Raw genomic sequence first — 229,795 nt, 5'->3', positions numbered from 1 at the left:
CTGATCGCAACGCGGGCCGGTTTGCCCGCGTCCGTGAGAGGATCATCGGTCATGGCAACAATGCTTGGCGCTACTACACCCGCATCGGCATGAGCACATAGAGCGCATTTTCATCGCCCGTATCCCGCACCAGTGTCGGCGATCCCGCATCGGCCAGCATGAAAATCGCCTCGGAGCCGGTCAACTGTCCCGTTATATCGAGCAGATACTTGGCATTGAAACCGATCTCGATCGGATCGGAATCATAGTCCGCCGCAAGTTCGTCCGTGGCGCTGCCGGAATCCGGATTGTTGACCGTCAGTGTCAGCTGCCCATCGGCGATCGTCAGCTTGACCGCACGGCCACGCTCGCTCGAAATCGTCGAGACGCGGTCAACAGCGGCCGCAAAGCTCTGGCGATCGATCGTCAGTTTCTTGTCGTTGCCGGATGGGATAACGCGCTGGTAGTCCGGGAAGGTACCATCTATGAGCTTGGAGGTAAGGACAACGGAGCCGATGGTGAAGCGAATCTTGGTTTCCGACAATTCGACCGTAACGGCGACATCAGGATCATCGACAAGCTTCTGCAGTTCCGCGACGGTCTTGCGCGGGATGATGATGCCCGGCATGCCCTCGGCGCCGGACGGCGCTTCGAGTTCGGCGCGGGCGAGGCGATGGCCGTCGGTGGCGACTGCACGCAACTTCAGGACGCCGTCGCTTTCAATGGCATGGAAATAAATACCGTTGAGATAATAGCGGGTCTCTTCGGTAGAGATGGCAAACTGCGTCCGCTCGATCAGGCTTTTCAGAGCACTTGATGGTATGCGGAACGTGTGGCTGAAAGAACCCGCCGTGAGCTCGGGAAAATCCGATTGCGGCAGGCACTGCAGGCGGAAACTCGACCGGCCAGACGTCACGGCCATCGAATTGCCGTCCGGATTGGTCGCGAGCATGACCTCGGCGCCGTCCGGCAGCTTGCGCACGATATCGTAGAGCAGATGGGCCGGAACAGTCGTCGCACCTGATTGCTCGATCTGCGCGGCCGTCGCTTCTGTCACTTCGAGATCAAGGTCCGTCGCTTTCAGAGCGAGGCTTGCGCCATCCGCATTGAGGAGAACATTCGAAAGGATCGGAATGGTGTTGCGCCGTTCGACCACGCGATGGACATGGTTGAGCGACTTCAGAAGATTGGAACGTTCAAGAGTTACACGCATGATAAACCGGTCTCGCTGACATCAATTCCAGCCAAAGCGCCACGGGCTTGCGGCGCTTTACTGGCGAGGGGACATATTTCCCCCAAGGTCAAGCAAATTGGCAGAAATTCATGACAAAAAGCAAGCCTGCGGCGGGTATCAGCGTGCCATACCGCAGGCTTTCTGTTGATAAACTATTGGGCCTGATCGTTGATAAGACGCTTCAGCAGCTCCAGCTCCTGCGACAGTTTCTGGTCCTTGCCGACGATATCCTCGATCTTGCGCACGGCGTGGAGAACCGTCGTGTGATCGCGTCCGCCGAAACGGCGGCCGATTTCCGGCAGCGAGCGCGGTGTCAGCATCTTGGCGAGATACATGGCGATCTGGCGTGGCTTGACGATGGTGCGCGTGCGGCGGTTAGACAGAAGATCCTGCTTCGAAACGTTGTAGTGCCTCGCGACGATGCGCTGGATCTCTTCGATGCGGATGCGCTTGGCTTCACCGCCGCGCATCAGGTGGCTCAAGAGTTCATCGACGCGATCGACTGAAAGGTTGGGCTCGAATGTCTGGCGGAACAGAAGCTGGTTGAACGCGCCCTCAAGCTCACGGCCGCTGCCGGTAACGGACTGTGCGACGTGATCGAGGATTTCAGGCGTGATGTCGAGCGAATGATCCTCGGCTTGAGCGGCGACAAGGCGGCGCTTGAGGATTTCAAGGCGCATCGCATAGTCCGGGGCGATCATTTCAAGGGCAACGCCACCCTGGAGACGGGAGCGAACACGCGGGTCGAGCGATTCCAGTTCTGACGGCGGACGGTCCGCAGCGACGACGACCTGCTTGGCACTGTCGAGCAGCGTGTTGATAAGATGACAGAATTCATGCTGGATCGACTTCCCCTGCAGAAACTGCATGTCGTCGATAATGAGGAGATCGATGTCGCGCAGCTGTTCCTTGAACGACAGCGCATTGTTGTCGCGAATGGCGGTAGCAAAGCGCCACATGAAATATTCCGCGGTGAGATAGACCACGCGGGCACGTTCAGGACGCTTCAATGCTTCGGCCGCGATGGCCTGAAGCAGATGGGTCTTGCCGAGGCCAACGGAGGCGTGGATGAACAGCGGATTGAAACGGACAGCGCTCGCACCGGCATCGGCGATGGTGCGGGCGGCGGCAAGCGCAACGCGGTTGGGAGTCCCATCGACGAAAGTGTCGAACGTATAACGCGGGTCAAGCGGCGATCCGAAAACCGAATTCTGCGCGCGATCCGCAAAATGTGCGGGGGTCTTCTTTTCCTGGGCAGTACTACCAACGGGAAAGACCGGCTTTTCGCGGGTGAGGGGACGAGAATCGGCGCGCAGGGGAACTTCCGCATCCAGAGTCGGCCGGATACAGCGGCTGGCGCTGCGGAAAACGATTTCGACCTTCAGAATCTGCTCATCTTCTTCCCGCCACAATGCAGCGATCATATCCGAGTAGTGATTGTTGATCCAGGAGCGCAGAAATGCGGTCGGAACAGACAGGCGGACAACGCTCTTGGAGGTCTCGTCCAGCTTCAGGCGGCCAAACCAGCTCGAATAGACCTCACTTCCAAGCTTGGCTTTGAGCTTCAACTTGACGCGTTCGAAAATCAACTCGCCCTGACTGCCGGCCGAATCCATGTCTTTCCCCTCGTCCATATGGAGCGGGACCATGGCGTTCGAGCCGTTTTCCATTATTCCGCTGGTCATTGTCATTGCCTCATCCTGGTCTATGTCGATCGGGTCGATATTTGATGTCACGCCCGTGTTTTTATACTTGCCGGCGTTTCATCGCCTGGCATCGATTTTTTGACTAGCCGCCCCAGTGGCCAGCCTGAAAAGTTCCGAAACTAACAGATTGAGGTTTTGGCGATCACGCGGTGTTGGACTGATTTTGCAATGTCCAAAATGTCTTTAACTGCCACGTTCGCATCCCTCTCAACTTAGGCGCAGTAAGCCTTACGCCCGGCTTACGCCAGCGCTGCCAACTCGCTCGATTTGTGAAACAACCCAAATCCGTAGGACCTGAGTACTGACAAAAACCACTCGCTACGCAAACGATTAAATCTGCGCCCGAACCCACTAATTACTAAGTCTGTTAAATGGGTTTTGCCCACCCCTTCGATGTCTGGACCTTACAGAAACCTTTGCAGGAAGAGCAAGTGCGGACCAAGGGTTTTTTGATGAATTAAAGGTTAACGTTTTTCCATTTTTTTTAACCGTCTCTGGTCCAACGAGGAAAAACCGTTCGGATTCAAAGCCTTTTTTGAGACATAGATTTTGTTGCACCGCAGACTCCCGTTGGCAAAAAAAAATATTAAATTTTCGCTTGACACAGGCTGAGGCGGGGGATTCCAAGGGCTGGGCTTAAGCTATAATGACTACCTGCCATAAGCCATTGAAAATAAAGGCAAAATGATGATTGACGCTTTTTGTCCTAAACGATTTGTGACCGCCAGATGTCATGGTTTTGATATGCCACAATCTTTTCCGCCGGAAACGAATTTATTCCCAAAAAACCGCCAAAACAAAAAACCCGGCTAAAGACAAGCCGGGTTTTCAAATATAAATATGGGGGGTCTGTTAAGCGGACATGCCCTTCAGACGGGCCGACAGACGCGATACCTTGCGCGAGGCAGTATTCTTGTGAAAGACGCCCTTCGACGCGGCGCGCATTACTTCCGGCTCGACCGCCTTGAAGGCGAGGGAAGCTGCTGCCTGGTCGCCGCTTGCCACCGCATCTTCGAACTTGCGAAGGAAGGTGCGCACGCGCGAGCGGCGGGACTTGTTTACTTCGGTGCGGGCTTCGATCTTGCGCGCCGCTTTCTTGGCCGAAGGAGTGTTGGCCATGATGCCTCTCTTTTCTGTCAGCTAGTCGGCAGCTTGAACGCGGCCGTCACAAAATAATAGGGTGGCCGAGGGGCCACCGAACGTTGACGGGCTTATAGATGAGGTTTGCTTTTGCGTCAACTTGGAATCTGCTTGAGACCAGGGGATATTTTAGCTTCACCGGTTTTTGAAATTCGGCGCGCGTTTTTCGGCAAAGGCGGCCATCCCTTCCTTCTGGTCCTCAAGGGCGAACATCGAATGAAACACCCGCCGTTCGAACCTCAAACCCTCCGAGAGTGTCGTCTCATAGGCGCGATTGACGGTCTCCTTCGTCATCATCACGACGGGCAGCGAGAACGAGGCAATCTTGCTGGCGGCCTTCAGGGCCTCTTCGATCAGCTCGCTGGCGGGAACGACTCGCGAGACGAGTCCGCAGCGCTCCGCTTCGGCGGCGTCCATCATACGGCCGGTCAGGCACAGGTCCATGGCCTTGGACTTGCCGACAAAGCGGGTGAGCCGCTGTGATCCGCCCATGCCCGGCATTACGCCCAGGGTTATTTCCGGCTGGCCGAACTTGGCGGTCTCTGCCGCTATGATGAAATCGCACATCATGGCGAGTTCGCAGCCGCCGCCAAGCGCATAGCCGGACACAGCGGCGATCAGGGGTTTGCGCAGGCGGGTCACACGCTCCCATTCGCTGAAATAATCGCCGAGATAGGCATCGGCAAAATCCAGCGTCTGCATCTCCTTGATGTCAGCGCCCGCCGCAAAGGCTTTTTCCGAACCGGTGATGATGATCGCTCCGATGTTGTTGTCCTTGTCGAAACTCTCGAGCGCGGTAGCGAGTTCGGCCAGCAGGGCGGAATTCAACGCGTTGAGCGCTTGAGGACGGTTGAGCTGGATGAAGCCCACCTTCTCGCGTGTCTCGACGATGATGTTTTCATAGGTCATCAGATGGTCCTCCTGAGTGTAGATTAGGGCGGAGCTCCGCTCTACTGCTGGCAAACCGGGCAGTAAAAGGTCGAGCGCCCGCTTTGAACGATACGCGATACCGTGCCACCGCAGCCGGCACGCGGGCAAGGGGAACCTTCGCGATCGTAGACGGAAAATGAATGCTGGAAGTAACCGAGCTCGCCATCGGCCTGACGGTAATCTTTCAGGCTTGAACCGCCCGCCTTGATCGCATCGGCGATGACGGACCGGATTGAGGTGGCAAGGCGCTCTGACATCTCTGCCGCCACGCCGTTTTCACCGGCGATGCTGCCGGCCGGCCGCAGCGGTGACAGCCCAGCGCGCCACATCGCTTCGCAGACGTAAATATTGCCAAGTCCGGCAATAAGCTTCTGATCGAGCAAGGCTGCCTTCAGTGGGGCTGCCTTGTTGTGAAACAACCTGGCAAGCAGCGCCCCATCCAGCCGGTTGCCGGTCGGTTCCGTGCCAAGATCCTTGATCAACGGATGCAGGTTGAGCTTGCCCGGCTCGGCGAACAGCATGAAACCGAAGCGGCGCGGGTCATTGTAGATGATGCGGCGCTTCGGCTGGTCTCGCCCGCCAAGGTGCATCACCACATGGTCGTGCGTGGTGTTTTGGGATCGCTCATGCTCGAAGACGCCCGGCGTATCGGACTCCTGATCCTGCTCGATTCGGTACGAGCCGGACATGCCGAGATGGCTGATGAGCCCAAGCCCGTCGTCAAGATGAATGATCAGATACTTGGCGCGGCGCTCCAGCGCCTCGATCCGGCGGCCGGTCAGCCGCTCGATAAAATGCTTCGGGAAAGGAAAGCGCAGGTCAGGACGCCGTTGTTCGACGGTGAGAATGGTCGAACCTTCCATGAATGGCTGCAGGCCGCGCCTTACCGTTTCAACCTCAGGTAGTTCAGGCATCAGGCGTACGATCCCCTGTGCCCTTCAGGAAGCTTTTGCCATGCGGGCCCGCTGCTATGCCGAGATGCGCTGCGACTGTTTCACCGATATCAGCGAAGGACGGGCGCACGCCAAACGATCCCCGTGGCAGATCCGGACCAAAACAAAGAACCGGTACCCGTTCGCGCGTATGGTCCGTGCCCTTGTAAGTGGGATCGCAGCCGTGATCCGCCGTGAGGATGAGAAGGTCGCCCGCCCGCAACTTGGCCAGCGCTTCGGGCAAACGCCTGTCAAAGGCCTCGAGAGCGGCGGCGTAGCCCGGCACATCGCGGCGATGGCCATAAAGCATGTCGAAGTCGACGAAATTGGTGAAGGCAAGATCGCCGTCCTGGGCATCATCCATGGCGACAAGCGTTTCTTCGAAGAGCGCCATATTGCCATTGGCCTTGCGCACCTGGCCGATGCCCTGATGCGCGTAAATATCGCCAATCTTGCCGATGGCGATGACCATGCGTCCCGCCGCGGTCAAACGGTCGAGCAGGGTCGGCTCCGGCGGCGGCACCGAATAGTCGCGGCGATTGCCGGTGCGGGTGAAAGTTTGCCGGGTTTCACCGGTAAAGGGCCTCGCGATCACACGGCCGATATTCAAGGGATCGACAAGTTCGCGCATGATGCTGCATAGCGCGTATAGCCGGTCGAGGCCAAAATGGGTCTCATGGGCAGCGATCTGGATAACGCTGTCGGTCGATGTATAGAATATGGGCTTGCCGGTCCGGATGTGCTCCTCGCCATATTCATCGATGACATCTGTTCCCGAAGCATGCTTGTTTGCGAGGATGCCGGGAAGTTTTGCTTTGGCCACGGCATTTGCAACAAGGCTGTCCGGGAAAGCCGGAATGGTTTGCGGGAAATAACCCCAGTTGAACGTAACCGGCACGCCGGCAATCTCCCAATGGCCGGACGGTGTGTCCTTGCCGTTCGAAACCTCTTCCGCCGCCCCCCACAGGCCGACCGGATCGGGCGCTTGTGGCGGAAGCGGCGTGTCGGCGGCCAGATTTGCCGAGTGGTAAAGGCCAAGGGAACCCATATTCGGCACAAGGAGTTTCCCGGAGCGAAGCCCGGCCCTGTCGCCGCGTCCGGCGGCGCAAGCCTCGACAATATGACCAAAGGTATTTGAGCCTTCATCGCCGAATGCCTTCGCATCCGGCGCACCGCCGATGCCGAAAGAATCAAGGACAAATAGGAAAGCGCGGGACATGCCTCACTCCGTGTAAAACCAGACCACACAGATAGGTCAAACAACGCGCCATGACAAATCGATGGTGCGATTCGTGTTTGACTGGCCGGGTACCTATGAGCAATTGGAGCAGGCCACGGCGCCACCCTGGCGGACTCGTCCAAAGGAGGTTTTGGCCATGCTGAGCCCGACCACATTATCTCCGGCCGCGGTATCGACGTGCCCCGCTATCGTCCAAGCGATGATCGGAACATAGGCAATGTTCATCTGGACGCGAATGACCGAGGTACCTGGAATGAGCAAGTTGGCATCAAGTGCCACGGCGGTCCCGGGCTGGAACGGGGTCGTATCGGCTCCGTTCACCCTTCGCCTCGACCAGGCCACCGTCGCGGCTCCCGCTGAGGAAACGTTGATTGCCGTAATTGTTATTTGCGGTGTGTCGCGCTGGTAAGGCAGCAGTGTAGCCCTGCCGATATCCATGATACCCGAGATCTGAGTCTGGGTGATTGTCTGCTGCTGCGTCACCAGGTCCGCTACCATACTGGTGGCGCGCCCGAGGTTCTTGTTGACGTCAGCGCCCCCGGTGACTTCGATACTGCCAAGCCAGAGCAAGATCAGTATCGGTGCAATCAAGGCGAATTCCAATCCCGCTACGCCGCGCCTGTCCCGGGCAAAGCGCCGGGCGATTCCAGGCATGTATACCGCTGCCGTCATAAGTTCTTTACAGACTTTCATGCGTGACACTTTCGGAAAGGATACTGGGCAGGTTGCGTTTTGACTGTCCCGTCAAATGAAGGGTTCATTTTTCCAGGTCGAAGTTGAGAAGAGCAGGGTTCGTCCGGTACCCTGAATGCTGTCAATGCGATCCCGCATCAGGTTGGTGAGTATTGGCCAGCGAACGAACACCCGTAACTGGTTGATCGTGCTGGCGCCGCCAGGGGCATTCTTGAAGCCGGCCGCATTGACGTCGCCTCCAGCGGTAAGGGGAATTGTGACGGGTACTGCGGCGAAAGTCGCATAAGTCTGCAGGTCCACGACCAGGTTCGGACAACCGGCCTCAGGCAAGAACAGCCGGGCGCAAATGCGGTCTCTCAATTGGTTGCCGGTGACATTCGCCGCACGCAACTCGCCCGTGCGCAACTGCCGGGCAAGGTCGTCGGTTACATTCGCCATCACTTCTTGAGCAGTAAAACTCAATGCGACTTCAATGATGGCGAAGATCAGCAGGAAGAAGGGAAGGGCGATCATAGCGAACTCTATGGCCACGGTGCCGCGCCTGTTCGCTCGAAAGCGCGCAATCAACGGCACCTGCGCAGTCATTGCCGGCGTATTGGCAGTCTCGGCAGGTTCCTGATCATCGGGATGCTTCGCTATATTCCGGAACATGGTTTTCTCCGCACCATTTAGGTCGGGAGAAGTCATATCATGCCAGATATTAGAATCTCGTTTGGGGACACACGCAAATTGCAGCCAATGGATTTACGATTCTTCAACCGTAATTCCACCGGGCGGTTCAGTTGCCGCCGATCTGGGCGTCGGACTCTCTTTCCGCTTTGCTCTTCTGTGCCGTTTCACAATAGGGCGTGCAAGATAGCGTCTGGACAAAGGCGCGGCGATAGACGCGTGTTGTGTTGGCGACACTGCGGCTGACCATGACCTGATCGTCGACGATAGCAGCGCCATCCGCATCCATGATGACGATATTGGTGATGCCGAAACCCTTGCCGGTGAGAACAACCGTGCGCGAATCCTTGACAACGGCGTCGGCAATATCGGGATCACCGACTACGACCGTATCGGCGGGGCGCGCAAGCTTCAGGATCCTCGCCTGGTTCATCACCACGTGGATGCCGGTATCCGCCTGGGCTGCCGGAATGACCGAAACGATGGCAGCCAGCGTCATTGCAGCTGTTAGTCCAACCGTCCGGATGATGTGGTTTCTATTGCAACCCATGGGAGAACCCTTCGAAATAATCGCTTCTCAAACCATGGCTTGGATTGGTGAAGGAAAGCTTAAACCTGCCAACCATTCATTAAGTATGTTTAGCCGCCAGGGAAGGAACGGAAGCTCGGAAAATTGTAATAATTCCGTTTACTCTTTCAATACCTTTATTGTCAGATGGGGCTGATTTACTTTTTCGTAACGGTATTTCTTAAGGTGAACGCAATTCGCCACCGCTAGTTTTCCATCATTCACGAAGATATTAGCGGGATAGCGAGGGAATTGATATGAAACGCACTGTAAATGCGACCCTCGATGCTTTCGCCCGCTTCCTCGGAAACAAATGCGGGGCGACTGCCATCGAGTACACGCTGATTGCCTCCATTATCAGCCTCAGTATCATCCTGGGGGCCGGTATGCTCGGAGGTTCGGTCAGAACATTTTTCGATCGCATCGCCGAACAAGTAACACAAGCCACCAACGGTTAATGACGGATCCTAGCCATGATTGACGCGGCCATACTCATCGTTTTTCCGTTTGCCATGGCCTTCGCAGCTGTGTCCGACCTTTTGTCCATGACGATCCAGAACCGCGTTTCCCTCATTTTGATCGTGTCGTTTGCGATTCTCGCACCTCTGACTGGAATGGCTCTGGATATCTACGCGATGCATTTTGTTGCGGGAGCAGTCGTCCTGGCAGCGACTTTCGCGTTGTTTGCCATGGGAACAATGGGTGGAGGGGACGCGAAGCTCATGTCGGCAACAGCCGTCTGGCTAGGGTGGAACTTCGGCCTGGCGGAATATTTGCTGGTGATGTCGGTGCTTGGCGGCTTTTTGACTATGGCCATCTTAAGGTACCGGAATTCACATCTTGCGCTCGCTTATGCCGATCGCCTTGAATTCATGCGCCGCCTCGCGCGCAAGGATCAGGGGATACCCTACGGGATAGCGCTGGGCAGCGCCGGACTGCTGACATTCCCGGCTTCGCCAATGTGCCAATGGGTTATTGACCGGCTTGCGCACGCATAACCAGGCAAGCTTTCCAAGCAGGCGTCATGTTGATCAAAATGATAAGTCGAAAGTCTGATGGTTAACGTTTGTTAATCATACTTTTAAGCAATGCATTAACCTTAATTACACGATTAGTAAGTCAATGTGCAACCGTGGGTAATCTTAGACGAAAGTCTATTGGGGTGCATTGATGCAAAAAGCACGGCTTGTCATTTTGACCGTTGCGGTCGTTGCCGCGGGCGCTGCGGGTTATATCGCTACGCAGATGAAACCCGCTGTGACAGTCGTCCAGACTGCGGCAGCACCACAGATCAAATTACAGGACGTTCTGGTCGCCACGGAAAACCTTGGTGTTGGTGCAGAAGTGCAGGGGCAGATGCGCTGGCAGGCCTGGCCGGTTGACGCGGTGGCTGATGGCTACATCAAGCGCTCCGACCGCCCCAATGCTGAAGAGGAACTCAAGGGATCCACCGTTCGCCTGCAGATTTTTCCTGGTGAACCGATCCGCGAAGCAAAACTTATTGGCAAAGGCCAAAGTTTCATGTCGGCGCAGCTGCCGGCCGGGATGCGGGCGGTGGCGACGCAAATAGCGGCTGATACGTCCGCAGGCGGCTTTATACTTCCCGACGACTATGTCGATGTCATCATGATCCGGATCTTGGAAGAAGGCGAGCAGAAGCGATTCGCGACCGAAACCATTTTGCAAAACATCCGGGTTCTGGCAATCGACCAGACAATCCAGGAAGACGAGAATGGCGAAAAAACCAAGGTGGGTTCAACAGCCACGCTCGAACTGACACCGGAACAGGCCGAAATCATCACTGTTGCCCAGCAGATGGCCAGCCGCCTCTCGCTGGTCCTGCGCTCCGTTCAGGACGCACAGGAACAGACCGGACCCGGTGCCGAATATCTCGTCAATTCACCGGGCCGCAGCGGCAACGTCAAATTGATCAAGTCCGGGACGGTGATTGAAATTTTGGGGCGGCAATAAAAAATGGGGCACGAGTCAAACATCATGCAGGTCAAATGCGGATCCCGCGGGACGAGATCGTGGAAGGCGATCACATTTGTGCTCGGCTGCGGTCTCGCCCTCCTTCCGGTGCAAAATGTGGCCGTCGCCGAGGACAGTGTCGTAAAACTGAACCAGAGCCAGAGCACCGGCAAGCGGATCAATCTGGGCCTGAGCAAATCGCTGGTCGTCGACCTTCCATCGGATGCCTACGACATCCTCGTCGCCAATCCGACCGTTGCCGATGCTGTTACCCGCACCGCACGCCGTATCTATCTCTTCGGCAAGCAGGTCGGGCAAACCAATGTCTTTGTCTTCGGCCCCAACGGCGAGCAACTCGCCAGCTTCGATCTGGTGATCGAACGCGATGTGGCCGGCCTCGAAGACAGTCTCAGGAAATACATCCCGGATTCCGATATCAAAGTCGAATTGATGAACGACAACGTCATCCTGACCGGGACGGTACAGACCCCGCTTGATGCCAAACGGGCGAGTGATCTCGCCAATCTGCTCGTTTCGGGCGGTGAAGCGACCACTGGCCAGTATGCGCTCACGGCGTCTGGCCAGGGCGGCAGCAATGGCGGCGGTGGTTCGGACGTTGCGATCAGCGATCCTGACGAGGCGCGCCAGAGGAGCAAGATCGTCAATCTGATCCAGATTGCCGGCGACGATCAGGTCACGCTGAAAGTAACGGTGGCCGAGGTCAGCCGGAGCGTTATGAAGCAGCTTGGTGTCAATATGATCGCTTCCACCAAGTCCGATGGCATCCTCTTCAGTTCCGAAAACATCGCATCGCTCGTGGGCAAGGCGTTGACGAGTTCCGGCGCATCCATCCCTGTGTCCATCGGAAGCACGTCCATCAACTCGTATCTGAATGCGATGGAGTCAGCCGGTGTCATGAAAACGCTGGCGGAGCCCTCCCTTACGGCAGTGTCGGGTGAGCAGGCAACGTTCAAGGTTGGCGGCGAATACAATCTCATTACCGGCCAATCTATCGAGGAAAACTCGGTGACCGGCGCAGAGCGTTCCAGCTACGAAATTACCAAGGTCGAGTATGGTATCGGCCTCGAATTTGTTCCTGTCGTCCTCTCGCCGGGGCGTATAAGCCTGAAGGTGCGGACGTCCGTTTCTGAGCCTACCATGGAAGGTTCCGTTTCCCTGTCCTCGGGTGGTGATCCCCTTCGCAACAAGACATTCGGCCCGGCAACAAACCTCATTTCCTTGCGCAAGCGTCTCGCGGATACGACCGTTGAATTGCCATCCGGCGGCTCGATGATGATCGCGGGCCTCATGCGCGACGAGAACCGGGCTGCCATTTCCGGCCTGCCGGGAATGTCCAAGATCCCCGTGCTCGGCACCTTGTTCCGCAGCCGGGAGTTTGTGCGCAACGAGAGCGAACTTGTCATAATCATCACGCCCTACCTGGTTCGTCCGGTGGCGCGAACGGCGCTCGCCCGGCCAGACGACAATCTCAATCCAGCTAGCGATGCTGCCGGTATTTTCCTGGGCAAGGTCAATCGTGTCTACGGCACAAAGGAAGCCAGGCTGCCGGACGGACGCTACGAAGGCAATGTTGGTTACATCTACAAATGAACAAGGACCGGGGCATGTCAAACGCAATCAGTTTTCATCGCATGAAGCCGGTCCTGGCCGTTCTGGCTGTCTCGCTCCTTGCCGGATGCGCGCCACGCGAAATGACCGGCAGTATTCCGGACGACTACCGGACCAACCATCCGATCGTGATCTCGGAAAAGGAGCAGGTCGCTGACATCCCGGTGGGTCACGCGGACAGCAAACTGTCGATCACCCAGCGCAGCATCGTGCAGCAGGCGGCGGCCAATTATCACGCCAACGGTTCCGGCGTAATTCATATATTGCTGCCTGCCGGGTCGCCGAATGAGCGTGCCGCCACCCGCCTGCGCGGCGATATTGCTGCGACCTTGCGCAAGGGCGGCGTAAAGCCGTTCAACATTTCGAGCGAGCGCTACCAGGCCGGAGCCGAAGGATCTCCACCCATACGCCTGTCTTACTCCGCGATGACCGCATCGACCGGCCCCTGCGGCCAATGGCCGAAGGATCTGCTCGATACGGCGGATAACAAGCATTATGCCAACTTCGGTTGCGCCAGCCAGAATAATCTCGCCGCACAAGTTGCCAATCCGGCCGATCTGCTTGGACCGAGGGCGTCGTCGCCGATCGATGCCGAGCGGCGCGGTATTGTCATCGAGGACTATAGAGGCGTCCCCGCGGAGAGGCCGCATACGCTCCCGGCGGAACAAGTCATCTACGATTTCAACTGATAAGCACCTCTCTTCGAAAAGCGGAATGCTAAAATGAGTCAATTGGCCTTCGAAACAGAAAATCAATCCGGGGATGGCAGCGAGCGGTCCGCAGGAATGGGTCTGCAAGCCTTTCGGCCAATTCCTCGCATTTCGATCCAGGCGTTTTGCGAGACGGACGCGGTTGCAAGACAGATCGCGCGCGCCAATGAAGACCGCCGCATGGCGAAGACCCACGCACAGGTCCACATGGGTGGCATCGAGCGCGCAGTAGAACTGTTTCAGACCGTATCGACGCCCAATCTCGTTCTGCTTGAAACATCGGCCGCGCCGCGCGACATGCTGCAGAGTCTTGCTGCGCTGTCGGAGGTTTGCGATCCGAGCACGAAAGTTGTCATCATCGGTCATTTCAACGATGTCTGGCTCTATCGCGAACTTATCCGCAATGGCGTTTCCGAATACATGGTCGCCCCGATCGATTTGCCCGACATTGTTGGCGTGATCGGCGGGTTGTTCGTGGACCCGGAGGCGAAGCCTCTCGGCACTTCCATTGCATTCATCGGTGCCAAGGGAGGGGTCGGTGCCTCGACGATTGCCCATAACATCGCCTGGGCAATCTCCTCGCTCTTCAAGAGCGAGGTGGTGATTGCCGATATGGACCTGCCCTATGGCACGGCAAACATCAATTTCGACCAGGACCCGGCACAAGGGATCGCGGAAGCCGTGTTCTCCCCAGAGCGGATCGACGACGTCTATCTCGATCGGCTGCTTGCGCAATGCGCCGAGAACCTGTCGCTTCTTGCGGCACCATCGACACTTGATCGTGTCTTCGATTTTCGCGACGATTCCTTCGCGCACCTGATCGATGTAGCACAGAGATCCGTTCCGCACGTCATTCTCGATGTGCCGCATTCATGGAATGGCTGGACACGCACCACGCTGGCCAGGGCAGACGAGGTCGTCATCGTCGCATCGCCGGAACTGGCAAATCTTCGCAATACCAAGAACCTGCTTGATACGTTGAAACAGCTTCGCCCCAACGATGCGCCGCCGCGTCTCGTTCTCAACCAGGTTGGCGTTCCGAAACGTCCGGAAATCGCGCCATTGGATTTTTGTGGTCCACTTGGAATCCTGCCAATCGCCACCGTGCCGTTTGAACCGGCGCTGTTCGGCAGCGCGGCAAACAATGGACGGATGCTGGCGGAAACCGATGCTGCCAATCCGATCGTCCAGACTGTCAACGAAATGGCACACATTCTCACCGGCCGCATAACGCTGAAGGCCAAGAAGAAACCGGGGCTGGCAGCTGTTCTATCCAAGCTGAAGCGCAAGAAATAGTGGAATTGAAGAGGCATCATGTTCGGTAAACGCGGCAATGCCGGTGCAAATCACCAGGTTCAGGAATTTCGGGCGGTAGCGCTTGAAACCGCGTTGCCCGCTCCCGGGATAATGGCAACCGAGGCGGCACGACTGCCGCGGGATATTCTCGAGCCAAAGCGTTCGCCCGTCGAAGCGCCAAAGCCTCTCATGCCGCTGCGCGAAAAGAACGATGCCTACTACGACACCAAATCCCAGGTGTTCGCCGCGCTGATCGACACGATCGATCTGGCGCAACTGTCCAAGCTCGATTCCGAAGTCGCGCGCGAGGAAATACGCGATATCGTCAATGACATCATCGCGATCAAGAACTTCGCCATGTCGATTTCCGAGCAGGAAGAACTGCTCGACGACATCTGTAACGATGTTCTTGGTTATGGCCCGCTCGAGCCGCTGCTGGCTAGGGATGACATTGCCGACATCATGGTCAATGGTGCGCGCAAAACCTATATCGAAGTGCTCGGCAAGGTACAGGAGTCTGGCGTCCGTTTCCGGGACAACCAGCAGCTTTTGAATATTTGCCAGCGCATCGTCAGCCAGGTGGGCCGCCGGGTCGATGAATCGAGCCCCATCTGCGATGCGCGCTTGCCGGATGGCTCCCGCGTCAACGTCATCGCGCCGCCACTCGCGATTGACGGACCGGTCCTGACCATCCGCAAATTCAAGAAGGACAAGCTGACCCTTGACCAGCTCGTGCGTTTCGGTGCGATTTCTCCAGCCGGGGCGGAATTGCTGCAGATCATTGGCCGCGTCCGCTGCAATATCGTCATTTCCGGCGGTACGGGTTCCGGCAAGACCACGCTGCTAAACTGTCTGACGAATTATATCGACAAGGATGAGCGCATTATCACCTGCGAGGACTCGGCGGAACTGCAATTGCAGCAACCGCATGTGGTGCGCCTTGAAACAAGACCGGCCAATCTGGAAGGCGAGGGCGAAATCACCATGCGTGATCTCGTCAAGAACTGCCTGCGCATGCGACCGGAGCGGATCATCGTCGGCGAGGTGCGCGGACCGGAAGTCTTTGATCTGCTGTCGGCGATGAACACCGGCCATGACGGTTCCATGGGAACCATTCACTCCAACAGTCCAAGAGAATGCCTCAGCCGTATCGAATCCATGATCGCGATGGGCGGTTTTGCCCTGCCGCAACGAACGGTTCGCGAAATCATCGTCGGTTCAGTCGACATCATCATTCAGGCGGCGCGCCTTCGCGACGGTTCGCGCCGGATCACCCATGTGACCGAGGTTACCGGCATGGAAGGTGACGTGATCATTACGCAAGATCTCATGAATTATCAGATCACCGGCGAGGACGCCAATGGCCGGCTTACCGGGCAGCACGTCTCGACCGGCATCAGCCGGCCCCATTTCTGGGAAAGGGCTCGTTATTTCAATGAAGACCGCCGCCTTGCGCACGCGCTCGACTCGATGGAAACGGCAAAGGCATGACCGGAGGACCCATCCATGTTCGGGCTTAGTCTGGCGCAGATCCTTTTTGTCGCTCTCGTCGCCCTGACATTTGCTGCCCTTGCCTATGTCGTCTTTTTTGAATCGATCGCCTGGCAGAAAAAATCAGATGAGCGGCTGAAAAGCGTCAAGCTGGCCGCAACGGACAGTCTTGGCAAATTTACTGTGCGGGACAAGCAGGCCGAAGCTGTCAAACGCCGCAAGTCTGTTCTGGATACGCTGAAGGATATCGAGCAGCGCCAGAAATTGCGTGACAAGAATATCAAGTCTCCGCCTTTGAAGATGCTGATCGTCCAGGCCGGAATGAAGGTACCCGTTGCGCGCTTTTATGTTTACTCGGTCATTGCCGGCGTTATCGTCACCATATTGGGCCTGTTTCTTGGATCGCCGCTCTATCTGGCGCCCGGATTGTTTCTTGCCGGTGCCTTCGGTCTGCCGCGATGGTTGGTCTATTTCAGGCGCAGCCGTCGCATCAAGGCGTTTCTCCACGAGTTTCCCAATTCCATCGATGTGATTGTGCGCGCGCTTCGCTCCGGCCTGCCGCTCAATGACGGAATTCGGCTTATTGCTCAGGAAGCGCAGGAACCTGTCCGCACTGAATTTCGCCGGATGGTCGATGCGCAGCAGGTTGGCATCAGTATTCCGGAATCCTCGATGCGCATGTCGGAATATATGCCGTGTCCGGAAGCAAGCTTCTTCGGTATCGTCATCCAGATCCAGTCACAAGCGGGCGGCAACCTTTCCGAAGCGCTCGGCAATCTCTCGCGTGTGTTGCGCGACCGGAAAAAAATGGCTGCGAAGGTCCAGGCGTTGTCCATGGAAGCAAAGGCGTCGGCCTATATCATCGGTGCCTTGCCTTTCATCGTCGCGACACTGGTCTACCTCACAAGCCCGCAATACATCATGGTGCTGTTCCAGACCGACACGGGCCATGTGATCCTGGGCTGTGCGGCAACCTGGATGGCCATCGGTATCCTGATCATGAAGAAAATGATCAATTTCAAGTTCTGATGCGAATTCCGGGAGAGAGGCTCCAGATGCTCACCACCATTTCCAAAGCAATGCACGACCCGGCCTTTATCTTCGCGGTGCTTGTCGGCGTATCGATCTTTGCGACCCTCATGACTTTCCTGATGCCTATGCTGTCTGGCTCGGACCTGAAATCGCGAATGAAATCGGTGGCGTTGGAGCGGGATCAGATCAGGTCACGCGAGCGCGCCCGGATGGCGACTGAGAGTGAAGGCCGGCGCAAGAATGGCGCCGGTTCGTTGCGGTTGGCGGAGCGGCAAGGGGTCAGGCAGTTCGTCGAGCGACTGGATCTGCAACGTGCCCTTGCGGATGAAAAGACGGTAACTTCCCTGCGCACGGCCGGATTTCGCGGCCAGAATGCTCTGAACATCTTTCTGGCGGCGCGTTTCGGGTTGCCATTCGTGACGCTGGGTTTAACGGTCTTCTGGATTTTCGGCCTGGGCGGTCTGGCGGAGAAGTCAACGATGCTGCGCGTTGCCGCCTGTTTTGCCGGTGCGTATGTCGGCTTCTATCTGCCAAACCTCTATGTGAGGAACTGCGCTACGAAACGCCAGCAATCCATCAAGCTGGCATGGCCGGATGCGCTTGACCTGATGTTGATCTGTGTTGAATCCGGCATGTCCATCGAGGCGGCCTTCAAGAAAGTCTCTGAGGAGATCGGTGTCCAGTCGGCCGAATTGGCGGAGGAACTGGTCCTGACCAACGCCGAATTGTCATTTCTGCCGGAACGCCGCCAGGCCTATGAAAACCTGGCAACCCGCACCGGGCTTGAAACGGTCAAGTCCGTGGTGCAGGCATTGACCCAGTCAGAACGCTATGGAACGTCGATTGGCAGCGCCTTGCGCGTCCTTTCCGATGAAAGCCGTGAGGCGCGATTGATGGAGGCCGAGAAGAAAGCCGCTGCGCTGCCGCCGAAATTGACCGTGCCGATGATCGTCTTCCTGCTTCCGGTACTCTTTGCTGTCATCCTCGGCCCCGCTTTCATCCAGATTTCGGCACAGGGCGGCATATTCGGACCGGCAACACCAAAATGACCGGGGACGTTCCCGAACATGGAAAAGCCGCCGGGATGGAGCGGCCTTTTTAGCTTTGCAACGGAAGATCAGCTCTTCGGTTTGCTCTTGTCCTTGAGCATGTTCCAGGAGTTCTGCTGCGCCAGCATCGATCGCAGATATCGCACGTTCGCTTGTGCCTGTTGGGGCGAAAGTTCCTGCTTCGCGATTGTCTCTGCTTCGTCAAAGCGGCCTTGCAGTCCAATAACCAGTGCCAGGTTCTGCCGCACGCGACTGTCGGAACCAGGCGCGGTCACGGCTTTGCGCATATAGCTTTCGGCCGTGTTCAGCTCCCCGGAAAGCACGTAGGACATGCCCATGTTGGAAAGGATCGACGCTTCGTTGGCATTAATCTGCAGGGCCTGCCGGTAAAGATCACGAGCTTCGCTGGTCTTTCCCAACTGATCCAGAATCGCACCTTGAGCCGAAAGCAGTTTCCAGTCCGGATATTCCGGGGTCTGGGCCCGGCGCAGGGCATCGAGTGCAGCTTCAAACTCTCCGCTGCTCGCAAGTGCCTTGCCATAGGCCGCGAGAACCTCTCGATCCTGCGGGTAGGCAATTGCAAGACTGCGCATCACGGCGAGCGCCTGGTCGCTGCGACCGGTCATGCGCAGCACGGTGGCAAATTTCATCGCCGTCGTCTTGTCCTTTGGGTTCGCCTGATATCGCGTACCCAGGCCCGTGGATGCCTGCATCAATTGCTGTTCGTTCATCTGGTCGAAATTGCCGGAGGGAACGGCCGTACCAGCGCTGTCAGGTGCGATCGAACCAGTGGTCGTCCTGTCCGTGGTGGCACAGCCGGCAATGCCCGCCGCCACTGCGAGAATGGCGACGGAAAAAATGAAGCGGCGATGAGAGCGAGAATTGATCATATTAAACCGTTCTGCCGGAGGGAATTTGGGACGAAGCCGAAGCCCGAAGAATTTGGCCCGAATTCACCCGGCCCTTCGGGTTTCCGGCTGGCGGCCAACCACTTGTCAGGCGGCTTCGTCCGATGGGGGCGCATCGGCCCTGCCACCTTCCTCGTGGATTGTCTCGCCTTCCGCGAAACAGAACTGGTTCAATATGATCAAATCTCGCTCTAAGTTGAATAATGCCTGCGCTTGCCATAGTTTGCCCCATCCGCAGCACAAATCCCTGTGCGTTAACCCAATCCCACGCTTAGAAATATTCTGTTAACCCTAATGGACAGTTAACGACGCTACCTTGGGTGCAGAAGATTGATCGAGGAGAAATTGCCATGCCGGCTGGAATCACCAGGAAGAAAACCTCTGTTAGCAAGCCCGTGTGGTTCGTACAAAAGGGCGGGCTGGAGAGGGCCGGCTTAGACAGCGCAGCGCTCGCCTGGGCCAACGCGAATGGCTTCGATGGACAGCCGGGACGGGTATTGGTGATCCCCGGTGAAAGGGGTGACATTTCGGGAGCCCTGCTTGGTACCGGAAAGGATGATTCCAGGCTGATCGCTGGAAAACTCGCAACCGGCCTGCCGAAGGGTTCCTGGCATCTGGCAAGCTCCGTCGGCGAGCCTGACCTCACGGCGCTGGCCTTCCTTCTCGGCGGTTACAAATTTGCCCGCTACACGGCCAGGGAAGATGTTGATGTCACGCTCGTGCTGCCGGATGGCGCGGATAAGGCGGATGTCAAGCGTCTCGCCAAGGCGGTCACGCTTGCGCGGGATCTCATCAACACGCCGACCAATGATATGGGACCGGATGCGCTGGAGGCGGCGGTGCGCAAGGCTGGCGACGAACACAAGGCTTCGGTCAGTGTCATCAAGGGCAATGAATTGCTCAAAAAGAACTTCCCGATGATCCATGCGGTTGGCCGTGCCGGCAGCGAGGAACCGCGATTGATCGACCTTGAATGGGGCAAGAAGGATGCACCAAAGGTAACGCTGGTCGGCAAAGGTGTGTGCTTTGATACCGGCGGTCTCGATATCAAGCCTTCCAGCAGCATGCTCTTGATGAAGAAGGACATGGGCGGCGCGGCGAATGTCCTGGCTTTGGCAAGCATCATCATGGACGCGAAATTGCCGGTGCGTCTGCGTGTTTTGATCCCGGCTGTCGAGAACTCGATTTCCGCCAATGCCTTCCGTCCGAGCGACGTGCTGACCAGCCGCAAGGGCCTGACGGTGGAGATCGGCAATACCGATGCGGAGGGACGCCTGGTATTGGCCGACGCACTGGCTCTGGCGGATGACGAGGAACCCGAGATTCTTATCGACATGGCAACGCTGACCGGTGCAGCACGGGTGGCGCTCGGTCCGGACCTGCCGCCCTTCTATTCGAATGATGACGCCTTTGCTCTCGATCTTGCCAATGCTTCCGAAGCCGTTGCCGATCCGCTCTGGCGCATGCCGCTGTGGCAGCCCTACGATAGCAAGCTTTCTTCGCGCGTCGCCGATATGAACAACGTGACGAGCGACGGGTTTGCCGGGTCGATCACGGCTGCGCTGTTCCTGCAGCGCTTTGTGAGCAAGGCGAACGTTTGGGCGCATTTCGATATTTTCGGCTGGAATCCTGTCGAAAAGCCGCATGCGCCGATTGGCGGCGAAGCGCAGGCAATACGCGCGCTTTACCATCTTTTGAAACAACGCTTCCCCGTCAAATGAACAGCTTGCACCCTTCGCGGCCAGGTCTAGAATGGAACGGAGCCGAAATGATCTCGGAAACCGTGCATGTTGATAGAACTGAGGCCGATGCAGGCGTTGACATTGTGGAAAGAAATCGCCCTTTCGGAAGTGCGCGATGACGCCCACGATCTCACCATGCGGCAGCTGGCAGTGCTCCTTACCGTGTATCTTGAGCCGCCGCCGCACACGATACGCGGCATGGCGGCGAAACTTGGCGTGACAAAACCTGTCATCACCCGCGCCCTTGACACAATGGGGGGCTATGGTCTGGTCGATCGCCACCGCGATGAAAAGGACAAGCGCAACGTGCTCGTCAAGAGAACGGTAAAAGGTGCGCTCTATGTTGAAAGGCTCGGCGATCTCGTTATCGCCAAAGCAAGAGGACTGCCGCTTTGAAAGCTGATACACCGACCTTGGACAAACGGCTGAACGCCTTCAGGCCCGACCTTGCCGATGAGAACCTGCGCGGCATGGTCGAGGCAGAGCGCTTCGTCTCCGGCAAGCCGATGCGTATTGCCGACGCCGTGGCCGACGTCCGCTCAGAACCGCGCGGCGATGCCGGCATCACGACGCAGGTCCTTTACGGCGATGATGTTCTCGTCTTCGAGGACGACAACGGCTGGTGCTGGATCCAGAACGAGCGCGACGGCTATGTCGGTTATGTGGTGGACACCACGCTTGATCGACGCGCGAGCGAGCCAACGCATATCGTCATCGCCCCTCGGACATTCGTCTATCCGGGCTCCGATCTGAAGTATCCGAGGACCAAGGCGCTGTCCATGGGCTCGCTGGTCACCATTGCAGGCGGCGAAGAAAGGCGAGGCACACTCTACGGTATGCTGCCGAGCGGCGAGGCGGTCATAGCCAGGCACCTGGTGCCGGTCGACGAGGTGACGGACGATCACGTCGCCGTTGCCGAAACGCTGATGCATACGCCCTATCTCTGGGGCGGAGTATCGGGATTCGGTGTTGATTGCTCAGGTCTGGTCCAGCTCTCGCTGCTGATGACCGGGCTGCCTGTCTTGCGCGACACCGACATGCAGGCGGCTTCCATCGGTGACCTCATCGAGCCGGACAAGGACTATCAAAATCTGCAACGTGGCGATTTCGTCTTCTGGAAGGGCCATGTTGCCATGATGGCGAGCCATTCCATGCTGCTGCATGCCAGCGGTCATACGATGAGCGTAACCCTTGAGCCGTTGCGCGATGCCATTGACCGCATCGCCTATCTCTACGGCAAACCGACGGCAGTACGGCGGTTATAGGGCAAAATGCCCGCCGCTTGCGCAGCGGGCAGCATTGCATCACGCAGCGGTCAGCTCCGCCACCTGCCGGAAGGTCTTGATGATCTGCAGGCAGGCACGCGCAGCTTCCTGGCCCTTGGTCAGGAAATGCCGGGTGAAGAAGTCGATACGTTGTGCATGTTCCTGGAAGTGGTGCGGCGTCAGCACGGCCGATAACATGGGAACACCGGTTTCCATCTGCGCAATGAGAAGCGCATTGACCACGGTTCCAGCAACAAAATCATGCCTGTATATGCCGCCATCGACGACCAGACCCGCAGCAACGATGGCCTCGTAGCGGCCCGTCTCTGCCAGCTTCTTGGCAAGAAGCGGGATATCGAATGAGCCCGGCGCGTCATAGACGTCGAATCTCTCCGGTGTGACGCCCTGGCGTTGCAATTCGCCTTCGAAGCCGATCCGGCATTGATCGACGATCTCCGCATGCCATCGCGCTTGTATGAAAGCGATGCGCGGCGCTGGTGCTGAATGATATGGGGTATTGCTATTCTGGAACTGATCCATGTCTTTCTCCTTCGAGTGGACGTGAATCAGGGCACAACCAAAGGTGGCAAAGACCGCCTTGCGGCGGTTCGGCCATTCAGTTGTTCTCTTTCATCCGGACTATACCGTCGGCTTCGGAATTGCACCGAAATCTGCTGACCTTTCCAGGCGCATGGCCCGTCCAGGGGGATGTGGCGCAGTAGCTGGAAAGCGCTCGCGGGCTCGCACCTGACACCGAGAGGGCATCCAGTGATTACCGCCGGTGGGGAATTGCGCCCCGCCCTGAGAACACTTAACGGCCGCACCATAATTGATTGCTCTTATGGGTCAAGCGCTGGTTCGGGTTGCACGCACTGCTTCAATTGCGCTGCTAATATTGTGCCGCCCTGTCGACGATGTTTTTCAACGGCTCGCCGCGTTCATAGGATTCGATCTGCGCGACGATTTCTGGAACGAGTGCCTGAGGGCTCGAACTCGCCGCCGCATGCGGCGTGAGCATGACCTGCGGATGTGTCCAGAGCGGGCTATCCTTCGGCAGGGGCTCCTTGTTGAACACGTCGAGCGTCACCACCGACAGCATGCCGCGGTCCAATGCTGCCAGAATATCGGGCTCATTCTGCAATCCGCCACGACCTGCATTGATGAGCGTCGGTGCACCGAGCGGGCCCTCCGCTTTCATCTGCGCGAACATCGTCATGGACAGAATTCCCTTGGTGTCCGGCGTCAACGGCAGCAGGCAGACGACGATATCCACGTCCTTGAGGAAATCCCGCAGGCCGTCCTTGCCGAAATAGGTGGTGACACCTTCGATCGTTTGCAGGCGCCGGCTCCAGCCGCTGACCCTGAAGCCGAGCATGCGCAATTTCTGCGCAGCATCACGCCCGAGCACACCAAGGCCGAGAATGCCAACGGTTACCTCGTGGGCAGCGGGCTGGCGGCGATCCTCTCGCCACACGCGCTGGCGCTGCTGCTCGCGATAACGCAATCCAAGCCTTTGATGATCGAGGACCTGCCAGACCACATACTCGCTCATGCGCATGGTGAGATCTGGCGATACGATGCGAACGATTGGAACATCAGGAATTTGCTGGTCGTGGAAGACATGGTCGACGCCTGCGCCGAGTGAAAAGATCACTTCCAGATTGGGTAGCCCTGCGAGCGATCCCTGACGCTGTTTCCACACGAGAGCGTAACGGATTTTCTCCTTGTCCGTGTTGGCATCAAGCACGAGCTTGCGGCCGGGCGCAGCCTTGGCAAACTCAGTCTGCCAGACTTCCGGATCCCAACCCGTAACCGCCAACAGAATCTTGTCGTTCGCACCGCTCGTCATTCGCTAACTGCTCCCTGTTCGGCCGTTTCTATCCTGAAGGCCGCAGCCATCAGGGCTTTTGTATAGTCGGTCTTGGGCCGCGCGAAGATTTCCTCCGACGGACCATATTCCACTGCCTTGCCATTGCGCATCACCAGCACGTCGTTAGCAAGCGCCTTGACCACTTTCAGGTCGTGGCTAATGAAAAGATACGCCAGATTGTGCTTCTGCTGCAATGCGCGCAAAAGGTCGACCACCTGCGCCTGAACGCTCATGTCGAGCGCCGATGTCGGCTCGTCCAGCATGACGAAACGCGGGTTGAGCACCATTGCGCGGGCAATCGCAATGCGCTGACGCTGGCCGCCAGAAAATTCATGCGGATAGCGGAAACGGTTTTCCGGATCGAGATTGACCTCCTTCAGCGCGGCGACAACACGTGCATCGCGCTCACCCTCTGAAAGCGCGGGCTCATGCACCTGCAAACCTTCGGCAACAATATCGGAGATCGACATGCGCGGCGACAATGAGCCATAGGGATCCTGGAAGACAATCTGCAACTCGCGGCGGAGCGGACGCATTTGCTTGAATGAATATTGATTGATGTCCTTTTCCCCAAAGCGGATCACGCCTTGCGACGAGATCATCCGCGACAGGGCAAGGCCGAGCGTCGTCTTGCCCGAACCGGATTCACCGACGACGCCGAGTGTCTGACCGGCGCGGATGGTGACATCGATGCCGTCTACCGCCTTCACGTGATCGACTGTCTTGCGCAGGAAGCCCTGTTTGATGGGGAACCAAACCTTGATCTGTTCGCCGCGCATGACCGGGTCCGCCGTCAGGTCCGCCGAAGGAGGATTGCCCTTGGGTTCTGCCGCCAGCAGATGCCGCGTATATTCGTGCTGCGGATTATCAAATATCTGCTTGGTCGGGCCGGTTTCGACGATCTTGCCGCCGGTCATAACGCAAACGCGGTCTGCGATCTTGCGCACGATGCCGAGATCATGGGTAATGAAAAGCATCGACATGCCCTGCGCGGCCTTGAGTTCCGCGAGGAGCTTGAGGATCTGAGCCTGGACTGTCACGTCCAACGCGGTGGTCGGTTCGTCGGCGATCAGCAGCTTTGGCTTGTTGGCAAGGGCCATGGCTATCATCACGCGCTGCCGCTGTCCGCCGGAGAGCTGGTGCGGATAGGCGCCCATGCGCTTTTCCGGCTCGCGAATACCGACTTCCTCAAGCAATGCCAGCGTCCGCTGGCGGGCCGCCTTGTCGCCCATGCCCTGGTGCAGCTTCAACACCTCGCCAACCTGCTTTTCGATCGTATGGAGCGGATTGAGAGAGGTCATCGGCTCCTGGAAGATCATGGTGATGTCATTGCCGCGGACACGGCGCAGATCGGTCTCGTCCTTGTCCAGCAGATCCTCGCCGTTGAACAGGATCTGCCCCGACGGATGCGAAGCAGGCGGATAGGGCAGAAGTTTCAGGATCGACAGCGCAGAAACCGATTTGCCGGAACCGGATTCGCCAACGAGCGCCACGGTCTCGCCCTGCGCAATGTCGAAGGAAATGCCATCGACGGCCAGCGTGTCGCGGCCGCCTTGCGTGAAAGCAACGGAAAGATCGCGGACGGAGAGGAGGGGGGCACTCATTTGAAGGCCTTCCTTGGATCGAATGCGTCACGCGTCGCTTCGCCGACAAATATCAGCAGCGACAGCATCAGCGATATGACGATGAAACCCGTGAGGCCGAGCCAGGGCGCCTGCAGATTGTTCTTGCCCTGCGCCAGCAGTTCGCCAAGCGATGGCGAGCCAGGCGGCAGGCCGAAGCCAAGAAAATCGAGCGAGGTCAATGTAGTGATCGATCCATTGAGAATGAAGGGCAGAAAGGTCAGTGTCGTTACCATGGCGTTGGGCAGCAGATGCCGGAACATGATCGTCCGGTCACGCACGCCGAGCGCTCGCGCGGCGTTGACATACTCGAAGTTGCGGGCCCGCAGGAATTCCGCGCGGACAATGCCGACGAAACTGACCCAGGAAAACAGCAGCATGATGCAAAGGAGAATCCAGAATCCCGGCGGAAGGATCGAAGCCATGATCAGCAGCAGGTAAAGGGTGGGAACCGAGGACCATATCTCGATGAAGCGCTGGGCGATGAGATCAAGCCAGCCGCCAAAATACCCCTGCAAAGCGCCCGCGGTGACGCCGATGACGGCGGATGCCGCAGTCAGGATCAGGCCAAAGAGGACAGAGATGCGGAAACCGTAGAGCGCGCGGGCAAAGACGTCGCGCGCCTGGTCGTCGGTGCCGAGAATGTTCATGTTGCCGAAGGTGCAGTTGGCATCGTTGACGCCTTGCGCATAGCGGGCACAACGTTCTTCCGGTGTATAGAGCCAGTAGGGTTTTGATGGCGCTGTATCGGGCAGCTCATTGTTGACGGTGCGGTAGGAATAGCGGACCGGCGGCCAGATCGCCCAGCCATTGGCGTTGATCTCGTCCTGGATCACCGGGTCGCGATAATCGGTAACCGCATAGAAGCCGCCGAACTTCTCCTCCGGGTAATCGACCAGGACCGGATAGAGGATTTCACCCTTGTAGGATACGAGGATCGGCTTGTCATTGGCGATGAATTCGGCAAACAGCGAGGCAACGAACAGAAAAAGGAAAATCCATAGCGCCCACCAGCCACGCCGGTTGGCCTTGAAATTCTGCCAGCGCCGCGCATTGAGCGGCGACAGTCGCGGACGGCGGACGGGTAGGGCCCGGGGCGTCGTTTGCGCGCCAACAATATCGGTCATCAGACGTCCCTCCGCTCGAAATCGATGCGCGGATCGATCCATGTGTAGAGAAGATCGGACAGGAGGCTGACGACGACGCCGACAAGCGCAAAGATATAGACCGTGGCGATCACCACGGGGTAGTCGCGATTGATGATCGATTCATAGCCGAGCAGCCCCAGCCCATCGAGCGAGAATATCGCCTCGATCAAGAGCTGGCCGGTGAAGAAGATGGAGATGAAAGCGCTCGGAAAGCCGGATATGACGATGAGCATCGCGTTGCGGAAGACGTGGCCGTAGAGGATCTTGCGCTCGCTCAGGCCCTTGGCACGCGCCGTGGTGACGTACTGCTTGCGGATTTCATCGAGAAACGAGTTCTTGGTGAGAAGCGTTGTCGTGGCGAAGGCCGAAAGCAGCATGGCCGTCAGCGGCAAAGCCAGGTGCCAGGCATAGTCGACGATCTTGCCGAACACCGAGAGCTGCGAAAAATTGTTGGAGGTCAGGCCACGCAAGGGAAACCAGTCGAAGAATGACCCGCCTGCGAAAAAGACGATCAGCATGATGCCGAACAGGAAGCCCGGTATCGCATAGCCGACGATGATGATCCCGCTGGTCCAGATGTCGAAGGTCGATCCGTCCCTGATGGCCTTGCGGATGCCAAGGGGTATCGAAATCATGTAGGAAAGCAATGTCATCCACAGGCCGAGCGATATGGAGACGGGCAGCTTCTCCTTGATCAGCTGCACGACGCTGATGTCTCGGAAATAACTCTTGCCGAAATCAAAGCGAACATAGTTCCAGACGAGCAGACCGAAACGCTGAAGCGGCGGTTTATCCAGTCCAAACTGCTTTTCCAGGCTGGCGATGAACGCCGGATCCAACCCCTGCGCTCCGCGATATTTCGAATTGCCTTCACCAAGACCAATCTGATCCTGATTCTGACCAAAATCGGCACCGCCACCGCCAATGCGATCCATGGCATTGCCCCCTTGGCCGGTGATCTGACCGATAATCCGCTCCACAGGTCCGCCGGGCACGAACTGCACAATGACGAAGCAGACAAGCAAGACCCCGAAAAGTGTCGGGACCATCAAAGCCAGGCGACGGAGGATATAGGCTCCCATCAGGAGTTCCCTCTCAACGCCGCGATCATATCAAACCTTACCAATTGCCTTTGCCTTTGCTTCGTCGAGCCACCAGAGTATCTCAACCGGAAAGCCATAATCGGGTTTTGGCTCCTTGAAGCCGAACATGTCCCAATAGGCGACCAGGTGATTCGCTGAGAACCAATTTGGAATCCAGTCGCGTCTTATACGCAAGAGTCGATCAAGAACACGCATGATCGAAATCAATTCGGCCCGCGAATGCGCGTCACTGACTTTAGCAATGAGCGCATCGATGACCGGATCGGCAATGCCGGGAAGGTTGTAGGAGCCGGGGGCGGATGCAGATCTCGAGCCGAATATCGACTCAAGCGATTCTCGCGTTGGAGTCGCACTAAGTTGAACGGCCATACCAACCATGTCGAAATCGAAATCCTGCAGCCTGGTCTGGTATTGCGCAGGATCGACAAGCCGCAATGAAGCATTGATGCCGATCGCCTGGAGGTTGTTGATGAAGGGCGAATAGACGCGCGCGAATACCTCGGCCTGGATGAGCATTTCGAGATTGAGGGGCTTGTCTTGCGCATCGACGAAACGATTGCCGTTGCGCTTGAAACCCGCCCCGGTCAGGAGTTCCACCGCACGCCGCAAATTCTTGCGATCGCGTCCCGAGCCGTCGGAGGGCGCCTGGATCAACGCTTCTCCAAAAATGGACTCCGGCAGCCGGTCACGAAACGGCTCCATGAGCGCAAGTTCTTCCGGTGAGGGCTTGCCCGTCGCGCGGAAATCGGATTGTTCAAACAGCGATTGGGACTGCTCGTACATGCCGTAGAACAGGTTCTTCTGTGTCCATTGGAAGTCGAAGCACAGTGATATGGCTTCGCGTACGCGTGCGTCGCGGAAATGCTCGCGGCGCTGGTTGACCGCCCAGGCCTGCAATTGCGGACGTTTCTCGCCCGAGAACTCGCGTTTCAGCACACGCTTCTGCTGGATGGCGGGGAAATTATACTCGGTTGCCCAGGTCTTGGCCGTGTGCTCCATACGCCAGAAAATATCGCCCTTCTTGAAGGCTTCGAATTGTGGTTGTCGGTCGCGGTAGAAATCAATCTTGATCCGGTCGAAATGGTTGAGCCCGCGCCGCACAGGCAGGTCTTTGGCCCAGTCGTCGACAACCCGCTCATACTCGATGCCCTGACCGGCGGAGATGCTGCCCACGCGGTAGGCGCCCGAGCCGAGCGGCGGCTCCAGCGTCGACGCATCGAAATCGCGGGTCGCATACCACGTCCTTGACAGGATGGGCATGCTGGCGGCGACGTCGAGAATGGCGCGATCGGAGTGCTTGCCGGTGAAGGTAAGGCGAAGGGTGTGATCGTCTTCCGCGACGATTTCCTTCATTTCCGTGAGAAGCAGCAGAAGCTCGGGGTGGCCCTTCTTTTGCATCGTCTGGAAGCTGAAGACGACATCATGCGCCGTCAAGGGCGAACCATCATGAAATCTTGCTTCCGGCCGCAATTTGAATGTGAACGAATTGCGGTCGGCGGAGACGGTCACGGTCTCCGCCACCAGCCCATAGACGGAATCCGGCTCGTCGAGCGCCGAAGCCATCAGCGTATCGTAACATAGTTCCATGCGCGGCGGTGCGTCGCCCTTGGCCGAGAAGGTGTTGAGCGTGTTGAAGGTTTGCGGCGACTGGTTGAACAGCCAGTTCGGCGGCGAGAAGGCAAATGTGCCGCCCTTCGGCGCGTCCGGATTGGCATAGTCGAAATGCGTGAAATCCTTAGGATATTTCAACTCGCCAAAGGCCGAAAGTCCGTGCAAAGGGGCACCCGTCACCACTTCTGCCAGCGCCAGGCGAGGAGCCATTGCAGTCAGGATCGTCGCGCTGGAAACCTTCAGGACATCGCGGCGGTTAAGAAGTGTCATTCGGTCCGCGCCTTCAGAGCCTGCTCTTTGGCGGAATCGATCCACCACGAAAACGGATCGATGCCGGAATATTCGGGTTGCTTTTCCGGCATGCCGAATTTGTTCCAGTAGGCAATTTTTATCCGGTCGTCATACCATTGCGGAACCACGTAGTAATTCCATAACAGTACCCGGTCGAGGGCATGTGTCGCGGCCACGAGCTCATCGCGATCCTTGGCAAAGATAACCCGGTCGACCAGCTTGTCGACTGCTGGATTCTTGATGCCCATATAGTTGCGGCTTCCCGGCGTGTCCGCCGCGGCGGAGCTCCAGAAGTCCCGCTGCTCATTTCCCGGAGACAGAGTCTGGGACATGACGACATTTGGCGTGGTAATATCAAAATCGAAATCGTTGAGCCGCGCCGTGTATTGTGCGCTGTCCACGACGCGAATCTGCGCCTCGATGCCGAGCTTGCGGAGATTGGCCATGAACGGGCCGATAAAGCGCTCATCATTGGGATCGTCCGCCAGAAACTCTATCGTCAGCGGCTGCCCCGTCTTTGTATTAACGAGCTTGCCGTTCTTTTGGTCGTAACCGGCCTCTCGCAGCAGTTGAACAGCATGGCGCAGATTATCCCGCTGTGATTGCGGCGTGTCGTAGACGGGTAACTTGAATTCCTTGGTGAAAACCTCTGCAGGCACTGCATCCTTTACAGTCTCCAGGATTTCCAGCTCTTTGCCGCCCGGTAAGCCGCTTGAAGCCAATTCCGAACCGGCAAAATAGCTGTTTATGCGTTTGTATTGACCGAAGAACAGGTTCTTGCTCATGCTTTCAAAGTCATAGGCCCAGTTTAGGGCCTCGCGTACTTTGGGGTCTTTGAACTTGTCGCGCCGTGTGTTGATAAGAAAGCCTTGCATGCGTCCCGATGAGCGGAGCGGAAACATCGCCTTGATGACATCGCCACGCTCCACCGCGGGAAAGTCATATCCGCGCATCCACCGGCCAATACTCGCTTCGCCGCGATAGTCCTCAAAGCCGCCCTTCTTGAAGGCCTCCCAAGAGGCATTCTGGTCGCGAAAATACTCATAGCGGATATGGCCGAAATTGTTACGGCCGACATTGACCGCAAGGTCCTTGCCCCAATAGTTTTCGACACGGCCCCAGACAATCGTCTTGCCGGGCGCTACGCTCTCGATCTTGTAGGCCGAGGATCCAAGCGGAATTTCCATTGTCGGCTTGGCAATGTCGCGCTTCCTGCCGGAGGTGTCGGTCCCTTCCCACCAATGCTTGGGCAGGACGACCAGATCGCCCATGATGTTCGGCAGTTCCCTGTTGCCGCCGCTGGCAAAGGTGAAGGTTACCTCGCCGTCGCCGGTTTTCTCGGCCTTTTCAACATCATGATAATATTTGTTGTAAAGCGGGCTTTGCGCCTTCAAGACATTGAAGGACCAAATCACGTCATCGACTGTGATGGGCTGGCCGTCATGCCATTTCGCGGCCGGATCAAGCTTGAACTTGACCCAAGAAAAGTCGTCGGGATAGGCGAGGGTTTGAGCAATCAGCGGGTAGTTTGTTCCAACTTGATCAAGGGATTGGCTCATCAATGTATCGTAGAGCAGCCCACCTCCCAATGCACCCAATCCGGAGGCGGGTGTGCCTTGTACGACGTAGGGATTGAGGCTATCGAAACTGCCCTCGCTGGTCTGGTTTAGCGTTCCGCCTTTTGGCGCATCCGGATTGACATAATCAAAATGCTTGAAGCCGGCACCGTATTTTGGTTCGCCGAGGAGACTTGTCGCATGCCGCCATTCGGGTTGTGCTGCTTGCGCATTCTGGCAAATGCCAATGGCGCCAATGGTAAGGAAGGCGAGGCTGGCAACGAAAGGGCGAAATCGCAAATCAAGTCTCCACAGGTTCTCTTCAACGGGCAGTCTAAGAGAAAATGCGGCAGAGAACAGGCCTTCCCCAAAAAAACACGGGTAATTGATACAAAAAAACCGGGCACTTGGCCCGGCTTTTTGCAGCATGACAATTGCGGTTAGTTGGCAGGCGCCGGCTTTTCTGCAGCAGGTGCCGCACCTTCGGCCGGCTTCTCGGCTGCAGGGGCAGCACCCTCGGCTGGAGCGGCTGCACCATCAGCAGGTTTGGCGGCGTCGCCTGCCGGCGCTGCATCGGCGGCGGGAAGCGGCTTCGGGCTATCGGAGAGGGTGCGCAGGTAGGCGATCAGATCGGCGCGCTCATTGTCCTTCTTGTCGCCGGCAAAGCCCATGGCAGTGCCCTTGATGTAGCCCTTCGGTGAGGTCAGGAAGTGGTTGAGGTGATCATAGGTCCACTTTTCCTGACCGCCCTTGGAAAAATCCTTCATCGGGCCGGAATAGCTGAAACCAGCATGGGTAGCGATCGGGCGGTCAACGATATCCCAAAGGTTGGGGCCAACCTTGTTCGCGCCGCCCTTATCGCCGGTGTGGCAGGCTGCGCAGCGCTTGAAAACCGCTTCACCTCGGGTTGCGTCGGCAGAGGCCAGGAGCGTCGCGATCGGCACAGCTTCCGCGGCAGGGGCGCCAGCTTCAGCTTCACCACCGGCCTCAGCAGCCTGAATGATGAAACCGGGTTTTTCGGGCGCGTGGGAGTCAAATATAGAATCGGAGAGGATACCTGCCGTCATGACGACGAATACGGTTGCCAGAAACGCCATGGCATATTTGTTGAATGGGGTCGAATCCATCGTCGATCATTGCTCCACTTGTGTCCTGTTCAAGTACACTGAATACAGAGCCCGGTTGCGTTAGCCAAAGCAATTGCAGGAGCTTCGTGTTCAGCACACTTGCGGAGGTTCTCAATATCTGGTCAATGCAGAACGCTGCACATTTGTGACAAGAGCCCCTCGTGATCGCGCGGAAACTAGGTCTTTTGCTCGCGACTTGCAACACATATAAGGGCGGTTCTGCCTGAGACTTTTTGACACCCGTAGGCATGTGTGACGCATGAGAATATTGACACTTATTCCTGCCAGAATGGCTTCGACACGGCTTCCCGACAAGCCGCTGGCCGATATTGCCGGCAAGCCGATGATCGTGCATGTGGCGGAACGCGCTGCTGCTGCGGGTCTTGGCCGCACCGTGGTTGCAACTGACAGCCTTGCCGTGAGGTCGGCGGTGGAAGCACATGGGCTTGAAGCCGTCATGACGCGCGATGATCACGAATCCGGCTCTGACCGCATCTATGAAGCGCTTCTGGCGCTCGATCCGGACGGCAGCGTTGACGCTGTCGTGAATGTTCAAGGCGATTTGCCGACCATCGACGCCGATATCATAAGGCGTGCGCTTCTGCCCTTGCAGAACGGTCCTGCCGATATTGGTACGCTGGGCGTCGAAATTCGCCGCGAGGATGAGAAGACCAACCCGAACGTCGTGAAGATCATCGGTTCACCATCGGGCAAGAACCAGATGCGCGCGCTTTATTTTACCCGCGCGACCGCGCCATGGGGCGATGGTCCGCTCTATCACCACATCGGGCTCTATGCCTATCGCCGTGCTGCACTGGAGCGTTTTGTCGGGCTTGGGCCATCCCCGCTGGAACGCCGCGAGAGGCTGGAACAGCTGCGCGCACTGGAAGCAGGCATGCGGATCGATGTGGAAATCGTTGATTCGGTGCCGCTTGGCGTCGATACGCCCGAAGATCTCGAACGGGCACGTGACATTCTTCACCACATAAAAGGCAATTGATAATGGCCAAGACCAATCGCATCTCCTTCCAGGGCGAGCCTGGGGCGAACTCGGATACCGCGTGCCGCAACATGTTTCCAGAGATGGAACCCATGCCTTGCCCGACTTTCGAGGATGCGTTCAACGCTGTCGAAAGCGGTGCGGCTGATCTTGCCATGATCCCGATTGAAAACACGATTGCCGGCCGCGTCGCCGATATTCACCATCTCCTGCCGGAATCGCGCCTGCACATTGTCGGCGAGTATTTCCTGCCGATTCATTTTCAATTGATGGTGCTGCCCGGCACCAAGCGCAGCGATATCACGTCAGTCCATAGCCACATCCACGCTCTGGGCCAATGCCGAAAATATATCCGCAAGAATGGCTGGAAGCCGATGATTGCCGGAGATACGGCTGGCGCAGCGCGGCTCGTTGCCGAGGTCAAGGACAAGTCGATGGCCGCCCTGGCACCGCGACTTGCCTCCGATCTCTACGGGCTCGACATTCTGGAAGAGGATGTCGAGGATACGGAAAACAACGTCACGCGGTTCGTCGTTCTCAACAAGACCAAGAAATGGGCGCCGCGCACCTCCAATGAACTCATGATGACGACTTTCGTCTTCCGCGTCCGCAACGTTCCGGCGGCGCTTTACAAGGCCATGGGCGGTTTCGCTACCAACATGGTTAATATGACGAAGCTCGAGAGTTACCAGATCGACGGCAAGTTCACTGCAACGCAGTTCTATGCCGACATTGAAGGTCACCCCGATGACAAGAACGTCGCCCACGCCCTGGACGAGCTGGAGTTCTTCTCCAAGGAAGTACGGATCCTGGGTGTTTATCCAGCGGATACGACATTCCGCAGCGCGCAGGGCGAGGAGGAATAGGGTTCTGTCTAAACCCCACTCTCGACCCAGCTGCGGATTAGGTGTGCGGCGATGGCGCCACGCGGCGGTGTCATCAAGCCGTCCGGGTGCGTGCGGTCGAGCATGGTGACCACTTCCTCGCGCGAGAACCAGCGTCCATCCTCAAGCTCGGCCCTGTCGAGGGTGAATTTATCGGACAGTGCCTCGGCGTGGCAGCCGATCATCAGTGAATAGGGGAATGGCCAGGGCTGGCTGGCGTGGTAGAGCACGCGGCCGACCGGCAGATTGGTTTCTTCCAGCGTCTCGCGGCGAACCGCGTTTTCTATCGTTTCGCCGGGCTCGATGAAACCGGCAAGGCAGGAATACATCCCCGGACCGAAATGCGGGCCGCGCGCCAGCAGGCATCGATCACCTCGCACTACCATCATGATCGCGACAGGATCAGTCCTGGGGAAATGCTGCGCTTCGCAATTGGGGCAGGTACGCCGGTAACCGCCGTCGCGCATGACTGTTCCGGTGCCGCAGCGTCCGCAATATTTGTGGTTCTCATGCCAGGTCAGAAGCGACACTGCTTGCGCCATGGCCCCGAGCTGGTCAGGCGGGATGAGGCCTTGCGTGTAGACCGAGCGATAGTCGATAGCCTCGATGAGGTCCGGCAAGGCGGTGAAATCCAATGCGCTCGGCGCTGCGAGGATCGGCATATCGTCCTGCATGCCGAGATAGACGGTCTTGTCCTGCGCCGGCAGCAGGGCCGCGGCTTCGTCCAGGCTGAAAAGGGCATCGCCCGTGTCGCGCTGCGTTACCAGCACCTGACCCTGACCGATCAGCAGCATGCGGGCGTTGGCATTCCCCAGCGCAAGGGTCACCACATCATCACTGCGCTTTTCCGAATGACGGTTGATCCTGTTGCCGGCGAAGCCGACAAAATGACTTGCTTCCGTTTCCGGGACATCGAAGAGGCGAAACGACATGGGTGGAACTCCAGAAAGCTGGTCCGGAATGGGACTGCGCAATTATATTGACTAGATAGCCTTGAGTATGGCGCTCGCAAAGGCCTTTGCGTCTTTTTCGCCATAGGGTTCGCGAGTGCCGTGTCCCCAGACAGGTCCGGGCCAGGCGGGATCCCCGGTATTGCGGGCGATCACATGCAGATGCAGCTGGCGAACGATATTGCCCAGCGCGCCCGTATTGATTTTCTCGCAATTGACGACCGACTTTAATGCCTGGGCTGCAATCCCGGTCTCGAAAGTCAGCATGGTTTGGTCAAGCGGGGTCAGTTCGTGGATTTCGCAGATGCCGGGGCGTTGCGGCACCAGGATCAACCAGGGCCAGCGGCGGTCATTCATCAGGCGCAGATCGCAGAGACCCAGCCTTGCAATGGAAAATGTCTCTGCTGCAAGCTTACTATCGAGCGTAAAAGTCATGATTCATATTAGATAACAGTTTTTTTGCCGATCCGCTTGCTTTTTGCGTCTGAATTGACGATATGAGCCTCGGGAGGTTGGTGGTGGACGAGCCACTCGCCAACCGGGTCAGGTCCGGAAGGAAGCAGCCCCAACGAGCCAGGCACGGGTCGCCGTGCCAGCCTCCCACCCTTCTTCTTTGTCAACTTGCCCTGGCCTGTGTCAAAGCCGTCAAGCGGCATTGACGCTGCGGTGCATGGCGGTCCAAACTTGTGACGCACGCGAGAAGTTAATGCAGGAGCGGAATCAGCGCGATGGACACCAAAATGGCAGATAGCGCCTATCGCGTGCTCGCCCGCAAATATCGCCCGCAGAATTTTGACGATCTGATCGGCCAGGAGCCGATGGTTCGCACGCTGACCAATGCATTCGAAACCGGGCGCATCGCGCAGGCGTGGATGCTGACCGGCGTGCGCGGTGTCGGCAAGACGACCACCGCGCGAATTCTGGCGCGCGCGCTTAACTACAAAACGGTCGAGATCGATAGACCTACAATCGATCTCACCGCGCCGGGCGAGCACTGCCAGGCGATCATGGAAGGCCGCCATGTCGACGTGATCGAAATGGACGCCGCCTCGCATACGGGTATCGACGATATTCGCGAGATCATCGAACAGGTGCGTTATCGCCCGGTTTCGTCGCGTTACAAGGTCTACATCATCGATGAGGTGCACATGCTCTCCAATCAGGCCTTCAACGGCCTGTTGAAGACACTGGAAGAACCGCCTCCCCATGTGAAATTCATCTTTGCAACGACCGAAATCCGCAAAGTCCCGATCACGGTTCTGTCGCGCTGCCAGCGCTTCGACCTGCGCCGCATCGACACCAGCGTCTTGATTCGCCATTTGCAGAAGATCGCAGGTCTGGAAGCGATCACGGTGGACGATGCGTCGCTGAGTATGATCGCAAGGGCAGGCGAAGGGTCGGTGCGCGATTCATTGTCGATTTTCGATCAAGCCATCGCCCACGGCGCAGGCACTGTCGATGCCGATGCCGTACGTTCAATGCTCGGCCTCGCCGACCGCGCCCGTATCATCGATCTGTTCGAAATGCTGATGCGGGGCGATGTTGCGTCCGCCTTGCGGGAATTCCGCGCCCAATATGATGTTGGCGCCGACCCGAGCGTGGTTCTCACCGATCTTGCCGATTTCAACCATCTGGTGACGCGCATCCGTTTTACGCCGGACGTGGCGGATGACATTTCTCTTTCGGAAGACGAGCGGACACGCGGAAGGGACTTTGCCGAAAAGCTATCCATCCGTGTCCTGTCACGCACCTGGCAGATGCTCCTGAAAGGCATCACCGAAGTGGACAATTCCAGCCGCCCCGTCCAGGCGGCGGAAATGCTGTTGATCCGGCTTGCCCACGCTGCCGATCTGCCGACGCTCGACGAGGCGTTGAAATCACTGGAGGATGGGGCGGCGACGGCCACGCAATCGTCCCGAAATGACGCACCTCGTCCGGGAAATGGCGGGGCCGCCATGGCTCGTCCGGGGACCACGGATGCGGTCGCTTCATCGCGTGGCTCTATCAGCTCCAACGGCGGCGCCACCATGCGCCTGGTCGAACCGTCAGCCGCCAGGCCCGATCCGATCGTTCCGCCGCAGCCGGTGGTCGAAGAAGCAACGCCTGTTGTACCGGTTAACAGCATCGAGGACATCATCGCGCTGGCCGAGAAGCAGCGCGACATGCAGTTCAAGATCATGGTCAAGAATTGCGTGCGCCTTGTCAGTCTCAAGCCTGGACGGCTTGAAATCAACCTGACCGACAATGCACCGAAGACGCTTTTGACGGATCTGTCGCAGAAGCTGACTGACTGGACCGGAATCCGCTGGATGGTCTCGCTCTCGCGCGAGCAGGGCAGTGCCACGATCAATGAAACCGAAACGGCAAAACGTGACTCGCTGTTGAGCGACGCGCGGGCCGATCCGGATGTCGCAGCGATCCTGTCAAAATTTCCCGGCGCCAAGATCATCAATGTGCGCATCGCGACACCCGCCGGGCAGGCAGACGGCGAAATATCAAACGGTGCAGCACCCGGTGATGATACATTGGCACCAGTCGAAGAAGACGATTGAACAACAGGAGTTTTCCCATGCGTGACATTATGGGCATGATGAAACAGGCCAAGGAAATGCAGGCCAAGATGGCGGCCATGCAGGAAGAGATTTCTGCATTGGAAGCGGAAGGCCAGGCAGGCGGCGGCCTCGTCACAGTGAAGCTTTCCGGCAAGGGCGCGCTGACGGCGCTGACGATCGATCCGTCGCTGTTCAAGGAAGATGATATCGAGGTCATCGAAGACCTGATCATCGCTGCGCACAATGAAGCCAAGGCAAAAGTCGAGGCGATCATGGCCGAGAAGACGCAGGCGCTGACTGCTGGTTTGCCCATACCGCCCGGTTTCAAGCTACCGTTTTGACACTTGGGCGGCAACCAGAAGTTTGTTGGAAAGGCCGCCCAACTCGTTTATATTATGCTTGGAGTGGGGAACGAGCTTTCGCTCGTCCCCCTTTCCTCGTTATATGAAATGAACCCGGATCATCAGCTGCCAGCCGGTCCGGGTTCTTTTCATAATGAGAGCAACGCTAAACGGAAATCTCCGCATAGTTTCACCTCCAAGTTTGAGCAAAGGCTGATGCCGCAGTTGGAGAAGCCCATCTTCTCCAATGCACCGGCTGGCACGATGCTGCTGCTTTTCCCTCAAACTCATGCGCTTTTTGCGCCTGCTCAATCAATATCCGGCCTGTGAAATGGGACAACCAATCCAGGATTGTGTTTCTTTGAGCATTTTGATTGCAGTCAGTTGAGGCTTTGCAGCGCTCTCCGATTCCCTAAAACCGCAAATTGCTTTAAACCGGCGACATGTCGAAGCGAATCGCCGGTCCCGAAATTGAACGCCTGATCCAGCTCCTGGCGAAAGTGCCGGGGCTCGGGCCGCGTTCCGCCCGCCGGGCAGCCCTGTATCTGATCAAGAAGAAGGAAGCGCTGCTGATTCCACTGGGTTCGGCCATGCAGGATGCTGCGGACAAAGTGCGGATTTGCAGCACGTGCGGCAATGTCGATACATCCGATCCCTGCATGATCTGCACCGATCCGCGCCGCGAACGGGCGACGCTCATCGTCGTCGAGGATGTCTCCGATCTCTGGGCGCTGGAGCGTGCCGGGTCGATGAATGTGCGTTACCACGTTCTGGGCGGACGGCTGTCGCCGCTCGACGGTATCGGCCCAGACGATCTCAATATCATGACGCTCGTGGGACGGGTCGCGGAAGGCGAGATCAAGGAAGTGATCCTGGCGGTCAACGCGACGGTCGAGGGCCAGACGACGGCGCATTACATCACCGATCAGCTTGCCGGGCTGGATGTTCGCATCACGAGGCTCGCCCATGGCGTTCCCGTTGGCGGTGAACTCGATTATCTCGACGAAGGAACATTGACGGCGGCATTGCGCGCCCGAACGACACTCTAGGAGGACATCTTGATCCAACGTCCATTGAGATATGCCCTTGGGGCGGTGGCAGGGATGTTGCTCGCTGTTGATGCAAGCGCAGGGTTGGCGGCGTCAAAGCCCGAAATCGAGGCCCAATTTCAAACATGGCTTGCCAATGACCTTTGGCCAGAAGCCAGGGCGAAGGGCGTTTCCAAGCCAACCTTCGATCAGGCGTTCACCGGCGTGACGCTGAACTTCGACCTGCCGGATCTGGTCATGCCGGGTGAAAAGCCGCAAACGCCACAGAAACAGGTGCAGTCCGAATTCGGCTCGCCCGGCAAGTATTTCAACGACAAGACGGTGAACGCGGTCACCTCGGGCGGAAAGGCGCGAGCCGGGCAATATGCGCGGATACTGAAGGCGGTAGAGAACAAGTATGGCGTTCCAGGCGAAATAGCCCTTGCCATCTGGGGCCGCGAAAGCGGTTATGGCAGCGTCAAGATTCCCTACAATGCTTTTACGGTGCTTGGCACCAAAGCGTTCATGGCAACGCGCAAGGATATGTTCCGCGAGGAGCTGGTGGCGGCACTGGAGATTGTCCAGAAGGGCTATATCGGCGCCGGCAGCATGAAGAGCTCCTGGGCCGGGGCGCTTGGCCAGCCGCAATTCATGCCGAGTTCCTACATCGAGCACGCGGTAGATTTCGACGGCGATGGCAAGCGGGACATCTGGAATTCGGTGCCGGACACGCTGGGTTCAATCGCACATTACCTCGCACAGTATGGCTGGCAGCGCGGCCGCGATTGGGGCTACGAGGTCAACGTTCCGGCCAGCGTCAGCTGTGCGCTCGAGGGACCGGACCAAGGCAAACCGTTCGCGGCATGGGAAAAGCTTGGCATCGCCCGCGTCAACGGCAAGCCGTTCCCGTCCAGCGAAGCAAAGCGCGAAGGTTTCCTGGTGATGCCGGCGGGGCGGCACGGCCCAGCGTTCATCGTCACGAAGAATTTCTACGTGCTCAAGGAATACAATATGAGTGATCTCTATGCGCTGTTCATCGGCCATGCCGGAGATCGTATAGCGAACGGTGCGACGGGTTTCTCCACAGGCTGGGGCGATGTCGGAGGCCTGTATCGCTCGGACATTGCCGGTCTGCAAAAAGTGCTCGAGAAGAAGGGCTATGATGCCGGCGGGGCGGATGGCTTCCCGGGCTTCAAGACGCGCCGCTCGATCGGTGACTGGCAGTTCAAGCAGGGAATGGCCCCGACCTGCTTTCCCGACAAGAGCCTGATCAAGGCTATTCGCTGAAGATTCTCTTTCGCACTTATCTGGAAAAGCTCTAAAACTATTCTTGTATCGAGAATGGGAGCCGAGCCATGCCAGCCAACGAGCGATCGAAACACATTACCCAGGGCGTCGCACGGTCGCCTAATCGTGCCATGTACTATGCGCTGGGCTATGAGAAGGCTGATTTCGACAAGCCTATGATCGGCATTGCCAACGGCCATTCGACGATCACACCCTGCAATGCGGGGCTGCAGCCTTTGGCCGATGCTGCTGTCGCTGCGATAAAAGCGGCGGGCGGCAACCCGCAAATCTTCGGCACGCCCACCATTTCCGATGGCATGGCGATGGGCACCGAGGGCATGAAATATTCGCTGATCTCGCGCGAAGTGATCGCTGACTGCATCGAGACCTGCGTCAACGGCCAATGGATGGACGGCGTTCTTGTCATCGGCGGTTGCGACAAAAACATGCCAGGCGGAATGATCGCGATGGCCCGCACCAATGTTCCCTCTATTTATGTTTACGGCGGAACCATCAAGCCCGGCAATTGGAAGGGCAAGGATCTGTCGATTGTTTCCTCCTTTGAGGCAGTCGGCTCTTTTATGGCCGGGAAGATGAGCGAGGAGGACTTCGAAGGCATCGAGCGCCACGCCTGTCCATCGACCGGCTCTTGTGGTGGCATGTATACGGCCAACACGATGAGTTCGGCTTTCGAGGCGCTCGGCATGTCGCTGCTGTCATCGTCGACCATGGCCAATCCCGATGCGGAAAAAGTAGACAGTACAGAACAATCCGCGCGCGTTCTGGTTGAAGCCGTGCGCAGAAATATCCGCCCGCGCGATATCATCACACGCAAATCCATTGAAAATGCCGTGGCGCTGATCATGGCGACGGGCGGTTCCACCAATGGCGTGCTGCATTTCCTTGCCATCGCCCATGCGGCGGAAGTGGAATGGACGCTCGAAGACTTTGAGCGGGTGCGCCGCAAGGTGCCGGTGATCTGTAATCTCAGGCCGTCCGGCCAGTATATGGCGGTCGATCTGCACAAGGTCGGCGGCATTCCGCAGGTCCTCAAAATCCTGTTGAATGCAGGTCTCCTGCACGGCGACTGCCCTACCATCACGGGACGCACGCTTGCCGAGGAACTGGTGCATATCCCGGATGCACCGCCGGCCGATCAGAATGTCATACGGCCCATCGACAGGGCGCTCTACAAGCAGGGGCATCTGGCGATCCTCAAGGGCAATCTTGCGACGGGCGGCGCAGTGGCCAAGATCACAGGGTTGAAAAACCCCGTCATCCAGGGACCCGCACGCGTCTTTGACGACGAGCAGTCGGCCATGGACGCGATCCTTTCCGACAAGATCCGGCCGGGAGATGTGGTGGTGCTGCGTTATCTTGGCCCGAAAGGTGGCCCGGGCATGCCGGAAATGCTGGCGCCAACTTCAGCGATTATCGGCCGGGGCCTTGGCGAAAGTGTCGGACTGATCACGGACGGGCGCTTTTCCGGTGGAACCTGGGGCATGGTCGTCGGCCATGTCACCCCGGAGGCTTTTGAAGGCGGCACCATTGCGCTGGTCCAGGAAGGCGACACGATCACTATCGACGCCCATAAGCAATTGCTGCAACTCGAGGTTGGCGAGGCTGAAATAGAAGCACGCCGCGCTCAGTGGAAGCAGCCGCCGCCGCGGTACACGCGCGGTGTGCTGGCCAAATTCGCCAAGCTGGCTAAGTCGGCGAGCGAAGGAGCGGTGACGGACTAGGACAAGTTCCCACCAACAGAAACCGCTTTGCTTCCCGGCCGGCTAGTCGATCTACGTGGCGCGAGGGGCGATATCCATTCAACAGTCTTGTCATTTGTACCCATATGTGAAAAAGATATTCACAAGAGAAGATATGGGAGGGTGACAGATGCCATCAGGGGTGCGCGTTCGTCCGGCTGACGGGAACATGCCACGATGACGGCCTTTGCACCGACAGTCGGTGTTTCAACTACCCATCCGATGGACATGCCGGCCGATCATGCCGCATTGCCGGTGTGGAATGCCGAAAACTGGTTCTACGAGGACTGGCCGGCCGGGCAGAAAATCCGCTCGCTGCGCCGGACGATCTCGGAGAGCGACAGCCACCTCTTCAACATGCTGGTCACGGATATCCACCCATACGTGCAGGACCAGATGTTTGCCGAGAGCGATGGCATTTTTGGCAAACGGCTGATTGCAGGGGCGTTCGTGTTTTCCGCCGGGCTTGGCCTGGTGGCGACGAATTGCGTCAACGCCTTTTCCTACGGTTATGACAAGTTGCGCTTCATAAAGCCAGTCTTCCTCAACGATACGATCTACACCATCCGCACCAATCTGGATAAGCGACCGCGCTACAAGGAACTGGGCCTGATCCGTGCCAGCTACGAAGTGTTCAAGAATGAGGGCGAACTCGTCCTCTACTGCGAACATTTGCAAACGGTGAAATACAACAACCCCGCCGATTTCATTGGAAAGACCGAGAAATAATGACTGCCGAGACCACTGAATTACCTCTGACGGGCCTGCTTGTCGTCGATATGAGCCAGTTCCTGTCTGGCCCCTATGCTTCGCTGCGGCTGATGGATCTCGGTGCCCGCGTCATCAAGATCGAGCGTCCGGATGGTGGCGACCTCTCCCGCCGGCTTTATCTCAGCGATACGGAAATCGGCGGCGATTCCACGATTTTCCATGCGATCAACCGCGCCAAGGAAAGTCTGGCCATAGACCTCAAGAGCGCGGCCGATGTCGCGTCGTTAAAATCGCTGCTCGCCAGGGCCGATGTGCTGATTCAGAATTTCCGCCCCGGTGTGATCGAGCGGCTTGGCCTCGGCTATGAGACTGTTAAGGCGATCAATCCCCAGCTCGTCTATGCCAGCATCAGCGGGTATGGCGAAGAGGGCCCTTGGGTGTCGCGGCCGGGTCAGGACCTTTTGGCGCAATCGCGCTCCGGCCTCATGTGGCTCAATGGCGATGAGAGCCAGGGACCGGTGCCCTTCGGCCTTGCCGTCGGCGATATGCTGGCGGGAGCCGCGACGGTGCAGGGTATCCTCGCCGCGCTGGTGCGCCGTGGCATCAGCGGCAAGGGCAGTCATATCGAAACCAGTCTCATGGAATCGCTGATCGATTTCCAGTTCGAGGTGCTGACCACACATTTGAACGATGGCCGCCGCCTGCCGAAGCGGTCGGATTTCCGCAGTGCGCACGCCTACCTTTCTGCCCCTTATGGAGTTTACCAGACAAGGGACGGCTACCTGGCACTCGCGATGACCCCATTGTCGAAACTGGCAGATCTTCTGGAACTTGAAGAACTTGCTCCCTATCGCGATGAGCCTGCTTCATGGTTCACGCAACGCGACGAAATCAAGCGCATCATCGCAGCCAGGCTGGCAACGGAAACGACCGGCCATTGGCTCTCGATCCTTGAACCTGCCGATATCTGGTGCGCCAAGGTGTTGAATTGGGAGGAACTCCTGCAGAGCGAAGGCTTCAAGGTTCTCGACATGCTGCAGAAAGTGGAGCGGGACGATAACGTTTCCATCCTCACCACGCGCTCGCCCATCCGGGTCAATGGCCAGCGTGCAAAGTTTGATCGTGCCGCGCCGCGTATCGGTGAACATAGCGAGGCTATCCGCAAGGAGTTCGCGCTGTGATTGAAATAAAGTTGAAAGGCATGACGTGGAACCATCCGCGCGGCTACGATCCCATGGTTGCCTGCTCCAGGCTATGGGAAGAGCAAACGGGTGTCGGCATCGAATGGGAAAAACGTTCACTGCAGGATTTTGAATCGTTTCCGGTCGAAGAGCTGGCGCGGGAGTATGACCTGATCGTCATCGATCATCCGCATGTCGGCCAGATTACGGCGGAAAGCTGCCTTGCCCCGCTTGACGTTCCTGGACGTCAAGCAGATCGCGACGCTCTGGTCAAAGGCAGCGTCGGGCAGTCTTATCAGAGTTATCGCTGGCAAGGCCGGCAATGGGCATTTCCTGTTGATACTGCGGCTCAAGTCGCTGCGTGGCGACCGGATTTGCTGGCAAAACCCCCTGTCGCATGGAACGGCGCCTTGACCCTCGCACGGGAGGGAAAAGTTCTTCTGCCGCTTCGGCCGCCGCATACGCTGATGAGCTTTTACACCCTCAGCGCCAATATGGGATCACCCTGTGCCGCAGCGAAGCTCGGGGATTTGATCTGTCCCGAGAACGGCGCAAGAACATTTGACATGATGCGTGAGATTGTTTCGCTGATCGACCCGGCCTGTTTTGGCATGGATCCGATCGCAGTCCTGGAAAAGATGTCCGCTGCGGGTTCGACCATCGCCTATTCGCCTTTGATTTACGGCTATGTCAACTACGCGATCGAGGGGTTCCGTCCCGGCCGTATAGCCTTTGCCGACATACCGGCGGCGGGCACGAATGGCCCCGTTGGTTCGGCGCTGGGAGGCACCGGTATCGCCATATCCGCCTTCTCACCAAATCGGGACGCGGCGGTGGATTTCGCCTACTGGATAGCAAGCGGGAAGGTACAGCGCGGTCCCTATGCTTCTGCCGGCGGTCAACCTGGCCATGCTGATGCCTGGGAGGATGAAAAGGTCAATTCGGAAACGGCGGATTTTTATTTTGCGACGCGCAAGACGCTGGAGGGCTCATGGATGCGTCCGCGCCACAATGGGTACATGGCATTTCAGCAGGCCGCTTCAGACCGTCTCAATACGGGGCTCCTGAAAAACCACGAAGCAAGAAACGTCATTGACGATCTGAACAGGCTGTTCCGCCAGAGTTTTGCCGGCTGACCTAGGATGAATGGCGCATTTGGCTGGCGCGGCCATATCTGCCCGGGCACACACCATAGCCGCTTTGACAACTCGCTGGGTTCGGAGTTGAAATTTCGCTTCTGCGCGGCGACCAGCTCGCATAGGTTGACCCGCAAGCGGTCAGCAAGAGGCTGCTCAAAAGCGTTGCGAAAGTAATAAATTTCATTCCCCGACCTCAGCTGCACGACAATTCCTGCAGTCTGATGTGCCGTAAAAGCGATTGAAAGTCAAAGTGCAGCGGTGCCGGTTTACGCGTAGCGCTTTTCTGGTTCACCCTGGCTCCCGCTCACGGCGGGATGAGAATTGATGGCGGTAATCACAGCAAGCGCCGCGAGGGAATTGACGTCCCTGTTGCCGCGATTGAATGCTGTCATCACTGTTTCGGCAATGATTTTCGCTTCTTCGTCCGTGCTTGACTTCACCACGAGCGTCGCCGCCGCCTTATCGTAGGCAGCTTGCATCACATTCCAGTCATCCTGGGAGTAGGTCGGATTAGGAGGATTGTCGAAAGGCATGGAATTGTTCCTTTCTCTCTCATTGAACTCCAGCGACGCAAGAATCGTAACGCGCCAATTGTGGCATGGCAAATTGAAAAGAATTCATCCGGATTTGAAAGGGCTTACCGCACTGCAGCACCCGTCCGTTACGCTTGAAATATGGCAAAGTGGAACCGATGAAATAAGCCGGCTTCCTACCGCGTGAACCGTTGAAGATGGCGGGCCAGATACTGACTAATGCGGGGACGGCTCGGCCTCGCTCCTTTCCCTTATGTGACGCGAAAGGCGCGACCATCGCGGGCTGAACCATGGCGTGATCAGCGATACTTTCTCGAAGCGCTGACTGGCAAAGGAAGGGTCGTGTTCCTCAAAGGTCCAGACCTTGAAATTCGTCAGCTCATGGGGGCCGAACGTATGGATCAACGGGATATCAGCGGCGTCCCGCCCGCGCGCCACGACAATCCGGCCGATGCGCCGTTGATTGTGGCGTGCGTCGAATGTGTGCCATTTACCCCCGAGGAACACTTCGAACCAGGCGTTGAAATCCATCGGTGCCGGGTCGGGCGGAACCCCGATATCGCCCAGATAGCCATTGACATAGCGCGCGGGAATATTCATGCATCGGCAGAATGCAACTGCAAGATGCGTGAAATCCCTGCAAACGCCGGCGCGCTCCTCGTGCGCCTGCATGGCAGTGCGTGTCGCCCGCGCAAAACCATAGCTGAATGTCAGGCGCTGATTCACGTAATCGCAGATCGCTTGAACTCTGCCCCAGCCCGGTTTGATATGGCCGAACAGGTTCCATGCAAGGTTGCTCAGCTCGTCGGTTTCGCAGTAGCGGCTGGCCGAAAGATAAGTAAGGCATTCAACGGGCACCTTGTCCACGCTTACTTCCGCCGCGTCCTCGTCGACGGGGTCGGGCCTGCCATCATCATTGACGACGGCATCGTATTTCAATGACAGATTGCCGGCGGGCGCTACCAAACGCAGACAGCGATTGCCGAAAAGATCGCGAAATGTTTCCAGCCGCACGTCCGGTGTAGCCGTGGGACCCCGCTCGCACTGAATATCCGGTATCCGCGCCGATTCCAGATTGAGATAAGTGTTCATAGGGGTTGGTTCATTGCATCTGATGGCAATTTCGTAGCCGACGCGGATCAACATAGGTATCCCTCCCAACTTTTGAGGAAAACGCAGTGACCCAGTTCAGGTTCCACACCCGGAATTTATAAATGAGGTAACGCCCCGCTGATGCGCAAGTGCGGTTCAGTCGCCGGTCACGTCGGTAATCTTCAGTATTTGTTGACCATACCCCCATACAATTTGAAACGAAAGACCCTATGCCGCGTTGCGGCTTGAGTGGGTGATCCGGGAGACGCGTGACGCGAGAACAGCGAGTTTTTTCCTCGCTTTAGAATCGATTGGAAAGATCATGGCAGCAAAACCCGTGGCTTCGCGCCACCCCATGGCGAGTGTCGTCCGCGATCAGGTTCTGCGACCGGAATTCCAGCAAGCGATGAAAAGCGCCAACCCAATACCAGCCGCAAAAAACGTTCCAAAGCGCTTTCTTGACCTGCTGGACCGTCTCGACGCCGCGGAGGCACGCAAGAAAAAGGGCGATTGAGGCGTCTCGCGCTCAGTTTTGTCGATGTATGAGATCGGCCTGAAAATCAGGATGAGCGAGCCGGCTGGACTTTGCATGGTTGACAATACTGCCAAAGGACAAAGCAAAGGCGAGGAAAATAAAAAACACAATGCCAAGACGCTGAACAAGCATGACAGATACCCCGTGGAACGCTGCGATGATATACGTCTTGACCTGAACGCTGCCTGAACCTGACATTCACTCGATATTTCGAAAGATTACCAATTCCTTGTTTTCATGCCCTGATCTATGCTGGGAGGCGCGCCATTCCAAGCAATCAGCAAGCGGGGCGGAACGACCATGAACAAGGCTTTCGACGCAATCATCATCGGGGCGGGACAGGCTGGGCCATCCCTTGCCGGGCGGCTGACGGCCGCTGGCATGAAGGTCCTCATCGTCGAGCGCAATCTGTTCGGCGGCACTTGCGTCAATACGGGGTGCATGCCGACGAAGACCCTCGTCGCCAGTGCCTACGCGGCCCATCTTGCGCGGCGTGGAGGTGATTACGGTGTCACCATCGACTCGCCCGTCCGTATCGACATGAAGCGCGTAAAGCAGCGGGCAGCTACCGTGTCCGCGAACTCGCGTGGCGGTGTCGAAAAATGGCTGCGCGGCATGACGGATTGTACCGTCATCAAGGGGCATGCCCGCTTCACCGGGCCGCACGAAATCGACATCGATGGCCAGGCTTTCACGGCCCCGCGCATCTTCATCAATGCCGGCGGCCGCGCAAATGTTCCCGACATGCCGGGCGTAAAGGATGTCGATTTCCTGACCAACACGTCGATCCTGGCGCTGGATACCTTGCCCAGACATCTGGTCGTGGTTGGCGGCAGCTATATCGGGCTCGAATTCGCGCAGATGTACCGGCGCTTCGGCGCAGAGGTGACCGTGGTCGAAAAGGGGTCACGGCTCGTTGCGCGCGAAGACGAAGATGTTTCAGTTGCGATCAAGGATATTCTGGAAGCCGAGGGAATTTCATGCCGGCTCGACGCGGAATGCATCTCCTTCAAACGGCATGCGGATGGCACGCAAGTCAATCTCGATTGCAGTACAGGTTCACGCAATGCTGTCGGCTCGCACGTGCTGCTGGCGATCGGAAGGCGGCCCAACACCGATGATCTCGGCCTCGACAGGGCCGGCATCAAGCTCGATGAACGCGGTTATGTCGAGGTCAACGACCAGCTTGAAACGAATGTCACGGGCGTGTGGGCGCTTGGCGACTGCAATGGACGCGGCGCCTTCACTCATACGGCCTATAATGATTTCGAGATCGTCGCGGCGAACCTTCTCGATGGCGAAGACCGCAAGGTCAGTGATCGCATTCCTGGCTACGCGCTCTATATCGACCCGCCGCTGGGACGCGCGGGAATGAGCGAGACGCAAGCCCGCAAGACGGGAAGGGCGCTGCTGGTTTCCAAACGTCCGATGACCCGTGTTGGCCGCGCAGTGGAGAAAGACGAAACCCAAGGATTCATGAAGGTCGTCGTGGACGCCGAAACCAAGAAGATTCTCGGCGCGGCCATATTGGGCACCGGCGGCGACGAGGCCATCCATGGCATACTTGACATAATGAACGCCGATGTCGGCTATTCGACCTTGAAATGGGCTGTGCCTATTCACCCGACCGTCTCCGAGTTGATCCCGACGCTGCTCGGTGACCTCAGCGAGCCGAACTGACGTGTAGGCGGTTGATTGACGCCAATGTCATATCGACTGTAAACCGCTCATTATTGCCCAACGGGAGTTTGTTGCCATCTGAGTTCGTTGTTTTTTGCCAATTGCTTGCGGCTTTTCCGCCGCAACGTGCGCTCCGCTTTATTGAATTTATTGTGAATGTGAGATTGATATGTTCAGAGATTTTAGCCTCGCCATGGGCACAATTGCTATTTTTTGCGCCACGGGAACTGCCTGTGCCCAGCAAGCGCCATCTGCGGCAGCTGCTCCCCCTCAGCCTCAGCAGGCAAGCGAGCCTCAGGTACGGTCGGTCCAGTATCAGGATTGGTTCTACCGCTGCGTGGACATGAAGGCAGCGGACGGCACGATTGTCCCGAATTGTGAAGTGGCGCAGGTGGCGCAAGTCAAGCAAGGCGACACGGACGTCAACGTGCTGACTTTGGCCATTGCCCCAACGGCCCTCGACCCCGTTAAGAAAGACAAGAAGCAGGCGCCAGATCTTCTGCTGACAGCGCTCGTCCCCCTCAACATTTTCCTCCCATCGGGATTTCTGATTGAAGCGGATGGCAGTTCCATCACTGAAATCAGTTACCGCAATTGCAATGAAGCCGGCTGTTGGGCCCAGCAGAAGCTGGATGCAAAAGTGGTCGGTGCCTTGCAGAAGGGGACGAGCGGCGGCGCCCGCCTTCGGCTTATGAATGGGCAGAATATCAACATCAAGTTTTCGCTGAAAGGTCTGACTGACGCGCTGATCGCGCTGCAAAAGCCCATGATCTCCCAGTAGCCGGGGCCTTGGTCATGGCTTCGTACATCGTTTGTGCATTGGCACTTCGGCTTATTCCATGACGGCACTGTGTTCCGCAGGCGCGGCGTTCGGCGCGGGTCTGCGCAGCAGCAGAACCAGCGGGATAGACACGATCGACATGATCATCAACAGCTTGAAGTCGTCCATATAAGCAATGATCGTCGCCTGCGTCGTGATCATCCCATCCAGTGCCGCGCGACCTGCGGCCTTCAGCGGGTCGAGATGCTGCATCACAGCCGGAGCATTGAACGCGTGATTGAAGGGCGTGACATAGGCGGCGATCGACGCATGATTGGACTGCACGTTCTCGGTGATCAATGCGGTAACGACAGCAATGCCGACACTTGAGCCAATGTTGCGGGAGAGATTGTAGAGGCCTGTACCTTCGCCGCGCATATGCGCAGGCAGCGTAGCAAAGGCGATAGTGGTCAATGGCACGAAGAGGAAGCCAAGACCGGCACCTTGGACAAAACCGACCGAGACAATCGTCCATTGCGACACGTCCGGCGTCCAGCCGGTCATGTCATACATGGCCCACGCGGTCAGGCTGAAGCCGAAGATCAGCAAGGCGCGGGTGTCGATCTTGCCGATCATCCGCCCGACAATGAACATCGAGGCCATCGTCCCGATGCCGCGCGGCCCCATGACGATACCGGCCGTAATAACCGGGTAATCCATCAGGGTCTGCAGATAGGGTGTCATCAGGGCAAGCGAGGCGAGATAGGTCACGCCGATGACGAAGATGAAGAACATGCTGACGGAGAAATTGCGGTCAAGGAACAGGCGCGGATTGACGAAGGATTTCGTCGCCGTGAAGGTGTGTACGAGGAACAGATAGAACGCACCTGCGCAGATCAGGGCCTCGATCTGGATCTCGGTTGACGAAAACCAATCCAACTGTTCGCCGCGGTCGAGGAAAAGCTGCAGCGTCGCAATGGCAAGGCTCAACGTACCGAAGCCGAACCAGTCGAGTTTGGCGCTCGCCTCGCGCGTCGTTTCCGAGACGAAGGCTACAATACCGAAAAAGGCCAGCATGCCGATTGGAACATTGATGTAGAACACCCACCGCCAGCTGATGTTATCGGTAAGCCACCCGCCGATGACCGGGCCTAAAACCGGTCCGACCATCACCGAAACGCCGAACAGCGCCATGGCCTTGCCGCGCTCCTCCACCGAGTAGATGTCGAGGAGGATACCCTGAGACAGCGGCACCAGCGAGGCGCCGAACAGGCCTTGCATTAGCCGGAAGACCACGATCTGCGGCAGGGACTGGGCAAGTCCGCATAGAACCGAGGCAGCGACAAAGCCGACAATGGCAGTGAGCAGCACATTCTTGCGGCCGAAGCGTGCTGCAAGGAAGCCGGAGGGCGGCGTCATGATCGCAGCGGCGACGATGTAAGAGGTCAGGACCCAATTGATCTGATCGGCGCTCGCCGAGACGCTGCCCTGAATGTATGGCAGCGCCACATTGGCAATCGTCGTGTCGAGCGCCTGCATGATCACCGCCAGGATCACGCAGGCGGTGATAGCGCCGCGATTGACAATAGCCGGCGCGGCGCTTGGGACGGCAGCAGTGCTAGACATGATCCTTGCGACCGAATAGCCCGAGCAGGTCTTCAGCAAACTCGGGCAAGCCGCGGGCGTGGCCGGTGTCGACACCCACAGTGACGCTCATGCCGACGCGCAGAGGAGGCTTGCCTGCCATGTCGTCGATGCTGACCAGCATGGGGATGCGCTGAACCACCTTGACCCAGTTGCCCGTCGTGTTCTGCGCCGGCAACAGCGAGAAGCTGGAGCCGGAGGCGGGACTGATGCTGGCAACTGTGCCCTTCCACTGCACCCCCGGATAGGTGTCGACGCTGATTGCGACCGGCTGACCCTGGTGGACATAGGTGAGCTCGGTCTCTTTCGGGCTCGCGGCGATCCACATATGCGTGGTGGAAACGAGGCTGAAGCCCGACTGCGATGCCTGGAGATAGGCGCCAACCTGCAACGCGCTGACATTGGTGACAATGCCGTCGAACGGCGCGCGGACAATGGTCCGGTCAAGATTGTGCTGGGCATTGTCGACGGCCGATTGTGCCTGAAGAAATGATGGGTTCTGCTCGACGGGTTGGCCGGCATTCCCGCCAAGCTGCGCCAAAGTCGCGGCTGCTTCCGCCTTGGCGACGTCGACTTTCTGCTGTGCCGCGTCCAGATCGTGCTTGGCCTGATCGTAGGTCGCTTTCGAGGCAAACGAGTTGGCGTTCAGATCCTGCTGGCGTTGCAGTGACTTCTGGAAGAATGGGATGTCGGCTTCCGCCTGCGTGATTTCCGCGAGCGACTGTTTGTAGCTGGCTTCGAGATTGAGGATCTGGTTGCGCACGACGCCAAGCTGTGCCTGGGCACCGGCGACGGCGATGCTGTAGACGGAGGGGTCGAGGCGGAACAGCACTTGGCCCTGCTTGACCTTTTCGTTGTCGTGCACTTCGATCGACTGGACAATACCGGATACATCGGTGGAGACGCCGACAATATCCGCTTGGACATAGGCATTGTCGGTAGACATGACCTGCCCGCCGGTCGCGTAGATATAGCCGCCCGCAATCAGAACCACCGGAAGCAGTGCAAAAAGGATCGGGCGCTTGAGATTGCGGGGGCGTGCCGGCGCGGCAGCCGCCACAGGCGCCGTTTCCGCGGCGCCGTTCGGCGGAGACGGCGTTTCGGGCGCCGTGTTGCGCTTTTCCATCACCAGGTCGTTGGCTTCATCCGGCTTGGCGGGGATGCGTAAGGAAGGTGAACCATCAGCCATGATTTTTCTCTTTGTCCTCGACCGGCGTTTGGCAAGCGCCGATCAAATTTGTCTTCATAAGGGTCAGGGTGCGGACAAGGTGTTCGCGATCGTCGTCCGAAATATCCGCAAGGGCTTCGGCGCGTGTCGATTCTCCTATCACGCGGATGGAATCGAGCAGCGGACGGGTTTCCTCCCGCAGGAACAGCAGCCAGATACGGCGGTCGGTCGGATGCCGCCGGCGCTCGACCAAGCCCCGTTCCTCCAGCTTGTCCAGAATGCGAACAAGCGTAATCGGTTCGATTTCGAGGATTTCCGCAAGACCGGCCTGATGGATTCCCTCATTCTTCGAAAGATAGGCCAGCGTTTGCCACTGCGACCGGGTCAGCCCCAGGCATTTCGCGCGCTGCTCGAATCGCTTGCGCAACAGCCGGGCGACGTCGTGCAGCAGAAAGCCAAGGGTCGGTGCATTATTCATGATGAGAAGGATGCTATTCATAAGGGAGCTTATAACGACCGTGCATATAGCAGGCGTGCTGGGTATAAAAAAGGCGTCAGCTTGCCTCAACTGCAAAAAAAGCCATGCTACGCATTCAATATATCGTGAAAACCGGTGGTTTCGTTAGAGGTCGAGGATCCAGGTTTGACCCTTGAGATCATGCCCGAACGAATGATGCTCCTCCTCGTCGACGAGCTGAAATCCGGTAGTCTGGTAGATGTGCCGCGCCGATGTGAGTATGTCATTCGTCCATAGCGTAATCTGGCGATAACCGAGCTCTCGTGCGCGCTCCACGCACTTGTTCACGAGTTCCCGCCCGATGCCAAGACCACGGGCGCCTGGCTCTACATAAAGCAGCCTCAACCTGGCGACGGCCGGGTCGCCGGTCTTCATGAGAAACACGGATCCGGCTATCGAGCCTCCATGATCGGCAACCCAGCCATCTTCGCGCTTGGGATCAAAATTGGCGACGAATTTTGCAAAGATATCGCAAACGAGCCCCTCGTACGTCCAGTCCCAACCATATTCCTCATGGTAGAGAACAGCCTGCCGGTGTGTAATCCACCCAAGATCGCCGGGCCGGAGATCGCGATAGGTCACAATATTCTGTTGCTTATCGCCGTCGAGAATGCCGTGGATCTCGCGCATGGATGCGATCAATTGCTGGCGTGCGTCGTGGCCCAGCGGTGTCAGCAGCTTCTCTATTTGTAACTGCGAGCCCCGGTCCAGAACGGCAAAGGCCTGGCGTCCCACCGGCGTAAGTGAAATGAGCCGGTGCTTTCCATGTTCAGGACTCGCTCGACCGCTGACCAGATCGCGCTTGGCGAACCGTGCCAAGATCCTGCTGAGATGAGCTTTATCCATTCCCAGATTGCGGCCGATATCAGCCGCCGTTTGCTCACCATTCTTTGCAAGCTCGTACAGGACACGGGCCTCTGCCAAGGTGTAGTCGCTCGCGAGCAAGTGCTTGTCGAGCAGACCGATTTCCTTGGTGAAGAATCGATTGAATCTACGGAATTCCTCAACAGCGTTCATGGCGAGACCCTATGTTGTCAGTGACAACATACTACGTGCCCCAATGACGTGGCAAGCATCAAGTTGGGTTCAAGCGACTTTCGCGTTTGCAGGATGCCTTGGGCGAGGACAATGACATCGCAACATCCCGTGGGCTTTTGCGCGAGCTGGCAACGTTGCCACCAACTGAGTGGAACAAGTTGGATCGTCTGGAACTTTTTTGACCCACTGGGATCACCGATCGGGCGACTTCGTTGGACCGGTGTTCCCTGTTGCAAATCCCGTCCATGTGGATTCGATATTCAGCCAGGTATTCTTTGGTTGAAATGATTTGAAACCAGTGCTCCCGGACAGGGAGGCGGTTCCTCGATCGAAGACATTCTTGTAAAGGATCGTGTTGTACTTGCGCGAACTATACAGGGGCGGGGCTTTGAAGTTCCCATCATGGGTCCACATCAGACGGAACGCGTCGATGAATCCATACGGAAGTCCTTTGAACCTGTTTCCTTCAAAAACGGTGCCATTATAGTCGGCGCCATTGTAACCCCAAGACTCGTATTCAACGCCAATGTGCGCCAGATTGCTGAATGTGTTCTTGCGGTAGATGTTGCCCAGGCCCCCCCAAATTCCGGCAATTCCGGAATCTGTGAAGGTGGTGCCGACATAGAGGCCGCTATTGCTGTCGGTGACCGTGTTGTTCGAATATTGCAGGAAATAGGGGCTCAGGCCAAGGGTCGAGGCCAGCGCAACGGTCATCATCCCATGGCGCATCTGGGATATTTGGTTGCGGTCGACGATTGCATCGTAGACGTTTCCGTAAAGCAGCACCGCGGTGGAGTCAGAATCGTGTTCGGCGTAGCTTGAGCGGCCCTGAAACACGTTGTTATACACCGCCATTTGGGAGGCGGTCGCAGCCAATGCGAACCGGCTTGAGCGATCCGGAATTACATTCCATGGTCTATCCAAAGTCGCGACATCCCGGCTCACTGAAGAGATGTGACGGCGTTGACCAGCTCCCTTGCCGCCGACGATAACCAGATCTTGTCCTCCGGGTTTCGACGAGGCCGGCAATGAATCGAAGGTGACCGTATTTGCGGTGGCGTCCTTGAACCCACCCTTCAACTCACTGTTGACGATCTCAAAACAGATCTGTTCACCCTTGTTGCAATCAACTTTCGAGCAATCATGGGGTGCCGCCTGATGGGACTTATTGTCTCCCCAATACATGTTTTTCATGCTGCCGAAATGACCTTGGGCGACGAAAAACCGGCCGATGCCATATCCGTCGTCGCGGGTCTCATCGGCATTGGCAAGGTCGTTGCCAATCATTGAAAAATCACGGCCTCCCCAAAGCGAGACGACGGACTCGCCGTATCCGGTCATCCGAAATCTGTTGCTGGTCATGAATATCTGGCGGCTGCTCCCGTAGAACGATCCGTTTTCGACCAGTTCGGAAGAGTCGAAATATAGACCCGAGGAGTCATGCGATTCCACAGCGGCCACACCCCAGGCGTTGAGCCGAACCGTTTGTAAGCGCAGGTTCGAGACCGAAGCAATCCACAACAGCGGGTGGGAGCCGGTTTTGCCATTGGCGTTGAGCGTGAGATTTTCAAATTGCCCATTCTGGCCGGGACCGTCAATCATGCTGTCATCGATATTCGTATTCAGCCGAATTTCTGTGAACTCCATGCCGTCGCCCATCCAGCGGACGTTGCTGGGTGCATCAAGCCTGGACGCTATGAGGTAGGTGCCGGACGGAAAGTACACCGTTGAAGGAGCCGCGCTTTGGGCCGCCGCCAATGCGGACTTGATAGCGCGAGTATCATCAGCAACGCCACTGCCGGCCGCGCCAAAGTCCCTGATGTTGAAAATCTGCCGATCCTGACCCGCCCAGGGGCTCCGGTCGAGAACACTCAAAGTCAGGGGGCCGCTCCAACCAAAGCGGCCGCCGTGACCATTGTGGATCCAGACTTCGTAGGATCCCGCCGCCAGTTCCGGAATCTTGAAATCGACCTTGAAGGGATTGACGGAAAGGGGCGTTACGTACTGACCGGTACCGCGCCCGGGTTTGATATAAATGAATGATGTCGACGTGCCGTTAGACTTGGACAGATTACGGCCGTAGACCGAAATCATGGTTCCCGAAACAGCGCTTTCCGGTCCTAACCACCAGCTCTCGGTCCGATTGATGGCGAACGGCTTGCTGCGTATCCCTTCACGTTCCGGCCAAACCAGATACATCGACCAGGCAGGCAGAGACTGGGGCAGGAGTATCGTTGCCGCAACGTCGTCAGCACGCAATGATGGAACTGAGATCACTGATCCATCTCGCGCAGCCGCCGCTTGTGCGAAGACGTCGAAGCTTGTCCCTTTGTCCAGCTTTACGCCGGTCATCGAGACAATTTCGTCGCGGTCCGCTGTTTTTGAAATCTCGGCTATTGACGGGCCCGCAGTGCTCATGGCGTAGGCCGGGGGATCGAAGGCATCGATGCCGACAGGCAGCATGGGCTCCGGATCGGGAACAGGAAATCCGAAATCGCCTGGTATCGCGTTCACCTGCGCGGGTTGAGAAGCTGTCGAAGCTGCTATTTTCCGGACTGTTTCAGGGCTCCAGTCATTGCCGGCCGCCTTTGCGTTCCAGGCAAAAGCCGCCAACGCGATCCAACCAGCGATCAGAAACCAGAGGAGCTTTATGCGTCGGTCCATGCCTGAGGCCCCTGCCGCTAAGTCGTCCCAGCGATGAAGCCAGAATCCAACGTCATTTGGAAGACCGAATCGAGGCCGCACATACAAATTGCAATACTTACGGGAAAATGGTGCCGCTTGCGTGACTCGAACACGCGACCCCATCATTACGAATGATGTGCTCTACCGACTGAGCTAAAGCGGCAGGGAAGTAACTTCCCGGTCCTTGAAACCGGCATCAGTAACGTGTGCCGAAGGATGACGCGCCTGATACCTTCATTGCGCTGCGATTGCAAGCCTTGTCATGGTGGCATTTGAACACGCAGCGGTGGAAGCCGGCAATTCACGTGTACTTATTCGCCGAGGGCGGCGCAAATTAGAATTTTTCTATTTTGCCGATAGACAAGCGCGCAGGAGCGGTTAATCTTCATCTACCACATGAAGTCCGGAAGAGACGCATGAGTCAACGTTCTGGGAGGAACCTATGGCCAAAGTGGAATTGTTCGTGAATGGGCGTGCCGTCACAGGCGAAGCTGAAGACCGCACACTGCTTGTACACTTCCTGCGTGAAAATCTTGGACTGACGGGCACCCATGTTGGGTGCGACACATCGCAATGCGGTGCATGCATCGTCCATGTCGATGGCCGGGCGGTCAAGTCGTGCACGATACTGGCGGCTCAGGCTTCCGGCTCTACGGTTACGACGATTGAAGGCATTAGCACCGACGGTGAGCTGCACCCACTCCAGGTTGCGTTCCGTGAAAACCACGCACTTCAATGCGGATTCTGTACGCCGGGCATGATCATGAGTTCGGTCGATATGATTCGACGGCATCCGCATGGACTCGATGAGGCAACCGTGCGCGCGGAGCTCGAGGGCAATATTTGCCGTTGCACCGGCTATCACAACATCGTCAAAGCCATACTCGATGCGTCGGACAAAATGAGCAAGGGCGCTGTCAAGGCCGCCTGATCATCTGAATTCAGTCTTGCAGCCCGCTTGCCCCGGAGACTTGGACATTTCTCAAGGCAAAGCGCCTGCGACAGGGAGAAGTAGCCATGGGTGTCGAAGGTATCGGAGCACGCGTTCTTCGCAAGGAAGACAAGAGGTTTCTCACCGGCAAGGGCCGCTACACCGACGATATGGTCGTGCCCGGCATGAAGCATGCTGCCTTTGTGCGCAGCCCCCATGCCCATGCGAAGATTGTGGGCATCGACACCGCGGCCGCGAAGAAGATGCCCGGCGTCATCGGTGTCCTGACGGGCAAGGAGCTGAAAGCGGATGGGATCGGCAATCTGATCTGCGGCTGGATGATTCATTCGAAAGATGGCAGTCCCATGAAGATGGGCGCGTGGTCGCCGCTTGCGACCGATACGGTGCGCTATGTTGGCGACGCAGTGGTTATCGTGGTCGCCGATACAAAGGGGCAGGCGCGGGATGCTGCCGAGGCGGTCGAAATAATCTACGAAGAACTGCCTGTCGTGGTCAGTGTTGTCGAGGCCCTCAAGGAGGGTGCTCCGCAACTCCATCCTGAAGCGCCCGGCAATTTGATTTTTGACTGGGACCTCGGGGAGGAAAAGGCGGCGAACGACGCCTTCGCCAAGGCAGCCCACGTCACAAAAATGGACATCGTCAACAATCGCCTTGTACCCAATGCGATGGAACCTCGAGCCACACTTGGCGTCTACGATGCGGCGGAGGACCACTACACGTGCTGGACGACCTCACAGAATCCGCACGTCGCGCGCCTGGTGTTGAGTGCATTCTACAATGTAGCGCCTGAAAACAAACTGCGCGTCATAGCCCCCGATGTCGGCGGTGGTTTCGGATCGAAGATCTTTATCTATCCGGAAGAAATCATCTGCCTCTGGGCATCGAAAAAGACCGGCGTCCCCGTGAAATGGGCGGCCGATCGGACTGAAAGTTTCCTCGCCGATGCCCATGGCCGCGATCATGTTACCCACGCGGAGATCGCGTTTGACAAGGATAATAAAATCCTTGGTCTCAAAGTTCAGACGATCGCCAATCTCGGCGCCTACATGTCGCTGTTTTCGAGTTCCGTACCGACCTATCTCTACGCGACACTTCTCTCTGGACAATATGACATTCCGGCCATCCACGCCAATGTGAAGACCGTCTATACGAACACGGCGCCGGTCGATGCCTACCGCGGGGCCGGGCGGCCAGAAGCCAGTTATGTGCTTGAGCGCATTATGGAAACCGCAGCGCGTGAATTGAAAGTCTCGCCGGCGGAGCTTCGGAGGAAGAATTTCATACGGTCCTTCCCGCACCAGACGCCGGTGGTCATGAATTATGATGCGGGCGATTTCGACGCAACGCTGGACGCCGCCATAAAGGCCGCGGACTATGCGGGCTTTGAACAACGCCGCGAGGAAGCCGCCAAGCGTGGCAAGCTGCGTGGGATCGGATTGAGTTGCTACATCGAAGCCTGCGGCATTGCACCTTCGGCCGCTGTCGGTTCGCTCGGCGCCGGCGTCGGATTGTGGGAAAGCGCCGAGGTCCGGGTCAATGCGGTCGGCACGATCGAGGTCCTGACAGGCTCGCATTCACACGGACAGGGCCACGAGACGACCTTCGCACAGCTCGCAGCGGAGCGCTTCGGCGTTCCGATCGATAGCATTTCGATTGTCCATGGCGACACCGACAAGGTGCAGATGGGCATGGGCACCTATGGGTCGCGTTCCGGCGCGGTCGGCATGTCGGCCATCGTCAAGGCGCTGGACAAGGTTGAAGCCAAGGCGAAAAAAATTGCTGCCCATCTTCTCGAAGCAGACGAAGGCGATATCGAGATCAAGAACGGTGATGTGAGGGTTGCAGGCACGGACAAATCGTTACCCTGGTTCCAGGTGGCGCTGGCCGCCTACACGGCTCACAATCTACCCTCGGGCATGGAACCCGGATTGAAAGAGGGAGCGTTCTACGATCCTTCCAATTTCACCTTCCCGGGAGGCTGCCATATCTGCGAAGTCGAGGTCGACCCGGAGACGGGCGTGACCGAAATCATCCAGTTCGTCGCGGCTGACGATTTTGGCAAGATTATCAATCCGATGATTGTCGAAGGGCAGGTGCATGGCGGCATCGCGCAGGGCATCGGACAGGCGCTGCTGGAAGGCACACACTATGATGATAGCGGGCAGCTGCTGACGGCCAGCTACATGGACTATACGATGCCACGTGCGCAAAACCTGCCGTCATTCGACGTAATGACGACGGAAACGCCTTGTCCCTCCAATCCGCTGGGCATCAAAGGTTGTGGCGAGGCTGGCGCAATCGGTTCGCCGCCTGCCGTGATCAATGCCATCACTGATGCGATCCACAACAACGACCTGGCCATGCCGGCGACGCCGCAGACTGTGTGGGCCGCCATCCAGGCCGCGAAGTGAAGGGGAAGCGCCATGTATGAGACAAAATATCATCGTGCCAGCTCAGTCGAAGGGGCCGCAAGACTGATGGGCGAGGCAGAGGACGGCAAGTTTCTTGCCGGTGGAATGACGCTGATCCCGACCATGAAGCAGCGCCTGGCATCGCCGAGCGATCTTATTGATCTGAGACGGATCGAGGCGCTGAAAGGCATCACGATCAATGGCCGCACGATACGGATTGGCGCGGTAACCACTCACTATGATGTCGCGACCCACGAGGAACTCGCAAAGGTCTGTCCGGCGATCGCCAGTCTCGCCAGCCATATCGGCGATCCGCAGGTGAGAAATATGGGCACGATTGGCGGATCCATTGCCAACAATGATCCAGCGGCCGACTACCCCTCGGCGATGTTGGCGCTGGACGCAACCATCATCACCAACCAGCGGTCCTTACCGGCGTCGGAATTTTTTGTTGGCTTGTTCGAAACGGCGCTCGAGCCGGAGGAGATCGTTACTGCGGTGGAATTTACTGCGCCGGACAAAGCCGCCTACAAGAAGTTTCCCAATCCAGCATCGCTCTATGCGATGGCGGGAGTCTTTGTCGCCAAAACCGGCGAGCAGGTAAGGGTAGCTGTGACCGGAGCGGGCGAGAACGGCGTTTTCCGCCTTGAAGACGCAGAAACCGCCTTGGCCACCAATTTCACTCCGGCGGCACTGGATAGCCTCACGGTCGATCCAGACGGGCTCCTGTCCGACATGCACGCATCTGCCGATTACCGCGCCAACCTGGTGAAAGTCATGGCGAAAAGGGCGGTGGCTGAGGTCGCGAACAGACCGATGTAAAATGGTTTGCTGCAAGGCTGCACATTCGGTGATCAAGAATTGGGCAGAGGATTCGAATTCCTCCGCGCGGCACCAGTGACTGTTCAGCATCATGGCCAAAATAGATATACGAGGTGCCGTTCTCCTCGCTTGCAATCCCGCATGATGCCTTCAAAATGTCCCAATAGGGATTGATCTGTGAGGTTGTCTGTAACGCGCGCCTTCAAGACATAAACAGCTCAATGAGACCGACGGAATCGCTCCGCGATAACGTCTGTAGTCAATTGCTGGATTTGTTGGGTTGGAAGACCGGTTGCGGTGCACAGATCATGATTTGAGAAGGAGACCATGATGATGAAGACTCTTGCGATGACGCTTGCCGCGGCGTCGCTGGCTCTTGCCGGCCCGACAGCTGTTAATGCAGCCGACGTCCGGACATACAAGGATCAAGGGCCGCGTGGTGGCGTCCGGATTGGTTATCTCGATTGCACGATCGGCGGCGGGGTTGGCTATGTCCTTGGCTCGGCCAAGGAAATCGATTGCGGCTTCCATACGGCAGTCGGCAGCGAACGTTTGGATCACTACAGCGGAGCGATCAGGAAGGTCGGCGTCGATCTTGGCTTTACGACGCGCAGCCGGCTCATCTGGGCCGTGTTCGCACCGACGGCCGGCTACCACCACGGCTCGTTGAGCGGCGTTTATAGCGGCGCTACCGCCGAGGCGACGGTCGGGGCCGGCATCGGCACAAACGTCCTGTTTGGCGGCACCGCAGGCTCGGTCCATCTTCAGGCGGTCAGCCTGACGGGTCAGATCGGTCTCAACGTCGCGGCGACCGGTACATCGATGACACTCGCGTCGGTGAACTGAAACCTGTGGTTATCCAGCCCCTTTCGCAGCAGCCGAAGGGGCTTTTGCCTTGGCGGACGCCCTCATCCGGGGCGCTGATCGCCATTACCCGGATCACCGATTGAGCTTCAGGGGTGTCACGTGAAAATAGTCGTCCGACTTTTGTTGCTGGTGGTCTGTCTCGCGTCGTCACCGGGGATTGCGCGCGCTGAGTGGCAAGCTGTCGAGAAGGTGCAAACCTACACTATTGCTGGCAAATCCGGCGCTGACCTCTATGCGTCGATCGGCGAGAATGGGCCCAAGGTCGGCGGTTTGACACGCACCATCGCCCATACCAATTTCAAGCTGACATGGTCGAGGAAATACGAAGCGCAAGGCGGCGGAGCTTGCACTTTGGTTTCAGCACGGCCAAAGCTTGTCATCACCTACACGCTGCCCGAACCGGCAGGCCAACTGCCGCCTGCGGCCGCCAAGAATTGGGAGACGTTCATCGCAGGTGTCCGCAGCCACGAAGTGGTGCACGGCGATATGATCAAGGAGATGGTGCAGGCAATCGAGTCCTCAACCGTGGGTATGTCTGTGCCGGACGACCCCAAATGCCAAAAAATCAAGACCGAGTTGACGAAACGCCTTTCGGCGCTCTCGCTCGCACAGCGGCAGCGAAGTCGGGATTTCGACCGGACTGAACTCAGCAAGGGCGGCAATATCCATCAGCTCATCCTTGCATTGGTAAATGGCTCGTAGAGGAAATCGAACAAAACTACTTTACAGCACGTGCTATCACGCCACCCAAGTTGATTCAGATCAGTGCATCTTGGCCAGCGCGGCCGCAAAGAAATCCTCGCCTCCAAAGTTCCCCGATTTCAGCGCCAGTAGCATATCACCATGGGTCGTGCCGATTGTCCGCAACACCGGCACCCCGGGGGCAATCTCCGGCCCGATCAGAAATGCTGGGATGCCGAGCCTGTCCACGGCTGCACCGGATGTCTCACCGCCAGCGACCACAAGGCGCCGCACGCCACGTGTCACGAGCTCGGCCGCAATGGTTGAAGTGGCCGTTTCGATCGCGTGACCCGAAGCTTCGCGTCCATATTGCGATTGCAGCCGGGCGACCGTTTCGGGGGGCGCACTTGCCGCGACAATAACCGGACCGGCTGAAATGCGGTCGCCGGCCCAGGAGATCGCAGCATTTATCTCGTCCGAACCGGCAAGCAACTTTTCAGGGTCAAGCCTTAGCACTGGCATTGTCTGTTCGGCGACGGCGATTTGCTGGAGCGTCGCTTTCGAGCAGCTGCCAGCAACAATAGCGGCCAGCCCGCCAACGGGGCCTACGGCGCCGGCTGCGGCTTCGGTCCGCAGAGCCGTCGGGCGGGAGCGCACCAACGCGCGGGCAAGCCCGAGGCCCAGTCCGGATGCGCCAGTCGAAGCGCGTGTTTGGAGTGCAACAGCACCGAGCGTTTCCAGATCATGTTCGAATATTGCATCTGCAATCGCCGCGGTGAAACCCTGCGCTTGGAGACTGTCGAGCCGTGCCTTTACGGCCTCTGGTCCAGCCGCGACTGTCACCAGGTCGATTAGACCGACAGTGCCGCGTGACTGTCTGGCCAGGACCCGTACGAGGTTGGAATCGTGCATCGGATTAAGGGGATGGTCCTTGAGCGGACTTTCGTTCAGCGGTTGTTCACCGACGAAGAGATGACCGAGATAGACTGTACGGCCGGTCTCAGGGAAGGCAGGGGTCACCAATGTCAGCCCATCGCTTAGTGCTTCGGTGACCGGGCCAATATTGCCGGCATCGGTGGAATCGAATGTCGAGCAGATTTTGTAAAGCACATGGCTCGCGCCGCGTTGGCGCAGCCACCGATCGGCGACCGTCGCAGATGTCACGGCCTCGGCTGCAGCAACCGAACGGATTTTCAGCGCGATAACGACCGCATCAACGTCAGGCAACGCCAGTGCCGAATCGGGAATGCCGACCGTCTGGACGGTTCTCAGACCGTTCTTCGTCAGTGTATTGGCGAGATCGGACGCCCCTGTGTAGTCGTCGGCAATGGATCCAAGCAGAATAGCCATCGTCTAGCTCCGTGCAAAAGGTCTGAACCAACCCAAACCGTCCAGTGTATGTCCTCGGGGATTGTATTCGCAACCGACGAAACCTGCATAGCCAAGCCGGTCTATTTCCCCGAACAGAAAGGGATAGTTCAGCTCTTCCCCATCGGGCTCGTGGCGTGAAGGCACACTGGCGATCTGGATATGGCCGATGATCGGCAGCAAATGGCGCAGAGCCATCGTCACGTCGCCATGCATGATCTGGCGATGATAAATGTCGAACTGGAGTTTCAGGTTTGGCAGGCCGAGTTTTGCTATCAGCTTTTCGGCTGTATTGAAATCGTCGAGGAAATAACCGGGCATGTTACGTCCGTTGATTGGCTCGAGGACGAGGTCGATTCCCGCTTCGGCAAGCCGCCCCGCAGTGTAGATCACCGAGCGCTGGTAAATAGCCGCTGCCTCGTCGTCGTGAGAATCAGCAAGGCCCGCCATCAGATGTAACCGCTTTACGCCCGTCGCCGCGGCATATTCGAGTCCCCTCTCCACATCCGATTTCAATGCATTGAACCGTCCGGGAAGAGCGGCAATACCACGCTCGCCCGCAGCCCAATCCCCCGGGGGCAAATTGAACAGCACCTGCTGCAGGTTGTTGCGAACAAGTCGCTCGGCGATCGCTTCCGGCGCAACGTCGTAGGGAAAGAGATACTCGACGGCGGCAAATCCTGCATCGGCGGCAGCGTCGAAGCGGTCGAGGAACGGCCACTCGTTAAACATCATCGTCAGATTGGCGGCGAATACCGGCATCATTGCTCCTTCCTATCAACTCTGCGGCTTGCCGCTCAGACCTGGCAGTTGTGTACCCGAGAGCTGGGCGTAGAGCCGTGCGAGAGAGGAGTCGTCGTCGCGGCCCATGCCGGCACCCGAAGCGGCCAGATACATCTGCAAGGCTGCCGCGACGAGCGGTACCGGGTAGCGCTCCGAACGGGCCATATCCTGAACGATGCCGAGATCCTTGACGAAAATCTCGATCGTGCTCAGGGGGGCGTAGTTCCCCGCCAGCACATGCGGTATCCGGTTTTCGAACATCCACGAGTTTCCGGCCGATGCCGTAATCACCTCGTAGACTTTGTCGAGGTCGAGCCCCTGCTTCGCAGCGAAGGTTATGGCCTCGCACGCGGCGGCGATATGTACGCCCGCAAGAAGCTGGTTGATCATCTTGAAGGCGGCACCGGTTCCGGCCGCGTCGCCGAGTTCGTAAATCTTGCCGGCCATGGCGTGAAGAGCCGGACGGGCGGTGTCGAAGGCTCGCGGGGAACCGGACGCCATGATCGTCAGTTCTCCGCTCTCCGCCTTTGCTGCCCCGCCGGAAACCGGTGCATCGAGATAATGAAAACCGAGGGCCTCGACACGTTGTGAAAGGTCGCGCGCGACCGCCGGGTCCATGGTTGCAGACGAGACGAACACCGCCCCCGGCCGCATCGTTTCCGTGACACCGCCGGCACCGAAAAGCACGGCCTCGGTCTGTGCGCTATTGACGACCACCGAGACGACAATGTCCGCGTCTTTTGCGGCGTTCGCGGGTGTGGCCGCGCCACGGCCGCCATCCGCGATGAAGCGATCAACCGCCGTTGGCGCAATGTCATATCCGGTAACGTCGAGACCCGCGCGTTTCATCGACCGGGCCATCCCGAGTCCCATTGACCCAAGGCCGATCACTGCCGCCACGACGGTGCGACCAGGAGCTTCAGAGAGCGATGACATGACGATGTTCTCCAGTCTGCCAAGCGAAGGCAATATCTCCAGGCGCCAGCTGAAGGACTAAACGTTCCCCTGCGCGTCCAGGGTAGATTATGGTAGCGCTGTCATTTTTGTAGTTTATTTTGGCAGCGCTGCCAACACGAAATTGGTAGCGCTGCCAAAAAAACTTGATTATTGGCAAGAGACCGTGAAGATGTTGGCTGAAAATCCGCAACCGCCCTTCGGATATTGCCGTCCAGTTGGCGCGTACTGCCGAATGCGAATTCAAGAGGGAACATGGATTTCAAGTACGAGACCGCGGTGACACTTGCGCAGGTCGCCGAGGCGGCCGGTGTCGGGGAAAGCACGGTTTCACGCGTTCTGCGAAACCATGGTTCGTTCTCCGGCAAGACCAGGGACCGGGTTATGGCGGCCGTTGAGCGGTTGGGCTATGTGCCAAACCGGATAGCCGGAACGCTGGCCTCCGCCGGTTCGCGCCTCGTGGCTTTTGTGGTTCCCTCGCTCTCCAATATCGTATTTGCCGATGTGCTGCGAGGGGCGAGCAGCACGCTGGAACAGAACCAGCATCAGGCGGTTTTCGCCGTCACCGACTACGACCCGGCAAGGGAAGAAGCGCTCGTTGCCTCCATGTTGGCTTGGCGGCCCGCAGCCGTGATGCTGGCGGGTTACGAGCACACCCAAGGTACGGTCAGGATGCTGCGCGCCGCAAGCTGCCGGATTGTGGAATTGCTCGATATCGATGGCGTTGCGCTGGATCTGGCGGTTGGCTTTTCCAATCACGATGCGGGCTGCCGAAGCGCACATTATTTGTTGCAGCGGCATTATGGCCGGATCGGCTATGTGGGTCACGATCTGGAGCGTGATACCCGTGCCGGCAAACGCTATGCCGGCTTTTGCGAAACACTGAGTGCGGGCGGCAGCCCGCTTGTCGATCGGGAAATTCACGCCGGGGCGTCGTCGGTCGAAAACGGGCGCTTGGGGCTCGAACGGCTGCTGACGAGAAGTCCGGATCTCGACGCTGTGTATTTTTCCAACGACGACATGGCGCTGGGTGGCTATTTTCATTGCTTGGCGCGCGGGATTTCAATCCCGTCGCAGCTGGCAATTTTTGGCTATAACGGCCTCGATATCGGCCGGGTAACGCCGCAGCCTTTTTCGACCATCCGCACACCCCGTGTCGCGACGGGACAGGTGGCGGCGCAACTCGTTGTTGAAAACGCGCCGGCACAAGTTGTCGATCTCGGTTTTGAACTGATCGAAGGGGCAACGGCGTGACAAGAGGGAATTCCAATGTCTGATACACGATTGCGTGAGGAAATCTGCCGATACGGCCGGTCCCTGTTTGAGCGGGGACTGACGCCGGGTTCATCGGGAAACATATCCTTGCGAATGGATGATGGCGGCTGGCTGGTAACACCCACCAACGCATCGCTGGGCTTCCTCGACCCGGCCAGACTCTCCCGGCTCGACGCCACAGGACGGCTGCTATCAGGTGATAAGCCGACTAAGGAAATTCCTCTTCACTCTGCGCTTTACGAGACTCGTGGAAGCGCTCGCGCAATCGTGCATCTGCATTCGACCAACGCCGTTGCCCTGACAATGTTGCCAGAGATCGACCCGCGCGCCGCACTTCCGCCGATGACGCCCTATTATCTCATGCGGGCCGGCCAGACGGCTCTCGTGCCCTACTATCGTCCAGGAGATCCGGCTGTCACGGATGCCATTCGTGGCCTGGCGGGCAAGTATTCATCCGTGCTGCTTGCCAATCACGGCCCCGTCGTGGCGGGTGATAGTCTTGAAGCCGCAGTTTTTGCGACTGAGGAGCTGGAGGAGACAGCAAAACTCTATCTGATCTTGCGAAACCTGAACCCCCGGTACCTTAGCCCGGAACAGGTGGCGGATCTCGTTACCACCTTCGGCCTTGATCTGCCTTCGCATGATGACCACGATCACTAGCTTCGACAATTGACATAGCGAACACGCACCTTCGTTTCTAAAGCGCGGCTTCGTTCAACCGCAATCATACGACAGATTTCACGCGTTCCCATCCGTTGGCCAGATGGGTGTCCAGCTCCTGCGCCAAGGTTTCTGCGTCACGTGCTTCAAGCGCGGCGATGATACGCTCGTGTTCGGCGACTGCACCTGCCCAACGTTCCGCACCTTCATGCCCGATAAAGCGGATGCGTTTGACGCGCGATTGCAGCAGACCGTGAACTTCGGCAAGCGGAGCGTTATCGGCGAGGGCGACGATCCCGGTATGGATCTGCTGGTTCAGCTTGTAATATTCGAGCCGCTCCCCCGCCTTGTAGTGCCTGACCATCGCATCGTGCAGCACGCGGATCTGTGCGATCCCTTCGTCACTCGCCTGTACGCATGCGAGGCGGCCAGCAAGCATTTCCATCGACCGGATGACGATGAGCATATCTTCAACGTCTTTCGCCGAAAAGCGTTTGACCACAGCCCCACGGCTTGGCACCAGCTCAACCAATCCCTCGCTGGCCAGAAACTTCAGCGCCTCTCGCAGGGGTGTACGCGATACGCCAAGTTCTTCGCCGAGCTGGTTTTCATAGATGCGCTCTCCCGGTTGCAGGTCACCCTCGATGATCATGTCGCGCAATCGCGTGACGATCTCGCCATGCAGCGATTGGCGGGAGATCGTGGCTACTGTCCGCCGTCCGGCCGGTTCAATCACGTCTGAAGCCATCATTACCCTCCATTTTCATTCGTCAGCTCAACGCGCGAGTCTGTTGTTCACGCTCATTTTCGCACTGGTCGCGGTAAAATGATACAGCCCTTCATACGTTATTTTTTATACTGTATACAAAATGCTTGCATCCTAAAAGCATTGCTTGTAGTCCTCAGAGGCATCATTGAAGAGGAGGAGCTTTTATGGCGACAAGCGAAACTGCTGCCGTGATACGGACAAGACGCCCCGTGCTGGCCCTTGCCATGGGCGATCCGGCCGGTATCAGTTCGGAACTGACGGCCAAGATACTCTCCTTGCCGGAGCTTTGCAGTGCCGCGCATTTTATCGTTATCGGCGATCGGCGCATCCTGGAGGAGGGCGCACTGATCGCGAAAGTCACGCTCGATCTTGATTATCGAACGGCGGACGAGTTTTCGACCGAACCAGCAGGGCGGCCAGTCTTCGTCGATCTTGGGCATCTGGATCCTGCTGACGTCACACGTGGCGAGGCGACCCTTGCCGGCGGCACCTTTGCGACCGAAAATTTTCGTTTTGCGCTTCATCTCGCAAACGAAGGCCGCGTCGATGGCATCTGCTTTACGCCCTTCAACAAGAAAGCGATGCGCTATGCCTATCCAGGCTACGACGACGAGATCCGCTTTGTTTCCGACGTTCTGTCCTTTTCGGGAAAGATGCGGGAGTTCAACGTGCTGGAGCGAATCTGGAACGCGCGCGTAACCTCGCATATCCCACTGTCGGCAGTCTCCGGTCATATCAGTCAGGATGCTATTTTGGCGGAGGTGGAGCTGACCGCCGCCTGTCTGCGGCTCGCGGGGATTGACGAACCGAAAATCGCGGTGGCGGGACTCAATCCGCATGCCGGTGATGGCGGGAGCTTCGGATTAGAAGAAATCGAAATAATCGAACCTGCAGTGGCGCGGGCCAAAGCCGAGGGATATGCGGTGGAGGGGCCATTTCCGGCCGATACGGTATTTCTGCGCGCCCTCAAGGAAGGGTTCCACGCGGTGTTGACCATGTATCATGACCAAGGTCAGATCGCGATGAAGATGATGGGCTTCGACAAAGGGGTAACGATGATGGGCGGCCTGCCGTTCCCGCTCTGCACTCCCGCGCATGGAACAGCCTACGATATAGCCGGTCATGGAATCGCCGATGTTGGGGCATCGCGAGAGGCTGTGCTGTTGGCGGCGAGGATGGCTATGCGACAGGCAAGCTTGAATAGGGCGTCTCAAAATATCGATTGACGAAAACCGGACCACTCCGCCGGGGTAGGAGCTTGCGGCGGATGGTTCGACAACCGGGAGGAAATGATATGTTGAAACAGATTACGTTGGCGATGCTGGCGACCATCGCGGCAGCACCAGCGCTGGCATTCGAGCCGGCGCGGCCGGTCGAATTCGTGGTGACCTCGGGCCCAGGCGGTGGCACCGACAACTTCGCCCGCACGGTGCAATCCATTATCTCCAAGCATAAGCTGATGGATGCGTCTATCGTCGTCACCAACAAGGGCGGCGGGAGTGGAGCAGAGGGTTTTGTCTACGCTGCGGGCCATAAGGGCGATCCCTACAAGCTGACATTCGGTACCAACAATGAATATCTCCTGCCGAGCGTCGCAGCCGTTCCTTACAAGGCTGAGGATCTGACACCTGTAGCCGCGCTCGCACTGGACGAATTTCTCGTATGGGTGAATGGCGAATCCAAGGTCGACGATATCAAAGCCTTTGTGGCGGCGGCCAAGGCAGAGCCAAAAGCAATCCAGTTCGGTGGAAGCCAGTCCAAGGATACCGATCAGATCCTCGTTTCGACGATAGCGGACGCCACCGGAGCGGAGTTTCGCTACATTCCGTTCAAGAGCGGCGGCGAGGCAGCCGTCCAACTGGCCGGCGGTCACATCGACGCCAATGTGAACAATCCCAACGAGAATCGCGGTCAGTGGCAGGCGGGCATGGTAAAGCCGTTATGCGTCTTCCGGCCCGACCGCTTTCCGAAAAGCGAGCCGGTGCATGATGGCAAAGGCTGGAACGATATCCCTACATGCGCTGAGGCTGGGCTGGCGATCGACAGCTACCGCATGCCGCGAACGGTCTGGCTGCCGGCCGGGGTTGATGAAGCGGCGGTAGCCTTTTATCGCGACGTCCTGAAGAAAGTCTCCGAAACGCAGGAATGGTCAGATTACGTGGCCAAGACTTCACAGACGTCGCAGTTCATGGCCGGGGATGACTTCAAAGCCTACCAGACAGGTGACCGCGAGAACGTGCGCAAGGTGCTCAAGCGCGAAGGTTGGCTGGTGGAGTAAACCAAACGGGGGGCGCCCAGCAGGCGCCCCTGCTTCCCGCAGCGCATTGGAGGTGAGCATGGTTGAGTTCGAGAGGGGATCTGTGTCCCGCAAAACGATGGAGATCGTTACGGCGTTACTGACTGCTGGGGCCGGTTTAGCTATCTGCTACGGGTCTTGGCGAAGCGGGATCGGCTGGAGCGACATGGGGCCGGAAGCAGGTTACTTCCCGTTCTATATCGGCGTTCTGGTTATCCTTGGCAGCCTGGTGACGCTCGTGCGCAGCGCATTTTTTTATCAGCACGACGGGGAGATCTTCCTCGATTCTAAAAGGGCCAGGCCCGTCCTCGGCTTCTTTCTACCCGTCGGCGCTTTCATCGTCGTTTCGCTTCTTCTGGGCCTCTATGTTGGCACTGCTCTCTACATCTTTGGCTCAATGAAGTGGCAGGGAGGTTATCGCTGGTGGGTTTCTGCCCTCGCAGCACTGGCCGTGACTGCGCTCTTCTACCTCGTGTTCGAGATAGGTTTTCAGGTTCCCCTGCTTAAGGGACCGATTGAAGGCTGGCTCGGCATCTACTGATCCGCAATGCGGTGACACCGCTATTGCCGGAACCCTTGGGAGGAAACAGACAATGGGCAATTTCGGCTACCTGATGGATGGCTTTGCCACCGTCATCACCACGCACCACATTGTCATCATGGTCATCGGCGTCATGCTGGGAATCCTCGTCGGCGTGCTGCCGGGGCTAGGTGCGCCGAACGGCGTGTCGCTTCTCCTGCCGCTTACCTTCACGATGGACCCGATTTCGGCCATCATTCTTCTTTCCTGCATGTACTGGGGAGCACTTTTCGGTGGCTCGACGACCTCGATCCTCTTCAACATTCCCGGTGAACCATCCTCAGTTGCGACGACGTTCGACGGCTATCCCATGGCCCGAAACGGCCAGGCCACACGTGCTCTGACTCTCGCCTTTATGTCTGCCGGTATTGGAGCGCTGGCCGGCGTGGTTATGATTACACTGCTGTCGACATGGGTCGCGCGCTTTGCGCTGCAGTTTTCCTCGCCGGAATTCTTTGCGGTGTATTTTCTTGCCTTTGCCAGTTTCATCGGAATGGGTGCCAACGCACCCGCCAAGACATTGGTCACGATGATGCTCGGCTTTGCCCTGGCCACCGTCGGAATGGATACGATCTCGGGCGGGTTGCGGCTCACCTTTGGCATCCCGGATCTCATCAAAGGCGTTTCCTTTCTGGTTGCGGTCATGGGACTCTTCGGGATCGGGGAGTTACTGCTAACCACGGAAGAGGGACTCCGGTTCGATGGGATCAAGGCGCGGGTCCGGGCAGTTGATGTGCTCAAAGCGCTGAAGGAGATGCCGCGATACGGGTGGTCGATCCTGCGTTCGACGCTCATTGGAATCTGGATGGGGATAACACCTGCCGGGCCGACTGCGGCGTCATTCATGAGTTATGGATTGGCTCGCCGGTTTGCCAAGGACAAGTCGCAATTCGGCAAGGGCGACCCGCGTGGCATTGTTTCGCCCGAAACTGCCGACCATTCGGCCGGCACATCCGCTCTCTTGCCAATGCTCGCCCTTGGTGTTCCCGGGTCGGCAACGGCTGCCGTGATGATGGGCGGACTAATGATCTGGGGCATGACGCCAGGACCCATGCTCTTTATCGAGCGGCCGGATTTTGTCTGGGGACTCATTGCGTCGATGTATCTCGGCAATGTCGTTGCGGTACTGCTCGTGCTCACGACCGTGCCGCTTTACGCCTCGATCCTGCGTGTGCCTTTCTCGATCGTCGGGCCGGTGATCGTGGCCATAATCTTTTCGGGTGCCTATCAGATCGCCAACTCGACTTTCGATATGTGGCTCGTCCTCGGCTTTGGTGTCCTTGGCTATCTCTTCAAAAAACTCGACTATCCAATCGCCCCGCTCGTGCTTGCCATGGTTCTGGGTGACAAGGCCGAGGATGCATTCCGCCAATCCATGCTGATGTCAAATGGCTCGCTGACCATATTCTGGTCCAACCCGCTGGTCGGGGGAATCATGGCCCTGGGGCTCCTCATGCTCGCATGGCCCGTCGTTGCCAAGGCCGTTGGCCTGCGCGGCATCCGCCGCGGTTCAGCCACTACGCATTCGGCCAAGCTCTGACGGCACGGCTACCTTCACCGCCTCGAAAGGATCAATCGCCATGAACCATCACGAACAATTTCCAGGCGCAAGCCGGCCGGTCGAGGCGTGTATCGTTGGCACAGGTGGATTTGGCCGCAGTTTTCTGGCGCAGGGCCTGCGTGTTCCCCTGATGAACGTACGCATAGCTGTGGACGTAGACAGCGCTACAGCGGCGGCCGCGCTGAAATCCGTCGGAGTGGAGAACGTAGCCGAATGCCAAAACAGGGAAGAGGCCAGCCGCTTTTGGGCCGACGGACTTACGATAGCAGCCGGCAATCTCTCGCATGTCCTGCATTTGCCATTCGATGTACTGGTTGAGGCGACGGGACATCCGGAAGCAGGTGCGCGTCACGCCAAGCTCGCGATCGAGGCGGGGAAGCATCTTGCCCTTGTTTCAAAGGAAGTCGACAGCGTTGTCGGTCCCGGCCTTGCTCGAATGGCTACTCAAACCGTGGTGACCCCGGTCGATGGTGATCAACCCAGCCTTCTCATCGGCCTGATCACCTGGGCGGAAGTTCTCGGTTTCGAGATCGTCTGTGCCGGAAAATCGAGCGAATATGATTTCGTCTTCGATCCTGTGACCGAAACGCTAACGAGCAACGGTGTTTCCATTGATGCAGTGGGTTTCGCTGATCATCTTCACCTGGGAGAACGTGACGTGGCCGAACTCTCCGGTGCGCGGTCGCGGGCCGCCGCGAGTTTGCCGCAGCGTGCCGTACCCGACCTTTGCGAGCTGGCTGTCGTCTCTCATTCTGTCGACCTCGTTCCCGACCGCCCGGATCTTCATTGCCCCATCACCCGAATTTCGGAAGTGCCAACCTTCTTTTCTACGCGGGATGACGGTGGACTTCTTGACGGCGAACGACGCATGGATGTCTTCCATTGCTTGCGCCTTCCAGGCGAAATTAGCTTCGCTGGGGGTGTCTTTATCGTCATACGCTGCAGGGATACGGCAAGTTGGGAACTTCTCGCCGAAAAAGGGCATATCATCAGCCGTAGCGGCGCGACTGCAATGATCTATCTGCCCCGCCATCTTCTCGGCCTGGAAGCAGCCACAAGTGTTCTTGACGCAGGACTTAATGGCGTCTCTAGCGGCTCGCGGCATCCCATACCACGCTTCGACCTCGTTGCTGTCGCCGATGTCGATCTCAGCCCTGGAACCCTGTTGAGAGCGACAGGTCATCATCATTCCATTGATAACGTCTCATCCGCCCTGATACCGGCAAGGCCACTCGAAGCCGATCAGCCTGCCCCGTTCTATCTGGTCGCCGACCGTCGGCTGGTCCGGCCGGTGAAGGCCGGCAGTGCGATCCGCCTCCATGATATTGCCGCGGAGGATTCGCACCTGTTGGACTTGCGCCGCCGGCAGGATGCCTTGTTCTTTGGAGGCGCGGGCAGCGCCCGCGAGCATGAGCCTGGGGAGCGCCATGGTTCGGGTTTGGCAGGATCACAACCCATTACAGCCGGGTAAGGACGATGACTGCATAGCGGCATGGTTCATCGCCCTCGTTGGCGAAGACACAATCATTTGGCCCGCCGAGCTCAAGGCAGTCTCCTTGGTGGAGTGTGTATGTGGTTTCGCCTTCTGCGAAGCTTAGCGTGCCGTTCAGGACCCAGATCAGCTGCCGCAGGAACAGAAAAGCGCTGGCCGGAAGCGAAACGCGCGCCTTTGGTGGCAGATCGATATGCACCACATCCATCGGCAGGTCCGAGGCGGGCGAGACGTGCCGGCGTACATAACCGCTGTCGGGATCGATCCACAGAGGCTGGTCCTCCTGACGGAGCAATCTGCCCTCCTGCATCTCCGCACGGGCCATCAATGTTGACATCGTCAGGCCGAATGCACCGGAAAATCGGGCGAGGAGCATGGCTGTGGGGCTGCTTTCTCCGCGCTCCACCTTGTTGATCATGGCGCGGGAGACGGCGGATTTTTCCGCAAGCTCGGTCAGCGACCAATTGCGTGCTTCTCGCTCCAGACGGATACGCCTGCCGATTTTCTGATCGACACTATCTATTTTATGAGACATAAGGAAATTATAGTAGACGAAATTAAGGGGTGCAAGCCGTGAATGTGCGCGATGCTGTGGAGAGCGATCTTCCGGAAATCCTTGAAATTTACAACGATGCCGTCCTGAACACGACGGCGATCTGGAATGAGGCAGAAGTCGATCTCGAGAACCGCAGAACGTGGCTGAAGGAGAGGCAGAGACAGGGTTTTCCGGTCATTGTCGGCATTGATGATTTGGGCCGCGTTACAGGCTATGCCTCTTTTGGCGACTGGCGTGCCTTTGCGGGCTATCGGCACACGGTCGAGCATTCCGTCTATGTAAACAGAGAGATGCGCGGAGCGGGCATTGGCAGGACGTTGATGCTGGCGCTTATCGACAGGGCGCGCCAGCTTCGCAAGCATGTGATGATCGCCGGAATAGAAGCGAACAACGAAGCATCAATCCGGCTGCATAAGCAGCTTGGCTTCGAGACTGTTGGGTATCTGCCGGAGGTTGGGACCAAATTCGGCAAATGGCTTAACCTGACGTTCCTGCAGATCACGCTAGACAGGGGTGCGCCGCACTAGGCAGTGCAAAGTGCCGATTTCGCCGCATGATATTCCCGCTCCAAGCGGGCCACAAGATCACTCGCCGGAAGAATTTCCTTAATTGCACCAATACCTTGGCCGCAGCCCCATATATCCTTCCAGGCCTTGGCGCCCGTCGTTGCAGCTTCGAAGTCCATCTTTGACGGGTCGGCTTCCGGCAGGTGGTCCGGGTCCATTCCGGCCTTGGATATGGACGGCTTCAGGTAGTTGCCATGGATTCCGGTGAAGTAATTCGAGTAGACGATATCTGAAGAGGCGGAGTCGACAATCATTTGCTTGTAGCTGTCGACTGCCCGCGCCTCATTCGTCGCGATAAAGGGTGAACCAATGTAAGCAAGGTCCGCGCCCATGGCTTGCGCGCCCAATATGGCGCCGCCGGTGGCGATTGCGCCGGAGAGCAACAGAGGACCATCGAACCATTCGCGGATTTCCTGGACGAGTGCGAAGGGCGAAAGGGGGCCTGCGTGACCGCCCGCGCCGGCTGCAACCGCAATCAACCCATCGGCACCTTTGCGAATGGCAGAATTTGCGTGCCGGTTATTGATGATGTCGTGAAGTACGATCCCGCCATAGGAGTGAATCGCCTCGTTTACCTCAGGAACCGCGCCCAAAGACGAAATAACCACGGGAACCTTGTACTTTACGCACATCATTAGATCATGTTCGAGCCGTTTGTTGGACCGGTGGACGATCTGATTGACAGCGAATGGAGCGGCAGGGCGATCGGGATTTTTCTCGTCGTGGTTGCGTAACTCTTCAGTGATTTCAGCCAGCCATTCGTCAAGCTGTGCCTCAGGCCGGGCGTTAAGGGCCGGAAATGAGCCGACTATGCCAGCCTTGCACTGCGCGAGCACCAGCGCCGGATGCGAAACGATGAACAACGGCGCTCCGACAACGGGAATACGAAGCGTGGATTTCAGGATTTCCGGCAAGGCCATATGCATCTCCCAATGCGATAGATTTTGACGTTTGCGTAAACGTAACTTCTTTTATCAGACCTTTCGCGTTGAGCAAGTGAAAGCTAAGTTACTTGTGATTGTAGGGACAACCCTAAATGGAAAAACCTGAGCCATATTCGACATTTCTTGCGCAATAATCGAGGAAGTGTGGGCCAGTTTTGCCGATTGGTCGTTCAGACAAGCGTGGTGGGAAGGCAAAAATCAGTCTCCTCCCTGCGAATGATGATTTGCTGGGGTAGATGGAAAACGGGGGAGGTCGGCGTGCCCGCAGCGCCGCAGTTGGCTGGTGCCTTGTCGGCGAAACCGCCATCATTGCGCCGCGAGAGTCTTGAATAAGGAGTAAGATGCGTTATGGCTAGCCATTCATACGAGCTGCTTTGAAGGGATTACCGTCGAGTTGGAAGCGATTGAACAAGCGATCCGGAACGCACTGACCAAGGCGGACGCCAGGAATCCCGCGATCCGTCAGAAGGTCTACGAATCCGCGTGGGGCGCGCATGAGCGTTCACTCGCTGCCAATGGGGCGCTCGACGACAACCAGCGCGAAGACCGGCGTGAACGACTGAAAGCGGCAATCACCCGGATCGAGGACGAAGTCCAGGCAACAGGGTCGATAACGCCTCCTCCCGCGCCCGCTCCCATTGTTGAAAGGCAAGAGCCGATCCTGGCGGTGGAGCCTGCACGCACGCCGGGCCAGGCGGCAAGGATTGAGCCTTCGCTCAAGGGCCCCACGGAGCCGGAATTCGATGCACCGGAGCTGGCATCAAATGAACCGGCGGCTGCGGATAATTATCGGCCGGACCGGTTGCGGCCCCGCCTGCAGCGTAAAACCGAACGCAGGAAAGCGAGCGGGCTCACCAAGGTCATCATCGTCCTCGGCATGCTTGCGGTTGCACTCGGTCTTCTTTGGCTCGTCGCGTCCGGAATAATCAATTCGAAGCCATCCAGCATCCCTCCGAGCACTGGGAATCCTGCCACCAACGGCAGCCATGAACCGGTGAAAGAAGGTGAATTGTCGCCCGAAGGTAACTGGATCGAGATTTTCAATCCGTCCGACATGACGCAAGTCGCGCTTGCGGGCCGGGCGACCGCCACTATCGCCGGCGATGAACTTGAAAAATACGTGCGCATCCAATCACCAGGCGAGACCGACGATATCAGCTTCCAGGTCGGAGAGGGCGTACTCGAGCAACTTGCTGGGAAACGGGCGGTGTTCGACATCATTGCCAAGACCGAGGATGGGACGAGTACGCAAATCGCGGTGAGCTGCGACTTCGGCAATCTCGGCGATTGCGGACGCAAGCGATTCGACATTTCCGACGCCAGCAAGGAGTATCTCGTCCAGATGCAGTTTCCCGCCGGCAAGGAGCCAGGGGGCGGCGGCGCGATCAAGATCAATTCTGATGTGTCCCAGTCGGGCAAGCCGGTCGATATCATTTCGATTCGCGTTCAGATCGCGAACTAGACGAAAATGGCCCGCGCGTTCCTGTCTTCGGGTGATCTGATCGCGGATCGCCGCGCTTCATATGCTGATATGCTCTTCGAGACGGGGGATCAGGCGGCGGCCGCCGACCTCATGCGCCAAGCGCTCGAGATCGTGCCGGAATGGCCGGCCGGACTGTTCCGTCTTGGCGAAATGGAAGCGGCAGCGGGGCAGGGCGATGCAGCGGCGGAAACTTGGCGCAGACTTTTGCTGCTCGATCCTGCCGATCGTTTTGGCGCCGGATTGAAGCTCGCCGCTACCGGCCATGCAACAGTGCCCGATACGCCGCCGGCAGCCTATGTTGAAACACTGTTCGACGCCTACGCCCCGACCTTCGAGACTGCCCTCCTGAATAAGCTGGACTACCGTGTGCCCGAATTGCTCGCGAACGCCGTCAAGCGCGCGGCCCCCGGCAGGCGGTTCCGTTCGGTCGTTGACCTCGGCTGCGGAACCGGTCTCATGGGCCCCTATTTTCGAGAAGTGGCAGACTCCCTTGCCGGGATGGACCTCTCGGAGGTGATGTTGCAGAAAGCAGCGGAAAAGCAGATCTATGACCGGTTGGAGAAAGGCGACGTCAACGAACTTGACATGCCATCTCGCAACGCCGACCTGGTTATCGCCGCCGATGTCTTCGTCTATGTCGGTGATCTCCAGCGTGCCTTCGCCAACGTGGCAAAGACCCTGGCCTGCGACGGACTGTTTGCATTCTCTGTTGAAAATCATCCAGGTGACGACGACCTGATCCTGCAACCATCGTTGCGATACACACATTCCGAACACTATGTGCGCAGGGTCTTAGCCGAACATTCAATGGCGCCCTTGAGCATCGAGCGCGAAACAATCCGTATGGATCGCGGCGATCGGCTGCAAGGACTTATCGTTGTGGCGAAACCTGTGGATTGAGGGAAGAGCCTCAGCTGATCAATCCTTGCGGAAAACCAGGCGGCCCATCCAGCCGGTCAAGACTGCGAGGAATACGGCGAACAGACCATACAGCAGGCTGTGCTGGTTGGCGGCGCGATAAATGCGGAATTCGAGGCCGGCCTTGACGATGTTGAGGCTGGTCGCGCTTTCACGCAGGAATTCACCGTTGCGGAAAAGATAGGCGCGCGCCACATGCTTGCCCACCGGCACGTTGGCAGGCAGAGAGAGCGTCGCGCGAAACAGCGTCGACGACAGGAACTGCACATCGCCCATGCGCTGGCTGTAGAGTTGCTGTTTCAGCTTCAATCGTGGCAGCTCCGTTGTGAACTCCTGGAGCGCTTCACTTGACCCAAAGCCATCGGGGGCCGGCTCGTAGAAGATATTGTTCACACCCAGGCTCAGCTGACGGAATATTTTGGGTGTAGTGATGTCCTGCAGGCTCCGGGTCGAGGCAAGGGAGTAGGAGGCCGGAATGTGCTGGAACGACACCGATTCCGCATTGACCCAGATTCCGAAGTACCTGTCCTTGCGGCGTACGACGAAATTGCGCGCGGGTCCTTCGAGAATGACGACGATGTCGTAGCGTCCTTGCCGCTGGATCAATGGATCGGCATTATCCAGCGCGCCAAAAACCGTCAGATCTGTGCCGCGGAATCCGGAAGTGATGGCGATGGTGTCAGTGGACAGCCCGATCTCCACCGTCTCCTTGTTGACGGGTTGTTGCGCAAGCGCTCCCTGTCCCGCAAGGATCGGTACAATCAGAGCGAGAGCGCGTACCGCGATCATCATCATCATTATGCCCCCGACGCCATGGCGAGGGTGATGGAGTAAAGATCATCGGGCGTGACAAAGAGTTCGATGGCGAGGCGCAGGCCGACCGCGAGGACCAGCAAAGCCAGCAAGGCGCGCAGTTGCTCGCCGCGCAATTTCTGGCCGATGCGGGCGCCATATTGTGCGCCCACGACACCGCCCGTCATCAGCAGCATCGCAAGCACGATATCGACCGACTGGTTGGTCGTCGCCTGCATGACTGTAGTGAAGGCGGTAACGAAAACGATCTGGTAGAGCGAGGTTCCTATGACGACATTGGTCGGAACCTTGAGCAGGTAGATCATGGCCGGAACCATGATGAACCCGCCGCCGACACCCATGATCGATGAGAGAAAGCCGATAGCTGCACCAAGGACCATCACGGGAATGATGCTGACATAGATCTTCGATGCTCGAAAACGCATCTTGAACGGCAGCTTGTGCACCCAATTGTGCTGGCCGGGCTTCTTCAATGTCGCAAGTTGCCCGGCCCGCGTTCGCCGCATTGCCTGAACGCTCTCGTAAAGCATCAGGCCGCCGATCGTACTCAGGAACACCACGTAGAGCAGTGAGACAATGAGGTCCAGCTGACCGAGCTCGCGCAGCAGGACGAATACATAAATACCGACACCAGCGCCGACCACGCCGCCAATAACAAGCAGGGATCCCAATTTGAAATCGAGCGTGCCGCGCTTGAAATGCGTCAGGGCCCCGCTGAACGACGAAGCGATAACCTGGTTGGCGCCAGTGGCAACTGCGACCGCCGGCGGGATATTGTAGAAAATCAATAGCGGCGTGATCAGAAACCCGCCGCCGACGCCGAACATGCCCGACAGAAAGCCCACCGCCGCACCCATAAAGAAGAGCACGAAGACATTGACCGAAATCTCGGCTATAGGCAGATAAATACCCAATACGAACCCCAAACCCATCATGGTGCTACGACATGGTCGTAACACCACAATGACAGCAATTCTTTAAGGTTTCTTGCCCACTCGCGGGCGTCGAGTCAAACACTGACTGAACGACGCCCCACATATCGGTTCAAACACGAAACCATTTGTCGCAACAATATTCTTTGCAATGCTTTGCGGCAAAATTTGCTCTAGCTCTGTGTGTTCTTCAGGAGCAGGTTCCTGACGAGGTCGTTGTCGATATTGCCTGTTGGCTTCAATCCATTGTCTTTCTGAAACGCCATGATCGCGTCGCGTGTCTTGGCACCGATCCTGCCGTCAGAACCACCGGCATCATAGCCATTCTTATTAAGGATAAGCTGGACGTTGCGGATGGCTTTTTTCATGTCGAGGGAACCGGTGGTGACGGAGCCCGCTGCGGCCGGAGTCTCGCGCCATTCTTCCGGCACGTTGAGGGCATTGGCGTCCGGATTCATCGGCTTTGGTTTCCACAACGAGGTCGCGGCGCGTGCACGCTCGACCTGATCCGGAGCCATGGCTTTCGCTACTTCATCGCGCTTTTGCGCCGCGTCCTTGTCCCCTGCATTCGCCGCCAGCGCAAACCATTTGTAGCTTTCCTCAAGGTTCTGCGAAACGCCCATTCCCTTGGCCGAGAGAATGGCAAGGTTGAACTGGCTGTCCTTGACGCCGAGTTCGGCCGCCTTGGTAAACCAGCGTGCAGCGGATTCGTTATCCGGTGCGCCGTCGGTTCCCGCCGCAAAAAGCACCGCGAGATTGTGCATTGCACTGGCATTGCCCTGTTCCGCAGCCAGTTGATAATAGGTCTTGGCCTTCGCCAGATCGCGGGTAACGCCGATACCCTTCTCGTAGAAATTACCGATCCGGTATTGAGCAGGGGCGTAGCCGCGTTCTGCTGCGAGATTGTACCACTCGGCGGCTTTGGCGTAATCGCTCGTCACGCCTTGGCCATCCATGTAGCGGCCGCCAATTTCGAAGAGCGCCTTGCTGTCGCCCTTTGCGGCCGCTTCGCGCAACGGCTCCGGCCCGGCTTCCGCCGGTATGGCCGGCAGGCCCGGCACGGTTTCAGTAGCGGTAGAGGGACCGGTAGAAGTGGCTTCAATAGTGGGCGGCGTGTTCTGCTGGGTGGCAATCACGCTTTCCACGCTGTCGGGGGCGGGCTGTGAAGCTGCCAGCTCACGTGAGGCATTGTTCTCGGCCGGGGCAACTGGTTCCTTGGCGCCAGCGGATTCAGCGGGCTGGGCCGTTTTCGGAGCAGCGGAAGTGGCCGCTTGCGGGTCAGAGGGGCCCTGTTCAGGCGTTGTGACGCGAGACTGCGGTACAGCGATATCCAGCCCTGCCGGGTGGTCCTGGAGTGCATTTTTCAATTGCAGGCCGGCGATCGCAATCATGATTGCTCCGATCGCGAGAAGGATGGGCTTGCGCTGGCGTGAAATCAGATTGCCCTTGGCGCCTGCGTCGGCTTTGTCCGAAACAACGGCCGTGGATCGCCTTTGGCTTTCGACTTCCGAAGCGGCTGCCTGCGCTGCCCGGCGTGCGGCCGTTATGAAATCTGCCTTACCGGCAGATGCATCACCGGCCAGCGATGTTTCCCGCCGGTCATCGCGAACGCGCTTCAATATGGAATTCAGATCCGGCATACCGGAACCCGGCTCGAGCGGACGATTGAGAATGTCCGGATCGAGCTCCACCTTGATGTCGGATTTCTCGGCTTCTTCGGCCGTTTCCATCGATGGGTCCAGAGGCGCGGCTTCCGGCTTGCTGCGCCCTTTCAACCCGCGTGTGAGGCCGCCAAACAGCGATTTCCTTTCGCGGGGCGCATCCTCCGAGATTTCGGCATCAACGGAAAGAGCCGGTGACGGTTGCTCGACTTTTGAGAAAATTGGCGCATCGAATACCGGCTCGACGTCGATGGCGGGATCGTAGGCCAGCGTTGCCTTCATTGCTGGCTCATCCGTAATGAACGTCGTGCCTGTGGTGGCTTCCTGAGGCTGTCGCGCAGGACTGCTTTCCAGCGAAGCCAGCCGGTCGACTATCTTGAGCAGGGTGTCGTGAATGGCCTCAAAGGTCTTGGTGTTGCGCTCTTCGGATTTGCGCGCAAGCATTTCCAGCGTTTTCAAATCATCGGCGAGTTCGCGGGCGATCGTGTTGTCCTGCGTACTGCCGAAATTCGCTGTGTTGCGAATGGCTTCAGCGGCAGCATTGCGGGCCGCTTCCACGACGAGGTCGCGACTGGCGGCGATCGACTCTTCAATGGCTTCGAGACGCGTCGGGATGGCAGCCATTTCCGCATGACGATCATTCGACTGGGACAGGTGCTCGGCCAGCCCGGCGATCTGTCGTTCGAGGTTGCGGATGGCGTCCTGTGTACCGTCTACCTGAGGCACATTCTGCGCTATATAGCGCGCCATATCGTCGAACCGAGCCTCCAGATTGTCGGTCAGGCGAATATCGCTGTGCTCGGTCAGCATGTGATGGTCGTCGAGCCGCCGGGTAAGTTCTTCGAAGCGTTGATCGATTTTCTCGATGAACGCGGGATCAGCGGCCGGCTGCGGCATGGTTTCAAGTTTATGGATGATTTGCAGCACCCTGTCTTCCAGATCGCGGAAGTCGGAAATGCTGATCGAGGCAGGCGCATTCTGCAGGTGGCGCGTTACAGCGGAGAGCTGTTCCGACAGGACGTCAAGATTGAGCGCAGGTGCTGCGTGCTGTTCGGTCAGATGATCAACGCGCTGAGCAAGTTCGCCCATGCGCTGGAGCATCGTGTCCGTCGTACGGTCGTTGGACGCTTCTTCGAACCTGGAAGCCAGCGCTGCAATGCGCGCTTCGAGCCGCTCGAATGCATCATATTGGGCGGTAACCGGCCGCGACGTGGCGACGATAGCCCGGCTGATCTCATCCAGACGCTCGTCGACCTGCTGCATGAACCTGGCGGGAAGCGATGAGCCGTTCTTGCGCGCCATCTGCTCAACAGCACCCGCCAGCAGTTTCAGCTTGTCTTCGACATTTGTCAGTTGCAGCGAGTGCGGCAACACGTCCATCGCCTGACGGATCTCGTCCAAACGCTCTTCCAGCGAGGCAAGCGAGGCGTTTGCGTCGCCGGCACCACCGGGATGGCGCTGTGCGAAGGCATCGAAGCGATCATCCATCGCGTCCCAGCGATTCCCAAGGCTCTTCACCGACTCTTCGCGTGCCAGCGTGTCCACGGTGCGTTTGAGTTCGTTGAGATCGCCGCGCAACATGGAAAGGTGGCCGCTTTCGGTATGGCCACGATTCATGACGCCATCGGAAGCCGCAGACTGGCGCAGGCGGTTCATCGCTTCGCCGTGTGGCTCAAAACGGCCCGGCCCCGGCGCTTCCATCTCGTCGCGCATTTCTTCGCGAAGCTGCTTGAGTTGTGCCGCAATTGCCGAAAGATCATGCTTCCCGTCGGTACGCTGGCTTGCTGAGGTGGAAGCCGATTGCACGGCACCACGCCTTGGCGATGCGGGTTGTCCGGCCCGTGAAGCGAGGGCGGCAAAGCGGTCGGCGATATCCTGGCTCTCTTCCTGGATTTCCGGTTTCATGGCGTTGCGCAACTGGCTTTCGAGGGCCTCCAGCGTGCGGTTGAGACTGTCCAGCGACGTCGCATCACGGCGCGCGCGATTCACATTGACCTGTTCCATCAGTGACCTTTGGTTCGTCATGGACGTCTGCTACCGGGTTGACGCCAGCTTCTGGCGCGTTCAAAACTTGAGCTTGCGGAGCAGTGGCACTGGCCTCGGTTTGCCGAAAGAAGCCGAATGCGTCCTCAAGGACGTCCATTCGGGCCAATCCGGAAAGCCGGGACAATTGATTGCCCCACGCGGTCCGACAAGCCGTGAAAAACAAATCACACATAGACACGGATCACCGACAACGTGACATTGGCGAAACGTGGTAAACAACTGGTTAAGGCAGCGGACGGAGCGGATAAAAATGTATTCGGCCAGTTCTGTGCGGGGGCGTTTCTCATCCGGATTCACGGCGTGGAACCTTAGGGTCCGGACCAGATTGACAGGTTGCAACCCCACCGGGGCAACCGTCCGCCAGAGATTAATCGCGCCGAATTCAAATTGACAAAATTTTGACGTTTACGGAAACGTCAAAATTTGTTAGAAAAGGTGAAATCCTGAACGGCACCTGCCCGGTGCTGTATTTGCTCGTTTATGTTTTGGAGGAAACCTGATGCCGAGTTACCGCGCGCCCGTTGAAGACACGCTGTTCATCCTGAACGATGTCCTTGGATTTGAACGCTACAACAACCTGGCGGGATTTGGCGACGCGTCGCCGGATATCGTTGAAGCGATTCTCGGCGAAGGTGCAAAACTGGCAGAAAATACACTGTTCCCGGTCAATCAGACCGGTGATCACGAAGGCTGCGTGCGGCTCGACGATGGATCGGTAACAACGCCGAAGGGCTTCAAGGAGGCATTCGACCAGTATCGCGAAGGCGGCTGGGTCGGTCTTGCCGTACCGCAGGAATTCGGGGGACAGGGCTTGCCCTATGCGCTGCATGTAGCCGTTGGCGAATATATGGCATCGGCCAATATGGCCCTGGTCATGTATCCCGGCCTGACGCAAGGCGCGATCGCAGCCATTCTTACCCATGGCACTGACGAACAGAAGCAGGCCTATCTGCCCAAGATGACGGACGGCACGTGGACCGGCACGATGAACCTGACCGAGCCGCATTGCGGAACCGATCTTGGTTTGTTGCGCAGCAAGGCTGTACCGGATGGGGATGGGTCCTACCGGATTTCGGGACAGAAGATTTTCATCTCCGCAGGCGAGCACGACATGGCGGAGAATATCATCCACCTGGTGCTGGCCCGCATCGAAGGCGCGCCAGAAGGTACCAAGGGTATTTCACTGTTCATCGTCCCAAAGTTCAAGCTCGACGAGAATGGCAACCCCGGAACGCGCAATGGTGTGTCGTGCGGTTCCATCGAAGAGAAGATGGGCATCCACGGCAACTCGACCTGCGTCATGAACTATGACGAAGCTACCGGTTATCTGATCGGTGGCGAGAACAAGGGTCTGCGCGCCATGTTCACGATGATGAACGAGGCGCGGCTGGGCGTGGCCCTCCAGGGGCTGTCCATTGGTGAGGTGGCTTACCAGAATGCCGCAATTTACGCGCGGGACCGCATTCAGGGCCGTGCACTGACCGGACCCAAGGAGCCGGACAAAAAGGCCGATCCGATTATCGTCCATCCGGACATCCGACGTATCCTTCTGACGATCAAGTCCTACAACGAAGCCGGTCGTGCCTTCATCCTCTGGTCAGCACTGAAATCGGATATTGCGCATCGTTCCGGCGACGCGACTGAAAGACAATTGGCCGACGATATTCTCGGTCTCATGACACCGGTCTTGAAGGGTGTGTTGACCGACAAGGGCTTCGAGCACGCCTGCATGGCTCAGCAGGTTTTCGGCGGCCATGGCTATATCGAAGAACATGGCATGAGCCAGTATGTGCGCGATGCGCGCATCGCCATGATCTATGAAGGCGCCAATGGCATCCAGGCCCTTGATCTCGTCGGACGCAAGCTAGGTGCCAATGGCGGCCGTGCGGTCATGGCCTTCTTCAAGGAAGTCGGTGATTTCTGCGAGGAAAATCGCGGCGACGAGAAGCTGGCCTTCTTCACCAAGCATCTCAAGAAGGGTCTCAACGATCTTCAGGCCGCCTCCATGTGGCTGATGCAGAATGGCATGGCGAACCCGGACAATGCCGGCGCTGCCTCGACGGACTACATGCATCTCTTTGGCCTGGTTTCTTTGGGGTACATGTGGGCACGCATCGCCAAGGCATCGCATGCCAAACTGGCGGAAGGTGCCGACAACAAGGCATTCTACGAGACCAAGCTGATCACCGGCAAGTTCTTCATGGAGCGCGTCATGCCGGAAACATCGGCGCATCTTGCCCGCATCCAGACCGGGGCGGATACGATGATGGCGCTTGCCGCGGAAGCATTCTAAGCTGCTCCAAGCCAATTTCGAGCCGCAGTCTCGCGGCTCGTCCACGACTGTTTCGGGAGGTTTGTGATGGGTCTGCGACCGGAAGAAGTACTGGGTGTTCCAAAACCTGACTGGAAGACCGACGACGTCGTGATGCTGGAGGACATGGCCACGAAGTTCCTCGAGGCCGAAGTTCTGCCGCATTATGAGCGATTTGAAAAACAGGAAATATTCGACCGTTCAGTCTGGGAACTGGCTGGAGAAAATGGCCTTCTTTGCGCCTCGATGCCGGAGGAATATGGCGGTGCCGGTGGCACCTACGCACATGAGAGCGCGATCCTCGAAGCCATCAGCCATGTCGGCGTCGACGGATTCGGCATAGCACTGCATAATTCTATCGTCGCCCCCTATATCCTTCATTATGGCTCGGAAGAGCAGAAACAGAAATGGCTGCCAAGAATGGCGACTGGCGAGCTGATCGGTGCCATCGCCATGACCGAGCCTGGCGCAGGTTCTGACCTGCAGGGCGTCAAGACCAGCGCCAAGAAGGATGGCAATCACTACGTCATCAATGGCTCGAAGACATTCATCACCAATGGCCAGCTTGCCAATTTGATCATCGTGGTGACGAAGACCGACCCTTCGCTGGGTGCCAAGGGCACCTCGCTGATCGTTGTCGAGACGGACGGCCAGGAAGGCTTCGAGCGCGGCCGCAACCTCGACAAGGTAGGGCTGAAGTCGAACGATACCTCGGAACTGTTCTTCAACGAGGTCCGTGTCCCGACATCCAACCTTCTTGGCACCGAGGAAGGGCAGGGATTTGTCCAGCTGATGCAGCAATTGCCGCAGGAGCGCTTGCAGATTGGCGGCTCGGCGATTGCCATGGCCGAGCGGGCCATTGCGATCACCACGGACTATGTCAAGGAGCGCAAGGCTTTCGGCAAAGCGGTAATAGAGTTCCAGAACACGCAATTCAAGCTGGCCGAATTGAAGACCGAGGCCACGATCGGGCGCATATTCTACAATCACTGCGTCGGGCGCCACGTGAATGGCGGCCTTGATCCGGTGACGGCCTCGATGGCGAAATACTGGCTGACGGATCTGCAGAACAAGATCGTCGACGAGTGCCTGCAGCTGCATGGCGGCTACGGTTATATGAACGAATTTCCAATTGCCCGCATGTTCCGGGACGCACGCGTCCAGCGGATCTATGGCGGCACCAACGAAATCATGAAGCTTTTGATCGCCCGCAGCCTTTGAGCTGCCGGTTCGAACAGGGAGAATGAAATGGCTGAGGCATATATTTACGACCATGTCCGCACACCGCGCGGCAGAGGCAAGAAGGACGGGAGCCTGCACGAGGTGCCTGCTGTTCGCCTCGGCGCGAAGGTGCTGGAGGCGCTACGCGACCGCAACGGTCTCGATACGGGTCTGGTCGATGACATCATCTATGGCTGCGTCGATCCGGTCGGCGAGGCCGGTGCTGTCATTCCGCGTTCCTCCGCTTTCGAAGCCGGGTATGATTTCAAAGCGCCTGGCATGCAGATCTCGCGTTTCTGCGCCTCCGGTCTCGATGCGGTAAATTTCGCCGCTGCCAAGATTGTGCAGGGCGCGGACGACATCGTAATTGCCGGCGGTGTGGAATCCATGTCGCGCGTCGGGATGGGCATGTCTGGCGGTGCCTGGTACATGGACCCGTCCGTCGGTCTGCCGGGCTATTTCATGCCCCAGGGTGTTTCTGCCGATTTGATCGCCACAAAATATGGCTTTAGCCGTGATGATGTCGACGCCTATGCCGTCGAGAGCCAGAAGCGCGCCGGGGAAGCCTGGAAGAAGGGCTACTTCAAGAACTCTGTTCTCGAAATCAAGGATCAGAATGGCCTGACCATTCTCGACCATGACGAGCATATGCGCCCGACGACCGACATGCAGGCCCTGGCCGCGCTTAACCCATCCTTTGTCATGCCTGGGGAAATGGGCGGCTTCAATGCCGTTGGCATTCAGGCCCATCCGGAAGTCGAGACGATCAACCATGTGCATCACGCCGGCAATTCCTCCGGTATCGTCGATGGCGCAGCGGGCGTGCTGCTCGGATCCAAGAGTGCAGGCAAGGCGCTCAGCGCCAAGCCGCGTGCACGTATCCGTGCGTTTGCCAATATCGGTTCTGATCCGGCGCTGATGCTCACCGGGCCGGTAGATGTGACTGAAAAGCTGCTGAAGCGCGCCAAGATGAAGATCTCGGACATCGATCTGTTCGAGCTGAACGAGGCTTTTGCTGCCGTGGTCCTGCGCTACATGCAGGCATTCGACATTCCGCGCGACAAGATCAACGTCAATGGCGGGGCGATCGCCATGGGCCATCCGCTTGGAGCCACCGGCGCGATGATCCTCGGCACGGTCCTGGATGAACTGGAACGCCGCGATCTCAACATTGCACTCGTCACATTGTGCATCGGTGCGGGCATGGGCACTGCAACCATCATCGAACGCGTCTGATATGCCTGCCAGCAAATTCGCCATGACGGTCTGCAAATGGCGATTTTTGCGCTCCCGGTGCTCATGGACGAGAAGTCCACTGCGCTCCGGTTCTCAGAATCACCATTTTCGCCGCGCCTTGGCAAATTTTACAGGCAGGCATGAGGAGTACAGAAAATGAGCTATACAAACTTCAAATTCGACGTCGACGCGGACGGCATTGCTCTCGTGACCTGGGATATGCCCGGTAAATCCATGAATGTCTTCACCGAAGAGGTGATGAAGGAGCTCGATGCGATCGTTGACCGCGTCGCCAAGGACGAAACGATCAAGGGCGCGGTGATCACCTCCGGCAAGGACACGTTCTCCGGCGGCGCGGATCTCACCATGCTCAAGCGCATGTTTCAGCTTTTCCAGGAGGAAAAGGCCAAGGATCCAAAGAAAGCGGTCGAACTTCTCTTCGAGAACACCGGCAAGATGGGCGGCCTGTTCCGCAAGCTCGAAACCTCGGGGAAGCCTTGGGTTTCGGCAATCAACGGCACTTGCATGGGCGGCGCATTCGAAATGTCGCTGGCATGCCATGGCCGCGTGGTCTCAGACGATCCGGCCTTGAAGATGGCCCTGCCGGAAGTCAAGGTCGGGATTTTCCCCGGCGCCGGCGGTACGCAGCGCGTTCCGCGCCTCACCAATCAGCAGGACGCCTTGCAGATGATGACGACAGGCTCCAGCCTGACCGCGTCGCGGGCCAAGGCTATGGGACTGGTGCACGAAGTCGTCCCAGCAAAGAAGCTGGTCGAGGCGGCAAAGAAGATGATCAAGGCCGGTCTGAAGCCAATTCAGCCTTGGGATGAAAAGGGCTTCAAGCTTCCGGGCGGCGCCATCTATTCGCCTGCCGGCGCCAATCTCTGGCCGGCCGCGACGGCGATCCTGCGCCGCGAGACCTATGGCAATTATCCAGGTGCCGCCTCGATCCTGAAAGCGGTCTATGAGGGCCTGCTCGTGCCGTTTGATACGGCGCTCAAGATCGAGCAGCGCTATTTCACCAAGATCCTGCAGACAACGGAAGCCGGGATGATGATACGCTCATTGTTCGTCTCCCTGCAGGAGTTGAACAAAGGCGCACGCCGTCCGGCTGATGTGAAGCCGACCAGGTTCAAGAAGATTGGCGTCGTTGGCGCCGGTTTCATGGGGGCAGGCATTGCCTACGTTACCGCCAAGGCGGGTATCCCTGTGGTGCTGCTCGACCAGAGTCTGGAGGCGGCCGAAAAGGGCAAGGCGCAATCCGGCGACCTCATCACCAAGGAAATGCAGAGAGGCAAGGCGACCGCCGAAGACAAGGAGAAGCTGCTTGGCCTGATCACGGCTTCGTCTGACTACGCGGACCTCGAAGGCGCCGACCTCGTGATCGAGGCGGTGTTCGAGGACCGCGAAGTCAAACGAGTGGTAACGGAAAAGGCCGAAGCGGTGTTGAAACCAGGAGCAATCTTTGCTTCCAATACCTCAACTCTGCCAATCACCGGCCTTGCCAAGGTATCGCAGCGTCCGAAGAATTTCGTTGGCATTCACTTTTTCTCGCCCGTGGACAAGATGCTGCTGGTGGAAGTCATTCTTGGCAAGAAGACCTCTGACAAGGCGCTCGCGGTTGCGCTTGATTATGTGCGCGCAATCAAGAAGACGCCGATCGTTGTCAACGATACACGCGGCTTCTACGTCAACCGCTGCGTCCTTCGGTACATGTCGGAAGCTTATAACATGCTCGTCGAAGGCGTTCCTCCGGCGATGATCGAGAATGTTGCGCGCATGGCCGGCATGCCGATCGGACCGCTGGCACTGAATGACGAGACTGCGATCGACCTGTCACAGAAGATCCTGAAGGCCACACTGGCCGATCTCGGGCCAAAGGCTGTCGACCCCCGGCATGTGGAATTGGTCAACACGCTGGTCGACAAATATGATCGACGTGGCCGGAAGAATGGCAAGGGCTTCTATGACTATCCGGCGAAGCCCGCCAAGAAACAGCTTTGGCCCGAACTCAAGACGCTTTATCCGCAGCAGGACCCCGAAAAGATCGACATCGAAGTCCTGAAGCAACGGTTTCTCTTCACCATCGCGCTTGAAGCGGCCCGCGTCATGGAAGAGGGCATCGTTACTGACCCACGTGAAGCGGACGTCGGCTCGATCCTCGCTTTCGGCTTTGCACCATATACTGGCGGGACCCTGTCCTATATCGACGGCATGGGAGCGGCGAAGTTTGTCGAAATCGCCAAGGGCCTGCAGCGGAAATATGGGGCACAGTTCAAGGCGCCGAAGCTGCTGCTCGACATGGCCGGGAAGGGGGAGAGCTTTTACGAGCGCTTTAATCCCTATCAAGCCGAAGAAAAGAAGCAGGCTGCCTGAGCGGCGTCGGCCAAGTATCGCTAACGCGGGCTCCGGCCCGCTTTTCCTTTGGAAAATAAGAAAGTTTTCCCCAATTTTGCTCGACTTTTCTGAAAGTCCTATTTAAAACAATAGTGAAGGTATTTTTTCCTTTTTTTGGAATGAACGATGTTCTCACATGACCGCATCTGGGCGGCCATCGACGCTCTGGCAGAACGCCATTCCCTCTCCGTTTCCGGATTGGCGAAGCGGGCTGGACTTGATCCGACGACTTTCAACAAATCCAAACGCTATGCCGTAGACGGGCGCGCGCGCTGGCCTTCGACGGAATCCTTAGCCAAAATCATGGAAGCCACCGGCGCATCGATTGACGAGTTCATGATGCTCGTCGCGGGTAAGGCAACACGTGCCGGGGGGGCAATGCGCTCAATCCCGCTACTCGGTTTCGCCCAGGCGGGTGCAGGCGGCTTCTTTGATGACGGCGGCTTTCCTGTGGGCCAGGGCTGGGATGTCGTCGAGTTTCCTATCGGTGCCGGTGATGCGGTCTATGCACTCGAGGTCTCGGGCGATTCCATGCTGCCGCTTTATCGTGACGGTGATACGATTATTGTTGCCCCTGGCGCAGCCGTCCGGCGTGGCGACCGCGTGGTGGTCAGGACCAGGGACGGTGAGGTCATGGCCAAGATTCTCGCGCGGCAGACGCCGCGTACCATCGAATTGCAATCGATGAATCCCGAGCATCCCAATCGCACTTTTGATGCGGTTCATATTGATTGGATCGCCCGAATCCTGTGGGCAAGCCAATAGGATCCTTATCGCATGCGTCACCTAGCGCTTTATGTCGTGACCGTTCTGGTGGCTTTGGGACTGGTCTACGCATTCGTTACACCCTTTACCGGAGGCCTGGATACGCCGGCAATTTCCAGCCAGGGCGTTGATGTCACGCCCGAGAGTTTCGAACTGCCTGACGAGATGAAAAATGACGTCACGGATGAAGGGTCAGAGTCTGCTGCAACGCAGGAAAGAGTAACGTCACCGGAAGCGCGCCAGGTTGATCCGGACGTGCCGTTGGTTCCAAACAACCAAACAGCTCCGCTGGAACGTATCGAGCCACGTCAGCCGTTGAGCGATATCGGGCAGGCATCGCCCCCGGCACCGCCTCCGCCCGCTGTGCCGGTCGACAACACGGCAAAACCGCTGCTGCTCTACCGCCCGGTTGCGACAACAGCAGGTACGATCGAGGCTTCCGGCTACAGGATTGCGCTTGACGGCATCGAAGCGCTGCCACCGGAAGAAACGTGTAACTCCGACGGTGGCACAACCTGGCCCTGCGGCATGGCTGCGCGGACGGCTTTTCGCAACTGGCTGCGCTCGCGGGCTGTTGAATGTGCCGTGCCGCCCCAGCCATCGGACGACCTCATTGCCACTCAGTGCAGGCTTGGGAATGAGGATCTTGCTGAATGGCTCGTACAGAATGGCTGGGCACGCGCCAGAGACGGTTCGCCCATGGCAGAAACAATGAGAAAGGCCGAGGAGGCGAAACTCGGTATCTTCGGCAACCCGCCGCCAGCGCTTCCGGCCCTGATCGAACTGCCGCTGCCATCATTCAGCGACACTCCGCTGGCGCCGGAGGAGCCTTTGCCGGCTCCGCCGCCATTGTCAGCGCCGGACGCGCCGTTTCCGCCGCGGCCGCAGTGAACCCGGGTCTATGCTTCGTGACAAACAGCTTCGATGTTGTGGCTGTCTGAATCGAGCACGTAGGCTCCGTAGTAATTGGGATGGTAATGTGGGCGCAGTCCCGGCTGGCCATTGTCGCGACCGCCAGCTGCCAAAGCGGCCTTGTGGAAAGCATCGACGAGAGCACGGCTGTTGACGCGGAAAGCGACGTGAACCGGCGGCTTGTTCGGCGTGCCGCCAATCACCCAGAAATCCGGTTTGCCTCCTTCACCAAAACCGGCAACGTCGGCGTCTCCTGTAACCGAAGCCGGAAATTCGACAACCAACTCATACCCGATCGCGGCCAGTGCTTCCTGGTAGAATTTCTTGCTGTGTTCGAAGTTGCTTGCAATGATGCCCGTGTGATCGATCATCCAGTCGTCCTCCAACTGATTTTGCGTTCCAGCCTATGATAGTTGCTCTGCCAGCGCCCTTGCAATGAGGGCACGTGTCTCGGCGATGCCGTAGAGCGCGACGAAAGAGCCGAAACGCGGGCCGCGTTCCTGTCCGATGAGCACCTCGTAGAGCATCTGGAAGAAAGAGACGGACACGCCTGGCCCACCTTCCGGGCTCTTTTTCGTGTAATCCTGGTAGCGCTCGATCGTGCGGGCAACGTCGAGAATGGCGTTCTGAATGTCATTGCCGTCAGCATCGCCGGGAAGCGTTGCCAGCTTTTTGTCCAGCTCTTCCAGTGCGCCGCGTTCCACGTCGTCAGGCATGCGAAATTTCTTTGAGGGCTTCACAAAGTCGTTGAAGTAGCGGATCGCATAGCCGACCAGCGCATCCAGTTCCGGATTGTTCTGTGCGGTGACGCCCGGTGCATAACGCGAGATGAAGCCCCAGAGAACGCTGGTGTTTTCCGCATTGGAGGCGCTGACAAGATTAAGCAGGAGCGCGAATGGAACCGGCATATCGACCGCTGGCGGATTGCCGTCGTGCAGGTGCCAGACAGGGTTGTTCAGCCGTTCCTTCCAGGTTTGGCGTCCATAAGCGGAAAGGTAGGTAAAGTACTCGTCCACCGCCTTGGGGATGACATCAAAATACAGCCGCTTTGCCGTTCGCGGCTTCTGGAACATATAAAGACCCAGGCTTTCGGTGGGCGCATAGGTCAGCCATTCGTCGATGCTGAGACCATTCCCCTTCGACTTGGATATCTTTTGGCCGAGATTGTCGAGAAACAGCTCATAGACGAAATGTTCGGGCGCGCGGCCACCCAAAATCTCGCAAATGCGATCGTAGATGATTGCATTTGTCTGGTGGTCCTTGCCAAACATCTCGAAATCGACACCGAGTGCCGCCCATCGCATTCCGAAATCGGGTTTCCATTGAAGTTTGACGTTGCCACCGGTCACAGGAAGGGTGGTCTCGACGCCGTTCTCATCATCAAAAGTTATGGTGCCGTTCTTCGCGTCGATATTCTTCATCGGAACGTAGAGTACCCGGCCGCTGGTCGGTGAAATTGGCAGGAACGGGCTATAAGTCGCCTGGCGCTCCTCGCCAAGTGTCGGCAGCATCACCCTCATAATGTCGTCGTAGCGCTCAGCGGCACGCAGCAGCACCTCGTCGAAACGGCCCGCCTTGTAATATTGCGTTGCGCTGGCGAATTCGTAGTCGAAACCGAATGTATCGAGGAAGCGGCACAACATGACATTGTTGTGGTCGGCGAAACTGCTGTAGTCGCCGCCAAACGGATTGGGAACCGCGGACAGTGGCTTGTGCAGGTGCGGCTCCAGGATCGAACGATCCGGTACATTGTCCGGGATCTTGCGCATCCCGTCCATATCATCGGAAAAACAGAGCAGCTTGGTCTTGACTTTGTCGTTGGTCAGAACACGAAACGCATGGCGCACCATCGAGGTGCGCGCCACCTCACCGAACGTGCCGATATGGGGCAAGCCGGACGGACCGTAGCCGGTTTCGAACAGGATCGTGTCGGGATAGCCGGTCTTCTCATAGCGTTTGATTATTTTCTGCGCCTCTTCGAAGGGCCAGGCCTTGGCCTCTGCTGCCGCCGCGATCAATTCGGAGGTCAGTTCGATTTGGGTGTTAAGGCGCGAAGTCATCTTTTTTCCTGTATTCCTGCTGTCTGGATATCCCTTGCTCTATGGCGACAGGTTGCCTGCGTCAATCGCATGTGCCGCTGTAAGGGCAATCCATTGATGATTTTGAGAAAATTGAATGGTCTCCGCCCTAATAGAAATCTACTGGGAAGTACCGCAGATAGAGTTCCGAAATGGTTCCCTTTTCCTCCATGGCTTTCAAAGCAAAGTTGAACGCATCGACGAGCTCTCTATTCTCCAACGTCGTTGCGATCATCATGCCGTCACCAAGAAAGTGTGGTGCGATATAAGGCCCGCCGGTAAACACACAACAATTCTTTGCCCCCGGACTGCCGATCCAAAATGACAGGTCGGACCCATCGCCAAAAACAGCGTCGATCTTCTTCGCCTGCAAATCCTTGAAAAGGAGGTCGCGGGATGGATAGCCGACCCAATGACCTTTCGGGAAATAATCGGCAAATATCGCCTGGTGTACCGAACCGGCAATAACGCCGACTGTCTTCTCGTTAAGCGCGTCGGCAAGCGGTTCCCTTAGAACAGTCTGTTTCAGCGTCATGAAACGGGCAGGCAAACGCAAATATGGCGCAGTAAAGGCAAATTTTCCACGCAGCGCTGTCGTTGGCTTCAACCCCGCGATAATCGCCTCCGCTTCGCCATTCTCCAATGTTGGTTGCAGCTCATTCCATGGCCGGGCCTCGATCTGACAGATTGGCGTTACCTCCAGTTCGGCACAAATTGCCCGGACAAGGTCTACATTGAAGCCGGAAATGCGGCCCGTACCATCGACGAAATTGAAAGGTGGATAATCGACGGTCGTCACAAAGCGGATGCGCTCGACCGCGGACAGATCAGGTTTGGAAACGTGTTCGCGCCCGTCCCAGTAATGCGGGAAATCCGATGCATCGGCGACTTGCAAAAGTGCGGTCACGAAGAGACCAAGGGTAAGTGAGGCGATTGTCCGGATATGCATGGGAACTCGATATGTGTGCAGTGGTTTGGATGTTCTCATCCAGGGTCGGGACCAGATTAACAGATCCAGACCCAGGCTAACATGATCTGTCGGCCCATGACAGATCGGGCCACAACACGTTCGAAAAGTTGATGACAAAGACATATTTTTGTTATTGGTTATCGGTCATAAATTTTTGAATATTTTTTATAGATTTGGAAAAATATACTACTATTGGTATGTGTAATTTACAATTATACAATTCTTGATTGAAGTTTTGAGAGGTTAATATTACATCATCATCGATTTTGAACGCGAATAATATTACAGGGCCTTGTGAGTGTTGCTTTTCACGGGGGTTTTATCGGTGACGCGAGAAATAGAAGCCTCGCTCGCCGCGCGCCTTTGCCGTGCGGGTGCTCCAAAATCTTCGGTTGTCGAAGCATTTAAGCTTTCTGTTGAAAACGGCTCCTCGTTCATCGAAGAACTCTATGCGTCCGAGAGAATACATGACGTGTGGGTTGCCAGATCGATTGCCGACGAAGCTGGAGTGGCGTTTGAGCAGATTTCGGCGAATGTGCAGGTCGTCCTCCCAACCGTTGCGCAATTTACCGCTCTGAGCACGCTACGCCATGCGATCGTTCTGACAGCGGAAGAAACCACGCTTATCTATATCGTGCCCACCATGCAGGATATTGCCGTCATCAAGGCCAATCTGCCGGAAAGTCCGGATATTGCGGCGCGTCTGCGAATAACGACGCCAACATGCCTTGCTGAATTCATGCGATCAAGCCACGAGGGACTTCTCGTGGAGGGTGCCATTCGCATGGTTGAGATCACAAGTTCTGAGCACTCGGCCCGGATTGTGACGACCGGCAGCCAGGGGGCATTGATCGGCCTGCTTTTGTCGTCTGCCTTATTCACCGTCATGCTCCGGCCTGAGTGGCTGTGGTCGGCACTTCACATTGTGTTTTCGTTGTCCTTCTCGGCGTGCATCCTGTTACGTCTCCTCGCGTGCAATAGCGCCGGCAGTGCCGTGGCGCGAGCGTTGCAAACCGTCTCGCCAGCGGAACTGCCAAACTACAGCGTCATGGTTGCCCTCTACAGGGAAGCGGATATTGTTCCGCAGCTCGTGCGAGCGATGGAAGAGTTGAATTGGCCGCGGTCGAAACTTGAAGTGCTCTTCCTGTGTGAAGCAGACGACCTGGAAACCATCGCAACACTTCAATGGCACAAACTTCCGCCGGGGTTTCGGGTCATTCCGATACCCGGTTCAGGCCCCCGTACGAAACCCAAAGCCCTGAATTATGGGCTGCAACTCGTGAAGGGGGACTATGTCGTTGTCTATGATGCTGAAGACCGGCCGCACCGCGACCAACTGCTGGAGGCGTGGGGGCGGTTCAATGCGGGCGAGGACGACCTCGGTTGCCTGCAGGCCCCGCTGATCATTGCAAATAGCCATGAAGGACCGCTTGCGCGGCTATTCGCCTTTGAATATGCGGCGCATTTTCGTGGGCTTTTGCCTTGGCTTGCCCGCCGGCGTTCCGTGCTGCCTCTTGGTGGAAGCTCAAACCATTTTCGCCGCAGCTGTCTGGAAGCAGTCGGCGGTTGGGATCCATTCAATGTTACCGAAGATGCCGAGCTTGGTACAAGACTGGCGCGGTGCGGGTTTCACATCGATATGCTCGCCCTCCCGACTATTGAGGACGCACCGACCGATACCGGCGTGTGGCTGCGGCAGAGGACGCGATGGCTGAAAGGGTGGATGCAGACCTGGCTCGTCGAAATGCGCAATCCGCTCCTTCTCGTGAAACAACTCGGTACCCTTCGCTTCGTGATCTATCATCTCTTGACGACAGGCATGATCGCTTCGGCATTGTTGTATCCGCTCATGCTGGTATTCATCGTGATTACCACTTTACACCTTACATTTGCTGACGCCGCAATGAGCCCGGCGATTCCCATTCTCGATCTCTGCAATATCCTGATGGGGTATCTGTCTTTCCACGCATTGGGGCGATGTGTTCTGCGGCGGGAGGACATGTCCGGGATGGTCCTGCCATGGATACCGCTTTATTGGTTGTTGATATCCGTGGCTGCCTGGCGGGCATTGTGGCAATTGCAAACGGATCCATTTCTGTGGGAAAAAACTCCACATCTCCCTTCGCGCCAGACTCATGAAGCTCCCGTCTAGAGCAAAAATTGCGCTAGATGAAGCCGGGCCCCGAACCGATGATCAACGAGTCCTCATTGCCGATCACTCCGGGATCGCGCCCATTGTAGGGCAAACTCAAGAGAATTCTCCGGATCACCGCAATTCGGGCGCGACGCTTGTCATTTGATCGCACCACAGTCCAGGGAGCGTGCGGGGTATGCGTACGCTCCAGCATTGTATCGCGTGCTTTGGTGTAATCGTCCCATTTCTTGGCGCCCTGGATGTCTATCGGCGAAAACTTCCAGCTTTTGAGCGGACTGTGACGGCGATCGTGGAAGCGCTTGAGCTGCATGATCTGGCCGATGTTAAGCCAGAACTTGAAGAAATAAATTCCATCGGCGACGATCATATGTTCAAAACCGGGTGCTTGCGCCAGGAACGATTCATGCTGCTCCGGCGTGCAGAACCCCAAGACCGGTTCGACACCGCCTCTATTGTACCAGGACCGGTCGAATGTGACGAACTCGCCAGTGGTAGGAAAATGCGAGATATAGCGCTGGAAATACCATTGCCCGCGCTCGGTTTCGCTAGGCTTGGGCAGTGCGACATTGCGTGCAGTGCGCGGATTCATATATTGGCGAAGGTTGAAAATCGTCCCGCCCTTGCCAGCGGCGTCGCGGCCTTCGAAAACCGATATGACCCGGCCCCCAGTATCCTGGAGCCAGTATTGCATCTTTACGAGCTCGATCTGAAGGCGCTCAAGAATCTCGGCGTATTCTTCGTTCGGCATCTTTTCGTCATAAGGGAAATCCCCGGAAGCAAGCGCACCTTCTTCGATCCAGTCAGGTAGTTTCGGATCATCGATATTGAAGCTGCGTTTCTTGCCGTCAATCTTCAGCTTGAGGGTGGTATCGGGCGAATGCCCCTGGTCGGATTTCTTTTTTGAATCTTTACCCACGTCATTCATCCTCAATTGACATAAAGCCATGTTATGGGGAGAGCGTTGGATCGTCCAGAGCCAAAAAAGGACGGCAGGACAGGAGTTTAGTGGATGAGCATATGGGGTCAGGAGGGCCGTACGCTGCGGCAAAAGTTGTTGGGGCGGCTAATTCAAGCACGTTTTGTGTTGGGTGCTGCCGCATTCATTACGGCGCTCGTGCTCAGCTCTGAAGCGTCCGGATGGTTGAGCTTTGCCGTCCTCATGCTTGTCCTCATTACAGTTGTGGCACTTTCAGCATCGCTGCCACGCACTGACAACCCGGCTGTCTCGCCCGTCAGCGACCCGGCCATCTTTCGGCTGTCCGGCCAGCAGCTGGCTGCGCAACTGCCGGATCCCTTGATCATTTTCGACCATGAGGGGACAATCCTCTACGTCAATCCGGCGGCGAGCGGCGCTTTTGGACCCCTGACCCGCGGTGGCACGCTTTTGTTGCATTTCCGCGCGCCTGAAATGCAGACCCTGGTGCAATCGGTCGTGGCTGACGGGATGGCACGGTCGGTCGATTATACCGAACGCGTGCCGGTCGAGCGCTGGTATCGCGCGACCGTGCTGCTTCTCGATCAGCTCGGCGGACGGGACCGCCAATATCTGTTGTCTTTCCGCGACCAGACGGAAGCGCATCGGCTTGAGCGTATGCGGTCTGACTTCATCGCGAACGCAAGTCACGAACTGCGGACCCCGCTGGCATCGCTCTCGGGTTTCATCGAGACCCTGCGCGGTCCAGCGCGCAATGATGAGACGGCGCGCGACAATTTCCTGGAAATCATGCAGAAGCAAGCTGAGCGCATGGCTCGCCTGATCGACGATCTATTGTCACTGTCGCGCATCGAGATGAAGGCCCATATCGCCGTGAAGGATCAGGTTGACTTGACTGTCGTGCTTGATCATGTGGCCGACGCCATGCGGCCGCTGGCCGCAGATCTTGGCCTGGAGATCGAGCGCAACATTGATCCCGGGCCAGTCATTGTTCTTGGGGACCGGGATGAGTTGACGCAAGTCTTCCAGAACCTCGTCGAAAACGCCTGCAAATACGGCCAGTCCGGTGGGAAGGTCATTGTCGAACTGAAGCGGGACGGCGACGGGATCAAAGCCACCGTTCAGGATTTCGGCCCGGGCATCCCGGACGAACATATTCCGCGGCTGACCGAGCGATTCTACCGGATCGATGTAGAGACAAGCCGTGCCCAAAAAGGCACCGGCCTCGGCCTTGCCATCGTCAAACATATTCTGACACGCCATCGGGCCCGGCTCGTTGTTCGCTCCCGGGTCGGCGAAGGGTCATCTTTTACGGTGGTATTCGGACAGCAGCGAAATTGACAAGCCCGAGGCTCTTAAAAAGAAGGCGCCTTTCGGCGCCCCCTGGCGGACAGTTATCGAACGCGACGGCGATCTGACGCCGGCTGATAGGCGAGCCGCGAATGGTAGGTGCAATAGGGACCGGATTCGCCCACATCATTGCCGCAGAAGTTGAAGTCCGGTTGAAGTGGATCCCCGACGGGCCATTTGCAGGTGCGCTCGCTCAGTTGCACCAGCTCCAGCCGCCGTGAAATCGGCACGACGACATCAGTCACGGTTTTCATGACAGTGTGGGGGACCAGATCCGTGCTGTATTCGGTCTGCAAAGCAGTTGCGCCGACGCTGCGGCTAACAACGCGGCTCGACATATGACCGGCAGAGCCGCCATTGCGCTGGCCGCCGGAGGCATTTGTATTGACCTTCTTGCTACGCGTCTGGGTTGAAGTGGTCTTGCCCCGTCCCGAGAGCTTCAACCGATGTACTTTACCGATGACAGCATTGCGGCTGACACCACCCAGTTGTGCTGCGATCTGGCTTGCACTCAGACCTTCGGCCCAAAGTTTCTTCAGCTGTTCTACGCGCTCATCTGTCCAGTTCATCGTTTCCTAGCTCCATATGGGGCTCTGTTTTGTGCGGACGCCGGACTGAATCCTTCCTCGCATCTGGATTGCTCCAGATTGGCCTGATACCATATCTATTCAGATGACGAGGACGCCGCACGAAATCTAGCTATTTCGTTTCTCAAGCTACAATATGGAATGACTCTGTGACAAGAGTCGGGCGTGGCCCGTGACCATGCTTTTTTGGGTTTTCCCCAACTTGCGCGATGAACTGTTGCATAAAAGACTCTTTATGCCGTCATCGGCAAACCTTCTCGCAATTGCGCGCTTAAGTTGCAGAGTCTGGCGAGGCGGACCCCGATGCCAATGGTGCCTCGACGGAGCATTTCGAAGTGTTCATTTGACAATTGCAATTCGAATGATGATATTACCGGTGTGGCCGCCCCCAAGAATGGCATTGTGGGGCGGCTTTTTGATTTAATCGCTGCCGGTTTCTTCTGGATAATCAGCAGGTTTGGCAAAACTGGGTATTGGAGGCCCGAAACGATATGACGGACGCAAACGCGCAACCGCTTTACGACACTTTTGCTCGTGCGGATCTGCGCTTTGAGCGAGGTGAGGGCGTATGGCTTGTGACAGAGTCGGGCGATCGTTACCTTGATTTCGCTGCCGGTATCGCCGTCAATTCGCTTGGCCACTCCCATCCACACCTCGTAGAGACACTGAAGACCCAGGCTGAAAAGTTGTGGCATGTCTCCAATGTCTATGAAATTCCCGGTCAGAAGCGGCTCGGACAGCGCCTTGTCGATAATACTTTTGCGGACAAGGTATTCTTCACCAATTCCGGCGCCGAGGCGCTGGAATGCGCGATAAAAACCGCGCGGCGCTATCATTATGTCAATGGCAGCCCTGAGCGCTTCCGTATCATCACCTTTGAAGGTGCCTTTCATGGCCGGACGCTCGCTACGATCGCAGCCGGTGGTCAGGTGAAATATCTCGAAGGTTTTGGACCAAAGGTCGAGGGCTTCGATCAGGTCCCATTTGGTGACGAAAAGGCGCTGAAAGCCGCGATTGGCCCTGAAACCGCAGCCATCCTGATCGAGCCGATCCAGGGCGAGGGTGGCGTACGTTCGGTTCCCGATGAGGATCTGCGTGCCTTGCGCAAACTTTGCGACGATGAGGGTCTTTTGCTGATCCTGGATGAGGTTCAGTCGGGCGTTGGCCGCACAGGCAAGTTCTTCGCGCATGAATGGTCCGGAATTCAGCCGGACATCATGGCCGTGGCGAAGGGGATTGGTGGTGGCTTTCCATTGGGTGCATGTCTCGCGACCGCAGAAGCTGCCAAGGGCATGACTGCGGGCGTGCATGGCACCACTTTTGGTGGCAATCCGCTGGCCATGGCCGTAGGCAATGCCGTACTCGACATTATTCTTGGAGAGGGTTTTCTGGAACATGTACAGAAAATCGCACTGTTCATGAAACAGGGGCTGGCGTCGATCTCCGATCGCTATCCGGGCGTGATTTCCGAAGTGCGGGGCCGTGGCCTGTTAGTAGGCATGAAAAGTGTCCTGCCAAATACGGCGCTCGTGCAAGCGTTGCGCGACGAGCATCTTCTGACGGTTGGCGCGGGTGACAATGTCGTCCGCCTGCTGCCGCCGCTGGTCACAACGGAAGACGAAGCACGCGACGCTCTCACACGGATCGAAGCCGCAGCTGAACGCCTGTCCGTGCCTGCCAGACAGAAGAGCGCTTGAGGAACCATCCATGACAATCAAGCAGGACCTCCGGCACTTTACGGACATCTCGGCGCTTTCTTCGGGTGATTTGCGCTCCATTCTGGAAGATGCGCGGGCACGCAAGACACGGCTGAAGGCCGGCAACATCGAAAAACCGTTCGCCGGCAAGGTGCTTGCGATGATTTTCGACAAGCCTTCGACGCGTACGCGCGTTTCCTTCGACGTTGGCATGCGCCAGCTGGGCGGCGAGACGATCATGCTGACGGGCTCCGAAATGCAGCTCGGCCGTAGTGAGACGATCGCCGATACAGCCAAGGTATTGTCGCGGTATGTCGATATCATCATGATGCGAACGACGACACATGAGCGCCTGACGGAGATGGCAGAAAATGCCACGGTTCCGGTGATCAACGCTCTGACCGACGACACGCATCCTTGCCAGATCATGGCCGATATCATGACGTTCGAGGAACATCGCGGACCGGTAGCGGGCAAGACCTTTGCCTGGACTGGTGACGGCAACAATGTGCTGCATTCTCTCGTCGAGGCCGCGGCCCGCTTTGATTTCAATCTCAATATCGCAACGCCGGAAGGCAGCGAACCTTCCGGCAAATACCTGGAATGGGCGAGGGGTGCCGGCGGCAGGATCAAGCTCACGACCGATCCTGTTGCCGCTGTGAAGGGTGTTGATTGCATTGTCACCGACACCTGGGTGTCGATGGGACAAGAAGGCCGCGCACGCGGCCACAATGTATTCATGCCCTATCAGGTCAATGACGCATTGTTGAAGCACGCTAACCCCGATGCGCTGTTCATGCACTGCCTGCCGGCTCACCGGGGCGAAGAAGTAACGGATGCGGTCATCGATGGACCGCATTCCGTGGTCTTCGACGAAGCGGAAAACCGTTTGCACGCTCAAAAGGCGATTCTCGCCTGGTGTCTCGAAGGAGGTCGCCCGCTTGTCTGATACCGCCATGCGCCCCGATGAGTATATTTTTGCTGGCGACGACGCTGTCGTGCCCTTCCAGGTTGCTGAACTGGATGCGCGCGGGCGCGCGGTCCAGCTCGGTCCAACCCTTGATGACATTTTGAGCCGCCACGATTACCCGGAGCCGGTCGCCAAACTCCTGGCAGAGGCAATCGTTCTTACCGTGTTGCTTGGCACATCGCTCAAATTTGATGGCAAGTTTATTTTCCAGTCGCAATCCGACGGCCCGGTTGACATGCTGGTTGTTGACTTCCGTACGCCGAATTCGGTTCGCGCTTATGCTCGATATGACGAGGAGCGTCTGGCGGAGGCCATAGCGGAACACCGGATCTCGCAAGAAGAGCTGATGGGAAGCGGAACGCTTGCTCTCACAGTCGATCAGGGTGAGTACACCCAACGCTACCAGGGTATCGTTGCGTTGGACGGTTCCAATCTTGAAGAAATCGCCAAGACCTATTTCCGCCAGTCCGAACAGATTCCTACCGATGTGCGGCTCTCTGTCGCCAAGTTGATTGAGCGGGGTGAAGACGGCAGGCCAGTGGAGCAATGGCGTGCCGGCGGATTGATTGTCCAGTTCCTGCCCGAGTCGGAGCTGCGGATGCGCCAGCGTGATCTTCCGGCTGGCGACGCGCCCAACGCAGACGAAGATGACGACAACCTTGTTGAGGATGATGACTGGGCCGAGGTCAAGGCACTCGTTGCGACGATCGAAAGCTCGGAACTGACCGATCCGCAGGTTGGTGCCGAACGACTGCTATACCGACTGTTTCACGAACGTGGCGTTCGCGTCTTCGACGCCGTTCCGGTGAACGACGATTGTTCCTGCTCGCGCGAGAAAATCGCTGGCGTGCTTTCGGGATTCACTGCCGAAGAAATCACGGACAGTATTGAAGAAGGCAAAATCAGTGTGACCTGTGAGTTCTGTTCGACGCAGTATGAATTCGACCCCGCCGAGTTCCTGCCGAAGAACTGAGGACAAGGAAATGCCATCATGGAAGTAAGAGACAGCAATGGCACCGAACTTCAGGATGGCGATTCCGTAACCCTGATCAAGGACCTGAAGGTCAAGGGCACGTCAGAGACCATAAAGCGCGGTACGCTTGTCAAGAATATCCGGCTGAACGGCCGTGAAGGTGAGATCGAGTGCAATACCAAGCAGGTCAAGGGCCTTGTTCTTAAAACCGAATTTCTGAAAAAGGCTTGATCAGCCCCGCATTGGCGCCGTAAGTTCGTGGGCAACAGCGACCACGATCAAAATCACGATAAACGCGCAAATGATCAGCCAAAGTGGCCAGGCTCTGGTCGATTTTTTTGCCAGCAAGCCGACGATCAGGCCGGGTATCAGCACCAGCGCGAGCAATTGGCTGATGGCCTCGACGCCGGTTTTGAGGCTGGGCAAGGTATAGCCAAGGAAAAATGCGCCGATTGCCAGCGCGAAGGCGACAACAGAGCAGGCCAGGGCCTTGGTGTAAGGCGATTGCGTCCGTTCAATTTCGATCATCAATTCAATGTCCGCAACTGGTCAGGGAGGTCAAGGGAGAACGCCGGAATTTCGATGTCAAAGCGGTCACCGTCATTGGTCTGCATTGAATAGCGTCCAACCATGACGCCAGACGTCGTCGTCAGCGGACAGCCGGAAGAATACTGAAAACTATCGCCAGGATCGAGGATGGGCTGCTCGCCAATCACGCCCGGCCCGCGCACTTCTTCTACATGGCCATTGCCATCGGTAATTTTCCAGTAGCGTGCCCGCAACTGTACGGTAACCTCGGATTCATTTGCGATGGTAATTCGGTAACCCCAAACATAGCGGTTCTCCTCCGGATTGGACTGCTCCTCCAGATAGAACGGTTCGACGGTCACTTCGATATCGCGCGTGATAGCTTTATACATACCTGCTCTCAGTCTAGGGTCCTGACCCTATGTCCCTGATATCGCGGCTCAAAGCCATCGCGTCAACCACTCTGATATTGTATTGAATTAAAACCTTCGTGAACCGCCGCTTATATTGTTAGTGTGATGGTGAAACTTGCTCAGTCTCGAGAGAAATCGTCATGATGACTTTGGAAGAGTTTGCGGAAATGGCCCTTTCTTTTCCGGAGAGCATGCAGGGGAAACACTTCAGTACGACTGATTTCCGTGTTGGTGGAAAAATTTTCGCAACTTTGCGTCCTGACAAGGAGTGTGGGGTATTGGCGCTTTCACCGGGCGATCAGGCACTCTTACGGGAAACGTCAGCACACATATTCGAGCCGGTTCCGGGAAGCTGGGGCGAGAAGGGTTGGACCTTTGTGATGCTGCATACCGCCGATGCGGATGCAGTACGCCATGCCATGGCGATGGCCTGGAAGAAGGCCGCGCCGAAATCCGTCTCGACGCGGCACGTCCTGTGACTCAGCGAGCGGCCCTGAGCGCCGTATCGAGGTCTTCGATCAGATCGTTCACATCTTCGAGCCCGATCGACAAACGCAGCAGCCCGTCGGAAATGCCGAGTTCGGCACGTGCCTCATCGGTGAGGTTCTTGTGCGTCGTTGTGGTCGGATGTGTAATCAGGCTCTTTGAATCACCCAGATTGTTGGAGATCTGGATAATTTCCAATGCGTTCTCGACGTTGAATGTTTCCCTCTTGCCACCCTTCACTTCAAACGCAATCAATGTAGAGCCGCCGCTCATTTGCTTGGCGATGATGTCCGCCTGTGGATGGTCCGCCCGCCCCGGATAGAGAACTTTGGCAACAGCAGGGTGACCAGCGAGGAAGTCGGCGATCTTTGCCGCGTTCGCCGTTTGCTGCTGGACGCGAACGGTCAACGTTTCGAGTCCTTTCAGCATCACCCATGAATTGAAAGGGCTGAGGCCTGGCCCGGTATGGCGAAAATATTCGTGAAGGTTCTCGTCGATCCACTGCTTGTCAGAAAGGATCACTCCGCCCAAACAACGGCCGTGGCCGTCTATGTGTTTGGTCGTTGAATAGACGACGATATGCGCCCCCAGCTCCAGGGGCTTCTGAAACAGCGGCGTCGCGAAGACATTGTCGACGATAAGCTTGGCGCCGACGGAATTGGCGACATTTGCAACGGCGGCAATATCGATGACTTCCAGCGTCGGATTTGTGGGGCTTTCGAGGAACAGCACCTTGGTATTGGGGCGGATGGCACTCTCCCAATTTTCGATCTTCGAGCCATCAATCAGCGTGAAGTCGACGCCATATCGCGGCAAGAGCGTCTCGATAATATAGCGGCACGAGCCGAACATGGCGCGGGCTGCAAGGACGTGATCTCCCGCCTTGACCTGACAAATGATGGCCGCAGCCACCGCTGCCATGCCCGACGCCGTGGCGCGCGCGTCTTCCGCGCCCTCGAGAGCGCACATGCGCTTTTCGAACATGTCGGTCGTCGGATTGGCGTAGCGTGAATAGATGAATCCTGGCTCTTCGCCCTTGAAGCGGGCCTCCGCGGCCTCTGCGCTGGGGTAGACAAAACCTTGCGTCAGAAACAGGGCTTCCGATGTCTCACCGAAGCCGGAGCGCAAGGTTCCGGCGTGGACAAGATTTGTTGCGGTGCGCAGCTTGCGAGTGGTCGTCTTGGTCATCGTCTTCTCAATCTGCCAGAATCTGGCCAACAAAAAACCGGCCTTGCGTGAATCGCAAAAAGGCCGGACGAGACCGGGCCTCTTTTAGCAAATTATTTTACGTGGCTGCAAGCCGGCCGGCCAAATCACCACGGGATAAAATTGCTTTAATCCTCTTGGCGGCTTGCGTCAATCGGGTGAGACGCTAAAGCTTTTGTCTCTTTTAGTTGGTTTTGGCGGATGACATGTTGAGACGTGAAGCGGGCATTCTGGCGGATAGTGGTATCAGGGCGCTGCATCAGGCAGGCGCGCTTAAAACACAACGCGACTTCGATGGCGACCAGATCCAGCCGGCAAGTCTCGACCTGAGGCTCGGATTTAAAGCCTATCGGGTTCGCGCCAGTTTCATGCCGGGACCGGGAACGCCTGTGATCGACAAGCTGGACCGCCTGAAGCTGCATGAAATCGACCTGACCGAGGGGGCGGTACTGGAGACCGGGTGCGTTTATATCGTGCCGCTTCTGGAGAGCCTGAGCTTGCCACCCGAAGTCTCGGCCTCTGCCAATCCGAAGAGCTCGACCGGACGTCTCGATATTTTCACGCGGGTCATAGCTGACTGCGCACAGGAGTTCGACAAGGTTCCCGCCGGTTATCACGGACCACTCTATCTCGAGGTCAGCCCGCGCACTTTCCCCATCGTTGCGAGGACCGGCTCGCGACTGTCGCAAATCCGGTTCCGAACCGGGCGTGCGCAACTTGAGGAAACCGAACTGGCGGCGTTGCATGCCGCGGAAACGCTGGTAGCTTCCGACACACCCAATATTTCCGGCGGCGGCATCGCCTTGTCAATTGACCTGACGGGAGACAAGAACGGGCTCGTCGGTTATCGGGGCAAGCACCACACCGGCGTCGTCGATGTCGACAAGCGCGGCGTGCATGACCTTTTCGATTTCTGGGAGCCGATTCACGATCGGGGCGCACGCGAACTGGTGCTTGACCCAGACGAATTCTATATTCTCGTTTCTCGCGAAGCGGTGCATGTGCCACCGCTTTATGCAGCTGAAATGACGCCCTTCGATCCGCTTGTGGGTGAGTTTCGCGTTCACTACGCCGGATTTTTTGATCCCGGCTTCGGGCATACGGCAGCGGGAGGAACTGGCAGCCGCGCCGTCCTCGAGGTACGCAGCCACGAAGTGCCGTTCATATTGGAGCACGGTCAGATTGTCGGCCGGCTGATATACGAGCACATGCTGGAGCGGCCCAGAGCGCTCTATGGCACCGATCTCGGTTCGAATTATCAGGCGCAGGGGCTGAAACTTTCCAAGCACTTCAAATGATTGCAGGAATGGGAATAAAGTCGGACGTACTATCAATCCTGGAACAAATACGGTTGACTATCGGTCGCTTGTGCTCTTGATTTGCGATAACGGTCCGCGGGTGTAGTTCAATGGTAGAACGGCAGCTTCCCAAGCTGCATACGAGGGTTCGATTCCCTTCACCCGCTCCATCCCCGCCCCACGAAAACAAAACTAAACATGGGCTCACCTTGAACAGACCGGCGTATCGCCGTATGTGAGAGGCGTAGCAGTTTCGCCAATGTCGGAGAAGAAATGTCGGACGGAATAAACCGCTTTTTGGGCGATACGCCCGGCCGCGTCCTTGTCAAACTCATTCTCGTCTCGCTGGTGGTCGGCGTTGTCATGAGCGCGTTTGATTGGTCTCCGATGGATATTCTCTATGGCATCGAGAATTTCGTCCGCCGCATATGGAATCTGGGCTTCGGCGCCATCGAGCGCTTTGCCGCTTATTTCCTGCTTGGCGCGGTGGTGGTTATTCCATGCTTTATCATCTTGCGGTTGCTGAGCTACCGGCGCTGACCGCAGAATTCCGCTCAATTCGGCTCGAATGAGCCACAATTTCTGGCTACGGGCATGTGGTCCCACAGGAATTGCCCGCTCATGTCCGATAAGAATTTCCATTGTTCCCGGCGCATCTTTCTCGGTTTCGCCGCAGCCTCTGCCTTGTTTCCGTTGGCCGCTTGCCAGACCGCGATGCGCACACTGGGAAAGAGCGACGGCGCATCTGCATCCGCCAGTTCAAACATGCAGGCGATCCGCTCGGCCAATGGGCTAGGTGCACTGTCTGCCGACCCTCAGCTTGAGGGTGCCGCCCTGCAGCAAGCACGTTACATGGCAAGCGCGGGCCGTATGAGCCATACAACGAGCTGGGGCCGCGGCTTCGCCTCTCGTGTTCGAGATAATGAAATTCGCGGCATCGCAGCCGAGAATATCGCGATGGGGGGTATGGATCTGGATGAGCTGTTTGCGCGATGGATGGCGTCGCCGCCGCACCGGCGCAATATGCTGGACCCGAAGTTCACCCGGTTTGGCCTCGCCTACGCGGAATCTGCAAATGGCAGGACCGAGCGTTTTTGGGCCCTGGTACTGGCCAGCTAAGTGCTGAGAATCCTGTAGGCTGCAATTGCACTGGAAAACATTGCGATCCGGTGGCATACAACATTGACAACCTTGCAGGTTGCAATCTCCGGTGCCCCTCATGACGATCGAAGTGTCTACTCCGCCAGGATCAAAGATTGTTCGCCCGTTTGAGGTGACCAACCGCCTGATGCTCGCGATTACGATCCCGGTCATGTTGGCTTCCCTGACGACGCCACTGCTTGGTCTGGTCGATACGGCCGTCATCGGCCAGCTAGGCGATCCACATCTGCTCGGTGGCCTTGCCATTGGCGCACTTGTTTTTGACTTCCTGTTTTCCACCATGAATTTTCTACGCTCTGGCACCACCGGTCTGGTGGCGCAGGCTTTGGGGCGGCATGACAATGTGGAGCAGGAGGCGATATTCTGGCGCGCGCTCGGAATCGCCGTGATCGCGGGCTCGCTCTTCATAGCTGCGACGCCATTGGTGCTCCAGGCGGCGCTCAGCTTCATGAACCCGGACAAAGCCGTGGCCGATGCCATGTCGACCTATGTCTCCATCCGCCTTCTCTCATCGCCGATGGCCTTGGGCAATTTCGTTGTGCTCGGCCTGTTGTTGGGGCAGGGCAAGGCGATGCAGGGCCTCTATCTCCAGCTTCTGCTCAACGGCGTCAATGTGGTGATGACCATTTGGCTGGGACTGGTTTTGGGCTGGGGAGTTGCCGGTATCGCGTGGGGCACGGTGCTCGGCGAAAGTGCCGCGCTGCTGGTCGGCCTTTCAGTGGTTTATCTGCAGTTCCGTTCTGTACCCAACCCGTCTCGGGCGCGGATTCTCGACATGCATGAAGTCCGCCGCATGTTTACGGTCAACCGCGATATCATGCTGCGGTCATTTCTTCTGCTGATCGCCTATGCCTTTTTCACACGGGCCGGAACAGAAGCAGGAGCCGTGACGCTCGCAACCAATGCTGTGCTCATGAATTTCCTCCTGATTTCAGGCTATTTGATTGATGGTGTGACGACAGCTGCAGAACAGATTTCCGGACGCGCGGTTGGTGCACACTATCGTCCGGCATTCGATCGTGGTGTGAAGCTGTCATTCCTGTGGGGGATGATACTGGCAACGGCGATGGCGCTATTCTTTCTCACTTTTGGCGATGCGATTGTTGCATTTCTGATCAAGTCCGGCGATGTCCAAGCGATGGCATCGCTGTATTTGCCCTGGGCAGCTTTGGCGCCGGTCGTCGGTCTGCTGGCTTTCCATATGGACGGTGTGTTCATCGGCGCAACATGGTCGCGCGACATGCGCAACATGATGATCCTGTCGCTGATCGGTTACTTCGCCGCTTATTTCATCCTGCCGCTATATCTGGGCAACCACGGCCTTTGGCTGGCGCTACACCTGTTTCTCGGCCTGCGCGGCCTTTCACTCTTGTCGATTCTGCCAAGCCGGGCCCGACTGCAATTTGCCGACTAGGTGGGGATCGCTTTTCCAGCCCAATAGGCGACATCGCAGTCCCGTAAGGCGGCAATGGTGCTGATACCGTCGCGCTTCATGGCCGCTGACATATCCTTGACGACCATGCCCGCCAGGCCAGGACCCTGAAAGATCATGCTCGTGTAGAGCTGAACGAGATCGGCGCCAGCACGAATTTTCGTGATTGCGGTAGCGGCGCTGTCAATGCCGCCGACACCGACGAGCGGCAATTCGGCGCCGACACGCTGGCGCATCTTGGCAAGGAGGATTGTCGAGCGTTGGAACAGCGGCACACCGGAAAGGCCACCCGCCTCTCCGGTTGCTCTCGAGCTCTTGAGGCCAGTGCGCGAGAGCGTCGTATTGGAAATGATCAATCCGTCCAGAGGGTGCAGCGCGATTTCAGCGGCGATATCATCAAGGCTGGCTTCGGGGAGATCCGGTGCGATCTTGAGGAAGACGGGGCGCCTGACACCGGATTGGACTTCGCGTGCCTCAAGCACCCTGCCGAGCAGCTCCTTGAGGCCGTCGCGGGCCTGCAGATCGCGCAATCCTGGCGTATTGGGGGAGGAGATGTTGACCGTGAAATAGCTGGCAAGTGAGTAAAACTTCCGGATGCCAGCCACGTAGTCGGCGACGCGATCGGTGGAATCCTTGTTGGCACCGATGTTCACTCCGACAATACCCGCATGAGAACGCCGGGCACTAAGACGGCGAAATGCCGTTTCATGACCTTCATTGTTGAAGCCCAGGCGGTTGATCACCGCGTTGTCCTCAACAAGGCGGAAAATCCGTGGCTTCGGATTGCCGGATTGGGCCAGCGGCGTGAGCGTGCCTACTTCGGTGAAGCCAAACCCGAGGTTCAGCAGCGCATCTGGCACTTCCGCGTTCTTGTCGTAGCCCGCGGCCATGCCAAGCGGGTTGGGGAAGCTTAAGCCCGCGACAGTCACGCGCAGCGCTGGGTCGTTGTGTGGCGCGCAGCCTGGCACCAGGCCAGTCTTCAATGCTTTGATCGAAAGACCATGGGCATCTTCGGGATCGAGAGAGAACAGTACCTTGCGGCCGATCGACCGGAACAACCCGCTCATGCCTGAAGCTCCGGAAATTGGTGCCTGCCATCGCCGCCGAGCGGTAAAGGCCGGACCCAGGCCACCGCATCGAGTGGCAGAGTTGCATAGAGATGAGGGAAGAGGTCTCCGCCGCGGGAGACTTCATATTTGAGCGCATCGCCCAGCCGATCGGCTTCAACAGCTATCAGCAGCAAATCGTCCTGCCCGGCAAAATGCTTTGCAGCCGTCTCAACCGCCTGCGCCGCAGTTGAAAAATGGATGTAACCGTCCGCATGATCGATTGGAGCGCCGTCAAACGCACCTTTCGCTTCGGCAGTCTGCCAAAGCGCGCGCGGAGCAATTTTGTAAATGATATCAGTCATAAGCGCATTTACTAGACGCAAAACCGCAATGCGCAAAGGGTAGAGTGGGCGCGGGTAACAGAAAACTCGCCCGATTTCCGATTTTCGGCGTATTATTTAGCCACGCTTGCCAACTACCAACCCTGGAGGTCGATCCATGTCACGAACGCGCACTTTGTTCTTCGCTCTTGCGGCTGGATCCCTATGGTCATGCGCTGCGATTGCCCAGGAAACAACGACATACACGCTGGAACGAACAGACACCGGCTATGTCCGCATGAACAACAAGACCGGCGAGATGTCGATCTGTCAGGAGAGGTCTGGGCAGCTCATATGCAAACTTGCCGCCGAGGAGCGAACCGCTTACGACGAAGACATTGCTGACCTCAAAGTGCGGGTAGCAAAGCTCGAAGCAACAGTGGCGAGCATGGGTAAGATCCCGCCCGTCGTGCGCGATGCACTCCCATCCGACGAAGAGTTTGAAAAAGGGTTGAGCTACATGGAGAAATTCATGCGCCGTTTCATGGGAATTGCCAAGGAATTCGGATACGACAACAAGGATACGAAACCCGAGCAGCAGACCACCCCCCAAAGGACATGATGCTGACTGTAGATGGCAGGATGGTGGCAGGAGCCTGACTCGGTCTGGACCAGTTTGTTCTTGATTTGTTCGCCAATTTGGTAGACTTTAGTCGCTCAGGATCTTCTCTGGGAGCGGTAAAATGATTGCAGTGCCAACACTGATTGGAGAGGTATCGATCAGGCTTTTTGTGCGCCATGGTGACCAGCAGAAGGCCCTGGATTTCTATGACAATGTGTTCGGGGCAAAGGTCGTTGGCCGGCCCTATCTGCACAACGGCGAACTGATCGCTGCCGAGTTGCGCATGGGGGCGTCGGTGGTCATGATCGTCGGAGCAAACCCCAAGCGTGATGCGGATGCGTCGCTTGGCGGACCACGGTCCGTTCATGCAATTGGCGCCACTCCAGTCATGCTCGATATCCATGTGGACGATGTTGATCGGGTAATGCACCACGCGGTAGCTGAAGGCGGCAGCGTCCGCAACGAGATCGAGACGCTGGATAGCGGGGATCGCGCAGGAGTGTTGATCGATCCCTTTGGTCACCTATGGGTCGTGAAGTCGCGGCTAAAGCATTTGGCCGCATAGAAAAGCAACCGGACGGGAACGGCCGGCTGCAGAACTGTCGTCAGGTCGCAAACCGTTTGGTCGCATGAATCAATTCATGAATGATGCCGGGTTCGCTGACCGCATGACCGGCGTCCTCGACGATGCGCAGATCGGCTTCCGGCCAAACCTTCTTCAAGTGCCAGGCGTTGAGCAAAGGCGTGCACATGTCGTAGCGGCCATGGACGATTACACCAGGTATGTCGCGGATCAGGTGCGCATTGCGCAAAAGGTGATCGTCGGTGTCGAAAAACCCCTTATGCTGAAAGTAATGGCATTCGATGCGCGCAAAGGCGATGGCAAAGTGGTCGCTGGCAAAGGCTTCTTCACGTGCCGGATCAGGAAGGAGCGAAAGGGCGGACCCCTCCCAGCGCGCCCACAGCTTGGCGGCAGCCAGTTGAATCGCAGGATCCGGATCGGTGAGCCGTTTGTAATAGGCCGCGATCATGTCATCGCGCTCTTCCTCCGGAATATGCGCTTGATATGCTTCGAAACGATCGGGATAGATAATGCTGGCACCATTGGAGTAGAACCAATCGATCTCGAAACGGCGGATCATGAAGATGCCGCGCAAAATCAATTCGCTAACGCGTTCCGGGTGCGTCTGTGCATAGGCGAGCCCTAAAGTCGATCCCCATGAACCGCCAAAAACCTGCCATTTGTCGATACCAAAATGGGTGCGGATTCGCTCCATGTCAGCGACCAGATCCCACGTGGTATTTTCGTTCAGTTCCGCGTGAGGGGTCGACTTTCCACAGCCGCGCTGATCGAACAGGATGATGCGATACCGCTCCGGATCGTGCAGGCGCCGCATCGTCGGATTGATTCCACCCCCTGGACCGCCGTGGATCATGATTACCGGCTTGCCGTCCGGATTACCGCATTCCTCCACATGAATACTGTGCAGTTCAGATACTTGAAGCATCTGTTCCGTTGAGGGCTGGGTCTCAGGGTAAAGAATATTTGTGATCATGCGTCCCACTTTCAATAATAATCCCCACGATGAATATCGCTCGGGAATGAGGTTTTGCCAAGGCGTTTGAATGGCCTAGCCTTGGTTGCAGGGAATCCCGCATCGTTTGAAGCTTTGACGTGCACCAAATTGTTCTTGATATATCAGTCGAATTGGATTTAGTCGTTAGCATTAGAGCTTTTGGATTACGACTGCTGCAATTTCAGCAATAAGGACTTTAAGATAATGAAATATAGATTTGTTATTGTCGATGACCATCCCTTGTTTCGCGGAGCGCTGAAGTTGGCGCTTTCGTCATCGAAAGACGATGTTGATATTGTCGAAACCGGTGACCTCGAAAGCGCGAAGGTTCTCCTTCAAACCTCGAGCGATATTGACCTTGTGCTTCTTGATCTTGCCTTGAACGGCATCGGCGGTCTGACCGGCCTCGTTAGTTTGCGCGCACTCCAGCCAACAGTGCCTATTGCCATCGTCTCGGCGACGGACGATCCTTTGACTGTGCGCGCTGCACTGACGCTCGGCGCATCGGGATTCATATCCAAATCCTCGAGTCCCGAATTGATCAATGATGCGGTCAGAGCCATTCTCGATGGAGAGATCTGGTCACCTTTGACATGCGGCGAGGAGGGTGAACTCGATCCGGAAATAGTGGAACTGATTCGATGCATGCGCAAATTGACACCGCAGCAAGGTCGCGTACTTGCCATGATGGCCGACGGCATGCTGAACAAGCAGATCGCGCACGAGCTCAACGTTTCCGAAGCGACGATCAAGGCGCACGTTTCCGCCGTATTGTATAAACTCGGGGTTGAAAGCCGTACCCAAGCGGTCATCCGGCTCGCGCGGTTCAAAGAGGATGTTGTCCCGGCCGAGCCTCCCGCAGCCTGAATTACTGACTTCATTCGACCGTATAAGTCTGCCGAAAATGGGAGAGGAGTGCGCGCAGAACTGCCGGGCGGACAGGTTTGTTGATGATTGATACATCTTGTGCGGTTGCGCGCTCGCGCAATGGATCAGAACGGTCGGCTGTGATCAACGCGGCCGGGATTTCACGCGCGAAATGCTCCCGGACAAATCTGACGAGCTCAAGTCCGTTTTCCTCTTCAAGATTGTAATCGGCAAGGACTACATCGGGGGCGGCGCCATGCTCCAGACAGTATGCGCGCAAGGCGTTACCACCGTTCATTGACAGAACGTTGCAGCCCCATGTTGTCAACAATTCCCGCATGCCGGCCAGGGATTGCGCGTTGTCGTCGATACACAATACCAGAAGCCCGGTCAGCGCGCCCGGCGGCCTGAGCATCATTAGCTCTTGATTGGCGGGCGGAGATGGGAGCTTCGAAGCCGGCAGTGTAACGGAAAACACCGATCCCATTCCGACCGTTGACTGAACGACGATAGCGAGGTCAAGAACTTTCGCGATGCGTTCAACGATGGAGAGACCAAGGCCGAGCCCGTCGGATTCCCGCATTCCATCCGAGAGACGGGCAAACTCGCGAAATATATACTCCAGTTTGGATGTCGGGATGCCGATACCTGTGTCGAAAACCTGAAATTTGACCGTCGCACCTTGCCTGCGCACGCCAACGAGCACAGATCCAGACCGGCTGTACTTGATGGCGTTGGATACCAGGTTCTGGATCAATCTTCGGAGAAGATTGCGGTCGGTCACGACCACCGCGGAACTTGAGACAACACGTAGTTTCAGGCCCTTTTCACGCGCGGCCGGTGAAAAATCCCGCGCTATCTGCTGCAGCAGCGTATCGAGACAAAAGACGGAAATGACGGGCTTCAGCGCACCCGTATCCAGGCGCGAGATATCGAGCAATGCGTTGATGATCGACTCGACCGCCTCGAGTGACGTGTCGACATTATTGACAAGCTCCTTCTCACTGGAATTTCCTAGCCGCTCCATCAGCGAGGAAGCGTAAAGCCGCGCAGCATTCAATGGTTGAAGAATGTCGTGCCCGGCATCAGCCAGAAACCGGGTCTTGCCGATATTGGCTTCTTCGGCGCTGCGCTGTGCGTTGGCCAGCTGCTGGTTTGCGCGGGTAAGTTCTTTCGTGCGGTCGCGCACCCGTAGTTCCAGGGACTCGTTTGTCTGACGCAGCAGCCTGTCTGCATTCACAACGCTGGTCACGTCGGTAAAGGTGGTTACCAGACCACCGTCAGGCATGGAGTTCGAACGGATTTCAATCGTTTGACCGGTGTTCTTGAGCTTGATTCGCCATGGTGCTGCAAAGCCGGTGAATCTTTCGACGAAGGTTTGACTGGTAAAACCAGCAAGGTCACCGCGCTCAAAAAGGCAATAAACGATCGAACGGAGTGGCGTACCCATCCGCTGCAGTTCCTTGGGAAGATCAAGGATAAGCCTGAATTGGGTATTCCAGCAACTGAGCCGGAACTGCGGGTCGAACACGCTGATGCCTTGATCCATTTGGTCCAGCGCGATCTGCAGAAGGTGCCGGTTCTGCGCCAGCGCGCCGGTTGCATGATCAAGCAGTACCTGCGCCCGCCGTTGCGCTATGCCGGTCGGTCCCATGGCCAGCGAGAGGATCATGCGGGCCGATGGCGAGCCGACAATTCCCGATAGCAATTGTTCGGAAAAATGAACGGTTTTGAAATCGGCCGGGTCCGCGCCTTCGAGTGATATGTTTTCATCCCTGTGAAAGGCTGCGAACGCGTTATCGGTTTGCTCGCCGCCGATATATTTCGATATTGTCGTTTTAAGTTGATCGACTGTAACGCTGGGTTGGAGACTACCGATCGCACTCAAGGAGTGGGTGTTCTCCGCAATGAAAGCGGATGCCTGGATGCGCTCGAGTGGGGTTGCACTTTTAGAGAGCGACCCGATCACAAACAATGTCAGATTGGCGGACAAGCTCCATATCAGACCGTTGACGTAGGTGCTGGCGTCCAAACCAAACAACGCCTGCGGACGGAACACCGACAATCCAAACGGTCCATCCGTCAGCAGAAATGACGTCGTGTCGAGCATGGTCGGCAATATCATTGTATAGACCCAAAAGCAGAAGCCTCCCAGCATCCCCCATATCGCGCCGCGCGCAGTGCCTCGCCGCCAGAACAATGCCCCCAGAAACGGCGGTAGAAGCTGCATCATCGCAATGGCTGATACCAACGCCAGTCCTGTGAAATCGACATGCCCGATGATGGTAAACTGATAGGCAAGAGCTACCAGCAGAATTCCGAGGACGGCGGCCCGCCTCAGTTTGGGGATGGTTCTGGCAAAATTGGTTGTTTGATTTGGCGAGACTCGCGAAGCCCGCTTGAGCAAAACAGGCAGAAGAAGATCATTTGAAATCATGACCGACAGGACAATCGACGGGAAAATAACCATGGTGGTTGCCGCTGACAATCCACCCGCAAACGCCATGACCGCAAGCCAATATTGTCCCGCGTGGAGTGGCAGGGAAAGAAAATAGAAATCGGCCGATGCGTGCTCCCCGAGGATGGCTGGACCAATCCTTGCGAGCGGGACAACGAATAAGCCCGCAAGCAAAAGAGTCAGGGGGATAAACCACCGAGCCGTGCGGAGCTCTTTGGCGCTTCGGTTTTCCACGACAGTCAGATAAAATTGGCTCGGCAGTAGCAGAACCGACGAGGCTCCGATGAGAACCAATGCGATCAGGTTACCTGCTGACACATTCATTTGAGGCACGGGAAGAGCTGCTTCAGAGCTGGCAACCCGGTGCAGGACTTCGGCGGGCGGACCGAAGAGAAAAGTGGTCACGGCAATTCCAATGAACAGGAACGCGACGAATTTTATTACAGTATCAACCGCAAGCGCGTGAAGAAGCCCGTCATTGCGGTCCGTGAGATCGGTCGAGCGCGTGCTATGGGTAATTGTGAAATAGCCAATACCAAGGACCATCAGCAACACCAGCAGATGCTCATCCATTTCATCGTTGTGACGGTGTGGATCGTAAACGCCCCCAAAAACGTCAAACAGGTAGTGAATCGCCGTCATCTGCAGCGAAATGTATGGAATGAGGCCGATCGTTGTGATCAATGTAACGATCGCCGCGACCGAAAAGCTCTTTCCGTATCGTGCTCCGATAAAATCGGAGATCGACGCAATACCCTCTGATCTCGCCAGTTCGACAATCCTCAGCAGGAGCGGGAAGCCGAGCGTAAAGACCAATACGATTCCGATATAGAGGCCGATAAATTCAACGCCATATTTTGCGGCATAGCCGGTGGAGCCGTAATACAACCAAGTGCTGCCGCTCGCGGCGACGCTCAACGAATAAAGGAACGGACGTGATAGATTGCTCTTGGTTTCAGTCTGACGATCAGCTGTTTTGATCGCCGAGTACTGCAACAAAAAATACAAGAGTGCGATTAAGATGCCAGCCCAGCCCGTCATGGGCCTCAACCTTCCGTCAGTAAGCGTAACCGCTTCGGTCCGAGTAGACTTCCCGTCATTGGCGTTACAAAATATACGCCAAAGCAACCCTCAAATCCCGTAGAGCAATCAAACTTTAAGTTAATATTCTCAAATCTTCTGCTAATGTCCGGCCGTGCTTGGGATAGCATCACCGAGGACAATAATTTGCATTAACACACAATACTGGAGAGTGGTATATCATGCTGAAGGAATTCAAAGAATTTGCCTTGAAGGGAAACATGGTTGATCTCGCCATAGGTGTGATCATCGGTGGTGCTTTTGGCAGACTGGTTGAGTCGATTGTGGCTGATCTCTTCATGCCCATCATTGGCCTGATGACGGGCGGCATTGATTTTTCCAATCTGTATTTCCAGCTTTCGGGCGCGCCCGCTCCCACTTTGGCTGCCGCCCGGGAAGCTGGCGCTACGATCGCTTATGGCAACTTCATTACTCTTCTCATCAACTTCCTGATTATCGCATGGGTTCTGTTCATAGTGGTCAAGGCAATGAATCGTTTCAAAAAGAAGGAAGCAGCGGCCGATCCTGCTCCGAAGAAAGAAGAGATTCTGCTCACGGAAATCCGCGATTTGCTCGCCAAGCGCTAAGGGCAGATATCGCACTGTATTTGGACCCCGGCCCTGTGCCGGGGTTTTGGTCTGTAATGTCAGCGTCTGTCAGCAGATCATCATTCCCAATGATGGAAACATCACAATTATACGCGTGCCAAACAGAACCGGTTGCGATAGGTCTGCCAGAAAGTGAGCGGAGAAAATCGAATGGGTCTTGTTCAGCATTTGCGTCACGAAGCTGCCGTTGCGCCGGAAAGCGGCATCGTTGCCGTAATGAATCATGGCCGCCGGCAAGAAGGGGTTATTCCTCTTTGGGCAGGTGAGGGTGATCTGCCGACACCCGATTTTATCCGTGAGGCCGCGAGCAACGGGCTTGCCAATGGCGAGACCTTCTACACTTGGCAAGCAGGCATCCCGGAATTACGGCAGGCCCTCGCCAATTATTACAAGCGGCATTTCGGTGCGGACCTGCCTGTGGAGCATTTCTATGTCACCGGTTCAGGTATGCAGGCGATTCAGCTGGCTATCCAGGCAACGGCAGGCGCCGGTGATGAGGTTGTCTATCTCTCGCCCGCCTGGCCCAACTTTGCCGCCGCCGCCGGTATTGCAGGCGCGACGCCAATTCCCGTCATACAGGATTTCACCGGTAATGGCTGGGGTCTCGATCCGCAAAAGATACGCGATGCCATCACGCCAAGAACGAAAGCATTGTTCATCAACACGCCGTCAAATCCGTCGGGCTGGACCGCCGATATCGATACACTCAAGGAAATCCTTGCCATCGCCCGTCACCATGGGCTGTGGATCATCGCCGATGAAATCTATGCCCATTTTTGCTATGGCGCGCGCCGCGCCCCATCCTTCCTTGACATCATGGATCCGGATGAGCGCATAATCTTCGTCAACAGCTTTTCGAAGAACTGGGCGATGACAGGCTGGCGTGTCGGCTGGATGACCGTGCATCCGTCGCTCGGCAAAACGATGGAAAATCTCATCCAGTATTCAACCTCCGGTGTTGCGCAGTTCATGCAGCGCGGCGCGGTAGCCGCACTTGAACAAGGTGATGATTTCATTCGCATGCAAGTGGAACGGGCCCATAAGGCGCGTGACATTCTCTGCGCGAAACTCGCTGCGACGGGCAGGGTGCGCCTCTCTCCACCGGCCGGCGCATTCTATTTGTTGTTCGGTATTGAAGGCATCACGGATTCCTACCGTGCGGCTTTCGATATTGTCGATGAAGCCAAAGTTGGTCTTGCGCCCGGCACCGCATTTGGAGATGGTGGCGCGGCCTTCCTGCGGCTATGCTTTGCCAGACGGTTAGATCAGGTCGAGGAGGCAGCAGATCGCCTCGCAGACTGGATCAGTAAACGTTGACGTCAAATTTCCCGCATCTCGATAACACCCGGGCCGCTATCCTTTCATTGTTAATTTCAGCTGCCGGCGCATTGGTCGCCAGGCAGATCGGTCTGCCTATACCCTTTCTGCTCGGCTCGACGATTGCCGTAACGACAGCATCCCTGTCTGGAGTTCGTATCCACTTGCCGGACTGGCTAAGGGTCTTTGTATTCTTCACACTGGGTATTCAGGCCGGTTCAGGCGTTTCTCCGGGTACCATCGATCAGATGGTCTCGTGGCCCGTCAGCTTCATGATGCTGTTCGTCGCGTTGGTCCTCGTTACAGGGCTAACCTATTTCATGCTGCGCAAGGGTTTTGGGTGGGATGGTCCAACAGCACTGTTTTCATCGCTGCCGGGCGCGCTGTCCTTTGTTCTGATCGCGGCGATGGGGACCAAGGCGAATATGGTCAAGATCACCGTGATCCAATGCGTCCGGCTATTGCTGCTTATCGGTTTTCTGGCACCACTTCTCGCAATCATCGCCAGAAATGCACCGCATATGGTCGTGGAGTTGAATTACGATTGGACCGTGCAGGAAGCTTTGATCTTGCTCGCTTGCGGTCTTGGTGGTGCGATCCTGGGGCACTTCAGCCGCGTGCCGGGCGGCATGATGCTTGGCGCTCTCGTGGCCAGCGCCCTCTTGCACGGCATGTCCATCGTCACGGCGGTCGTTCCGCGCTCGATTGCGGATATCGGCTTGATCGTTCTGGGTGTGCTGATCGGCTCACGCGTCGGCGCGGAGCACAGAACCCAGCTGTTACGCTATCTGCCAGCGGCTCTGTGTGCCTTTGTGGTAGGGACGGTTGCGTCCCTTTTGGCGGCCTTCATGGTCTGGTATTGGCTCGATATTCATCCCGCGCAAATCGCGCTTGCCTTTGCCCCCGGCGCGCTGGAGGCCCTTACGGTGATTGCATTTTCGCTTGGTGTCGACCCATCCTACGTCGCTTCGCATCATGTCGTGCGCTTCCTGATGATAGCATTCGCCGTGCCATTTCTTGCGCGCTGGTTACGCGATGACAACGCGAAAAACTAAAACCGGCGTCTCGGAAGGAGCGCCGGTTGTAAGTTCGCAGGTAAAAGGAGAAAATTTTCTAGCCGCCTGCCTTTGATACGGCCAGCGTCACTACCCGTTCGCTGGTCTCGATTGCCGGAGCACTGTCCTTTGAAAACGGTATGCCAAGTGCCGTCCAGACCTCAACCAAAGCATCCTTCAGCTCGATCACGAGTTCATTCGAATGGAACGGTGTCGGTGTTACACGCAGACGTTCCGTGCCGCGTGGTACGGTCGGATAGTTGATTGGCTGAATGTAGATACCATGAAGCTCGAGGAGGCGGTCGCTAGCCTTCTTGCACAATTCAGGATCCCCCACATGGATTGGAACGATGTGGGTATCTGACTTCATCACTGGCAAATTGGCTTGCGCCAGCACGTCTTTGGTAAGCTGTGCCTGACATTGATGCATCCGGCGCTCTTCCTGCGACACTTTGAGGTGCCGTATCGACTGAGTCGCAGCTGCAGCAATAACGGGCGGAAGGGCGGTCGTGAAAATAAAGCCGGGAGCATAGGAACGAACAGCATCAATCACCGTTTTCGGTCCGGCAATGTAGCCACCGAGCGTTCCGAATGCTTTGGCGAGTGTGCCTTCGATAACATCGATGCGGTCCGACAGACCTTCGCGATCAGTGATGCCGCCGCCGCGATTTCCATACATGCCGACCGCATGGACTTCGTCGATGTAGGTCATGGCATTGTATTTTTCGGCAAGCTCGGCAATGGCTGCAACCGGAGCTATATCGCCATCCATCGAATAGATCGATTCGAACACGATCAGCTTCGCGCGCTCTTTGCCGGCTGCGGTCAGCAGCTCTTCCAGATGCGCAAGATCGTTGTGACGGAAAATCTTCTTCTCCGCACCCGAACGGCGTACGCCTTCGATCATCGACGCATGGTTCAATTCGTCGGAGAGAATGAGGCAATTCGGCAGAAGCCTGGCGATAGTCGAGATCGACGCTTCGTTGGAAACAAACCCGGAGGTGAAAACCAGCGCGGCTTCCTTCTGGTGAAGATCAGCCAGCTCGATTTCGAGCTCAACCAGCGGATGGTTATTGCCGGAAATGTTGCGCGTCCCACCGGCGCCGGATCCCATGCGGCTCGAGGCATCGTGCATGGCGGCGATGACGTCGGGATGTTGCCCCATGCCGAGATAGTCGTTTGAGCACCAGACGGTGATTTCGCGTGTTGCTTCCGCTGTACGCCAAATCGCACGCGGGAATTTACCCACGATCCGTTCCAGATTGGCAAAGACCCGGTAGCGCTTTTCAGCGTGCAGCTGGTCAATCGCGTCTTCGAAAAACCGACGATAGTCCATGAATTGCTCCTGTATCATGAACTTACTAGCGTTTTTGCCCGGTAAAATCCATGATGAGAATATGGGCAATTTGCCACGGCTTTGGCGAAACTCTAACCACTAAATGTTGAAGCTGGGCAAAAATCGTGAAATTCCGGCGAAACGCGAAACCGGCTCGACGGCAACCAAAATCTTGGCCGAGCAAGGTTGATACGGTTTGCGCCAGCTCCGGAAGTTGACCGATCACCCAGGGCATACTTTTCGCTCACCTTGCCCGAAACTACTGTAGTACCTTCGTCAAAATTAGACGTAAGTTGCATAGAGTTAGCTCGACAGTCGGCTTTGCAGGCCTGATGAAATCCGGCAAGATCGTTTCGGGGCAACATAAATGGAGATCAAGGGGCTGTGCCAATGACCGTGCTAGTGACCGGTGGTGCCGGATATATCGGCAGCCATATGGTCTGGGAACTGCTGGATGCTGGGGAATCCGTTGTCGTCCTCGACCGGCTATCAACTGGGTTTGAATGGGCGGTGCCTCGGGAGGCGAAGCTGGTGGTTGGTGATATCGCCGACCAGAGTCTGGTTCGCCAAATCATTGAACGCAATTATGTCGACGCGGTCATCCATTTTGCCGGGTCGGTAGTCGTGCCGGATTCGGTCCGGGACCCACTGACCTATTACGAAAACAACACAACGAAGTCGCGGTCGCTGATTGAGGCTGTCGTAAAATCAGACGTCAAGAATTTTATCTTTTCATCGACTGCGGCCGTCTATGGCGATGGGGGCATAAAGCCAGTCACCGAGGATGTGCCGCCCCAGCCTGAATCTCCGTATGGCGTGTCGAAGCTGATGACCGAGTGGATGCTGCGCGATACGGCGGCCGCCCATGATTTCCACTACACGGCGCTGCGCTACTTCAATGTCGCCGGTGCCGATGTCAAAGGGCGCACAGGGCAGTCGACCAGAGGCGCGACCCACCTTATCAAGGTTGCCTGCGAGACGGCGCTTGGCAAACGGCCTTATATGGAAATTTTTGGGCATGACTTTCCGACGCCCGATGGAACATGCGTGCGTGACTATATACATGTCAGCGACCTCGTAGCAGCGCACCGCCTTGCTCTCGAGCGCCTGCGCGCTGGTGGCAGCAGCATGGTCGCCAATTGCGGATATGGCCGCGGCTATTCCGTGAAGGAAGTGATCGAAAGCGTGGAACGCGTGCATGGATCACCAATCGATGCGCGCCTGACCGTACGCCGCCCAGGCGATGCAGCCTCGGTTGTGGCCGACAGCAACAAGGCGCGTGCCAATCTGGGCTGGGAACCCAAACTGGATGATCTCGACACAATCGTCGAGTCAGCCCTCAAATGGGAAAAAGCACTGCAGCATCGCAATACGAAAAGCTGATCCTTTGTGAATAAATAGCGGGTGCGTCGGAGAGCCACATTGTCACAAAAGCTTCAAGTCTAGAAAAGGGGAACCTTCTTCGTAGGGATGGGTTTAGTCTACGAAGCAAAGTTGGAGCTTATGCGATGGACGGTAACGACCGTACCTACGAAAAACAACTCTCACGGATCCTGAGGCGACAGATCTCCCAATCGTCTTACAGATCGGCGATACGCGCGGCAGGCATTTATAAGATCGAAGATACAGTCCCTGAAAGTCTTCTTGATCAATTGAAGCGACTCGATGATGCCGAGCGCGCCCGTCGCGGCTAATATTGAAACTGAGTTTTTACTGAATAGCGATGAAAGAGGCGGGTCGAAAAACCCGCCTCTTTCACGACCAGCGCTAACCCTTAGGCGGCAAGCGCCAGGTCGCTTGTATAATCAAGAGCAGAAGAAATAGCCTTTGCTTCTGCTTCAGGGCCCATCGCAACACCTTCGATGCGGACAACTTCAACGTCGGTCATGCCAAGGAAACCGAGAGTCGCTTTGAGGTACGGCGTGGCATGATCGAACGAGGCAGCAGGGCCACTCGAATAAACGCCGCCGGAGGCAATTACCACATATACCTTCTTGCCGGTCACCAGACCCTTCGGGCCATCGGCGCCATAGCTGAACGTCTTGCCGGCACGCGCGATGTGGTCGATCCAGGATTTCAACGTCGAGGAAATGTTGAAGTTGATAAGGCCGGTCGCAATGACAACTGCGTCGGCTGCAAATAGCTCATCGACAATCGCATCCGATACGCCGACCACGCTCTGCTGCTGAGCGGAGCGCGACTCGGCCGGTGTATAGATACCGGAAGTATAATCGGCATCGATATGCGGAAGCGGGTTATTCGCAAGGTCGCGGGTGACAATCTTGGCGCCAGGCGTCTTGGCCTGCAGCTTCTGTGCAAGTTCGGTTGCGACGCGCGTCGAATGGGATGCAGCACCACGGGGACTGGATGTTACGAGAAGTATGGAAGACATAGCCTAAGTTCCTTCAGTTAAGTTGTCTCTGGGAAGAACAATCCGATGGCTGTAATTTGGTTCTCGACATCCATTTAGAAAACTGGGAAAATATCGATCCAATCCATCTAATTAGTAGATAGGTAAGGCGGTGCAACCAAACCCCACCCTGGATCAACTCCAGGTCTTTGTTGCTGTGGCGGAGACGGGAAGCTTCTCGGCCGCGGCACGGCGGCTCAATCGTTCGCAATCGGTGGTGAGCTATACGATCGCCAATCTGGAGGCGCAGCTTGAGTTGCAACTTTTTGAGCGTGGTGGAACGCGTGAACCGCGCCTGACCGAGGCGGGAACCGCCATGCTGGAGGACGCGCGGCGCATGGTTTCCGTCTTGCAGAGTCTGCGATCCAGGGCGGAGGGGCTAAAACATGGGTTGGAGGCTGAGGTGGCCGTCGCCGTCGATGTCTCGTTGCCATCTCCGGTCCTGACCTGTGTCCTCAAGGCGTTCCAGGTACAGTTTCCGACGGTCAGCCTGCGCGTTCATGTCGGTGCGCTCGGAATGGTCTGGGACCTCGTTCTCAAGAAGCAGGCAGATTTTGGCATTGGCGGTCCGCCGATGCAGGTGCAAGACGAACTCGTCCTGCAACAGGTTGGCCAAACAGCCATGACGCCCGTGGCGGCGCCCGATCATCCGCTGGCTCTCCATGAAGGTCCTGTACCACTATCCTTTATCCGCGATCATATTCAGCTTGTGATCACCGACCTAAGCGAACAGACCAAAGGACGGGATTTTGGCGTTTTTGCCTACAAGACCTGGCGACTGACAGATGTCAGCACCAAACATGACCTGATATTGGCCAGTTTGGGCTGGGGCGGCCTGCCAAAATGGATGGTGAAGGACGATCTTGCCGAAGGACGGCTCGTGCTTCTCGACCTCGAGCCCTATCCGGAAACTGCCTATCCGCTACTGGCCATTTATCCCGTCGATAGCCCCCTGGGGCCGGCGGGCACGTGGCTGGTTGAACGGTTCAAACAGGAACTGGAAAGATTCGGATGATTCAAAGGAGGCCGGTCGAAGACCGGCCCCTTCTGATTGATCTAGATCAATTTCTCCAGGGTAACCGGCAGTTCCCGTACCCGCACCCCCGTGGCGTGGTAGACCGCGTTGGCAATCGCGGGCGCGACGCCGACAATGGCAAGCTCACCCACCGCCTTGCCGCCGAGCACCGAGGCATGGGTATCCGGAATACCGACCGAGATGACCTGGAGATCGGGAATGTCGGCATTCGTCGGTATGAGATAGTCGCCGAGATTGTTATTCATCACGCGGCCATGGCGGGGATCGACAATGCCTTCTTCGAGCAGCGCCTGGCCGATGCCCATGATGATACCGCCCTTCCACTGGCTCTCGGCGAGCTTCGGATTGTAGAGGCGGCCCGAATCCAATGCGGACACCATGCGAGAGACGCGAACCGTGCCGAAATCCACGTCGACACGCACCTCAACGAAATGCACGCACCAGCTGTGAAGCGAATAGTCGCCTTCGGTCGGTGATTTCATTGTCGAGATCGTCGTGAAGTTACGGAAATGATCTTTGTCGTTCTGGTGCTCTTCCGGCAGCGTATTGCGCAGTGCCTCGATACGCTCGCGGCCGGTGCGGCGCATGACTTCGGCAATGGAGACACTGGAACCCGCATCGCGCGGCGACAAGATTTGCCCTGCCTCGATGGTCAGCGTATTGGCCTGCAGGTCGCGGAACGGCGAGTTCGGATCATTGATGGCAAGGCCGATCAGTTCGTCGCGGGCGGCATGCGCTGCCTTGTGCACGGCGCCGGTCATGAGATTCGCAAGTTGCGAACCACCGGCGACAGGCGCGCGCGGAAGCGACGAATCGCCGAGCTTGACCACGACGGTCTCGACCGGAACGCCGATCGCCTCGGCCGCCGTCTGGGCGAGGATCGTATAGGTTCCTTGACCCATGTCGATCCCGCTGCTGGCGACTTCGATCGTGCCGTTGCTCAAGATGCGGACCATGGCCTCACCCGGCGTGCGGCGAACGGGATAGGTGCCCGCGGCAACGCCGTAGCCGATCAGCTGCTTGCCCTCGCGCATTGACCGGACGCGCGGGTTGCGCTTCGCCCAACCGAAGGCTTCCGCACCCGCCGCATAGGCTTCGCGCAGCCGGCGGGTCGACCAGGGCTTGTTGGCGCTCGGGTCCTCCTCGGCATAGTTGAGCAGGCGGATATCGAGCGGATCGATGCCGACCTCGTAGGCAAGTTCGTCGATCGCGCATTCGATGCCGAACGCGCTCGGGTTTTCACCAGGCGCACGCAGCGCACCGGGTTTTACCGTGTTCACCGGCACGATGTTCTGGCGCGAGGAGAAATTCGGCGTCGCATACATGATCGATATTACGGAGCCGAGTGGTTCGACCGCGACATCGTCCATGGAAGTCTCGTTGGCACCGCGATGCCGGATCGACAGCAATTTGCCCTCGCGGGTAGCGCCAAGTGCGATGGTCTGCCGTGTCGCCGGCCGCCCGCCGAAGGCGGTAAAGGTCTGCGGCCGCGTGATCGCAAGCTTGACGGGGCGGTCGAGCATCTTCGCAGCGATGGCGGCAACTGCGCCATAGCGGGTGGGCAGCGCCTTCGAACCGAAACCGCCGCCGATATAGGGCGACAGCATGCGCACATTCTCGAACGGTATGCCGAACCATTCCGCATAGGTGCGGGACATGCCATCGATCCACTGACTCGGCTCCCAAAGGGTCAGCTTATCGCCCTCCCAATGGGCGATCAGCCCGTGTGGCTCGATCGGCACATTGTATTCACGCGGAGTCCTGTATTCCTGCTCGATACGAACGGGCGCCGTGGCAAGCGCAGCCTCGGCGTCACCCCATTCCTTGGTCATCATGTCGATCAGGTAGCCTTCGCCGGACCTCGGATCGTCGAAGCTCGAAATCGGGGTAGTCTCCTCATAGGTGACCTTGACGAGGGCTGCCGCTGCGGTCGCCTGCTCGAACGTCCCGGCAATGACAGCAGCAATATGCTGGCCACTGAAGGTGATGTCGCGTGCCAACGGTTCATAGGGAACAGCGGGCGGCGGCGCTCCGGTCCAGTCCGTGGCTGTCTTGATCGGTAGGGCATTATCCGGTGTCAGGACAAGCAGGACGCCCGGATATGCCTCCGCCGCTGCGCTGTCGATGGCAAGGATCCGGCCGGAGGCGATGGTGCTGTCAATAATGACGGCATGGGCCATGCCTTCCGGAAAATGTTCCATTGCATAGTCGGCAGTCCCGGTGATCTTGGCAGGTCCATCGATGCGCGACAGGCGGCCGCCGAGGATGCCATCCGATGCATCGCCATGTTTCATCTTTGTGTCGATAATTGTCATGCCATGGCTCCCGTTTTGAGAATGGCGCGTTCGACGACGCGCGGGGCGAGCTCGATCTTGTAGTGGTTGCCGCCATGGGCGATGGCGCCCTCGACAGCAAGACGGCTGGCGCTCTTGACCGTGTCCGGCTCCAGTGCCTTGCCGCGAAGCGCATCTTCGACTGCGCGGGCACGCCACGGTTTGGTTGCCGCGCCGCCAAGACCGATACGAATGTCGCGGATGGTTTCGCCGTCCGGCTCGAACTCGATGCCGACAGCAGCGCTTGCGGCGGCGAATTCATAGGACTGGCGGTCGCGCACCTTGAGATAGGTGGAATGCCGCGCGGCGACCGATGCCGGGATGGTGATCGCGGTGATCATTTCGCCGGACTGCATGGCATGTTCCTTGTGCGGCGTGGTCCCTGGCAGAAGGAAGAAGTCATCGACCGCGACCTTGCGCTCGCCCAGATGAACGACGGCATCGAGAGCGACGAGCGCCACGGCAAGGTCACCCGGATAGGTTGCGATGCAGGCAACGCTGGTGCCGAGGATCGCATGACCGCGGTTGACGCCTTCAAGTGCTGAGCAACCGCTGCCGGGGTTGCGCTTGTTGCAGGCTGGGAAAGTCGACGGATCGCGGAAATAGGCGCAGCGCGTCCGCTGCAACAGGTTGCCGCCGATCGTCGCCATGTTGCGGAGCTGGGCAGATGCCGCTTGCGACAAGGCTTCCGAGACCGCCGGATACTGCGCTTGGATAGCAGTATCGGCCGCCACATGGCTCATCTTTGCCAGAGCGCCGATGAACGCGCCATCCACATCGACGCGGATCGCATCAAGGCCCTTGAGATGGGTGATATCGACGACCAGCTCCGGCGCGGCGACGCCGCATTTGGCAAGGTCGAGTAAGGTCGTTCCACCCGCCAGCAGCATGGTTGCCGGCATGGCGGCGGCGCGCAGTGCTTCCTCGACCGAGTTGGCGCGAAGATAGGAGAAATCTCTCATGACATCACCTTTGCAGCTTCGCGGACCGCCTCGACAATGTGCGGGTAGGCACCGCAACGGCAGAGATTGCCCGACATATATTCGCGGATTTCATCGTCGGAACCGGCATGGCCTTCGCGGATGCAGGCGACGGCGGACATGATCTGTCCCGGCGTGCAGTAGCCGCACTGGAAGGCGTCATGCTCAAGGAAGGCTTCCTGGACCGGATGAAGGTCGCCTCCCGCGTCGGAAAGTCCCTCGATGGTGGTGATCTTGCGGCCCTCTACCTGCGCTGCGAGCGTCAGGCAGGAAAGCACCCGCTCGCCGTCGACATGCACCGTACAGGCGCCGCATTGGCCCTGATCGCAGCCTTTCTTGGTCCCGGTTAATTCAAGATGATCACGCAGCGCGTCCAGCAAGGTCACACGTGGCTCGACCGTGAGTGTCTGCGTCTGACCGTTGACATCGAGATGTAGGATGGTTTCGTTCGTCATAGGCGTCCTGCTCCAGTACGCTCATTAGAATTAAATGGGGCCGGTATCGTTCGGTTGCGTTCAAGGCGCAAAAAACATGACATGCTGGCCCTAAATGGGGTAATAGTCCGAAAGTCACAGACTAATCGGAGGTGCCTCCGTTTCTGAAACATAGCGGCTTGCCCATGCGGGTTCAAGCCCTAATCGCATTTGGAGTTGTAATATTGGGCACCAGGGAGCCGCCAGAGCCGAAGGAGATCAAGCCATCTCCGCCTGCCAGGCGCCTGCGTGCCGATGCCAGCCGCAATCGGGAAAAGCTGGTCGAGATCGCTGCGACCGCCTTTGCCGAACGGGGCGGCAACGCTTCGCTGGAGGAGATAGCGCGGCAGGCTGGTGTCGGTATCGGCACGCTTTACAGGCATTTTCCGACGCGGGAACATCTGGTGGAAGTCCTCTACCGGCGCGAGGTCGAGGCGCTTTGTGCGGCTGCCGAGGAACTCGCACTACGAGAGGCGCCGGATGTTGCCCTGGCGGAATGGATGCAGCGTTTCGTCGATTACATTGCCGCAAAGCGCGGCATGGCGAACAGTTTGCGTATCCTGTTCGACGCGAATTCCGAAGTTTTTGCCAATACGTCCGGCATGGTTGCGCTGGCGTTGCAGCGTCTTGTCGATGCCGCTATTGCCGATGGGTCCATCCGCAGCGATATCGATATATCCGATATATCGCAGGCGTTGTCGGGCATTTATTCAGCGCCCGATACCCCGGATTGGCGCGACCGCTCCCGCCGTCTCGTCTCGCTGCTGATGGATGGCTTGCGCTGGGGCTCTGCAAAGGCAAGATCCTAGCATATCCGGTCGAAATGGTATGTTACCGGCAGTGTCCCAAGTTGCCACATTCGGGCCTTAAACGAACGATTGATTTCGACTACTATTGAAAATGATTACTCATGGGAGAGGTGAACATGCCCCAGTTTAAACGCAGTATCGTCTTGGCAGCTTGTCTTGGCCTGTTTGTAGGCGGCACAGCTTTGTCAACCACAGATAGTTTTAGCCCGGTCGGAGCGGCTTTTGCCAAGGATGGCAACGGTGGTGGCAATGGAAATGGTGGTGGCAATGGAAATGGCGGTGGAAACGGAAACGGCAACGGTGGTGGCAACCACGGCAAGTCGTCCGACCGAGGAAAATCTGCCAGCGCGCACGAAAAATCCAGAATCCAGCACGACAAGACCAAAGTTCAAAAAGCTTCGATAAACGTGGATGACGAAAATACCCTGGGTCCGCTCAATGCTGCCCACGCGTCGGCACGCGCAAGAGAACGGGCCTCACCAAACTCGTCCGTCGGCAAGATCGCGACCTATGAGCGCGCCCGGGAGGATGCGTTGGCGCTGACCGATCCCGTACTTCAGGAACAGGCACTTGATGATGCGGTCGCTCAGTTGGAGGAGGATTTTGGCCGCACCCTGACCGACGCGCAGATCGATCGGGTCAATGCATTGCTGGATGCACGTCAATAAACACGAAAAAATGTGCCGCCACTCATCGGCGGTCTGGTCTGTCAACAGCGGCCTTCGGGCCGCTGTTTCCATTTGCGCAATTGATAGGCAGCAAGACCGTTCGGCTACGCTGCCTTCAGTGCCACAAGATCGAATTTTCAACGGGATTTCGCTGGTGCTGCGAGAGAGGATTGAACTCTCGACCTCTCCATTACCAATGGAGTGCTCTACCACTGAGCTACCGCAGCCGATTTGCGAACGCGGCGGACTTCTGCCATATCATTACCGAAATCGCAAGCAAGCATTCGTAATCTGTGGGGCAAAATATGTGCATCGCCCAAAAACGTCAGGTTTGACGGCTGAAACGGCACAGAATTTTCTCAGGATTTGAGAGACAACCAATGACGTCGTCGTCGAAAAGCCCGAATTCGGAGCAAATCAACCGCGAGAAGCGGCGTTCGGAACAATTGCGGGCGAATCTCGCTCGGCGAAAGCAGCAGTTGCGCTCACGCCGGTCAGGGAGCGCAGACGAGCGTGATGAGGGAATCTTCGCCGCAAATGAAAAACCTTCCGGTTCCTCCCAGGAGGAGCCATGAGTGGCCCAGGTCTGGCCATAAGCCTTCCTTGAACCATTTCGTGTGATGGTTTACAGCAACCGGCTCTGCAAAGAGTCTCAACGACAGGACGGGAATCTCCCGCGAAAGTGACACAGTATGGATCGCATCAAGATTGTTGGCGGTAACAAGCTCAATGGCGTCATCCCGATTTCGGGTGCCAAGAACGCGGCTTTGCCGTTGATGATCGCGTCGCTCCTGACCGACGATACGCTGACGCTGGAAAACGTGCCGCATCTGGCTGACGTCGAGCAGCTCATCCGCATTCTCGGCAACCATGGCGTCGATTATTCCGTCAACGGCCGCCGCGAACGTCAGGACGGCGCCTATTCGCGTACGATCCATTTCACCGCACGCAATATCGTCGATACGACCGCGCCCTATGAGCTGGTCTCCAAGATGCGTGCAAGCTTCTGGGTCATCGGCCCGCTTCTGGCGCGCATGGGCGTTGCTACGGTATCGCTGCCGGGAGGCTGTGCGATCGGTACGCGTCCGGTCGATCTCTTCATTGACGGTATGCGTGCGCTTGGCGCCGAGATCGAGATCGAGAATGGCTATGTCAAGGCGAGCGCCAAGGGCGGCCTCGTTGGGGCCCGCTATGTCTTCCCGAAAGTTTCGGTCGGTGCGACCCACGTACTAATGATGGCTGCGACACTGGCCAAGGGCGAAACTGTCATCGAGAACGCCGCCCAGGAACCGGAAGTCGTCAATCTGGCCGACTGCCTCAATGCCATGGGTGCGAAGGTTCGCGGTGCTGGTACGCCAACGATCACGATCGAAGGTGTCACGAGTCTTTCCGGCGCCCGCGTTCGCGTCATTCCGGATCGCATCGAGACCGGGACCTATGCCATGGCCGTCGCTATGACCGGCGGCGATGTTATTCTCGAAGGTGCCGATGCCAATCTTCTAAGCGCTGCATTGACGACGCTCGGCCAGGCCGGCGCCGAAATATCCGAAACCAATTCCGGCCTGCGCGTTGTTCGCAATGGCCACGGCATCATGCCGGTCGATGTGACCACACAGCCATTTCCCGGCTTTCCCACTGACCTTCAGGCGCAGTTCATGGGTCTGATGACCAAGGCGAAAGGCACATCGCACATCACGGAGACGATCTTCGAAAATCGATTCATGCACGTGCAGGAGCTGGCGCGGCTGGGCGCCAAGATTTCCCTTTCGGGTCAAACTGCGAAGATCGAGGGCGTCGAACGGCTGAAGGGCGCGCCCGTGATGGCAACGGACCTGCGGGCTTCGGTCTCACTGGTCATTGCCGGTCTTGCCGCCGAGGGCGAAACCGTGGTCAACCGCGTCTATCATCTCGACCGCGGTTTTGAACGTCTCGAGGAAAAGCTGACGCGTTGCGGTGCGGTCGTCGAACGCATCAGCGACTGATCCTGGGTTTTTCACCAAGGGCGAATATTATGCCCAATGCATAATTCCATTTGTCTGCACTTTCCTCTAACAGGGAAGGGAGCGTGGTGACCGTTGGGCACGACGATCCTGATAAGTATTGCAAAAGGGTAGACATGGACACTCTGAAACTCATCGCACTTGATGAAGAAGATCTGCAAATTCTTTCTGCACATCTCCAGGATTCTGTGCTGAAGGTGGGCGATATCGAGTTTCTGGCACCCGAGAAAAAGCTCGTTCTTGGTGTCAACCGCTTCGTGTGGGAACAGGCAGCTGACGGCAAGCGCCGCCGCAGTTTCGAGCGCCGCCGCACGGCGCTGCTTTTCGACCGCGTCGGCAGCGTCAAGGCCACTGGAATCGACCGGCGGCACAAGGACGATATCCTCTCGCTGCTGGCGATCCACTTCATCGTTGAGGATGCGCCATCGGGTGTTGTCGAGCTGACCTTTGCGGCGGGCAAGGCGTTGCGGCTGGAAGTCGAGGCTATCGAGGCGCAGCTGACCGATCTTGGACCTGCTTGGGAAACGTCATTCAAACCAGAGCATGAAGCCTGAGGAGGATTTGACGTGGCGATTGTGCTGAGACAGTCCGAGCCTGATTTTGAAACCCGGTTTTCCGCATTCCTCGCCACGAAGCGCGAGGTGTCGGAGGACGTTGACCGCGCCGTTGCCGAGATCATCCACCGGGTTCGCACTGAGGGCGATGCGGCCCTGATCGACTATTCGCAGCGTTTCGACCGGATCGATCTCGCCCAGCATGGCATTGCGATTACCTCCGCGGAGATCGATGCGGCGGTGGCTTCCGCCCCGGTGGCGACGGTCGAGGCACTGAAACTGGCTCGCGATCGTATTCATTCGCATCATTTACGGCAAATGCCCCAGGACGATCGCTACACGGATCCGCTGGGCGTCGAGCTTGGCTCGCGTTGGACCGCGATCGAGTCCGTCGGGCTTTACGTGCCTGGTGGCACGGCGAGCTATCCAAGCTCGGTTCTCATGAATGCGGTTCCCGCGCAAGTTGCCGGTGTCGAGCGCGTCGTCATGGTGGTTCCGTCACCTGACGGCAAGCTTAATCCACTCGTTCTGGTTGCAGCGCGTCTGGCAGGCGTCTCCGAGATCTACCGCGTCGGCGGCGCGCAGGCCATTGCTGCGCTGGCCTATGGCACCGGGACTATTGCTCCCGTCGCCAAGATCGTCGGCCCCGGCAATGCCTATGTGGCAGCTGCCAAGCGCCGCGTGTTCGGCACGGTCGGCATAGACATGATCGCGGGTCCTTCGGAAGTGTTGATCATGGCCGACAGCGACAACGATCCGGACTGGATTGCCGCCGATCTTCTGGCGCAGGCCGAACATGACACAGCGGCGCAATCGATCCTGATTACCGACGATGAAGCGTTTGGCAATGCAGTGATCGCTGCGGTAGAGCGTCAGCTGCAAACACTGCCGCGAACAGAAACTGCGAGCGCCAGCTGGCGTGATTATGGCGCAGTGATTCTGGTGCAGGACCTGGAAGCCTCCCTGCCGCTGGTCAATCGCATTGCGGCCGAGCATCTGGAAATCGCTGCGGCTGATCCGGAACGGTTCTTGGCCGGCGTGCGCAATGCCGGAGCGATCTTCCTTGGACGTTATACGCCCGAGGTGATCGGCGATTATGTAGGCGGCTCAAACCATGTATTGCCCACCGCGCGATCAGCACGGTTCTCCTCCGGTCTCTCGGTGCTTGACTATGTCAAGCGAACCTCCATCCTGAAGCTGGGCGTGGAGCAGCTGCGCGCTTTGGGTCCGGCGGCCATTGAATTGGCTCGCGCCGAAGGACTGGATGCGCATGGCAATTCGGTCGCGATTCGGTTGAACCTATAGGAAGATAATGACAGCAACGGGCGAAACCGATGCACGGCTGATCGATGTGGAACTCGACGAGACCATCGGCCGTTCCACGCCTGACGTGGAGCATGAGCGCGCCGTTGCCATCTTCGATCTGATTGAGGAGAACAGTTTTCGCCCTGTGAATGATGAGGGCGCGGGACCTTATCGTCTCAAGATTTCCCTTATTGAATCGCGGCTGATTTTTGCCATCACCCGCGAAAATGGCGACGACGTCGTCACCCATATCTTATCGCTCACGCCCCTGCGCAAGGTTGTGAAAGACTACTTCATGATCTGCGAAAGCTATTACGATGCTATCCGCTCCTCCAGCCCGAGCAAGATCGAAGCCATCGACATGGGCCGCAGGGGTTTGCACAATGAAGGGTCGCAGGCATTGATGGACAGGCTCAGCGGCAAAATCGAGCTGGATTTCGACACTGCGCGCCGGCTTTTCACTTTGGTATGTGTGCTGCATTGGCGGGGGTAGGCGAACATATGCCAGCCGAGCCGGACAAACTGCCGGACGACCTGGAGCCTGCCAAAGCGGCAACGCCGGGCGCGGTATTGTTCATCTGCGGCATGAATTCGATCCGTTCGCCGATCGCAGAGACACTGGCACGCGGCCTGTTGCCATCAACGGTCTATATTGCGTCGGCAGGCGTAGAAAAAGGTGAGCCGGATCACTTTGTCGACGAGGTCCTTGCAGAGGTCGGGTTGAAACGGATCTCGACTCATCCCAAGACATTCGAGGAGCTGGAAGACCATTATTTTGATCTGATCATTACATTGTCACCCAAAGCGCACCATATGGCACTGGAGTTGACCCGAACGACTTCCGTACATGTGGAATATTGGCCCACCCCCGACCCAACGCTTGTGCGCGGGCGGCGCAGTCAGATACTGGATGCTTATCGCGATGTTCGGGACAATCTAAAACATCACATTCAGGAACGTTTCAATCAGGCGATTTGAACGTCCTGCCAATGCCGCACATTTGCATTGAACTCCCTTGTTCACAAATGCTGCGCAATACTATAGGTTCCGCCCAAAATTGCGGTCGAGTACGGCCACAAATTCCCTTTCTGGAGATAGAACTACGCATGGCGAAAGAAGAAGTACTGGAGTTTCCTGGTCTCGTGACGGAGCTGTTGCCCAACGCGATGTTCCGGGTAAAGCTCGAAAATGATCATGAAATCATCGCTCATACGGCGGGCCGCATGCGCAAGAACCGCATCCGCGTTCTCGCTGGCGACAAGGTCCTTGTCGAAATGACCCCTTACGATCTGACCAAGGGTCGTATCACCTACCGTTTCAAATAATCAGCTCCGCCGGGCCTGTCCGCAGGAAATCTCTTCATGAGCGATCAGCATAAATTCGTTCTTGCATCGGGCTCGCCGCGCCGTCTGGCGCTGCTCAGTCAGATCGGCATTGAACCGGATCGCTTGTTACCTGCGGATGTGGATGAGACCCCGCTGCGGGCCGAACATCCGCGTTCGCTGGCGCGCCGTTTATCGCGTCAGAAGGCAGAGAAGATCGCCGAAGAACTGAAAAGCGATCCGGAACTGGGCGAGGCATATATCGTGGCTGCCGATACCGTCGTCGCGGTTGGCCGGCGGGTGCTGCCGAAAGCTGAAATCCTCGACGATGCGGCTGCATGCCTCCGGCTGCTTTCCGGCCGTTCCCACCGGGTCTATACCGGGCTCTGCCTGATCACACCCAAGGGCAAGCTCCGCCAGGACCTGATTGAAACTCGCGTCCGCTTCAAACGTCTTTCGCGCGAGGAGCTGGAGAATTATCTTGCCTCCGGCGAATGGCGTGGCAAGGCAGGCGGCTATGCGATCCAGGGGCTGGCAGGCGGATTTGTCGTCAAATTGGTTGGCTCCTACAGCAATGTCGTCGGTTTGCCGCTCTATGAGACCGCCAGCCTTTTGCATGGCGAGGGCTATCCGGTCTATGCCAATTGGCAAGCTTCAGGACATTAAACGGACAGATACATTGACTGACGAAAAGATAAGCACGGCGAACGTAACGCCTCTGCGGCCGACACGCCCTTGCCCGGAATGCAAGCGACCATCGCAGCGCGAACATTATCCCTTTTGCTCGGCGCGCTGCCGCAACGTCGATCTCAACCGATGGTTGACCGGCGCCTATGTCCTGCCCGCCGTCGAAAGTGCAGACGACAGCGAAGACGAACAGGACAGTTAAGGGGCTCTTCACTTCATGCCGCTAGCTTCTGCGGATGGTTCAGCGTAGGGCGGCTTCATGAAGATAGCGATCATAGGCATCGGCTTTGTCGCCGACTACTACATGACGACGCTCGCCAACTATCCGCAACTCGAGCTCGGCGGTGTCTATGACCGCGATCCGGTCCGCCTGAAGCAATTTTCCGATCACTACAAGGTCTCGACCTATCCGAGCTTCGAAGCGATCCTCGCCGACGAGGAGATTGTTATAGTCGTCAATCTGACGACACCGGAGAATCATTACTCGCTCTCGAAACAGGCGCTTGAGGCGGGAAAGCACGTCTACTGCGAAAAGCCGCTCGCCATGCGCTATGAGGAAGCCGCGGAGCTTGTCGCCATCGCCGAGCGCCAAGACCTTACCCTCGCTTCTGCACCGGCCAACGCCCTGAGCGCGGCGCACGAGCTCGTCGCCGGCACGCTGGATAAAATCGGCAAACCGCGCCTGGTCTATGCCGAGATGGAGGACGGGCCGGTCTTCCGCGCCAACTGGCAGCAATGGCGCTCGGTGTCAGGTGCGCGCTGGCCGGGTCTGCATGAATTCGAAGTAGGTTGCACGCTGGAACACGCCGGTTATGCGCTGTCCTGGCTGGTGTCGCTGTTCGGTCCGGTCGAGAGTCTTTCAGCATTCTCGGCGCTTACTTTTCCCGACAAGGGGCCCGAAACGGAGGCGATGGCCATGGCACCGGATTTCTCCGCCGGTTGTCTTCTGTTCCGTTCGGGGGTGATTGCTCGTCTTACCTGCGGTCTCGCCGCACCGCGCAACCGTTCCCTGACGATTCTCGGGGACGGGGGGACCATAACCGTGAATGATCTTTGGGATCATCGCTCGCCCGTCTACCTTGAAACGGTCACAGCGGGCCGCTCGCTGCGCACGAGGCTCTTCGAGCGACTCGAGATCCGCCTGAAGCATTTCCTCCCCTGGAAGCCGCTGCCTGGCCGTAGGCTCTCCTACGAACATTCGGCGAAGCCCTCGAAACTTCCAGCTTATCCTTCGCAGATCGATTTCGCTGGAGGCATCGCTGCTCAAGCCGCCGCCATTGAACTCGGGAAGCCGCTGTTTTCGTCGGGCAGGGTCGCCCTGCACATCACTGAACTGGCACTTGCCCTGAACAATGCCGGTTCGCTGCCTCAGCCGTACAGGATGCAGAGCACTTTCTAGAGCTTGATGACCCGCTGCGTCGCCGGCTGCGACAGCACCATGTTGATGGCGCGCAGGGCGTTGACGCTGTCCGAAAGTGGCATGACGGTGGAGGTGTTTTCGCCGCGGCGAATCGCATCCATGACTGCCAGCGCTTCGAATTGCAGCCCCGAGCCTTCAAACGGGTGTTCTTCGGCCGCCCGCCCTGGAACCGGGAGCCGATCAATTACCTTGCCGATGAATCCCGACGGGCGCGTAAGCGGTCCGAATGGCGGGGTCAGGGCGAAGCCATGATAAATTGTCAGCCGCTGCGCTTTCAGGAAAGGCGCGTCCAAGCGGATCGCGCCCTCCGTTCCTTCGATCACAAAATGATTTGCTCCCTCCGTATCGAATCCACAGGAGAGCTGCGCCTCCGCTTCGTCATAGTGCAGGTTGATTTCCGAGCGCATGTCGATGCCGTTTGGCGCAGCATACCACAGGCCGGAAACTTTCTGCGGCTGACCAAGGAAATGCATGGCAAGCGATACGCAATAAACGCCGAGATCAAGGCTGGCACCCCCGCCGAGCAAGCGGCTGAAAAAACGGCTCTCGGGCTCATACGCACGCGTATAGGCGAGTTCGGCGGTAATCTTGCGGATGACGCCGATCTCCCCCGCGTCGATCTTCGCCTTGGCGGCCGCCACAGCGGGCAGGAACCTCGTCCATAGCGCTTCCATCGCAAAGACATTCAACCGTTCAGCTTCGCGCTGGATCACCGAAGCTTCCGTATGCGACGGGGCGAGGGGCTTCTCGGTGAGGATAGCTTTGCCGGACCGCACGGCCTTCAGGGCCTGCGCCAGATGCAGCGAGTTGGGGGTGGCGATATAGACGGCGTCGATTGACGGGTCGGCAATGAAGGAATCGAGATCGGAATAGGCGAGTCGACTCCCGAAGGCCTCGCGAAAACTTTCCGCATGGGCCATGGTCCGCGAGTGGTTGGCCACCAAGACCGCACCGGGAACAAGCTTGAGATCGGACGCGAATCGCCGGGCGACTTCGCCGCTGCCAATGATTCCCCAGCCAAAAGCCTCGCCCTTGGCCACTTTCTCCCCCGTTTCATCCATAAGATACGAATCCTGTCTCCAACAGCATCAACAAACGCATCAATGCATGCCCTTTGCAAGAGGCAGAAAAACGGCAAAAATTTCGTGAGTTGATGCTGGACAGCAGGATTTTTAGTGTTATAACCCACGCGCTTCTGACGGAAAACCAACCCCGTCGAAAGGCTTGCCGGATAACGGAAACGCCATGGAGTGCCCAGATAGCTCAGTTGGTAGAGCAGCGGATTGAAAATCCGCGTGTCCGTGGTTCGAATCCGCGTCTGGGCACCACTTCTCCATCGACCGATATGAGTATCTCAAACCGGAGATGCGCAGCATTCCAATACGGCTGCTGTTTTCATGTTCACGGGCGAGCCGGTTCGCGGACCACCGCATTCAGTCCGCTTTCAATCGAATTCTGCAGCGTTTCGATCTCGGTTGGTTGCAGGCGTGGGGACGCCTGCAACCTCGAAATTACAGCGGACTCAGAAATTCGCTGCCGATCGTTACGAGCGTGGAAAGTTCGCTCAAGAACGCCAGGCCAACCAGTGCGAGTGAAGCGAGATACGCCTCCGTCGGGCTGGGCCTGGGTGTTGGACGCAACGCCGCTCCGTTGCTTCTTACGCCAGCGGACCCATATTGCTGTGAAAAGACCACCGCCTCGGTCCGGTTCGTGGCGTTGAGCTTGCGCATGATGTGCGAGATGTGCACCTTGATCGTGTTCTCCGACAGATCCAGCTCGCTGGCGATGATCTTGTTCGGAAGGCCGCGCCGCAACGTCGCCAGGACCTGCTTCTCGCGCTGTGTGAACGCAATCGTTGATGCATTCGTGAGGGCAAACGATTCATCCACATCGCCATTGGCCGGCATGGGCAGCGAAGCGATAATATCGGACGAACCAGACACCGATTTCGGACAGGTTCCCTCTTCGGCCAGCATCGACCGCGGATAGTAAGCACCGCCGGCCAGGATCAAGCGAATGGCCGCAAGGACGACTTCGACTGGGGCGGTGTTTGTCGTATAGCCTTTCACGCCCCACCGGGCGACTTCTGCGATCGTCGCATCGGTAATCGATGCTTCGTCAAGCTGGGTCAGGAGCATGAGCGGTGTGTCGGGCCGCAACTGGTGAATATAAGCAAGATTTATCGAAACCCACTCATCGGTCAGTTTGCAGTTTTCTATGTTCAGGACTGCAAGGTTGATGTTCTTCTCGATGATACCCACCAGTCCGTCCGATGTTACAATGTCGTGGATGGCGACTTCTGGAAGTTCTCCTCGCAGGATACGTATGAGACAGCTTCGCGATAATGTCTGGCAATCGATTATGACAATTGAAATGTGGTCATTGGCAATACTGTGCATATCATTGAAGCCGTGCACTTCGGCGGCAAATGAGACTGACATAGGTCCCCCCTTACGCTTTCCCCGTTTACTCCTTACAAAGATGCGAACCCTCGGATTTTTTTTTGACAGTATAATACCGAATTTGAGGGCAATTAGCTACCTGCAGTTGTGTTTGCGTGAAATACCTCCAGATTCCATCGACTTGCGGCGAGTTTCAAACATCTCGGTTCTGCAAAATGTGTAAGTCTTGCCCCTTGGTTCAAGGCTTCTTCTAGACCATGACAAAATCCGCATGCACGACGGTCTCCTGGTCAACGAATGCCGTTTGCGAGGCGTCCACGTCGAGGTCGATCTCACCGTCCCGGCCCGTAACGCCAACGACGGCTGTTTCATCGGCATAGGCCGCCTGGACGACGTCAACCTTGGTCGTGATTATATAACGCTCTTCAAGTTCGTCCTCGATGTCGATTTGAACATGGACGTCCTGATCGAGTTCAATAAACTGGTTCACCTCGACAGTGCCGCCAGGCGGTCCATCGCTGATCTCCATATCAATTGCCGTGTCCTGTTCGACTTCGATTGCATCGCGCAGGAACAATTCCACATAGAGAACACCATCCTCGTCCCAGATATTGATATCGATCCAGATATCCTGGTCGATACGCATGTCCTGGTCGAGCAGGACGGAAAAGTGTCCGTCGCCGTCGATGGTGAACGAAATGTCCACGTCCTGATCCATCACCAGTGTCTGGTCGATATGTACGCGTGCGACCACTTCTCCGACATAACCGCTGACGAAGATGCTCGCGTCCTGTTCGACCTCGGCATACTGCGTGACATTGATCGTATGAGCGTCGTCTGGTTCGCCAGGCGCACCAGGTATACCGGGCGCGCCAGCAGCCGGACTCGAAATGGGGCTGTCGCCGGCGTGACTGGATGCGCTGGGCGCCTGTCCGGCATCGGTATTGTGTTCAAGCTCGCCGGTTGCTCCCCGGATCGTGAGCATGACTGGCCTGCCCTCGAAGAAACTCTGGTCCAGCGGGATAGAAATTTCGTGAACTGTAGCTGCGTCGACGTCGCCAACTGATTGCGCAACGGAATTGTTGGCGGGCGCCGGCACCGGATCTCCGGGCGATGACGTTACCATTCCGTCCTTATCCGTTTCCAGTTCGACCGGCGGCGCGTTTTCTGCCGATGGTATTTCAGAGGGGTTTGCCTGGAGCGGGACATTGGCCGCCGGCGTGGGATCGCCATCAAATTCCGGTGGCGCTCCCGTAATCTCATCCAGATGTAATTCGATGAGAGGCAGCAGATCGCGTGTACCCTTATCAGTAAAGAACATGAGAATTCTCCCCCTGTCCCAAGGAGCCCGTCAATTCGATCAGACGCTCGTCCATGGTTCAATCCTCGCGAAAGGCCCGGTTGAAACTATCCAGCACAGGGCGCAGCATATAGTGGGCGACCGTGAATTCCCCCGTATTGATCATCACTTCGACTGGCATGCCGGGCATGATCTCCACCTCCGGCAGATTGCGCAGGGATGTCTCGTCGATACGAACCCGGGCGGTGTAGTAGGCACGCTCCGTTTGCTTGTCGATGAGACTATCGGCGGAGACATAGGTCAGGACGCCATCGACCGGAGGTACGCGGCGGTGCTTGTAGGAAAGGAGACGGACATGTGCTTCGAGGCCGGGACGAACCAGGTCGATATCCTCCGGCTTGACCAGCGCTCGCACGATCAGCTGATCCTGGCGCGGGACAAGGTCAAGCAGGGGCTCACCGGCTGCAACGACCCCGCCCGGCGTGTGAATCCGCAAGTCTGTTACAGTGCCAGCCTCGGGCGCGCGGACAACGGTACGGGCGAGTATGTCGTTTGCGGCCTGGATCCGCTCGGCCAGCTGAGAAATCAGGGCCTGCGTTTCGCGAAGACTTTGCGCAACCTCGCTGTGCTGGTCGCTCTGCAGCTTGAGGATCATGGCCTGCGACTCGCCAATAGACTGCTGCGAGCGGGAGATCTGTGACTGAAGGTCACCAAGCCGTCCGTCGATCTCTGCCTGTTCGCGTTTTAGCCGCAGCAGTCGCACTTTTGTTTGCAAGCCCTTGGCCACCAGCGGTGCCACGCCGGCAACTTCCTCCTTGATGATCGACGCACGTTCCTTTGCTGCCTCTATCTGGAACCGCAAACCGGCGATTTCCTGTTCTGTTTGAGCCTTGCGCTGCTGAATGACATCAATCTGCGATGCCAGGAGGTTGCGGCGTGTTTCGAATATCTTGACTTGCCCCCCGATTATCTCCGTGAACTGGGGGGTCTGAGCTACCTGCCCGGAGGCCCGCGGAAACTGGATCGCCTGCCGGCCGTCACGTTCTGCCAGCAGACGGGCTTCCAGAGCTTGTGCTTCCCAGAGCTGCATCTGCAGTACCAGGACGTTGGCCTGGGCCCGCATGTCATCGAGACGAATGAGTGGCTGTCCGGCCGTGACTTCGTCGCCATCTTTCACCAGAATGCGTCCGATTATACCTCCTTCCAGATGCTGGATGGTCTTGCGGCTGGACTCCGCCTCGATTGCCCCGCCGGCAATGGCGGCGCTCTCCAGTGGTGCAAATGATGCCCAGGCGCCGAAGCCGATCACAAATATGCCAACGATCGCGAACGCGGTGACGGCGAGAACGCGCAGATGTGCGAATGGTGTTGCGCCGAGCTCCCGTTTCGCAGCGGCACGGCGCGGTGTGACATTGTTGCCGGAGCCATTTGCAAACGTGCTGGCCCCGTTGAACTCGCTCTTTGGGAACAAGCCAGTCCGATCCGCAGGTGCACCGCTTTGCACGGGCACCGTAAGGGCCCGGTGGTGTGTGGGTTGAACGCCAGAGCCTCGCGCTGCACCCATGACTGACAAAGCACGCCGGACAAGGAGGCGCATGGGGTCAAGCACCCTCAAGCTCAGTTCGGTTGTGGTTATTGCAACACTTTTTTTGACGATGGTGTGGAAGCCCGTCACGATCGATCTGATGCCGGAAAACACCCGGCCGGCGATATAACGCATCGGATCCAGCAACCAGAGGCGAAGTATCGACATGGAAGCCGCCGCGATTTTTCTGATGGCAAGGCCGGTGCCCTTCACACGAGCGCTGACAGCCGAGATCGAGCGCACTGCCAATCGATGCAGGCCGTGCAAGCGTGTCATGCGCGGTTCTGCGGCAACTGCAAGGTGGCTCGCTTCGGCGTGATTGGAAGTTTTCATGATACGGCCCCCTCGGATTGTTCTTTGGCAACGGACCCATTTGACGCGTCAGACGATCCTGTCGTCCCTTTGTTGCTCAGCCGTCTTACGCTCCTGGTCGCGGCGGTGATCCGCGGCCGCCTCACGGGGATGCTCGTGCGGCCGGTCCTGATTTTCTCGGCAATCTCCCGGCGGTTGCCGAAGGCGTTGATGCTGCCATTATCCAGGACCAGCACCTTGTCGGCCATGTTCAGAATGCCAAGGCGCTGCGCGATGATGATGACGGTCGATCCGCGGTTCCGCATCTCCTGAATCGCCTGCCGCAGCGCTTCTTCGCCATCGGCGTCAAGGCTGGCGTTAGGCTCGTCCAGTACGAGCAACCGGGGGTGGCCGAAGAAGGCCCGGGCCAGACCGAGCCGCTGCCGCAGTCCCCCGGACAGGCGCATGCCGCCATCGCCGATATTCGTTTCGTATCCCATGGGAAGCCGCATGATCATTTCATGCATCCCCACCATGGAAGCCGCCGCAATCACCTCTTCCGGCTGCGCCTCTTGCAAGCGTGAGATGTTCTCGCGAACCGTGCCGCCGAACAGTTCAATGTCCTGGGGCAGGTAGCCGAAGTGCCTGTGTCCCCCCGAGGCAAGCCAGATACCTACGTCGGCACTATCGAGACGCACGTGCCCTGCGGTTGGCACGATTGTTCCAGCGATGAGTCGGCCGAGTGTCGATTTGCCTGCTCCCGAAGCGCCAACCACGCCAAGGACTTCGCCGGGATTGAGTACAAATGTGAGCCGGCGCAATGCGGGCGCCTCGGCGCCAGGAGGCAGGAATGTCAGCCGTTCGATCGAGAGTTGACCATTCGGGCGCGGCAGCTGCATTGCTTTTCGCGTTTTTGGAGCGGCCGCCAAAATCTTGCGCAGACGGTCATAGCTCAAGCGCGCGCTTGTGACTGCCTTCCAGGTATTGATTGCGCCTTCCACTGGTCCGAGCGAGCGGCCGAGAAGGATCGAAGTCGCAAAGATTGCCGCCGGGCTGATATCGTGCAGGATTACCAGCCAGGCGGCACAGGCCATCACAATTACCTGGGCAAGCAGACGTATGAAGCGGGCAATCGCCTGGATCACGGTGGCACGCCCGGCGGCGGCGAGTTGTGCCTCTTTCGCCTGATATTGATCGTGATGCAATGAGCGGGCAACGCCCGGCAGCATGCCCATGGCGCTGATGACCTCGACATTGCGCAAAAGCCCTCCGAACCGGTGCTGGCTCTCGACCCACGCTGCGCTCGAACGGGCAAACAGCTTGCGGGTTACCATTTCGTTGAGCAGGGCCAGCGCGATAAGGACTATTGAAGCCCCAAGGCCGATTATGCCGAGAAGCGGGTGCACCAGGATCATGGCCAGGATGAAAATCGGCGTCCAGGGAAGATCGAACAATGCGGTGCAGGCTGTACCGGCGAAAAAGCTCCGCAGACCGCTGATATCGCGCCAGGCCTGGCCGGCGGCCGCTGAATCACTGCGCAGCGCCGAATGGACGGCGGCATTGAGCACTGGAGCTTGGAGTCGATCGTCAAGCCAGGAACCGATACGGTTGAGCATTGAACGGCGCAACGCATCGAGAATCGCGTTGACGGCCAGCGCGGCAATGACAATCAAAGTCAGCATCGTCAGCGTGTCGAGACTGCGGCTGGAAAGAACGTGATCATAAATCTGCAAGAGATAAAGGGGGACCGTGAGAGCCAGAAGGTTCACGAAGAAACTGAGCACAAACACTAGCAGCAACGAGGGTTTGCAGAGATCGAATGCACGCTCTATTTCGGTCGTTGCTCGCGTTTTCATCCAAGAGAGAGCCATGGCTGAAATGTCTCCATGTGGCTGTCACAACGGCGGAAAGCGTCCGTAGCCGCGCTGTTCCTCGCTGTCGTTAACCGAAAGGGCCGGAAATGCGGCGCCCGGATGTTTCCGGGCGCCGCAATCAGAAGCGATCAACCGAAGTCGAAATCGAAATCGAAATCTATGTCGGCATTCTGTTCGCCAACTTGATCCTGATCGACATCTACGTCGACTGTCTGATCCTGATCGACGTCTACGGCGTTCTGGTTGGCTTGGTCGACATCGTTGTCGGTATCATTGTCGTTGTCGGCGTCGCCATCAGCGTCGGCATCAGCAGTCGCGTCGGAATCTGCGTCGCCATCAGCATCAGCATCAGCGTCTGCGTCGCTATCATCATCCGCGTCAGCATCAGCATCAGCGTCGTTGTCGGTATCGGCATCCGAATCAGCGTCCGCATCAGCGTCGTTGTCCGTGTCTGCGTCCTGATCGGAGTCGTTATCGACGTCCGAATCATTGTTATTGTCGATACCGACGTCAGAGTCCTGGTCGGTATCGACGTCTACATCCAGATCCTGGTCCTGGTCGAGGTCCTGATCGATGTCTGCGACAAAGTCGAAGTCAAAATCGTTGTCTTCAAAATCACCCATCTGCTTACTCCCACATTTGAGGAAACCCGCTCCATCGAACCAACCCCCGGAGCGGATCGATGGTCATGACGCGTTTCAATGCGGTCATTAGGCAACCATCGATGCGATTCAGGATGTCTGTTCAAGGGGATGGAAAAAAGCTGCCAATTGGCATTCGACCGAACCGGCAATACCGCAGGCTCAGGGGCTCGTTCAGCTGTGCTGATTAGCTTATCAACCTGGGCTGAATGGGTTATCTAATTGGGTGAGGGTTAACCTAATCCGGTGACGCCCTTCGGTGTTCCGGGCTTCCGGGAACCATTTAGGTGACCTCCCAGCGTCGGCGTTCAGGCGTCGATGTCGCCCAAGTCAACGACAACATCGATATCGCCATCAATACCGGCGAGTTCGTCAAGGGCGACGCCAAGGCTGGTGGCGTCATCATCATCCTCTCCATCGACGATCGCGCCCACTATCGCTCCTACAAGCGAAGCCACGTCGACATCGACATCGGCGTCGAGATCGTCCCGGACTTCCACGTCGACATCGATGTTGTCGTCGCTTTCGGTGTCCTGGTTGACTCCCACTTCAAAACTGTCCTCGTCATCGTCGTCCACGTCGACATCCGCATCGCTTTCTATTTCGATATCGTCCTCGACATCGATGTCTATTTCGACGAGTATCTTCCCGTCATCGCCTTCGCTGACTTCGACGTCGACTTCGATTCGCTCATCAACTTCAGGCCTTTGATCAGTATTGATATCGACGGCCCGGCCGCTCGAGCCATCCGTGTCACTATCAACGTCTGCATCCTGATCAAGCTCGCCGTCTTGATCGAACTCAGTATCGACTTCGACGGTGACGGGTTGTGAACCGATGATTGTCACGTCCGTGTCGACATCGTCGTCAAGCTCGGAATCCTGGCTGACGTCGATTTCGAGGTCATCTGCATCGTCGTCCTCGCTGAAGTCGATATCGTCCAGGTCCTGATCAACCATCGTGTCGTTCTCGTCTTCGTCAGGTTCCATCGCACGTCTCTCCATTGCGTGGCCGTCGGCCAGCCTGAGTGAGGCAGGGTCCCATCTTTCGAAGAGCACGCATAGATGCCAAGTTTGGCGATGCCGCATAGCCGTGGATGCGGTAATAGAGCCCTCGGGATTAGCTCAGCGGTAGGTGAAATCGCATTTTTCGTGTCAAAACGACCCGATAAGCTTAATCCCTACGTTTGCGATATATCAGGAAACGAAAGTGATCGAAGATCATTTGCTGATCGAACTACTTTGGAAATCTTGGCTGGATTCCTGCAGGTTGGCGGTCCGCGGTCCGCTGCGCCACCGCCCTGGTTTTCGCTGTCGTGAAAGCGCAGCCTCGCTTTGAAAATTGAGCTCCTGTGCGTAGCCGGCTTTCCGACGAAGAAAGACTGGCGGTTGATCGGCTCGTTATAGCCGCATCAAGCTTTTCCGCCGAAAATTAGTTTCCAGCCGAAAGAAACCGGTTTCACCCAACGGTCGAATATTTGCACTTGTAGTATTTTTGTTACCTTGTCCGGACATTCTGACAGCGGGGGCCCGCCGCGAAGCGGCGCATTTCGACGCTGGTTGTTGAGCGGCAAAACGCTGGAAATTATGGAGATTGGGGATTTTAACGGGAAAAATACTGCTAAAATCAGCAGAAACTTAATTCGTATTTATTAGACTTTTTGCTGATGCCCCCTATAGAGAACTACTTCAAGCTATAGTAGAGTTAAATTGCAAGAGGCATGGAACTAACTGGAATAGCAGGGCATAGGCATATAGAAAATCAAATATAATCCGGGGTTTAGGTCGGAATGAAGCTGGCGGTTTTTGGAGAGGCAACTGTTAGTCTGGGCGGACAACTCGTCCCGCGTGTACCTGCGAATTTTCTTCGCATCATCGTCTATTTGCTCTTGGCGAACGACAACCATTCCATTTCCCGCGGAAAGCTTTCGCAGGTCCTCTGGTCCGACACGGACCAGGCACACGCCTCGATGAACTTGCGCCAGAGCCTGGCGCGCATCCGCAAGTTCCAGGAACAATACGGGTTGAACCTCATCGAGGGCGACGCGACCTATGTCTACCTTAACCTGTCGCAGGTGAAGGCTGAGCTTCTCCGCATCGATCTGCTCGAATATATTAATCTTGCGCGCAAAGGCGATATCGAGTCCGTCCTTGGCCTCTGCGAGCTCTACACGGGCGATCTTCTCGCCCAGAATGAACCGCAAAATTCCGATTTCGACGAGTGGCTGGATGTGGAGCGCGTCAGGTTACGCGACGATCTGATCACGATGCTGCTGGGAATGGTCAACAAGCCGGCGGGCGTCAGCATCGATGAAAAACGCCAATGTGCCCGCAAGCTGATCGAGATCGACCCCTATCAGGAAGTCGGCTACCGAACCTTGATGCAGACAGCATCGCAACTGGGCCTGATCGCCAAGGTTGAGCGGACCTTCCGCGAATGCACGAAGAAGCTGCGCGACGATCTTGATGTAGAGCCGGAAGAAGAGACGATAGAGCTCTATCAGCAGCTCTTGCCCAAGCTCTCGCCGACGACGACGCGTGCGCTCGTCATGGCGCAACCGAGCGTTGCCCTGCGTGGCAACGGTATCGAAATTCAGACGCCCCGTTCGATCCTCGCTGCAAATCAGATCGAGCAGAACCGGCAGGCAGGCCTGCCGAGGGTCATCGTCCTATATCTGCCGCACAATGCATCGGATCCGATGGAGCAGCTTGCGGCCTCGCTGGTCGACGATATCACCATCGGGCTTTGCCGCCTGCGCACGCTTTCCGTCGTCGCGCCCTATACATCGAGCAGGGTGGTGAATGAATCATCCATCGACAGCTTTGGCGGACTGAGTGAACAGTTCGGTGTGAACTACGTTGTCGACAGCAAGATCGTTCGCCGCGACGGCTTCTGCTTCCTGTCGGTCAAGTTGATCGATGTAGCCACTCAGGAAATCGTCTGGGCCGAGAAGCAGAAATTCGATTATGTCCTGCCCGAGCAGCAATACCGCCAGCTGTCGATCCGCATCATCCTGTCGGTCGTATCGGTCATCGAGAAGTCGGAACTCGACCGCTACAACAAGCTGTTCCAGGATCCGAATGCGTACTACTGGTATCTGATCGGCAAGCGCGAGATCGACAAGTTCGATCTTCCGAAATTGCGTCAGGCACGGCAGTCCTTCAAGAATGCCTTGACCGCCTCACCGGATTTCGTGCCGGCGCTGAGCGGTATCGCGCGGACGATGCAGAAGGAGTGGCTGATGCTGGCGCGCAGCGAAAAGGACATCCTGCTTGAGGGCGAGCAGATCGCCAAGCGCGCTGCACCGGCCGATCCGGACGACGAGCGCCCCTTGCGTGAGCTCGGCACGATCAGCATGTATCTTGGCAAATTCGACGACAGTCTCGAATATTTCGACCAGGGCGAATCCATCAATCCGCAACATGCCGATCTACTGGCGGACTATGCTGATGCGCTGACGCATTATGGTTGGCTGGAGCAAGCTGTCGAAAAAATCCGCCAAGCGATTGCCCACAATCCGCTGGCACCCGATTATTATTACTGGGTGGGAGCTGGTGCTCTTCACGCGTTGGACAGGCATTCCGAAGCGGTCGCATTCATTGAAGAGATGAAAAATCCTCGCGTGGCATCCCGACTTATGGCTGCATGCTGGGCGATGCTTGGCGAACGCGAAAAGGCAGATGAGTATCGGAATTTGGCGCTCGAAGATAATCCGAACTTTCGGATTGACGAATGGACCAAGAGCATGTGCCTCAGATTACCAGAACAACGCAAGAAATATGAGACTTCGTTGCGGGAAGCTGGCTTCCAATAACACTTATCAAATCAACGGTTCTTCACTCAACAGGGGGCATCTTCATGGCGAAATATTTCATTATCGGCGAGACGGGCGAAAAGGAATTGTGGCTCGTTGATATCGACAGCCGCACAGTCACGCCGGTTACGGAAGCGTCACTCAAGAGTTCTACGGGGGCTGACTCTAACTTGTTGCAAGAAATAAACAGGGCCCGGACGACTGGTACTACAACAGTGAAGGGCATTAACATTGCCATTGCCGCGGGCACTCGGACTGGAGCAAAGGCGCAATCCTACGTTGTAGATGATTAAGACAGAATGGATATCTACACGAAATATATGGGTAAGAAATAATTAAATACTCTGGTTTCATTGACGTATGCAAGAATTGGAATAACCTTTCCGCGTGGGCTCTCCTCTTGGAAAGGTTATTCGCATGGCAAAGTTTTACATCATTGACGAACCAGAGACGAACAAGCTTTGGCTTATTGATCTGGAACAGCGTAGCGTCGAATGTCTCGACAGAGATGTTATAAATTCAACTGGCAGGGCAGGCAGCGATTTCCTTGCGACGATAGGCGGTCAAAGAACCATCGTTGCGGACAATGTACGGAGCGATCCTTCGGAGCGGGCTTACTCGTTTGATGGCCGTAGTGATCCCTCGGAACGCGCCTATTCGTTTGATGGCCGTAGTGATCCCTCGGAACGCGCCTATTCGTTTGATGGCCGTAGTGATCCTTCGGAACGCGCCTATTCGTTTGATGGCCGTAGCGATCCTTCGGAACGCGCCTATTCGTTTGATGGCCGTAGCGATCCTTCGGAGCGTGCCTATTCGTTTGATGGGCGTAGCGATCCCTCGGAGCGGGCTTACTCCTGTGATGGCCGGATCAATCCGTCGGACAAATCATTTTCAGCGGGTCCCGCTGCGATAAACTGAAGAATGTTGTAAACAGCTATCCGGAGTTCGGATGGTTTTGTGATGGGTGCGTATTTGCGGGCTGATGGAGTGGCAATGAAACCATTGGCCGGGATTCCGGTTCCTGACCGGCTGGTGGCAGACGAAGCGAACCTTCGTTCTGCTTTCCGTCCTGACGAACCTTCGTCGACACGACTGATCGATGCGGACGAAACCGTAAACCGGTTGCGGCCACATTTTTCTCGTTTGGGCATCGTCCGGATGGCCGAAGTCACCGGCCTCGACCGCATTGGCATCCCGGTGTGGATGGCGGTCCGGCCAAACAGCCGGACTCTCGCCGTCAGCCAGGGAAAGGGCGTCAGTGCGGCCCATGCCCGCGCCTCGGCCGTAATGGAAGCTGCTGAGATCGCTATTGCCGAAGATATACCGCTCATCTCTTTCGCCGCAAGCCGCCGTGAATTGCTCGACGCTGGGCATTCGGTATTTGACGGCCGCATGCTGTTGATGCGCGGTGCCGATGAGCCCGGGCCCGACGTGGCCGACTATTGGCTCGAAGGTTTCGACCTGTTGAAGCAGAAGCCGGTGTTCGTGCCGCGCGAGCTTGTCTCGCTCGATTTTACCTCGGCGCGGCGATCCTTCCACTATTGCCAGTCGACAGACGGCCTCGCCTCAGGCAATTGCCTGTTGGAGGCGGTTATTCACGGATTGTGCGAGCGCGTGGAACGAGACGCGACCGAGTTGTGGCGTTTCCAGCGCGACACGGGCGTGCAGGCGCACTGCGTGGATCCGGCCGTTTTTGCCGATGGCAGCATTGACTGGCTGGCGGAGCGTATCACCGCTGCAAACTTCGTCCTGCGCCTGTTCAACATGACTTCGGATATCGGCCTGCCGGTGTTCATGGCGACGATCAGTCCGGCCACGCAGCACGGCACTTATCTGCACTTCGACCTGGCTGCCGGTTATGGCTGTCATCTTTCGCCGCGTGTTGCCGCCATGCGGGCGATCACTGAGGCGGCGCAGACGCGCATCACCAATATTTCTGGCGCGCGCGATGATTTCGACCCGTCGGAATATCACCAGCGTCTCGCGCCCGATCTCGGCGTTTATATTCACGCAGAACCTGCCGGCCACTGGCGGTTCGAGGAGCCCGAGCTGCATCTGCGCGCCAGCCTCGAAACCTACCTCGAACCGCTGCGCCAGCGCGGCATTGGCAGTGTCGTCGCCGTGCCGCTTGGCGGTGAGGACTATGGCATGTCGGTCTGCCGCGTACTGGTCAATGAGCTTGAAAGCCCGGCGGGCACGCGCAAGCATCGCTTCGGCGGACGTGGTCTTAACGCCATGTTGCGGCAATAGGAGCGGTGATGAAGATCCTGTTTGCAGGTCCAAGTCTTTCCGGAACTGAGTTCGTGCCCATGCGCACCGGGGAAGACCGCGTCCTGTCCGAGTATGCGCTGACCTGCCGTGGTCCGGCGAAATGCGGCGACATTACCCATGCGGTCGATCAGGGCTTTCGCGTCATCGGTCTGGTCGATGGCCGGTTCGAAGACGTCGCTGCCGTCTGGCACAAGGAAATCCTGCACGCGTTGTCGGCGGGTGCTACGGTTTATGGCGCTGCCAGCATGGGAGCCTTGCGCGCTGCCGAGTGCCATCCCTTTGGCATGATCGGCATCGGCACGGTGTTTGAGCGTTACGCATTTGGTGGCTTGGAAGACGATGCCGCTGTGGCTCAGGTCCATGCGCCGGCCGAGTTCGGCTATGTTGCTTTCAGCGAAGCGATGGTCACTATCGACGCTACGCTTGACGCAGCATTTGCCGCCAGAGCGATTACTGCCGAGGAACATGGTTTCATCCGCGCGAAAGCCGATGCTGTCTTTTTCAAGGAGCGCACCTGGCGGCGCATCTTCAACGTCGTGTCGCCCGACATCGATGGGGCGGCCGAACGGCTGAAGCCGCATATCCGCAATATCAAGCGCGAAGATGCAGAGGCCTTGCTCGATGTATTGCTCGACCGCAACAGCGTGGCGGCACCGGAACTGGGTTCCGATTTCGCCGGATGGCAGTTCAATGCAACGTCGCAATGGCGCAAGCTGAGGGTTTAATCAGGACTATTGAGGGCGTTCTAATTGCGCCTAACCCCAATTAATTATTCCAATCCATGGAAAATGTGCCGGAAATTGCATCCGAGTCACGCTGACGTAACGGGGGGGGCCATAATCTCAACCCGTGGTCGCAAGTTTAACGCATGAAAACAAAAACAAAAAAAGCATTCAAGCGTGTGTGGGAGCAAGCGGGCAGTCAGTGGGGGACCTACGCCGGAATTCTATAGTTAGTAAATTAGAATTTCGGCGTAGCACTGCCTCCATCGGACCTTAATCAATTCGGCTCCATCCCAATCCCGACAACGCACAGTAACCATTTTACGCGCGTTCTAGCGCGTTTCACGATTCAGGCTGTGTGGAAAAACCGTAGGCGGGATACTACTCGGATTGTTCGGTGTGATCATCACCGGCGGCAAGCCATTGTACCAGGATGGCTACCGACATCGGCCCAAGATTGGGTATCAACGTCAGATCCAGCTGCCTGGCCCAGGCACGCTCAGGCTCCCAGTCGGGTGGCATATTCCATGGAGTACCGCCATATTCGATCCAGAGTGCATTGACGATCCGTGAATGCACAGTCTTTGATGGGCAAAATGTCTGCAGACGGTTGCGCATAAATACCCTTGGGCAAATGTTGCGTGAAATTGCATGTTGGTGTGGCCGTGGGCAGGGCCGGTGCTATGCTCGGCGGTTGCCCTTCGCGACGGATCCTGGTCTGCAACGGATGAACGCTTTGCCACATGTGGCCGGGTTAATACCCGCCAATGCCTGGAACTGAACGATGTACCCGGCAATCGCTGAAATGATAGCCGCTGCTCCGGCGGAAAAGCGGCTTATTAGCGGCGTGTTCTTCTTCCACTGTTCAATCAGTGGTTCTGGTCTGTACAGCATAATATAGGCCCCCCAACGACCTTTCATTTCTCAAACGCAACCCTGCCGCTTCAGCGCGAAGCGAAGGATCTTACTTGTTGGATCGTGCCCGTATGGTCAGCGATCCGCATAAATCTTCTTCCCCCAAGAAGTACCAAAATAAGTTATTCAATATAAAATTGGTTTTATCCAAATTAATGAGAACTATATTTTGGATTTTCCTTATTCGCACTCAATTTGGTTCCGTATCACAAATAAGTTATAGTATATTGCCTTTTCGTCAATAATTAATAGTGATTAAAACCGGCCGCAAACACGTAGCGATAATTATTGATGGCCGCGAAGGATTTACTCCCATGCTCCGACGGCGACATCGATTCCGGTGGCGTTGCCGTATGGCATTGTTGGATTTTGACATTCAACCTGCCTCGCCGCAGCACGGTTCAGACCTGAATATTTTTTTGCTTGATGAACGACCAGATGGACCTGTTCACTTCGATAATCGCATCGATCGTTGCTTGAATGCGCTGCAGCTCCTCGTCGTCGAGCGCTTCGACCTTTCCGTATTTCAAATTGTCATTCATGTCGACGATCCGCATCAACTGCGTCGACGCCATGACGCCCGATTCGTCGAACGAATAAATGCAATGGTTGTATTTGTTGCGCAGCCTTTGCTCGCGTGTCATCCGGCTGGTGATTTCGAGAACCGCGGCTTTCGACTCCGGCGTCGTAGAGCTGATCTTTGCCAACCGTTCGAGCAAATCAATGCGCGCTCGCGTCGTGTTCAGCGTCAGGAAAATGACCGTCGCCGCTTCTTTGTTCGTGTTGAGCAGGTGGGCAATCAGGTAGATGAACAGGCTTTCGGTGTTCGTCCACGTATAGTTCAGTTTGCCCACCAGCATCAGTACGTCATTGATGCGGGACATCGCGTTAGATGGCCTGACCCATCGCGTAAGTGTTTTCCGGTCGCACGATCGGCGTACCGTACGCTTTAAAAGGGGGCCGGAACTCCTCCTGGTCAATGCTATCCCGGTAAACTGCCGCCGCCTGGGTACGATTGTGAACACGCAGTTTGCGAATGAGATTGTGCACATGCACCTTTACGGTGTGTTCCGAGAGCGCCAGGCGATCAGCGATGATCTTGTTCTGCAAGCCCTCCGAAAGAAGCTCCAATATCTGATGCTCGCGGAGGGTCAATGTCTTCATTGGCCCGGCACCGCCCTTTGCTTGATTGTTGTGCAAGTGCGCCTTGCCGGCTGCTGCCTTGTCCATTGAGCGCACGATGGTGGACGGATAATATTCACCGCCATTCAACAAAAGCCAAACCACGGCCAGCCAGATATCGAGTTTCAGACTGAAGGGAAGAAGCCCCTGCACGAGTTTGCTGTCAAACAAGGTGTTGAATTCATGGATACCGGCATTGTTTTCATCAATCATGAGCGTGATGGAAGCGTTCGGGAAACGTTGCTTGCATCGCGCTACACAATCAGGGAGATCGAAGACGAAACCTGCGTGGGCATGCACAAGTACAAGGCCCGTTTCAGCGTCAGTTTCATCGGACTCTGCAAGTTTGCTCGACAAGCTGACTTTGAGATCCGGGAATGTTCTCTCTAGTGATTGGACCAATCCCTGAAAAACGACGCCAGATTCGGCATAAATGAAGATGCCAGTCCTGAATTTTGTTTCATTGTCATTCTTCGACCCAAGTTGAAGATGGTTCGATACTGTACGCTGTGTTGTTCCACTCATAATTTTCCCCTATACCCTTTATTGAGAGAAGTATTTTCTCTCCGGATTTGTGTTCTCTTATTGTTTTTTATTTGGGTAAGTTCTTTCTATTCAGTTTTTATGCGCTGCCTAAACCCAACTATCCGTGTTGATTACCAAAGAATTAATAAATCGCGCGTGACGTGGCCGTGACCAGGCAAAAACCTAGCATTTAATTGGGTTTATGAGGTCCTCGAAGCTCGCGCCAGAGCATTAAACACTCGGTCCTCCGGCTGGTTTTCTCGACAATATTAACTATGGGCAGCAAGGCTTTTTAATCCTTCGAAATCAGGTTCCAAGGCGCCCGCTCCGAAATGCTCTTGAAACGATTGCATTTTTTTGACTTCAGAGGTGAATACCCGCTGATCACAGCCTAATCCCGCACCTAAACAGAATTGGTAGCTTAACGTCTGGCCGCTTTGGGATTAACGTTACAAGGCTTGGGCGCATAGTTGTGTGTGGGGATGTCCAAGTAGTAATCCCGTGAAAAAAACAAAATTGAACACCATTGGCAAATAGTATCCAGAATCACGCTGGTGCTATGTAAATAAATGACGTCTGTTTTCAAAAAAAAGCATGCGGCGCTCGCAATATAACCTCGTTTGAAATGCATAGAGGTTCTTGCTGGCTCCGACCACAATAAAATCGGAGGGCTTTTTATGAGTAACGGTAAGAACAACAACTACAATTTCCACCCGGGTGGCGATCCGTCAGCGAGTGCAGATGCCGATGCATCAGCGGTGGCTGCCGCACTGGCCCTTCAGTTACAGGGGCAAGCTCAGGGGCAACTGGAGGCTCAGGGGCAGGGGCAAGGACAGGGGCAAGGCCAAAGCCAGGATCAGCATTCAAGTTCGGACAATTCGAACTGGAATGGCAACGGTAACCTCAACGGCAATGGTAACCTCAATGGCAATGGCAATCTGAATGCCAATGGTAATCTGAATGCCAACCTGAATGAAAGTGATAACCACAATACCAATACCAACACGTCGGAGACGACCGTGACTGTTGATGTTGGCGTGAACTTGGATGGGTATCTGCCTACTGACAATGATTTTGCAGATCTCGATCTGATTAATACCAATTTCGACAACATGTTTATCACTGACTCCGGCAGCATCAACTTCGATCCGGGCAACGATGTCGACTTCTCGAACATCTTCAACAGCGCGTTTAACGGTGCGGGTACGAACACCGGATTTGCTGTTAACCAGGTGGCAGATCTGGTCGACAATGACGAGCTCGCTCACGTCAGCCAAGACAACTCGGGCAGCGTAACGCTGAATGCAACCGGGGGTGCTGCGACAGCGGGTGATGGTATCGGAGCTGGTGGCGATGGTGGTTGGGACAGCTGGTTTGGCAACGACGGCGGCGGCGCACATGCCGACGACGACTTGGCTGGTTCCAGTGCAGCAAGTGCTGCAGCCAACATTACATCGACAGCGTTTACGCAGGAAATAGTTCTCGGCGCCAATCTGCAGCAGAACGCTTTCGACGCTACCGTTATCAACGGAACCTACACGCACACCACCATCAGTGGCGACAGCGAGTGACGGTAACACGCAGGCATTCTGCCTGAATTGACATTGGTCTGCGCAATCTTTGCGCAGACCTCTTTGTCAGCAAGGTGGCGGATTGCCGTGAAATTTAGCGGGGACCATCATAATGCTCGGTTTTGGTGATCAGATTTCAGAATCGATTGCTCACTTCATAGGCTATTTTCATACATCCATTGAGGCTGCGAGAGCACGGTTCGAATACCGTGAATTCGAAACGACGCCAGCGAAGGAGCCGGACTTCAATGACATCCTTTCAGTTCAAACCAATCCGACCCAGTATTTGAATCCCGGATCATTTGAACCGGATATACACTACGCTCCGCCCGTGTGGTCGCCGCTTGGTCAGCCGGCCATGCCATGGGTAGATATCGATACGATTGAAATGGATATCTCAGGACACAGGTCCCCGCAGCCCCTGCCGAAGCACCACGCTTCAAGCTCACATCATCCAAATCCACATAGTGTCGAGCAGGAACCGTTCGTTGGGCCAGGCCCTTCCGAGACATCGCTTGTCCTGAAGCAAACCAATCATATGCAAGACAACGACGTCGTGATCATGGGTGACCACGCCCCCGTTAATATCGACTTTGTTGATGATGCGGCCTTTGCGCATTTGTCCGCCAATGCTTTTTCCATTTCGGAGCCGTTTTCGTCAGCTTCCATCCCGGCTTCTGGGGTTGAGTTGGCCCAATTCTTCGCAAATCAGTCGGCGTTTATCCACGCAGCAGCGACAGGACCGCTGGCCCAGACGCCTGGTGTAACGGTGGTCTCCGCGCCCACGATCGATGGTCTCTTTGTCAATGGTTCGCAAGTGGCAGGTCCACCGAGTTTGATCGATGCAATCCCGGAAGCCATCAAGCAAACCGATCACAGCAGTTCACAGGCGACGGTGACAAGCCAGCCGGCGGTGATCAATGGGACCGACATTGTAGGCTCCATAACGGTTCAGGCCGGCGCCAACCTCATGGTAAATGAGGTGGTCCTGCAAAGTCTCGATACCGTCAGCGCGCATTTTGCCGTCGCAGGCAACTACTGCCGCATTGATGTTGTCATTCAGACCAATGCATTTAGCGATGTGGACACGTTCCAGAACGGTTTTTCGGCTCAGCAGTCAATGTGTCAGCCATCGACCAATGCAATGAACATTGCCAACTTCGTTCATCAGGTTGACGACCTGCAATCGGCGGATGCCTCCGGCAACGCTTCAGCATTTCCGCAAAACTGGCAGATTACGCTCATCAGCGGCGATCTGATCCAGATGGATTGGATCTCCCAGTACAGCTTCATTTCCGACAATGACATGCATGTGCTTTCGGCGACCGGTGCCTATACCACAATCATTACCGGCGGAAACATGGCAATCAATTCGGCTTCCTTTGCCGACCTTTGCACTTCCTATGATCTCGTGCTCATCGGCGGCGATTATTACGATGGCAATTTCATCTTCCAGACCAATATCCTGTTCGACAACGACACATTCACGTCGGGTGGCGCCGCGAACAATTACGATGGCGCTTTGTCGACAAGCGATAACCTGTTGTGGAACGCCGCCAGTATCCAGAATGGGGACACCATCAATTGGGTGAGCGGTCTTCCGGACCATTATCTGCAGGCTATGAACGGGCTTGCGAATGGCGATTATAAAATGCCCGATGGTTTCCACCATGATCAGAATTTCCAAGGGTTCGAAGGCCTGAGCGTTCTTTTCATATCCGGCAATGTCTACGATCTGAACTATATCGAACAGGTCAATATCCTCGGTGATGCGGACTACGTTGCACACTTTGAAGACGGGATCCTGACCGCTTCATCCGATACAGTATGGGATATCAGCACGGGCTCGAACGCTTTGATCAACGTCGCCGTGATCGTCGATGACGATACGCACGGGGAGGGCACGTCCTATGTGGGAGGTGCCGTTTATTCTGACGCCATATTGATCCAAGCCGAAATTATCGTTTCCCAAACCGCAATACCTGCGACCGGCCAAAGTCAGCCGCTGGCAAATGAAGTGGTGGCGTTTCTCGACCATGAAACGGACGCGCCGGCAACAAACGACCACGCCGCTCCTATTCACGTTCCGGACACCACCCACTCGGTCGATGTCATGCAAACGGTTCTCGCATAGGAACGATGATGCGCGGAGGGAGCGAGAAGCATGAAATATGACGAGCAGGCCGAAGTGCGGTCCACATCCTCGAACGCGCCGCAGGCAATGGCTGCCCGCGAAGAACTCGATGAACTGCTGGCCGAAATGGAAAGCACGATTACCATGCTGTTTCGGCAGGAGACGGATACCGACCTGCCTGTCCCGCCATTGCCAGTAAAAGTCGCCGAAGCGGCAACTGCGGATGCAACGCCCATCCTGAACATGGTCGAACCTGCGGCGAGTGAATTGGTGGTTGGCGAGACCCCGGCCGATTCGGTGGACACCGCGGTAGAGGAGCCGGCAAAGGCTGCGAGCGCTCCCCACTTCCAATCCACAGCCGCGAACACCGCTGCTGCAGAAGTCGGGAAGGTCATTGAAGGTGATCGCGGGCCGCTCAGGATTCGGGAAACCGGCCATGGCGGCGGCTTTCACAAGCGTACTGCAGCGGTCAGCTTCAGCGACAGCTTCAACAATGGCGTCAGGGCCGTCCGTAAGAACCTTGTCATCGTCATGGGTTTCACGGTCTTTCTGAACGTCCTCGTCCTGGCAATCCCGATCTATCTTTTCCAGATATCCGACCGCGTCCTTACCAGCCGTTCGACCGATACGCTGATCATGCTGACGCTTGTCATTGTCGGAGCCGTCGTTGTTCAGGTCGTGCTCGATGCGATACGCCGCTTCATTCTTATGCGCACGGCAGTCGAGGTCGCGGTGCAACTGGGTGCGCCGATCTTGAGCGCTGCAGCGCGCGCTTCGCTCAACGGCAACGGAAAAGACTATCAGGTGCTCGGCGATCTGCAGCAGCTGCGCGCCTTCCTGACTTCGGGCACGCTGCTGTCATTTTTTGACGCGCCGATTGCACCGATTTTTCTCTTGGCAGTTTTCCTGGTGCATCCACACCTTGGCTATATCGTCGTGGTCTCGTCACTCATTCTCATCGTCATTGCCTTCATCAATCAGCGGGCAACCGCCGCTTCCTTTGCCGAGGCGACCAATTATCAGAGCCGGGCCATGCTGCATCTCGACTCCATGTCGAGGAACTCCCAGATTATCAATGCGCTGGCGATGATTCCGGAAGCGGTACGCATTTGGGGCCGCGACATGGCAGGGTCATTGCGTTCGCAGGTCAAAGCCCAGGATCGTAACATCGTCTTCGCCACCATATCCAAATGCTCGCGCTTGCTCACGCAGGTCGCCATGCTTGGTTGGGGTGCACATCTGGCGATCGACGGGCAGCTGACGGGTGGTATGGTCATCGCCGCGTCGATTATTGCCGGTCGTGCGCTCGCGCCGATCGAAGGCGCGATCGAGGGCTGGAACAATTTCATCCAATTCCGTTCGGCTTTTGGCCGTATCCGCAATCTTTTGCAGACTTCGCCATTGAACTTTGAACGCTTGCGCTTGCCGGACCCGCAGGGCCGACTTGACGTGGATCGAATTCTCTACGTTCCGCCCCCCAATAAGAAAGTCATTTTGAACGGTATTTCCTTCACGCTGATGCCCGGCGAGTCCATGGCGATCATCGGCAATTCAGGTGCCGGGAAGACCACCCTCGGCAAAATGCTGGTTGGATCGATCTTGCCGACTTCTGGAAGCGTTCGTCTTGATCTGATGGACTTGCGAAACTGGGATCAGCGGCAGTTCGGTGAAAACATCGGCTATCTTCCACAGGATGTGCAGCTCTTCCCCGGTACGATCAAGGCAAATATCGCCCGGATGCGCGACGATGTAAGCGACCAGTCGATTTTTGACGCTGCGGTGCTGGCGGACGTTCACGAACTGATTGCAGGCTTTCCGCAAGGCTATGAGACCGTCGTTGCTGCCGATGGCGCACCTTTGTCCGGAGGCCAGAAGCAGCGCATTGCGCTGGCGCGGGCATTCTTCGGCAATCCGACCCTCGTTGTGCTCGATGAGCCCAACTCCAATCTCGACTCCCAGGGCGATGCCGCCCTTACCAAAGCCCTGTTTCATGCAAAGAAGCACAAGATAACCGTCGTGACGATCACCCAGCGGCCGGCTCTGCTCAACTGTGTCGACAAGATCATGGTTCTGAGCAACGGCACGGTGACGATGTTCGGTACGCGGGCAACAGTGATGGAAGCACTCTCACGCAAGAACAAAGAGGCGGATTCGGTTCCAATCATCCGAGCCGCCGAATAGGTGAATGGCGATGGCCGCATCAAACATAATGAATAACCTGGAATGGTACGACGGCGTTCCAAGATCAATCAGGCCCTATACAAAATTCGGGATAGTGCTGATCTTCGTCTGCTTTGGCGGCTTCGGCACGTGGGCTGCAACCGCACAACTTGCAGCTGCAGTCATCGCGCCGGGCAGCTTTGTAGCCACAGGCAAGAACAAGGTCGTTCAGCATCTGGAAGGCGGAATTATCAAGGAGCTGCTGGTCCGAGAAGGTGACCGTGTCAAGGAAGGTGATGACCTTGTCCACCTTGACGAGACAGCGCCGCGCGCCAATTCGCAACAGCTGTTCCTGCGCCAGGCGCGTCTTGAAGCAATCCTCGCCCGGCTTCATGCCATTGTCCACGGCGAAGATCGCTATCAGCCGCCGAAGATCATCCTGGAGAATATGGCCAATCCGGAGATACGTGCCGTCAACGATAGCCAGAGCGACAATTTCAATGCGGCCCATGCAAAATATGCCAATGAACTCCAGATGATGCAGCGCAATATCTCGGCGCTGGAATTCCGCCGCATCGGGCGTAATGCGCAGATTGATGCAACACGTAAACAGGTCCTTCTGCTCAATGACGAGTATGAGGCCAAGTATTCGCTCTATAGAAAAGGGCTCATGGCCCGCTCTGAGGTCAGCGTTCTCGAACGCGCCATAGCGGATGGCAACGGCACGATTGCGCGGCTTGACGCAGAAATCCAGGAAGTCAACGCGCAGATCGAGAAATTCCAGAAAGAAATGATACAGACGAAGGATACCGAAAAGCAGGCGGCGCTTGATGAGGTCCAGAGCGCCGAAGCCGAACTCGACACCGTACGCGAGCAGTCGCGCCAGGCGGAAGATATTCTGAGCCGCACCGTGGTCAAGGCTCCCGTTTCGGGCACGATCATCCGTCTCTATTATCATACGCCGGGCGGGGTCATCGAAAGCGGAAAGCCGATCATCGAGATTCTTCCCGCAGGTGTACCGCTCATCATAGAGGCGCAGATCCCCCGCATGCAGATCGATGAGGTCAAGGAAGGCCAGGTGGCACATGTGCGCCTGAGCGCGCTCAACCAGCGCACGACGCCGATCATCAACGGCCGGGTCGACTATGTGTCAGCCGATTCCGTAACTGACGCCACAAGCAACCAGAAGCAGGAGGTCTATCTGGCGCGTGTCAGTATTCCTGCGGACGAGCTTGCCCGGATCCATGGCTTTACGCCAACGCCCGGAATGCCGGCGGATATTCTCATCCAGACTCACGAACGTACATTCTTCGAATATCTTGCAAAGCCGGTGATCGACAGTATGTCACGCGCCTTCAGAGAATCCTGACCCGGGTCATCCCTCTGACAAATGGCGGCCGCGGGTCGCGAACGCCATTTGTCTGAATTCCATTGTGCAGTTAATTGCAGGCTTGCCAGGCGATCCGGCGAATATCGGTGCGGGCAATGCCAAGATCGGCAAGATTGCGATCGGTGCAAAGGCGCAGTTCGTGCAGGTTCTGCCGGTACTGACGGTACTTTTGAATACGGTGGCGAAGGCTCATGGTTCATACCCCTTTATGTTTTTTTGCCCTCCCTGAAACAAAATATGCAGTGAGTTGTATCGATTGAAAATTGCCGTTGTTGCAAGGCAGCATTGATGTTGCTGCATAGCAGCAATCGGCCGGCGCGGCCCCGGGTTTGACAGGCTTTCATTTCCGGACCGCTTCCGGCTATAAAAGATCGGCTGATATCGACCCCTCTCAGGATAGAAAAGTGCCCCAACACAAATCATCTGCACGCGACAGGCTCGAACAAATCCTGACGCGACTATCTGCACGCGCCGCTGATGAGCGCGTTTTTGTCAAGCTGTACTTTGAGACCGCACGTCTTGAGGCGGATGCGGCCGACAAGCGCATGGCGGACGCGGCGCTGCGCGGGCCGCTCGACGGCAGGATTGTCTCGATCAAGGATCTGTTCGATGTCGCCGGTGAACCGACACTGGCCGGTTCGATCATTCGGCAAACTGCAGCGCCCGCAACCATCGATGCAGTCGTTGTCGAAAGATTGCGGGCAGCAGGGGCAATCATCATCGGGAAGACGATCATGACTGAATTCGCCTTCACCGCCGTCGGGCTCAATCCGCACTATCCCGTTGCAGGGAATGCCGTTGATCCGCGCCGGATTGCCGGCGGGTCATCGACTGGCGCGGGCATCTCGGTGGCGGAAGGTACGAGCGAAATCTCTATCGGATCGGATACCGGTGGCTCGGTCCGCATTCCGGCAGCACTGAACGGGGTTGCGGGGTTCAAGCCCACAGCAAGGCGCATACCACTGCAAGGCGCGTTTCCCTTGTCACCAAGCCTCGATTCCATCGGCCCCCTAGCGCGTTCCGTTTCTGATTGCGCGGTAGCCGACTCCATCATGGCGGGGGAGGCGGTTGGCCTTCCTGAACCGGTCTCGCTGAACGGCTTGCGCATCGGCGTGCCTCGCAGCCAGTTGCTTGACTCGCTTGAGAAACCGGTTGCCCATGGTTTCGACGAGACCCTGAAGGCCTGCGAGAAGGCGGGGGCTCTCATCATCGAATGCTCAATCGACGATCTGATCGATGCAATGGCTGACGCCACTTCGGTCGGTTCGATTGCAGGCATTGAAGGCAGCCGGGTTCATGCCTCCTGGCTGCACGATGACACACTGGATGTCGACCAGCGGGTAAGGCGGCCGCTTCTGCGCCGGTTGAGTGTTTCGGAGTCGGATTACATCAGCGTGATGCAGAAGCGGCAGGCGCTCGTTCGGCAAATGGATGAACGCATCGGCAATTTTGACCTGTTTGCGATGCCAACCGTACCGATTGTGGCACCCTTGATCGCCCCGGTCATGGATGATGACGCCTTCTACAAGGAAACGGAATCTCAGCTTCTGCGCTACACGCAGATCGCCAACCAGTTCGACCTTACCGCGATCAGCCTGCCCATGCCGGGCATGCAATTGCCCGCCGGATTGATGCTGATAGCGCAGCATGGCGCGGACCGCCGGCTCCTTGCTATGGCCTTGTCCGTGGAACAGCTTCTATCCAAATCGGTATAGTCAGGCGATTTGCCGGTGTTATTTTTAGGGCGGGTGGAAATAGCACTCGCAATTTCCGGCAATCTCGTCAGGATGCGCACCGGAAGTTACCCCCTTTGCAATAAAGAAGAGGCCCCGCCCGTGATCCGCCATTGTGTATTTCTCCGTTTTCGTGACGATGTGCCGGCGAGTGAGCGGCAATCCATCTACCTTGCCCTTGAGGCCCTCTGTGCAAAGCTGCCAGGTGCAAACGCGATTCAATGGGGTGAGAATGTCAGTCCAGAAACCGGGATGGACAAGGGCTTCTCCGAAGGGTTTATCCTCGACTTTGCCGATGGCGCCGCTCGAGACGCCTACCTCGTTGATGCCGAACACCAGACGATAGCCAGGAATATCGTGTCGTCGACTGTGGGCGGTGCTGAAGGTGTTATCGTTTTTGATATGGAAGTTTGAGACCGATGCAGGATAAGGAATTCTTCAAAAAACTCTTTCAGGCCGCTGTCGATGCAGCTGATCCGGAGCTGACGATTGCCGCGCATCTTCCACCAAAGCCGAAAGGCCGGACGATTGTGATCGGAGCCGGCAAGGGTTCGGCGCAGATGGCCAGCGCGTTCGAGAAGGTTTGGGACGGCCCGCTCGAAGGCGTCGTTGTTACCCGTTATGGCTTCGGCGCAGCGTGCAAATACATAGAAATTATCGAAGCGTCCCATCCGGTTCCGGACGCTGCCGGCCTTGTTGCCTCAAAACGTCTGCTTGAAACCGTGTCCGGTCTTACCGCAGACGACCTGGTTGTGGCGCTGATTTCGGGCGGCGGTTCGGCGTTGCTGCCGTCGCCGCCGGAAGGCATGACGCTGGAAGACGAGATAGCGGTCAACAAGGTTCTGCTCGCATCGGGCGCCCCAATCTCGGCAATGAATGCGGTGCGCAAACATCTCTCCACGATCAAAGGCGGGCGGCTCGCCGCTGCGGCCCATCCTGCCCAGGTATTTTCTTTGATTGTTTCCGATATTCCGGGGGACAATCCGGCGTTTGTCGCTTCTGGCCCGACGGTCACCGACGAAACGACGCGGGAAGATGCTCTTCGGATTGTCGAGCGTTACAATCTCGATTTGCCGAAGGCAGCGCTGGCACGTCTACATTCGGACAAAGCCGATGCTCCCAAACCTTCCGACGCTCTCTTTGCCGGGCATGAACATCATCTGATTGCTTCCGCCGCGGTCTCGTTGGAAGCAACTGCCAAGGCAGCGCGCGACCTGGGCGTCGAAGCGGTTATCCTGTCAGATGCCATCGAAGGCGAAGCGCGCGAAGTCGCCCATGTTCATGCGGCGCTCGCCAAACAGGTTCTGTTGAAGAACCAGCCATTTACAAGGCCAGTCGTGATTCTTTCTGGCGGGGAAACGACCGTGACCGTCCGTGGTAAGGGCAAGGGCGGTCGCAACAGCGAATTTCTTTTGTCGCTTGCCCTCGATATCGACGGGGCGGATGGCATCAGCGCCTTCGCGGCCGACACCGATGGGATAGACGGATCTGAAGACAATGCCGGTGCGTTTGCGGACAGCACCAGCATTGCGCGGCTGCTGGCAAAGGGTCACGACGCTTCGGCCTATCTCAACAGCAACGATGCCTGGACCGCGTTCAACGCGATCGACGACCTGTTCGTGCCGGGTCCCACCGGCACAAACGTCAATGATTTGCGCGCCATCTTAATTCGCTGAACGTTTGCCCGGATTGACGTGGTATCGCCACGATTGGATGGTCAACCGGAAACCGATTCCCTCCATGCAAAGGAAAATCGAATGCGAACTGCACTGCCCCTGGTTGCCCTGTCCCTCGTTCTTCTTGCGGGCTGTACCACAGGACCAAAGGTAACCGCCTCGGGACCCTCGCCGGCCAAGGACACCTATTATGTTCCGCCACCCAAATCCTTGACGACGCGGGCAACGGCTGAAGCTGCCGCAAAGGACGCGGCGAAGCCCGCGGCTGCACAGTAACCAGATACCCGTTCTTTAGCGCCGCCTTCGATTTGAGGGCGGCGTTTTCGCGTCAAGGGATAACCACTGGGAGGGGTTTGGCGAGGCCGATGCAGTCCCATCGGACGAAGTCGAGTGAAGGTGCCTGAAACAACAAAACCCACCGCGGGAGGAGGTGCGGTGGGTTTCGTTGGTTATGGAGGGCCTTCTGGGAGGAGAAGAGGCCATCCGTTTCGACAGAGCCGGGAGGAGGTGACGCTGTCGAAAATTCCTGATCTGAGAATAACTCAACTCGACTGATTTAATATAGACAATATTGCATAGCAGCATTGCGTTTGGTGCATTGCAGCATTTGCCGTCCGTCACGCTCCAATCACGGGCTGTTGACTATGCATAGGGAACGGAACCAGTCCCCAATCCGTTAATAATCCATGAACGAGGCAAAAATAGCGATAACCGCTGGGGCCTCTAAGTGTGATCGGGAGGGGCGGGCAATGCAATTTTATAGATCATCTATCCCCATTCTGGCTGCGGCGCTCATAGCGTCTACTGCTGCAGTGGCTCCGGTGCATGCATTCAATATCAAGAACCAAACGGAGGCATCTACGGAGAGTACTGACGTCAGCAATGAAAGGTTTCAACAGGCGGCCGTGCTCGAAGCACGGGCCTATATCTGCGGAACTGACGAAGCCAGTGAAGCTGCCATGAGGGCGGGAATGAAGGAGACCGGACTGCCGGAAGATATAGCGGTCGAAATTGTCTCTGATCTGGCCTCGGGAATAATCGACAAGGCAGAAGAGACAGGCTCGAGAGCTTTATGCGGAAAAGCGAAAGTTCAACTTTCAAATTTCTAGCAGGGATTGTTCGATGGTCAAATTAAATATTGAACACATCCAGGCACTTACGTATAGTTTTGTAAAATTTTAACAAAATTTGATAGAAGCGCTGCAGGATCACAGATATTTGAAGCAATGTCTGGGCTTTTCAAACCAGTTGTTTTGCTATTAATGTGAGATATAAAGTCATATCGCGATCAGCAAGCACAATTAACCATCGACAAAATTTTCCACGAAAGTATCGCGGAATTTGTTGATAAGCACATTGGTCGCATGGCTATTGCCTGCACACTGATGCGAGAACGTTTGGTGCGAGGGGTAGTTCACCATTGCGGTTCACGGGATATGGGAGAGAACAGCATGAGCAAGAGAGCAAAAACACTGGAAGCACTGAAAACGGAGCTCTCGAAATTGTGCACGGTTGCAGACAATGAAGGTTTCGAAATGATCGCCTACTTTATCGAAACCGCAATTCGCGAGGCCAATGAGCAATTGTCGCAGGAAACCCGTGCTGTCGCTGGTCTCGAACTGCGTCTGCAATCGTCACGCCCTGTCTAGCTCTCGCAATCTCTCCCATTCAATCAAGCTTCAATATTTGTGAATCATGAAATCGCCTGCGCTCATTGTGCGCGATAGGTGCTTGCCTATATGAAGCCAATGATCCCTTTATCTGTCCTCGACCTTTCACCGATTACCGCTGGCAGCAATGCCGGGCAATCTCTCCGCAACTCGCTCGATCTTGCGCAACATGCAGAACGCCTCGGTTATAATCGCCTGTGGCTCGCCGAGCACCATAGTATGCGCGGAATTGCCAGCGCCGCGACGGCTGTGGTGATTGCCCACGTGGCCGCGGGCACCTCGAAGATTCGCCTCGGTGCGGGCGGTATCATGCTGCCAAACCATTCCCCGCTGATGGTCGCCGAAGCCTTCGGTACACTTGCCTCTCTTCATCCGGACCGGATTGATCTCGGCGTTGGCCGCGCACCCGGTACGGATCAGATCACCGCCCAGGCCCTGCGGCGCAATCTGGATCAGGACATTAACGGTTTCCCGCAGGATGTGGTTGAACTGCTGGGCTATTTCCGCGATCCCGAACCTGGCCAGCGCGTTGTCGCCGTGCCTGGAGCGGGGCTCAAGGTGCCGGTGTGGATACTGGGCTCGAGCCTGTTCGGTGCGCAGCTCGCAGCGGCGCTCGGCTTGCCCTATGCCTTTGCGTCGCATTTTGCCCCGGCGGAAATGGAGCGCGCCATCGAGATCTACCGCACCCGGTTCGAGCCGTCCGAATACCTCGACAAGCCTTATGTAATGCTGGGCCTCAATGTCTTTGCGGCCGAGACCGATGCCGAGGCGAAGCTGCTGCAAAGCTCGCAACAGCAGGCTTTCGTCAACTTGCGTACGGGTAACCCCGGCCAGCTCCCTGCGCCCATGGAAGGCTATGAGGAAACCCTGGACCTGCATGCCAAGGCGATCTTGCGCCAGGCGCTGTCATGCAGTGTGGTCGGCTCACCGGAGACCGTCAAAGCCGGTGTCGAGGATTTTATCCAGCGCACGGGTGCGGATGAAATTATGGTGACAGGACAGATCTTTGATCACACGGCGCGAATACGCTCCTACGAGATTCTTGCCGAGGTCATGATCAAGCGACCTGAAGCCGCACCCCTAAGCCGCTTGGCGTAAGCCACCTGCTGCCTCGATGAAAGCAATGACTTCGTCGAGGCCGTTCCTGCGCAGCATGTCGGTAAAGACATAGGGCTTGGCGCCGCGCTGAATCCTGGTATCGGCGTCCATAACGTCGAGATTTGCCCCGACATATGGCGCCAGATCCTTCTTGTTGATGATCAGCAGGTCTGACCGGGTGATGCCGGGCCCGCCCTTGCGCGGTATTTTCTCGCCCTGGCAGACGGAAATCACATAGATCGTCAGGTCGGCGAGATCGGGCGAGAAGGTTGCCGCCAGATTGTCGCCGCCCGACTCGATGAAGACGATATCGAGATCTGGATGCCGCTTGTTCATCTCGGCGATTGCCTGCAGGTTGATGGTTGCATCCTCGCGAATGGCGGTATGCGGACAGCCCCCTGTTTCCACGCCCATGATGCGGTCTTCGGGCAGCGCCTGCAGCCGGTTGAGGATCAGCGCGTCTTCCTTGGTATAAATGTCGTTGGTGACGACAGCAATGGAATAGCGGTCACGCAACGCCTTGCACAGCATCTCGGTGACAGTGGTCTTGCCGGAGCCGACTGGCCCGCCAATGCCAACCCTGAGCGGTCCGTTTTGCGAAATCATGAGCGAAATACCCTCGAATATTGTGTTTCATGTTGCATGGCCATGATGTCGGACATGATGGTCGCTGAGCCGAGATCATCAAGATTCGAATCTGCCGCCTGCGCAGCGATCGTTATGATCTGCATTTCCATCGCTGCCATCAGGGCGACGCCGTGGCTTTGACCGAGCGGTATTAGACGGACAGCACCCTGAATAAGGTTCGAAAGAACCGCATGCAGAAACGCCGCTAGCGCAGGCTTCAGCGAAACGCCGTTGCTGGCAGCAATGGCGGCGACGGCGACGGGGTAGGGCATGTCATCGGCGAAGGCGGATTCTTTTACGCCCCAATGCCGTATGGCATGCAGGAATGCGTTGCCTTGGAGCATGGTTTCCATATGCCGTTCTTTCGAACCCGCCATGGCTTCGCCGAGTTCGGCGATGTGCTGGAAATCGACACCGCTGTCCGACGCCCGCCAGCTTGCCGCAAACAGAACAGCGTCATTCCACACCGAACCGTGGTGCATCAAATCGTACAGCCAGTTCTGCAGTGAGGTCTTGTCATGGATCAGTCCGTCATGCACGGCCCGCTCGATCCCGTGGCTATAGGAAAACGCCCCGACCGGGAAGGCCGGGGAGAGCCACGTCATCAGGCGCAAAAGCGCCGCGTTTGGGTCAAGGTCAGTCATCGGCGTGATGATGGTGGTGCTCATGATCGTCATGCCCATGCGAATGGCCGTGCCCGCTGTGATAGGCTCCGCGCAGCGGATGGAATGGAGCGGTGATCTCGATAACTTTGGCGCCGAGCCCTTCCAGCATCCCTTTTATGACGTGATCTCTCAAAATGACGATGCGATTCTCTTCGAGTTGAGCCGGCAGATGCCGGTTGCCGAGGTGCCAGGCCAGTTCCGTTAAATGCTGCCGGCTGCGAGGAGTGATTTCGTAGAGCGACTCATTGGCCGCAATGATCTCTGCCATCCGCCCGTCTTCGAGAATGAGCACATCGCCATGGCCGAACGCGATCGCATCAGGCAGATCGACAAGGATTTGCTCGCCCCTTGATAAGGTCAGCACCTTGCGGCGCAAATGCCGCTCGTCATGGGCAAGCACCACATGATCGAACGCCGTGCCGTGATAATGTCCGGCGTGGCCGTGATCCGTCACTCGCTTCATTTTGGGTTTTCCGGGTTGAAATCGTGGTTCATGCACAGGAAGAAATCGATTGGCGGCGCGTGGCCGGTCAATTGTGACAGCAGCGTATGCACCTGCCCGCGATGATGGGTCTGGTGGTTGAAAATCTGTGTCAGGCAGCGATCGAGCGTTGAGATATAGGGCTCACCTTCGGTGGTGATCCAGCGAAAGACTCCCGTGAGCGATGCTTCATTCATGCCCTCGATCACGCCGACGATGTGATCATCGAGCGCAATGCGGGCGGCATGGAGGTCGCCGAAGTTGTCGTGCAGGATAACGTCGAGCGATGGAATGGCATAAAGGTTGCCGGTAAAACGCCCGAACCATAATTTGTCGATCGCCAGAATGTGGTTGAGCGTGCCGTGGACGGATTTGAAGAAGGCGCGCCGGTCCGCGAAATAGTCTTCCGGGTCGAGTGTCGCGACAGCCGCGTAAATTCGCCCATTGGCCCATCTGTTGTAATAGGCGAGGCGCCGAAAATGGTCTTTCATTGCATTGTCCTCAAAACAGGAAATAGCGTTGCGCCATCGGCAATACCGTCGCGGGTTCGCAGGTCAACAGTTCACCATCGGCGCGCACTTCATAGGTCTCCGGGTCGACCTCCACATGCGGGGTCGCATCATTGTGGATCATCGAGGCCTTGGAAATGCCGCCCCGCGTGTTCTCGACCCCGATCAACTGCTTGTCGATGCCAAGCGACTGGCGCAAACCGGCTTCAACCGAAGCCTTGCTGACGAATGTCACCGACGAATTGCTGACATTCTTGCCATAGGCACCGAACATATAGCGATAGTGTACCGGCTGTGGCGTCGGGATCGACGCATTCGGATCGCCCATCGGCGCGGCGGCGATCGAGCCGCCAATCAGGACCATGTCTGGTTTCACACCGAAGAAGGCCGGATTCCAAAGCACGACATCGGCACGTTTGCCAACCTCGATGGAGCCAACATGCCGCGAAACGCCCTGTGCGATAGCCGGGTTGATGGTGTATTTGGCGATATAGCGCTTCACGCGGAAATTGTCGTTGTCACCTGTCTCCTGTGGCAGACTCCCGCGCTGGCGCTTCATCTTGTCGGCAGTCTGCCAGGTGCGGATCAGCACTTCCCCGACCCGTCCCATCGCCTGGCTGTCGGAAGAGATGATCGAAAACGCGCCGATATCGTGCAGGAGATCCTCGGCCGCGATCGTTTCCTTGCGGATGCGGCTCTCGGCAAAGGCCACGTCTTCCGGGATAGAGGAGGACAGATGATGACAGACCATCAGCATGTCGAGATGTTCGGCAATGGTGTTCTTGGTATAGGGCCGCGTCGGATTGGTCGACGAGGGTATGACATTCGGCAGGCCGCAGATCTTGATGATGTCTGGTGCATGCCCGCCGCCGGCGCCTTCCGTGTGAAAGGCGTGGATGGTACGGCCCTTGAATGCGGCAACCGTGTCCTCGACAAAGCCGCTCTCGTTCAGCGTGTCGGTGTGGATCATTACCTGAACGTCGTATTGGTCAGCAACTGACAGGCAATTGTCGATCGCAGCGGGTGTCGTGCCCCAGTCCTCATGCAGCTTGAGCGAGCATGCGCCGCCGAGGATCATTTCCTCCAGTGCATTCGGCAGCGACGCGTTGCCCTTGCCGGAGAGGCCGATATTCATCGGGATCGCATCAAAAGACTGGATCATCCGTCCCATGTGCCACGGCCCAGGCGTGCAGGTGGTTGCCAATGTTCCATGTGCCGGACCTGTGCCGCCACCGAACATGGTGGTGATGCCGGACATCAGCGCTTCCTCGATCTGCTGCGGGCAGATGAAATGAATATGCGCGTCCATCCCTCCGGCGGTAAGTATCTTTCCCTCGCTGGCGATGATCTCCGTGCCAGGGCCGATGATAATGGTCACGCCCGGCTGTGTGTCGGGATTGCCCGCCTTGCCGATGGCAACGATCAACCCGTCCTTCAGGCCCACGTCGGCCTTGTAGATGCCGCTGTGATCGACGATCAGCGCATTGGTAATCACAGTATCGACAGCACCATCTGCGCGAGCCACCTGGCTCTGGCCCATGCCGTCGCGAATGACTTTGCCGCCACCGAATTTCACCTCTTCGCCATAGACGGTGAAGTCTTTTTCCACCTCGATAAAGAGCTCGGTATCGGCAAGGCGAACCTTGTCGCCGGTGGTTGGGCCGAACATCCGGGCATAGGCGGAACGAGTGATTTTAGCGGGCATGAAACTTCCCTCTTGGGTGAATTGTGCCATGGGCGACTGCGGGCTCTTGCCACATTTCTGCCGCGACATTGCCTTGGAATAACCCGATCAGCGACCGCTTCAGATCGAATTCGGCATGTGAAGTGCGCGCATCATCAGTAGATGATCGTTCGCCAATCATGTGAAAGGAACAACGATGCGAAAGATGATAGTCCTCGCGCTCTGTGCGGCATTCCCGCTGGCAACTTCCGTTGCCTACGCGCAGTCCGCAGCGCCGCAGGCTCCCGATGCCCAGCAGCCCGCTGGCAAGAGCGAAACGCCCGCCCAGCCGGGCGCAACGCAGATTACGACGATCAACATCGTCGACATCAACGAATTGCCAGAAGCGACCAAGAACCAGGTCAATGAAGCTATCGCCAAGCGTAGCGACACGGACGTGGAGAAACTGCGCAGCTCGATCGACAAGTCGCCGGAAGTTGCAGCGGCACTGAAGGAAAAGGGTTTGACTTCCGCGGCTGTGGTCATCGCCAGTCTCGATGCCAAGGGCCTTTTGACCCTCGTCACGAAGAAGCCAAGCTGACCTGCGGGCCCCGCTCCAACAGCTTTTGGCGTATGCGTTGCGATCGGCACATTCCCGGTCGCATTGCGGTATGAAATCAAGCGGGCCGGTCAAAGCTTTCCCATGATCTTCTGCTGAAACCCATAGACGGTCCGGTTCCCGCCAAGTGGCACGAGCGTGACATCGCGCTCCTGTCCCGGCTCGAACCGGACCGCGGTTCCGGCGGCAATGTCGAGACGCATGCCGCGCGCCTTGTCGCGCTCGAACGCCAGCGCCGAATTGGTTTCGAAGAAATGGTAGTGCGACCCGACCTGCACCGGACGGTCGCCGGTATTTGCCACTTTCAGCGTTAGATTGCTCGCGCCGGTATTGAGCTCGATCTCGCCCTTGGCCGTAATGATTTCACCTGGGATCATGCTGGTCACCTAGCGGATGGGTTCGTGTACGGTGACAAGCTTGGTCCCGTCAGGAAATGTCGCCTCGACCTGGATATCGTGAATCATCTCCGGGATGCCCTCCATTACCTGATCGCGGGTGAGAACATGCGCGCCAGCTTCCATCAGGTCGGCGACGGAGCGGCCATCGCGTGCTCCCTCGACGACAAAATCGCTAATCAGGGCAATGGCTTCCGGGTGATTGAGCTTGACACCGCGCTCGAGGCGGCGGCGTGCCACCATGGCCGCCATGGAGATGAGGAGCTTGTCTTTTTCACGCGGCGTCAGATTCATTTTTTCCCTTGGGCATCACTCTTTGGTCGCAGCTTAAATTGACCATACTTTAGGCACGCCTGCCTTTTTGTTCAGCAGTTCGATCAGCGGCACCAGCCTCTTCCTCAGCGAATAGGCGTCACCATCGATCACCCTCGCAAGAAGCTTGCCAGACCAGCTGGTAGCACCGCCTTTTGTTCCAATTATTTTTCGGCTGGGCTCGAGATATCGTTCGGCATCCGCATCGAGCAACAAGATCGTGGCCATGGTTCGCATTCCCCCAAACATCGCCGCACGGCCCAGCATCGAGGCCGCATCCGGACCAATCAGGAAGTCTTCGGCATGGATCAGCTTTCCACCCCGCCGGATACGCCAGCGATCGCGGAAGGTGCAGTTCCGCACGTCTTCACCCATGGCCTTGCGCCCGAAAACCACCGGCTCGACAATGAGCGCGCGGCTGGTCTCCGCAAGATCGACGGTAAGGGTCCGTTTCAGCGCCGATCCTTCGAACAGGATCGTTTCCTGCGGCAGCCAGGCGACCGAGGCTTGCTCTCCCGCTTCGAGTGCGCTTGCAACATCCGCGACGCCGGCGGATGCCCTGTAGATGCGTTCACAGGCCTGCGTGGTGATCTGCGCTCTGCAATCGTCCGCAACCGCGAATTGCCAGCGCATCTCGTCGCCGCCCGTAAGGCCGCCCGACGTATTGATCATTACCGCTTCCAGCGAAAGGTCATCGGTATCCGGCAAGCGGATCTTGGCGCAACCTTCCTGGTAAAGCGTACCGATACGCGTGCGGCCATTGACTGGTTTGACAGCAAGCCGCGCCGAGCCGTACGCACGCTGTGGTCTGGCTTCAAAGGTCAGGTCGAGGGAAGAATGATCATTCATCTCAAGACGCCAGACCAATGGGTGAAATCGCGAAAGTTCAATGGCTTCCAAGCTCTATGGCGCGCTGGTGTGCCTTGGATATGGCCCTTATCATCAGGCGCTTGAGCTCGTCGTGACCCATCAACACGTCCAAGGCGGCAGCGGTCGTACCTTTGGGGCTCGTCACCTGTTCGCGAAGTTTCGTAGGCGTGTCCTCGCTGGAGGCCGCCAGGACGCCGGCGCCGTAGACAGTCTGCATCGCCAGCAGTTCCGCAGTCTTCCGCTCCAGGCCCGCCACAACGGCAGCCTCGGTCAGGCATTCGATGAAATGGAACACATAGGCCGGGCCGGAGCCGGAAACAGCCGTTGCCACATCGATCAAGCTCTCGTCATCCACTGCGGCAACTTCACCGCTTGTCTTCAGCAAGGTATCGACAAACCCGGCATCGCTGCCGCTTACATGCGCATTGCGGAAAGTGACGATCATGCCCTTGCCGATCGCAGCGGGCGTATTGGGAATAGTACGGATTATCGCGGCCTTATCGCCGAGATACTGTTCGAAGAGCGCGACCTTTATACCGGCAGCGACGCTGACAAAAGTTGTCTTGTCAGCAAAGCGCTCATAGGCGGGCAAGACATCGCGCATCACCTGCGGCTTTACCGCGATGAGAATGACACGGGGTGACAGGTCCGTTTCAAGCCTGCCGGCATCGGCGTGGGCATGGACGCCAAGCGTTGCTGCACGTTCGCGCAAAGCATCGGTCGGCTCGACGACATAAACCTGGTCCGGCTTCAATATGCCTGCATCCAGCCAGCCTTTGAGCATGGCAAAACCCATATTGCCGCATCCGACGAGCACTACATTATCGACCATTCTATTCTCCCGCTTGTTTGCCGGCACTTTGGTCCGCCGTGGTGCGCCGGGTCAACAGGGCAATAACGATTTACACGCGCGTTGCGATGGGAATACGCGCAGTCATCCGCAATCCGAAGCATGCCATGACCACCAGCAGCCAGACCGGGTCGGCGCGGCGGAAGAAGAAGCTCTCGAGAAAGGCGTTCATCAGCGAGAAAGTCAGGCACATCATGAAAAAGTCCGCCATGAATACGTTCTCCCGCTTGCGCAAGCAGCGGGCATAGTCGAAAAGCGGCTGCAACACGAGCACGATGAGGGCGCAGATCATCGCGGGAAAGCCCATGGCGACAGCGATGTCGAGGTAGCCATTATGGGCGTGGACGATACCGCGCACATCCCAATCGAGATAATAGCTCGGGTTCTCGGCCTGCCGCACGACGGGCGCTTCCCAGAAGCTTTCAAAGCCATAGCCCCGCCACGGCGTTGCAGCGAGCTTTTCCAGTGCAAACTGCCAAATGGAAGTGCGGCCTGTAAAAGTTGCGTCCGCGCCCATCTGGACGAGGAGATCGTGCGACGCGGGGAAGAACATCGAGCCGATCGTGAAGAAGAAAAAGCCAGCTAGTGCGATGCCGATGAGGAGCGCAGCGACCATGCGCAAGCCGAACAGGCCCGGAAACAGGACGAGAAATATTACGATTGGCACGAGCGCCGTAGCAGTCTTGGAACCGGTATGCGCAACAAACCACAGCGCGAGCAGCAGAAGCGCGATCCCCATACGTCGCCAGCTGCGACGGATCAGATAGATGCCGCCGAACGAGAAGGCCGCCATCACCGGCCCGGCAATGTTCTTGTGCGCAAAGATGCCGCGCCAAAGCCCAGCGTGTTCGGCCTCAATCTCGCTGGTGGTGTGTTTTGCCAGATCTGGAACGATGAGGAGACCGGCATAGGATAGCGCAAGCACTGCAAAGGCCGCTATGGCCAGCGCCAGCGAAAACCCATCCGCATCACGCGGCAGTGCCAGTACGGCAACGACGCACAGCACGCCGATCAGCGTGAAAACGACCGCACGTTGCGCCGCCCCAGGATCGATCGCCACAAAGGTCGACAGGAAGAGGAAGCCGAACATGATGATCCACATGGGACTGATGAGCGTAAAAAGGGTGCGCGGATTGGCGAACACCAGCATGCCGAGCAGGGATAGGCCGCCGAGTGCGCCGAATCCGAGCTGATTGACGAGATCGCCACCGCTGCCGGCGATGGCCGTGCTCGCAGGCTGGAAAGGGCGAAAAGAAATCAGCAGGACGCACAGAATGGACGCCGCGGCGAGGCTGGCGGCCAGTCGCATTGGTATCGCCGGTGCGTCAGTTCTTTTCAGGTTGTCGATACTGCTCATTGGAATATCCGAATTCCGCCAGAACGCGGCCGAGGCCAATATAGACCTGATAGATTCCGATGGACAGCGAGCCTGTCTGCGCCACCTTCACCACGGCTCGAAACGGCGAGAGGGCGAGTAACACCAGGCTTTTCGCAACCGTTTTCGCTGCGCCAAAGGGTTCATCCGCCCGCTTGCGTTTTTCGATCAGGGTTGAGATCACCCCATTGCGCAGGGCGCGCGCCCTGATCCAGTCGGCCTCGACGCGCCGCGCCGGGATGGTTTCGTAGACCGGCGCTTCGGCACACCAGGCGATGGTGAAGCCCTTGACCACGCTGCGGCTGATGAAATCCGAATCGCCGCCGCCCATGAAATTGAAGGTGAGGTCGAGAAACGGAAACGGCATTGCTTCCAGGACATTGCGGCCAATCAGAAGATTTCCGGATGAATAGATGATCGGTACAATGCCGGTTTGCGTGTAGTGCGGGCTGAAAACCGGATGCGCCGACCATATGGCATGCTCCTGCCTGGCAAAGACCGGAAGCTGCGGCCCGCCGACAAAATCCACGCCATAGCTCTGCCGCGTGATGCACATGTTTTCAATCCAGCTGGCATCCGCAATCTCGTCGTCGTCGATCACGAGCAAAGACGAGAAATTTGGAAACATCTTCAGGGCCGTGAGCCATCCGGCATTGTAAGCATTACAATTTCCGCGGTCATGGGCGATGATCAACAGGCCTGTGTATTCGCCGATCTCGAACAGCTGTTTCGCTGCCTCGGCACCTTCGCGTTTCTCCGCCTCGTTCTCCATGACGATAATCGCAAAGCGGCGCTTGGTCACCTGCGCCTTCAACGACGCCAGCGTCTTCAGCAAATGCTCCGGCCGCTTGAATGTCGGTAGCGTCACGACAACGTCCACCGACTCCGGATCAAGGTCCGGCGATTGCGCAACAACGCTGATATTGGCGTGAAGGTTGTCCAGGTTCATCACCGGAATATTTACCCGTTAGCTATGCTTGCAACTTATAGGAGCAGGTTGTTCAACATTTCATTACATTCTGCGATCAAATCCAATAATGGGTAATTTGTCCCCACAGGGTACCGAGCCCAGGTGGTAAACTCAATTCAAGGTTCAAATGGCGCATCTGCTGTTCGTAACATCCCTGGTTCCCGACGGGAAGCCGACCACAGGCTATGAGATCGCCAACAAGGCTATCATCGACGGTCTGGTGCGCGCCGGTGCTCGTGTAACCGTAATTGGCTTTACCTGGCCGGGCAGCGCGCCTCTCGATCCCGGCAGCACTATTGTCCTTGGCGAAGTGGATGTGCGCAATGATACGGCAAACCTTTCGCAAAAGTTGCGCTGGCTGGGCAAGGCCGTCCTGGCGGGGCTCACCGTCTCATCGGTGAAACTGCGCATCATCTCGAGGGAAAGGTTGCGCAGGGCCATCGCCTCTGCCGGGCCCTTCGATGCCTATGTGCTGAATGGCGTGCCGCTGGCGGGTGCCTTCGAGGATTGTTTCAACGACAAGCCTCAAGTTTTCATCGCCCACAATGTCGAGCATCGTTCCGCACGGGAAAATGCCGATGCCGCAACGAGCCCCATCCAGAAATATCTGTTCAACCGTGAGTCCAACCTGCTGGCCAAGCTCGAGAGGCGGCTATGCGGCAAGGCGTCATTTGTCTTCACCCTTGCCGACGAAGATATTGACGCGCTGGGACTGACGGGAACCGGCCGCGCCGCCGCACTTCCCCTCGTAACCGGCGCCGACACGGCGAAGATGACCGGGCGCAAGATCCAACGCGATCTTGGCCTGATCGGAACGTGGACATGGCAGCCCAACCGCATTGGCCTTGAATGGTTCCTGCATGAGGTCGCGCCGCACCTGGAAAAGAATATCGCGATTACCGTCGCCGGCAGTACGCCAGCCGATCTGAAGGCTGCATGGCCGAATGTCAATTTCGCCGGGCGTGTGCCCGACGCTGTTGATTTCGTCCGCAGTTGTGCGGTCATTCCATTGATCAGTCGCGCCGGAAGCGGTGTGCAGCTCAAGACGATCGAAACATTCGAAATGGGCTTGCCGAGTGTTGCGACCGCGCTCTCCATACGCGGCATCGCTGATCTCCCCGACAATTGCGTCGTCGCCGACGATCCTGTCCGCTTTGCGCAAGCGATCAACGCCATGGTCGCACGGGTCCGTTCTGGTGAGGACCTGACCCGTTCAGGCGAAGCATTTCGTGCCGCTCAGCTTGCACGGCTCGACCAGCAGATGCTGCTTGGTCTGAGCCGGCTCGAAACCCAACTCACCAGTGGACGTGTTGCGGCATGAGCGCATATGGCCGGTCTGGTGAGACGGATTTGCCGCGTCGGGCCATTCTTGGCGTACCGGTCGTTGCGTTGCCATGGGACGGGGCCATTGAGACAATGCACGCCATGATTGCCGGCAAGCGTTTCGCTCTCATCACCTGGTTGAACGCCCACAACGCAAATCTCGCGCACGAAAATGACGATTTCCGCCAGGCACTCGCACGTTTTCTGGTCTTGCCCGACGGCGTGGGTGTCGATATCGCTTCAAAGCTGCTGCATGGCGCACCGTTTCCGGCCAATCTCAATGGCACGGATTTCACGCCGGCCCTGTTGCAGGCGCAGATCAATCCCTTGCGCGTCGGCCTGATTGGCGCACGACCGGATGTTGTGGAAAAGGCGGCGTCAAGTTTCAGACAGTTGGCGCCACAGCATGAGTTCCGCGTCATAAGCGACGGGTTTTTCAGGACGGCAGACGAGCCGCGCATTCTGGAGATCCTGAAGAATTTTCACCCCCATATCCTTCTTGTGGCCATGGGCGTTCCCAGACAGGAAATGTTCATGGCGAAGCACCTTACGGCCGAACATTGCCTGCTGGCCTTCGGTGTCGGGGCGTTGTTCGATTTCAGAGCCGGTGCCGTGCCGCGCGCACCGCGCCTTGTACAGAAGCTCCGCCTTGAATGGCTCTATCGCCTCGCGCAGGAACCGGCACGCCTCTGGCGCCGCTATATTGTCGGCAATCCGCTTTTTCTGCTACGCGTCATGCGGGCAAAGCTAAAGGGCAGCAGGGGCGCATAATGAGAACGGCACTTGTCACGGCGAGTTATGCGCCGGATTTCGAGCGTTGCAGGCTGCTCTGCGAGACGATCGACCGTTTTGTCACGGGGTTCACCAACCACTACATCCTTGTCGAGCATCGTGACGTGGCGCTGTTCCGGCAACTTGAGGGCCCGCACCGCGTCGTGATCGATGAGAACGATCTCTTGCCAGGCTGGATCAAGTCCTTTCCCGATCCCAGCAATTTTGGCCGCCGCCGTGTCTGGATCTCGCCGCGAACCCTGCCTTTGCGCGGCTGGCATGTGCAGCAATTCCGGCGCATCGCCATCGCAGCACATGCGGAGGAAGACGCGTTCTTCTACGTCGATTCCGATGTCGCTTTTCTCAAGCCATTCGATTGCACATCGGTCTGGCACGGCAAGGATCTGCGGCTGTTCCGGCGTGACGGCGATCTGTTGCGACCCGTGCCCGGCGATCAGCGGATCTGGTCGGAACATGCCGGAAAGGTGCTGGGCATCTGTCCGGTCAACCCTGCCGGTCATGACTATATCGGGACCCTCATTGCCTGGCGGCGTGATACTTTGCTGACAATGTGCAAGCATATCGAGGAGGTGAGCGGCCGCCACTGGATCGCGGCGATCGGCCGATCGCGGCGCTTTTCCGAATGCATGATCTACGGCCGCTATGCCGATGAAGTCCTGATGGCTGCGGGACACTATCACGACGGCGCCGAGTTTTGCCGGGTTTACTGGTTTGCCCCGGCTCCGACGGATGCAGAATTCGTCGCCTTCGTAGGAGCCATGACTCCGGAACAGGTTGCGATAGGCATGCAGTCATTCATTGGCGATGATACGGCGCGCATCCGCAAACTGCTGGCGTAGCCCAAAGTTTTGAATTTTTGGCTGATGAGCCAGCTGGTTAAATTCTCAGACCCGGCGCGCGGGCTTTTTGATCGCGCGATAGGTCAGGGATGCCGACAACAGGTAAAGCACCGCGAACATCGCGTTCAGCCAGATCATCCAGTCGTGGGTGTCGAGAAATGTCACGAGAATCCACGAAAGCAGCCCCGCTTTCGCCAGTCCCAGCAGCGCGAGATTGATCGCGCGCAATCCGGACTGACCGCGCGCATAGAGCAGCTCCGCCTGATATTCAATGAGATTGCGCAGCCCAGGCACCAGAAGGACCAGTGGCAACAGTGAAATCACGGAAGCGACGTTCGCACCCAGCGCCCGCGGGAATATATACAGAAACACGGCAAGCGCCGCCAGGCCAAGCGTCGACACCAGAAAGACGCCCGCCTCAAGGCCGCCACGAATCTTCATTGATTTGAGCATGTCGGGCGTTCGCATCAGCTTCTGCACAAGCATCATGTTGAAAGAACGCACGGGCAGGGCGGTAAGATCGACGAGGCGCATGATAATTGCGTAGACACCGGCAGTCTGCGGCCCGCCAACGGCCAGGACAAGCACTTTGTCGAGCTCCGATTGAACATAAAACAGCACTTCTGCGCCCGTGACCGCAAAGGAATCCGCCAGCCTTCTGCGATAAAGCTGCGGGACGAGCCGCAGCCGTACCCTTGGATAGAAGAACACAACCGCAATTATCAACGCCAGTCCATTGGCCGCCGCATACCACCAGCCCCATGCGGCGAGCGTCGTCACTGCCGAGAAGGCAAAGAGGACGGCGGCGGCAGCGCGCAATGCCGTGCCAATGATAACCAGAAGGGCCGCGCGGCCAAAACGGTTGAGACCATTATTGACGATAACCACCACTTCCAGCGACCGCCACAACAGCGCTTCCGCCGCGACGATGACGGCATAGGTGCCAAGCGCCAGATCGGCGCCAAAGAATGCCAGATGGGTCAGATAGGCCGCCACAATGAAGATCGGCAGTGACACGACGACCGCTGCCAGAAACCCGCCGGTATAGGCGCCGATCAGTTGCGGCTTGACGGTGGATATGCGGTAAAGCGGCGAGACAAAGCCGAAGGATACGAGGCGCGACAACACCACGCCGGTCGCCGATGCGGTGGCAAACAGCCCGAACTCGGCGATCGACAGCGTATTGGCGAGCGCGACGAAATAGGCGAGCGAAATGACAAGCCGTCCTGCCGATCCGCTGATCACCGAGAAGTAATCGCGGATAAGTCCCGCATTGGCTTTCAAGTGGCGTGCAACCAATTTCTTTTCCTGTTGGAGTACGCCAGAAGTACTGGACTGTTCCGCCCTTTTGCATCAGACATCAATTTTGCGGATTTCTATATGAAAAGGCTTAACGGCTGGTGTTGTCGACTCCAAGCTGTGATATGCAGGGTGCTCAACACGCAAGTGCTTTGGTTCTTGCTGTGCCGACAATTAACCATTTATTTTCCATAGAACTTTAGGTTGAATTAACCGTGGATCGTTCGGTCCGCTATTGAATCGGGCCAGGCAGCGGTTTTGGAGTTCAGGTACGGATGAGTAATCGTGAAAACGAGATGCCAAAGCGGCCGCGGCGCTCGCTTCTCTCGTTTGCCAGTCAGCCGGGGCCAGCGGGGGAGACGCATGTCGACCCCGAACCCGTTACAACGCCTGTACGTAACGAAGACAGTCTCGACCATTATCATCGCATGCGCGCCTTGCGTCTCGCTGCTGGCAGCGAAATCCAGCCTGCGCTGACGGCTTTTTCTGAAGGTCTGACGCCCGAAGAAGCCGAGCAGGAAGCGATTGACCGCATGCGTGCGGACATGGCGGCAATCAAGGCGGAACTCAACCGGCGCGTTGATGCCGATGAACATGTCATACCGCTGCGCCAAACGCCTCCGCCATTGCCGGATGAACCGGCCCCAACACCGGCGGAGATACCGGCCATTGCCCAACCTGTCGCGCCCGAACCTGTCGCGCCAATGCCGGTTGACCGGCCGCAGCCCCGCCGGACAGAAATACGGCAGATCGAAGTGCAAAGCGACGAATGGAAGCCGCTTGTCGACCCGCGCGTTGTCCTCAATCGCGTTGGCCGTTCCAAGTCGCTTATCGTTGCAACCACGATCCTCGGCACGCTGCTTGGCGCCGGCTATGCCATGACGTTGCCCAAGCTCTATGCATCGACGGTCGAGGTGCTGGTCGATCCGCGCGACCTCAAGATCGTAGACAAGGAAATATCGTCGAGCCAGCTTCCTGTCGACGCCTCTCTGGCCATTGCTGAAAGCCAGCTGCGTGTAATCCAGTCGAGCAGTGTCCTGACCAAGGTGATCGACCGTACAGGTCTGGCCAAAGATCCGGAATTCAACGGTGATCTGAGCGACAGAGGCATCCTCGCCTCTGTACGGGACCTGTTCTCAACCGACAGCACCCCGGACGCGACGACGCGGGAGACCTTGCTCCTGCGCAACCTCTATGATCATCTCGAGGTCGAGCGCAGCACCAAGAATTTCATCTTCAATATCACCGTCAAATCGCGCGACCCGGAAAAAGCGGCCGTCATCGCCAATACGGTATCCGACGTGTTCCGCGAGGAGCAGGGCAATATTCAATCAGATACCGCCCGCCAGGCAACAGAATCCCTGACCGCGCGCCTCAACGATCTGCGCACCGGCGTCGAAGAGGCTGAAAATGCCGTGCAGAAATACAAGGCAGACAATGATCTTGTCGATGTGCAAGGGCGTCTGATCAGCGACGATGAGATTTCCCGCACCAACGATGAGCTCACGACAGCACGCAACCAGACGATCCGGCTCAATGCACAGGCTGCCTCCATTCGCAGCGCCTCGGTTGAAGGCGTTCTTGGCGGTGGCAATACGCTACCGGAGGAATTCCGTTCAGGCGTCATCGTCGCGCTGCGCTCGCAATATGGCGCGTTGAAACAGCAAGCCGACGGTCTTGCCACAAAACTGGGGCCGCGCCATCCGCAGCTCATCCAGGCGCAGTCGCAAGTCGACGGCATCCGCAACGAAATCCGCAATGAACTCAACCGGATTGCCTCTTCGGTGCAGGTCGAGCTCAAGCGCTCGGTGCAGCAGGAGCAGGATCTGGCCGCGCGGTTGGCACAATTGAAGGCGCGTACGGCCAGCACCAACGAGGATATGGTCCAGCTGCGCGAACTCGAACGGGAAGTCACCGCCAAGCGCGAAGTCTATGAAGCGTTCCTGCTGCGCGCCAAGGAGACCGGCGAACTCGAGGGCATGAACACCACGAACATACGGGTGATCTCGCCGGCGCGTCCCGCACTTGAAAGCACTGGCGGCTCGCGCAAGCTCGTGGCGATAGCCGGGTTGCTGGGCGGTCTCTTCACGGGTCTCGGCATCGCCGTGCTGCTGGGCATGATCGAGAGCTTTCGCGCCGGCAACCGTCCCGTTGATCCCGAAGACGATGCCCCCGTCGATCCGGCACCACCCTCCGGCGGCAAGCGCACCGGGCATGCCGAAGGCGGAGAGCCTGCACCGGCCGCATCGTCGGAATCTCGTCTCGGCGCTGCCATCAGACGCGCGCAGACTCGGGCCATTCTCTCGGACGAGACCGACTTGGGCGTGATTGAAGCCGGCGTGGCAGCGCAAGCGGTCGCCGACCAGATCGCGGTTGCCGAGTTCTTGTATGCTCATGCCGATTTGCTCACGCCGCGGCATCACGACAATTCCAATATCGAGGAAATGCTGGCCGATATTGCCGAAATCCGCGAAGTTCTGCGGCTTCGCGCTGACCGGCAAGCCAGTTAGTCGCGGAAGAATAACGGCGCGCGGTGGACCTAATGCAACCTTGGCGTTGGGCCTTGCCCCTTGTCGTCAATCACATAACCACGGTAGAACCGGTCCAGCGTAAACGGCGCGGAGAGCGGGTGCGGCTCGTCCTTGGCGATGGTCCAGGCGAAGCATTTGCCTGAAATTGGCGTCGCCTTGAATCCGCCATAGCACCAGCCCGTATTCAGATACATGCCCGGCAATGGGCCGGTGGTGATGATCGGAGAGCCATCCATCGACATATCCATGATGCCGCCCCAGGATCGCAGGAGCTTGACGCGTGCCAGTGCCGGAATGAGCGCGACGAATTCGCTCATCACATCCTCGACGACCGGCAGGTTGCCGCGCTGGGCATAAGAATTGTAGCCGTCGATATCGCCGCCAAAGACCAGGCCGCCCTTGTCCGACTGGCTGAAATAGAGGTGTCCACCGCCAAAAGTCGCCACCGTATCGACGACCGGCTTCAGCGCTTCGGAGACGAACGCCTGCAGTACATGCGATTCGAGCGGAAGGCGATCAATACCCGCGCGGCGCATGAGTTCGCTGGTGTGGCCTGCAACAGCACACGCGACCTTCTTCGCTTTTATTGGACCGCGCGTCGTCATGACTCCGGTAACAGTATCGCCATCTTTCAAAAAGCTGGTCACTTCGCAATTCTCGATGATGTCGACGCCGCGCTGGTCGGCGGCGCGGGCATAACCCCAGACGACGGCATCGTGCCGCGCGGTACCGGCACTGCGCTGCATCAGGCCCCCGAGAATGGGAAAGCGTGCCGAATCGCTGATATCGAGTCCGGGGATCAGTTTCTTGATTTGTTGCGGATTCATAAGCTCGCAGTCGATGCCATTCAATCGCATCTGGTTGCCACGCCGCGCATAGACGTCCAGTTGGGGCAGGGTGTGAGCGAGATTGACCACGCCGCGCTGCGAGAACATCACATTATAGTTGAGATCGTGGGACAAGGTCTCCCACATTTTCATCGAGGCTTCGTAGAAGTGCTGGTTCTCGGTCAGCAGATAGTTCGAGCGGATCGCCGTTGTATTGCGGCCGATATTGCCGGAGCCGAGCCAGCCTTTTTCCACCACCGCTATATTGCGGATGCCATGTTCCTTGGCGAGGTAGTAGGCAGTGGCAAGGCCGTGGCCGCCGCCTATGATCACCACATCATAGGATGGTTTCGGTTCGGGTTTGCGCCAGGCGGGCTTCCAGTCCTTGTTGCCGTTGAGGGCGTTCTTAAGAAGGTTGAAAGCTGAATAACGCATGAGAGATTCCGGATTCGGATGAAGTTTATCGATCATGCTTGGCTTTTTTGCCTTCGCCAAGCCCCTAAGATCGATCGTTGAGGCACATCATCGCATTGCCCTTGAGTACCGCTTTCGCTATTGCGTCAGTGAACGCCGTTTTGACGGTATTATTCGGCCGCAAAATCAACAGTATGTTGATTGATCCCCCAAGGGTTGATTTTCAGGAGCAGCACATGGCAGTGACGATCAATGGCAAGGAGATTGCCGAGGACGTGGTCTCGAAGGTCAAGGCATCCGCCGCTGACCTGATTGAAACCAGCGGCATCACTCCCGGCATTGCGGTCGTGATCGTCGGCGAAGACCCTGCCAGTCAGGTCTATGTTGCGTCAAAGGGCAGGAAGGCGCGTGAATGCGGCTTTCACTCCGTCCAATATACTTTGTCGGAAGAGACTTCCGAGAACGAACTGGTCGCGCTCGTTGAAAAGCTCAATGCCGATCCGCTGATCCACGGCATTCTTGTGCAGTTGCCCTTGCCGAAACACATCGATTCAGGCCGCATCATCCAGACGATCTCGCCGGACAAGGATGTCGACGGCTTCCATTTCATCAATGTTGGCAAGCTCGGTACGGGTGAGATCGAAACTGCATTCGTGCCCTGCACGCCGGCTGGCTCGATGCTTCTGATCGAACGCATTCTCGGCCGCGATCTCTCCGGCCTCAATGCTGTCGTCATCGGCCGCTCCAACATCGTCGGCAAGCCGATGTTCAACTTGTTGCTTGCACACAATGCGACAGTCACTATCGCGCACAGTAAAACCAAGGATCTCGCCAGCATCTGCCGCAATGCCGATATTCTGGTTGCTGCGGTCGGCAGGCCGCAAATGGTCAAGGCCGAGTGGGTAAAACCTGGCGCAACTGTCATTGATGTGGGAATCAATCGCATTCCTGCGCCGGAAAAGGGTGAGGGCAAGACGCGCCTCGTCGGCGATGTGGATTTTGCCGATGCATCCACCGTCGCCGCGGCCGTCACGCCGGTTCCGGGCGGCGTCGGGCCAATGACGATTGCCATGCTCATGGCCAATACGCTCGTTGCTGCCTATCGCTCGGCAGGCAAGACTCTGCCTCGCTTCTAATGGGGAATCCGGTTAGAAAAGCGCATGCCTGAAGCTCTGAAAGCCACCAGAACCTTCGCCTTTCTGCTCGTCGACAGATTCCCGATGTTCAGCCTCGCGGCGGCTATCGACACCATGCGCACCGCCAATCGCATGTCGGAGCAGCCGTTCTATTCCTGGATCACCGTTTCTGCCAGCGGCTCAGCAGTGACCGCTTCGAATGGTTTGCAGATCAACGTACAATACGCGCTGGCAGACCTTCCTTCGGCTGATATCTTCTTCATATGTGCCGGGTTGACGACCGAATTCGCAGAAAAGCCGAAAGTCATCGCGACCCTGCGCAGTCTCGGACGCCGGGGTGCATCGCTTGGCGGTCTCAATATCGGCAGCTACATTCTCGCCGAGGCCGGCCAGCTTGAGGGTCACCGCTGCACCATCCACTGGGAAAACCGCGCCGGATTTCAGGAACGGTTTCCGCAGATCGATTGCACCGGCAATGTCTTCGAGATCGACCGCAAGCGCTATACCTGCGCTGGCGGCACGACGTCGATCGACCTGATGCTCGAAATCATAAAGCAGGATTTCAGCCCCGCACTCGCCAATGAAGTGGCGAACCAGTTTCACCATGAGCGCATCCGCTCGCAGACCGACCGCCAGCGCATCGGGCCGGAGCGCGACCTTACCGGCAAGTCGGAAAAGCTGCGCAAGATCGTCGAGCTCATGGCCGACAATCTGGAACAACCGAAATCGGCGGTGCGGCTCGCCAAGGCGGTTGGCTTGTCGGTCCGGCAGGTGGAGCGTCTGTTCCTGCGCCATCTCAACATGACACCGGGCCGTTACTACATGAGCCTGCGGCTGGAGCGCGCGCGCGAACTTTTGCGTCAGACCCATTCCCCCATTCTCGATGTCGCATTGGCAACGGGCTTCACGTCGCATTCCTATTTCGCCCAAAGTTACCGGGCGCAGTTCGGGCGTTCTCCCTCGGACGAGCGGCGCACAACCTACTAAAAGGCCCAAGACCAGCCGCGCATTTTTTCGTCAGTTTTTTTGCTCACGATCTGCGCAAAACGCAACTCAATACAATTTTTTTCAACTAAAACGGGTAAAAATACTAATAGATTCAATGTCTTGCCAAGATATTGGGCAATGTGCATTGTTTGTCGGCTTTCGAACTCACGTTTGGCTTGGAGGAGCTGTGAGGGAAGCCGGAGGAGTGGGGACGTCCATTAACGCCTGAGCGCTTTTCTGTTCGCGTAATTTCCATTCGCAGATGAACGAGCCGGTTTGCGTTTTGCAAACCGGCAATGGCTGGTCGTTGCCCTGATTTTGACAAATGTTATTTTCGAGGAGGAGATGCGCAGTATCAGAACGTCAATCTTGCACTGAAACTGAATCTGCTTGATGTCCCCGGCTGGATAAGGGGGCTCGCGAATGTGTTGTTTCCCGGCATCAGCACAGATACGCCCAGTGGATGGTCGCAGCCCGGTTCGCCGGGCGCGTATTACGAGTTTGGCTGGCTATCCCATGGGACCTTTGGGATGTTTGATACGATAAATGTCTGGGGTTTCCGCGATGACACGATCACCGATTTCGTCAATGGCAATGACGTGCTGAAGTTCAGCCGCAACCTTTTATGGCAGCGCACAGGATGTGTTGAACGGTGTGTTGCAGGCCTCGGACGGAAGCGGTGTTGTTCTCAATAATTGGAATGGCTGCACAAAGCTGGAAGGGTACACTGTGGACACGTTCAGGGCCTGCGTTTCGTCACATGCCGGTTCCATCCAGATCGTGTGATCCGGGGTAAGTCCTGATCGTCACGTCCTTCCGCCTAGAACCAGCACCGCGCCGGTTTGCCGGCGCGGCACCGATGGAAAGGCATTGGCCTCGCCAAATCCCTCGATATTGTCCGCGAACTCTCTCCGGCGGAATGATCCCATATGAGGGCAAACCGCTCTAATCCATCACCCGAAAACCGATGCCCCGTTCTCGGCTTTGCCGACCACGTTGCGGAACGCCGCGAAAAGTTCGCGCCCCATCCCATAGCTGTTGTGGCTGATATCCACTTCCGGCGTCGGGCGGGCTGCGAGAACCTCAGGATCCTCCAGCACGTCGAGCGTACCGATCTCGGCATCGAGCCTGACGACATCGCCGTCACGGATCTTGCCGATGATGCCGCCATCGAGCGCTTCCGGTGTCACGTGGATCGCTGCCGGAACCTTGCCGGAGGCGCCTGACATGCGCCCGTCCGTGACCAGTGCCACCATGTGACCGCGGTCCTGCAGCACGCCGAGCGCAGGGGTCAGCTTGTGCAGTTCGGGCATGCCATTGGCGCGGGGTCCCTGAAAGCGCACCACCGCGACAAAGTCCCGATTGAGCTTACCCGCCTTGAATGCATCCTGCAGCGCCGCCTGGCTGTCGAAGACGATGGCCGGCGCTTCTATGATATGCCGGTCCGCCTTGACCGCCGATGTCTTGATCACCGCCGTACCGAGATTGCCTTTCAGCATTTTCAGGCCGCCGGTAACCTGGAACGGCTGCTTGCAGGTTGAAAGCACCTTCTTGTCGGCACTTTCCGCAGCGACCGGTTCGCGCACCACGGTCCCGTTCTCGCCGAGTTTCGGTTCGATCGTATAGGCGCGCAGACCCTCAGTTCCACCCCATACGGTCTTCACGTCTTCATGCAACAGGCCGGCATCAAGTAGCTCCCGGATGATGTAGCCCATGCCGCCCGCCGCATGGAAATGGTTCACATCGGCAAGACCGTTCGGATAGACGCGGGCCAGCAGCGGTACCACATCGGAGAGGTCGGATATGTCCTGCCAGGTCAGTTTGATGCCTGCAGCGGCCGCCATGGCGACAAGATGCATGGTGTGATTGGTCGAGCCGCCAGTGGCATGCAGGCCGACAACGCCATTGACGATGGTCCGTTCATCGATCATTTCGCCGACAGGCGTGTATTCATTGCCGAGTGCGGTGATGGCGAGCGCGCGCTTTGCCGCCTCGCGAGTCAGTGCGTCGCGCAAGGGGGTGCCCGGGTTGATGAACGAGGAGCCCGGCATATGCAGGCCCATGATTTCCATCAGCATCTGGTTGGAGTTGGCTGTGCCGTAAAATGTACAGGTGCCCGGGCCGTGATAGGATTTGGACTCGGATTCCAGCAGTTCATCGCGGCCGACCTTGCCTTCCGCATAGAGCTGGCGGGTTTTCGCCTTCTCGTCATTGGGCAACCCGGTGGTCATCGGGCCTGCCGGAATGAATACAGCCGGCAGGTGACCGAAGGTCAAAGCGCCAATGGTCAGCCCCGGCACGATCTTGTCGCAGACACCGAGATAGACTGCAGCGTCGAACATGTCATGTGACAGGCCGATGGCCGTCGCCATGGCGATCACGTCGCGCGAGAACAGGGAAAGCTCCATGCCCGGCTGCCCTTGGGTCACGCCATCGCACATGGCTGGCACACCGCCCGCAACCTGCGCTACGCCGCCAGCTTCCTTGGCGGCTGCCTTGATCAGTTGAGGATAGGTCTCGAACGGCTGGTGTGCCGACAGCATGTCATTATACGAGGTGATGATGCCAAGGTTGGGCACCACGTCGCCGGCCAGCGCCGCCTTGTCGGAAGGGCTGCAGGCGGCAAATCCATGGGCGAGATTGGCGCAGGCTAGCGCCGAGCGTTTGGGCTTGCGCGATGCCGCCTCGCGCAGATGGTCGAGATAGACATCGCGCGTCGGCTTCGACTGTTCGCAGATGCGATGGGTAATGCTTTTCACCCGTTGCAGGACGGTCATCTTACATCTCCTCTAGGCGTCTATCCGGACGTTGGGAGCTGTCCGGATGGATCACACACTCCAGGCTTCAGGGCGCCCAGAAAATTTCAAGCGCGATCGGCTCATGCCGCAGCACCGCGCGGATCGGCATATCCGCCGTCTCGCCGTCGCCGAGCGCTTCCTCGAGAACAGCTTTCTTGGCAGCGCCTTCAATATGCAGCGCGACGAACCGCGCCTTGACGATTACCGGCAGCGTCAGCGTCAGTCGTGGCTCGCCAGCGCCCCCGGCATGCATCGGCAGGACAAGCGCCGGCTGCTCCGGCGAAATCGCATCGATGAGGCGGTCGCCGCCGGGGAAGAACGATGCAGTATGTCCGTCGCCGCCCATGCCGAGAATGACCGCATCGAACGGCTGTCCAAGCCTTGCAATTGCCTCAGCCGCTATTTTAGCACCTTCCTCGGCATCCGGCGCGTCATTGTAGAGGCCGGCGAATTTCGCCTTGGCCGCTTCATTCTGCAGAAGTGTGCCGGTGACGAGTTTCTGGTTCGAGCGGTCGCTGGAAGGCGGCACGAAGCGCTCGTCCACCAGCGTCACCGTTATGCGGTCCCAGGGCAGCTTCTTGTGCGAGAGCGCCTTGAAGAAGCGGGCCGGCGTTGTGCCCCCTGACACGGCGAGGACAGCCTGACCGCGTGCATTGCAGGCTTCGGCGAGGCGTCCGGCGATGGCCGCGGCCAAGGCCTCGGCCAACGCATCACCATCTGCGAAACTGTGCAATTCGTGTTTCATTGCCATGCCACCAATTTCTATGATGCTTCGTGCCAGGTGCGGCCGTCGCGCTCGATGAGCGCGATCGATGCCGAAGGGCCCCAGGTTCCGGCGGTGTAGCCGTAGGGTGGCTGATCGTTTTCGGCCCAGGCCTTGAGGATCGGATCCACCCAGGTCCAGGCGGCGACCACTTCGTCGCGTCGCATGAACAATGTCTGGTTGCCACGCACCACGTCCATGATCAGCCGTTCATAGGCGTCGGGGCTGCGCGCCTGGAAAGATTCGGCGAAGCTCATATCGAGCGGTACGTGGCGCAGGCGCATGCCACCGGGGCCCGGATCCTTGATCATCATCCACTGCTTGACGCCTTCGTCCGGCTGCAGCCGGATAACCAGCTGGTTGGCCACGACCCGGCCGGCGCTTTCGCCGAAGATGGAATGCGGAATGGGTTTGAACGAAACGACGATTTCGGAAGCGCGTGTCGCCAGGCGCTTGCCGGTGCGCAGGTAGAACGGCACGCCGGCCCAGCGCCAATTGGCGATTTCGGCTTTGATCGCAACAAAGGTTTCGGTATTGCTCTTGTGCCCAAGTTCTTCCAGATAGCCCTTGACCGCGCCTCCCGCCGAGGCACCTGCTCGATACTGGCCGCGTACGGTAAGCTCCTCGTAATTTTTGGAATTGATCGGGCTCAACGACCGCAGCACTTTCAGCTTTTCATCGCGCACCGCGTCGGCATCCATCGATGACGGCGGTTCCATCGCCACGAGGCAGAGAAGCTGCAGCATATGGTTCTGAACCATATCGCGCAGTGCTCCGGCCGTATCGTAATAGCCGGCACGGTTTTCGAGCCCGACCGCTTCCGCCACGGTGATCTGCACATGGTCGATATGCGCTGAGTTCCACAACGGCTCATAGAGCGCATTGGCAAAACGCAATGCCATCAGGTTCTGCACTGTCTCTTTGCCAAGATAGTGATCGATGCGGAAAATCTGCTGTTCGTGGAAGACGTGTCCGATTGTATCATTGAGGGCGATTGCGGAATCAAGATCGCGGCCGATCGGCTTTTCGACGATGATGCGTGTGTGATCGTGAACCAGCTTGTAGCCCTTCAGGCGGCCGGTGATATCGCCGAACAGCGAAGGGTTGACCGCGAGATAGAATGCCCTGATTTTCTTTGTATCGTTGCCGACTTCGGCCTTGAGCTCTTCCCAGCCATTGTCAGACGTTGCATCGACAGCGACATAGGAAAGACGCTCCAGAAACTTGTCGAGCTGCTTTTCGTCGATTTCGTCGGCCTTTACATGTTCCCGGATCGCCGCTTCGGCAAACTTCCGGTAATCAGCATTCGACATGGCCGAACGCGATGCGCCGATGATGCGTGTTGGTTCCGAGAGCTGGCCATCGCGCTGACGCTGGTACAATGCCGGAATCAGCTTGCGCTCGGCGAGGTCGCCGGTACCACCGAAAACAATACAATCAAAAGGATCAACCGGGATAATCTGACTTGTCATGAGAACAATCTCGCTATGCCTGAACTGCGCGTCCGAAGATGCTGGGTTGTATAATCTAATCGATTTAAAATGACCAGTCCTGATACGCGAACTGCGTCAAAATGCATTTCCAATTCACGTCCTTTCCAATACCATTGCAACGAACAGGAAGCAGTCATGGTACAAAATCTATCCAGAATTATCGCACAGGATAAGAATTTCCTGAACATCATCAATGGCCGGCGTGTTGCTGCACTCTCGCAAGAAACGATCACTGTTTTGTGTCCGTCGGATGGTCTGGCGTTTGCAACCATTCCGGCCGGCAGTGCCGGGGATGTCGACCGGGCAGTCAGTGCAGCGCGCGAAGCCTTCGATCATGGCCCGTGGTCGAGGATGACTGCGGTAGAGCGCGGGCGGCTGCTGACGCGCCTTGGTCGGTTGATAGAGCAGCATGGCGATGAATTGGCGGCACTCGAGTCGCGCGATACCGGCAAGCCGATACGCCAGGGCCGGGCCGATGTGGCGGCGGCCATGCGCTATTATGAATTCTATGGCGGGGCGGGCGACAAGATTCATGGCGACACCATTCCATTTCTCGATGGGTATACGGCCCTGACTTTACGCGAACCGCATGGCGTTGTTGCGGGCATCATTCCCTGGAATTATCCGATGCAGATCATGGCGCGGGTGGTGGGTGCGGCGCTTGCCATGGGCAATACGCTGGTCGTCAAGCCTGCGGAAGACGCATCGCTCTCCACGATCCGCATCGGCGAACTTGCCGTCGACGCCGGTTTCCCCGATGGTGTGCTCAACGTCATCACCGGCTATGGCCGCGAGGCGGGCGCCGCCCTGTCGTCGCACCCCGGTATCGATTATGTGACCTTCACCGGCTCCCCCACGACCGGCACGGCGATCCAGCAGGCAGCGGCCACCAACAATCGCGGCGTCACCATGGAACTCGGCGGCAAGTCGCCGCAAATCGTCTTCGCCGATACCGATATCGAACGAGCGCTGCCCGTACTCGTCAATGCAATCATCCAGAATGGCGGCCAGACCTGCTCGGCGGGCAGTCGCATCCTCATCGAACGCCCCATTTATGACGAGGTCGCCACAGCGCTCGGGGAAAGGTTCAACAAACTCGTTGCCGGCCCCCACGATGCCGATCTTGATCTCGGCGCCATGATCAACCCTGCACAAAAGCGCCGTGTGGAGAATTATGTCAGGGCAGCGGCGGAGGCAGGAATCGATGTGGCCGGGCGCGGTTCCATAGATAGCAATGCACCTGCCGCCGGCTTCTATGTTGCGCCGGTGCTCTTTGGCGCAGTCGACCCCTCGGCCATCATTGCGCAGGAGGAAGTTTTTGGACCGGTGCTTTCGCTGTTCGCTTTCAACGATGAACAGGATGCGATCCGGCTCGCAAACAGTACTGAATATGGCCTGGTTGCGGGAGTGTGGACCAAGGATGGTGCGCGACAGCATCGCGTCGCCAAACGCATTCGGGCCGGTCAGGTTTTCGTCAACGCCTATGGTGCGGGCGGCGGCATCGAATTGCCGTTTGGCGGCTTCAAGAAATCCGGTCATGGCCGCGAGAAGGGCTTCGAGGCGCTCTACGACATGTCCGCAACCAAAACGATCATCTTCCGTCACGATTGATCGCAAACCATGACATCCATCACCAGCATGTATGAGGAGAAAACATGACCCGTTTGGCAGGCAAGACAGCAATCATCACCGGCGCAGCATCAGGTTTTGGCGAGGGGATGGCCAAGCGCTTTGCCGAAGAGGGCGCCAGGGTTCTTGTCGCCGATCTCAATCTGAAGGGTGCGCAGAAGGTTGCCGGGGATATTGGCAAGGGAGCCATTGCGGTTCATGCGGATGTCTCGCGCAAGGAGGAAGTGGATGCCATGGTGCAGACCGCGATGGATGAATTCGGCCGCATCGACATCATGGTCAACAATGCCGGCTTCACCCACCGCAACGGCTCGATGCTCGATGTCGATGAAAGCACTTTTGACCTCATCGCCGGAGTCAACATGAAGGCGATTTACTATTCGGCGCTCGCCGTGGTGCCGATCATGGAAATGCAGGGGGGCGGGTCCATCATCACCACCGCCTCGACGGCCGGGCTGCGTCCGCGTCCCGGTCTTACATGGTACAACGCGTCGAAAGGCTGGGCCATCAGCGCTACCAAGTCCATGGCGATCGAACTTGCCCCGAGGAACATCCGGGTCAATTGCCTCTGTCCCGTGGCCGGTGAAACGCCGATGCTTGGCCTGTTCATGGGTGAGGACACGCCGGAAAAGCGTGCGCAGTTCAAGGCAACCGTACCGCTTGGCCGGCTTTCCACGCCGCTCGATATCGCCAATGCCGCGCTATGGCTTGCCTCCAGCGAGGCTGATTTTATCACCGGTGTTGCGCTTGAGGTCGATGGCGGCCGCTGCATTTGAGTGAAGTGCGGCTTCACCCTTGAAACAGGATCGGATCGGGCTACATTGTTCGGGTAGCCCGATTTTCCCATAGCGCTGTCCTGGCCCGTGCGACCCCGTGGCGCTCCCACCTCTCAAGGACACTATCATGACATCGAAACCTGTCTGGTTCATCACTGGCTGTTCAACCGGTTTTGGCCGCGAACTCGCGCGCCATACACTGGAACTCGGTTATCCGACCGTCGTTACCGCCCGCAATACGGCGCAGATCGAGGACCTCGCCAAGGGACATGAAGACAATGGCCTTATCCTGCAGCTCGACGTGACGAAGGCCGAAGACATTGAAAGCGCCGTCAAGGCCGCGGTGGAACGCTTCGGACGCATCGACGTGCTCGTCAACAATGCCGGCATTGGATATTTTGGCTCGTTCGAAGAGAGCGAAATGGATGAAGTCCGCAAGATGTTCGAGATCAATGTCTGGGGCCTTGCCAACATGACGCGCGCTGTCCTGCCCACCTTGCGCCAGCAGCGTTCGGGAACAATTGTCAACATTTCCTCGCAAGGCGGACTTGTGGCGAACCCGGCCGTCAGCTTCTACACGGCAACCAAGTTCAGCGTCGAAGCCCTGTCGGAAGCCCTGTCAAAGGAAGTCGCGCCGCTTGGCCTCAAAGTGCTTATCGTCGAGCCGGGTCCCTTCCGCACGGATTGGGCCGGCCGGTCCGCCAACGAGGTCCCTTCGACGATAGAGGACTACCGTTCCACCTCGGGTCAGCGCGCCCAGATGATACGGGACATAAGCGGCAATCAGCCGGGCGATCCGGTCCGTGCCGCCAAGGCAATTGTCCAGGCGGTCGAAGCCAAGGATCCGCCGCTGCGTCTGTTGCTCGGCAAGCAGGCACTTCAGAACGCCCGCAACAAGATCGGCGAGCTGCAGCGCGATTTCGATGCCTGGGAGAAAGTTACCGTAGGGGCGGATTATCCGGAGGCTTAAGGCCCATGGCTGCGTGAATTTTTGATGGAAGATATCGGAAATCAATGGTATTAGCTAAGTTAGCTAATGGAGCAGGATAATGCAGGTCACAGTTCACGCAGCCAAGACCAATCTTTCGAAACTGATCGACGCAGCCTTGGCGGGTGAAGAGGTCATCATCGCCAAAGGCAAGAATCCGGTCGTCAAGATCGTTCCCATTCCCAAGAGCCGTTTCAAGATCGGAATATTGGAAGGGCAGCTGCTCGGTGATGGTCCTGATTTCTTTGAGCCCATGTCCGAGGAGGAACTTAAACTTTGGGAAGGCGGCGAGTGAACTCGGTTCTTCTCGATACCCATACGTGGGCATGGACCCTCAATAGAAACCCAAGATTGTCCACAAAATCTGCATCCATCATCGAACAGGCTGACGTGGTTTTTGTTTCTCCAGTCAGCTTTTTCGAAATCGGTCAGAAAGTCCACCTTGGCAAATGGCCAGAGATGGAACCTTTCTTAGACCGGCTAATAATTTTGCTGGACGAAGCAGGAGCGCAAGTTGCAACGCTCACGCCGGAAATAAGTCTGGCCGCTGCGGTGATGGACTGGGCACATCGCGATCCATTCGACCGGATGCTTGCTGCAACGGCCATCCATCATGATCTGCCATTAGTTTCTGCGGACACGACATTCGACGCGCTTGCCAATCACAAAGGTTGGGTTGCCCGAATCTGGTAAAAAAGTGGCCGGCGAAAGCCGGCCAATTTGTTTCTGGGCATGCTTCTAGATCAGATTCCGCAAAATCACGAACAACGTGAAGGACAGCGCGATCGAGACTGGCAAAGTCAGTACCCATGCCATCAGCAGATTGCGTACCGTCGACATCTGCAGTCCGGAACCATTGGCGACCATCGAGCCGGCGACGCCGGATGACAATATGTGCGTGGTGCTGACCGGCAGCCCGAGTGTATCCGCGGTGAAGATCGTGCCCATGGCCACCAGCTCGGCCGAAGCCCCCTGACCATAGGTGAGGTGCGTCTTGCCGATCTTCTCGCCGACGGTGATGACGATACGCTTCCAACCGACCATTGTTCCGAGGCCAAGTGCCAGCGCCACCGCCACCTTGACCCAGGTCGGGATGAACTTAGTCGCATTGTCGATCGCCTGGTGATAGGTCTTGATCGTCGCAAGGTCCGCCGCGTCCATCGGCAGTAGTTTTTTCTTGTCGATCAGTTTCAGCGCCTCACCCGTGAGATACATGTCATTGCGCGTATTGCTGACCATGCCGACGGGTACATTGGCGGCGGATCCATAGGGCGAAATGTTTGCATTGGTCTCGGTGATGAACTGCTGGATAGCGACCGTTGTCTGATCGCTCCACGTCTTGTTGCGAACCGCCTCGCTGACCACGGCCTTTGCATCGGTCACGACGACCCCGGGCTTTTCATACTTCTTCAGCGCAGCGCCGGCCTGCGTGGCGGCGGACTTGTATGCGTCCAGATAGTTGACGTCTGGCGTACGGTTTAGTGCGAAAGCGGTCGGTACAACACCGATCAGGATAAGCATGATAAGGCCCATCCCTTTCTGGCCATCGTTCGACCCATGTGCAAAACTCACACCTGTGCAGGTGAAAATCAGCAACGCGCGAATCCACAATGGCGGCGGGGTACTTCCCTTCGGCGCCTCATAAAGCGCCTTGTTCTTGATGAAGAGCTTCATTGCCAGCAGCAGCAAGGCAGCCGCACCAAAGCCAAAAAGCGGCGAAATCAGCAGCGACATGCCAACTTCGGTGGCTTTCGACCAGTCGACGCCGCTGGTGGCCGTCCCGGCCGGTGCCAGAAACTGATTGGCAAGGCCGACACCGACGATAGAACCGATCAGAGTGTGCGAACTGGAGGCCGGCAGGCCGAGATACCAGGTGCCGAGGTTCCACAGGATCGCCGCCGTCAGCAGCGAAAACACCATGGCCAGACCGGCGCTGGAACCAACCTGCATGATGAGTTCGACGGGGAGCAGGGAAATGATGCCGAAGGCAACCGCGCCGCTCGCGGTCAGGACGCCGAGAAAATTGAAGAAACCGGACCAGATGACAGCGATCTCGGCGGGCATGGAGTTGGTGTAGATCACCGTTGCGACGGCGTTTGCGGTATCGTGAAAACCGTTGACGAATTCGAAACCGAGAGCCGTGACAAGTGCCAGTCCGAGCAAAATCCACGGAACGGCGACGGCACTGGTCAGATCCTGCGTCAGCGAATAGCCCACATAGAAAAGGCCGGCAATCAGGATTGCGATTACGGCGTAGTTGGGCAGGTTGCCCAGGCTTTTTGGCTTCTCAAGCGGATGTTCACTTTTCAGCAGGCCGGCATCGGTTGCATTGCTTAGCGTCATGGCCAGATCCCCGGTGGTTGATGAATGCTGAACAAAGGCTATGACCGCGGCGTGAACCCTTGATGACAACGCGGGATACCTTGCGTGAAACGCAGGGAATCTTTATCGCTTTTCTTGAGTGAGAAATTCTGGAAGCGCCATGCATAAAGTTGTCATCAGCGGTACGGGCGTCTTCACGCCGGAACAGTCCATCAGCAATGCCGAACTCGTCGAGGCATTCAATACCTATGCCACAAGGCAGAACGAAATTCATGCTGACGGGATCGCCGCGGGCACCCGCGAGCCGATGACCATGTCCAATGAGGATTTCATTGTACGCGCTTCCGGCATCGAGCGGCGCCATGTGCTGAACAAGTCTGGCATTCTCGATCCGGATATCATGCATCCCGTTCTCCCCGAACGCAGCGATGACGAACTGTCGGTGATGGCCGAACTGGCGGTGAAGGCTGCAATGCTGGCACTTGCCAAAGCCGGACGGACGGCCTCGGAGGTCGACGCGGTGATCTGCGCCGCCTCCAATCACGAGCGCGCCTATCCCGCCATCGCCATCGAGGTGCAACAGGCTCTGGGAATCGAGGGTTTCGGTTTCGACATGAATGTCGCCTGTTCTTCGGCGACCTTCGGCATCCAGGCGGCAGCGGATATGATCCGCTCGGGTTCTGCCCGCGCCATCCTCATCGTCAATCCGGAGATTTGCTCGGCGCATCTCGAATGGCGCGACCGCGACTGCCACTTCATCTTCGGCGATGTCTGCACCGCCGTCCTGCTCGAGCGCGACGACCTCGCCACCGCCGCTGACCGGTTCGAAATCGTCTCGACCCGCTGTCTCACGCAGTTTTCCAACAATATTCGCAACAATAACGGGTTCCTGCGCCGCACGCGGGAAGGGCACATGGCCGACCGGCGCGACATGCTATTCCGCCAGGAGGGCCGCAAGGTGTTCAAGCAGGTGGTGCCGATCGTTGCTGATCTGATCCTCACTCACCTTGCTGACGAGAACATCGCACCGGCGCACCTGTCGCGGCTCTGGCTGCACCAGGCCAACAAGGGCATGAACGACCTGATCGGCGTCAAGGTGCTCGGCCGCGAGCCACAGGCTGGCGAACAGCCGAACATCCTGCAGGATTATGCCAATACGTCGTCCGCAGGCTCGATCATCGCCTTTTCCAAATATTCCGACGACCTCGCGCCCGGCAGCCTCGGAGTGATCTGCTCGTTCGGGGCGGGGTATTCTGTGGGCAGCGTGATTGTACGGAAGGTGTAGAAGATAAGAGAAACCTGTTGTTTAAACAGGTTTCTTCTTTGCGCTACAGAAGCTTGGAGTGTCGAAGCGACCTACAAGATAAAATCGCTTTGACTCAGCGTATGGCTGGGATCTTCGATCCTTATCTCGCCTTGGACGGTTAGGTTGCTCGCCCATATCGTGACGTCGTATCCTGAACCAGACTCAACCCAGGATATACCCCCCGTAACATGATCCCTGAACACCAGGTGCTGCTGTCCGGGTAGCCCAGAGTAATCGACTGCAGAAAAATCGATCTTGTCGAGATTATCCATGTATATGGTTGGCGTCGTGGTGCTACCGCTGTTGCTCAACTCGGCCCAACTGTCGAATGTGTAGGTGTCTGCTCCAGCATTGCCATTCATTATGTCCGCTTGCCCGCCGCCGCGCAGGATGTCATTGCCATTGCCTCCATTCAACGTATCATTATTGTTGTCTCCCCACAGGCGGTCGTCACCATCGCCACCGTTAAGCGTATCGCTGCCACTTCTGCCATGAAGCTCGTCGTTCCCGGCAAGACCACTAATAATATTGCTGAATTGATCGCCTCTGAGGTCGTCTCCGTACCCGCTGCCGATGATGTTAATGCACTGAAAGATGGTGTCGCCTTCGGCGTCGCCACCGCTGACGGTTCCGCCTCCTGAGTTGAAGCTGACGTTTACTCCCGTCAGTGAAGTCTCGTAGCTGACCGTATTATTGCCAGTCCCCCCCTGGACGAGATCACCGCCAGGACCACCGATCAGCGTGTCATCACCATCTCCGCCAAAGAGCTGGTCACTATCGGCGCCTCCTTCGAGCCGATCATTGTTAGCGTCGCCATTGAGCGTGTCATTACCGATACCGCCACGAAGCGTGTCATCATTACTGCCGCCATACAGCGTGTCATTACCGCCGCCGCCGTCGATCGTGTCATTGCCCTGTTGGCCACTCAATGATGAGTCGTTGCCGCCCATGCCGTTGATGATGTCGTCGCCAGCCATACCGAAAATCACATTCGGCGCGTCATTGCCCGTTAGCGTGTCGCCGAAAGTCGAGCCGACGAGATTTTCGAAACCGGCGACCGCAGTATCACCTTGCGCATGTCCGCCGGACGCACTCTGGATGCCACCCAGCAAGCTGAGTGTCACATTAACGCCAGCGTCGGAATTGAAATATCCAAGTGTGTCGCTGTTACCGCCAAGATCGGCGAGAATGATATCCGCGCCGCCCCCACCCTCGATGTAGTCGTTTCCGGGTCCGCCGGTAATGGTGTCATTGCCGTCGAGACCCTGATAATAGTGATTGGAATTCAAAGTCAGAAGAAACGCCTGTGTGTCGCCCCGTGCCGTGCCGATTTGGGGTGTTGCATTCCCTACGCCCAGCAGGCCCATATAAAATGCATCCAATACATTCTGAGTAGCCATAACGTTACCCTCCCTGATCCTATCGCAGGGCAAACCCCATCGCGGGGCTCTTTGACCCTGCAATAGTAAATCTCATTAATTTGTTTTGCTGTTATCTGCGTGATTCGCCACATTTATACTGGAGAATACGTACGTATGTAGAATACTCTTTGTTTGCGTATAAATCAAACAGTGTATTTTTGTGTTCGTTCAGGATGAATTGTTGCTGTTGACCTAATGCTTTTGTACTAAAATGAGCGTTGTATTTATTGGCTTATTTGCTTTCAACGCCGATTTTTGCAGTTACCCCATCAAATCCTGTCCACCAGCGCATACCAGCTGAGTGCCAGGAACAGCAGCGGCGCCCGGAACTTACGCCCCCCCGGGAAGGCCGGGATTTTCAGCTCCTCCAGCAATTTCAACCGGTCGCGATTGCCCGCCACCGTCTCGGCGTAGAGCTTGCCGACGAAGTTCGACAGCATCACCCCATGCCCGGAATAGCCGCCTGCCGAGATCACATTGGGCATGACCTCGCGCACGAAAGGCTGGCGCGGCAGGGTAATGCCGACAGAACCGCCCCAGGCCTGGGTGATCTCGACATTGGCGAGCGCCGGGTAGATTTCGGCGATCTGGCGGCGGATATGCGTGCTGATATCGAGCGGATTGTCCGCCGTATAGGCCTCGCGCCCGCCGAATAGCAGCCGTCCGTCCTTCGAACGGCGGAAATAGCGCACGACGAAGCGGGAATCGTCGACGCTCTCGCCGCCAGGCAGCACCGGACTGTCGTCGGCCAGCGGCACCGTTGCGCCGATGAACGAGCGGATCGGCATGACATGCGACGCGCTGATGGGTTCGAGATTGCCGCCATAGGCATTGACCGCGATCAGGCCCTTCGCTGCCGTCACATTGCCGAATGGCGTCGTGACAATCACCCGGCCATTTTCCGATTTGATGGAGGTTACCTTGGTGTTCTCGTAAAGATGCGCACCTGCCTGTGCCGCAGCCTTGGCGGTTCCGACGACCAGTTTCATCGGCTGGATATGGCCGGTGCCCTTATCGTAGGTGCCGCCGAGATAGCGCGTGGAGCCCAGGCGCTCGGCGGTCTCGTTCGCGTCCATGTAGTGGATGTGCGGATAGCCGAAACGCGTGGCCATCAGCTCGGCGTGGCGCTGATAGTCCTTCAGGTAACGCTTCTTGTGCACGACAGACATCTGGCCCGGCACATATTCGATATCGATCCTGTGGGTTCCGGCAAATTCAAGCAGATGTGCCTTGGCGTCCTCGGCCAGATCGAACAGCGCCTTGGCGCGCGTGAAGCCATATTGCGCTTCGAGGTCTTCCGCCCAGGCGCGCTGTCCGGTGCCAAGCTGCCCGCCATTGCGCCCCGAAGCGCCATCGCCAAAGCGCCAGGCCTCAAGCAGGACGACGTCGACACCCGCCGACGCCAGATGTACGGCGGCCGACAGGCCGGTGAAACCGCCACCCACGATAACGACGTCGGCGCTCCGCGATCCGTCCAGCGCCGGGTATTCGATGCGATCATCGATGGTGGTTTCGTACCAGGAGATGCCGGGGGAGATGGGGGACTGATAGTGCATTATTGTGCATTCCGATCTGGAAATACTGGCGCTGCTCTATCTCTCCCCATGTGGGAGAGAAAGGATTTTCTTGGATTTAGCTTCTTTGCTAAATCCTTGGAAAATCCAAGTGAGGGGATTTGTCTCTATGTGCGGAGCACTACCCCCTCTCTTGCGATTTCTGGCACTTAGCCAGGCTAAGATGCTGAAATCGCTTTCTCCCCGCAAAGGGAGATAAGGCTGCAGCATCACACATTGAGCAGCAGAAATTCGCGCTCCCACGGGCTGATAACCTCCATGAAGGTCTCGAACTCGGCGCGTTTGATCGCGGCGTAGGTGATGGCGAAGGATTCGCCCAGCATGGCGATGAGATCCTTGTCATGCTCGAACAGGATCGTTGCCTCGATCAGTCCGCGCGGCAGCTCGATCAGGCTGTCATTGACTGTCGTCGAAGCCGGCGCATCGGGCTCGATCCTGTTGTTCATGCCGATAAGGCCGCAGGCGAGCGAGGCCGCCAGCGCCAGATAGGGGTTGGCGTCGGAGGAGGGAATGCGGTTCTCGACGCGCCGCGCTGCCGGGTCGGAACGCGGCACGCGGAAGGCCGTGGTGCGGTTGTCATAGCCCCATTTGACGTTGACAGGCGCGGAGGCCGCCGGCGTCAATCGCCGGTAGGAATTCACATATGGCGCAAACATCACCAGCGAAGCCGGGACGTGTTTTTGCATGCCGCCGATGAAAAAACGGAAGGCCTCGCTCTCCGTGCCATCGGGATTGGAGAAGATATTGCGCCCTGTCTTCTTGTCGATGATCGACTGATGGATATGCATGGCCGATCCCGGCTGGCCCTGGATCGGCTTGGCCATGAAGGTTGCGTACATGTCGTGCTTCAGCGCCGCCTCGCGGATGGTGCGCTTGAACAGGAACACCTGATCGGCAAGCTCGATCGGATCGCCGTGACGCAAATTGATTTCGAGCTGCGCCGCGCCCTCCTCATGGATCAGCGTGTCGATCTCGAGGCCCTGGCTTTCGGAGAAATGATAGATATCGTCGATCAATTCGTCGAATTCGTTGACGCCCGCGATGGAGTAGCCTTGACCGCCGCCGATGGCGCGGCCTGAGCGCCCGACTGGCGGGGTGAGTGGATAATCCGGATCCGGGTTCTTCTTGACAAGATAGAACTCGATTTCCGGCGCGACGACCGCCTTCAGGCCCTTCTTGCTGTAAGCGGCCATCACGCGCTTCAGCACATTGCGCGGCGTGAACTCCACAGCTTGCCCGTCCTTGTTGACGAGGTCGCAGATGACCTGCGCGGTCGGGTCGCTTTCCCACGGCACTTCCGAAAGCGTGGATAGATCCGGCATCAGCTTCAGGTCGCCATCGTCTTCCGGATAGGAGAAACCATGCCCGTCTTCCGGATAGGAGCCGGAGATCGTCGCCATGAAGACCGCGGAGGGCAGGGCCAGCGATGTATTGGAGGTGAATTTCTTCGACGGCATCATCTTGCCGCGCGCTACTCCAGCCTGATCCGGCGTGATGCACTCGATGTCTTCGATATCCCGCCAGGCCAGCCACTCGGAAGCTTCACGCCAGTTTTTCACGCCGCGAGTTGCCTTGACATAAGCGGGCGTACGCCGCCGGGTGGTCGTCCGTGCGGGTTTCTTTTCAGGAGTTTCGGAAGGCATCAATCACCAGAATGAGTTGCGGTGACAGGATGATAGAACAAATTATGACGGGATGGGAGGCGGGGCGGTGAAAATTGTGGAATGGCCGCGCGACGCCTGGTCGCGAGCCCCTGTCCAGGCGCTTATCGCGCCAGATTGACACCCAGAAGGCGCCTGTACTCTTTCTCGGCCACCCCATAGAAGCCGTCGGCCTCCGCAATGAGCCCTGCGCGATCTACAATCGTTATCAGTCCGCGCTTGGCGCGGATCAGCCGCTTGTCTTCCAGGACGTGCAGTGTTTCCGTCACCCATGGCCGCCTTACTCCAAGCATGATCGCCAGAAACTCGTGCGTCAGCACGATTTCAGGGCCATGTGTGCGGTCATGCACCATGAGCAGCCAACGGGCCATTCTCGCCGCAACACTGGCCTGGCCATTCGCCAAAGCCGTCGATGCAGTCTGAACGATCATTGTATGGACATAGAGCAACAGGTAGTTGCGCAATGTCTTGCTCGTCTCCATGGCATGTTGAAGGTGCACGGTAGCGATACTGTAACCGTCGCCAGCGACCTGTATGTAGCTGTCGTGCGGCGATTGCATTCCGCCAAGAACGACCGCGGAGCTGGTCATTCCATCATTGCCGGAAATGCCGACCTCAATATCACGGCCGTCGGGCATTTTGGCGACAATCGAGGCCAGACCGGATTCAAGGAAGTAAACCTCGGCAACCGGTGTTTGCGATTTCTCGACGATGTGTCTCAACGGCAGTTTCTGGGCCACGAGATGCGGCGCGAGCAGATCCAAATCGCTTGCACGCATATGCCTGAGAAGCCTGTTCTCATACGCAGACTGTGGAGTTAGCATCCTATTCCCTTCCCGCGGGAACAGAGAATCCTGCGTGATGAAATGGTATAAATATCGAAATAAAAAAGTGACACAATGCATTGTCTGCCAATGGACAATTCTCGCATTGTCTATCAATATATTCCCGAAAGATCGGCGATATTTTCTCTGAGTTTCATTATGACACATTTTGCAAAATATAAAAGATTTACTTTGGATAGTTATGAAAATAATGACGCAGTCAAAGTATTCGTGTTCGAAAATGGAGGAAAAACAGTCGCAGATATTTTCTGGGATGAGAACGGTCAAACCGGCGCAGGCACGTATTTGTATGCGACATACGTGCCGGTCGCGCTCGAACGGGCCGAGGATGTGAGGCAGAATTACGGTTTTGCGAAGGTCATCGTTATTATCGAAAATCTCGATCTTTGGGACGCCGATTGGGGTGATTTGATAGATTAGAAACCACATTCGGAACAATTTTGTAATGACTATTGTCTATTGACGTACACAAAATTGAGCATAAACTCGAAATCTTGTAATATAACTGAAAAATATGTGGTTTTTATATTTCTTTCTTTTGGGAGAAGGATTTAGGTGCAGAACGTTTGCTATTTTGCGAGCTACGGAGTTCGGCCGTATCACGATCGAGCTACGGAGTTCGGCCGTATCACGATCGAAGCCATATCGTCAGAATACGCCACGATACTGAAAGGTATTTGATGGGTTTCTTTCTCAAAGCTCTAACCGTGACAAAGGGGCTCGAAAGGCCAGCCTTGCGGAAGGCCAAGAGGCGTGAGCGAATGCAACTGAGGCTTTTAAAGTCCCACTAACGCAAACGCAGGTCGCGTTAATTGCCATTCTCAAGTGGTTCGTTGTCTAGCGGATTGGAGGAGGCATGAATATTGCAAAACCGCTGCGTCCGACTGATTATCCTCGCCGGGCCTATGATTGTCAGATCGCGCTGAGTCAAAGATTCACATGGGTCATGGATTGCCTGTCCGCCGAGGCGGCCGAAGCCGGATGGCAGTCGGAGGAGACGACGCGAGCAATCGTTGGATTGGTGCTTGCCTATGCTGCGGACCAGCAAATTGAAAAAACTGTATCGGTGCAAGCTGTAAAAGAGCTGTTCCTGCAATAGCTTGTGGGAAGACGCGATACAGCGGTTATTTGGGAGGGACGACGTATCGGAGCAGACGGGCGTGGGGTCGGTCGCTCCGGTTAGCACTGCGTGGTTCGAAAGGCTCACCGGACCACGCAGTGACTTCAATCACCAAAAGCAAAACCGCCCGCAATTGCTTGCGAGCGGTTCTGCGTGCCGTGCTGGTTCCAGACCGAAACCAGAGAAGGCCACGGCAGCTTCTTCCCGGGAAAAGCGGTAACCGGTTCTCCGTCCGGAATTGCGAAAGCAGATCTACTGCCTTGTAACGACCACCGGGATCAGCAGATCGCCCCAGTTGCCGTCGCCGCCATGATGGCGGGCGGATCGGACCAGTTCAACGGACACGCCGGCGTCGACCGCCTTCATGACGGATTGGTTGAGGCGATGCAGGTCATTGGCGACCATGCGAATGACAGCCTGCTGGTCTGCATTCATGGCCGATGATTGCTCCTCGGCCCGTTCCTTGACGCGTGTCTGCGGTGCCATGATCTTCTCCTTTTCTGGCGTTGCAGCGAACGATCCCTTGATCGTCCGGGATGGAAAGGCGGCAGATGTGGGCCGTGCCGCCTGTCCGTATTGGGTCTTACTCGGCAGCCGGGCGGAACTGATCCGTCTCGGTCGATTCCTTCATCGCCGTGGTCGAAGACTGGCCGCCGGTGATTGCCAGCGAAACCGCATCGAAATAGCCGGTGCCGACTTCGCGCTGGTGCTTGGTCGCGGTGTAGCCGTTGACCTCGGCGGCGAATTCCGCCTCCTGCAGTTCCGAATAGGCCGACATCTGGCGTTCCTTGTAGCCGCGAGCCAGTTCGAACATGCCGAAGTTGAGCTGGTGGAACCCGGCCAGCGTGATGAACTGGAACTTGTAACCCATCGCGCCCAGCTCGCGCTGGAATTTGGCGATCGTCGCCTCGTCCAGATGCTTCTTCCAGTTGAAGGAAGGCGAGCAATTATAGGCGAGCAGCTTGTCCGGGTGCTCCCTGCGCACGCCTTCTGCAAAACGCCTGGCCTGTTCGAGGTCGGGCTTCGATGTCTCGCACCAGATGAGATCCGCATGCGGCGCATAGGCTATCGCCCGGGCAATGCAGGACTCAAGGCCGTTCTTGACCTGATAAAAGCCTTCTGTCGTCCGGCCCGCATCGTAATCGACAAAGGGCTGGTCCCGTTCATCGATGTCCGAGGTCAGAAGCTTGGCGGCTTCCGCGTCGGTACGGGCGATGACCAGTGTCGGCGTCCCCATGACGTCGGCGGCCAGCCGCGCAGCATTCAGGTTGCGAATATGCGCTGCCGTCGGGATCAGCACCTTGCCGCCCAAATGGCCGCACTTCTTTTCCGAAGCGAGCTGGTCTTCATAGTGGACACCGGCAGCGCCTGCCTCGATGAAAGCCTTCATGATCTCGAAGGCGTTGAGGGGGCCGCCGAAGCCGGCTTCCGCATCGGCAACGATCGGCGCGAACCAGGTGTCGACCGAAAGGCCCTTGCCCTCCGCCGTCTCGATCTGGTCGGCGCGCTGCAGCGTCTTGTTTATGCGCTTGGCCAGCTCCGGCGCGGCATTGGCCGGGTAGAGCGATTGATCAGGATACATGGCTGAAGCTGTGTTTGCGTCCGCCGCGACCTGCCATCCGGAAAGATAGATTGCCTTGAGGCCTGCGCGAACCATCTGCATAGCCTGGTTGCCCGAGAGAGCGCCCAGCGCATTGACGAAACCATCTTCGTGGATGAGCTTCCAGAGCCGGTTGGCACCGTTCTCAGCGAGAGTATATTTGATCTGAACCGAGCCTCGCAGGCGCTTGACATCGTCAGGTGTATAGGGGCGTTCGATACCATCATAGCGGCCCTCCGGTGCATTTGGTACGAGGCTGTAAAAATCAGTCATTATCGTCTCCACAAAGAGTTTTGTCCCGCCGCAACCTGCCTGATAGGGAGTTTGGCGGCTGCGTTGATATGACTAAATTTACATTGCGGCGCGATATGGTCCAGAAATATCGCGGTTTCATGCCAATTTATCGAGTTATTCTGTCTAGTGATTGACAAAGTGGAATTGTAAATTTGTAAAGATTGTAATATTGCGATCTGAGAGAATTTTGTGTAAATCTTGTCAAGAATACCCCGAAACGCGTAGGGTAGAGGAGTCCCATGGCCGAAGGCAAGATTTTCGCCGGACCGCGCATCAGGCGCATTCGCAACGAACGCGGTCTGACCCAGACGGCGATGGCTGAGGCGCTGGGCATTTCGCCGTCCTATCTCAACCTGATCGAACGCAATCAGCGGCCGCTGACCGTCCAGCTGCTGCTTAAGCTCTCCTTCACCTACAAGATCGAGCTCGATACGCTGCAGATGGAAACCGGGTCCTCCATGGCGGCACTGAAAGAGATGTTTTCCGATCCTCTGCTCAATGGCGAATTGCCGGGCGATCAGGAGCTCATCGAAATCAGCGATGCGGCCCCTAACGCGACCACCGGCTTCATCAAGCTCTATCGTGCCTACAAGGAACAGCAGGAGCGGCTTTCCGATCTGTCGGAACTCCTCGCCAGGGATGGCCGCGCACCCTCCCTGTCTGCCACGCGCCTGCCGCTGAATGAGGTGCGTGAGGTGCTGGAGCGCCGCGCCAACCACTTTGCGCGCATCGAAGGCGAGGTCGACAGTTTCGCCAGCCTGATCAAGCCGGGTGACGATCTGTTCGGAGCACTCAAAGCCTGGCTGAAGAGCGAACATGGCATATCTGTGCGCATTCTTCCCGTGGCGACCATGCCGAACTGGCGCCGCCGCTATGACCGCCATTCGCAGCGCCTGTTCATCTCCGAACGCCTGTCACCCTTCGACCAGCTGCGTGAAGTGGCGATGGAAGCAGTGCTCATGCGCATGCAGGTGGTCATCGCCGCCGAAATCCAGGACCTGAAACTCTCTTCCGATGAGGCGAGGCGCATCGCCCGCTTTGAGTTCGGGCGTTATGCCGCGCACGCGCTGATGATGCCTTGGCAGGCATTCCAGACCGCTGCCACCCGCGCACGCTACGATATTGACGTTCTCCGGTCGCGCTTCCACGTTTCGTTCGAACAGGCGGCCAACCGCCTGACAACCCTTACGGGCAAGAACGATATTCCGTTTTTCATGCTCGAGGTCGATCATGCCGGCAACCGTTTCCGCCGGGCAGGGGCGCAGGGCTATCCGCAATCGCGCTTTGGCGGCGATTGCCCGAAGCTTCCCGTCCACGCCGCCTTCGCCCAGCCTGGGCAGATCCTTGTCGAGGCCGTCGAGATGCCGGACGGCGCCGAGTTCCTGACCCTCGCCCGCACGCTGGAAGGACCGCAGGGCGCTTTCAACGAGCGCCCGCGCCGCACGGCGATCCTTCTCGGCTGCGACATCGAATATGCCGACCAGACGGTCTATGGCAGCGCACTCGGCAACCGGAGCATCAGCGCACCGCCGCTCGGGCGTTTCGTTGGTTCGACGCCGGTCGGCCCCGCCTGCCGCCTGTGCGAGCGCTCGGCCTGCCTCTCCCGCGCCGAACCGCCGGTGACGCGCCCGCTGGGGCTGGACGAGATGGTGACCGGGCTGAGTGCGTTTGATTTTCAATGAGTAAGGCGTAGAGCGCGGCGCGTGCCCTGAATTTGGACAAGGTGCTTGTATCCGGCTGTCATTCCGGAAGCCCGCCTCTTCGCAAGCCCTCGACGAACATTGCGAGGTCTTCCGGCCGGCGTATCGGAAGCCAATCCGTAACGTTGGATATGCGCAGCGCCGGATCGAGCTGCTGCAAGCGCTGCATTGCTTGCCGCGCTTTGTCCGCACGGCCGGCAAGGGCATGGCTTGCTGCGATAATGCCGATGACCATCAGGAAGTTCGGCAAATCCCTGGACGATTTTTCCGCCCATGACGAGGCTGTGTCGAACCGGCCGGCAAACAAATGCGCCATGGCCATTCCTGCCTGCATTCGATACATCTCCGGGTCCAGCGGGCTCAAGCGCATTGCGCGCGTGAAGTGCTCGATGGCTCCGTCTGGTTCCCCGCGCCAGGTTCTGAGGAAGCCGCCCAGGAACCATGCGGCCGCAAGGTTGGGATTGAGCATCAGCGCCCGGTCGATCAATGCGATGCCGCCATCGAGGTCACCCATGAGATGGCCAAGCGCATGCCCGCTTCGCGTCAGGGCCACCGCATCATCTCTGCCCAATTCGATGGCCCGGCGGGCCAATCGGGTGCCTTCGGCCAGTTCTTGCCGCCGGTCCGTCATCCAGCCGTTGACCTTGCGCCAGAAATAGCACCAGGCCGCCATAGCGTAGGCCGACGCGAAATCCGGATCGAGTTCCATGGCCTTATAGAAGAACGGCAGTGCGTCGTTGACGTCTTCCCTTGCCCCTTTTTGGAGTTTCGCCATTCCACGCAAATAGCAGTCATAGGCGTCGAGACTTTCGGTTGGTTTTCGTTTCGCGCGTTCGATCTCCGCTCTCTCGAGTTGGGGCGCGATCGCGCCAACGACACTCGCGGCCAACTGATCCTGAAGCTCGAAAATGTCGTCGAGAGTGCCTTCGAAGCGGTCCGCCCAGAGGTGCCCGCCGGTCGTCGCATCGATGAGCTGCCCTGTGATGCGCACGCGGTTTGCCGCCTTGCGCACGCTGCCTTCAAGCACGTACCGCACCCCCAGCTCGCGGCCAACCTGCTTCACGTCAACCGCCCGGCCTTTATATGTGAAGCTCGAATTGCGCGCGATGACGAACAGCCAGCGGATATGGGACAGCGCGGCGATGATGTCTTCGACCACGCCTTCAGTGAAATATTCCTGCTCCGGATCGCCGCTCAAGTTCTGGAACGGCAACACGGCAATGGAGGGTTTGTCGGGCAGGGCCAGGCCAAATCCAGATGGCTCGTCCGTCTCGGCGGGCTCCGTCTCCGGGGGATTGAATGTATCCGGCGATGGCACTTCCCGGACGTCGCCAATAAACCGGAAGCCTTTGCGAGCGACTGTCCGGATCAAGCGCTGCTCCCCGCCGCTGTCGCCGAGCGCCTTGCGTAACGCATTGATATGACTGGTTATGGTTGACTCAGAAACGATCCGGCCACCCCATATCGAGTCCAGCAAACTATCCTTGTTGACGACCCGCTCGCGATTCTCAACCAGGTGAACCAGCAGGTCGAATACTTTCGGGCCGATAGCAACCACCTCGGATCCCTTGGTGAGTTCCCGTTTGTCAGTGTTGAGAATGTAGTCCGCGAACACGAATTGCACTGGGACGCTCCTTAAGACCATTTGCGGGGCACGGAACCGGGGGCTGGACTGGTCGGTGGCGAGCTATTGCTACCACACTCGCTGCCTCACGAACGGATCGCTGCTTGGCTCTTGGACAAATTTACAATGTTAAGTCAATTGCAATGCAAGGTCCCCACAAGGACTCCCGGTCATCTTGCGGGCAATCTCTATGGCAATCGATCGCAATTGATGCGGCCGGTATCATAGGGAAATCTAGCCATGAAAATAGTCGTTATCGGAGGCACTGGCCTCATTGGAACGAAGCTGGTCAACAACCTGCGCCAGCATGGGCATGAGGTCTTGCCCGCGTCACCCAATTCGGGCGTCAATACCATCACGGGTGAGGGATTGGTTGAAGCGCTCATGGGCGCGAAGGTTGTCGTGGATGTGGCGAATTCGCCCTCATTCGAGGACAAGGCCGTGCTGGAGTTTTTCGAAAAGTCCGGTCGCAACCTGCTTGCTGCGGAAGCCGCCGCCAGCGTGTCTCATCATGTTGCGCTGTCGGTGGTCGGCGCCGACCGCCTTCCTGCGAGCGGTTACCTCCGTGCGAAGCTGGCTCAGGAAAATCTGATCAAGAGCGCGAATATTCCCTACACGATCGTCCGTTCGACACAGTTCTTTGAATTCATGAGCGGCATTGCCCAGGCGGCCACCGTCGGGCAGACAGTCAGCCTCTCACCGGCCCTTCTCCAGCCTATCGCGTCGGATGACGTTGCAAACGCCATGGCCAAAATTGCAATTGGCGTGCCGGCGAACGGCACTATCGAAATCGCAGGTCCGGAACGGCTGCCCCTCGACGAAATTGTGCGTCGATACTTGCATGCCACGGACGACCCGCGGACAGTTGTTGCCGATGTCCACGCCCGGTATTTTGGCACCGAGTTGAATGATCAATCGCTTAACCCGGGCGACAATCCCCGTATCGGCTCGACCCGTTTTGAGGACTGGCTCAGCTATTCCGCAGCTCAAGCCAGGGAAAAATCCAATGTTCAATAGATTGCTGTGCGGAGTTGCACTGACGGCGCTTTCCCTGACTGGAGCATTCGCCCATGACGTTTCGAGCGACAAGTCCAAAATCACGTTGGTCTTCGATCACGCGCTTCCGAACGTCCCGGGTAAAAGCATGAAAGGTGTGCTGGTCGAATATGAACCCGGTGGCTCATCGCCGGCACACACCCACCCCGACTCTGCGTTCATCTACGCGACGGTCCTCGAGGGCGCGATCCGGAGCAAAGTCAATGACGGCCCGGAGAAAGTATATCGAGCCGGCGAGAGCTTCGCTGAAGTACCCGGCGACCATCATGGCGTTAGCGCCAATGATAGCGATACGCGACCCGCACGGCTTTTGGCAGTCTTTGTAGTCGATTCCACTGAAACGAATCTCGCCACCGACGACAAGGAGTGAGGCGCATCGCAAATTGCAAACGAACTGCCGGGGGAGCAGAGGGTCCTCCGGCTGCCTCTGTGTCAAGTGCTCGCCAAACCGTTTGCCGCTTGTTCAGCAACCTCACGCCCGCGGTCTCTGCCCGCGAAAAAGCGGTTGCTGCTTTTCGATCAGTTGAGCCAGCCGTTCGACCAGCGTGCGGATTTCCGGACGATGCCGGTCGTCATTGTGCATGACAAGCCATTGCCGGTGATAGAGATCCTTGATCTCACCTCCGGCGCGCAGCAAGGCGGCGTCGGCATCGCCGACGAAGCAGGGCAGGACACCGCGTCCGGCTCCGCTGCGCAAAAGGTCGTGCAGCATGCGCGGCGTGTTGGCCCAGATCGTCACCCACAAATCCTTTTGCGCCAGCAGCCAGCGTGCGGATGGGGTCACGGCATCGTCTGCGCCGATGCCCACCCAGTTGCAATCGCGCACCATGTTGAAATGACTGGCGCAATAGGGCGCGTAGGCGACGTCTCCGACCGGTTTGGCCGCCAGATTGTCGCTTTCGGGAAAACGGTTGCGAATGCCGATATCGGCCTCGCGATGCACGAGATCGAGCCGGATTTCCGCTGTCTTGAAGCATATCCGGAACGGGTCGTCCGGCGTCCAAAGCTGGTCCAGATTGACCGCCATGAAATGGGACATCCAGCTGCCCGCTGAAATGCGCACCGCCGGCAGTTCATGGACGTCTTCGTTCCAGGCATTGATCGACTGGGCGGCCTCGTTCATCGCGACCACATGCGACAGCAATGACTGGCCGTCCTTGGTCAGCGAATAGCCGGTCTGCCGCCGCACGAAGAGATTGCGCCCCATCTGCCGTTCCAGCGCCAGCACGCGCCGGCCGATTGTCGCCGGACTGATACCGGTTTTCTCCGACGCGCCAGACAACCCGCCCTCACGCGCAACATGCAGAAAGAACTTCAGATCGTCCCAATTGTCATTTTTCATTTTTGAAAAACACATTTCAGCTGCGGTTGTAGAAATCGCGAAAATTCTGATCAATTTAAGCATCCACCGCAAGTTGATTTTCAATGGAGATAAACATGGACCCTTGCTTGCTATGGACACTCGCCCTTCGGGAAGTCGCGGGCCGCGATCCGCGCACGCTGACCGAAGATGAATTCTACGTTCGCTTCGGCAACGGCAGCCACAGGATTTTCAATTGGATCGAGCGTATGATCCGCACGATGGCCGGGTGAGCGTCAACGTGGCGCGAAATCGACAATATCAGGTCGTGATCCGGTCTTGACCTTGCATGCAGGCTTGGCATTGTGCGCGCATGAGTGTCTCCGCCGTTCCACTGCCCCCTGTCACCGGGCCTGACCCTGCAAAAAGCTCTTCGGAAGCAGCGATCGGCTGCTTGCTGGTGGCGGGTGCAGCGATTGCCTGGAGCACCGGCGGAGCCCTGACCCGCTTCCTCGAGGTCAGCGACAACTGGACGGTTGTTTTCTGGCGGTCATTCTTTGCCGCATTGTTCTTGCTATGCTTCATGCTGGTCCGGGATGGCCCGCGCGGAACGTTGCGGCTCTTCCAGCACATGGGGCTGGCTGGTCTCGGTGTCGCCATCTGCTTCGCCACCGCCTCATCCTCCTTCATCATCGCGCTATCCTATACGACCGTCGCCAATGTGCTGCTGCTGCAGGCCGGGGTGCCGCTGCTTGCGGCCCTGATCTCGTGGGTGCTGTTCCGCGAGCGGGTGAGCGCCGCGACCTGGATCGCCATCGCCGTCGTCATTGCCGGTGTTGCCATCATGGTATCGGACTCACTCGATGGCGCTGTTTCGCCCATCGGCGACATGCTGGCGCTGTTGATCGCCGTCTCCTTTGCGTCGGCGACTGTCATTACCCGCCGCAAGGCGCATCTGCGGATGACGCCGGCGGTTTTCCTCGGCGTGTTCATCGCGGCCTGTGTCGCATCGCTCCTGGCAGGAGGGTTTTCCGCAAGCGCACGCGACTTCGGTCTGCTTTTTGCGCTGGGTGCAGTCAATCTCGGCCTCGGCCTTGCGCTTTTCGTCAGCGGCGCCCGCCTTATCCCTTCGGCACTGGCCGCTCTGATCAGCACGCTCGAACCGGTGCTCGGCCCGGTCTGGGTCTGGCTTCTGCACAACGAGGTTCCAGCACCCCGCACCATCGTCGGCGGCGCTATCATCCTGTGCGCGCTGCTCTTGCACCTCGGCTGGGAATACCGCCGCCAACGTCAGACTCAGCCCATCCTCTCGTCGTAACTTCGCATTTGCGCAAATTTAGACAAAGGTGTTGCTTCAAGCCAGTTGACGAACCCTTCGCAATCTAAAAAGGTGGGGTAACAACGGGAACCATGGGGCATTGCCAGAAGTTGGCGTGCCGGCAGCACGGAGAAATAAATGGGTATCAAATCTGTTCTATTGACGGCCACTTTGACACTTGGTCTCGCCAGTTCGGCATGGGCACAGGAGCGTGTTGTCAATATCTATAACTGGTCGGATTATATCGATGATTCCATCCTGACGGATTTCACCAAGGAGACGGGCATCAAGGTCGTCTACGACACGTTCGACTCCAACGAGATTCTTGAAACCAAGCTTCTTGCCGGCGGCACCGGTTACGACGTTGTCGTTCCAACCGCATCCTTCCTGCAGCGCCAGATCGCTGCCGGCGTGTTCCAGAAACTCGACAAGTCGAAGTTGCCGAACCTCTCCAACATGTGGGACGTGATCAGCGAGCGCATCCAGAAATACGACCCCGGCAACGAGTACTCTGTCGATTATATGTGGGGCACCACAGGTCTCGGCTACAATGTCGACAAGGCGAAGGCTATCCTCGGAACCGACGAGAAACCGACGTGGGACGTGCTGTTCAAGCCGGAATTGGCGGCAAAGTTCAAGGATTGCGGCATCCATATCCTCGATTCGGCTTCCGATGTTCTGCCCTCCGCTCTCGCCTATCTCGGCCTTAATCCCGACAGCCATGATCCTGACGAACTGGCCAAGGCCGGGGCGCTGCTGGAAACCATCCGCCCCTATGTGCGTAAATTCCATTCTTCGGAATATATCAATGGCCTGGCCAATGGCGACATCTGTCTGGCCCTCGGCTACTCGGGTGATATTTTCCAGGCCCGCGACCGCGCTGCGGAAGCCAAGGCTGGCGTAACGGTGGATTATTCCATTCCTCCGCAGGGTGCGCAGATGTGGTTCGACGTCATGGCCATTCCGGCCGATGCTCCGCACGTCGCCGAAGCGCATGAATTCATCAACTACATGATGAAGCCGGAAGTCATTGCAAAGGCCTCCAATTTCACCTTCTACGCCAATGGCAACAAGGCATCGCAGCAGTTCATCAACAAGGACGTCCTGGATGACCCGGCGATCTATCCGACACCGGAGGTGCTGGCCAAGCTTTTCACCGTGGCGCCCTATGATACCAAGGTGCAGCGTGTGGTCACACGGCTGTGGACGAAAGTGGTCACAGGCCAATAACTCAAAGAAAAAGACCCCGGCATCCAGTGCCGGGGTCTTTCACATGGTGAATGGAAATACCGGGGCAAATCATGAAATCATTGGGAAGTTTTCGCCGCAAATTCGCACCTTGGAATGATCCCGAAGCAAAGCCCTTCATTGCCATCGAGAACGTCACCAAGAAGTTCGCCGATTTCACAGCCGTCGATGACTTGTCCCTGAATATATACAATCGCGAGTTCTTCGCGCTCCTGGGTGCCTCAGGTTGCGGCAAGTCCACGCTGCTGCGCATGCTTGCCGGCTTCGAGGAACCGACCGCTGGCCGCATCCTCCTCGATGGCCAGGATATGCGAGGCATCCCGCCCTACAAGCGTCCGGTCAATATGATGTTCCAGTCCTATGCGCTGTTCCCGCACATGACGGTCGAAGGCAATATCGCCTTCGGACTCAAGCAGGATGGCATGCAGAAGGGCGACATCGAGGCGCGCGTCGGCGAAATGCTCAAACTCGTCAAGCTGGAACGCTTCGCCAAGCGCAAGCCGCATCAGCTCTCCGGCGGCCAGCGCCAGCGTGTGGCGCTTGCTCGCGCCGTCGCCAAGCGGCCGAAGGTCCTGCTGCTCGACGAGCCGCTGGGCGCGCTGGACAAGAAGCTGCGCGAGGAGACCCAGTTCGAACTGATGGACCTGCAGATGAAGCTCGGCCTGACGTTCGTGGTGGTGACCCACGATCAGGAAGAGGCGATGACCATGGCCGATCGGATCGCAGTCATGGACAAGGGCAAGGTCATGCAGGTGGCAACGCCGGCCGAAGTCTACGAAGCTCCCAACTCGAAATTTGTCGCCGACTTCATCGGCAATGTGAACATGTTCGAAGGTACGGCCGCAGCGGTGGCCAACGGCAAAATCGACATCGCCGTCGAGCCGGAAAACTTCACGATCCGCACGGACGCTTTGAAAAGCTGTGCCGTCGGCCAGCCCGTGGGCTTTGCCATCAGACCCGAGAAAATCCGTATTAGCCGCAAGCAGCCAGCAGACCCGTCGATCAATTCCGCCCATGGCGAAATGTGGGATATCGCCTATTTCGGCGATATGACCGTTTTCCACGTGAAGCTTGAGAGCGGCAGGATCATCAAGGCTGCGAGCCTGAACGCGGTGCGCACGGTCGAGGACCCGCTCGGCTATGACGATATGGTCTGGGTTAATTTCGATACCGATGCCGGTATCGTGCTGACGTCGTAAGGAGGCGATGTCATGCAGAAATTCATAGCGTCCGTTGCAAGCCGGCTGGTCATAGCGGTCCCCTATTTTTGGCTCCTGATCTTCTTTCTCATTCCCTTCATCATCGTCTTCAAAATTTCTTTGTCGGAAGTGGCGATGTCGATCCCGCCCTATGCTCCGGCGTTTGATCTGTCGGCGGGCTGGCAGGGGCTGAAGGACAGCTTCGGACAGTTCTCGTGGGACAATTACATCTGGCTTGTCGAGGATCCGCTTTATTACAAGGCCTACCTGTCAAGCCTGTTGATCGCCGCCGTCTCGACGGTCTTGACGCTCATCGTCGGCTATCCCATCGCCTATGGTATGGCGCGTGCCCCGGCGACGATACGGCCAACGCTGCTGATGCTGGTCATCCTGCCGTTCTGGACCAGCTTCCTGATCCGCGTCTATGCCTGGATCGGTATCCTGAAGCCCGAAGGCCTGCTTAATCAGTTCCTGATGTGGGCGCACGTCATCGACACGCCGCTCAACATCCTCAATACCAACACCGCGATTTTTATCGGGATTGTCTATTCCTATCTGCCATTCCTGATCCTGCCGATCTATTCGGCATTGGAGAAGATGGACTACTCGCTGGTTGAGGCAGCCGAGGATCTAGGCTGTCCGCCGATACTCGCTTTCTGGAAAATAACCTTTCGCCTGTCGATGCCGGGCGTTATCGCCGGCTGTTTCCTGGTGTTCATTCCGGCTGTCGGCGAATTCGTCATTCCGGATCTTCTCGGCGGGTCGCAGACCCTGATGATCGGCAAGACGCTGTGGAGCGAGTTTTTCTCTAATCGGGACTGGCCTGTTTCATCGGCGGTCGCGGTGGTCTTGCTGCTGCTGCTGATCGTCCCGATCGTCCTGTTCCAGCGGGCTGAAGCACGGGCGCAGGAAAGCGAGAAATAAAAATGAACACCACATGGTCCCGCTTCAATATTGCCTCGCTGGTTCTCGGCTTCGCGTTTCTCTATCTGCCGATCGTGCTTCTGGTCGTCTATTCGTTCAATGAATCCCGTCTCGTCACAGTCTGGGCCGGGTTCTCGACCAAGTGGTATGTGTCGCTGTTCAACAATCAGAGCTTTATCGATGCAGCGTGGGTGACAATACGCGTTGGCCTCATCTCGGCAACGGTCGCAACGGTCCTCGGAACGCTTGGCGCCCTGGCGATGACCCGCTACACGCGTTTCCGCGGGCGCCTGCTGTTCTCGGCAATGATTTATGCACCACTCGTCATGCCGGAAGTCATCACGGGGCTTTCAATGCTGCTCCTGTTCGTGGCGATCGGTTTCGATCGTGGCATATGGACGGTCACGCTCGCTCATATCACCTTTTCCATGTGCTTCGTGGCGGTGGTTGTGCAGTCGCGACTGGTTACGTTCGACCGCTCCCTGGAAGAAGCTGCCATGGATCTGGGTGCAACGCCGGTTACGACCTTCTTCAAGGTAACCTTGCCGGTAATCCTTCCAGCCGTCGTTTCCGGCTGGATGCTCGCGTTCACGCTCTCGCTTGACGATCTCGTGATTTCGAGCTTCACCTCCGGGCCCGGGGCCACCACTTTGCCGATGCGCATCTATTCGCAGGTCCGGCTCGGCGTGACGCCGGAGATCAACGCCGCCTGTACCATCCTGATTGCAATCGTCGCAGTCGGTGTGATCATTGCATCGATCGCCAACAAGCGCCGTGAAGTGCAAAAGGCCCGTGACGAACAGGCAGCCGCCCGGAACTGACAAACCCGGACAACCCGAGCCGGAGATAGCGTCTCCACCCAAGATCCGGTCCTATGCAAAGCGGAACCGCTGGGCATCACCCTCTTCTTGAAGTGAACCCCTGCCGTCCTGAGCGTCTTTCGTCTACTGGGAAATGATCGGTGAAATAAAAGGATTATCCCAGGAACCACCGATGAAGAAGCGCGTGTGGCTGAATGCCGGTTCGGGTTTGGGTGCATCGGCGGCTGCGCCCTCTGCGGGCGCCGGCGCCGCCACAGGAGCGGCAAAATCACCGGTCAGCGCGAGGCTCTTGCCGATCAGCGTCACAATGCCGGCGAAGTTCAGCATACCCGATTTGGTCTGCATCTGCGCCGTATCGAGTGCGGCGACGCCATCCATGATATTGGCCTTGATCTCCAGCCTGTCGAAAGCCAGCCAGGCATCAGTCTTTTCGTTAAGACTGAAGAAGCGGTCGGACTTCGCCTTGCCGAGCAGGCTGTTGAAATCCAGGCTGCGGATCTGACCCGAGCCGAAGCGCATGCTCAGTGTTCCTTTCGCGTTGGCCAGTGCCGAGGACCAGCGCGATATTGGCCCTTTCAGCACGAGGGACATCGTACCCTTTCCGAGTTCGAAGCGACTTCCAAGGCCAACCAATGATGCGATTGACGTGCTGTTCACGTCGGTCCCGTTGAGGCGCAGCTCTCCCAGCGTTACACCGTCGCCTTCGTCCGCAAGCTGGAAGCTGGCGGCCACCGAACCGTCGAAGGCCGATGCCTCACCAATATCGAAGATGGCCCGGCCGTTGCGGATTTGCGCCGTTGCGGCGACCTTCGAAAGGTTTACTGGTCCAAGCGTCGCCTTTTGGGTGGAAAGGCGCAGGTCGAGCGTGAGCTGTTTCAGGAAGTCGGTGCTGATGACTGAATCTGAACTTGTCGAACCGCCGGGCAGAGGCATGAAACCCGAGAAAACCGAATGAAGATCAAGCGTTTCAAAGGCGAGGGTGCCTGTGATACTTGGCGCGCCCTCGTTGAGCACGACCTCGATGCCACCCTTGGCCGGATTGTCGTTCAGCGTGGCCGTCAATCCATCCAGCTTCATCCGGTTGGCGGAGCCGGAGACGGAAGCATCCAGCGCGAAGCTGCCGATCGGTGCATTGGGCACCGAGGCCATTCTCGACCATTCGAGCGTCCTGCGCAGCGAGGGCGAGGTCAGCGACAGGGTTCCTTCGAAGAATTGATCCCGGGAAATATTTGCCGATCCGTTGAAAGACAATGTCAGAGGTGTCGAACTGAGATTCACTTGAAGCGGACTGGTTCCTCCTGCCAGCAGCAGCAATGCCCTGGTAGCGGAACTGTCGATTTCCGTTTCTTCCCCATGCCATATCGCCGTCCCGCGGAAACTGGCGACACCGGATGTTTGCGGCCAGTCAAAGACGCCGCTGATGCTCGATATCTGTTCCTCCGCGCCATTGATCGGCCGTTTGAATGTCACCATCGCATCTTCGAGCCGCACGCGCCCGAACGGCTGCGACGACACCGTGCTCATGTCCGGTTTAGCCGGATCGGCTTCAACGGCCGCTCGCGCTTCCCGCACGACATCCCCGATCCGCCCGTCACTCTTGGCCAGAGCCTCGCCGATTTGTGACAGGCTCTTGATTGGTTCATCGATGACAAACCGCGGCCGGACGATTTTGGTCTCGGTGAATTCGATGTTGCCGGCCAAAGCCGATATCAGCGACAGATCAACCTCGATCCGTTCCGCTTGCATGAACGGCGCGCCTTCACTTTGCCATGGATTGCGGATGGTCACTTCGCCCAGCGATGCGCTGAAAACAGGAAAAAACGATATCTGAGGCGTTTGACGCGAATCGACGGTGTAGCCAGTCCAGTTGCTGATCTCCTGGATCAGCCTTGCCCGGATCAGATCCGTGCTGACGAGATACGGCAAGGCGAGAAGGATGCCCCCGGCAACGAGAGCCATCGTCAAGATCGTTGCGAGAAAGTGCCTCGGCCGGTACCAGGACATGAGCGTTTCCGATATTTCATATCCCGCCGGTTATCCGCACCGGCAGGATCTGTGCTTCGCCATCCACCGTTTAGCGATCATGCAGGGCAATTCAAGTCGGTATAGGCCCATTACGGTCAAATTGTTGCATATTGAAACAATTGCGTGCTTTTCGGGAGTGAGCGCCCCGCCGGCGCAATCTATTCCGCCAGCACACGTGTCGAAGGGAATGTAATCTCGACCATTGTTCCGCGTCCGGGCGTGGAATCGATCGTAAAATTTGCGCGGTTGGCTTCGGCCATTGCCTTGGTCAGCGGCAGGCCAAGACCTGTACCGTCGCTGCGCGCATGCTTGGGCGTCGTGATCTGCTTGTATGGGCGCAAGGCCTGCTCGACCTCCGCCCTGGTCATGCCGATACCCGTATCGCGCACGCGCAAAAGCACGTCGCCGCTGGCCTCATAGCTGGTCGATACGATTACCTGTCCGCCAGGCCCTGTAAAGCGGATCGCGTTTGACAACAGGTTCAGCGCGATCTGCGTGATCGATCGGTGATCGGCGACGATGTCGGGCAGCCGCGAGGTCAGGCTTGAGCGGATAATGACGCGTTCGCGGTTGGCCTGGGGCTGCATGATGGCAACGGCTTCGGTCAGCGCATCGTTGAGCGATACCGCTTCGAAATCCATCTCCACCGCACCTGCCTCGATCTTCGAGATGTCGAGGAGATCATTGACGAGCGACAGGACATGGTTGCCGGAACGGCTGATGTCATTGAGGTAGTCGCGATAGCGCTCGCTGCCGATGGGTCCGAATTTCTCGTCCGCCATCAACTCCGAAAAACCGATGATAGCGTTGAGCGGTGTACGGATCTCGTGGCTGATACGCGCGAGAAATTCGCTCTTCTGGCTCGATGTGCGCTCAGCCTCGCGCTTGGCGCTGATCAACTCCTCTTCGGCCCGTTTCCAATGGGTGATGTCGCGCAGCACGACACAATATCCCTTGGACACATCGAGTTTTCCGATCGTCATGAACAACGGGATGAAGCGTCCCTGGCTTTCACGTCCGATGACCTCGCGTCCATCGTTCAAAAGACTGGCGACACCATTTTCCGAAAGACTGTTCAGATAATCCATCGCCGCGCGCTGGCTTTCGATGGCGAAGAGCAGCGAGAAGGCTTTGCCGGTCACTTCTTCCGGTTCATAGCCAAAAAGCGCTGCGGCGGAATGATTGATCGACCGGATAGCGCCCGATGAATCGAGCAGGATTACGCCGTCGGTCGCTGTATCGAGAATTGCGTTGAGCTCGTCGATGCGTGTCTGCAGCAGCTGCCTTTCACCGGCATCGAAATCACTGATTGTCTGGGTTTGGGGTGACAGCGCCAGCAGCAGGGCCCGTTCGCCGTTTTCATCCCAGCGAACCGCCTGCAGGTGTGCCTGCACCCGCGTAACCGAGCCGTCGCTGCGGCGCAGGTTCATGCCGGCCTCGTCCTCGTCGTCGTCGGCTCCATCGGCAAAGAGCGTGCTCAGGCCGCCCACTTCGTTGATGGCCTCAGGGGAGGGATAGCGTATTGCCTCGAGCAATGCCGGGTTGGCATAAAGGATCCGGCCGTGGCGGTGGATCAGCACGGGCACCGGCAAGGCAGCGAGAATCGACGTGTCAACGCCTTGCCGCGCCTGCGTGCGGATATCCTCGGCAAAGTCTTCGCCAGGCGCTTTGGCCTGGACCGGCCCGGTGTCCTTCTCAGTGCCCTTGGCACTGGCGAAGCCCGGGCCTACAACTTCCGCGTCGGGTATCTTTGCAGTCGCAGTCTGGCTTCGCGCCGCGAAGGGAGCCTCTCCCGTTTCACCGGCGGCCTCGGCCGAAATCGCCGCGGGCTCGCTGGCGTCTTTCGGGTTCTCGGCCAATACTTCGCGGCGCAGCCTTTCGGCAATCTCGCGGAATGCATTGCGCTCGGCCTCGTTCAGCCGGCCTTCATCGCGGGGTGTGCGCTGTGTTCTGAGCGGAATGACATTGCCCGCAACATCCGCGGTAATGGTCAGTGCAGGCTTTTCGCCGTTGAACGCGTCGCCGCTCGCCGCTGCCTCGTTGGAAACAGGCACTTCGTGCTGTTCTTCACCGGCGCCGGGCGCACCCGTCAGCATCATGCCGACAGCTTTGGGATCGCCGGTCACGTCGCCCATTCGCGCCACGCCAAAACCGCGAAATCCCATGAATGCACGGTCGCGCGAATAGATCGGCAGCGCGGCAAGGTCGATTGGCGCACGCAGATCGGTTCCCTCGATAGGCCAGAGTACAGTCCGTCCGGACCAGGTATCGCGCCGTTCCAGCAATTCGGCGATTTCCGCGCCGGTGTCAAACCCGTAACCGGCAGCTACGTCGCGGAACGACTTGCCAATGATCGAAGCCGATGCTGGCCCAACCGCAGCCGCGAACTCGGGTGAAATCTCGCTGAAATTCGCCTGCGCATCAACCTTCCACGCGAAGCGAACCGGCGTCTTGGACGGCGTGTACCGAAAGGTGTCCGATGATCGTTCGTTCGGATTCGAGTGCTGGCCGCCGGTAGCGGATGGCATGGGCAGATCCGTGGGTCGTTCCAATGCCAGCGATGACTGTGCCTGCTTTTCCTCATCGGCGTCGCGGGCACTTTTATTCGCTGATCCCGTTTCAGGAGCAGCAACGGGCCGTGCTTCATCTGCAACAGCGAATGTCGCTTGCTCTTCTGCAAGTTCCGGTTCAATCGCGAAGAGCAGGTGCAGTGCGGGGCTATCGGTGAGCCTCGCAATGCCGGTAGGCACCACGCCTTTCGGGGTCTGAACGGGCCGCTTGACGAGGCGGTTCCGTTCGAGCCGTACTTCGCGGACGAGATCGCCGAGTATCTTGTCGTCGAAACCCAGATTCTGGAACCGATGCGAGGCGGCGATGACAGTACCGGCGGAGTCGATCATCGCTGCATGGGTGGTCTGGTCGCCAAAGCCCTTGATTGCGAGGGAAGCAGTCTGCTTTTCCGAACCTGTGCGGTTGGCATTGGCAATGCACAGAAGAATGGCGCGTTCGCCGCGCGGCAAAGCAAGATCACTGGCCTGAAATGTCAGGATACGGCTCGACAGGCCGAGCGCGACGCGCAGTGAAACGGTGCGCCCATGGCCTATGGCCGGAAAGCCATCCAGTGCCATGAGCTGCCGCCGCGCCTGTATGTCGAACACTGCGCCGCCGCTCAGGATTTCGTCGATCGCCCCATAGCCAAGCATCGCCGCACCCTGGCCATTCGCCCAGATGACGTTCTCCAGATCCGGCGAAATGACGACGAGCGCATCGCCATTGGCGAAATGCTCGCGGATTTCGTCCAGTACGGCGATGTCGATGAATGGGTAGGTGCCAGATGCCATATGTGACCAGTATTCCCAAGGGTGAACAACCGTGTTCACGCGGCCGTCTTAATACTTTGTTAATAGTGATCCCGTCGCCATTCGTCCACTCGCAGCCCCTTATCTTACATGCCTTTCTCCTGGTTTAGTTAACTTCCGGCGCAGGGGGACAACCGTCCACATAATAATTTCCACGTTGAAAGAAGTACCAGATGGTGCACTGCAAAATAAATGTTGCAACGCACAAAAAAATGAAGTATATACGGTTCATCAAATCAGCGCAGAGGTAAACGACCGTCTGCACCAAGGAAGGACACCATCATGAGCAAGACCACCAAACAGACTGCCGATGCTTTCTCGATCCCTGCTTTCGATGCCACCGCTGTAACCGACCAGGTTCGCGAATTCACCGAAAAGGGCGTTGCGCAGTCCAAGGAAGCTTATGCCAAGATCAAGGATCAGGCCGAAGCTGCACAGAAGACGCTTGAAACCACTTTCGAGACCGCCCAGTCCAATACCGCTGCTCTTTCCCTGAAGGCATTGGCTGCATTGCGCGCCAACACGGAAGCCAGCTTCGCGCATATCGAAGCCCTGATTGGCGTGAAGTCTTTCGGTGAAGTAATCGAACTGCAGAGCGCATTCGTACGCAAGCAGGCAGAAGCCATCTCTGGTCAGGCCAAGGAATTCCAGGCTGTTGCCACCAAGGCCGTTGAAGAAATCTCCGCACCGGTCAAGTCGGCTGTCGAGAAGGCAATCAAGGACGTCAAGGTCGCCTGATCAGGCGCCTGACATCGAATACTGAAAAGGCCGGTTACTCCGGCCTTTTTCTATTTTCTAGTGGTTTTTGTTGCATCGGGCGCTTGCAAAAAGCGTCAATCCTTCGTATGTGACGCCTGTCAAAAATACTTGGCGGTACGCGGTCGTAGCTCAGTTGGTTAGAGCGCAGGATTGTGGCTCCTGAGGTCGGTGGTTCGAATCCACCCGTCCGTACCATTTCTCCCATCTTCATTGCCCCCTTCAAAGTGCAGCGCCCCGGTATTGCATCCGGACGAACCCTGCGTGCAGCGTGGCGCTTGGCGTCGCTCTCCTCCTGAACCACATCAATGGCGCATCGTCATACCGTTTGCGAGCTTTGCGGTTTCATGCGAATGAAACGCCATGCGTATATTGCTCGTAGAAGACACGCACGATGTGGGGGAAGCCATCTGCAAACGTTTCGAAGCGACAGGCCATGCCGTCGACTGGGAAACCAATGGCCGTGACGCAGCCGAGATCATCGATTTCACCGAATACGCCCTGATCATCCTCGATGTCATGCTGCCGGGCATGAATGGCTTCGAAATTCTCAAACATATCCGCAAGTCAGGCAATGCAGTTCCCGTTCTCGTTCTGACCGCGCGTTCCGAGATCGATGATCGTGTTGGCGCGCTGGACCTTGGAGCCGACGACTATCTGGTCAAGCCGTTCGACTTCCGCGAGCTCGAAGCGCGGGCTCGCGTCCTTATGCGTCGGCGCACCGGCGGCGAGGCGACCAACCTGATCAAGTGCGGCGACATTGCTGTCGACCGTGCCGCGCGTTCCGTCCATGTCGGCAAGCGCGAAGTGCAGCTGAAACGGCGTGAGCTCACGCTGCTTGAGGTTCTCGTGGCCCGTCCTGGCCGCGTCTTCAGCAAGGATGAACTGCTCGACCAGATTTTCGGCTTCGACGAAGCCGCGAACGCCAACGCGATCGAACTTTATGTCGGCCGCTTGCGCAAGAAGCTGGAAGGCGCCAAGGCGCGCATCGTGACCGTGCGCGGTCTCGGATATCAACTGGTGTCCGACGATGCGCCCTGAAACCGGCAGAAACGAGCCTTCGCTTTTCGCGCGCCTTGCCCGGCGCATTTCCGTGGTGCTCGGCATCGGCGCCGCACTGCTCGTTACCGCCGCCTGGTATTATGCCGAGACCGCCGCCAACAAGGCCTATGACCGCCTGCTCGTGGGTGCAGCATTGCAGATGGCCGAGAGCCTCTCCGTTGAAGATGGCACGCTCACCGTCCGCCTGCCGACATCGGCATTCGAGCTGCTCGGCCTTGCCGAGCGCGACAGGATTTTCTATCGCGTCATCGATACACATGGTCAGACCCTGACCGGCTATGACGATCTGCAAAGCCCGACGCCGCTCGATGCGGACAATGATGTATCGAGCGTGGAAGAGGGCATCTACAAGGGCGAACCGGTGCGTATCGCCCGGGCAACGCGCGTTCTTGCCGATCCTGCCGTCTCGGGCCAGGCCTACGTTATCGTGGCGCAGACCAACGAGGCGCGATCGGCGCTGACCCGCGAATTGACGCTGCGCGCGACGATCCTTGTCTTTATCATGAGCCTGCTGGCTTTCGTCGGCGCCATGTTCGCAATTCGTTACGCATTGCAGCCGGTGGAACGGCTGGGAGCAGCGGTTCGGCGTCGCGATCCCCATGATTTGACGCCGGTTTCCGTC

213 protein-coding genes, 5 tRNA genes, 1 other RNA gene, 2 pseudogenes and 2 riboswitches (2 of these 223 running past the window's edge) are annotated in these 229,795 nt (G+C 57.4%); of the genes and pseudogenes, 127 read left to right on the top strand and 94 right to left on the bottom strand.

What is annotated here, in order from left to right; all coding sequences use genetic code 11:
• The 10 genes and pseudogenes from recF to CU103_RS14200 form a co-directional block, all read right to left on the bottom strand.
• Positions 1-53, bottom strand: the 5' end (the start) of a protein-coding gene (recF, locus tag CU103_RS14245; RefSeq protein WP_106664575.1) for a DNA replication/repair protein RecF. Its footprint begins 1,111 nt before the window's first position; only the first 53 of its 1,164 coding nucleotides appear in the window; the start codon lies at positions 51-53; its stop codon lies beyond the left edge, outside the window.
• A 20-nt stretch (positions 54-73) separates the two neighbouring features.
• Entirely contained in the window at positions 74-1,192 is a 1,119-nt protein-coding gene (dnaN, locus tag CU103_RS14240; protein ID WP_106664574.1) for a DNA polymerase III subunit beta, read from the bottom strand.
• Between the two features lie 173 nt (positions 1,193-1,365).
• Positions 1,366-2,829 (bottom strand): annotated as a pseudogene (gene dnaA, locus CU103_RS14235) (chromosomal replication initiator protein DnaA); the annotation flags it as partial.
• 942 nt (positions 2,830-3,771) lie between these two features.
• Positions 3,772-4,038: a 30S ribosomal protein S20 gene (rpsT, locus tag CU103_RS14230; RefSeq protein ID WP_106664573.1), complete on the bottom strand. Its 267-nt coding sequence runs from the start codon at positions 4,036-4,038 to the stop codon at positions 3,772-3,774.
• 156 nt (positions 4,039-4,194) lie between these two features.
• Complete coding sequence (locus CU103_RS14225; protein ID WP_106664572.1) at positions 4,195-4,968, bottom strand: enoyl-CoA hydratase; 774 nt, start codon at positions 4,966-4,968, stop codon at positions 4,195-4,197.
• Between the two features lie 41 nt (positions 4,969-5,009).
• Positions 5,010-5,903 (bottom strand): bifunctional DNA-formamidopyrimidine glycosylase/DNA-(apurinic or apyrimidinic site) lyase, encoded by an 894-nt coding sequence (mutM, locus tag CU103_RS14220; protein ID WP_106664571.1) that lies wholly within the window; start codon positions 5,901-5,903, stop codon positions 5,010-5,012.
• Positions 5,896-7,140 carry a phosphopentomutase gene (locus CU103_RS14215; protein ID WP_106664570.1) on the bottom strand — a complete coding sequence of 415 codons (1,245 nt, stop codon included), beginning with the start codon at positions 7,138-7,140 and terminating at the stop codon, positions 5,896-5,898. The genes mutM and CU103_RS14215 overlap by 8 nt, the downstream gene beginning before the upstream one ends.
• 93 nt (positions 7,141-7,233) lie before the next feature.
• Positions 7,234-7,854, bottom strand: coding sequence for a TadE/TadG family type IV pilus assembly protein (locus CU103_RS14210; protein WP_112760637.1), 621 nt, complete (start codon positions 7,852-7,854; stop codon positions 7,234-7,236).
• A gap of 51 nt (positions 7,855-7,905) precedes the next feature.
• Positions 7,906-8,505: a TadE/TadG family type IV pilus assembly protein gene (locus CU103_RS14205; protein WP_245448787.1), complete on the bottom strand. Its 600-nt coding sequence runs from the start codon at positions 8,503-8,505 to the stop codon at positions 7,906-7,908.
• A 127-nt stretch (positions 8,506-8,632) separates the two neighbouring features.
• Positions 8,633-9,022 carry a pilus assembly protein N-terminal domain-containing protein gene (locus tag CU103_RS14200; RefSeq protein WP_106664621.1) on the bottom strand — a complete coding sequence of 130 codons (390 nt, stop codon included), beginning with the start codon at positions 9,020-9,022 and terminating at the stop codon, positions 8,633-8,635.
• Positions 9,023-9,348: 326 nt separating this feature from the next.
• On the opposite strand from CU103_RS14200, the gene CU103_RS14195 reads away from it, so the two are divergent.
• From CU103_RS14195 to CU103_RS14155, 9 genes are all read left to right on the top strand, one after another.
• Positions 9,349-9,549: a Flp family type IVb pilin gene (locus CU103_RS14195; RefSeq protein ID WP_106664568.1), complete on the top strand. Its 201-nt coding sequence runs from the start codon at positions 9,349-9,351 to the stop codon at positions 9,547-9,549.
• A 15-nt stretch (positions 9,550-9,564) separates the two neighbouring features.
• A complete protein-coding gene (locus tag CU103_RS14190; protein ID WP_106664567.1) occupies positions 9,565-10,089 on the top strand; it encodes an A24 family peptidase in 525 nt (174 codons plus the stop codon).
• A gap of 172 nt (positions 10,090-10,261) precedes the next feature.
• Complete coding sequence (gene cpaB / locus CU103_RS14185; RefSeq protein ID WP_106664566.1) at positions 10,262-11,062, top strand: Flp pilus assembly protein CpaB; 801 nt, start codon at positions 10,262-10,264, stop codon at positions 11,060-11,062.
• Between the two features lie 24 nt (positions 11,063-11,086).
• Positions 11,087-12,673, top strand: a complete 1,587-nt coding sequence (locus tag CU103_RS14180; protein ID WP_106664619.1) for a type II and III secretion system protein family protein — start codon at positions 11,087-11,089, stop codon at positions 12,671-12,673.
• A 14-nt stretch (positions 12,674-12,687) separates the two neighbouring features.
• A complete protein-coding gene (locus tag CU103_RS14175; RefSeq protein WP_106664617.1) occupies positions 12,688-13,380 on the top strand; it encodes a CpaD family pilus assembly protein in 693 nt (230 codons plus the stop codon).
• 33 nt (positions 13,381-13,413) lie between these two features.
• Positions 13,414-14,697, top strand: a complete 1,284-nt coding sequence (locus CU103_RS14170; protein WP_106664565.1) for a CpaE/TadZ family protein — start codon at positions 13,414-13,416, stop codon at positions 14,695-14,697.
• An 18-nt stretch (positions 14,698-14,715) separates the two neighbouring features.
• Positions 14,716-16,188, top strand: coding sequence for a TadA family conjugal transfer-associated ATPase (locus CU103_RS14165; RefSeq protein ID WP_106664564.1), 1,473 nt, complete (start codon positions 14,716-14,718; stop codon positions 16,186-16,188).
• A gap of 15 nt (positions 16,189-16,203) precedes the next feature.
• Entirely contained in the window at positions 16,204-17,217 is a 1,014-nt protein-coding gene (locus tag CU103_RS14160; protein WP_106664563.1) for a type II secretion system F family protein, read from the top strand.
• 26 nt (positions 17,218-17,243) lie between these two features.
• On the top strand, positions 17,244-18,269 hold the full coding sequence (locus tag CU103_RS14155; protein WP_106664562.1) for a type II secretion system F family protein: 1,026 nt from the start codon (positions 17,244-17,246) through the stop codon (positions 18,267-18,269).
• 68 nt (positions 18,270-18,337) lie between these two features.
• Here CU103_RS14155 and CU103_RS14150 read toward each other — a convergent pair whose 3' ends face one another.
• Positions 18,338-19,159 (bottom strand): tetratricopeptide repeat protein, encoded by an 822-nt coding sequence (locus tag CU103_RS14150; protein WP_106664561.1) that lies wholly within the window; start codon positions 19,157-19,159, stop codon positions 18,338-18,340.
• 368 nt (positions 19,160-19,527) lie between these two features.
• On the opposite strand from CU103_RS14150, the gene CU103_RS14145 reads away from it, so the two are divergent.
• From CU103_RS14145 to CU103_RS14135, 3 genes are all read left to right on the top strand, one after another.
• Positions 19,528-20,898: a leucyl aminopeptidase family protein gene (locus tag CU103_RS14145; protein ID WP_106664560.1), complete on the top strand. Its 1,371-nt coding sequence runs from the start codon at positions 19,528-19,530 to the stop codon at positions 20,896-20,898.
• 66 nt (positions 20,899-20,964) lie between these two features.
• Positions 20,965-21,315, top strand: a complete 351-nt coding sequence (locus CU103_RS14140) for a MarR family transcriptional regulator (RefSeq protein ID WP_106664559.1) — start codon at positions 20,965-20,967, stop codon at positions 21,313-21,315.
• Complete coding sequence (locus CU103_RS14135) at positions 21,312-22,184, top strand: C40 family peptidase (protein ID WP_245448785.1); 873 nt, start codon at positions 21,312-21,314, stop codon at positions 22,182-22,184. The genes CU103_RS14140 and CU103_RS14135 overlap by 4 nt, the downstream gene beginning before the upstream one ends.
• A gap of 39 nt (positions 22,185-22,223) precedes the next feature.
• Here CU103_RS14135 and CU103_RS14130 read toward each other — a convergent pair whose 3' ends face one another.
• The 8 genes from CU103_RS14130 to CU103_RS14095 all read right to left on the bottom strand — a co-directional run bounded on the left by CU103_RS14130 (position 22,224) and on the right by CU103_RS14095 (position 32,512).
• Positions 22,224-22,724, bottom strand: a complete 501-nt coding sequence (locus tag CU103_RS14130; RefSeq protein ID WP_106664558.1) for a 6,7-dimethyl-8-ribityllumazine synthase — start codon at positions 22,722-22,724, stop codon at positions 22,224-22,226.
• 78 nt (positions 22,725-22,802) lie between these two features.
• A riboswitch (FMN riboswitch) is annotated at positions 22,803-22,997 on the bottom strand.
• A 76-nt stretch (positions 22,998-23,073) separates the two neighbouring features.
• Positions 23,074-24,033, bottom strand: coding sequence for a 2-hydroxyacid dehydrogenase (locus CU103_RS14125; RefSeq protein WP_106664557.1), 960 nt, complete (start codon positions 24,031-24,033; stop codon positions 23,074-23,076).
• Positions 24,030-25,658: an ABC transporter ATP-binding protein gene (locus CU103_RS14120; protein WP_106664556.1), complete on the bottom strand. Its 1,629-nt coding sequence runs from the start codon at positions 25,656-25,658 to the stop codon at positions 24,030-24,032. Before CU103_RS14120 ends, CU103_RS14125 begins: the two co-directional genes overlap by 4 nt.
• Entirely contained in the window at positions 25,655-26,803 is a 1,149-nt protein-coding gene (locus tag CU103_RS14115; RefSeq protein ID WP_106664555.1) for an ABC transporter permease, read from the bottom strand. The genes CU103_RS14120 and CU103_RS14115 overlap by 4 nt, the downstream gene beginning before the upstream one ends.
• Positions 26,803-27,906: a microcin C ABC transporter permease YejB gene (locus CU103_RS14110; RefSeq protein ID WP_106664554.1), complete on the bottom strand. Its 1,104-nt coding sequence runs from the start codon at positions 27,904-27,906 to the stop codon at positions 26,803-26,805. The genes CU103_RS14115 and CU103_RS14110 overlap by 1 nt, the downstream gene beginning before the upstream one ends.
• A gap of 30 nt (positions 27,907-27,936) precedes the next feature.
• The gene (locus CU103_RS14105) at positions 27,937-29,808 is read right to left on the bottom strand and encodes an extracellular solute-binding protein (protein ID WP_106664553.1); all 1,872 of its coding nucleotides are present in this window, start codon (positions 29,806-29,808) and stop codon (positions 27,937-27,939) included.
• Positions 29,805-31,643 carry an extracellular solute-binding protein gene (locus CU103_RS14100; RefSeq protein ID WP_245448799.1) on the bottom strand — a complete coding sequence of 613 codons (1,839 nt, stop codon included), beginning with the start codon at positions 31,641-31,643 and terminating at the stop codon, positions 29,805-29,807. Before CU103_RS14100 ends, CU103_RS14105 begins: the two co-directional genes overlap by 4 nt.
• A gap of 182 nt (positions 31,644-31,825) precedes the next feature.
• On the bottom strand, positions 31,826-32,512 hold the full coding sequence (locus CU103_RS14095; protein WP_106664551.1) for a c-type cytochrome: 687 nt from the start codon (positions 32,510-32,512) through the stop codon (positions 31,826-31,828).
• A 259-nt stretch (positions 32,513-32,771) separates the two neighbouring features.
• Between CU103_RS14095 and CU103_RS14090 the strand changes: the two genes are divergently transcribed.
• Both CU103_RS14090 and CU103_RS14085 read left to right on the top strand, forming a co-directional pair.
• On the top strand, positions 32,772-33,512 hold the full coding sequence (locus CU103_RS14090) for a 3-deoxy-manno-octulosonate cytidylyltransferase (RefSeq protein WP_106664550.1): 741 nt from the start codon (positions 32,772-32,774) through the stop codon (positions 33,510-33,512).
• Positions 33,513-33,514: 2 nt separating this feature from the next.
• Positions 33,515-34,378 (top strand): prephenate dehydratase, encoded by an 864-nt coding sequence (locus tag CU103_RS14085; protein ID WP_210203759.1) that lies wholly within the window; start codon positions 33,515-33,517, stop codon positions 34,376-34,378.
• Positions 34,379-34,386: 8 nt separating this feature from the next.
• On the opposite strand, the gene nudC is transcribed toward CU103_RS14085, so the two are convergent.
• Together nudC and CU103_RS14075 are read right to left on the bottom strand one after the other, a co-directional pair.
• Entirely contained in the window at positions 34,387-35,328 is a 942-nt protein-coding gene (gene nudC, locus CU103_RS14080) for an NAD(+) diphosphatase (RefSeq protein ID WP_106664549.1), read from the bottom strand.
• Positions 35,329-35,379: 51 nt separating this feature from the next.
• Entirely contained in the window at positions 35,380-35,784 is a 405-nt protein-coding gene (locus tag CU103_RS14075) for an HIT domain-containing protein (protein ID WP_106664548.1), read from the bottom strand.
• A gap of 69 nt (positions 35,785-35,853) precedes the next feature.
• Here CU103_RS14075 and ffs point away from each other — a divergent pair.
• The 10 genes from ffs (at position 35,854) to CU103_RS14025 (ending at position 45,342) form a co-directional block, all read left to right on the top strand.
• An RNA gene (ffs, locus tag CU103_RS14070) (signal recognition particle sRNA small type) lies at positions 35,854-35,950 on the top strand.
• 124 nt (positions 35,951-36,074) lie between these two features.
• Positions 36,075-37,898 (top strand): DNA polymerase III subunit gamma/tau, encoded by a 1,824-nt coding sequence (locus tag CU103_RS14065; RefSeq protein WP_106664547.1) that lies wholly within the window; start codon positions 36,075-36,077, stop codon positions 37,896-37,898.
• A gap of 17 nt (positions 37,899-37,915) precedes the next feature.
• Positions 37,916-38,239, top strand: coding sequence for a YbaB/EbfC family nucleoid-associated protein (locus CU103_RS14060; protein ID WP_106664546.1), 324 nt, complete (start codon positions 37,916-37,918; stop codon positions 38,237-38,239).
• A 3-nt stretch (positions 38,240-38,242) separates the two neighbouring features.
• Complete coding sequence (locus CU103_RS14055; RefSeq protein ID WP_106664545.1) at positions 38,243-38,569, top strand: hypothetical protein; 327 nt, start codon at positions 38,243-38,245, stop codon at positions 38,567-38,569.
• Positions 38,570-38,682: 113 nt separating this feature from the next.
• The gene (gene recR / locus CU103_RS14050; RefSeq protein ID WP_106664544.1) at positions 38,683-39,288 is read left to right on the top strand and encodes a recombination mediator RecR; all 606 of its coding nucleotides are present in this window, start codon (positions 38,683-38,685) and stop codon (positions 39,286-39,288) included.
• Positions 39,289-39,342: 54 nt separating this feature from the next.
• On the top strand, positions 39,343-40,554 hold the full coding sequence (locus tag CU103_RS14045) for a lytic murein transglycosylase (protein ID WP_106664543.1): 1,212 nt from the start codon (positions 39,343-39,345) through the stop codon (positions 40,552-40,554).
• 68 nt (positions 40,555-40,622) lie between these two features.
• Positions 40,623-42,296 carry a dihydroxy-acid dehydratase gene (ilvD, locus tag CU103_RS14040; RefSeq protein WP_106664542.1) on the top strand — a complete coding sequence of 558 codons (1,674 nt, stop codon included), beginning with the start codon at positions 40,623-40,625 and terminating at the stop codon, positions 42,294-42,296.
• A 195-nt stretch (positions 42,297-42,491) separates the two neighbouring features.
• Positions 42,492-43,043, top strand: coding sequence for a MaoC family dehydratase (locus tag CU103_RS14035; protein WP_106664541.1), 552 nt, complete (start codon positions 42,492-42,494; stop codon positions 43,041-43,043).
• The gene (locus CU103_RS14030) at positions 43,043-44,206 is read left to right on the top strand and encodes a CaiB/BaiF CoA transferase family protein (RefSeq protein WP_106664540.1); all 1,164 of its coding nucleotides are present in this window, start codon (positions 43,043-43,045) and stop codon (positions 44,204-44,206) included. The genes CU103_RS14035 and CU103_RS14030 overlap by 1 nt, the downstream gene beginning before the upstream one ends.
• Positions 44,206-45,342 (top strand): extracellular solute-binding protein, encoded by a 1,137-nt coding sequence (locus CU103_RS14025; RefSeq protein ID WP_210203762.1) that lies wholly within the window; start codon positions 44,206-44,208, stop codon positions 45,340-45,342. Before CU103_RS14030 ends, CU103_RS14025 begins: the two co-directional genes overlap by 1 nt.
• A gap of 269 nt (positions 45,343-45,611) precedes the next feature.
• Here CU103_RS14025 and CU103_RS14020 read toward each other — a convergent pair whose 3' ends face one another.
• Complete coding sequence (locus tag CU103_RS14020; protein WP_106664539.1) at positions 45,612-45,878, bottom strand: hypothetical protein; 267 nt, start codon at positions 45,876-45,878, stop codon at positions 45,612-45,614.
• 216 nt (positions 45,879-46,094) lie between these two features.
• Positions 46,095-47,024, bottom strand: coding sequence for a transglutaminase-like domain-containing protein (locus CU103_RS14010; RefSeq protein ID WP_106664537.1), 930 nt, complete (start codon positions 47,022-47,024; stop codon positions 46,095-46,097).
• A gap of 268 nt (positions 47,025-47,292) precedes the next feature.
• On the opposite strand from CU103_RS14010, the gene CU103_RS14005 reads away from it, so the two are divergent.
• The 4 genes from CU103_RS14005 to CU103_RS13990 all read left to right on the top strand — a co-directional run bounded on the left by CU103_RS14005 (position 47,293) and on the right by CU103_RS13990 (position 49,966).
• On the top strand, positions 47,293-47,484 hold the full coding sequence (locus CU103_RS14005; protein WP_106664536.1) for a hypothetical protein: 192 nt from the start codon (positions 47,293-47,295) through the stop codon (positions 47,482-47,484).
• A 51-nt stretch (positions 47,485-47,535) separates the two neighbouring features.
• The gene (locus CU103_RS31410) at positions 47,536-47,694 is read left to right on the top strand and encodes a hypothetical protein (protein ID WP_162707224.1); all 159 of its coding nucleotides are present in this window, start codon (positions 47,536-47,538) and stop codon (positions 47,692-47,694) included.
• A 111-nt stretch (positions 47,695-47,805) separates the two neighbouring features.
• Positions 47,806-49,185, top strand: a complete 1,380-nt coding sequence (locus CU103_RS13995) for an FAD-containing oxidoreductase (protein ID WP_106664612.1) — start codon at positions 47,806-47,808, stop codon at positions 49,183-49,185.
• A 169-nt stretch (positions 49,186-49,354) separates the two neighbouring features.
• Positions 49,355-49,966: an invasion associated locus B family protein gene (locus CU103_RS13990; protein ID WP_245448783.1), complete on the top strand. Its 612-nt coding sequence runs from the start codon at positions 49,355-49,357 to the stop codon at positions 49,964-49,966.
• Positions 49,967-50,017: 51 nt separating this feature from the next.
• Here the strand turns inward: CU103_RS13990 and CU103_RS13985 are convergent, their stop codons facing one another.
• The 6 genes from CU103_RS13985 to CU103_RS13960 form a co-directional block, all read right to left on the bottom strand.
• A complete protein-coding gene (locus CU103_RS13985) occupies positions 50,018-51,571 on the bottom strand; it encodes a DHA2 family efflux MFS transporter permease subunit (RefSeq protein WP_106664534.1) in 1,554 nt (517 codons plus the stop codon).
• Positions 51,564-52,778 (bottom strand): HlyD family secretion protein, encoded by a 1,215-nt coding sequence (locus tag CU103_RS13980; RefSeq protein WP_106664533.1) that lies wholly within the window; start codon positions 52,776-52,778, stop codon positions 51,564-51,566. The genes CU103_RS13985 and CU103_RS13980 overlap by 8 nt, the downstream gene beginning before the upstream one ends.
• Complete coding sequence (locus CU103_RS13975; protein ID WP_106664532.1) at positions 52,771-53,235, bottom strand: MarR family winged helix-turn-helix transcriptional regulator; 465 nt, start codon at positions 53,233-53,235, stop codon at positions 52,771-52,773. The genes CU103_RS13980 and CU103_RS13975 overlap by 8 nt, the downstream gene beginning before the upstream one ends.
• A gap of 144 nt (positions 53,236-53,379) precedes the next feature.
• The gene (locus tag CU103_RS13970) at positions 53,380-54,291 is read right to left on the bottom strand and encodes a bifunctional helix-turn-helix transcriptional regulator/GNAT family N-acetyltransferase (RefSeq protein WP_106664531.1); all 912 of its coding nucleotides are present in this window, start codon (positions 54,289-54,291) and stop codon (positions 53,380-53,382) included.
• Between the two features lie 213 nt (positions 54,292-54,504).
• On the bottom strand, positions 54,505-56,976 hold the full coding sequence (locus CU103_RS13965; RefSeq protein ID WP_245448781.1) for a glycosyl hydrolase family 28-related protein: 2,472 nt from the start codon (positions 56,974-56,976) through the stop codon (positions 54,505-54,507).
• A gap of 108 nt (positions 56,977-57,084) precedes the next feature.
• Positions 57,085-57,160, bottom strand: a tRNA-Thr gene (locus CU103_RS13960).
• A gap of 279 nt (positions 57,161-57,439) precedes the next feature.
• On the opposite strand from CU103_RS13960, the gene CU103_RS13955 reads away from it, so the two are divergent.
• The 5 genes from CU103_RS13955 (at position 57,440) to CU103_RS13935 (ending at position 62,751) form a co-directional block, all read left to right on the top strand.
• Entirely contained in the window at positions 57,440-57,928 is a 489-nt protein-coding gene (locus tag CU103_RS13955) for a (2Fe-2S)-binding protein (RefSeq protein WP_106664530.1), read from the top strand.
• An 86-nt stretch (positions 57,929-58,014) separates the two neighbouring features.
• Positions 58,015-60,360: a xanthine dehydrogenase family protein molybdopterin-binding subunit gene (locus tag CU103_RS13950; protein WP_106664529.1), complete on the top strand. Its 2,346-nt coding sequence runs from the start codon at positions 58,015-58,017 to the stop codon at positions 60,358-60,360.
• A 12-nt stretch (positions 60,361-60,372) separates the two neighbouring features.
• Complete coding sequence (locus CU103_RS13945) at positions 60,373-61,182, top strand: FAD binding domain-containing protein (protein ID WP_106664528.1); 810 nt, start codon at positions 60,373-60,375, stop codon at positions 61,180-61,182.
• A gap of 330 nt (positions 61,183-61,512) precedes the next feature.
• Positions 61,513-62,028, top strand: a complete 516-nt coding sequence (locus CU103_RS13940; protein ID WP_106664609.1) for a DUF992 domain-containing protein — start codon at positions 61,513-61,515, stop codon at positions 62,026-62,028.
• Positions 62,029-62,148: 120 nt separating this feature from the next.
• Positions 62,149-62,751, top strand: coding sequence for a DUF922 domain-containing Zn-dependent protease (locus CU103_RS13935; RefSeq protein WP_106664527.1), 603 nt, complete (start codon positions 62,149-62,151; stop codon positions 62,749-62,751).
• Positions 62,752-62,811: 60 nt separating this feature from the next.
• On the opposite strand, the gene otnK is transcribed toward CU103_RS13935, so the two are convergent.
• The 3 genes from otnK to ltnD are packed head-to-tail and all read right to left on the bottom strand — an operon-like array spanning position 62,812 to position 65,817.
• Positions 62,812-64,080: a 3-oxo-tetronate kinase gene (otnK, locus tag CU103_RS13930; RefSeq protein ID WP_106664526.1), complete on the bottom strand. Its 1,269-nt coding sequence runs from the start codon at positions 64,078-64,080 to the stop codon at positions 62,812-62,814.
• A gap of 3 nt (positions 64,081-64,083) precedes the next feature.
• Positions 64,084-64,860 (bottom strand): 2-oxo-tetronate isomerase, encoded by a 777-nt coding sequence (gene otnI, locus CU103_RS13925; protein WP_106664608.1) that lies wholly within the window; start codon positions 64,858-64,860, stop codon positions 64,084-64,086.
• A 15-nt stretch (positions 64,861-64,875) separates the two neighbouring features.
• Positions 64,876-65,817, bottom strand: coding sequence for an L-threonate dehydrogenase (ltnD, locus tag CU103_RS13920; RefSeq protein ID WP_106664525.1), 942 nt, complete (start codon positions 65,815-65,817; stop codon positions 64,876-64,878).
• 273 nt (positions 65,818-66,090) lie between these two features.
• Here ltnD and CU103_RS13915 point away from each other — a divergent pair, with 273 nt between their 5' ends.
• Positions 66,091-67,089, top strand: coding sequence for a LacI family DNA-binding transcriptional regulator (locus CU103_RS13915; protein WP_106664524.1), 999 nt, complete (start codon positions 66,091-66,093; stop codon positions 67,087-67,089).
• Between the two features lie 15 nt (positions 67,090-67,104).
• Positions 67,105-67,770, top strand: a complete 666-nt coding sequence (otnC, locus tag CU103_RS13910; protein ID WP_106664523.1) for a 3-oxo-tetronate 4-phosphate decarboxylase — start codon at positions 67,105-67,107, stop codon at positions 67,768-67,770.
• Positions 67,771-67,834: 64 nt separating this feature from the next.
• Here the strand turns inward: otnC and CU103_RS13905 are convergent, their stop codons facing one another.
• Positions 67,835-68,518, bottom strand: coding sequence for a GntR family transcriptional regulator (locus CU103_RS13905; RefSeq protein ID WP_210203758.1), 684 nt, complete (start codon positions 68,516-68,518; stop codon positions 67,835-67,837).
• A 185-nt stretch (positions 68,519-68,703) separates the two neighbouring features.
• On the opposite strand from CU103_RS13905, the gene CU103_RS13900 reads away from it, so the two are divergent.
• The 5 genes from CU103_RS13900 (at position 68,704) to CU103_RS13880 (ending at position 74,447) form a co-directional block, all read left to right on the top strand.
• Positions 68,704-69,765, top strand: coding sequence for a 4-hydroxythreonine-4-phosphate dehydrogenase PdxA (locus CU103_RS13900; protein ID WP_106664521.1), 1,062 nt, complete (start codon positions 68,704-68,706; stop codon positions 69,763-69,765).
• A gap of 68 nt (positions 69,766-69,833) precedes the next feature.
• Positions 69,834-70,817, top strand: a complete 984-nt coding sequence (locus tag CU103_RS13895) for a tripartite tricarboxylate transporter substrate binding protein (protein ID WP_106664520.1) — start codon at positions 69,834-69,836, stop codon at positions 70,815-70,817.
• Positions 70,818-70,875: 58 nt separating this feature from the next.
• Positions 70,876-71,376: a tripartite tricarboxylate transporter TctB family protein gene (locus CU103_RS13890; RefSeq protein WP_106664519.1), complete on the top strand. Its 501-nt coding sequence runs from the start codon at positions 70,876-70,878 to the stop codon at positions 71,374-71,376.
• A gap of 52 nt (positions 71,377-71,428) precedes the next feature.
• Entirely contained in the window at positions 71,429-72,955 is a 1,527-nt protein-coding gene (locus tag CU103_RS13885) for a tripartite tricarboxylate transporter permease (RefSeq protein WP_106664518.1), read from the top strand.
• A gap of 40 nt (positions 72,956-72,995) precedes the next feature.
• Positions 72,996-74,447, top strand: a complete 1,452-nt coding sequence (locus tag CU103_RS13880; RefSeq protein ID WP_245448779.1) for an NAD(P)H-dependent oxidoreductase — start codon at positions 72,996-72,998, stop codon at positions 74,445-74,447.
• On the opposite strand, the gene CU103_RS13875 is transcribed toward CU103_RS13880, so the two are convergent.
• The gene (locus tag CU103_RS13875; protein WP_106664517.1) at positions 74,434-75,003 is read right to left on the bottom strand and encodes a helix-turn-helix domain-containing protein; all 570 of its coding nucleotides are present in this window, start codon (positions 75,001-75,003) and stop codon (positions 74,434-74,436) included. The two genes, CU103_RS13880 and CU103_RS13875, sit on opposite strands and share 14 nt — an antisense overlap.
• 38 nt (positions 75,004-75,041) lie before the next feature.
• Here CU103_RS13875 and CU103_RS13870 point away from each other — a divergent pair, with 38 nt between their 5' ends.
• Entirely contained in the window at positions 75,042-75,551 is a 510-nt protein-coding gene (locus CU103_RS13870; RefSeq protein WP_106664607.1) for a GNAT family N-acetyltransferase, read from the top strand.
• On the opposite strand, the gene CU103_RS13865 is transcribed toward CU103_RS13870, so the two are convergent.
• A complete protein-coding gene (locus tag CU103_RS13865) occupies positions 75,548-76,510 on the bottom strand; it encodes an NAD(P)H-dependent flavin oxidoreductase (RefSeq protein WP_106664516.1) in 963 nt (320 codons plus the stop codon). The two genes, CU103_RS13870 and CU103_RS13865, sit on opposite strands and share 4 nt — an antisense overlap.
• 418 nt (positions 76,511-76,928) lie before the next feature.
• Between CU103_RS13865 and CU103_RS13860 the strand changes: the two genes are divergently transcribed.
• Together CU103_RS13860 and CU103_RS13855 are read left to right on the top strand one after the other, a co-directional pair.
• The gene (locus CU103_RS13860; RefSeq protein WP_106664515.1) at positions 76,929-77,996 is read left to right on the top strand and encodes a hypothetical protein; all 1,068 of its coding nucleotides are present in this window, start codon (positions 76,929-76,931) and stop codon (positions 77,994-77,996) included.
• Between the two features lie 6 nt (positions 77,997-78,002).
• Entirely contained in the window at positions 78,003-78,917 is a 915-nt protein-coding gene (locus CU103_RS13855) for a class I SAM-dependent methyltransferase (protein ID WP_106664514.1), read from the top strand.
• Positions 78,918-78,935: 18 nt separating this feature from the next.
• On the opposite strand, the pseudogene CU103_RS13850 reads toward CU103_RS13855, so the two are convergent.
• The 3 genes and pseudogenes from CU103_RS13850 to CU103_RS13840 form a co-directional block, all read right to left on the bottom strand.
• A pseudogene (locus CU103_RS13850) lies at positions 78,936-79,661 on the bottom strand (TIGR02186 family protein); the annotation flags it as partial.
• Positions 79,662-79,732: 71 nt separating this feature from the next.
• Positions 79,733-80,680 (bottom strand): sulfite exporter TauE/SafE family protein, encoded by a 948-nt coding sequence (locus CU103_RS13845; RefSeq protein ID WP_210203761.1) that lies wholly within the window; start codon positions 80,678-80,680, stop codon positions 79,733-79,735.
• Between the two features lie 173 nt (positions 80,681-80,853).
• On the bottom strand, positions 80,854-84,366 hold the full coding sequence (locus CU103_RS13840) for a peptidoglycan-binding protein (protein ID WP_106664512.1): 3,513 nt from the start codon (positions 84,364-84,366) through the stop codon (positions 80,854-80,856).
• 520 nt (positions 84,367-84,886) lie between these two features.
• Between CU103_RS13840 and CU103_RS13835 the strand changes: the two genes are divergently transcribed.
• From CU103_RS13835 to CU103_RS13810, 6 genes are all read left to right on the top strand, one after another.
• Entirely contained in the window at positions 84,887-86,680 is a 1,794-nt protein-coding gene (locus tag CU103_RS13835; RefSeq protein ID WP_106664511.1) for an acyl-CoA dehydrogenase C-terminal domain-containing protein, read from the top strand.
• Positions 86,681-86,746: 66 nt separating this feature from the next.
• Positions 86,747-87,919 carry an acyl-CoA dehydrogenase family protein gene (locus CU103_RS13830; protein WP_106664510.1) on the top strand — a complete coding sequence of 391 codons (1,173 nt, stop codon included), beginning with the start codon at positions 86,747-86,749 and terminating at the stop codon, positions 87,917-87,919.
• Between the two features lie 27 nt (positions 87,920-87,946).
• Complete coding sequence (locus CU103_RS13825; protein WP_106664509.1) at positions 87,947-89,155, top strand: acetyl-CoA C-acetyltransferase; 1,209 nt, start codon at positions 87,947-87,949, stop codon at positions 89,153-89,155.
• A gap of 156 nt (positions 89,156-89,311) precedes the next feature.
• Positions 89,312-91,531: a 3-hydroxyacyl-CoA dehydrogenase NAD-binding domain-containing protein gene (locus tag CU103_RS13820; RefSeq protein ID WP_106664508.1), complete on the top strand. Its 2,220-nt coding sequence runs from the start codon at positions 89,312-89,314 to the stop codon at positions 91,529-91,531.
• A gap of 147 nt (positions 91,532-91,678) precedes the next feature.
• On the top strand, positions 91,679-92,317 hold the full coding sequence (locus tag CU103_RS13815; protein ID WP_106664507.1) for a S24 family peptidase: 639 nt from the start codon (positions 91,679-91,681) through the stop codon (positions 92,315-92,317).
• A 12-nt stretch (positions 92,318-92,329) separates the two neighbouring features.
• Complete coding sequence (locus CU103_RS13810) at positions 92,330-93,208, top strand: thermonuclease family protein (protein ID WP_106664506.1); 879 nt, start codon at positions 92,330-92,332, stop codon at positions 93,206-93,208.
• Between the two features lie 8 nt (positions 93,209-93,216).
• Here the strand turns inward: CU103_RS13810 and CU103_RS13805 are convergent, their stop codons facing one another.
• From CU103_RS13805 to CU103_RS13795, 3 genes are all read right to left on the bottom strand, one after another.
• The gene (locus tag CU103_RS13805; protein ID WP_106664505.1) at positions 93,217-93,600 is read right to left on the bottom strand and encodes a VOC family protein; all 384 of its coding nucleotides are present in this window, start codon (positions 93,598-93,600) and stop codon (positions 93,217-93,219) included.
• A 33-nt stretch (positions 93,601-93,633) separates the two neighbouring features.
• Positions 93,634-95,289 (bottom strand): lysine--tRNA ligase, encoded by a 1,656-nt coding sequence (locus tag CU103_RS13800; protein WP_106664504.1) that lies wholly within the window; start codon positions 95,287-95,289, stop codon positions 93,634-93,636.
• 127 nt (positions 95,290-95,416) lie between these two features.
• Positions 95,417-96,256: a transporter substrate-binding domain-containing protein gene (locus tag CU103_RS13795; RefSeq protein ID WP_106664503.1), complete on the bottom strand. Its 840-nt coding sequence runs from the start codon at positions 96,254-96,256 to the stop codon at positions 95,417-95,419.
• Positions 96,257-96,602: 346 nt separating this feature from the next.
• On the opposite strand from CU103_RS13795, the gene CU103_RS13790 reads away from it, so the two are divergent.
• Positions 96,603-98,429 carry a glycosyltransferase gene (locus CU103_RS13790; protein ID WP_146147796.1) on the top strand — a complete coding sequence of 609 codons (1,827 nt, stop codon included), beginning with the start codon at positions 96,603-96,605 and terminating at the stop codon, positions 98,427-98,429.
• Between the two features lie 13 nt (positions 98,430-98,442).
• On the opposite strand, the gene ppk2 is transcribed toward CU103_RS13790, so the two are convergent.
• A complete protein-coding gene (ppk2, locus tag CU103_RS13785) occupies positions 98,443-99,357 on the bottom strand; it encodes a polyphosphate kinase 2 (protein ID WP_106664501.1) in 915 nt (304 codons plus the stop codon).
• Positions 99,358-99,441: 84 nt separating this feature from the next.
• Between ppk2 and phoR the strand changes: the two genes are divergently transcribed.
• Positions 99,442-100,707, top strand: coding sequence for a phosphate regulon sensor histidine kinase PhoR (phoR, locus tag CU103_RS13780; protein WP_106664500.1), 1,266 nt, complete (start codon positions 99,442-99,444; stop codon positions 100,705-100,707).
• 53 nt (positions 100,708-100,760) lie between these two features.
• Here phoR and CU103_RS13775 read toward each other — a convergent pair whose 3' ends face one another.
• Entirely contained in the window at positions 100,761-101,285 is a 525-nt protein-coding gene (locus tag CU103_RS13775; RefSeq protein WP_106664499.1) for a GcrA family cell cycle regulator, read from the bottom strand.
• Positions 101,286-101,794: 509 nt separating this feature from the next.
• Between CU103_RS13775 and CU103_RS13770 the strand changes: the two genes are divergently transcribed.
• Genes CU103_RS13770 through CU103_RS13755 form a run of 4 tightly spaced genes read left to right on the top strand, consistent with a single transcriptional unit; the run spans position 101,795 to position 105,174 of the window.
• Complete coding sequence (locus CU103_RS13770; RefSeq protein ID WP_106664498.1) at positions 101,795-103,000, top strand: aspartate aminotransferase family protein; 1,206 nt, start codon at positions 101,795-101,797, stop codon at positions 102,998-103,000.
• 10 nt (positions 103,001-103,010) lie between these two features.
• Positions 103,011-103,949, top strand: coding sequence for an ornithine carbamoyltransferase (gene argF, locus CU103_RS13765; RefSeq protein ID WP_106664497.1), 939 nt, complete (start codon positions 103,011-103,013; stop codon positions 103,947-103,949).
• Between the two features lie 7 nt (positions 103,950-103,956).
• Positions 103,957-104,943, top strand: a complete 987-nt coding sequence (locus CU103_RS13760) for an Hsp33 family molecular chaperone (RefSeq protein ID WP_106664496.1) — start codon at positions 103,957-103,959, stop codon at positions 104,941-104,943.
• An 18-nt stretch (positions 104,944-104,961) separates the two neighbouring features.
• Complete coding sequence (locus CU103_RS13755) at positions 104,962-105,174, top strand: alkylphosphonate utilization protein (protein WP_106664495.1); 213 nt, start codon at positions 104,962-104,964, stop codon at positions 105,172-105,174.
• Here CU103_RS13755 and CU103_RS13750 read toward each other — a convergent pair whose 3' ends face one another.
• Both CU103_RS13750 and apaG read right to left on the bottom strand, forming a co-directional pair.
• Complete coding sequence (locus CU103_RS13750) at positions 105,175-105,471, bottom strand: hypothetical protein (RefSeq protein ID WP_106664494.1); 297 nt, start codon at positions 105,469-105,471, stop codon at positions 105,175-105,177.
• Positions 105,471-105,863, bottom strand: a complete 393-nt coding sequence (gene apaG, locus CU103_RS13745) for a Co2+/Mg2+ efflux protein ApaG (RefSeq protein WP_106664493.1) — start codon at positions 105,861-105,863, stop codon at positions 105,471-105,473. Before apaG ends, CU103_RS13750 begins: the two co-directional genes overlap by 1 nt.
• A 161-nt stretch (positions 105,864-106,024) precedes the next feature.
• On the opposite strand from apaG, the gene CU103_RS13740 reads away from it, so the two are divergent.
• Positions 106,025-106,363, top strand: a complete 339-nt coding sequence (locus CU103_RS13740) for an MmcQ/YjbR family DNA-binding protein (RefSeq protein ID WP_106664492.1) — start codon at positions 106,025-106,027, stop codon at positions 106,361-106,363.
• 1 nt (position 106,364) lies between these two features.
• Here CU103_RS13740 and CU103_RS13735 read toward each other — a convergent pair whose 3' ends face one another.
• Positions 106,365-107,558: an O-succinylhomoserine sulfhydrylase gene (locus CU103_RS13735; RefSeq protein WP_106664605.1), complete on the bottom strand. Its 1,194-nt coding sequence runs from the start codon at positions 107,556-107,558 to the stop codon at positions 106,365-106,367.
• 62 nt (positions 107,559-107,620) lie between these two features.
• Positions 107,621-107,700: riboswitch (SAM riboswitch) on the bottom strand.
• A gap of 82 nt (positions 107,701-107,782) precedes the next feature.
• On the opposite strand from CU103_RS13735, the gene CU103_RS13730 reads away from it, so the two are divergent.
• From CU103_RS13730 to CU103_RS13710, 5 genes are all read left to right on the top strand, one after another.
• Positions 107,783-108,874, top strand: coding sequence for a 2'-deoxycytidine 5'-triphosphate deaminase (locus tag CU103_RS13730; RefSeq protein WP_106664491.1), 1,092 nt, complete (start codon positions 107,783-107,785; stop codon positions 108,872-108,874).
• Positions 108,875-108,970: 96 nt separating this feature from the next.
• Positions 108,971-109,044, top strand: a tRNA-Gly gene (locus CU103_RS13725).
• Positions 109,045-109,147: 103 nt separating this feature from the next.
• The gene (locus tag CU103_RS13720) at positions 109,148-109,414 is read left to right on the top strand and encodes a DUF6460 domain-containing protein (protein WP_106664490.1); all 267 of its coding nucleotides are present in this window, start codon (positions 109,148-109,150) and stop codon (positions 109,412-109,414) included.
• 81 nt (positions 109,415-109,495) lie between these two features.
• Positions 109,496-109,993 (top strand): CAP domain-containing protein, encoded by a 498-nt coding sequence (locus CU103_RS13715; protein ID WP_106664489.1) that lies wholly within the window; start codon positions 109,496-109,498, stop codon positions 109,991-109,993.
• Positions 109,994-110,093: 100 nt separating this feature from the next.
• On the top strand, positions 110,094-111,449 hold the full coding sequence (locus tag CU103_RS13710) for an MATE family efflux transporter (protein WP_106664488.1): 1,356 nt from the start codon (positions 110,094-110,096) through the stop codon (positions 111,447-111,449).
• Here CU103_RS13710 and CU103_RS13705 read toward each other — a convergent pair.
• Both CU103_RS13705 and CU103_RS13700 read right to left on the bottom strand, forming a co-directional pair.
• Positions 111,446-112,534, bottom strand: a complete 1,089-nt coding sequence (locus tag CU103_RS13705) for a quinone-dependent dihydroorotate dehydrogenase (protein ID WP_106664487.1) — start codon at positions 112,532-112,534, stop codon at positions 111,446-111,448. The genes CU103_RS13710 and CU103_RS13705 overlap by 4 nt on opposite strands.
• Entirely contained in the window at positions 112,531-112,878 is a 348-nt protein-coding gene (locus CU103_RS13700) for a DUF952 domain-containing protein (protein WP_106664604.1), read from the bottom strand. The genes CU103_RS13705 and CU103_RS13700 overlap by 4 nt, the downstream gene beginning before the upstream one ends.
• 136 nt (positions 112,879-113,014) lie before the next feature.
• Between CU103_RS13700 and CU103_RS13695 the strand changes: the two genes are divergently transcribed.
• Together CU103_RS13695 and CU103_RS13690 are read left to right on the top strand one after the other, a co-directional pair.
• The gene (locus CU103_RS13695) at positions 113,015-113,458 is read left to right on the top strand and encodes a hypothetical protein (RefSeq protein ID WP_106664486.1); all 444 of its coding nucleotides are present in this window, start codon (positions 113,015-113,017) and stop codon (positions 113,456-113,458) included.
• Between the two features lie 121 nt (positions 113,459-113,579).
• Positions 113,580-114,023 (top strand): VOC family protein, encoded by a 444-nt coding sequence (locus CU103_RS13690; protein WP_106664485.1) that lies wholly within the window; start codon positions 113,580-113,582, stop codon positions 114,021-114,023.
• A 40-nt stretch (positions 114,024-114,063) separates the two neighbouring features.
• Here CU103_RS13690 and pip read toward each other — a convergent pair whose 3' ends face one another.
• On the bottom strand, positions 114,064-115,014 hold the full coding sequence (gene pip / locus CU103_RS13685) for a prolyl aminopeptidase (RefSeq protein WP_106664484.1): 951 nt from the start codon (positions 115,012-115,014) through the stop codon (positions 114,064-114,066).
• A gap of 225 nt (positions 115,015-115,239) precedes the next feature.
• On the opposite strand from pip, the gene CU103_RS13680 reads away from it, so the two are divergent.
• Positions 115,240-115,902 (top strand): response regulator transcription factor, encoded by a 663-nt coding sequence (locus CU103_RS13680; RefSeq protein ID WP_106664483.1) that lies wholly within the window; start codon positions 115,240-115,242, stop codon positions 115,900-115,902.
• 10 nt (positions 115,903-115,912) lie between these two features.
• On the opposite strand, the gene CU103_RS13675 is transcribed toward CU103_RS13680, so the two are convergent.
• Positions 115,913-119,401, bottom strand: a complete 3,489-nt coding sequence (locus CU103_RS13675; protein ID WP_106664482.1) for a PAS domain-containing hybrid sensor histidine kinase/response regulator — start codon at positions 119,399-119,401, stop codon at positions 115,913-115,915.
• Positions 119,402-119,622: 221 nt separating this feature from the next.
• Between CU103_RS13675 and mscL the strand changes: the two genes are divergently transcribed.
• From mscL to CU103_RS13660, 3 genes are all read left to right on the top strand, one after another.
• Complete coding sequence (mscL, locus tag CU103_RS13670) at positions 119,623-120,027, top strand: large conductance mechanosensitive channel protein MscL (RefSeq protein ID WP_106664481.1); 405 nt, start codon at positions 119,623-119,625, stop codon at positions 120,025-120,027.
• A 171-nt stretch (positions 120,028-120,198) separates the two neighbouring features.
• A complete protein-coding gene (locus CU103_RS13665) occupies positions 120,199-121,365 on the top strand; it encodes a pyridoxal phosphate-dependent aminotransferase (RefSeq protein WP_106664480.1) in 1,167 nt (388 codons plus the stop codon).
• The gene (locus CU103_RS13660) at positions 121,362-122,420 is read left to right on the top strand and encodes an AbrB family transcriptional regulator (RefSeq protein WP_106664479.1); all 1,059 of its coding nucleotides are present in this window, start codon (positions 121,362-121,364) and stop codon (positions 122,418-122,420) included. Before CU103_RS13665 ends, CU103_RS13660 begins: the two co-directional genes overlap by 4 nt.
• A 58-nt stretch (positions 122,421-122,478) precedes the next feature.
• On the opposite strand, the gene hemA is transcribed toward CU103_RS13660, so the two are convergent.
• Together hemA and CU103_RS31080 are read right to left on the bottom strand one after the other, a co-directional pair.
• Positions 122,479-123,756 (bottom strand): 5-aminolevulinate synthase, encoded by a 1,278-nt coding sequence (hemA, locus tag CU103_RS13655; protein ID WP_106664478.1) that lies wholly within the window; start codon positions 123,754-123,756, stop codon positions 122,479-122,481.
• Between the two features lie 25 nt (positions 123,757-123,781).
• Positions 123,782-123,991 (bottom strand): hypothetical protein, encoded by a 210-nt coding sequence (locus CU103_RS31080; RefSeq protein ID WP_146147795.1) that lies wholly within the window; start codon positions 123,989-123,991, stop codon positions 123,782-123,784.
• Between the two features lie 155 nt (positions 123,992-124,146).
• Here CU103_RS31080 and galE point away from each other — a divergent pair, with 155 nt between their 5' ends.
• Entirely contained in the window at positions 124,147-125,139 is a 993-nt protein-coding gene (galE, locus tag CU103_RS13650) for a UDP-glucose 4-epimerase GalE (protein WP_106664477.1), read from the top strand.
• A gap of 391 nt (positions 125,140-125,530) precedes the next feature.
• Here galE and CU103_RS13640 read toward each other — a convergent pair whose 3' ends face one another.
• Complete coding sequence (locus CU103_RS13640) at positions 125,531-126,148, bottom strand: FMN-dependent NADH-azoreductase (protein ID WP_106664475.1); 618 nt, start codon at positions 126,146-126,148, stop codon at positions 125,531-125,533.
• A 130-nt stretch (positions 126,149-126,278) separates the two neighbouring features.
• Between CU103_RS13640 and CU103_RS13635 the strand changes: the two genes are divergently transcribed.
• Positions 126,279-127,181 (top strand): LysR family transcriptional regulator, encoded by a 903-nt coding sequence (locus CU103_RS13635; RefSeq protein ID WP_106664474.1) that lies wholly within the window; start codon positions 126,279-126,281, stop codon positions 127,179-127,181.
• Positions 127,182-127,222: 41 nt separating this feature from the next.
• On the opposite strand, the gene CU103_RS13630 is transcribed toward CU103_RS13635, so the two are convergent.
• Genes CU103_RS13630 through CU103_RS13620 form a run of 3 tightly spaced genes read right to left on the bottom strand, consistent with a single transcriptional unit; the run spans position 127,223 to position 130,970 of the window.
• A complete protein-coding gene (locus tag CU103_RS13630) occupies positions 127,223-129,517 on the bottom strand; it encodes a xanthine dehydrogenase family protein molybdopterin-binding subunit (RefSeq protein WP_106664473.1) in 2,295 nt (764 codons plus the stop codon).
• Positions 129,514-130,497 carry an FAD binding domain-containing protein gene (locus tag CU103_RS13625; RefSeq protein ID WP_106664472.1) on the bottom strand — a complete coding sequence of 328 codons (984 nt, stop codon included), beginning with the start codon at positions 130,495-130,497 and terminating at the stop codon, positions 129,514-129,516. Before CU103_RS13625 ends, CU103_RS13630 begins: the two co-directional genes overlap by 4 nt.
• Complete coding sequence (locus CU103_RS13620) at positions 130,494-130,970, bottom strand: (2Fe-2S)-binding protein (protein WP_106664471.1); 477 nt, start codon at positions 130,968-130,970, stop codon at positions 130,494-130,496. The genes CU103_RS13625 and CU103_RS13620 overlap by 4 nt, the downstream gene beginning before the upstream one ends.
• A 203-nt stretch (positions 130,971-131,173) precedes the next feature.
• Between CU103_RS13620 and CU103_RS13615 the strand changes: the two genes are divergently transcribed.
• Positions 131,174-131,797, top strand: coding sequence for a TetR/AcrR family transcriptional regulator (locus CU103_RS13615; RefSeq protein ID WP_245448775.1), 624 nt, complete (start codon positions 131,174-131,176; stop codon positions 131,795-131,797).
• A 116-nt stretch (positions 131,798-131,913) separates the two neighbouring features.
• Positions 131,914-132,465: a Holotricin-3 precursor gene (locus tag CU103_RS13610; RefSeq protein WP_146147794.1), complete on the top strand. Its 552-nt coding sequence runs from the start codon at positions 131,914-131,916 to the stop codon at positions 132,463-132,465.
• A gap of 152 nt (positions 132,466-132,617) precedes the next feature.
• On the opposite strand, the gene CU103_RS13605 is transcribed toward CU103_RS13610, so the two are convergent.
• A tRNA-Thr gene (locus CU103_RS13605) sits at positions 132,618-132,692 on the bottom strand.
• 465 nt (positions 132,693-133,157) lie between these two features.
• Between CU103_RS13605 and murA the strand changes: the two genes are divergently transcribed.
• From murA to CU103_RS13555, 9 genes are all read left to right on the top strand, one after another.
• Entirely contained in the window at positions 133,158-134,447 is a 1,290-nt protein-coding gene (gene murA, locus CU103_RS13595; RefSeq protein ID WP_106664467.1) for a UDP-N-acetylglucosamine 1-carboxyvinyltransferase, read from the top strand.
• A 134-nt stretch (positions 134,448-134,581) separates the two neighbouring features.
• Positions 134,582-135,019 carry a DUF2948 family protein gene (locus CU103_RS13590; RefSeq protein ID WP_106664466.1) on the top strand — a complete coding sequence of 146 codons (438 nt, stop codon included), beginning with the start codon at positions 134,582-134,584 and terminating at the stop codon, positions 135,017-135,019.
• A 12-nt stretch (positions 135,020-135,031) separates the two neighbouring features.
• Complete coding sequence (gene hisD / locus CU103_RS13585) at positions 135,032-136,324, top strand: histidinol dehydrogenase (protein WP_106664465.1); 1,293 nt, start codon at positions 135,032-135,034, stop codon at positions 136,322-136,324.
• 7 nt (positions 136,325-136,331) lie between these two features.
• Complete coding sequence (locus tag CU103_RS13580) at positions 136,332-136,817, top strand: UPF0262 family protein (RefSeq protein ID WP_106664464.1); 486 nt, start codon at positions 136,332-136,334, stop codon at positions 136,815-136,817.
• 8 nt (positions 136,818-136,825) lie between these two features.
• Positions 136,826-137,302: an arsenate-mycothiol transferase ArsC gene (locus CU103_RS13575; protein ID WP_245448773.1), complete on the top strand. Its 477-nt coding sequence runs from the start codon at positions 136,826-136,828 to the stop codon at positions 137,300-137,302.
• A 128-nt stretch (positions 137,303-137,430) separates the two neighbouring features.
• Positions 137,431-137,649, top strand: coding sequence for a translation initiation factor IF-1 (infA, locus tag CU103_RS13570; protein WP_008122731.1), 219 nt, complete (start codon positions 137,431-137,433; stop codon positions 137,647-137,649).
• Positions 137,650-137,685: 36 nt separating this feature from the next.
• Entirely contained in the window at positions 137,686-138,312 is a 627-nt protein-coding gene (locus tag CU103_RS13565) for a Maf-like protein (protein ID WP_106664462.1), read from the top strand.
• Positions 138,313-138,325: 13 nt separating this feature from the next.
• Positions 138,326-138,535: a DNA gyrase inhibitor YacG gene (yacG, locus tag CU103_RS13560; RefSeq protein WP_410010303.1), complete on the top strand. Its 210-nt coding sequence runs from the start codon at positions 138,326-138,328 to the stop codon at positions 138,533-138,535.
• Positions 138,536-138,592: 57 nt separating this feature from the next.
• On the top strand, positions 138,593-139,732 hold the full coding sequence (locus CU103_RS13555) for a Gfo/Idh/MocA family protein (RefSeq protein WP_106664460.1): 1,140 nt from the start codon (positions 138,593-138,595) through the stop codon (positions 139,730-139,732).
• On the opposite strand, the gene CU103_RS13550 is transcribed toward CU103_RS13555, so the two are convergent.
• A complete protein-coding gene (locus CU103_RS13550) occupies positions 139,729-140,814 on the bottom strand; it encodes a Gfo/Idh/MocA family protein (RefSeq protein WP_106664459.1) in 1,086 nt (361 codons plus the stop codon). The genes CU103_RS13555 and CU103_RS13550 overlap by 4 nt on opposite strands.
• A gap of 191 nt (positions 140,815-141,005) precedes the next feature.
• On the opposite strand from CU103_RS13550, the gene CU103_RS13545 reads away from it, so the two are divergent.
• Positions 141,006-141,081, top strand: a tRNA-Phe gene (locus CU103_RS13545).
• 183 nt (positions 141,082-141,264) lie between these two features.
• Here the strand turns inward: CU103_RS13545 and CU103_RS13540 are convergent.
• From CU103_RS13540 to CU103_RS13525, 4 genes are all read right to left on the bottom strand, one after another.
• A complete protein-coding gene (locus CU103_RS13540; protein WP_106664458.1) occupies positions 141,265-142,194 on the bottom strand; it encodes a helix-turn-helix transcriptional regulator in 930 nt (309 codons plus the stop codon).
• Positions 142,195-142,405: 211 nt separating this feature from the next.
• A complete protein-coding gene (locus CU103_RS13535) occupies positions 142,406-143,476 on the bottom strand; it encodes a hypothetical protein (RefSeq protein WP_106664457.1) in 1,071 nt (356 codons plus the stop codon).
• Between the two features lie 58 nt (positions 143,477-143,534).
• The gene (locus CU103_RS13530) at positions 143,535-145,373 is read right to left on the bottom strand and encodes an HlyD family type I secretion periplasmic adaptor subunit (protein ID WP_245448771.1); all 1,839 of its coding nucleotides are present in this window, start codon (positions 145,371-145,373) and stop codon (positions 143,535-143,537) included.
• Positions 145,370-147,202 carry a type I secretion system permease/ATPase gene (locus CU103_RS13525; RefSeq protein ID WP_106664456.1) on the bottom strand — a complete coding sequence of 611 codons (1,833 nt, stop codon included), beginning with the start codon at positions 147,200-147,202 and terminating at the stop codon, positions 145,370-145,372. Before CU103_RS13525 ends, CU103_RS13530 begins: the two co-directional genes overlap by 4 nt.
• Before the next feature lie 89 nt (positions 147,203-147,291).
• Here CU103_RS13525 and CU103_RS13520 point away from each other — a divergent pair, with 89 nt between their 5' ends.
• Positions 147,292-147,897, top strand: coding sequence for a hypothetical protein (locus tag CU103_RS13520; protein WP_106664455.1), 606 nt, complete (start codon positions 147,292-147,294; stop codon positions 147,895-147,897).
• A gap of 257 nt (positions 147,898-148,154) precedes the next feature.
• Here CU103_RS13520 and CU103_RS13515 read toward each other — a convergent pair whose 3' ends face one another.
• Positions 148,155-148,835, bottom strand: coding sequence for a hypothetical protein (locus CU103_RS13515; protein WP_106664454.1), 681 nt, complete (start codon positions 148,833-148,835; stop codon positions 148,155-148,157).
• Between the two features lie 800 nt (positions 148,836-149,635).
• Between CU103_RS13515 and CU103_RS13510 the strand changes: the two genes are divergently transcribed.
• From CU103_RS13510 to CU103_RS13490, 5 genes are all read left to right on the top strand, one after another.
• Positions 149,636-151,660 (top strand): BTAD domain-containing putative transcriptional regulator, encoded by a 2,025-nt coding sequence (locus CU103_RS13510; RefSeq protein ID WP_106664453.1) that lies wholly within the window; start codon positions 149,636-149,638, stop codon positions 151,658-151,660.
• A 44-nt stretch (positions 151,661-151,704) separates the two neighbouring features.
• The gene (locus CU103_RS13505) at positions 151,705-151,953 is read left to right on the top strand and encodes a hypothetical protein (protein WP_106664452.1); all 249 of its coding nucleotides are present in this window, start codon (positions 151,705-151,707) and stop codon (positions 151,951-151,953) included.
• 124 nt (positions 151,954-152,077) lie between these two features.
• A complete protein-coding gene (locus CU103_RS13500; RefSeq protein ID WP_106664451.1) occupies positions 152,078-152,578 on the top strand; it encodes a hypothetical protein in 501 nt (166 codons plus the stop codon).
• Between the two features lie 75 nt (positions 152,579-152,653).
• Positions 152,654-153,910: a YcaO-like family protein gene (locus CU103_RS13495; RefSeq protein ID WP_162707223.1), complete on the top strand. Its 1,257-nt coding sequence runs from the start codon at positions 152,654-152,656 to the stop codon at positions 153,908-153,910.
• An 8-nt stretch (positions 153,911-153,918) separates the two neighbouring features.
• The gene (locus CU103_RS13490; protein WP_106664449.1) at positions 153,919-154,656 is read left to right on the top strand and encodes a TfuA-like protein; all 738 of its coding nucleotides are present in this window, start codon (positions 153,919-153,921) and stop codon (positions 154,654-154,656) included.
• Between the two features lie 378 nt (positions 154,657-155,034).
• Here the strand turns inward: CU103_RS13490 and CU103_RS13485 are convergent, their stop codons facing one another.
• The 3 genes from CU103_RS13485 to CU103_RS13470 form a co-directional block, all read right to left on the bottom strand.
• Positions 155,035-155,271, bottom strand: a complete 237-nt coding sequence (locus CU103_RS13485) for a hypothetical protein (RefSeq protein WP_106664448.1) — start codon at positions 155,269-155,271, stop codon at positions 155,035-155,037.
• 698 nt (positions 155,272-155,969) lie between these two features.
• Positions 155,970-156,452 (bottom strand): hypothetical protein, encoded by a 483-nt coding sequence (locus CU103_RS13475; RefSeq protein ID WP_106664446.1) that lies wholly within the window; start codon positions 156,450-156,452, stop codon positions 155,970-155,972.
• A gap of 4 nt (positions 156,453-156,456) precedes the next feature.
• Positions 156,457-157,275, bottom strand: coding sequence for a helix-turn-helix transcriptional regulator (locus CU103_RS13470; RefSeq protein WP_106664445.1), 819 nt, complete (start codon positions 157,273-157,275; stop codon positions 156,457-156,459).
• Between the two features lie 677 nt (positions 157,276-157,952).
• On the opposite strand from CU103_RS13470, the gene CU103_RS31075 reads away from it, so the two are divergent.
• The 4 genes from CU103_RS31075 to CU103_RS13450 all read left to right on the top strand — a co-directional run bounded on the left by CU103_RS31075 (position 157,953) and on the right by CU103_RS13450 (position 164,509).
• The gene (locus CU103_RS31075; protein WP_146147793.1) at positions 157,953-158,846 is read left to right on the top strand and encodes a hypothetical protein; all 894 of its coding nucleotides are present in this window, start codon (positions 157,953-157,955) and stop codon (positions 158,844-158,846) included.
• A 112-nt stretch (positions 158,847-158,958) separates the two neighbouring features.
• Positions 158,959-160,980 (top strand): hypothetical protein, encoded by a 2,022-nt coding sequence (locus CU103_RS13460; RefSeq protein ID WP_106664443.1) that lies wholly within the window; start codon positions 158,959-158,961, stop codon positions 160,978-160,980.
• Positions 160,981-161,067: 87 nt separating this feature from the next.
• Positions 161,068-163,161 carry a type I secretion system permease/ATPase gene (locus CU103_RS13455; protein WP_410010370.1) on the top strand — a complete coding sequence of 698 codons (2,094 nt, stop codon included), beginning with the start codon at positions 161,068-161,070 and terminating at the stop codon, positions 163,159-163,161.
• Positions 163,162-163,171: 10 nt separating this feature from the next.
• Complete coding sequence (locus CU103_RS13450; RefSeq protein ID WP_106664602.1) at positions 163,172-164,509, top strand: HlyD family type I secretion periplasmic adaptor subunit; 1,338 nt, start codon at positions 163,172-163,174, stop codon at positions 164,507-164,509.
• Positions 164,510-164,579: 70 nt separating this feature from the next.
• On the opposite strand, the gene CU103_RS13445 is transcribed toward CU103_RS13450, so the two are convergent.
• Entirely contained in the window at positions 164,580-164,723 is a 144-nt protein-coding gene (locus CU103_RS13445) for a DUF1127 domain-containing protein (RefSeq protein WP_106664441.1), read from the bottom strand.
• A 211-nt stretch (positions 164,724-164,934) separates the two neighbouring features.
• Between CU103_RS13445 and CU103_RS13440 the strand changes: the two genes are divergently transcribed.
• The 7 genes from CU103_RS13440 (at position 164,935) to CU103_RS13410 (ending at position 170,707) form a co-directional block, all read left to right on the top strand.
• Positions 164,935-166,245: an amidase gene (locus CU103_RS13440; RefSeq protein WP_106664440.1), complete on the top strand. Its 1,311-nt coding sequence runs from the start codon at positions 164,935-164,937 to the stop codon at positions 166,243-166,245.
• A 15-nt stretch (positions 166,246-166,260) separates the two neighbouring features.
• Positions 166,261-166,677, top strand: coding sequence for a Dabb family protein (locus tag CU103_RS13435; protein WP_245448797.1), 417 nt, complete (start codon positions 166,261-166,263; stop codon positions 166,675-166,677).
• Between the two features lie 5 nt (positions 166,678-166,682).
• Positions 166,683-167,939, top strand: coding sequence for a glycerate kinase type-2 family protein (locus CU103_RS13430; RefSeq protein WP_162707222.1), 1,257 nt, complete (start codon positions 166,683-166,685; stop codon positions 167,937-167,939).
• Positions 167,940-168,020: 81 nt separating this feature from the next.
• Positions 168,021-168,215, top strand: coding sequence for a hypothetical protein (locus CU103_RS13425; protein WP_106664438.1), 195 nt, complete (start codon positions 168,021-168,023; stop codon positions 168,213-168,215).
• A gap of 410 nt (positions 168,216-168,625) precedes the next feature.
• The gene (locus CU103_RS13420) at positions 168,626-169,048 is read left to right on the top strand and encodes a hypothetical protein (protein WP_106664437.1); all 423 of its coding nucleotides are present in this window, start codon (positions 168,626-168,628) and stop codon (positions 169,046-169,048) included.
• Positions 169,049-169,390: 342 nt separating this feature from the next.
• Entirely contained in the window at positions 169,391-169,588 is a 198-nt protein-coding gene (locus CU103_RS13415; RefSeq protein WP_106664436.1) for a hypothetical protein, read from the top strand.
• A gap of 99 nt (positions 169,589-169,687) precedes the next feature.
• Positions 169,688-170,707, top strand: a complete 1,020-nt coding sequence (locus CU103_RS13410; RefSeq protein ID WP_106664600.1) for an LLM class flavin-dependent oxidoreductase — start codon at positions 169,688-169,690, stop codon at positions 170,705-170,707.
• On the opposite strand, the gene ureG is transcribed toward CU103_RS13410, so the two are convergent.
• Genes ureG through ureC form a run of 5 tightly spaced genes read right to left on the bottom strand, consistent with a single transcriptional unit; the run spans position 170,690 to position 174,694 of the window.
• A complete protein-coding gene (gene ureG, locus CU103_RS13405) occupies positions 170,690-171,313 on the bottom strand; it encodes an urease accessory protein UreG (RefSeq protein ID WP_106664435.1) in 624 nt (207 codons plus the stop codon). The two genes, CU103_RS13410 and ureG, sit on opposite strands and share 18 nt — an antisense overlap.
• Positions 171,310-172,002 (bottom strand): urease accessory protein UreF, encoded by a 693-nt coding sequence (locus tag CU103_RS13400; protein ID WP_425350600.1) that lies wholly within the window; start codon positions 172,000-172,002, stop codon positions 171,310-171,312. Before CU103_RS13400 ends, ureG begins: the two co-directional genes overlap by 4 nt.
• Positions 171,971-172,462: an urease accessory protein UreE gene (locus CU103_RS13395; protein WP_106664433.1), complete on the bottom strand. Its 492-nt coding sequence runs from the start codon at positions 172,460-172,462 to the stop codon at positions 171,971-171,973. The genes CU103_RS13400 and CU103_RS13395 overlap by 32 nt, the downstream gene beginning before the upstream one ends.
• On the bottom strand, positions 172,459-172,971 hold the full coding sequence (locus CU103_RS13390; RefSeq protein ID WP_106664432.1) for a DinB family protein: 513 nt from the start codon (positions 172,969-172,971) through the stop codon (positions 172,459-172,461). Before CU103_RS13390 ends, CU103_RS13395 begins: the two co-directional genes overlap by 4 nt.
• 10 nt (positions 172,972-172,981) lie before the next feature.
• Positions 172,982-174,694: an urease subunit alpha gene (gene ureC / locus CU103_RS13385; RefSeq protein WP_106664431.1), complete on the bottom strand. Its 1,713-nt coding sequence runs from the start codon at positions 174,692-174,694 to the stop codon at positions 172,982-172,984.
• Positions 174,695-174,869: 175 nt separating this feature from the next.
• Here ureC and CU103_RS13380 point away from each other — a divergent pair, with 175 nt between their 5' ends.
• The gene (locus tag CU103_RS13380) at positions 174,870-175,253 is read left to right on the top strand and encodes a hypothetical protein (RefSeq protein ID WP_106664430.1); all 384 of its coding nucleotides are present in this window, start codon (positions 174,870-174,872) and stop codon (positions 175,251-175,253) included.
• A gap of 89 nt (positions 175,254-175,342) precedes the next feature.
• Here the strand turns inward: CU103_RS13380 and CU103_RS13375 are convergent, their stop codons facing one another.
• From CU103_RS13375 to CU103_RS13350, 6 genes are all read right to left on the bottom strand, one after another.
• Positions 175,343-175,648 (bottom strand): urease subunit beta, encoded by a 306-nt coding sequence (locus tag CU103_RS13375; protein ID WP_106664599.1) that lies wholly within the window; start codon positions 175,646-175,648, stop codon positions 175,343-175,345.
• 9 nt (positions 175,649-175,657) lie between these two features.
• On the bottom strand, positions 175,658-175,960 hold the full coding sequence (locus CU103_RS13370) for an urease subunit gamma (protein WP_106664429.1): 303 nt from the start codon (positions 175,958-175,960) through the stop codon (positions 175,658-175,660).
• Positions 175,961-175,993: 33 nt separating this feature from the next.
• Positions 175,994-176,827: an urease accessory protein UreD gene (locus CU103_RS13365; protein ID WP_106664598.1), complete on the bottom strand. Its 834-nt coding sequence runs from the start codon at positions 176,825-176,827 to the stop codon at positions 175,994-175,996.
• 37 nt (positions 176,828-176,864) lie between these two features.
• Positions 176,865-177,680 carry a pyrroline-5-carboxylate reductase gene (gene proC, locus CU103_RS13360; protein ID WP_106664428.1) on the bottom strand — a complete coding sequence of 272 codons (816 nt, stop codon included), beginning with the start codon at positions 177,678-177,680 and terminating at the stop codon, positions 176,865-176,867.
• 70 nt (positions 177,681-177,750) lie between these two features.
• On the bottom strand, positions 177,751-179,055 hold the full coding sequence (locus CU103_RS13355; protein ID WP_106664427.1) for an O-antigen ligase family protein: 1,305 nt from the start codon (positions 179,053-179,055) through the stop codon (positions 177,751-177,753).
• Positions 179,024-180,022, bottom strand: coding sequence for a glycosyltransferase family 2 protein (locus CU103_RS13350; RefSeq protein ID WP_106664426.1), 999 nt, complete (start codon positions 180,020-180,022; stop codon positions 179,024-179,026). Before CU103_RS13350 ends, CU103_RS13355 begins: the two co-directional genes overlap by 32 nt.
• 148 nt (positions 180,023-180,170) lie before the next feature.
• Between CU103_RS13350 and CU103_RS13345 the strand changes: the two genes are divergently transcribed.
• From CU103_RS13345 to CU103_RS13335, 3 genes are read left to right on the top strand one after another with little or no spacing between them, the layout of a single operon-like run.
• Positions 180,171-181,364 (top strand): glycosyltransferase, encoded by a 1,194-nt coding sequence (locus tag CU103_RS13345; RefSeq protein WP_106664425.1) that lies wholly within the window; start codon positions 180,171-180,173, stop codon positions 181,362-181,364.
• Positions 181,361-182,137, top strand: a complete 777-nt coding sequence (locus tag CU103_RS13340) for a WecB/TagA/CpsF family glycosyltransferase (RefSeq protein ID WP_106664424.1) — start codon at positions 181,361-181,363, stop codon at positions 182,135-182,137. Before CU103_RS13345 ends, CU103_RS13340 begins: the two co-directional genes overlap by 4 nt.
• Positions 182,137-182,997, top strand: a complete 861-nt coding sequence (locus CU103_RS13335; RefSeq protein WP_106664423.1) for a DUF6492 family protein — start codon at positions 182,137-182,139, stop codon at positions 182,995-182,997. The genes CU103_RS13340 and CU103_RS13335 overlap by 1 nt, the downstream gene beginning before the upstream one ends.
• Positions 182,998-183,042: 45 nt before the next feature.
• On the opposite strand, the gene CU103_RS13330 is transcribed toward CU103_RS13335, so the two are convergent.
• Positions 183,043-184,296 carry a lipopolysaccharide biosynthesis protein gene (locus CU103_RS13330; RefSeq protein ID WP_106664422.1) on the bottom strand — a complete coding sequence of 418 codons (1,254 nt, stop codon included), beginning with the start codon at positions 184,294-184,296 and terminating at the stop codon, positions 183,043-183,045.
• A gap of 275 nt (positions 184,297-184,571) precedes the next feature.
• On the opposite strand from CU103_RS13330, the gene CU103_RS13325 reads away from it, so the two are divergent.
• Positions 184,572-186,806 carry a GumC family protein gene (locus CU103_RS13325; RefSeq protein ID WP_106664421.1) on the top strand — a complete coding sequence of 745 codons (2,235 nt, stop codon included), beginning with the start codon at positions 184,572-184,574 and terminating at the stop codon, positions 186,804-186,806.
• A 29-nt stretch (positions 186,807-186,835) separates the two neighbouring features.
• Here the strand turns inward: CU103_RS13325 and CU103_RS13320 are convergent, their stop codons facing one another.
• The gene (locus CU103_RS13320) at positions 186,836-188,089 is read right to left on the bottom strand and encodes a sarcosine oxidase subunit beta family protein (protein ID WP_162707221.1); all 1,254 of its coding nucleotides are present in this window, start codon (positions 188,087-188,089) and stop codon (positions 186,836-186,838) included.
• A gap of 215 nt (positions 188,090-188,304) precedes the next feature.
• Here CU103_RS13320 and folD point away from each other — a divergent pair, with 215 nt between their 5' ends.
• From folD to CU103_RS13305, 3 genes are all read left to right on the top strand, one after another.
• The gene (gene folD / locus CU103_RS13315) at positions 188,305-189,204 is read left to right on the top strand and encodes a bifunctional methylenetetrahydrofolate dehydrogenase/methenyltetrahydrofolate cyclohydrolase FolD (RefSeq protein WP_106664597.1); all 900 of its coding nucleotides are present in this window, start codon (positions 188,305-188,307) and stop codon (positions 189,202-189,204) included.
• Between the two features lie 24 nt (positions 189,205-189,228).
• The gene (locus CU103_RS13310; protein ID WP_106664419.1) at positions 189,229-190,191 is read left to right on the top strand and encodes a GlxA family transcriptional regulator; all 963 of its coding nucleotides are present in this window, start codon (positions 189,229-189,231) and stop codon (positions 190,189-190,191) included.
• 296 nt (positions 190,192-190,487) lie between these two features.
• Positions 190,488-190,886 carry a hypothetical protein gene (locus CU103_RS13305; protein ID WP_106664418.1) on the top strand — a complete coding sequence of 133 codons (399 nt, stop codon included), beginning with the start codon at positions 190,488-190,490 and terminating at the stop codon, positions 190,884-190,886.
• Between the two features lie 258 nt (positions 190,887-191,144).
• Here the strand turns inward: CU103_RS13305 and edd are convergent, their stop codons facing one another.
• The 3 genes from edd to zwf all read right to left on the bottom strand — a co-directional run bounded on the left by edd (position 191,145) and on the right by zwf (position 195,224).
• Entirely contained in the window at positions 191,145-192,968 is a 1,824-nt protein-coding gene (edd, locus tag CU103_RS13300; RefSeq protein WP_106664417.1) for a phosphogluconate dehydratase, read from the bottom strand.
• A 67-nt stretch (positions 192,969-193,035) separates the two neighbouring features.
• Positions 193,036-193,734, bottom strand: coding sequence for a 6-phosphogluconolactonase (gene pgl / locus CU103_RS13295; RefSeq protein ID WP_106664596.1), 699 nt, complete (start codon positions 193,732-193,734; stop codon positions 193,036-193,038).
• A 17-nt stretch (positions 193,735-193,751) separates the two neighbouring features.
• Complete coding sequence (gene zwf / locus CU103_RS13290; protein WP_106664416.1) at positions 193,752-195,224, bottom strand: glucose-6-phosphate dehydrogenase; 1,473 nt, start codon at positions 195,222-195,224, stop codon at positions 193,752-193,754.
• Between the two features lie 156 nt (positions 195,225-195,380).
• Here zwf and CU103_RS13285 point away from each other — a divergent pair, with 156 nt between their 5' ends.
• From CU103_RS13285 to CU103_RS13265, 5 genes are all read left to right on the top strand, one after another.
• Positions 195,381-196,856 (top strand): aldehyde dehydrogenase family protein, encoded by a 1,476-nt coding sequence (locus tag CU103_RS13285; protein WP_106664415.1) that lies wholly within the window; start codon positions 195,381-195,383, stop codon positions 196,854-196,856.
• Between the two features lie 44 nt (positions 196,857-196,900).
• A complete protein-coding gene (locus CU103_RS13280; RefSeq protein WP_106664414.1) occupies positions 196,901-197,650 on the top strand; it encodes an SDR family oxidoreductase in 750 nt (249 codons plus the stop codon).
• A gap of 127 nt (positions 197,651-197,777) precedes the next feature.
• Positions 197,778-198,620 carry an oxidoreductase gene (locus CU103_RS13275; protein ID WP_106664413.1) on the top strand — a complete coding sequence of 281 codons (843 nt, stop codon included), beginning with the start codon at positions 197,778-197,780 and terminating at the stop codon, positions 198,618-198,620.
• Positions 198,621-198,699: 79 nt separating this feature from the next.
• On the top strand, positions 198,700-198,933 hold the full coding sequence (locus CU103_RS13270) for a type II toxin-antitoxin system Phd/YefM family antitoxin (RefSeq protein ID WP_100000049.1): 234 nt from the start codon (positions 198,700-198,702) through the stop codon (positions 198,931-198,933).
• Entirely contained in the window at positions 198,930-199,331 is a 402-nt protein-coding gene (locus tag CU103_RS13265; RefSeq protein ID WP_106664412.1) for a type II toxin-antitoxin system VapC family toxin, read from the top strand. The genes CU103_RS13270 and CU103_RS13265 overlap by 4 nt, the downstream gene beginning before the upstream one ends.
• Positions 199,332-199,376: 45 nt before the next feature.
• Here the strand turns inward: CU103_RS13265 and CU103_RS13260 are convergent, their stop codons facing one another.
• A complete protein-coding gene (locus tag CU103_RS13260; protein WP_106664411.1) occupies positions 199,377-200,981 on the bottom strand; it encodes an inorganic phosphate transporter in 1,605 nt (534 codons plus the stop codon).
• A gap of 139 nt (positions 200,982-201,120) precedes the next feature.
• Between CU103_RS13260 and CU103_RS13255 the strand changes: the two genes are divergently transcribed.
• Positions 201,121-202,245 (top strand): beta-ketoacyl-ACP synthase III, encoded by a 1,125-nt coding sequence (locus CU103_RS13255; RefSeq protein ID WP_106664410.1) that lies wholly within the window; start codon positions 201,121-201,123, stop codon positions 202,243-202,245.
• A 71-nt stretch (positions 202,246-202,316) separates the two neighbouring features.
• Here the strand turns inward: CU103_RS13255 and CU103_RS13250 are convergent, their stop codons facing one another.
• The 4 genes from CU103_RS13250 to CU103_RS13235 form a co-directional block, all read right to left on the bottom strand.
• Positions 202,317-203,666 carry a calcium-binding protein gene (locus CU103_RS13250; protein ID WP_106664409.1) on the bottom strand — a complete coding sequence of 450 codons (1,350 nt, stop codon included), beginning with the start codon at positions 203,664-203,666 and terminating at the stop codon, positions 202,317-202,319.
• 290 nt (positions 203,667-203,956) lie between these two features.
• Entirely contained in the window at positions 203,957-205,243 is a 1,287-nt protein-coding gene (locus CU103_RS13245) for an NAD(P)/FAD-dependent oxidoreductase (protein WP_106664408.1), read from the bottom strand.
• Between the two features lie 227 nt (positions 205,244-205,470).
• Positions 205,471-206,904: a glutamine synthetase family protein gene (locus CU103_RS13240; protein WP_106664407.1), complete on the bottom strand. Its 1,434-nt coding sequence runs from the start codon at positions 206,902-206,904 to the stop codon at positions 205,471-205,473.
• 122 nt (positions 206,905-207,026) lie between these two features.
• Positions 207,027-207,701, bottom strand: coding sequence for a Crp/Fnr family transcriptional regulator (locus CU103_RS13235; protein WP_106664406.1), 675 nt, complete (start codon positions 207,699-207,701; stop codon positions 207,027-207,029).
• Between the two features lie 204 nt (positions 207,702-207,905).
• On the opposite strand from CU103_RS13235, the gene CU103_RS13230 reads away from it, so the two are divergent.
• Positions 207,906-208,187 carry a hypothetical protein gene (locus CU103_RS13230; protein WP_146147792.1) on the top strand — a complete coding sequence of 94 codons (282 nt, stop codon included), beginning with the start codon at positions 207,906-207,908 and terminating at the stop codon, positions 208,185-208,187.
• Positions 208,188-208,623: 436 nt separating this feature from the next.
• Complete coding sequence (locus tag CU103_RS13225; protein WP_106664404.1) at positions 208,624-208,866, top strand: hypothetical protein; 243 nt, start codon at positions 208,624-208,626, stop codon at positions 208,864-208,866.
• Between the two features lie 273 nt (positions 208,867-209,139).
• Here the strand turns inward: CU103_RS13225 and CU103_RS13220 are convergent, their stop codons facing one another.
• Positions 209,140-209,373, bottom strand: coding sequence for an SMc00767 family acetate metabolism repressor (locus CU103_RS13220; RefSeq protein WP_027230260.1), 234 nt, complete (start codon positions 209,371-209,373; stop codon positions 209,140-209,142).
• Positions 209,374-209,470: 97 nt separating this feature from the next.
• Positions 209,471-210,760: an isocitrate lyase gene (gene aceA, locus CU103_RS13215; RefSeq protein WP_106664403.1), complete on the bottom strand. Its 1,290-nt coding sequence runs from the start codon at positions 210,758-210,760 to the stop codon at positions 209,471-209,473.
• A gap of 260 nt (positions 210,761-211,020) precedes the next feature.
• Here aceA and CU103_RS13210 point away from each other — a divergent pair, with 260 nt between their 5' ends.
• Complete coding sequence (locus CU103_RS13210) at positions 211,021-212,463, top strand: helix-turn-helix domain-containing protein (RefSeq protein WP_106664402.1); 1,443 nt, start codon at positions 211,021-211,023, stop codon at positions 212,461-212,463.
• Between the two features lie 58 nt (positions 212,464-212,521).
• On the opposite strand, the gene CU103_RS13205 is transcribed toward CU103_RS13210, so the two are convergent.
• Positions 212,522-214,105, bottom strand: coding sequence for a winged helix-turn-helix domain-containing protein (locus CU103_RS13205; protein WP_106664401.1), 1,584 nt, complete (start codon positions 214,103-214,105; stop codon positions 212,522-212,524).
• Between the two features lie 240 nt (positions 214,106-214,345).
• Here CU103_RS13205 and CU103_RS13200 point away from each other — a divergent pair, with 240 nt between their 5' ends.
• Both CU103_RS13200 and CU103_RS13195 read left to right on the top strand, forming a co-directional pair.
• On the top strand, positions 214,346-215,122 hold the full coding sequence (locus CU103_RS13200) for an SDR family oxidoreductase (RefSeq protein ID WP_106664400.1): 777 nt from the start codon (positions 214,346-214,348) through the stop codon (positions 215,120-215,122).
• Positions 215,112-215,531 (top strand): cupin domain-containing protein, encoded by a 420-nt coding sequence (locus CU103_RS13195; protein ID WP_106664399.1) that lies wholly within the window; start codon positions 215,112-215,114, stop codon positions 215,529-215,531. Before CU103_RS13200 ends, CU103_RS13195 begins: the two co-directional genes overlap by 11 nt.
• Positions 215,532-215,633: 102 nt before the next feature.
• Here CU103_RS13195 and CU103_RS13190 read toward each other — a convergent pair whose 3' ends face one another.
• Positions 215,634-216,503, bottom strand: a complete 870-nt coding sequence (locus tag CU103_RS13190) for a LysR family transcriptional regulator (protein ID WP_106664595.1) — start codon at positions 216,501-216,503, stop codon at positions 215,634-215,636.
• Between the two features lie 95 nt (positions 216,504-216,598).
• Here CU103_RS13190 and CU103_RS31405 point away from each other — a divergent pair, with 95 nt between their 5' ends.
• From CU103_RS31405 to CU103_RS13165, 6 genes are all read left to right on the top strand, one after another.
• Positions 216,599-216,754 (top strand): hypothetical protein, encoded by a 156-nt coding sequence (locus CU103_RS31405; protein ID WP_162707220.1) that lies wholly within the window; start codon positions 216,599-216,601, stop codon positions 216,752-216,754.
• 80 nt (positions 216,755-216,834) lie between these two features.
• Positions 216,835-217,779, top strand: a complete 945-nt coding sequence (locus tag CU103_RS13185) for a DMT family transporter (protein ID WP_106664398.1) — start codon at positions 216,835-216,837, stop codon at positions 217,777-217,779.
• Between the two features lie 138 nt (positions 217,780-217,917).
• Entirely contained in the window at positions 217,918-219,009 is a 1,092-nt protein-coding gene (locus tag CU103_RS13180; RefSeq protein WP_106664397.1) for a polyamine ABC transporter substrate-binding protein, read from the top strand.
• Positions 219,010-219,080: 71 nt separating this feature from the next.
• On the top strand, positions 219,081-220,226 hold the full coding sequence (locus CU103_RS13175) for an ABC transporter ATP-binding protein (protein ID WP_106664396.1): 1,146 nt from the start codon (positions 219,081-219,083) through the stop codon (positions 220,224-220,226).
• A 12-nt stretch (positions 220,227-220,238) separates the two neighbouring features.
• Complete coding sequence (locus CU103_RS13170) at positions 220,239-221,150, top strand: ABC transporter permease subunit (protein WP_106664395.1); 912 nt, start codon at positions 220,239-220,241, stop codon at positions 221,148-221,150.
• 2 nt (positions 221,151-221,152) lie between these two features.
• Complete coding sequence (locus CU103_RS13165; protein ID WP_106664394.1) at positions 221,153-221,971, top strand: ABC transporter permease; 819 nt, start codon at positions 221,153-221,155, stop codon at positions 221,969-221,971.
• A 123-nt stretch (positions 221,972-222,094) separates the two neighbouring features.
• Here the strand turns inward: CU103_RS13165 and CU103_RS13160 are convergent, their stop codons facing one another.
• Positions 222,095-223,975, bottom strand: a complete 1,881-nt coding sequence (locus tag CU103_RS13160) for an AsmA family protein (RefSeq protein ID WP_106664393.1) — start codon at positions 223,973-223,975, stop codon at positions 222,095-222,097.
• Positions 223,976-224,154: 179 nt separating this feature from the next.
• The gene (locus CU103_RS13155) at positions 224,155-227,337 is read right to left on the bottom strand and encodes a PAS domain S-box protein (RefSeq protein ID WP_106664392.1); all 3,183 of its coding nucleotides are present in this window, start codon (positions 227,335-227,337) and stop codon (positions 224,155-224,157) included.
• Between the two features lie 300 nt (positions 227,338-227,637).
• Here CU103_RS13155 and CU103_RS13150 point away from each other — a divergent pair, with 300 nt between their 5' ends.
• The 4 genes from CU103_RS13150 to CU103_RS13135 all read left to right on the top strand — a co-directional run.
• Entirely contained in the window at positions 227,638-228,093 is a 456-nt protein-coding gene (locus tag CU103_RS13150; RefSeq protein ID WP_100000031.1) for a phasin, read from the top strand.
• Between the two features lie 139 nt (positions 228,094-228,232).
• A tRNA-His gene (locus CU103_RS13145) sits at positions 228,233-228,309 on the top strand.
• A 165-nt stretch (positions 228,310-228,474) separates the two neighbouring features.
• The gene (locus tag CU103_RS13140) at positions 228,475-229,152 is read left to right on the top strand and encodes a response regulator transcription factor (protein WP_106664391.1); all 678 of its coding nucleotides are present in this window, start codon (positions 228,475-228,477) and stop codon (positions 229,150-229,152) included.
• A protein-coding gene (locus tag CU103_RS13135) for a sensor histidine kinase (RefSeq protein ID WP_106664390.1) crosses the window boundary here: on the top strand, positions 229,142-229,795 show its 5' end (the start). The gene runs 747 nt beyond the window's last position; only the first 654 of its 1,401 coding nucleotides appear in the window; it begins with the start codon at positions 229,142-229,144; its stop codon lies beyond the right edge, outside the window. The genes CU103_RS13140 and CU103_RS13135 overlap by 11 nt, the downstream gene beginning before the upstream one ends.

It is taken from the genome of Phyllobacterium sophorae (genome assembly GCF_003010965.1).
Taxonomy (GTDB): Bacteria; Pseudomonadota; Alphaproteobacteria; order Rhizobiales; family Rhizobiaceae; genus Phyllobacterium; species Phyllobacterium sophorae.
Note: the sequence above shows the minus strand (reverse complement) of the source record. Positions and strands in the feature narration are given on the sequence as shown.

Excerpts from the sequence above, each read along its gene's own strand:
- dnaN (WP_106664574.1), bottom strand. The coding sequence starts at position 1,192 with ATGCGTGTAACTCTTGAACGTTCCAATCTTCTGAAGTCGCTCAACCAT.
- rpsT (WP_106664573.1), bottom strand. The coding sequence starts at position 4,038 with ATGGCCAACACTCCTTCGGCCAAGAAAGCGGCGCGCAAGATCGAAGCC.
- CU103_RS14225 (WP_106664572.1), bottom strand. The coding sequence starts at position 4,968 with ATGACCTATGAAAACATCATCGTCGAGACACGCGAGAAGGTGGGCTTC.
- mutM (WP_106664571.1), bottom strand. The coding sequence starts at position 5,903 with ATGCCTGAACTACCTGAGGTTGAAACGGTAAGGCGCGGCCTGCAGCCA.
- CU103_RS14215 (WP_106664570.1), bottom strand. The coding sequence starts at position 7,140 with ATGTCCCGCGCTTTCCTATTTGTCCTTGATTCTTTCGGCATCGGCGGT.
- CU103_RS14210 (WP_112760637.1), bottom strand. The coding sequence starts at position 7,854 with ATGAAAGTCTGTAAAGAACTTATGACGGCAGCGGTATACATGCCTGGA.
- CU103_RS14205 (WP_245448787.1), bottom strand. The coding sequence starts at position 8,505 with ATGTTCCGGAATATAGCGAAGCATCCCGATGATCAGGAACCTGCCGAG.
- CU103_RS14200 (WP_106664621.1), bottom strand. The coding sequence starts at position 9,022 with ATGACGCTGGCTGCCATCGTTTCGGTCATTCCGGCAGCCCAGGCGGAT.
- CU103_RS14195 (WP_106664568.1), top strand. The coding sequence starts at position 9,349 with ATGAAACGCACTGTAAATGCGACCCTCGATGCTTTCGCCCGCTTCCTC.
- CU103_RS14190 (WP_106664567.1), top strand. The coding sequence starts at position 9,565 with ATGATTGACGCGGCCATACTCATCGTTTTTCCGTTTGCCATGGCCTTC.
- cpaB (WP_106664566.1), top strand. The coding sequence starts at position 10,262 with ATGCAAAAAGCACGGCTTGTCATTTTGACCGTTGCGGTCGTTGCCGCG.
- CU103_RS14180 (WP_106664619.1), top strand. The coding sequence starts at position 11,087 with ATGCAGGTCAAATGCGGATCCCGCGGGACGAGATCGTGGAAGGCGATC.
- CU103_RS14175 (WP_106664617.1), top strand. The coding sequence starts at position 12,688 with ATGTCAAACGCAATCAGTTTTCATCGCATGAAGCCGGTCCTGGCCGTT.
- CU103_RS14170 (WP_106664565.1), top strand. The coding sequence starts at position 13,414 with ATGAGTCAATTGGCCTTCGAAACAGAAAATCAATCCGGGGATGGCAGC.
- CU103_RS14165 (WP_106664564.1), top strand. The coding sequence starts at position 14,716 with ATGTTCGGTAAACGCGGCAATGCCGGTGCAAATCACCAGGTTCAGGAA.
- CU103_RS14160 (WP_106664563.1), top strand. The coding sequence starts at position 16,204 with ATGTTCGGGCTTAGTCTGGCGCAGATCCTTTTTGTCGCTCTCGTCGCC.
- CU103_RS14155 (WP_106664562.1), top strand. The coding sequence starts at position 17,244 with ATGCTCACCACCATTTCCAAAGCAATGCACGACCCGGCCTTTATCTTC.
- CU103_RS14150 (WP_106664561.1), bottom strand. The coding sequence starts at position 19,159 with ATGATCAATTCTCGCTCTCATCGCCGCTTCATTTTTTCCGTCGCCATT.
- CU103_RS14145 (WP_106664560.1), top strand. The coding sequence starts at position 19,528 with ATGCCGGCTGGAATCACCAGGAAGAAAACCTCTGTTAGCAAGCCCGTG.
- CU103_RS14140 (WP_106664559.1), top strand. The coding sequence starts at position 20,965 with ATGTTGATAGAACTGAGGCCGATGCAGGCGTTGACATTGTGGAAAGAA.
- CU103_RS14130 (WP_106664558.1), bottom strand. The coding sequence starts at position 22,724 with ATGGATCAGTTCCAGAATAGCAATACCCCATATCATTCAGCACCAGCG.
- CU103_RS14125 (WP_106664557.1), bottom strand. The coding sequence starts at position 24,033 with ATGACGAGCGGTGCGAACGACAAGATTCTGTTGGCGGTTACGGGTTGG.
- CU103_RS14120 (WP_106664556.1), bottom strand. The coding sequence starts at position 25,658 with ATGAGTGCCCCCCTCCTCTCCGTCCGCGATCTTTCCGTTGCTTTCACG.
- CU103_RS14115 (WP_106664555.1), bottom strand. The coding sequence starts at position 26,803 with ATGACCGATATTGTTGGCGCGCAAACGACGCCCCGGGCCCTACCCGTC.
- CU103_RS14110 (WP_106664554.1), bottom strand. The coding sequence starts at position 27,906 with ATGGGAGCCTATATCCTCCGTCGCCTGGCTTTGATGGTCCCGACACTT.
- CU103_RS14105 (WP_106664553.1), bottom strand. The coding sequence starts at position 29,808 with ATGACACTTCTTAACCGCCGCGATGTCCTGAAGGTTTCCAGCGCGACG.
- CU103_RS14095 (WP_106664551.1), bottom strand. The coding sequence starts at position 32,512 with ATGGATTCGACCCCATTCAACAAATATGCCATGGCGTTTCTGGCAACC.
- CU103_RS14090 (WP_106664550.1), top strand. The coding sequence starts at position 32,772 with ATGAGAATATTGACACTTATTCCTGCCAGAATGGCTTCGACACGGCTT.
- CU103_RS14085 (WP_210203759.1), top strand. The coding sequence starts at position 33,515 with ATGGCCAAGACCAATCGCATCTCCTTCCAGGGCGAGCCTGGGGCGAAC.
- nudC (WP_106664549.1), bottom strand. The coding sequence starts at position 35,328 with ATGTCGTTTCGCCTCTTCGATGTCCCGGAAACGGAAGCAAGTCATTTT.
- CU103_RS14065 (WP_106664547.1), top strand. The coding sequence starts at position 36,075 with ATGGACACCAAAATGGCAGATAGCGCCTATCGCGTGCTCGCCCGCAAA.
- CU103_RS14060 (WP_106664546.1), top strand. The coding sequence starts at position 37,916 with ATGCGTGACATTATGGGCATGATGAAACAGGCCAAGGAAATGCAGGCC.
- recR (WP_106664544.1), top strand. The coding sequence starts at position 38,683 with ATGTCGAAGCGAATCGCCGGTCCCGAAATTGAACGCCTGATCCAGCTC.
- CU103_RS14045 (WP_106664543.1), top strand. The coding sequence starts at position 39,343 with ATGTTGCTCGCTGTTGATGCAAGCGCAGGGTTGGCGGCGTCAAAGCCC.
- ilvD (WP_106664542.1), top strand. The coding sequence starts at position 40,623 with ATGCCAGCCAACGAGCGATCGAAACACATTACCCAGGGCGTCGCACGG.
- CU103_RS14035 (WP_106664541.1), top strand. The coding sequence starts at position 42,492 with ATGACGGCCTTTGCACCGACAGTCGGTGTTTCAACTACCCATCCGATG.
- CU103_RS14030 (WP_106664540.1), top strand. The coding sequence starts at position 43,043 with ATGACTGCCGAGACCACTGAATTACCTCTGACGGGCCTGCTTGTCGTC.
- CU103_RS14020 (WP_106664539.1), bottom strand. The coding sequence starts at position 45,878 with ATGCCTTTCGACAATCCTCCTAATCCGACCTACTCCCAGGATGACTGG.
- CU103_RS14010 (WP_106664537.1), bottom strand. The coding sequence starts at position 47,024 with ATGTTGATCCGCGTCGGCTACGAAATTGCCATCAGATGCAATGAACCA.
- CU103_RS14005 (WP_106664536.1), top strand. The coding sequence starts at position 47,293 with ATGGCAGCAAAACCCGTGGCTTCGCGCCACCCCATGGCGAGTGTCGTC.
- CU103_RS31410 (WP_162707224.1), top strand. The coding sequence starts at position 47,536 with ATGAGCGAGCCGGCTGGACTTTGCATGGTTGACAATACTGCCAAAGGA.
- CU103_RS13995 (WP_106664612.1), top strand. The coding sequence starts at position 47,806 with ATGAACAAGGCTTTCGACGCAATCATCATCGGGGCGGGACAGGCTGGG.
- CU103_RS13990 (WP_245448783.1), top strand. The coding sequence starts at position 49,355 with ATGTTCAGAGATTTTAGCCTCGCCATGGGCACAATTGCTATTTTTTGC.
- CU103_RS13985 (WP_106664534.1), bottom strand. The coding sequence starts at position 51,571 with ATGTCTAGCACTGCTGCCGTCCCAAGCGCCGCGCCGGCTATTGTCAAT.
- CU103_RS13980 (WP_106664533.1), bottom strand. The coding sequence starts at position 52,778 with ATGGCTGATGGTTCACCTTCCTTACGCATCCCCGCCAAGCCGGATGAA.
- CU103_RS13975 (WP_106664532.1), bottom strand. The coding sequence starts at position 53,235 with ATGAATAATGCACCGACCCTTGGCTTTCTGCTGCACGACGTCGCCCGG.
- CU103_RS13970 (WP_106664531.1), bottom strand. The coding sequence starts at position 54,291 with ATGAACGCTGTTGAGGAATTCCGTAGATTCAATCGATTCTTCACCAAG.
- CU103_RS13965 (WP_245448781.1), bottom strand. The coding sequence starts at position 56,976 with ATGGACCGACGCATAAAGCTCCTCTGGTTTCTGATCGCTGGTTGGATC.
- CU103_RS13955 (WP_106664530.1), top strand. The coding sequence starts at position 57,440 with ATGGCCAAAGTGGAATTGTTCGTGAATGGGCGTGCCGTCACAGGCGAA.
- CU103_RS13950 (WP_106664529.1), top strand. The coding sequence starts at position 58,015 with ATGGGTGTCGAAGGTATCGGAGCACGCGTTCTTCGCAAGGAAGACAAG.
- CU103_RS13945 (WP_106664528.1), top strand. The coding sequence starts at position 60,373 with ATGTATGAGACAAAATATCATCGTGCCAGCTCAGTCGAAGGGGCCGCA.
- CU103_RS13940 (WP_106664609.1), top strand. The coding sequence starts at position 61,513 with ATGATGAAGACTCTTGCGATGACGCTTGCCGCGGCGTCGCTGGCTCTT.
- otnK (WP_106664526.1), bottom strand. The coding sequence starts at position 64,080 with ATGGCTATTCTGCTTGGATCCATTGCCGACGACTACACAGGGGCGTCC.
- otnI (WP_106664608.1), bottom strand. The coding sequence starts at position 64,860 with ATGCCGGTATTCGCCGCCAATCTGACGATGATGTTTAACGAGTGGCCG.
- ltnD (WP_106664525.1), bottom strand. The coding sequence starts at position 65,817 with ATGTCATCGCTCTCTGAAGCTCCTGGTCGCACCGTCGTGGCGGCAGTG.
- CU103_RS13915 (WP_106664524.1), top strand. The coding sequence starts at position 66,091 with ATGGATTTCAAGTACGAGACCGCGGTGACACTTGCGCAGGTCGCCGAG.
- otnC (WP_106664523.1), top strand. The coding sequence starts at position 67,105 with ATGTCTGATACACGATTGCGTGAGGAAATCTGCCGATACGGCCGGTCC.
- CU103_RS13905 (WP_210203758.1), bottom strand. The coding sequence starts at position 68,518 with ATGGCTTCAGACGTGATTGAACCGGCCGGACGGCGGACAGTAGCCACG.
- CU103_RS13900 (WP_106664521.1), top strand. The coding sequence starts at position 68,704 with ATGGCGACAAGCGAAACTGCTGCCGTGATACGGACAAGACGCCCCGTG.
- CU103_RS13895 (WP_106664520.1), top strand. The coding sequence starts at position 69,834 with ATGTTGAAACAGATTACGTTGGCGATGCTGGCGACCATCGCGGCAGCA.
- CU103_RS13890 (WP_106664519.1), top strand. The coding sequence starts at position 70,876 with ATGGTTGAGTTCGAGAGGGGATCTGTGTCCCGCAAAACGATGGAGATC.
- CU103_RS13885 (WP_106664518.1), top strand. The coding sequence starts at position 71,429 with ATGGGCAATTTCGGCTACCTGATGGATGGCTTTGCCACCGTCATCACC.
- CU103_RS13880 (WP_245448779.1), top strand. The coding sequence starts at position 72,996 with ATGAACCATCACGAACAATTTCCAGGCGCAAGCCGGCCGGTCGAGGCG.
- CU103_RS13875 (WP_106664517.1), bottom strand. The coding sequence starts at position 75,003 with ATGTCTCATAAAATAGATAGTGTCGATCAGAAAATCGGCAGGCGTATC.
- CU103_RS13865 (WP_106664516.1), bottom strand. The coding sequence starts at position 76,510 with ATGGCCTTGCCGGAAATCCTGAAATCCACGCTTCGTATTCCCGTTGTC.
- CU103_RS13855 (WP_106664514.1), top strand. The coding sequence starts at position 78,003 with ATGGCCCGCGCGTTCCTGTCTTCGGGTGATCTGATCGCGGATCGCCGC.
- CU103_RS13845 (WP_210203761.1), bottom strand. The coding sequence starts at position 80,680 with ATGGGTTTGGGGTTCGTATTGGGTATTTATCTGCCTATAGCCGAGATT.
- CU103_RS13840 (WP_106664512.1), bottom strand. The coding sequence starts at position 84,366 with ATGACGAACCAAAGGTCACTGATGGAACAGGTCAATGTGAATCGCGCG.
- CU103_RS13835 (WP_106664511.1), top strand. The coding sequence starts at position 84,887 with ATGCCGAGTTACCGCGCGCCCGTTGAAGACACGCTGTTCATCCTGAAC.
- CU103_RS13830 (WP_106664510.1), top strand. The coding sequence starts at position 86,747 with ATGGGTCTGCGACCGGAAGAAGTACTGGGTGTTCCAAAACCTGACTGG.
- CU103_RS13825 (WP_106664509.1), top strand. The coding sequence starts at position 87,947 with ATGGCTGAGGCATATATTTACGACCATGTCCGCACACCGCGCGGCAGA.
- CU103_RS13820 (WP_106664508.1), top strand. The coding sequence starts at position 89,312 with ATGAGCTATACAAACTTCAAATTCGACGTCGACGCGGACGGCATTGCT.
- CU103_RS13815 (WP_106664507.1), top strand. The coding sequence starts at position 91,679 with ATGTTCTCACATGACCGCATCTGGGCGGCCATCGACGCTCTGGCAGAA.
- CU103_RS13810 (WP_106664506.1), top strand. The coding sequence starts at position 92,330 with ATGCGTCACCTAGCGCTTTATGTCGTGACCGTTCTGGTGGCTTTGGGA.
- CU103_RS13805 (WP_106664505.1), bottom strand. The coding sequence starts at position 93,600 with ATGATCGATCACACGGGCATCATTGCAAGCAACTTCGAACACAGCAAG.
- CU103_RS13800 (WP_106664504.1), bottom strand. The coding sequence starts at position 95,289 with ATGACTTCGCGCCTTAACACCCAAATCGAACTGACCTCCGAATTGATC.
- CU103_RS13795 (WP_106664503.1), bottom strand. The coding sequence starts at position 96,256 with ATGCATATCCGGACAATCGCCTCACTTACCCTTGGTCTCTTCGTGACC.
- ppk2 (WP_106664501.1), bottom strand. The coding sequence starts at position 99,357 with ATGAATGACGTGGGTAAAGATTCAAAAAAGAAATCCGACCAGGGGCAT.
- phoR (WP_106664500.1), top strand. The coding sequence starts at position 99,442 with ATGAGCATATGGGGTCAGGAGGGCCGTACGCTGCGGCAAAAGTTGTTG.
- CU103_RS13775 (WP_106664499.1), bottom strand. The coding sequence starts at position 101,285 with ATGAACTGGACAGATGAGCGCGTAGAACAGCTGAAGAAACTTTGGGCC.
- CU103_RS13770 (WP_106664498.1), top strand. The coding sequence starts at position 101,795 with ATGACGGACGCAAACGCGCAACCGCTTTACGACACTTTTGCTCGTGCG.
- argF (WP_106664497.1), top strand. The coding sequence starts at position 103,011 with ATGACAATCAAGCAGGACCTCCGGCACTTTACGGACATCTCGGCGCTT.
- CU103_RS13760 (WP_106664496.1), top strand. The coding sequence starts at position 103,957 with ATGCGCCCCGATGAGTATATTTTTGCTGGCGACGACGCTGTCGTGCCC.
- CU103_RS13755 (WP_106664495.1), top strand. The coding sequence starts at position 104,962 with ATGGAAGTAAGAGACAGCAATGGCACCGAACTTCAGGATGGCGATTCC.
- CU103_RS13750 (WP_106664494.1), bottom strand. The coding sequence starts at position 105,471 with ATGATCGAAATTGAACGGACGCAATCGCCTTACACCAAGGCCCTGGCC.
- apaG (WP_106664493.1), bottom strand. The coding sequence starts at position 105,863 with ATGTATAAAGCTATCACGCGCGATATCGAAGTGACCGTCGAACCGTTC.
- CU103_RS13740 (WP_106664492.1), top strand. The coding sequence starts at position 106,025 with ATGATGACTTTGGAAGAGTTTGCGGAAATGGCCCTTTCTTTTCCGGAG.
- CU103_RS13735 (WP_106664605.1), bottom strand. The coding sequence starts at position 107,558 with ATGACCAAGACGACCACTCGCAAGCTGCGCACCGCAACAAATCTTGTC.
- CU103_RS13730 (WP_106664491.1), top strand. The coding sequence starts at position 107,783 with ATGTTGAGACGTGAAGCGGGCATTCTGGCGGATAGTGGTATCAGGGCG.
- CU103_RS13720 (WP_106664490.1), top strand. The coding sequence starts at position 109,148 with ATGTCGGACGGAATAAACCGCTTTTTGGGCGATACGCCCGGCCGCGTC.
- CU103_RS13715 (WP_106664489.1), top strand. The coding sequence starts at position 109,496 with ATGTCCGATAAGAATTTCCATTGTTCCCGGCGCATCTTTCTCGGTTTC.
- CU103_RS13710 (WP_106664488.1), top strand. The coding sequence starts at position 110,094 with ATGACGATCGAAGTGTCTACTCCGCCAGGATCAAAGATTGTTCGCCCG.
- CU103_RS13705 (WP_106664487.1), bottom strand. The coding sequence starts at position 112,534 with ATGAGCGGGTTGTTCCGGTCGATCGGCCGCAAGGTACTGTTCTCTCTC.
- CU103_RS13700 (WP_106664604.1), bottom strand. The coding sequence starts at position 112,878 with ATGACTGATATCATTTACAAAATTGCTCCGCGCGCGCTTTGGCAGACT.
- CU103_RS13695 (WP_106664486.1), top strand. The coding sequence starts at position 113,015 with ATGTCACGAACGCGCACTTTGTTCTTCGCTCTTGCGGCTGGATCCCTA.
- CU103_RS13690 (WP_106664485.1), top strand. The coding sequence starts at position 113,580 with ATGATTGCAGTGCCAACACTGATTGGAGAGGTATCGATCAGGCTTTTT.
- pip (WP_106664484.1), bottom strand. The coding sequence starts at position 115,014 with ATGATCACAAATATTCTTTACCCTGAGACCCAGCCCTCAACGGAACAG.
- CU103_RS13680 (WP_106664483.1), top strand. The coding sequence starts at position 115,240 with ATGAAATATAGATTTGTTATTGTCGATGACCATCCCTTGTTTCGCGGA.
- CU103_RS13675 (WP_106664482.1), bottom strand. The coding sequence starts at position 119,401 with ATGACGGGCTGGGCTGGCATCTTAATCGCACTCTTGTATTTTTTGTTG.
- mscL (WP_106664481.1), top strand. The coding sequence starts at position 119,623 with ATGCTGAAGGAATTCAAAGAATTTGCCTTGAAGGGAAACATGGTTGAT.
- CU103_RS13665 (WP_106664480.1), top strand. The coding sequence starts at position 120,199 with ATGGGTCTTGTTCAGCATTTGCGTCACGAAGCTGCCGTTGCGCCGGAA.
- hemA (WP_106664478.1), bottom strand. The coding sequence starts at position 123,756 with ATGGACTATCGTCGGTTTTTCGAAGACGCGATTGACCAGCTGCACGCT.
- CU103_RS31080 (WP_146147795.1), bottom strand. The coding sequence starts at position 123,991 with ATGCCCTGGGTGATCGGTCAACTTCCGGAGCTGGCGCAAACCGTATCA.
- galE (WP_106664477.1), top strand. The coding sequence starts at position 124,147 with ATGACCGTGCTAGTGACCGGTGGTGCCGGATATATCGGCAGCCATATG.
- CU103_RS13640 (WP_106664475.1), bottom strand. The coding sequence starts at position 126,148 with ATGTCTTCCATACTTCTCGTAACATCCAGTCCCCGTGGTGCTGCATCC.
- CU103_RS13630 (WP_106664473.1), bottom strand. The coding sequence starts at position 129,517 with ATGACAATTATCGACACAAAGATGAAACATGGCGATGCATCGGATGGC.
- CU103_RS13625 (WP_106664472.1), bottom strand. The coding sequence starts at position 130,497 with ATGAGAGATTTCTCCTATCTTCGCGCCAACTCGGTCGAGGAAGCACTG.
- CU103_RS13620 (WP_106664471.1), bottom strand. The coding sequence starts at position 130,970 with ATGACGAACGAAACCATCCTACATCTCGATGTCAACGGTCAGACGCAG.
- CU103_RS13610 (WP_146147794.1), top strand. The coding sequence starts at position 131,914 with ATGCCCCAGTTTAAACGCAGTATCGTCTTGGCAGCTTGTCTTGGCCTG.
- murA (WP_106664467.1), top strand. The coding sequence starts at position 133,158 with ATGGATCGCATCAAGATTGTTGGCGGTAACAAGCTCAATGGCGTCATC.
- CU103_RS13590 (WP_106664466.1), top strand. The coding sequence starts at position 134,582 with ATGGACACTCTGAAACTCATCGCACTTGATGAAGAAGATCTGCAAATT.
- CU103_RS13580 (WP_106664464.1), top strand. The coding sequence starts at position 136,332 with ATGACAGCAACGGGCGAAACCGATGCACGGCTGATCGATGTGGAACTC.
- CU103_RS13575 (WP_245448773.1), top strand. The coding sequence starts at position 136,826 with ATGCCAGCCGAGCCGGACAAACTGCCGGACGACCTGGAGCCTGCCAAA.
- infA (WP_008122731.1), top strand. The coding sequence starts at position 137,431 with ATGGCGAAAGAAGAAGTACTGGAGTTTCCTGGTCTCGTGACGGAGCTG.
- CU103_RS13565 (WP_106664462.1), top strand. The coding sequence starts at position 137,686 with ATGAGCGATCAGCATAAATTCGTTCTTGCATCGGGCTCGCCGCGCCGT.
- CU103_RS13555 (WP_106664460.1), top strand. The coding sequence starts at position 138,593 with ATGAAGATAGCGATCATAGGCATCGGCTTTGTCGCCGACTACTACATG.
- CU103_RS13550 (WP_106664459.1), bottom strand. The coding sequence starts at position 140,814 with ATGGATGAAACGGGGGAGAAAGTGGCCAAGGGCGAGGCTTTTGGCTGG.
- CU103_RS13540 (WP_106664458.1), bottom strand. The coding sequence starts at position 142,194 with ATGTCAGTCTCATTTGCCGCCGAAGTGCACGGCTTCAATGATATGCAC.
- CU103_RS13535 (WP_106664457.1), bottom strand. The coding sequence starts at position 143,476 with ATGTTCTTTACTGATAAGGGTACACGCGATCTGCTGCCTCTCATCGAA.
- CU103_RS13530 (WP_245448771.1), bottom strand. The coding sequence starts at position 145,373 with ATGAAAACTTCCAATCACGCCGAAGCGAGCCACCTTGCAGTTGCCGCA.
- CU103_RS13525 (WP_106664456.1), bottom strand. The coding sequence starts at position 147,202 with ATGGCTCTCTCTTGGATGAAAACGCGAGCAACGACCGAAATAGAGCGT.
- CU103_RS13520 (WP_106664455.1), top strand. The coding sequence starts at position 147,292 with ATGCGGCGCCCGGATGTTTCCGGGCGCCGCAATCAGAAGCGATCAACC.
- CU103_RS13515 (WP_106664454.1), bottom strand. The coding sequence starts at position 148,835 with ATGGAACCTGACGAAGACGAGAACGACACGATGGTTGATCAGGACCTG.
- CU103_RS13510 (WP_106664453.1), top strand. The coding sequence starts at position 149,636 with ATGAAGCTGGCGGTTTTTGGAGAGGCAACTGTTAGTCTGGGCGGACAA.
- CU103_RS13505 (WP_106664452.1), top strand. The coding sequence starts at position 151,705 with ATGGCGAAATATTTCATTATCGGCGAGACGGGCGAAAAGGAATTGTGG.
- CU103_RS13500 (WP_106664451.1), top strand. The coding sequence starts at position 152,078 with ATGGCAAAGTTTTACATCATTGACGAACCAGAGACGAACAAGCTTTGG.
- CU103_RS13495 (WP_162707223.1), top strand. The coding sequence starts at position 152,654 with ATGAAACCATTGGCCGGGATTCCGGTTCCTGACCGGCTGGTGGCAGAC.
- CU103_RS13490 (WP_106664449.1), top strand. The coding sequence starts at position 153,919 with ATGAAGATCCTGTTTGCAGGTCCAAGTCTTTCCGGAACTGAGTTCGTG.
- CU103_RS13485 (WP_106664448.1), bottom strand. The coding sequence starts at position 155,271 with ATGCGCAACCGTCTGCAGACATTTTGCCCATCAAAGACTGTGCATTCA.
- CU103_RS13475 (WP_106664446.1), bottom strand. The coding sequence starts at position 156,452 with ATGTCCCGCATCAATGACGTACTGATGCTGGTGGGCAAACTGAACTAT.
- CU103_RS13470 (WP_106664445.1), bottom strand. The coding sequence starts at position 157,275 with ATGAGTGGAACAACACAGCGTACAGTATCGAACCATCTTCAACTTGGG.
- CU103_RS31075 (WP_146147793.1), top strand. The coding sequence starts at position 157,953 with ATGAGTAACGGTAAGAACAACAACTACAATTTCCACCCGGGTGGCGAT.
- CU103_RS13460 (WP_106664443.1), top strand. The coding sequence starts at position 158,959 with ATGCTCGGTTTTGGTGATCAGATTTCAGAATCGATTGCTCACTTCATA.
- CU103_RS13455 (WP_410010370.1), top strand. The coding sequence starts at position 161,068 with ATGGCTGCCCGCGAAGAACTCGATGAACTGCTGGCCGAAATGGAAAGC.
- CU103_RS13450 (WP_106664602.1), top strand. The coding sequence starts at position 163,172 with ATGGCCGCATCAAACATAATGAATAACCTGGAATGGTACGACGGCGTT.
- CU103_RS13445 (WP_106664441.1), bottom strand. The coding sequence starts at position 164,723 with ATGAGCCTTCGCCACCGTATTCAAAAGTACCGTCAGTACCGGCAGAAC.
- CU103_RS13430 (WP_162707222.1), top strand. The coding sequence starts at position 166,683 with ATGCAGGATAAGGAATTCTTCAAAAAACTCTTTCAGGCCGCTGTCGAT.
- CU103_RS13425 (WP_106664438.1), top strand. The coding sequence starts at position 168,021 with ATGCGAACTGCACTGCCCCTGGTTGCCCTGTCCCTCGTTCTTCTTGCG.
- CU103_RS13420 (WP_106664437.1), top strand. The coding sequence starts at position 168,626 with ATGAACGAGGCAAAAATAGCGATAACCGCTGGGGCCTCTAAGTGTGAT.
- CU103_RS13415 (WP_106664436.1), top strand. The coding sequence starts at position 169,391 with ATGAGCAAGAGAGCAAAAACACTGGAAGCACTGAAAACGGAGCTCTCG.
- CU103_RS13410 (WP_106664600.1), top strand. The coding sequence starts at position 169,688 with ATGATCCCTTTATCTGTCCTCGACCTTTCACCGATTACCGCTGGCAGC.
- ureG (WP_106664435.1), bottom strand. The coding sequence starts at position 171,313 with ATGATTTCGCAAAACGGACCGCTCAGGGTTGGCATTGGCGGGCCAGTC.
- CU103_RS13400 (WP_425350600.1), bottom strand. The coding sequence starts at position 172,002 with ATGAGCACCACCATCATCACGCCGATGACTGACCTTGACCCAAACGCG.
- CU103_RS13395 (WP_106664433.1), bottom strand. The coding sequence starts at position 172,462 with ATGAAGCGAGTGACGGATCACGGCCACGCCGGACATTATCACGGCACG.
- CU103_RS13390 (WP_106664432.1), bottom strand. The coding sequence starts at position 172,971 with ATGAAAGACCATTTTCGGCGCCTCGCCTATTACAACAGATGGGCCAAT.
- ureC (WP_106664431.1), bottom strand. The coding sequence starts at position 174,694 with ATGCCCGCTAAAATCACTCGTTCCGCCTATGCCCGGATGTTCGGCCCA.
- CU103_RS13380 (WP_106664430.1), top strand. The coding sequence starts at position 174,870 with ATGCGAAAGATGATAGTCCTCGCGCTCTGTGCGGCATTCCCGCTGGCA.
- CU103_RS13375 (WP_106664599.1), bottom strand. The coding sequence starts at position 175,648 with ATGATCCCAGGTGAAATCATTACGGCCAAGGGCGAGATCGAGCTCAAT.
- CU103_RS13370 (WP_106664429.1), bottom strand. The coding sequence starts at position 175,960 with ATGAATCTGACGCCGCGTGAAAAAGACAAGCTCCTCATCTCCATGGCG.
- CU103_RS13365 (WP_106664598.1), bottom strand. The coding sequence starts at position 176,827 with ATGAATGATCATTCTTCCCTCGACCTGACCTTTGAAGCCAGACCACAG.
- proC (WP_106664428.1), bottom strand. The coding sequence starts at position 177,680 with ATGGTCGATAATGTAGTGCTCGTCGGATGCGGCAATATGGGTTTTGCC.
- CU103_RS13355 (WP_106664427.1), bottom strand. The coding sequence starts at position 179,055 with ATGAGCAGTATCGACAACCTGAAAAGAACTGACGCACCGGCGATACCA.
- CU103_RS13350 (WP_106664426.1), bottom strand. The coding sequence starts at position 180,022 with ATGAACCTGGACAACCTTCACGCCAATATCAGCGTTGTTGCGCAATCG.
- CU103_RS13345 (WP_106664425.1), top strand. The coding sequence starts at position 180,171 with ATGGCGCATCTGCTGTTCGTAACATCCCTGGTTCCCGACGGGAAGCCG.
- CU103_RS13340 (WP_106664424.1), top strand. The coding sequence starts at position 181,361 with ATGAGCGCATATGGCCGGTCTGGTGAGACGGATTTGCCGCGTCGGGCC.
- CU103_RS13335 (WP_106664423.1), top strand. The coding sequence starts at position 182,137 with ATGAGAACGGCACTTGTCACGGCGAGTTATGCGCCGGATTTCGAGCGT.
- CU103_RS13325 (WP_106664421.1), top strand. The coding sequence starts at position 184,572 with ATGAGTAATCGTGAAAACGAGATGCCAAAGCGGCCGCGGCGCTCGCTT.
- CU103_RS13320 (WP_162707221.1), bottom strand. The coding sequence starts at position 188,089 with ATGCGTTATTCAGCTTTCAACCTTCTTAAGAACGCCCTCAACGGCAAC.
- folD (WP_106664597.1), top strand. The coding sequence starts at position 188,305 with ATGGCAGTGACGATCAATGGCAAGGAGATTGCCGAGGACGTGGTCTCG.
- CU103_RS13310 (WP_106664419.1), top strand. The coding sequence starts at position 189,229 with ATGCCTGAAGCTCTGAAAGCCACCAGAACCTTCGCCTTTCTGCTCGTC.
- CU103_RS13305 (WP_106664418.1), top strand. The coding sequence starts at position 190,488 with ATGGCTGGTCGTTGCCCTGATTTTGACAAATGTTATTTTCGAGGAGGA.
- edd (WP_106664417.1), bottom strand. The coding sequence starts at position 192,968 with ATGACCGTCCTGCAACGGGTGAAAAGCATTACCCATCGCATCTGCGAA.
- pgl (WP_106664596.1), bottom strand. The coding sequence starts at position 193,734 with ATGAAACACGAATTGCACAGTTTCGCAGATGGTGATGCGTTGGCCGAG.
- zwf (WP_106664416.1), bottom strand. The coding sequence starts at position 195,224 with ATGACAAGTCAGATTATCCCGGTTGATCCTTTTGATTGTATTGTTTTC.
- CU103_RS13285 (WP_106664415.1), top strand. The coding sequence starts at position 195,381 with ATGGTACAAAATCTATCCAGAATTATCGCACAGGATAAGAATTTCCTG.
- CU103_RS13280 (WP_106664414.1), top strand. The coding sequence starts at position 196,901 with ATGACCCGTTTGGCAGGCAAGACAGCAATCATCACCGGCGCAGCATCA.
- CU103_RS13275 (WP_106664413.1), top strand. The coding sequence starts at position 197,778 with ATGACATCGAAACCTGTCTGGTTCATCACTGGCTGTTCAACCGGTTTT.
- CU103_RS13270 (WP_100000049.1), top strand. The coding sequence starts at position 198,700 with ATGCAGGTCACAGTTCACGCAGCCAAGACCAATCTTTCGAAACTGATC.
- CU103_RS13260 (WP_106664411.1), bottom strand. The coding sequence starts at position 200,981 with ATGACGCTAAGCAATGCAACCGATGCCGGCCTGCTGAAAAGTGAACAT.
- CU103_RS13255 (WP_106664410.1), top strand. The coding sequence starts at position 201,121 with ATGCATAAAGTTGTCATCAGCGGTACGGGCGTCTTCACGCCGGAACAG.
- CU103_RS13250 (WP_106664409.1), bottom strand. The coding sequence starts at position 203,666 with ATGGCTACTCAGAATGTATTGGATGCATTTTATATGGGCCTGCTGGGC.
- CU103_RS13245 (WP_106664408.1), bottom strand. The coding sequence starts at position 205,243 with ATGCACTATCAGTCCCCCATCTCCCCCGGCATCTCCTGGTACGAAACC.
- CU103_RS13240 (WP_106664407.1), bottom strand. The coding sequence starts at position 206,904 with ATGCCTTCCGAAACTCCTGAAAAGAAACCCGCACGGACGACCACCCGG.
- CU103_RS13235 (WP_106664406.1), bottom strand. The coding sequence starts at position 207,701 with ATGCGTGCAAGCGATTTGGATCTGCTCGCGCCGCATCTCGTGGCCCAG.
- CU103_RS13230 (WP_146147792.1), top strand. The coding sequence starts at position 207,906 with ATGACACATTTTGCAAAATATAAAAGATTTACTTTGGATAGTTATGAA.
- CU103_RS13225 (WP_106664404.1), top strand. The coding sequence starts at position 208,624 with ATGAATATTGCAAAACCGCTGCGTCCGACTGATTATCCTCGCCGGGCC.
- CU103_RS13220 (WP_027230260.1), bottom strand. The coding sequence starts at position 209,373 with ATGGCACCGCAGACACGCGTCAAGGAACGGGCCGAGGAGCAATCATCG.
- aceA (WP_106664403.1), bottom strand. The coding sequence starts at position 210,760 with ATGACTGATTTTTACAGCCTCGTACCAAATGCACCGGAGGGCCGCTAT.
- CU103_RS13210 (WP_106664402.1), top strand. The coding sequence starts at position 211,021 with ATGGCCGAAGGCAAGATTTTCGCCGGACCGCGCATCAGGCGCATTCGC.
- CU103_RS13200 (WP_106664400.1), top strand. The coding sequence starts at position 214,346 with ATGAAAATAGTCGTTATCGGAGGCACTGGCCTCATTGGAACGAAGCTG.
- CU103_RS13195 (WP_106664399.1), top strand. The coding sequence starts at position 215,112 with ATGTTCAATAGATTGCTGTGCGGAGTTGCACTGACGGCGCTTTCCCTG.
- CU103_RS13190 (WP_106664595.1), bottom strand. The coding sequence starts at position 216,503 with ATGAAAAATGACAATTGGGACGATCTGAAGTTCTTTCTGCATGTTGCG.
- CU103_RS31405 (WP_162707220.1), top strand. The coding sequence starts at position 216,599 with ATGGACCCTTGCTTGCTATGGACACTCGCCCTTCGGGAAGTCGCGGGC.
- CU103_RS13185 (WP_106664398.1), top strand. The coding sequence starts at position 216,835 with ATGAGTGTCTCCGCCGTTCCACTGCCCCCTGTCACCGGGCCTGACCCT.
- CU103_RS13180 (WP_106664397.1), top strand. The coding sequence starts at position 217,918 with ATGGGTATCAAATCTGTTCTATTGACGGCCACTTTGACACTTGGTCTC.
- CU103_RS13175 (WP_106664396.1), top strand. The coding sequence starts at position 219,081 with ATGAAATCATTGGGAAGTTTTCGCCGCAAATTCGCACCTTGGAATGAT.
- CU103_RS13170 (WP_106664395.1), top strand. The coding sequence starts at position 220,239 with ATGCAGAAATTCATAGCGTCCGTTGCAAGCCGGCTGGTCATAGCGGTC.
- CU103_RS13165 (WP_106664394.1), top strand. The coding sequence starts at position 221,153 with ATGAACACCACATGGTCCCGCTTCAATATTGCCTCGCTGGTTCTCGGC.
- CU103_RS13160 (WP_106664393.1), bottom strand. The coding sequence starts at position 223,975 with ATGTCCTGGTACCGGCCGAGGCACTTTCTCGCAACGATCTTGACGATG.
- CU103_RS13155 (WP_106664392.1), bottom strand. The coding sequence starts at position 227,337 with ATGGCATCTGGCACCTACCCATTCATCGACATCGCCGTACTGGACGAA.
- CU103_RS13150 (WP_100000031.1), top strand. The coding sequence starts at position 227,638 with ATGAGCAAGACCACCAAACAGACTGCCGATGCTTTCTCGATCCCTGCT.
- CU103_RS13140 (WP_106664391.1), top strand. The coding sequence starts at position 228,475 with ATGCGTATATTGCTCGTAGAAGACACGCACGATGTGGGGGAAGCCATC.